The sequence below is a fragment of the Pyxidicoccus sp. MSG2 genome, assembly GCF_026626705.1.
Lineage (GTDB): Bacteria > Myxococcota > Myxococcia > Myxococcales > Myxococcaceae > Myxococcus.
In genome coordinates, this window is sequence record NZ_JAPNKC010000001.1 from 6,404,819 (window position 1) to 6,631,575 (window position 226,757).

Annotated in this window: 197 protein-coding genes and 5 pseudogenes (1 of these 202 cut by a window edge); 111 read left to right on the plus strand and 91 right to left on the minus strand. The window is 69.6% G+C overall.

The window, feature by feature from the left end; all coding sequences use genetic code 11:
* The 10 genes from OV427_RS25125 to queD all read right to left on the minus strand — a co-directional run.
* Window positions 1–820, minus strand: partial view of a hypothetical protein gene (locus OV427_RS25125; RefSeq protein WP_267858702.1) — the 5' portion only. The gene continues 485 nt to the left of window position 1, outside the view; the window shows 820 of its 1,305 coding nt (coding positions 1–820); the start codon lies at window positions 818–820; the stop codon falls past the left edge of the window.
* Between the two features lie 113 nt (window positions 821–933).
* Complete coding sequence (locus OV427_RS25130; RefSeq protein ID WP_267858703.1) at window positions 934–1,713, minus strand: ATP-grasp domain-containing protein; 780 nt, start codon at window positions 1,711–1,713, stop codon at window positions 934–936.
* Between the two features lie 9 nt (window positions 1,714–1,722).
* Complete coding sequence (locus tag OV427_RS25135; RefSeq protein ID WP_267858704.1) at window positions 1,723–2,634, minus strand: alpha/beta fold hydrolase; 912 nt, start codon at window positions 2,632–2,634, stop codon at window positions 1,723–1,725.
* Window positions 2,631–3,755 (minus strand): alpha/beta fold hydrolase, encoded by a 1,125-nt coding sequence (locus OV427_RS25140; RefSeq protein WP_267858705.1) that lies wholly within the window; start codon window positions 3,753–3,755, stop codon window positions 2,631–2,633. Before OV427_RS25140 ends, OV427_RS25135 begins: the two co-directional genes overlap by 4 nt.
* 1 nt (window position 3,756) lies before the next feature.
* On the minus strand, window positions 3,757–4,203 hold the full coding sequence (locus tag OV427_RS25145) for a hypothetical protein (RefSeq protein WP_267858706.1): 447 nt from the start codon (window positions 4,201–4,203) through the stop codon (window positions 3,757–3,759).
* 74 nt (window positions 4,204–4,277) lie between these two features.
* Window positions 4,278–4,904, minus strand: a complete 627-nt coding sequence (locus OV427_RS25150; RefSeq protein WP_324289986.1) for a Uma2 family endonuclease — start codon at window positions 4,902–4,904, stop codon at window positions 4,278–4,280.
* Between the two features lie 83 nt (window positions 4,905–4,987).
* Window positions 4,988–6,010: a M23 family metallopeptidase gene (locus OV427_RS25155; RefSeq protein ID WP_267858707.1), complete on the minus strand. Its 1,023-nt coding sequence runs from the start codon at window positions 6,008–6,010 to the stop codon at window positions 4,988–4,990.
* 219 nt (window positions 6,011–6,229) lie between these two features.
* Window positions 6,230–6,976 carry an SDR family NAD(P)-dependent oxidoreductase gene (locus OV427_RS25160; protein WP_267858708.1) on the minus strand — a complete coding sequence of 249 codons (747 nt, stop codon included), beginning with the start codon at window positions 6,974–6,976 and terminating at the stop codon, window positions 6,230–6,232.
* Window positions 6,977–7,089: 113 nt separating this feature from the next.
* Complete coding sequence (locus OV427_RS25165) at window positions 7,090–8,238, minus strand: TPM domain-containing protein (RefSeq protein WP_267858709.1); 1,149 nt, start codon at window positions 8,236–8,238, stop codon at window positions 7,090–7,092.
* Between the two features lie 88 nt (window positions 8,239–8,326).
* Window positions 8,327–8,722 (minus strand): 6-carboxytetrahydropterin synthase QueD, encoded by a 396-nt coding sequence (gene queD / locus OV427_RS25170; RefSeq protein ID WP_420718276.1) that lies wholly within the window; start codon window positions 8,720–8,722, stop codon window positions 8,327–8,329.
* A 386-nt stretch (window positions 8,723–9,108) separates the two neighbouring features.
* Here queD and OV427_RS25175 point away from each other — a divergent pair, with 386 nt between their 5' ends.
* From OV427_RS25175 to OV427_RS25185, 3 genes are all read left to right on the plus strand, one after another.
* Window positions 9,109–10,800, plus strand: coding sequence for a right-handed parallel beta-helix repeat-containing protein (locus OV427_RS25175; protein WP_267858710.1), 1,692 nt, complete (start codon window positions 9,109–9,111; stop codon window positions 10,798–10,800).
* A gap of 94 nt (window positions 10,801–10,894) precedes the next feature.
* Entirely contained in the window at window positions 10,895–12,835 is a 1,941-nt protein-coding gene (locus OV427_RS25180; RefSeq protein WP_420718277.1) for a PAS domain S-box protein, read from the plus strand.
* Complete coding sequence (locus OV427_RS25185; RefSeq protein ID WP_267858712.1) at window positions 12,825–14,741, plus strand: ATP-binding protein; 1,917 nt, start codon at window positions 12,825–12,827, stop codon at window positions 14,739–14,741. The genes OV427_RS25180 and OV427_RS25185 overlap by 11 nt, the downstream gene beginning before the upstream one ends.
* Before the next feature lie 76 nt (window positions 14,742–14,817).
* Here OV427_RS25185 and OV427_RS25190 read toward each other — a convergent pair whose 3' ends face one another.
* Window positions 14,818–16,179 (minus strand): metallophosphoesterase, encoded by a 1,362-nt coding sequence (locus OV427_RS25190; protein WP_267858713.1) that lies wholly within the window; start codon window positions 16,177–16,179, stop codon window positions 14,818–14,820.
* Entirely contained in the window at window positions 16,176–20,579 is a 4,404-nt protein-coding gene (locus OV427_RS25195; RefSeq protein WP_267858714.1) for a tetratricopeptide repeat protein, read from the minus strand. Before OV427_RS25195 ends, OV427_RS25190 begins: the two co-directional genes overlap by 4 nt.
* Window positions 20,580–20,773: 194 nt before the next feature.
* Here OV427_RS25195 and OV427_RS25200 point away from each other — a divergent pair.
* A pseudogene (locus tag OV427_RS25200) lies at window positions 20,774–21,363 on the plus strand (sensor histidine kinase); the annotation flags it as partial.
* Window positions 21,364–21,412: 49 nt separating this feature from the next.
* Here the strand turns inward: OV427_RS25200 and OV427_RS25205 are convergent.
* From OV427_RS25205 to OV427_RS25225, 5 genes are all read right to left on the minus strand, one after another.
* Entirely contained in the window at window positions 21,413–23,227 is a 1,815-nt protein-coding gene (locus OV427_RS25205; protein ID WP_267858715.1) for a hypothetical protein, read from the minus strand.
* A gap of 106 nt (window positions 23,228–23,333) precedes the next feature.
* Window positions 23,334–24,149 (minus strand): isocitrate lyase/PEP mutase family protein, encoded by an 816-nt coding sequence (locus tag OV427_RS25210; protein ID WP_267858716.1) that lies wholly within the window; start codon window positions 24,147–24,149, stop codon window positions 23,334–23,336.
* A gap of 92 nt (window positions 24,150–24,241) precedes the next feature.
* The gene (ogt, locus tag OV427_RS25215) at window positions 24,242–24,790 is read right to left on the minus strand and encodes a methylated-DNA--[protein]-cysteine S-methyltransferase (RefSeq protein ID WP_267858717.1); all 549 of its coding nucleotides are present in this window, start codon (window positions 24,788–24,790) and stop codon (window positions 24,242–24,244) included.
* The gene (locus OV427_RS25220) at window positions 24,783–26,297 is read right to left on the minus strand and encodes a DNA-3-methyladenine glycosylase 2 family protein (protein ID WP_267858718.1); all 1,515 of its coding nucleotides are present in this window, start codon (window positions 26,295–26,297) and stop codon (window positions 24,783–24,785) included. Before OV427_RS25220 ends, ogt begins: the two co-directional genes overlap by 8 nt.
* 66 nt (window positions 26,298–26,363) lie before the next feature.
* Complete coding sequence (locus OV427_RS25225; protein WP_267858719.1) at window positions 26,364–27,272, minus strand: general secretion pathway protein GspE; 909 nt, start codon at window positions 27,270–27,272, stop codon at window positions 26,364–26,366.
* A gap of 326 nt (window positions 27,273–27,598) precedes the next feature.
* Here OV427_RS25225 and OV427_RS25230 point away from each other — a divergent pair, with 326 nt between their 5' ends.
* The 4 genes from OV427_RS25230 (at window position 27,599) to OV427_RS25245 (ending at window position 30,284) form a co-directional block, all read left to right on the plus strand.
* On the plus strand, window positions 27,599–28,333 hold the full coding sequence (locus OV427_RS25230; RefSeq protein ID WP_267858720.1) for a MotA/TolQ/ExbB proton channel family protein: 735 nt from the start codon (window positions 27,599–27,601) through the stop codon (window positions 28,331–28,333).
* A gap of 114 nt (window positions 28,334–28,447) precedes the next feature.
* Window positions 28,448–28,933, plus strand: a complete 486-nt coding sequence (locus tag OV427_RS25235; protein ID WP_267858721.1) for an ExbD/TolR family protein — start codon at window positions 28,448–28,450, stop codon at window positions 28,931–28,933.
* A 25-nt stretch (window positions 28,934–28,958) separates the two neighbouring features.
* Window positions 28,959–29,540, plus strand: coding sequence for an ExbD/TolR family protein (locus OV427_RS25240; protein ID WP_267858722.1), 582 nt, complete (start codon window positions 28,959–28,961; stop codon window positions 29,538–29,540).
* Window positions 29,541–29,627: 87 nt separating this feature from the next.
* Window positions 29,628–30,284, plus strand: a complete 657-nt coding sequence (locus OV427_RS25245; protein ID WP_267858723.1) for an HAD family hydrolase — start codon at window positions 29,628–29,630, stop codon at window positions 30,282–30,284.
* 16 nt (window positions 30,285–30,300) lie between these two features.
* Here the strand turns inward: OV427_RS25245 and OV427_RS25250 are convergent, their stop codons facing one another.
* Window positions 30,301–31,101: a helix-turn-helix transcriptional regulator gene (locus tag OV427_RS25250; RefSeq protein WP_267858724.1), complete on the minus strand. Its 801-nt coding sequence runs from the start codon at window positions 31,099–31,101 to the stop codon at window positions 30,301–30,303.
* Between the two features lie 142 nt (window positions 31,102–31,243).
* On the opposite strand from OV427_RS25250, the gene OV427_RS25255 reads away from it, so the two are divergent.
* From OV427_RS25255 to OV427_RS25275, 5 genes are all read left to right on the plus strand, one after another.
* Window positions 31,244–31,858 carry a putative glycolipid-binding domain-containing protein gene (locus tag OV427_RS25255; protein WP_267858725.1) on the plus strand — a complete coding sequence of 205 codons (615 nt, stop codon included), beginning with the start codon at window positions 31,244–31,246 and terminating at the stop codon, window positions 31,856–31,858.
* A 27-nt stretch (window positions 31,859–31,885) separates the two neighbouring features.
* A complete protein-coding gene (locus OV427_RS25260) occupies window positions 31,886–32,452 on the plus strand; it encodes a hypothetical protein (RefSeq protein WP_267858726.1) in 567 nt (188 codons plus the stop codon).
* 842 nt (window positions 32,453–33,294) lie between these two features.
* Window positions 33,295–33,585 (plus strand): hypothetical protein, encoded by a 291-nt coding sequence (locus tag OV427_RS25265; protein WP_267858727.1) that lies wholly within the window; start codon window positions 33,295–33,297, stop codon window positions 33,583–33,585.
* A 347-nt stretch (window positions 33,586–33,932) separates the two neighbouring features.
* Window positions 33,933–34,853, plus strand: coding sequence for a DUF2381 family protein (locus OV427_RS25270; RefSeq protein ID WP_267858728.1), 921 nt, complete (start codon window positions 33,933–33,935; stop codon window positions 34,851–34,853).
* A 22-nt stretch (window positions 34,854–34,875) separates the two neighbouring features.
* Window positions 34,876–35,367: a serine/threonine protein kinase gene (locus tag OV427_RS25275; protein WP_267858729.1), complete on the plus strand. Its 492-nt coding sequence runs from the start codon at window positions 34,876–34,878 to the stop codon at window positions 35,365–35,367.
* A 29-nt stretch (window positions 35,368–35,396) separates the two neighbouring features.
* On the opposite strand, the gene OV427_RS25280 is transcribed toward OV427_RS25275, so the two are convergent.
* Entirely contained in the window at window positions 35,397–36,794 is a 1,398-nt protein-coding gene (locus OV427_RS25280; protein ID WP_267858730.1) for a sensor histidine kinase, read from the minus strand.
* A gap of 317 nt (window positions 36,795–37,111) precedes the next feature.
* Here OV427_RS25280 and OV427_RS25285 point away from each other — a divergent pair, with 317 nt between their 5' ends.
* From OV427_RS25285 to OV427_RS25300, 4 genes are all read left to right on the plus strand, one after another.
* Entirely contained in the window at window positions 37,112–38,320 is a 1,209-nt protein-coding gene (locus tag OV427_RS25285) for a tetratricopeptide repeat protein (RefSeq protein WP_267858731.1), read from the plus strand.
* Window positions 38,317–39,444, plus strand: coding sequence for a HupE/UreJ family protein (locus OV427_RS25290; protein WP_267858732.1), 1,128 nt, complete (start codon window positions 38,317–38,319; stop codon window positions 39,442–39,444). Before OV427_RS25285 ends, OV427_RS25290 begins: the two co-directional genes overlap by 4 nt.
* A gap of 158 nt (window positions 39,445–39,602) precedes the next feature.
* Window positions 39,603–41,132, plus strand: a complete 1,530-nt coding sequence (locus tag OV427_RS25295) for a DUF4331 domain-containing protein (protein WP_267858733.1) — start codon at window positions 39,603–39,605, stop codon at window positions 41,130–41,132.
* Between the two features lie 4 nt (window positions 41,133–41,136).
* Window positions 41,137–41,415 carry a hypothetical protein gene (locus OV427_RS25300; protein WP_267858734.1) on the plus strand — a complete coding sequence of 93 codons (279 nt, stop codon included), beginning with the start codon at window positions 41,137–41,139 and terminating at the stop codon, window positions 41,413–41,415.
* 88 nt (window positions 41,416–41,503) lie between these two features.
* Here the strand turns inward: OV427_RS25300 and OV427_RS25305 are convergent, their stop codons facing one another.
* Entirely contained in the window at window positions 41,504–41,725 is a 222-nt protein-coding gene (locus tag OV427_RS25305) for a hypothetical protein (RefSeq protein WP_267858735.1), read from the minus strand.
* Window positions 41,726–41,971: 246 nt separating this feature from the next.
* On the opposite strand from OV427_RS25305, the gene OV427_RS25310 reads away from it, so the two are divergent.
* The 3 genes from OV427_RS25310 to OV427_RS25320 all read left to right on the plus strand — a co-directional run bounded on the left by OV427_RS25310 (window position 41,972) and on the right by OV427_RS25320 (window position 45,377).
* Window positions 41,972–44,377, plus strand: coding sequence for an MASE1 domain-containing protein (locus tag OV427_RS25310; protein WP_267858736.1), 2,406 nt, complete (start codon window positions 41,972–41,974; stop codon window positions 44,375–44,377).
* Between the two features lie 191 nt (window positions 44,378–44,568).
* Window positions 44,569–44,880, plus strand: coding sequence for a hypothetical protein (locus OV427_RS25315; protein WP_267858737.1), 312 nt, complete (start codon window positions 44,569–44,571; stop codon window positions 44,878–44,880).
* Window positions 44,881–44,999: 119 nt separating this feature from the next.
* A complete protein-coding gene (locus OV427_RS25320) occupies window positions 45,000–45,377 on the plus strand; it encodes a VOC family protein (RefSeq protein WP_267858738.1) in 378 nt (125 codons plus the stop codon).
* Here OV427_RS25320 and OV427_RS25325 read toward each other — a convergent pair.
* The gene (locus tag OV427_RS25325) at window positions 45,374–46,036 is read right to left on the minus strand and encodes a TetR/AcrR family transcriptional regulator (RefSeq protein WP_267858739.1); all 663 of its coding nucleotides are present in this window, start codon (window positions 46,034–46,036) and stop codon (window positions 45,374–45,376) included. The genes OV427_RS25320 and OV427_RS25325 overlap by 4 nt on opposite strands.
* 61 nt (window positions 46,037–46,097) lie before the next feature.
* Here OV427_RS25325 and OV427_RS25330 point away from each other — a divergent pair, with 61 nt between their 5' ends.
* Both OV427_RS25330 and trhA read left to right on the plus strand, forming a co-directional pair.
* A complete protein-coding gene (locus OV427_RS25330; protein WP_267858740.1) occupies window positions 46,098–46,883 on the plus strand; it encodes a fatty acid desaturase in 786 nt (261 codons plus the stop codon).
* Window positions 46,884–47,103: 220 nt separating this feature from the next.
* Window positions 47,104–47,532 carry a PAQR family membrane homeostasis protein TrhA gene (gene trhA, locus OV427_RS25335; protein ID WP_324289987.1) on the plus strand — a complete coding sequence of 143 codons (429 nt, stop codon included), beginning with the start codon at window positions 47,104–47,106 and terminating at the stop codon, window positions 47,530–47,532.
* 91 nt (window positions 47,533–47,623) lie between these two features.
* Here the strand turns inward: trhA and OV427_RS25340 are convergent, their stop codons facing one another.
* Window positions 47,624–48,505: a hypothetical protein gene (locus OV427_RS25340; protein WP_267858741.1), complete on the minus strand. Its 882-nt coding sequence runs from the start codon at window positions 48,503–48,505 to the stop codon at window positions 47,624–47,626.
* A gap of 241 nt (window positions 48,506–48,746) precedes the next feature.
* Between OV427_RS25340 and OV427_RS25345 the strand changes: the two genes are divergently transcribed.
* The 7 genes and pseudogenes from OV427_RS25345 to OV427_RS25375 all read left to right on the plus strand — a co-directional run bounded on the left by OV427_RS25345 (window position 48,747) and on the right by OV427_RS25375 (window position 59,984).
* Window positions 48,747–50,969, plus strand: a complete 2,223-nt coding sequence (locus OV427_RS25345; RefSeq protein WP_267858742.1) for a M4 family metallopeptidase — start codon at window positions 48,747–48,749, stop codon at window positions 50,967–50,969.
* A gap of 175 nt (window positions 50,970–51,144) precedes the next feature.
* Window positions 51,145–52,137, plus strand: coding sequence for a hypothetical protein (locus tag OV427_RS25350; RefSeq protein ID WP_267858743.1), 993 nt, complete (start codon window positions 51,145–51,147; stop codon window positions 52,135–52,137).
* Between the two features lie 255 nt (window positions 52,138–52,392).
* Window positions 52,393–52,883: pseudogene (locus OV427_RS25355) on the plus strand (methyltransferase); the annotation flags it as partial.
* Between the two features lie 113 nt (window positions 52,884–52,996).
* On the plus strand, window positions 52,997–54,907 hold the full coding sequence (locus OV427_RS25360; RefSeq protein ID WP_267858744.1) for a hypothetical protein: 1,911 nt from the start codon (window positions 52,997–52,999) through the stop codon (window positions 54,905–54,907).
* A gap of 111 nt (window positions 54,908–55,018) precedes the next feature.
* Window positions 55,019–58,534, plus strand: coding sequence for a hypothetical protein (locus tag OV427_RS25365; RefSeq protein WP_267858745.1), 3,516 nt, complete (start codon window positions 55,019–55,021; stop codon window positions 58,532–58,534).
* Window positions 58,535–58,720: 186 nt separating this feature from the next.
* Window positions 58,721–58,936 (plus strand): hypothetical protein, encoded by a 216-nt coding sequence (locus OV427_RS25370; protein WP_267858746.1) that lies wholly within the window; start codon window positions 58,721–58,723, stop codon window positions 58,934–58,936.
* A gap of 13 nt (window positions 58,937–58,949) precedes the next feature.
* Window positions 58,950–59,984 (plus strand): 2-dehydropantoate 2-reductase, encoded by a 1,035-nt coding sequence (locus tag OV427_RS25375; protein ID WP_267858747.1) that lies wholly within the window; start codon window positions 58,950–58,952, stop codon window positions 59,982–59,984.
* 85 nt (window positions 59,985–60,069) lie between these two features.
* Here the strand turns inward: OV427_RS25375 and OV427_RS25380 are convergent, their stop codons facing one another.
* The 3 genes from OV427_RS25380 to OV427_RS25390 form a co-directional block, all read right to left on the minus strand.
* Window positions 60,070–60,807, minus strand: coding sequence for a DUF2238 domain-containing protein (locus OV427_RS25380; RefSeq protein ID WP_267858748.1), 738 nt, complete (start codon window positions 60,805–60,807; stop codon window positions 60,070–60,072).
* A gap of 156 nt (window positions 60,808–60,963) precedes the next feature.
* Entirely contained in the window at window positions 60,964–61,299 is a 336-nt protein-coding gene (locus OV427_RS25385; protein WP_267858749.1) for a hypothetical protein, read from the minus strand.
* A gap of 229 nt (window positions 61,300–61,528) precedes the next feature.
* A complete protein-coding gene (locus OV427_RS25390) occupies window positions 61,529–62,191 on the minus strand; it encodes a glutathione S-transferase family protein (RefSeq protein WP_267858750.1) in 663 nt (220 codons plus the stop codon).
* A 106-nt stretch (window positions 62,192–62,297) separates the two neighbouring features.
* On the opposite strand from OV427_RS25390, the gene OV427_RS25395 reads away from it, so the two are divergent.
* Window positions 62,298–63,164, plus strand: a complete 867-nt coding sequence (locus OV427_RS25395) for an AraC family transcriptional regulator (protein WP_267858751.1) — start codon at window positions 62,298–62,300, stop codon at window positions 63,162–63,164.
* A gap of 93 nt (window positions 63,165–63,257) precedes the next feature.
* Here the strand turns inward: OV427_RS25395 and OV427_RS25400 are convergent, their stop codons facing one another.
* The 3 genes from OV427_RS25400 to OV427_RS25410 all read right to left on the minus strand — a co-directional run bounded on the left by OV427_RS25400 (window position 63,258) and on the right by OV427_RS25410 (window position 67,161).
* Window positions 63,258–63,707: a methyltransferase family protein gene (locus OV427_RS25400; protein ID WP_267858752.1), complete on the minus strand. Its 450-nt coding sequence runs from the start codon at window positions 63,705–63,707 to the stop codon at window positions 63,258–63,260.
* 106 nt (window positions 63,708–63,813) lie between these two features.
* Window positions 63,814–65,073 (minus strand): ABC transporter substrate-binding protein, encoded by a 1,260-nt coding sequence (locus OV427_RS25405; protein WP_267858753.1) that lies wholly within the window; start codon window positions 65,071–65,073, stop codon window positions 63,814–63,816.
* A gap of 24 nt (window positions 65,074–65,097) precedes the next feature.
* Window positions 65,098–67,161, minus strand: coding sequence for a TonB-dependent receptor plug domain-containing protein (locus OV427_RS25410; protein ID WP_267858754.1), 2,064 nt, complete (start codon window positions 67,159–67,161; stop codon window positions 65,098–65,100).
* Between the two features lie 746 nt (window positions 67,162–67,907).
* On the opposite strand from OV427_RS25410, the gene OV427_RS25415 reads away from it, so the two are divergent.
* The 5 genes from OV427_RS25415 to OV427_RS25435 all read left to right on the plus strand — a co-directional run bounded on the left by OV427_RS25415 (window position 67,908) and on the right by OV427_RS25435 (window position 71,808).
* Window positions 67,908–68,807, plus strand: a complete 900-nt coding sequence (locus OV427_RS25415) for a hypothetical protein (protein ID WP_267858755.1) — start codon at window positions 67,908–67,910, stop codon at window positions 68,805–68,807.
* A 536-nt stretch (window positions 68,808–69,343) separates the two neighbouring features.
* The gene (locus OV427_RS50600; RefSeq protein WP_324289988.1) at window positions 69,344–69,664 is read left to right on the plus strand and encodes an AraC family transcriptional regulator; all 321 of its coding nucleotides are present in this window, start codon (window positions 69,344–69,346) and stop codon (window positions 69,662–69,664) included.
* 261 nt (window positions 69,665–69,925) lie between these two features.
* Window positions 69,926–70,141, plus strand: coding sequence for a hypothetical protein (locus OV427_RS25425; RefSeq protein ID WP_267858756.1), 216 nt, complete (start codon window positions 69,926–69,928; stop codon window positions 70,139–70,141).
* 129 nt (window positions 70,142–70,270) lie between these two features.
* A complete protein-coding gene (locus OV427_RS25430) occupies window positions 70,271–70,975 on the plus strand; it encodes a glutathione binding-like protein (RefSeq protein WP_267858757.1) in 705 nt (234 codons plus the stop codon).
* A gap of 26 nt (window positions 70,976–71,001) precedes the next feature.
* Window positions 71,002–71,808, plus strand: a complete 807-nt coding sequence (locus OV427_RS25435; protein ID WP_267858758.1) for an MBL fold metallo-hydrolase — start codon at window positions 71,002–71,004, stop codon at window positions 71,806–71,808.
* Between the two features lie 1,164 nt (window positions 71,809–72,972).
* On the opposite strand, the gene OV427_RS25440 is transcribed toward OV427_RS25435, so the two are convergent.
* Entirely contained in the window at window positions 72,973–73,851 is an 879-nt protein-coding gene (locus OV427_RS25440) for a hypothetical protein (protein WP_267858759.1), read from the minus strand.
* A 271-nt stretch (window positions 73,852–74,122) separates the two neighbouring features.
* Between OV427_RS25440 and OV427_RS25445 the strand changes: the two genes are divergently transcribed.
* The 4 genes from OV427_RS25445 (at window position 74,123) to OV427_RS25460 (ending at window position 78,126) form a co-directional block, all read left to right on the plus strand.
* A complete protein-coding gene (locus OV427_RS25445) occupies window positions 74,123–75,265 on the plus strand; it encodes an SMP-30/gluconolactonase/LRE family protein (RefSeq protein WP_267858760.1) in 1,143 nt (380 codons plus the stop codon).
* A 23-nt stretch (window positions 75,266–75,288) separates the two neighbouring features.
* Window positions 75,289–76,092, plus strand: a complete 804-nt coding sequence (locus OV427_RS25450) for an SDR family oxidoreductase (protein ID WP_267858761.1) — start codon at window positions 75,289–75,291, stop codon at window positions 76,090–76,092.
* Between the two features lie 133 nt (window positions 76,093–76,225).
* A complete protein-coding gene (locus OV427_RS25455) occupies window positions 76,226–77,458 on the plus strand; it encodes a styrene monooxygenase/indole monooxygenase family protein (RefSeq protein ID WP_267858762.1) in 1,233 nt (410 codons plus the stop codon).
* Window positions 77,459–77,589: 131 nt separating this feature from the next.
* Window positions 77,590–78,126 carry an RCC1 domain-containing protein gene (locus OV427_RS25460; protein WP_267858763.1) on the plus strand — a complete coding sequence of 179 codons (537 nt, stop codon included), beginning with the start codon at window positions 77,590–77,592 and terminating at the stop codon, window positions 78,124–78,126.
* A 375-nt stretch (window positions 78,127–78,501) separates the two neighbouring features.
* Here the strand turns inward: OV427_RS25460 and OV427_RS25465 are convergent, their stop codons facing one another.
* Window positions 78,502–79,635: a DUF3103 domain-containing protein gene (locus tag OV427_RS25465; RefSeq protein WP_267858764.1), complete on the minus strand. Its 1,134-nt coding sequence runs from the start codon at window positions 79,633–79,635 to the stop codon at window positions 78,502–78,504.
* Window positions 79,636–80,219: 584 nt separating this feature from the next.
* On the opposite strand from OV427_RS25465, the gene OV427_RS25470 reads away from it, so the two are divergent.
* Complete coding sequence (locus OV427_RS25470; protein WP_267858765.1) at window positions 80,220–81,446, plus strand: cytochrome P450; 1,227 nt, start codon at window positions 80,220–80,222, stop codon at window positions 81,444–81,446.
* Between the two features lie 343 nt (window positions 81,447–81,789).
* On the opposite strand, the gene OV427_RS25475 is transcribed toward OV427_RS25470, so the two are convergent.
* The 3 genes from OV427_RS25475 to OV427_RS25485 all read right to left on the minus strand — a co-directional run bounded on the left by OV427_RS25475 (window position 81,790) and on the right by OV427_RS25485 (window position 85,527).
* Entirely contained in the window at window positions 81,790–83,955 is a 2,166-nt protein-coding gene (locus tag OV427_RS25475; RefSeq protein WP_267858766.1) for an FG-GAP-like repeat-containing protein, read from the minus strand.
* Window positions 83,956–84,547: 592 nt separating this feature from the next.
* The gene (locus tag OV427_RS25480) at window positions 84,548–84,901 is read right to left on the minus strand and encodes a hypothetical protein (protein ID WP_267858767.1); all 354 of its coding nucleotides are present in this window, start codon (window positions 84,899–84,901) and stop codon (window positions 84,548–84,550) included.
* Between the two features lie 284 nt (window positions 84,902–85,185).
* Window positions 85,186–85,527, minus strand: coding sequence for an Lrp/AsnC family transcriptional regulator (locus OV427_RS25485; protein WP_267858768.1), 342 nt, complete (start codon window positions 85,525–85,527; stop codon window positions 85,186–85,188).
* Between the two features lie 171 nt (window positions 85,528–85,698).
* On the opposite strand from OV427_RS25485, the gene OV427_RS25490 reads away from it, so the two are divergent.
* From OV427_RS25490 to OV427_RS25500, 3 genes are all read left to right on the plus strand, one after another.
* The gene (locus OV427_RS25490) at window positions 85,699–86,451 is read left to right on the plus strand and encodes a Dickkopf N-terminal cysteine-rich domain-containing protein (RefSeq protein WP_267858769.1); all 753 of its coding nucleotides are present in this window, start codon (window positions 85,699–85,701) and stop codon (window positions 86,449–86,451) included.
* Window positions 86,452–86,556: 105 nt separating this feature from the next.
* A complete protein-coding gene (locus tag OV427_RS25495; RefSeq protein WP_267858770.1) occupies window positions 86,557–87,435 on the plus strand; it encodes a hypothetical protein in 879 nt (292 codons plus the stop codon).
* Window positions 87,436–87,560: 125 nt separating this feature from the next.
* On the plus strand, window positions 87,561–88,283 hold the full coding sequence (locus OV427_RS25500; protein WP_267858771.1) for a hypothetical protein: 723 nt from the start codon (window positions 87,561–87,563) through the stop codon (window positions 88,281–88,283).
* A gap of 174 nt (window positions 88,284–88,457) precedes the next feature.
* Here the strand turns inward: OV427_RS25500 and OV427_RS25505 are convergent, their stop codons facing one another.
* From OV427_RS25505 to OV427_RS25515, 3 genes are all read right to left on the minus strand, one after another.
* Entirely contained in the window at window positions 88,458–89,561 is a 1,104-nt protein-coding gene (locus tag OV427_RS25505; RefSeq protein ID WP_267858772.1) for a hypothetical protein, read from the minus strand.
* 344 nt (window positions 89,562–89,905) lie between these two features.
* Window positions 89,906–90,493, minus strand: coding sequence for a GrpB family protein (locus tag OV427_RS25510; protein WP_267858773.1), 588 nt, complete (start codon window positions 90,491–90,493; stop codon window positions 89,906–89,908).
* 296 nt (window positions 90,494–90,789) lie between these two features.
* Entirely contained in the window at window positions 90,790–92,925 is a 2,136-nt protein-coding gene (locus OV427_RS25515; RefSeq protein WP_420718278.1) for a M3 family metallopeptidase, read from the minus strand.
* Window positions 92,926–92,989: 64 nt separating this feature from the next.
* Here OV427_RS25515 and OV427_RS25520 point away from each other — a divergent pair, with 64 nt between their 5' ends.
* Window positions 92,990–93,481: an Lrp/AsnC family transcriptional regulator gene (locus OV427_RS25520; protein WP_267858774.1), complete on the plus strand. Its 492-nt coding sequence runs from the start codon at window positions 92,990–92,992 to the stop codon at window positions 93,479–93,481.
* Here OV427_RS25520 and OV427_RS25525 read toward each other — a convergent pair.
* Both OV427_RS25525 and OV427_RS25530 read right to left on the minus strand, forming a co-directional pair.
* Entirely contained in the window at window positions 93,464–93,889 is a 426-nt protein-coding gene (locus tag OV427_RS25525) for a hypothetical protein (RefSeq protein WP_267858775.1), read from the minus strand. The genes OV427_RS25520 and OV427_RS25525 overlap by 18 nt on opposite strands.
* Before the next feature lie 175 nt (window positions 93,890–94,064).
* Window positions 94,065–95,570, minus strand: coding sequence for a DUF4253 domain-containing protein (locus tag OV427_RS25530; protein WP_267858776.1), 1,506 nt, complete (start codon window positions 95,568–95,570; stop codon window positions 94,065–94,067).
* Window positions 95,571–95,646: 76 nt separating this feature from the next.
* Between OV427_RS25530 and OV427_RS25535 the strand changes: the two genes are divergently transcribed.
* Complete coding sequence (locus tag OV427_RS25535; RefSeq protein ID WP_267858777.1) at window positions 95,647–96,060, plus strand: hypothetical protein; 414 nt, start codon at window positions 95,647–95,649, stop codon at window positions 96,058–96,060.
* 65 nt (window positions 96,061–96,125) lie between these two features.
* Entirely contained in the window at window positions 96,126–96,758 is a 633-nt protein-coding gene (locus tag OV427_RS25540) for a glutathione S-transferase family protein (protein WP_267858778.1), read from the plus strand.
* A 9-nt stretch (window positions 96,759–96,767) separates the two neighbouring features.
* On the opposite strand, the gene OV427_RS25545 is transcribed toward OV427_RS25540, so the two are convergent.
* Together OV427_RS25545 and OV427_RS25550 are read right to left on the minus strand one after the other, a co-directional pair.
* Window positions 96,768–96,905 carry a hypothetical protein gene (locus tag OV427_RS25545; protein ID WP_267858779.1) on the minus strand — a complete coding sequence of 46 codons (138 nt, stop codon included), beginning with the start codon at window positions 96,903–96,905 and terminating at the stop codon, window positions 96,768–96,770.
* 214 nt (window positions 96,906–97,119) lie between these two features.
* Window positions 97,120–97,326 carry a hypothetical protein gene (locus OV427_RS25550; RefSeq protein WP_267858780.1) on the minus strand — a complete coding sequence of 69 codons (207 nt, stop codon included), beginning with the start codon at window positions 97,324–97,326 and terminating at the stop codon, window positions 97,120–97,122.
* A gap of 197 nt (window positions 97,327–97,523) precedes the next feature.
* Between OV427_RS25550 and OV427_RS50825 the strand changes: the two are divergent.
* A pseudogene (locus tag OV427_RS50825) lies at window positions 97,524–97,661 on the plus strand (citrate synthase); the annotation flags it as partial.
* Between the two features lie 230 nt (window positions 97,662–97,891).
* Window positions 97,892–98,524 carry a hypothetical protein gene (locus OV427_RS25555; RefSeq protein WP_267858781.1) on the plus strand — a complete coding sequence of 211 codons (633 nt, stop codon included), beginning with the start codon at window positions 97,892–97,894 and terminating at the stop codon, window positions 98,522–98,524.
* Window positions 98,525–99,211: 687 nt separating this feature from the next.
* On the opposite strand, the gene OV427_RS25560 is transcribed toward OV427_RS25555, so the two are convergent.
* The 3 genes from OV427_RS25560 to OV427_RS25570 form a co-directional block, all read right to left on the minus strand.
* Window positions 99,212–99,412 carry a hypothetical protein gene (locus OV427_RS25560; RefSeq protein WP_267858782.1) on the minus strand — a complete coding sequence of 67 codons (201 nt, stop codon included), beginning with the start codon at window positions 99,410–99,412 and terminating at the stop codon, window positions 99,212–99,214.
* 163 nt (window positions 99,413–99,575) lie between these two features.
* Complete coding sequence (locus tag OV427_RS25565) at window positions 99,576–100,103, minus strand: transposase (protein ID WP_324290068.1); 528 nt, start codon at window positions 100,101–100,103, stop codon at window positions 99,576–99,578.
* A complete protein-coding gene (locus OV427_RS25570) occupies window positions 100,010–100,618 on the minus strand; it encodes a winged helix-turn-helix domain-containing protein (RefSeq protein ID WP_324289989.1) in 609 nt (202 codons plus the stop codon). The genes OV427_RS25565 and OV427_RS25570 overlap by 94 nt, the downstream gene beginning before the upstream one ends.
* Here OV427_RS25570 and OV427_RS25575 point away from each other — a divergent pair.
* A complete protein-coding gene (locus OV427_RS25575) occupies window positions 100,585–101,232 on the plus strand; it encodes a transposase (protein ID WP_267858783.1) in 648 nt (215 codons plus the stop codon). The two genes, OV427_RS25570 and OV427_RS25575, sit on opposite strands and share 34 nt — an antisense overlap.
* 589 nt (window positions 101,233–101,821) lie before the next feature.
* Here the strand turns inward: OV427_RS25575 and OV427_RS25580 are convergent.
* The 3 genes from OV427_RS25580 to OV427_RS25590 all read right to left on the minus strand — a co-directional run bounded on the left by OV427_RS25580 (window position 101,822) and on the right by OV427_RS25590 (window position 104,968).
* Window positions 101,822–102,436, minus strand: a complete 615-nt coding sequence (locus tag OV427_RS25580; RefSeq protein ID WP_267858784.1) for a DUF4304 domain-containing protein — start codon at window positions 102,434–102,436, stop codon at window positions 101,822–101,824.
* Window positions 102,437–102,438: 2 nt separating this feature from the next.
* Window positions 102,439–103,413, minus strand: coding sequence for an alpha/beta hydrolase family protein (locus OV427_RS25585; RefSeq protein WP_267858785.1), 975 nt, complete (start codon window positions 103,411–103,413; stop codon window positions 102,439–102,441).
* A 112-nt stretch (window positions 103,414–103,525) separates the two neighbouring features.
* On the minus strand, window positions 103,526–104,968 hold the full coding sequence (locus tag OV427_RS25590) for a PLP-dependent aminotransferase family protein (protein WP_267858786.1): 1,443 nt from the start codon (window positions 104,966–104,968) through the stop codon (window positions 103,526–103,528).
* Between the two features lie 109 nt (window positions 104,969–105,077).
* Between OV427_RS25590 and OV427_RS25595 the strand changes: the two genes are divergently transcribed.
* From OV427_RS25595 to trxA, 7 genes are all read left to right on the plus strand, one after another.
* Window positions 105,078–105,536, plus strand: a complete 459-nt coding sequence (locus OV427_RS25595; protein WP_267858787.1) for a cupin domain-containing protein — start codon at window positions 105,078–105,080, stop codon at window positions 105,534–105,536.
* Between the two features lie 5 nt (window positions 105,537–105,541).
* Entirely contained in the window at window positions 105,542–106,003 is a 462-nt protein-coding gene (locus tag OV427_RS25600) for a DoxX family membrane protein (RefSeq protein WP_267858788.1), read from the plus strand.
* Window positions 106,004–106,083: 80 nt separating this feature from the next.
* Window positions 106,084–106,740 (plus strand): LON peptidase substrate-binding domain-containing protein, encoded by a 657-nt coding sequence (locus OV427_RS25605; protein ID WP_267858789.1) that lies wholly within the window; start codon window positions 106,084–106,086, stop codon window positions 106,738–106,740.
* A 130-nt stretch (window positions 106,741–106,870) separates the two neighbouring features.
* Window positions 106,871–108,763 (plus strand): NAD(+) synthase, encoded by a 1,893-nt coding sequence (gene nadE / locus OV427_RS25610; RefSeq protein WP_267858790.1) that lies wholly within the window; start codon window positions 106,871–106,873, stop codon window positions 108,761–108,763.
* 146 nt (window positions 108,764–108,909) lie between these two features.
* Window positions 108,910–110,073, plus strand: a complete 1,164-nt coding sequence (locus tag OV427_RS25615; protein WP_267858791.1) for an outer membrane protein — start codon at window positions 108,910–108,912, stop codon at window positions 110,071–110,073.
* Between the two features lie 151 nt (window positions 110,074–110,224).
* Window positions 110,225–110,548: an FKBP-type peptidyl-prolyl cis-trans isomerase gene (locus OV427_RS25620; protein WP_267858792.1), complete on the plus strand. Its 324-nt coding sequence runs from the start codon at window positions 110,225–110,227 to the stop codon at window positions 110,546–110,548.
* A 17-nt stretch (window positions 110,549–110,565) separates the two neighbouring features.
* Complete coding sequence (gene trxA / locus OV427_RS25625; protein ID WP_267858793.1) at window positions 110,566–110,943, plus strand: thioredoxin; 378 nt, start codon at window positions 110,566–110,568, stop codon at window positions 110,941–110,943.
* Between the two features lie 64 nt (window positions 110,944–111,007).
* Here the strand turns inward: trxA and OV427_RS25630 are convergent, their stop codons facing one another.
* Complete coding sequence (locus OV427_RS25630; RefSeq protein WP_267858794.1) at window positions 111,008–111,598, minus strand: DUF2378 family protein; 591 nt, start codon at window positions 111,596–111,598, stop codon at window positions 111,008–111,010.
* A gap of 196 nt (window positions 111,599–111,794) precedes the next feature.
* Here OV427_RS25630 and OV427_RS25635 point away from each other — a divergent pair, with 196 nt between their 5' ends.
* Window positions 111,795–113,051 (plus strand): hybrid sensor histidine kinase/response regulator, encoded by a 1,257-nt coding sequence (locus OV427_RS25635; RefSeq protein ID WP_267858795.1) that lies wholly within the window; start codon window positions 111,795–111,797, stop codon window positions 113,049–113,051.
* Between the two features lie 6 nt (window positions 113,052–113,057).
* Here OV427_RS25635 and OV427_RS25640 read toward each other — a convergent pair whose 3' ends face one another.
* A complete protein-coding gene (locus tag OV427_RS25640; RefSeq protein WP_267858796.1) occupies window positions 113,058–113,342 on the minus strand; it encodes a type II toxin-antitoxin system RelE family toxin in 285 nt (94 codons plus the stop codon).
* 132 nt (window positions 113,343–113,474) lie between these two features.
* Window positions 113,475–114,362, minus strand: coding sequence for a hypothetical protein (locus OV427_RS25645; protein ID WP_267858797.1), 888 nt, complete (start codon window positions 114,360–114,362; stop codon window positions 113,475–113,477).
* 141 nt (window positions 114,363–114,503) lie between these two features.
* Between OV427_RS25645 and OV427_RS25650 the strand changes: the two genes are divergently transcribed.
* Together OV427_RS25650 and OV427_RS25655 are read left to right on the plus strand one after the other, a co-directional pair.
* On the plus strand, window positions 114,504–117,038 hold the full coding sequence (locus OV427_RS25650; RefSeq protein ID WP_267858798.1) for a TonB family protein: 2,535 nt from the start codon (window positions 114,504–114,506) through the stop codon (window positions 117,036–117,038).
* The gene (locus OV427_RS25655; protein WP_267858799.1) at window positions 117,035–117,859 is read left to right on the plus strand and encodes a hypothetical protein; all 825 of its coding nucleotides are present in this window, start codon (window positions 117,035–117,037) and stop codon (window positions 117,857–117,859) included. The genes OV427_RS25650 and OV427_RS25655 overlap by 4 nt, the downstream gene beginning before the upstream one ends.
* Before the next feature lie 118 nt (window positions 117,860–117,977).
* Here the strand turns inward: OV427_RS25655 and OV427_RS25660 are convergent, their stop codons facing one another.
* The 7 genes from OV427_RS25660 to OV427_RS25690 form a co-directional block, all read right to left on the minus strand.
* Window positions 117,978–118,748 carry a hypothetical protein gene (locus OV427_RS25660; protein ID WP_267858800.1) on the minus strand — a complete coding sequence of 257 codons (771 nt, stop codon included), beginning with the start codon at window positions 118,746–118,748 and terminating at the stop codon, window positions 117,978–117,980.
* 68 nt (window positions 118,749–118,816) lie between these two features.
* Window positions 118,817–119,146 carry a c-type cytochrome gene (locus tag OV427_RS25665; RefSeq protein ID WP_267858801.1) on the minus strand — a complete coding sequence of 110 codons (330 nt, stop codon included), beginning with the start codon at window positions 119,144–119,146 and terminating at the stop codon, window positions 118,817–118,819.
* On the minus strand, window positions 119,143–120,621 hold the full coding sequence (locus tag OV427_RS25670) for a PQQ-dependent sugar dehydrogenase (RefSeq protein WP_267858802.1): 1,479 nt from the start codon (window positions 120,619–120,621) through the stop codon (window positions 119,143–119,145). Before OV427_RS25670 ends, OV427_RS25665 begins: the two co-directional genes overlap by 4 nt.
* A gap of 332 nt (window positions 120,622–120,953) precedes the next feature.
* The gene (locus tag OV427_RS25675; RefSeq protein WP_267858803.1) at window positions 120,954–122,192 is read right to left on the minus strand and encodes an Ig-like domain-containing protein; all 1,239 of its coding nucleotides are present in this window, start codon (window positions 122,190–122,192) and stop codon (window positions 120,954–120,956) included.
* A 232-nt stretch (window positions 122,193–122,424) separates the two neighbouring features.
* Entirely contained in the window at window positions 122,425–123,123 is a 699-nt protein-coding gene (locus tag OV427_RS25680) for a hypothetical protein (protein ID WP_267858804.1), read from the minus strand.
* A gap of 109 nt (window positions 123,124–123,232) precedes the next feature.
* Window positions 123,233–123,892, minus strand: coding sequence for a hypothetical protein (locus OV427_RS25685; RefSeq protein ID WP_267858805.1), 660 nt, complete (start codon window positions 123,890–123,892; stop codon window positions 123,233–123,235).
* A 16-nt stretch (window positions 123,893–123,908) separates the two neighbouring features.
* Window positions 123,909–124,511 (minus strand): hypothetical protein, encoded by a 603-nt coding sequence (locus OV427_RS25690; protein WP_267858806.1) that lies wholly within the window; start codon window positions 124,509–124,511, stop codon window positions 123,909–123,911.
* Between the two features lie 306 nt (window positions 124,512–124,817).
* On the opposite strand from OV427_RS25690, the gene OV427_RS25695 reads away from it, so the two are divergent.
* The gene (locus OV427_RS25695) at window positions 124,818–125,681 is read left to right on the plus strand and encodes a deoxyribonuclease I (RefSeq protein ID WP_267858807.1); all 864 of its coding nucleotides are present in this window, start codon (window positions 124,818–124,820) and stop codon (window positions 125,679–125,681) included.
* The gene (locus OV427_RS25700) at window positions 125,678–127,582 is read left to right on the plus strand and encodes a carboxypeptidase regulatory-like domain-containing protein (protein ID WP_267858808.1); all 1,905 of its coding nucleotides are present in this window, start codon (window positions 125,678–125,680) and stop codon (window positions 127,580–127,582) included. The genes OV427_RS25695 and OV427_RS25700 overlap by 4 nt, the downstream gene beginning before the upstream one ends.
* Before the next feature lie 41 nt (window positions 127,583–127,623).
* Here OV427_RS25700 and OV427_RS25705 read toward each other — a convergent pair whose 3' ends face one another.
* A complete protein-coding gene (locus OV427_RS25705) occupies window positions 127,624–128,229 on the minus strand; it encodes a MarR family winged helix-turn-helix transcriptional regulator (RefSeq protein ID WP_267858809.1) in 606 nt (201 codons plus the stop codon).
* A 296-nt stretch (window positions 128,230–128,525) separates the two neighbouring features.
* Here OV427_RS25705 and OV427_RS25710 point away from each other — a divergent pair, with 296 nt between their 5' ends.
* A complete protein-coding gene (locus OV427_RS25710; protein WP_267858810.1) occupies window positions 128,526–129,281 on the plus strand; it encodes a peptidoglycan-binding protein in 756 nt (251 codons plus the stop codon).
* 26 nt (window positions 129,282–129,307) lie between these two features.
* Here the strand turns inward: OV427_RS25710 and OV427_RS25715 are convergent, their stop codons facing one another.
* From OV427_RS25715 to OV427_RS25730, 4 genes are all read right to left on the minus strand, one after another.
* Window positions 129,308–129,940: an EcsC family protein gene (locus OV427_RS25715; protein ID WP_267858811.1), complete on the minus strand. Its 633-nt coding sequence runs from the start codon at window positions 129,938–129,940 to the stop codon at window positions 129,308–129,310.
* A 29-nt stretch (window positions 129,941–129,969) separates the two neighbouring features.
* Window positions 129,970–130,413, minus strand: a complete 444-nt coding sequence (locus OV427_RS25720; protein WP_267863475.1) for a hypothetical protein — start codon at window positions 130,411–130,413, stop codon at window positions 129,970–129,972.
* Window positions 130,414–130,502: 89 nt separating this feature from the next.
* Window positions 130,503–130,895: an aspartate 1-decarboxylase gene (gene panD / locus OV427_RS25725; RefSeq protein ID WP_163999460.1), complete on the minus strand. Its 393-nt coding sequence runs from the start codon at window positions 130,893–130,895 to the stop codon at window positions 130,503–130,505.
* Window positions 130,896–131,001: 106 nt separating this feature from the next.
* The gene (locus tag OV427_RS25730; RefSeq protein ID WP_267858812.1) at window positions 131,002–131,844 is read right to left on the minus strand and encodes an LEA type 2 family protein; all 843 of its coding nucleotides are present in this window, start codon (window positions 131,842–131,844) and stop codon (window positions 131,002–131,004) included.
* A gap of 116 nt (window positions 131,845–131,960) precedes the next feature.
* Between OV427_RS25730 and OV427_RS25735 the strand changes: the two genes are divergently transcribed.
* From OV427_RS25735 to OV427_RS25755, 5 genes are all read left to right on the plus strand, one after another.
* Window positions 131,961–133,487: an alpha/beta hydrolase gene (locus OV427_RS25735; protein ID WP_267863476.1), complete on the plus strand. Its 1,527-nt coding sequence runs from the start codon at window positions 131,961–131,963 to the stop codon at window positions 133,485–133,487.
* Between the two features lies 1 nt (window position 133,488).
* Window positions 133,489–134,223, plus strand: a complete 735-nt coding sequence (locus tag OV427_RS25740) for an ATP-binding cassette domain-containing protein (protein ID WP_267858813.1) — start codon at window positions 133,489–133,491, stop codon at window positions 134,221–134,223.
* Complete coding sequence (locus OV427_RS25745) at window positions 134,220–135,392, plus strand: ABC transporter permease (RefSeq protein WP_267858814.1); 1,173 nt, start codon at window positions 134,220–134,222, stop codon at window positions 135,390–135,392. Before OV427_RS25740 ends, OV427_RS25745 begins: the two co-directional genes overlap by 4 nt.
* Before the next feature lie 106 nt (window positions 135,393–135,498).
* Window positions 135,499–136,032: a DUF2378 family protein gene (locus OV427_RS25750; RefSeq protein ID WP_267863477.1), complete on the plus strand. Its 534-nt coding sequence runs from the start codon at window positions 135,499–135,501 to the stop codon at window positions 136,030–136,032.
* A gap of 86 nt (window positions 136,033–136,118) precedes the next feature.
* The gene (locus OV427_RS25755) at window positions 136,119–137,186 is read left to right on the plus strand and encodes a DUF2804 domain-containing protein (RefSeq protein WP_267858815.1); all 1,068 of its coding nucleotides are present in this window, start codon (window positions 136,119–136,121) and stop codon (window positions 137,184–137,186) included.
* Between the two features lie 10 nt (window positions 137,187–137,196).
* Here the strand turns inward: OV427_RS25755 and OV427_RS25760 are convergent, their stop codons facing one another.
* The 5 genes from OV427_RS25760 to OV427_RS25780 all read right to left on the minus strand — a co-directional run bounded on the left by OV427_RS25760 (window position 137,197) and on the right by OV427_RS25780 (window position 143,821).
* Window positions 137,197–137,580 carry a hypothetical protein gene (locus OV427_RS25760; protein ID WP_267858816.1) on the minus strand — a complete coding sequence of 128 codons (384 nt, stop codon included), beginning with the start codon at window positions 137,578–137,580 and terminating at the stop codon, window positions 137,197–137,199.
* 129 nt (window positions 137,581–137,709) lie between these two features.
* Window positions 137,710–139,137, minus strand: coding sequence for a hypothetical protein (locus OV427_RS25765; protein WP_267858817.1), 1,428 nt, complete (start codon window positions 139,135–139,137; stop codon window positions 137,710–137,712).
* A gap of 169 nt (window positions 139,138–139,306) precedes the next feature.
* Entirely contained in the window at window positions 139,307–140,671 is a 1,365-nt protein-coding gene (locus OV427_RS25770) for a DUF6986 family protein (RefSeq protein ID WP_267858818.1), read from the minus strand.
* Window positions 140,668–143,220 (minus strand): M1 family metallopeptidase, encoded by a 2,553-nt coding sequence (locus tag OV427_RS25775; protein ID WP_267858819.1) that lies wholly within the window; start codon window positions 143,218–143,220, stop codon window positions 140,668–140,670. Before OV427_RS25775 ends, OV427_RS25770 begins: the two co-directional genes overlap by 4 nt.
* A 64-nt stretch (window positions 143,221–143,284) precedes the next feature.
* On the minus strand, window positions 143,285–143,821 hold the full coding sequence (locus OV427_RS25780; protein WP_267858820.1) for a hypothetical protein: 537 nt from the start codon (window positions 143,819–143,821) through the stop codon (window positions 143,285–143,287).
* Between the two features lie 182 nt (window positions 143,822–144,003).
* On the opposite strand from OV427_RS25780, the gene OV427_RS25785 reads away from it, so the two are divergent.
* The 3 genes from OV427_RS25785 to mtgA all read left to right on the plus strand — a co-directional run bounded on the left by OV427_RS25785 (window position 144,004) and on the right by mtgA (window position 147,975).
* Complete coding sequence (locus OV427_RS25785) at window positions 144,004–146,040, plus strand: MASE1 domain-containing protein (protein WP_267858821.1); 2,037 nt, start codon at window positions 144,004–144,006, stop codon at window positions 146,038–146,040.
* A gap of 195 nt (window positions 146,041–146,235) precedes the next feature.
* Window positions 146,236–146,928, plus strand: a complete 693-nt coding sequence (locus OV427_RS25790; RefSeq protein ID WP_267858822.1) for a CHAP domain-containing protein — start codon at window positions 146,236–146,238, stop codon at window positions 146,926–146,928.
* Between the two features lie 207 nt (window positions 146,929–147,135).
* Window positions 147,136–147,975 (plus strand): monofunctional biosynthetic peptidoglycan transglycosylase, encoded by an 840-nt coding sequence (gene mtgA / locus OV427_RS25795; RefSeq protein WP_420718279.1) that lies wholly within the window; start codon window positions 147,136–147,138, stop codon window positions 147,973–147,975.
* Between the two features lie 6 nt (window positions 147,976–147,981).
* On the opposite strand, the gene OV427_RS25800 is transcribed toward mtgA, so the two are convergent.
* Window positions 147,982–149,280 carry an APC family permease gene (locus OV427_RS25800; protein ID WP_267858823.1) on the minus strand — a complete coding sequence of 433 codons (1,299 nt, stop codon included), beginning with the start codon at window positions 149,278–149,280 and terminating at the stop codon, window positions 147,982–147,984.
* Between the two features lie 120 nt (window positions 149,281–149,400).
* On the opposite strand from OV427_RS25800, the gene OV427_RS25805 reads away from it, so the two are divergent.
* A complete protein-coding gene (locus tag OV427_RS25805) occupies window positions 149,401–150,069 on the plus strand; it encodes an archaemetzincin (RefSeq protein ID WP_267858824.1) in 669 nt (222 codons plus the stop codon).
* A gap of 8 nt (window positions 150,070–150,077) precedes the next feature.
* Here the strand turns inward: OV427_RS25805 and OV427_RS25810 are convergent, their stop codons facing one another.
* Window positions 150,078–150,665, minus strand: a complete 588-nt coding sequence (locus OV427_RS25810; RefSeq protein WP_267858825.1) for a hypothetical protein — start codon at window positions 150,663–150,665, stop codon at window positions 150,078–150,080.
* A complete protein-coding gene (locus OV427_RS25815; RefSeq protein ID WP_267858826.1) occupies window positions 150,662–151,363 on the minus strand; it encodes a hypothetical protein in 702 nt (233 codons plus the stop codon). Before OV427_RS25815 ends, OV427_RS25810 begins: the two co-directional genes overlap by 4 nt.
* A gap of 316 nt (window positions 151,364–151,679) precedes the next feature.
* Between OV427_RS25815 and OV427_RS25820 the strand changes: the two genes are divergently transcribed.
* Genes OV427_RS25820 through OV427_RS25830 form a run of 3 tightly spaced genes read left to right on the plus strand, consistent with a single transcriptional unit; the run spans window position 151,680 to window position 155,468 of the window.
* Window positions 151,680–152,219: a MarR family winged helix-turn-helix transcriptional regulator gene (locus OV427_RS25820; protein ID WP_267858827.1), complete on the plus strand. Its 540-nt coding sequence runs from the start codon at window positions 151,680–151,682 to the stop codon at window positions 152,217–152,219.
* A complete protein-coding gene (locus tag OV427_RS25825) occupies window positions 152,206–154,092 on the plus strand; it encodes a chloride channel protein (protein WP_267858828.1) in 1,887 nt (628 codons plus the stop codon). The genes OV427_RS25820 and OV427_RS25825 overlap by 14 nt, the downstream gene beginning before the upstream one ends.
* On the plus strand, window positions 154,089–155,468 hold the full coding sequence (locus OV427_RS25830) for a bifunctional lysylphosphatidylglycerol flippase/synthetase MprF (RefSeq protein WP_267858829.1): 1,380 nt from the start codon (window positions 154,089–154,091) through the stop codon (window positions 155,466–155,468). The genes OV427_RS25825 and OV427_RS25830 overlap by 4 nt, the downstream gene beginning before the upstream one ends.
* On the opposite strand, the gene OV427_RS25835 is transcribed toward OV427_RS25830, so the two are convergent.
* On the minus strand, window positions 155,459–155,701 hold the full coding sequence (locus OV427_RS25835; protein ID WP_267858830.1) for a DUF2171 domain-containing protein: 243 nt from the start codon (window positions 155,699–155,701) through the stop codon (window positions 155,459–155,461). The genes OV427_RS25830 and OV427_RS25835 overlap by 10 nt on opposite strands.
* A 159-nt stretch (window positions 155,702–155,860) precedes the next feature.
* On the opposite strand from OV427_RS25835, the gene OV427_RS25840 reads away from it, so the two are divergent.
* The 9 genes from OV427_RS25840 (at window position 155,861) to OV427_RS25880 (ending at window position 165,006) form a co-directional block, all read left to right on the plus strand.
* Window positions 155,861–157,174 (plus strand): cytochrome-c peroxidase, encoded by a 1,314-nt coding sequence (locus tag OV427_RS25840; RefSeq protein ID WP_267858831.1) that lies wholly within the window; start codon window positions 155,861–155,863, stop codon window positions 157,172–157,174.
* 14 nt (window positions 157,175–157,188) lie between these two features.
* Window positions 157,189–158,307 carry a metallophosphoesterase family protein gene (locus tag OV427_RS25845; RefSeq protein WP_267858832.1) on the plus strand — a complete coding sequence of 373 codons (1,119 nt, stop codon included), beginning with the start codon at window positions 157,189–157,191 and terminating at the stop codon, window positions 158,305–158,307.
* 27 nt (window positions 158,308–158,334) lie between these two features.
* Entirely contained in the window at window positions 158,335–159,132 is a 798-nt protein-coding gene (locus OV427_RS25850; protein ID WP_324289990.1) for a cytochrome C, read from the plus strand.
* 65 nt (window positions 159,133–159,197) lie between these two features.
* Window positions 159,198–159,884, plus strand: a complete 687-nt coding sequence (locus OV427_RS25855) for a TIGR02269 family lipoprotein (RefSeq protein WP_267858834.1) — start codon at window positions 159,198–159,200, stop codon at window positions 159,882–159,884.
* Window positions 159,885–159,887: 3 nt separating this feature from the next.
* Window positions 159,888–160,607: a double-CXXCG motif protein gene (locus OV427_RS25860; protein ID WP_267858835.1), complete on the plus strand. Its 720-nt coding sequence runs from the start codon at window positions 159,888–159,890 to the stop codon at window positions 160,605–160,607.
* Between the two features lie 144 nt (window positions 160,608–160,751).
* A complete protein-coding gene (locus OV427_RS25865; protein ID WP_267858836.1) occupies window positions 160,752–161,990 on the plus strand; it encodes an efflux RND transporter periplasmic adaptor subunit in 1,239 nt (412 codons plus the stop codon).
* Window positions 161,987–162,682: an ABC transporter ATP-binding protein gene (locus OV427_RS25870; RefSeq protein ID WP_267858837.1), complete on the plus strand. Its 696-nt coding sequence runs from the start codon at window positions 161,987–161,989 to the stop codon at window positions 162,680–162,682. The genes OV427_RS25865 and OV427_RS25870 overlap by 4 nt, the downstream gene beginning before the upstream one ends.
* Complete coding sequence (locus OV427_RS25875; protein ID WP_267858838.1) at window positions 162,679–163,845, plus strand: ABC transporter permease; 1,167 nt, start codon at window positions 162,679–162,681, stop codon at window positions 163,843–163,845. The genes OV427_RS25870 and OV427_RS25875 overlap by 4 nt, the downstream gene beginning before the upstream one ends.
* A 3-nt stretch (window positions 163,846–163,848) precedes the next feature.
* A complete protein-coding gene (locus OV427_RS25880) occupies window positions 163,849–165,006 on the plus strand; it encodes an ABC transporter permease (protein WP_267858839.1) in 1,158 nt (385 codons plus the stop codon).
* Between the two features lie 9 nt (window positions 165,007–165,015).
* Here the strand turns inward: OV427_RS25880 and OV427_RS25885 are convergent, their stop codons facing one another.
* From OV427_RS25885 to OV427_RS25895, 3 genes are all read right to left on the minus strand, one after another.
* Entirely contained in the window at window positions 165,016–166,416 is a 1,401-nt protein-coding gene (locus tag OV427_RS25885) for an FAD-dependent oxidoreductase (RefSeq protein WP_267858840.1), read from the minus strand.
* A gap of 102 nt (window positions 166,417–166,518) precedes the next feature.
* Window positions 166,519–167,499, minus strand: a complete 981-nt coding sequence (locus tag OV427_RS25890) for an acyltransferase family protein (protein ID WP_267858841.1) — start codon at window positions 167,497–167,499, stop codon at window positions 166,519–166,521.
* A gap of 111 nt (window positions 167,500–167,610) precedes the next feature.
* Complete coding sequence (locus tag OV427_RS25895) at window positions 167,611–168,339, minus strand: 2OG-Fe dioxygenase family protein (protein WP_267858842.1); 729 nt, start codon at window positions 168,337–168,339, stop codon at window positions 167,611–167,613.
* A 355-nt stretch (window positions 168,340–168,694) separates the two neighbouring features.
* On the opposite strand from OV427_RS25895, the gene OV427_RS25900 reads away from it, so the two are divergent.
* Entirely contained in the window at window positions 168,695–170,098 is a 1,404-nt protein-coding gene (locus OV427_RS25900; RefSeq protein ID WP_267858843.1) for a M28 family metallopeptidase, read from the plus strand.
* Between the two features lie 6 nt (window positions 170,099–170,104).
* On the opposite strand, the gene OV427_RS25905 is transcribed toward OV427_RS25900, so the two are convergent.
* Window positions 170,105–171,424, minus strand: coding sequence for a metal-dependent hydrolase family protein (locus OV427_RS25905; RefSeq protein WP_267858844.1), 1,320 nt, complete (start codon window positions 171,422–171,424; stop codon window positions 170,105–170,107).
* Between the two features lie 102 nt (window positions 171,425–171,526).
* On the opposite strand from OV427_RS25905, the gene OV427_RS25910 reads away from it, so the two are divergent.
* Window positions 171,527–173,605 carry a prolyl oligopeptidase family serine peptidase gene (locus OV427_RS25910; RefSeq protein ID WP_267858845.1) on the plus strand — a complete coding sequence of 693 codons (2,079 nt, stop codon included), beginning with the start codon at window positions 171,527–171,529 and terminating at the stop codon, window positions 173,603–173,605.
* Between the two features lie 3 nt (window positions 173,606–173,608).
* On the opposite strand, the gene OV427_RS25915 is transcribed toward OV427_RS25910, so the two are convergent.
* The gene (locus OV427_RS25915; protein ID WP_267858846.1) at window positions 173,609–174,235 is read right to left on the minus strand and encodes a hypothetical protein; all 627 of its coding nucleotides are present in this window, start codon (window positions 174,233–174,235) and stop codon (window positions 173,609–173,611) included.
* 294 nt (window positions 174,236–174,529) lie between these two features.
* Here OV427_RS25915 and OV427_RS25920 point away from each other — a divergent pair, with 294 nt between their 5' ends.
* The 3 genes from OV427_RS25920 (at window position 174,530) to OV427_RS25930 (ending at window position 178,807) form a co-directional block, all read left to right on the plus strand.
* On the plus strand, window positions 174,530–176,797 hold the full coding sequence (locus OV427_RS25920; protein ID WP_267858847.1) for a zinc-dependent metalloprotease: 2,268 nt from the start codon (window positions 174,530–174,532) through the stop codon (window positions 176,795–176,797).
* Window positions 176,798–177,082: 285 nt separating this feature from the next.
* A complete protein-coding gene (locus tag OV427_RS25925; protein ID WP_267858848.1) occupies window positions 177,083–178,024 on the plus strand; it encodes a hypothetical protein in 942 nt (313 codons plus the stop codon).
* Between the two features lie 48 nt (window positions 178,025–178,072).
* Window positions 178,073–178,807: a glutathione S-transferase N-terminal domain-containing protein gene (locus OV427_RS25930; RefSeq protein ID WP_267858849.1), complete on the plus strand. Its 735-nt coding sequence runs from the start codon at window positions 178,073–178,075 to the stop codon at window positions 178,805–178,807.
* A 24-nt stretch (window positions 178,808–178,831) separates the two neighbouring features.
* Here OV427_RS25930 and OV427_RS25935 read toward each other — a convergent pair whose 3' ends face one another.
* The 3 genes from OV427_RS25935 to OV427_RS25945 all read right to left on the minus strand — a co-directional run bounded on the left by OV427_RS25935 (window position 178,832) and on the right by OV427_RS25945 (window position 181,508).
* On the minus strand, window positions 178,832–179,626 hold the full coding sequence (locus OV427_RS25935) for a LolA family protein (RefSeq protein ID WP_267858850.1): 795 nt from the start codon (window positions 179,624–179,626) through the stop codon (window positions 178,832–178,834).
* A 133-nt stretch (window positions 179,627–179,759) separates the two neighbouring features.
* Window positions 179,760–180,794, minus strand: a complete 1,035-nt coding sequence (locus OV427_RS25940) for a rod shape-determining protein (protein ID WP_011556714.1) — start codon at window positions 180,792–180,794, stop codon at window positions 179,760–179,762.
* 162 nt (window positions 180,795–180,956) lie between these two features.
* On the minus strand, window positions 180,957–181,508 hold the full coding sequence (locus OV427_RS25945) for a putative ABC transporter permease (protein ID WP_267858851.1): 552 nt from the start codon (window positions 181,506–181,508) through the stop codon (window positions 180,957–180,959).
* Window positions 181,509–181,710: 202 nt separating this feature from the next.
* Here OV427_RS25945 and OV427_RS25950 point away from each other — a divergent pair, with 202 nt between their 5' ends.
* Together OV427_RS25950 and OV427_RS25955 are read left to right on the plus strand one after the other, a co-directional pair.
* A complete protein-coding gene (locus tag OV427_RS25950) occupies window positions 181,711–182,235 on the plus strand; it encodes a hypothetical protein (protein WP_267858852.1) in 525 nt (174 codons plus the stop codon).
* A gap of 200 nt (window positions 182,236–182,435) precedes the next feature.
* A complete protein-coding gene (locus OV427_RS25955; RefSeq protein WP_267858853.1) occupies window positions 182,436–184,520 on the plus strand; it encodes a cation:proton antiporter in 2,085 nt (694 codons plus the stop codon).
* Here OV427_RS25955 and OV427_RS25960 read toward each other — a convergent pair.
* Complete coding sequence (locus OV427_RS25960; RefSeq protein WP_267858854.1) at window positions 184,498–185,217, minus strand: glycosyltransferase family 2 protein; 720 nt, start codon at window positions 185,215–185,217, stop codon at window positions 184,498–184,500. The genes OV427_RS25955 and OV427_RS25960 overlap by 23 nt on opposite strands.
* A 204-nt stretch (window positions 185,218–185,421) precedes the next feature.
* On the opposite strand from OV427_RS25960, the gene OV427_RS25965 reads away from it, so the two are divergent.
* Together OV427_RS25965 and OV427_RS25970 are read left to right on the plus strand one after the other, a co-directional pair.
* Entirely contained in the window at window positions 185,422–187,899 is a 2,478-nt protein-coding gene (locus OV427_RS25965; protein WP_267858855.1) for an ATP-binding protein, read from the plus strand.
* A gap of 109 nt (window positions 187,900–188,008) precedes the next feature.
* Complete coding sequence (locus OV427_RS25970; protein WP_267858856.1) at window positions 188,009–188,755, plus strand: hypothetical protein; 747 nt, start codon at window positions 188,009–188,011, stop codon at window positions 188,753–188,755.
* Between the two features lie 93 nt (window positions 188,756–188,848).
* On the opposite strand, the gene OV427_RS25975 is transcribed toward OV427_RS25970, so the two are convergent.
* Entirely contained in the window at window positions 188,849–189,322 is a 474-nt protein-coding gene (locus OV427_RS25975) for a hypothetical protein (RefSeq protein ID WP_267858857.1), read from the minus strand.
* 172 nt (window positions 189,323–189,494) lie between these two features.
* Here OV427_RS25975 and OV427_RS25980 point away from each other — a divergent pair, with 172 nt between their 5' ends.
* Window positions 189,495–189,986 carry a hypothetical protein gene (locus tag OV427_RS25980; protein WP_267858858.1) on the plus strand — a complete coding sequence of 164 codons (492 nt, stop codon included), beginning with the start codon at window positions 189,495–189,497 and terminating at the stop codon, window positions 189,984–189,986.
* A gap of 186 nt (window positions 189,987–190,172) precedes the next feature.
* On the opposite strand, the pseudogene OV427_RS50830 reads toward OV427_RS25980, so the two are convergent.
* Window positions 190,173–191,089 (minus strand): annotated as a pseudogene (locus OV427_RS50830) (alpha/beta fold hydrolase).
* 17 nt (window positions 191,090–191,106) lie between these two features.
* Here OV427_RS50830 and OV427_RS25995 point away from each other — a divergent pair.
* The 3 genes from OV427_RS25995 to OV427_RS26005 all read left to right on the plus strand — a co-directional run bounded on the left by OV427_RS25995 (window position 191,107) and on the right by OV427_RS26005 (window position 193,920).
* Window positions 191,107–192,558, plus strand: coding sequence for a tectonin domain-containing protein (locus OV427_RS25995; RefSeq protein ID WP_267858861.1), 1,452 nt, complete (start codon window positions 191,107–191,109; stop codon window positions 192,556–192,558).
* A gap of 367 nt (window positions 192,559–192,925) precedes the next feature.
* A complete protein-coding gene (locus OV427_RS26000) occupies window positions 192,926–193,381 on the plus strand; it encodes a hypothetical protein (protein WP_267858862.1) in 456 nt (151 codons plus the stop codon).
* 29 nt (window positions 193,382–193,410) lie between these two features.
* A complete protein-coding gene (locus OV427_RS26005) occupies window positions 193,411–193,920 on the plus strand; it encodes a hypothetical protein (protein ID WP_267858863.1) in 510 nt (169 codons plus the stop codon).
* A 21-nt stretch (window positions 193,921–193,941) separates the two neighbouring features.
* On the opposite strand, the gene OV427_RS26010 is transcribed toward OV427_RS26005, so the two are convergent.
* Window positions 193,942–194,853, minus strand: coding sequence for a LysR family transcriptional regulator (locus OV427_RS26010; protein WP_267858864.1), 912 nt, complete (start codon window positions 194,851–194,853; stop codon window positions 193,942–193,944).
* A gap of 132 nt (window positions 194,854–194,985) precedes the next feature.
* Between OV427_RS26010 and OV427_RS26015 the strand changes: the two genes are divergently transcribed.
* A complete protein-coding gene (locus tag OV427_RS26015) occupies window positions 194,986–195,750 on the plus strand; it encodes an SDR family oxidoreductase (protein WP_267858865.1) in 765 nt (254 codons plus the stop codon).
* A 22-nt stretch (window positions 195,751–195,772) separates the two neighbouring features.
* Here OV427_RS26015 and OV427_RS26020 read toward each other — a convergent pair whose 3' ends face one another.
* Window positions 195,773–197,491 carry a hypothetical protein gene (locus OV427_RS26020; RefSeq protein WP_267858866.1) on the minus strand — a complete coding sequence of 573 codons (1,719 nt, stop codon included), beginning with the start codon at window positions 197,489–197,491 and terminating at the stop codon, window positions 195,773–195,775.
* A 61-nt stretch (window positions 197,492–197,552) separates the two neighbouring features.
* Here OV427_RS26020 and OV427_RS26025 point away from each other — a divergent pair, with 61 nt between their 5' ends.
* Together OV427_RS26025 and OV427_RS26030 are read left to right on the plus strand one after the other, a co-directional pair.
* The gene (locus OV427_RS26025) at window positions 197,553–200,255 is read left to right on the plus strand and encodes an endonuclease/exonuclease/phosphatase family protein (protein WP_267858867.1); all 2,703 of its coding nucleotides are present in this window, start codon (window positions 197,553–197,555) and stop codon (window positions 200,253–200,255) included.
* Window positions 200,256–200,311: 56 nt separating this feature from the next.
* Window positions 200,312–202,132: a hypothetical protein gene (locus tag OV427_RS26030; RefSeq protein ID WP_267858868.1), complete on the plus strand. Its 1,821-nt coding sequence runs from the start codon at window positions 200,312–200,314 to the stop codon at window positions 202,130–202,132.
* Window positions 202,133–202,145: 13 nt separating this feature from the next.
* Here OV427_RS26030 and OV427_RS26035 read toward each other — a convergent pair whose 3' ends face one another.
* Window positions 202,146–203,033 (minus strand): hypothetical protein, encoded by an 888-nt coding sequence (locus tag OV427_RS26035; RefSeq protein ID WP_267858869.1) that lies wholly within the window; start codon window positions 203,031–203,033, stop codon window positions 202,146–202,148.
* A 196-nt stretch (window positions 203,034–203,229) separates the two neighbouring features.
* On the opposite strand from OV427_RS26035, the gene OV427_RS26040 reads away from it, so the two are divergent.
* Window positions 203,230–204,387 carry a class I SAM-dependent methyltransferase gene (locus OV427_RS26040; RefSeq protein ID WP_267858870.1) on the plus strand — a complete coding sequence of 386 codons (1,158 nt, stop codon included), beginning with the start codon at window positions 203,230–203,232 and terminating at the stop codon, window positions 204,385–204,387.
* A 60-nt stretch (window positions 204,388–204,447) separates the two neighbouring features.
* Here the strand turns inward: OV427_RS26040 and OV427_RS26045 are convergent, their stop codons facing one another.
* A complete protein-coding gene (locus OV427_RS26045) occupies window positions 204,448–205,062 on the minus strand; it encodes a PH domain-containing protein (protein WP_267858871.1) in 615 nt (204 codons plus the stop codon).
* Between the two features lie 616 nt (window positions 205,063–205,678).
* Here OV427_RS26045 and OV427_RS26050 point away from each other — a divergent pair.
* From OV427_RS26050 to OV427_RS26070, 5 genes are all read left to right on the plus strand, one after another.
* Complete coding sequence (locus OV427_RS26050; RefSeq protein WP_267858872.1) at window positions 205,679–209,209, plus strand: hypothetical protein; 3,531 nt, start codon at window positions 205,679–205,681, stop codon at window positions 209,207–209,209.
* The gene (locus OV427_RS26055) at window positions 209,206–211,131 is read left to right on the plus strand and encodes a HEAT repeat domain-containing protein (RefSeq protein WP_267858873.1); all 1,926 of its coding nucleotides are present in this window, start codon (window positions 209,206–209,208) and stop codon (window positions 211,129–211,131) included. The genes OV427_RS26050 and OV427_RS26055 overlap by 4 nt, the downstream gene beginning before the upstream one ends.
* A complete protein-coding gene (locus OV427_RS26060; RefSeq protein WP_267858874.1) occupies window positions 211,128–212,012 on the plus strand; it encodes a hypothetical protein in 885 nt (294 codons plus the stop codon). Before OV427_RS26055 ends, OV427_RS26060 begins: the two co-directional genes overlap by 4 nt.
* A gap of 140 nt (window positions 212,013–212,152) precedes the next feature.
* Window positions 212,153–212,548: a hypothetical protein gene (locus tag OV427_RS26065; RefSeq protein ID WP_267858875.1), complete on the plus strand. Its 396-nt coding sequence runs from the start codon at window positions 212,153–212,155 to the stop codon at window positions 212,546–212,548.
* A 35-nt stretch (window positions 212,549–212,583) separates the two neighbouring features.
* The gene (locus OV427_RS26070; RefSeq protein ID WP_267858876.1) at window positions 212,584–213,132 is read left to right on the plus strand and encodes a hypothetical protein; all 549 of its coding nucleotides are present in this window, start codon (window positions 212,584–212,586) and stop codon (window positions 213,130–213,132) included.
* A 175-nt stretch (window positions 213,133–213,307) separates the two neighbouring features.
* Here the strand turns inward: OV427_RS26070 and OV427_RS26075 are convergent, their stop codons facing one another.
* Together OV427_RS26075 and OV427_RS26080 are read right to left on the minus strand one after the other, a co-directional pair.
* The gene (locus OV427_RS26075; protein WP_267858877.1) at window positions 213,308–213,550 is read right to left on the minus strand and encodes a hypothetical protein; all 243 of its coding nucleotides are present in this window, start codon (window positions 213,548–213,550) and stop codon (window positions 213,308–213,310) included.
* A 169-nt stretch (window positions 213,551–213,719) separates the two neighbouring features.
* Window positions 213,720–214,178 (minus strand): DUF3060 domain-containing protein, encoded by a 459-nt coding sequence (locus OV427_RS26080; protein WP_267858878.1) that lies wholly within the window; start codon window positions 214,176–214,178, stop codon window positions 213,720–213,722.
* A 292-nt stretch (window positions 214,179–214,470) separates the two neighbouring features.
* Here OV427_RS26080 and OV427_RS26085 point away from each other — a divergent pair, with 292 nt between their 5' ends.
* The gene (locus OV427_RS26085; protein WP_267858879.1) at window positions 214,471–215,040 is read left to right on the plus strand and encodes a LysE family translocator; all 570 of its coding nucleotides are present in this window, start codon (window positions 214,471–214,473) and stop codon (window positions 215,038–215,040) included.
* Here the strand turns inward: OV427_RS26085 and OV427_RS26090 are convergent.
* The 3 genes from OV427_RS26090 to OV427_RS26100 all read right to left on the minus strand — a co-directional run bounded on the left by OV427_RS26090 (window position 215,006) and on the right by OV427_RS26100 (window position 219,087).
* Window positions 215,006–215,899, minus strand: a complete 894-nt coding sequence (locus OV427_RS26090; RefSeq protein ID WP_267858880.1) for a helix-turn-helix transcriptional regulator — start codon at window positions 215,897–215,899, stop codon at window positions 215,006–215,008. The genes OV427_RS26085 and OV427_RS26090 overlap by 35 nt on opposite strands.
* A gap of 129 nt (window positions 215,900–216,028) precedes the next feature.
* Entirely contained in the window at window positions 216,029–216,883 is an 855-nt protein-coding gene (locus OV427_RS26095; RefSeq protein WP_267858881.1) for an acyl-CoA desaturase, read from the minus strand.
* A gap of 377 nt (window positions 216,884–217,260) precedes the next feature.
* The gene (locus tag OV427_RS26100) at window positions 217,261–219,087 is read right to left on the minus strand and encodes a DUF885 domain-containing protein (protein WP_267858882.1); all 1,827 of its coding nucleotides are present in this window, start codon (window positions 219,085–219,087) and stop codon (window positions 217,261–217,263) included.
* Between the two features lie 547 nt (window positions 219,088–219,634).
* On the opposite strand from OV427_RS26100, the gene OV427_RS26105 reads away from it, so the two are divergent.
* A complete protein-coding gene (locus OV427_RS26105; RefSeq protein WP_267858883.1) occupies window positions 219,635–219,847 on the plus strand; it encodes a hypothetical protein in 213 nt (70 codons plus the stop codon).
* Window positions 219,848–219,886: 39 nt separating this feature from the next.
* Here OV427_RS26105 and OV427_RS26110 read toward each other — a convergent pair whose 3' ends face one another.
* The gene (locus OV427_RS26110; RefSeq protein WP_267858884.1) at window positions 219,887–223,144 is read right to left on the minus strand and encodes a carboxypeptidase regulatory-like domain-containing protein; all 3,258 of its coding nucleotides are present in this window, start codon (window positions 223,142–223,144) and stop codon (window positions 219,887–219,889) included.
* 414 nt (window positions 223,145–223,558) lie between these two features.
* Here OV427_RS26110 and tnpB point away from each other — a divergent pair, with 414 nt between their 5' ends.
* The 4 genes and pseudogenes from tnpB to OV427_RS26135 all read left to right on the plus strand — a co-directional run bounded on the left by tnpB (window position 223,559) and on the right by OV427_RS26135 (window position 226,586).
* On the plus strand, window positions 223,559–224,149 hold the full coding sequence (tnpB, locus tag OV427_RS26115) for an IS66 family insertion sequence element accessory protein TnpB (protein ID WP_267858885.1): 591 nt from the start codon (window positions 223,559–223,561) through the stop codon (window positions 224,147–224,149).
* 33 nt (window positions 224,150–224,182) lie between these two features.
* Window positions 224,183–224,674 (plus strand): hypothetical protein, encoded by a 492-nt coding sequence (locus OV427_RS26120; RefSeq protein ID WP_267858886.1) that lies wholly within the window; start codon window positions 224,183–224,185, stop codon window positions 224,672–224,674.
* A gap of 15 nt (window positions 224,675–224,689) precedes the next feature.
* A pseudogene (tnpC, locus tag OV427_RS50835) lies at window positions 224,690–225,475 on the plus strand (IS66 family transposase).
* 121 nt (window positions 225,476–225,596) lie between these two features.
* The gene (locus tag OV427_RS26135; protein ID WP_267858889.1) at window positions 225,597–226,586 is read left to right on the plus strand and encodes an alpha/beta fold hydrolase; all 990 of its coding nucleotides are present in this window, start codon (window positions 225,597–225,599) and stop codon (window positions 226,584–226,586) included.
* The last annotated feature ends 171 nt before the right edge of the window (window positions 226,587–226,757 follow it).

The following is a 226,757-nucleotide window of genomic DNA, read 5'->3' on the forward strand; positions in this document are numbered from 1 at the left end:
TCGGCGCGCCGGGGCCCACCTCGCGCTCCCAGCGTAACTCGCCGTCGGGTGACAGGCGCACGATGAAGCCACGGCTCTCGAAGGGGCCCAGGGGCCGCTGTCCCGCCATGATGAGCCCGCCCTCCGCATCCAGCGCGGCGACGGTGGCCGAGCCCACCGCGGGCACGTCCCGCTTCCAGAGCGAGCCTCCCCGCGCGTCGTGGCGCTCCACCACCAGCCCGTGCGCCAGCACCAGCGCGCCGTCTCCATCCGGAAGCAGCGCCCTCACGGCGTCCGTGGCCCGGGCCCAGCGGGGACTCCCGTCCGGAGCCAGCTTCGCCACGAAGTGGCTGTCGGTGATGACGGTGTCGCCCACGCGGAGCTGTCCCTCCACCTTGCCGGCGACGAAGACGTCGCCCGAGGTGGAGACGGCGAGCATCGGAGCATCCACGTCCGCGAGGCCCCGCGCTCCCGGCTCGGGGGTGAAGCTCCGGCTCCAGAGTTGTTGCCCGTTGCCGTCATGGCGCGAGACGGTGAGTGTCGTGCCGTTGGGGTCCAGGGACGTGTAGCTGGGGGCGAGGGCCTCGCTCGTGCCGAGCAGGACGACGCCGCCACTCCCATCCGAGGCGACGGCCGCAACGTCCTGTCTGCCGGCCACGGCGGTGTGCGCCGTCCAGCGGGCGTCTCCCGGGACGAGCTCGTGAGGCGCGCCCGGTGCGGGGAACGGCTCCTCGACGACGGGTTGCGGCGCGGGGCTCACCTTTCCCTGGTCGCAGCCACTGCCGAGCGCGGCCCACACGCCCAGCGCCAGACCCGCCGTGCCTGCTCGCCAATGCACCATGCCCGTCCCCACTCCCGCCCCGGTTTCCGGCCGGTCGCGAAACTGTGCAGGCCCTCCCTCGGAGGCAAGGCCAGGGTCCGGTACTTCACGGAGCGCGGGCCGCGAAGCCAGCCTCAAGAGGCCGGAGGCCCACCCGGTGTCGAGCCGCTGACACCGGTCAGCTCGCACCAGCGGGCCACCGTCAACTCCAGGTAGGCGTCCCGCCCCAGGCCGTAGGAGCCCAGCGAGAAGCCGTCATTCCACTCCACCAGCGCCGTCTCCCCGGTGGAGAGCACGCCGAAGTCCACGCCATAGCCGGCGGTGGCTTCCCCGGAGGACTCCAGCAAGCGGACGGCCTCGCGCACGGTGCCCTCGTCCACGGAGACGGAGGTGTCCCCCGCGTAGTGATGGATGCCGACGATGGCGCCCCTCACGACGAACACGCGGTACTCGCTGAGCCACCGAACGACCTCGGAGAGGACCAGCGGGGTGCTCGCGGAGGCCCGCTCCAGGAAGAGCACGTCGTCGGAGGTGTGGAACACGTGGCCGGTGAAGCGCTTCCTGCGGCCCACGGGCTTGGCGAAGACGGGCGGAGCGGACACGTCGTAGAGCGAGTCGACGAGCTGTCGCACGGTGCCCGTCCACAGCCGGCGGTGGAGGAAGGGCGCCAGGCACTTCGGGTAGTCATTCGTCGGAGGCGGTTCGATTCCGAGCTGCTTCAGCGCACCGAGCACGGTGGGCACATGACCGGCGACGAGCGTCTCGCGAGCGAGCGGCAACTGACGCCGCTCCAGCCGCTTCACGGTGAACAGCTCGGTGGGGACGCCGCGCGCCGCCAGTGCGTCCCGGAGCTCCCGCATCTCGGGCTCCATCCGTCCCTGGCCCTCTTCCTGGATGAAGGCGCGCTGGAGCATGGCGTCTCCTCAGACGCCCTCGTGCACCAGGGGGGCGAGGATGTCCCTCCAGTGGGAGTAGATGGAGAAGTGCCCGCCGCCCGCGAGGAAGTGGGGCACGGCGCGCGGAATCCGCGTGGCCAGGTAGCGCCCCATCTGCGGCGGGACGATGCTGTCCCCCTCCCAGTACCAGAGGTCCACCTCGCAGCGAATCTCCTCCAGCGGCACGTTCCACGGTGCCGCCAGGATGTGCGCCTCGCGCCGCATGCCCGCGACTCCGTTGCGCGTGGCCTCGCGGCGCCAGCCCTGCACCTGCGCGGAGATGAGCGGGTCCGCCAGCACGGCGCGGTCATCCGGCGACGCATGCGCCATGACGCCCGCGAGCGCCTTCGCCGGATTCGCACGCACCTGCCGGTCATGCATGGCCATCAGCGGGTGCAGCAGCCACTCCGGCCACGCCGCCATCGAGTACGCGTTGCGGTAGTCCCGGTTCACCCCGTCCATGGCCCCGCGTCGCTTCAGCGGCGACGCCCCGGAGACGATGGCCGCGCGGGTGAGCCGCGCCCCCAGCTTCCACGCGCAGGCGGCGACATACGGCCCGCCCGCGGACACGCCGAAGAGGGCGAAGCGGCCCACCTTCAGCGTGTTGGCGAGCTGCTCCAGGTCGTCCGCGAAGTCCAGCAGCGTGCGCCCGGGCTGGTAGTCCGACAGCCCGTAGCCCGGCCGGTCCGGGGTGATGAGGCGCACCCCCAGCCCGTGCGTGAGCCGGTCATCCGGGTGCCGCATGTAGCGCGAGCCCGGGTTGCCGTGGATGAAGAACACCGGCAGGCCGTCCAAATCACCGGACTCGACATACGCGAGCCGCCGCCCGTCCCGCAGGCGGATGGCGCCCTCGCGCACGTGCACTCCCGCTCCCGCTGACTCTGTCCCGGTGGAAATCATGGCTCCATCGTCTTCGAGCGCTCGCCAATCCAGGCGGCGATGGAGGGCCACACCACGGTGGCGCCCTTGCTGGATGCGGACAGGCCGATGTGGCCCACCGGGTAGCGCCGCGTCTCGACGTCTTTCGAGGACACCAGCTTTGGAAGTGGCTCGCTCATCGCGGGCAGGGCGATGGTGTCCTGCTCGGCGATGACATTGAGCACCGAGCACTGGATGCGACCCAGGTCGATGTGCTCCTCGCCCACCTTCATCTGCCCTTTGGGGAAGAGGTTCTGCTGGTAGCAGTCCTTGATGTACTGGCGGTAGACCTCACCGGGGAAGGGCACGGGGTCGGCGCCCCAGCGCTCCATGGCGAGGAAGGTGGTGACGAAGTCCGGGTCGTCGATGCGGCGGCACACCTCCAGCCAGCGCGTGAGGCGCTGCACCGGCGCGGCCATCATGAAGCCGCTCTCCAACACCTTGGTGGGCACGTTGCCGTACGCGTCCACCAGCGAGTCCACGTCGAAGTTCTCCGCCGACGTCCACAGCGTGTAGACGCCGCCCTTGCTGAAGTCCACGGGCGTGGCCTGGGCCACCAGGTTGCGCACGCCCTCGGGGTAGAGGGACGTGTACGCCAGCGCCATGGTGCCGCCCATGCAGTAGCCGTAGAGCGTCAGCTCGCGGCTCTTGCTCACGCGCAGCGTCCACTGCACCGCCGTCTGGATGAGGCCGCCCAGCAGCTCTTGCCAGTCGATGTGCTCCTCGGTCTTCCCGGGCACGCCCCAGTCGAGGGCGTAGACGTCGTAGCCCGCGTGCGTGAGGTGCTCGATGAGGCTGCGGCCGGGGAGGAAGTCGAGGATGTACCAGCGATTGATGAGCGAATAGACGAAGAGGATGGGCGTGCGGTAGCGGCGCCGGGGCGCGGCGTAGCGCAACAGGCGCATGCTGCCGCGCGTGTACACCACCGTGTGGGGCGTGGCGCTGATGGGCGGCTCGCGGACGCCGGACGCCTTCTCGATGATGGGCTTGAGGTACGGGTAGGGATTGAGTGGCCGCGCCTTGAGGATGCTGGCCACGGCGCGCGGGAGGTCGAGCTTGCCCGCGACGAACGAGCGGAGACGCTGGGTGGTGGACGCGGTCATGTCAGGCGCGGCGCGTGGACGAGGCGCGCCCCTTCGGATGGGGCGCGCGGGTTTCGGAGGCGTCGGCCTCGGAGGTCTCGGGGGTGTGGACGAGGTCCACCATCGTCTCGAGCTGGGTGCCGAGCGCTTCCACCTGGTCATTCACGCGGCGGAGCTGGTCCCTGAGGTCTTCCACCTCGGAGGGCGTGGGAAGGTGCAGGGTGTGCAGCGTGCGCTCCACGAGTCCCCGGCGGCGGATGCGGGCATTGAAGCCCTGGCGCATGAGGCCGCCGCTGACCCGCAGGTACGTGGGGCTCTCCGCGAGGCGCGCGAGCACCTGGGTGAGGCCCTGCTCGGCGCGGGTGAAGACCTTGCCGGTGCGCGTCTGTGGGTGGGTGAGCTGCCCCAGCAGCTTCAGGCCGCGGGCGAGGAGCCCCTTGTTGGGAGCCGTAGGGTCCGACTGACTCATGGACGGGACTTTAGCCCAAGGAGGGGCGGGACGCGCCGGGGCCCATGCGAAAACATGAACCGCGATTCACATTTTCAGCGCTTCCAGAGAAACGCCAGGTTCAACGGAAGCGCCTCGAACGGCTCGGCACGGACCACGGCGTTGCCCGTGTACACGCCGAGCTGCTTCCACCCCTTGCCCTCCAGCCGGAAGACCTCCAGCGACTGGCTGCGAGGGTCCACGAACCACAGGTGCCCCACGTCCTCACGGGCGTACACCGCCATCTTCCGGCCCCGGTCCAGCGCCTCGGTGGAGGGAGAGAGGACCTCGCAGACCCAGTCCGGCGGGAGCTTCACTCCAACGATGTCTGGCATCTCGGGCATCCGCTCGCGCCGCCAGCCCGCGATGTCGGGCACCAGCACATCCCGCTTCAAATGAAGCTCGGGCTCGATGAGGTGCAACCAGCCGCCAGGGCCTTCTTCCTTCCCGAACGGTGCGAGCTCCCTGAAGAGCTCCCCCGCGGCCCGGTTGTGGACCGTGCGTGGCTGGGGACTGACGTACAGCTCGCCATCGACAATCTGGCTGATGACGCCCTCGGGGAGGCGCTCCCGTGCCTCGTACACGCTCTCCGTCCGCGGCTTGTCGCCCATGTCCCCAGGATGCGGCCCCGCCCCGTTCGTCGCAACCCGCACCCCGTCCTGCACCTGGAGGTCTTCGCTCATGTGTCCAGCATGCACCAGACCTCTGACATCCTGCACGCTGGGGACAATCCTCCAGGTAACTCGCGAAAATGCCGGGCCCGTCCTCACTCCGCCGAGGCGTAGCGCTCGAACGTGCGCGGAATCCCCCTGTCCTCGTCGACATCTCGGAAGGTGACGGGGATGCTGTCGCCGCCCTTCTCCACCACGAAGTGGATGTGGCCGGTGAGGCTGTTGCCCACGTTGCCGACCTCCGCCAGCGGGTCTCCCTGCTTGACGGTGTCGCCTTCCTCCACCTTCGCGCTGCCGGTCTTGATGTGCAGGTACTTCGCCACGGTGCCGTCATCGTGTTGCACCGTGACGAAGTTGTTGTGCTTGCCCTTGCCGTTGCCCTCGAAGCCGTGCTCGACATTGAGCACCGTGCCGCCGCGCGCCGCCAGCACCGGGGTGCCGCACTGGCGCCGGAAGTCCCAGGCAAACTCCTCGTCTCCCTGGTGGTTGAAGGACGAGTTGTTGCCCTGGACGATCCACGAGCGCTCCCCGTCGGGATACGGCGAATTGGCCGCCGTCGGATAGGCCCCGGCCTCGATGGAGCCGCGCAGCATCATCCACGCGACGAGCCACACCACGCCCCACAACCCGTACACCGCCGTGCCGATGATGGCGAGCCTTCCCCAGCCGGGAAGCTCCACGCGCTGTCCCGCTTCGCCCGCCGTCTCGCGCGCGATGAAGGGCGCGGCGAACCACGCGCCGAAGCACAGCATGCTGCCCACCAGTCCGCCCCAGTGGTACAGCCCCGACAGCCACACCGGGCCACACGAAGCGAAGGCGCCGAAGCCGAAGGCGAACGCCGTGACGATGGACCAGAACGCCCCAATCAATGGAAGCGCCTTCGTCCAGAACACCGTGGCGTCGAACCGGTTCGCCTCGCCCCCGCGGACGGCCAGCGCGCGCCGGAGGCCGTGCAACGTGAGCACGATGAAGCCGCCCCAGGTCAGCAGCGCCACCACCGCGGTGGGTACCATGGGCCCGTCACCCGCGAAGCCCGCGAAGGAGGCGATGAACATCAGCGCCGCGTAGACCCCCAGGAGGATGAGAAGGACTGACGCAGCCGTTCCGTAACGAGTCATCGCTGTTCCCCCCGCCCGCGTGGACCTCACGCATGGCTTCTCATGAGGAGAACGGCGGACGGGGCAGGGTGTCGTCCGTGAAGTGGGCCCACCGCCGGCCGGGGCCTTCACGGGACGTCGGGCCCACGACGGACGGCTCGGGCGCTTGCTCCACGCCTCCGCCCATGCGCGGAGGCCCGGCCCACGAGGACGTGCGAGCGCCTCCCCGTGCGCCCGCGCTCAGCCCCGCTTCACCGGCAGCGGCCCGAAGGCCTGCGCCACCGGCATCAGCGAGATGATGTTGATGTTCACGTGCGCGGGGCGCGTGGTCACCCAGTGCACCGCGTCCGCGATGTCCTCGGGCGTCAGCGGCTGGGTGTTGGCGTAGAGGGACGCGGCGCGGGCGTCATCACCCTTGAAGCGGACGTTGGAGAACTCGGTGCCGCCCACGAGGCCGGGCTCGATGTCCGTCACGCGCACGGCGGTGCCGTGCAGGTCCGCGCGCAGGTTGAGGCTGAACTGGTGCACGAAGGCCTTGGTGGCGCCGTACACGTTGCCGCCGGGGTAGGGGAACTCGGCGGCGATGGAGCCCATGTTGACGATGTGGCCCCGGTTGCGCGCCACCATGCCGGGCAGCACCGCGTGCGTGCAGTACAGGACGCCCTTCACGTTGGTGTCCACCATCACGTCCCAGTCCTCCACGCGTGCCCCCTGCGCCAGGTCCAACCCCAGCGCGAGGCCCGCGTTGTTGACCAGCACGTCCACCTCGGCGAAATCCGCCGGCAGCGAGCGCACCGCGCGCTCCACCGCCTCGCGGTCCGTGATGTCGAGCGTCACGGGCAGCAGCCGCTCTCCCAATTCCGCCCGCATCGCCTCCAGCCGCTCCGTCCGTCGCCCGACAGCGATGACGCGCGCGCCGTCCTGGATGTAGCGGCGGGTGATGGCCAGCCCGAATCCGGCGGTGGCTCCGGTGATGAGCACGTTCATGTGATTGCCCTCGAACCTCGAAGTCGGTTTCCGGGCGCTACATGCCACGGGCGGGACGGCGGCGCACGGGATTGATGCCGCCCGTCACGGCCCGGCGACACACGACGTGCGAGCTACCACGACGAGTTGGAGCCACCCCCGCCGAAGTCACCACCCCCGCCGCTCCACGAGCTGTCCGAGCTGGAACTGCTGGACGAGGACGAGTCGCTCGAGGACGAGTCGCTCCAGGAAGAAGAAGACGAGGACGAGTCGCTCCAGGAAGAAGGCGAGGACGCGCCGCTCCAGGAAGAAGGCGAGGAGTCACCCGAGGACGAGGAGCTGCCCGAGCGGTCCGCTCTGTTGACGCCCCAGATGAAGGCCCAGACGAGGAAGGGGACGAAGCTGATGCAGGCACTGGTGAAGACCGTGAGGCCGAGCATGTCCAGCACGCCGGGGCTGGGCATCATCGTGCCAATGAACAGGCCGGTCAGGAGCTGGATCCCGCCCAGGAGGAACGCCAGCACCCGGGAAGCGTGGATGCCGACGAGCGTGAGCAGGCAGAACACCGTCGCGAAGATGACGAAGGTTCCCAGGAAGTGCACGGTGGGGTGCTGGCTCGACCAGGTCGCGAGGGTGATGGTCCCCAGAGGCAGCACCACGAGCGCGCCCACGGCCCAGGCCAGCTTCACGGTGCCCAGCCGCTTCCGCCACGCTCCCACGCACTGCCCCAACAGCATGCCCATGAGGAGCCCGCCGACCAGCAGCCCCACGAAGGCCTCACCCGCTTTCGGGGCGGTCGACGGCACCTGGTTCTCCACCACGCCGTCGGCATTCGGGAGGCGCAGGCGCACGCCCTGCACCACCGCCAGCAGCGCGCCCCGGTAGTCCCCCTGTCGCAGCAGCGGCCCCTGTGCGTCGAGCAGCGTGCGCACGGCGTCGTCGGGCAGGTGCTCCTCCAGCCCGTAGCCCACCTCCAGCCGTTGGCGCCGGTCATTCACCGCGAGCACGAGCAGCAGCCCGTTGTCCTGGCCCCTACCGCCGCCCTTCCACGCCGCGGCAACCTGCAGGGCATAGTCCTCGATGGGCACCCCGCCGGTGGTGTCCACCATGAGCACCGCCATCTGCGCGCCCGTCTCCTCGCGCAGGCGGACGAGCTCGGTGGCCACGGCTTCTTTGTCAGCGGGGGACAGCCGCCCGCTCGTGTCCACCACGGGCCGGTCCACGACGGGCGTGGCGCCGAGCAGGAACACGGGCAGCAGCAGCAACAACAGAGACTTCAGCATGCGGGCCCCCTCGACGGCCTGCCCGCTTGAGACAGAGAGCAGGCCGGAGGGAACGATACGTCAGAACGCCGGGAGCGCGGCAGGGCCCCTAGTCGTCCTCACCCTGGTAGATGCACCCACTGGTGCACGTCTCACGGACGACGACGCGGCTGAGCTGCGGGAGCGTGGGCCGCAGCCGCTTCCAGATCCACCGCGACAGGTTCTCGCTGGTGGGGTTGTCCAGGCCCTCGATCTCGTTGAGGTAGTAGTGGTCCAGCCGCATCCGGACGGGCTCGAAGGCCTCCTTGATGTCGGAGAAGTCCATCACCCAGCCGGTGCGCTCGCCCACGGGGCCGCGCACGTGGATTTCCACCCGGTAGCTGTGCCCGTGAAGCCGGCTGCACTTGTGGTTGGGGGGCACATTGGGCAGCCGGTGGGCCGCCTCGAAGGTGAATTCCTTGAAGATGTCCAAGGCGTCTCCTGACCGCGGGTGGGACGCGCTCATATCCCGCGCGCTCCTCCCCTCGTCAAGGAACGCCGGGGCGCGCCTCGGAGCATCAGCGGACCGCCCGCCCACGCGCACGTCCGCCCGCTCCCGCCCGGGCCGGCCAACTCCCTGGGTGAAAAAGAAGAAGCCCGACTCGGGAATATCTCCGCCTCCACGGGCCCACATCCGCCCGCCAGTCTGGCGAATATCGGCCTCGTGACGCATCAGCCGCGCTTCTTCCCGCATTCCGCAACCACGCGGAATCGCGATTCTCGCTTCCTTCCCCTGCGTCCCGGCAGGCATGGGTTGCCGTTGGGTGCGGGAATGAACAGCGCGGGGCCCGGAATTGGCGGCCGTCCTCGCGAGCGCCCACACGTCGCGACCCACACAAGGAGTCTCACAGGATGCGCCAACGGTTTCCGCTGATACCGGCCCTCTGCTCCGCTGTCCTGCTTTCCTCCGTCGCCTGCAATGGCAAGGGAGACCTCTCCCAAGACACCGGCGCATACCCGACTCCGGGCCAGGCCCCTTCGACGGAGACGCCCCCGGTCATCCAGCCCGACCTTCCTGGCAGCTCTGACGACGACGAGACGCCGACCCCGCCGGAAGACTCCGACCCGTCCCCCGTCCCGCTCCCCATCCCGGACCTGCCGGGCGACCCCACCCCGACGCCGACGCCCACCCCGACGCCGACTCCTACCCCCACGCCCACGCCCCCTCCGGCACCGGAGTTCTCGCGCATCCTCTGGGTGGCCACCAACGGCAGCGACAGCGCGTCCGGCACGCAGGGCGCACCGCTGCGCACGGTGACGAAGGCGCTGTCACTGCTCAAGCCGGGCGAGGCCGTGTACCTCAAGGCCGGCACCTGGTCGGAGCGTCTCAAGCTGGAGGAGAAGGGCGGCTCGGAGGCGTCGCCGCTCACCGTGAAGGCCGCGCCCGGCGCCACGGTGGTGCTCAAGCCGTCGGGCAGCGGGTCCGCGCTGGTGGACGTGCGGGGTGCGTACTGGCGCATCGAAGGGATGACGCTCGACCTGGCGGGGGATGCCTCCTTCGCGGTGTTGTGGCGGGGCGTGGGCTCGCACCACGGCGTGCTTCGCGGCTGCACGGTGAAGAACGGCACCGCGGGCGCGGGCGTCAACGTGGGCGAGAAGGCCGCCGACGTGCTCATCGAGAACAACGTCATCAGCAACTTCACCCGAGGCACCGACGACAGCCACGGCGTCATCCTGCAGACCACGTCCAAGAACGTGGTGGTGCGTGGCAATGACATCCACCACAACTCCGGGGACGCGGTGCAGTGCATCGGCCCCGAGGGCGGCGCCACCGTCTCCGGCACGCCCTTCGATAACCTCCTGGTGGAGGACAACGAGCTGCACGAGAACCGGGAGAACGGCGCGGACATCAAGACGTGCACGCGCGTCACCCTGCGCGGCAACATCGTCTGGGGCCACAAGTCCTCCACGACGTCGCGCGGCGAGGGCGTGGTGGTGCACCTGTCCGCGAAGGACGTCACGCTGGAGGACAACGTCTTCTACAACAACGGCCGCGCCATCAGCATCGGCGGCGTGCGCGTGGACGCGCCTCCCACCAACATCACCATCCGCCGCAACCTCGTCCGCGACGCGCTCGGCGGCAGCGAGGAGGGCAGCGGCATCCGCGTGGACACCTCCATCAACGTGAAGGTGCAGCAGAACACCGTGTGGAACGTGCCGGGCCCGTGCCTCATCTTCGGCCACGGCGACACCGGCCCCAGCGCCACCCTGGACGTGCGCAACAACGTCTTCGCCGGCTGCGGCGTGGCGGCACGCGGCGGGCCGGAGCGCACCAACACCGTGGTGGAATCCAATCTGTATTTCCGCTCCGGGGGCGCGGCCGTCTTCCGCCTGAATGGCGTGGACATGGACTTCACGGACTGGAAGGCGGGCAGCGGCCTGGACCGCCGCTCGCTGGAGAAGTCGCCGGCCTTCCTCAACATCGACACCGGCGACTTCCGCCTCGGTGCCAGCTCGCCTGCCCGCAACGTGGGGGCTTCGCTGGGGTTGACGTACTGCGGTGCCGCGCCGGACCTGGGTGCCTTCGAGTCGGACTGCCCCTGAGCGTCCGGGCCGTGTAGAGTGGGGCTCCCCGCCTTCCCTGGACCCCACCTACCACGTGCCGTCCTCGCTGGAATTCGCTCTCGGCATCACTCTGGTGCCTTCCGACTCGCAGGCGCGTGAGGCGCTCACCGCCTCGGCCGCGCGTGCGGGGCTTCGGGTGGTGGAGGGCCTGGAAGAGGCCTCCCTCGCCCTGGTGGACCTCACCCTGCCCGGCAGTGGCTCCGCGCTGCGGAACCTGCTCGACGGCCCCCGCGCCACCAGCCTCACACTGGTGGTGCTGGTGGAGCCCGGCGAGCGGGGCTTCGCCGCCGCGCAGGCGCTCAAGCCCGCGGACATCCTCACCATGCCGGTGGCCACGCACGAGCTGGCGTGGCGGCTCCAGTGCGCCGCCGCGCGCCACGTAGAGCGTGGGGAACAGGAGCGCAGCCAGGAGGACCTGGCCCTCCTGCTGGAGTTGACGGCGGAGTACGCGGAGAGCTCCGACGTGGAGGCGCTCCTGCACGGCGTCACCCGGCGGCTGGCGGAGAAGCTGGCCATCGCCCGCGCCACGCTGGTGATGCTCGGCCGCAACGCCGACGAGGGCGTCATCGTCGCCGCCAGTGACGACCCGACCCTCAAGGACTTGCGCATCGAGCTGTCTCGCTACCCCGAGATTCGCGAGGTGATGCGCACCGGCAAGCCGGTGGTGATGCAGGAGGCGTCCACGCACCCGCTGCTGGGCGACGTGGAGCGCCGCGCGGTGGCCGCCAGGGGCATCCACGCCATCGCCGCGCTGCCCCTGCCGGTGCGCGGGCAGGTGCGCGGCGTGCTGCTGGTGCGCGCGGCGGGCACGCGGCGCACCTTCACGCCCCGGGAAATCGACTTCCTCACCACCGTGGCGCACGCCACCGCGGTGGCGCTGCGCAACGCGTCCATCCTCCAGTCCGTGCGCGGGCAGACGGAGGTGGAGAAGACAGCGCGCCTCGCCGCCGAGGAGCAGGCGGCGTCCTTCAAGCCCTACCAGCTCTTCTTCGCGCACGTCAGCGAGGGCGTGGCCATCCTCGACGACAAGGCCTGCGTGCTGTCGCTCAACCCGTCGGGCGCGGCCATGCTGGACCTCCCCGCGGTGGAGGCGCGCGGCCGCCACCTGCACCAGGTCACCCAGCCGGTGGACGAGTGCGTGCTGATGGAGCTGGTGACGACGGCCTCGCACGGCGAGGCCCGCTCCGGCGTGGACGTGGAGGTGCGCACCGCCGCGGGCCGGCGCCTGACGCTGTCCATGTCCGCCGCGCCCATGCGCGACGAGGACGCGGCCACCATCCTCTCCTTCCGGGACGTCACCGACGCGCGCAAGATGGAGGACGAGCTGCGCCAGACGAAGGACTTCCTGGAGCGGCTCATCGACTCGTCGGTGGACGCCATCATCGCGGCGGACCTGAAGGGGCGCATCATCCTCTTCAACAAGGGCGCGGAGGCCATGTGCGGCTACACCGCGCAGGAGGCGATGACGAGCCTCACCGTCCACCAGCTCTATCCGCCCGGCGTGGCGAAGCGGGTCATGTCCATGATTCGCGCCCCCGAGCACGGCGGCAAGGGCCGCCTGTCGCTCACCCGCGAGGAGCTGCTGCACCGCTCGGGTGAGCGGGTGCCGGTGAACATGACGGCCTCCATCGTCTACGAGGGCGGCCGCGAGGTGTTCAGCGTGGGCATCTTCACGGACATGCGCGCCCGCATGCAGCTGGAGCGCAAGCTGTCCGACGTGGAGACGCGGCTGGAGGAGAGCGAGAAGAGCGCCGTCATCGTCGCGCTCGCCGGCACCGCCGCCCACGAGCTGAACCAGCCGCTCACGTCCGTCATGGGCTACGCGGAGCTGCTCAAGCGCAAGCTGAAGGAGGAGGACTTCGCCTGGAAGCCGGTGGACATCATCTACCGCGAGGCGGAGCGCATGGCGGAGATCGTCCGGAAGATTGGGAAGATCACCCGCTACGAGACGAAGTCGTACATGGGGGCGCAACAGATTCTCGACCTGGACAAGGCCACCTCCCATGAAGACTGAGCCCCGCGTCGTGCGCATTCCCGGCGGCCCCTCGGCGGAGTCCTTCCAGGCCTTCTTCGAGGCGCTCGACGCGCCCTCGGCCATGTGTGACCCGGGTCTGCGGCTGGTGGCCGTCAACGACTCCTTCCGTCGCTTCTGCGCCGAGCACCACGTGTCGGTGGACGACGTGGCGCGTGAGCTGGCCGGCGCCTGCGTGCCCGCGGACGGCGCCAGCTGCGACGTGGAGCTGCTGGGGGACCTGGCGGGCGTGGTGCTGACGCTGTCGCGCCGCGGAGACGTGGTGGCGGTGCGCGCGCGCAACGAGCCGGAGCTGGCGCGCAACCGGCTGGTGGTGGCGGAGAAGGCCCTGCTGGAGCAGGCCCGCACGGAGAGCGTGCTGCTGGATCTGGGCCGCAGCGTGGCCGAGGCCGGCGGCGAGGAGGAGCTGGTCGCGGCGGTGGCGCGCGGGGTGAAGGAGCTGTTCCCCGGGCGCTCCTTCTGCATCCGGATTACCGACGCGCGCACCGGCGGGCTGACGTCGCTCTATGCGGAAGGGCGCCTGAAGGAAGGCGCGCACGAGCCGCTGGCGCTGCTCCAGCGTGCGGTGGACAAGACGAACCTGGCGCCCACGTCGCTGCCCCCGGGCCGCGTGGCGGTGCTGGCCGAAGTGCCGCTCTTGTTCGAGGGCGGCAGGCACGGGGTGAGTGCTCCGCTGGTGGCGAGCGGGCAGCTCTTCGGCGCCATCAACATGGAGTACCCGGAGGGCTTCGACGCGGACGTGCAGCACGATGAGCGCGTCCTGTTGCAGCTCGCCAACCAGGTGGCGGTGGCGGTGAAGAACGCGAAGCTCATCGACGAGCTGACGTTCGTCCGCAAGTACCTGGAGGACCTGCTGGAGAAGGCCAACGCGCTCATCCTGGTGGCCAGCCGGGACAAGCAGGTGGTGGTCTTCAACCAGGCCATCAGCGCGCTCACCGGCTTCCGCAAGGAGGACGTGCTGGGCAAGGACCTGTTCTGGCTGGTGCCGGAGAGCGAGCACCTGCGGCTGACGCAGGTCATCGCCTCGGCCATGCGCGGCGAGTCGGTGAACAGCTTCGAGACGCGCCTGTTGTCCCGCGACGGCGGCGAGGTGCGCGTGTCCTTCGCCACCTCCTCCATGCTCACGCAGCACGGTGAGGTGGAGGGCGTCATCGCCATCGGTCAGGACATCACGGTGGTGAAGGAGCTGGAGAAGCGCATCATCCACGCGGAGAAGCTGGCCTCCATCGGCCAGCTCGCGGCCAGCGTGGTGCACGAAATCAACAACCCGATGACGGCGGTGGCCACGTACGCGGACGCGCTGCTGCAGCGCTCGCGGCTGACGCCGGGCGCGAATCCGGCGGACCAGGAGAAGCTGAAGAAGATTCTGGAGAGCAGCCACCGCATCCTGCGCTTCACGCGGGACCTCGTGAGCTATGCGCGGCCGGCGCAGGACAAGCCGGAGCGGGTGCAGCTCAACGCCGTGGTCGACATGGCGGTGGGCTTCTGCGAGCACGTGGTGGCGCAGGCGCGCGTCAGCGTGCACCGCGAGTACTCGGAGCTGCCGCCGCTGTCCGCGGTGCGCGCCAACCTGGTGCAGGTGTTCGTCAACCTCATCACCAACGCGTGCCACGCGATGCCGCCGGGCGGCTCGGTGTACCTGTCCACGGGCCGGGAGGGGCAGGACGCGGTGGTGACGGTGCGCGACACGGGCACGGGCATCGACCCCAAGCACCTGCAGCGCATCTTCGAGCCGTTCTTCACCACCAAGCCGGAGGGGAAGGGCACCGGCCTGGGCCTGTCCATCTGCCAGGGAATCGTCGAGAACCACGGCGGCCGGCTCACGGTGGAGAGCACCGTGGGTTCGGGCACCACCTTCACCGTGCGGCTGCCGCTGCCGGTGGGGTGAGGGCGGTGTTGCGCGCCGCCCATGTGGGCTGAATTCTCCGTGGGCTTCGGCTCCGCCCGGTGTGCTCACGCCCGCGCTACGGACCCAGCGTGGTGGCGGCTGGCGGGGTCCAGGTCCGCAGGAAGGCCCCGGCCTCCGTCACCTCGGCATAGGTCGTCCGGCTGAGCCTGTTGACGCGGTCCTGTTCAAGGCTGTCAATCCACGCGCTGACCTCCTCGTCCTTCGCAAGCTCAGGCAACTGCATCAGGTCCATCCAGGTGCCGGTGTTGATGTAGACGCGGTGGGCCTCCGGGCGGTGTTCACGCGCGGCATGGGTGTGGCCGCAGATGACGACGCGCGGACCAGAGCCTTCAGGAAGGTGTTCCCGGAGGACCTCCCGGTCTGTCGCACCGAGGCCACTCGGGTCGAAGAAGGAGCCGTCCTCGGAGATGTGTCGAAGTGCGGCACGGACCAGCCATCGCTCGGCTCCGCCATGAAATGCCAAGGTTCCCTTGACCGGGGGGGCTTGTCCCGCAAGCCATGCCTGCAGCGCGCGGGTTGCCACATCGGGTGATGCGCGTAGGTCGTTTCCCACTTCTGAGGCGATGGCCCTCGCGAGGGCATCCGCCAGTGAGGGAGGGGCGGAGCCCGAGGTCCGTCCAGCCGAGCCCGATTGATATGCGAGCGTCGGCGAAGGAAGGAGCTGTCGCCGGAATGCGCGCAAAAGGGCATCCCGACCTACGCCCATCGCGCCGGGGAGCAGCGAGAGCGCCCGCTTGGGTTCGAGATAGAGCAAGAGGAGAGGAACAGCGAGCTCGGGCTTGAGCAGGTCGATGAAGCTGAACTGGAGGGTCCCGGTGGTTTCGTTCCTTCGAAAAGGGCGAAGCACTTCCAAGACGAGCCGAGAGCCTGGCGGAAGCGGTAACTCCCCCGCTTGCTGAAGGGCCTTCTGGAGTTCTTCGGGTGGGACATCATTCCAGGTGTCGGAGCGGTGGCCGTGGCCGACACGCACTTCCCACTGCCCCACCTGGATGGCCCACGGGGAGGCTGCGTGGTGCAATTCCAGACGGGCTGTTTCAGGCAGCCCGAGTGCTCCGAGCAGGATGGAGCGCGTGTCCGGGTGATGAAGCTCGGGGTCGTGATTTCCTGGAATGATGACGCATCGACCGCCGCACTCCATCAGTCCACGAAGCCCTAGATAGAGAGCGCGTCCCCAGTCTGTAGCTCCAATACCGTTAACCACTGCCTGGATGAGTGCGGGGGCGCTTTTCAGGCTGAGCGTCGATGGGCGACCTGGGACGTGAAGCAGATCGAAGACATCCCCATTGAGGACGAGGGTGGTATTGGCACGCGCGTTGTGCCGTACGAATGCCGCGAGCGAGCCGCCTGAGCGGAATGCTCCGAAGTCGCCAGGAGGAGTGAGGTGGAGGTCTGAGATGACAACGAGGCGCTGGGTCATGGTGACAGGGGGGAGTAGGGGTCTTCACCCCGGGCCTTGAGTTCAAGCACGCAGTCGGCGATTGCTTGGGCGGTGAGTTCGCGTGCCGCATTCACGACATCTTCTGGGGGAGGCAGGGATGCGAAGTTTGTAGACATTTGCTTGGCGAGTGGATGGTCAATAGCTGCAGCCCGTCCCCACGCGACCAAGAGCGCGGCTTGAGCATGCTCTTCCTTCTGGGCCGCAAGTAGCGCCTTCTCAAGGTCAAGCAAGGCAAGCACTTGTCCGTACTGATCGTTGATGGTCTCCAGGAGCAAGAAGGCTTGCCCAGCCAGGACTGCGGCGCGGAGAGATTGGGCAGCCGCAAATGCTGCACGGGCGAGATATCCGTGAGCTGAGGCAATGCCAAGGTGATTGTCGGTCTGCTCGTGGAGTTTCAATGCGGCGAGGTGCGCTGTGAAGGCTTGACGTGCGTCCTGTCGATGGAGGGCGAGGTTTCCGATTCCTGAGAGAACATTGGCCTCGCCGACTCGCTCCTTGATGGAGCGGAAGATGGGCAGGGCCCGTGCGTAGGCCGCCTCCGCCTCCTGGAGGCGATTGGTGCTTAGGTACAAGTCGCCCAGGGACTGCTCGGTATTGGCCTCGCCGAGTCGCTCCTCGATGGCGCGGTAGATGGGCAGGGCCCGTGCGTAGGCCACCTCCGCCTCCTGGAGCCGGTCGGTGCTTAGGTACAAGTCGCCCAGGGACTGCTCGGTATTGGCCTCGCCGAGTCGCACCTCGATGTCGCGGTAGATGGGCAGGGCCCGTGCGTAGGCCGCTTCCGCCTTCTGGAGGCGATTGGTGCGACGGTACAAGTCGCCCAGAGCCCGCTCGGTATTGGCCTCGCCGAGTCGCTCCTTGATGGAGCGGTAGATGGGCAGGGCCCGTGCGTAGGTCGCCTCCGCCTCCTGGAGCCGGTCGGTGCGAAGGTACAAGTCGCCCAGGGACTTCTCGGTATTGGCCTCGCCGAGTCGCTCCTCGATGGCGCGGAAGATGGGCAGGGCCCGCGCGTAGGCCGCTTCCGCCTCCTGGAACCGGTCGGTGCGACGGTACAAGTCGCCCAGGGACTGCTCGGTATTGGCCTCGCCGACTCGCTCCTCGATGGCGCGGTAGATGGGCAGGGCCCGTGCGTAGGCCGCTTCCGCCTCATGGAGGTGATTGGTGCGACGGTACAAGTCGCCCAGGGACTGCTCGGTATTGGCCTCGCCGACTCGCTCCTCGATGGCGCGGTAGATGGGCAGGGCCCGTGCGTAGGCCGCCTGCGCCTCCTGGAGCCGGTCGGTGCGAAGGTATAATGCGCCCAGGGACTGCTCGGTATTGGCCTCGCCGAGTCGCTCCTCGATGGCGCGGAAGATGGGCAGGGCCCGTGCGTAGGCCGCTTCCGCCTCCTGGTGGCGATTGGTGCGAAGGTACAAGTCGCCCAGGGACTTCTCGGTATTGGCCTCGCCGAGTCGCACCTCGATGGCGCGGTAGATGGGCAGGGCCCGTGCGTAGGCCGCCTCCGCCTCCTGGAGCCGGTCGGTGCGAAGGTACAAGTCGCCCAGGGACTGCTCGGTATTGGCCTCGCCGAGTCGCACCTCGATGGCGCGGAAGATGGGCAGGGCCCGTGCGTAGGCCGCTTCCGCCTCCTGGAGGCGATTGGTACGACGGTACAAGTCGCCCAGAGCCCGCTCGGTATTGGCCTCGCCGAGTCGCTCCTTGATGGAGCGGTAGATGGGCAGGGCCCGTGCGTAGGTCGCCTCCGCCTCCTGGAGCCGGTCGGTGCGAAGGTACAAGTCGCCCAGGGCCTTTGCGGTGTTGGCTATGGAACTCTCATTCGAGAGGGTCTCCAGGATTGCCATTGCTCGCCGTCCAATTTTGATGGCGCCACGTGCAAGTCCCGAGAAGAGCATCAAACTGCTGAAATGGTAGAATGCGTCGCCAAGGCTCGTGGCAAGCATGAGTACGTCCGGCCCGATGGGCGAAGGTAGTGGCGTTCCTTCGAGCATCTGGCAAAGCGACGTGAGATTGGCCTCCTCGCGTGCTCCATGCCCAATGGCTTCCCTGGCACCGCGCTTGCCAACTCTGGCATGAAGTGAGCCCAGCCATGCGGCGAGCGCCTGGGCCATGGAGATCGCCAAGGCCAGTCGGCGCTCCTGTGGAAGTGCATCCGCGTTTCTCGCGGCATACGCACGGATGGGAGCAGGTAGCGTTAGCCGACGCTCAGCGCCCTGTTCGTCCGCCAGATTGGCGCGCAGCAGTCGCCCTTTCCTGTCCTCCGCACCAGGACCGAAGATCATTGGAAGCAGGAGGCTTGGAACTCCAGCCGGAAACCAGGAAAGCACGACGAACATCTCTGCGGTCTCTGGGTGCTTTTCCCGAAACGGTAGCCAAGAGAGGTTCAGGCTGCTGATGAGGCGCTTGAGCCGCAGGCGTGAATCCGGTGTCTGGTCCACGTCATCCACAAAGGCGCCGTCGACAAGCAACTCGATTTCGCCTCCGTGGAGGCGGTCCACAAGCTCAGAGAGCTGCACGCTGCCAATCAGCGGAGCGACCAGCATCAGGGAGAGCGGGTGCCCATCAATCCATTCCAGAAGCCTTTCGAGTTCCGGAGAAGCATGCTCCTTTGGGACAAGCAGTGCCCCTGCCGCCGAGATCAAGGCCTCACGCGCCGCCTCCGGTGGGAGTCGTCCAATCGGGAACTCCGCCTCCGCTGCACTACGCAGATTGCCAAGCCGTGTGCGCGTTGCGAGGAGAAACCGAATGCCAGAGGCTCCTCGGAGCAGCGCCTCCAGGAATTGCTGCAAGCCTGCTCGATCCGTTCGAATCAGGTCTTCGGCATTGTCCAAGACGACCAGTGCGATCAAATCCCCAAGGAACCGAGCGAGAGAAGGACCATCTGCGTGCTTCTCAGGGTCCGCTCCGAATGTAGTCGCAATCAGCACCCGGAGGGCGCCGACATCGCGTACCTCATCAAGGGAAAGCCAGATGGAACGCTGAAGGCGGAGCTGCGTGTCCTCCGTGGCCCTGCGAGCAATTCCCAGTGCCACCTCCGTCTTGCCTATGCCGGGCAGCCCCGTGACCGAAACGAGCCGCCCCTGTCGAAGGAGCGCCAGTCCTCGTCCAATCTCATTGTGCCTGCCCCTAAAATGAACCCAGGGCGGAGGTGCATTCTCGACGAGGATAACCCCCGGTGGCCGGGAGACCTTCAGCTCGGAATCGAGCAGGCCGTCGACCATCTGCTTCAGCGTCACGCTCCTGAGCCCACGAGGACGGGCGTAGTAGACGGTGGCCGCCCATTGAAGGTCCGAGTCCGAGCGTTCGCGGCGACTTTCGCTGACAGCTCGCTCAAGGTCTCCCTCGGCGGCGCCTCGAAGACTGCTCAGGAGGGTTTCGGCGATTCGCTCGGTGCCTTCGGCGCGCAGAGCGGCATGCGAGGATACCACTGCGGCAAGCCCTCCGCGCGTCGGGTTCAGCAACTGCGAGGCAAGTGCTCCGCTGACAGGATGATGGCGCGCGCCATGGCACGTCCAGAGCAGGGCGACCTGCGCCCCTCCTCTTCGCAGGACACTCGCGAGCTCGCTTGCGCTTATGGGGGTGCCCACGTCGTCTGGAAATGCCGGGTGGCCATCATCGTGAAGCCAGACCGAGCCCCCCTCTGGAAATCCATGGGCGACGAGGGAAATGAGCTCGGTGGGGTGCTCGGACTCGAGCCGGCGTGAAAGGGTGCCGAGAGAGGCATGACGGCATGGAGACCTGACCATGAACCCCAGCCCGCGAGCCGCTTCAGCGGTCTGCTCCTCATGGCGATGTAGCAATGACTCCGGGAGTGCTGAGTTCGAGGCGAACCGTCCATCTGGGTCCCGAGGATTGGCCCAGGCGACCATGATGGAGTGGCCCTCTTGGAGTTGGAAGGCATGGCTCTCCAGCCCACGGAGTGTCCGGACCAGCGAGGCGCCGTGCTCCTGAAACAGGAACCCGTGGTCGTCTGCGAGCAGCTCGAACGGTAGCTCCGCGACCTGAACAGCGGCGCCACTGTCTGGCAGGTGGAACTCGAGCCGCAAGGGACGTCGGGTCACTCGACGACGGGTCTGGATTTCCGTCCATAGCCGTTGAGTGGGCTGCCCCGGGCGGAGCAACCGTGAAAGCAGGTGCCGGCCGAACAGCAGGCCATCTTGGGAGAGTCCCGGCTCGCCTTGATGGAACATGAGGAGGAACTCCTCACCGGAAAGCGAAAGCCCTGGTATCTCCTCCTTCCCGAAGGAGAGGTTGACGGTGTCGGTGGCATCCAGGCCGCTGCGTTCACGATCGAAGAGCGTGACAGTGAAGATGCCCTCCGGTGCCTGCTCTCGATCAGAGCATCCGAGCCAGAGTTCGACTGCGTAGGCGGTGTTGTCCTGCAATGTACCCCCCGGACGATTCGCCAAGTCTAACACGCCCACTTCAATCCGTTGTTCGGCGGCTGGCATCGGCGTGAAGGGAAGGTGTCGTGTGCAGGTGCGCCACTCGCGAGTCAGTCTTTCAGCACCCGCACCAGCGAGTCCTGGGGAGCAGCCGCGCTGCTCAGCGCGCCGCAATCGCACGAATGTCCCCGGCGGCGGTGGCCACGTACGCGGATGCGCTGCTGCAGCGCTCGCGGACGACGCCGGGCGCGAATCCGGCGGACCAGGAGAAGCTGAAGAAGATTCTGGAGAGCAGCCACCGCATCCTGCGCTTCACGCGGGATTTGAGGACAAGCCGGAGCGGGTGCAGCTCAACGCCGTGGTCGACATGGCGGTGGGCTTCTGCGAGCACGTGGTGGCGCAGGCGCGCGTCAGCGTGCACCGCGAGTACTCGGAGCTGCCGCCGCTGTCCGCGGTGCGCGCCAACCTGGTGCAGGTGTTCGTCAACCTCATCACCAACGCGTGCCACGCGATGCCGCCCGGTGGCTCGGTGTACCTGTCCACGGGCCGGGAGGGGCAGGACGCGGTGGTGACGGTGCGCGACACGGGCACGGGCATCGACCCCAAGCACCTGCAGCGCATCTTCGAGCCGTTCTTCACCACCAAGCCGGAGGGGAAGGGCACCGGCCTGGGCCTGTCCATCTGCCAGGGAATCGTCGAGAACCACGGCGGCCGGCTCACGGTGGAGAGCACCGTGGGTTCGGGTACGACGTTCACCGTGCGGCTGCCGCTGCCGGTGGGGTGAGGGCGCGCGGCCCGGTGAGCCGAGCCGCGCGCCGGTGTGGGGACGCGCCCTAGAAGGAGTGCGTCACCGCGCCCGTCGTGGTGTCCTGAAGCATGTAGCCCCGCGCGAAGTCCATCCGGTACGAGGTTCCTCCGAGGTAGTAGGGCTCGGTGCGGGCGTAGCCGAAGACACCGACGCCCCCGTTGGCCATGTAGTGCTGGTACCAGGCGCCCTGGATGATGAGCACCTGGGCGCCGGCCACGGGCCACTCCTCGAGCTGGAGCATGTTGGGGCCCAGCGAGCCCCCGTCGAAGTCCTGCACCACGCCGCGGCTGATGGAGGAGTCCCACCGGTGCCGGTCCGCGCCACCACCTTTGTCGACGGGGAAGCCGCCGACGTGCGTGAAGCCGATGGCCATCCACTTCTCGTAGAAGCGGCCATACACGTAGCCAGCCTCGCTGCGGCCGTCCGCCAGGCCCAGGGCGCCCAGGCCGCTCTCCCAGATGCCGTTCATGAAGTGCTGGACCTGGCCGTTGCCCCACCGGTGCACGTACGGCCCTCCGCCAAAGCTCCGGGGCTGCCCCACCAGGTTCCGGGCCTGGTCGTGCCGGTGGAACGCCCTCAGCAACGGGTCGGGTGACTGCAACGCGCCGCAGGCGGGCGGGGTGACCTGGCCCGTCGGCCAGCTCTCGTCACCTGCCGGGAGCACCTGCCACGCAGCACGCTGGGCGGGCCCCGGCCGGCCGTTGAAGTTGGCGAAGACGTTGTAGCTGAGCTTCGTGGCACCCAGGCCGCAGTGGGCTTGCGGCACGTGCCTCAGCCCGAGCCAGTTCGTCCCTCGCGGGTCCGCCGTGTCCTTGTTCTCTTCGTCACGCCACGCGTACCAATACACGCGCTGGAACTGGGGGTAGCGGTTGAGCGTCTCCAGCACGTATTTCAGCTCGGCGGCCTGGGTGGCCTGGCGCCAGTAGTACACCTGCGAGCCGCTCCGGTTGGCGCCGAAGCCCACTTCCGTCACGTAGATGGGCTGGCCCGAGGGCACGAGCTCCCGGCCCGCGCTGTCGCGGAGGTTCCGGATGTTGAGGATGACGTCCTCGAAGTTGCCGCTCGCATAGGAGAACCCCTTCTGCGAGGGCAGCACGTTGAGGTTGCCGTACGCGTGCATCCCGATGGCGTCACCCGGCAGCACGTTGCGCCCCTGGGCCGCCTTGAAGTTGCGGACGGGCGTGGAGTCATAGACCTGCCGGAACAGGACGTCGTCGTCCCACCGCGACAGGGCGCCCATGATGAGCTTCCGGGTGCCGCCACGCCCCTTGTAGTGCTCGTAGGCGCGCACGCACAGCAGCGCGAACTCCTCCCCCATGAAGCGACCGTCGGTGCGCCGCATGTCATAAACGTCGGGCTCGTTCCAGAGCTCCCACGCCTCGACGCCATACGACGTACCATTCACGTTGGTGTACGTCGTGTCGTGCCAGTCGAGGGCTTCCTTGAAGATGGGCACGAACCGGTTGTCGAAGTCCTGGGGGCCGGAGGTGTTCACGGGCTTGACGCTCTTGTTGAGCATCGAGTTCACCGTCAACACGCCGATGACGCGGATGCTCCGCTCACCCGCCCACTGGACGATGTTCTTGTACGAGGTGATGTACGTGCTTCGTTCGGGTTCGCTGTCCGGATAGATGAATTCGACCCGGATGTGGCTCGCCCCGATGTTCTTGAGGTCGTCGAGCTGGCGCGGCCCGAGCTGCTGGACGGTCTTGTCCCCTGTGTAGAGCCAGCCGGTGACGACGCCCGTCTCCACTGCCTGGGAGACACCAGGTGACAGCGCGCAAAGGCACAGCAGTAGCAAGGCCAGGACGCGAGGTCCGGCCCAAGGCATCTTCGACATGTGGTGATTCCCCCTCTTCAGACGGAAGGGCAACACGGCCCTTCCGCCTTCCAACCTATACCGACATGACGGAGTGACTCAGCTTCAATCCGGTGAACACCTGGAGTCAGCGCGCCGCCATCAGCGCGTTGAGCTGGGGGTAGGGCATCGCCCCCTCCGCCAGCGACGCGGTGGCGCCGTCCTTCAGGAAGGCGGTGGCCAGCGCGGCGGCTCTACCGAAGACAGCCTGGGCGATGCCCGCGCCCGCGCTGAGACGCCGGACGCCCAGGGACGCGAGCTCCGCGGGGGAGGGGAGTCCGGGGACCGCCATGACGTTCAGCGGAAGCTTCGCCGCCGAGGCAATCGCCCGGATGTCCGCTGCGTCCGACACGCCCGGAACGAAGAGTCCGTCCGCCCCCGCCGCGCGATAGCGCTCGGCGCGCTTCAGGGCCTCCTCGACGCGGCGCTCCTTGGGCGCCAGCCCGCGCAGGAAGACGTCCGTGCGCACGTTGACGAACAGGTCCACGCCGAGGCGGGCGCTGGCGCGCTTCACCTGCTCCAGCTTCGCGCAGAGGAGGTCCGGCGCCTCGCTGCCGTCCTCGATGTTGATGCCCACCGCGCCCGCCTCCATCACCGCGGCGACCGTCTCGCCCACGGCGGCGGGGTCATTCGAGTAGCCACCCTCCATGTCCACGGTGAGCGGCACCCGGATGACGCGCGTCATCTCCGCCACCGTCGCGGCGAGCAGGCGCACCGGCAGGTGGTCTCCATCCGCGTAGCCGTGCGCCCACGCCACGCCGGCGCTGGTCGTGGCGACGGCCTTGGAGCCCAGGCTCTCCATCAGCCGCGCGCTGCCGGCATCCCAGGCATTGGTGAGCAGCAGCAACCCTTCGGTGTGCAGCTGGCGGAACACCTGCGCGTTCATCGATTGGGACGAGGTCATGAGATGGGGCCTTCCTTTCAGTGGGCACAGGAATGCATTCCAGCGTGCGGGTTCGCACGACGTTTTCACGCACGAAATCGCGGCGTTGATTGCTACCGGGCGAACGGCAGGAGCGACTGGGGGGCGCCGTGGCCCTCGTGCGCGAGCAGCCAGCGCTTCCGCTCGATTCCGCCGCCATAGCCGGTGAGCGACCCATTGGCGCCCACGACGCGATGGCAGGGCACGACGATGCCCACCGGATTGGAGCCATTCGCGTGCCCCACCGCGCGCACCGCGGCCGGGCGTTCGATGCGGCGCGCGAGCTCGGAGTACGAGACTGTCGTACCACACGGGATGTCGCGCAGCGCGGCCCACACCGTCCGCTGGAAGGGCGTGCCGCCCGTCTCCACGGGCAGGCCGGTGATGACGCCGAGGTCTCCCGCGAAGTAGCGGCCCATCGTCGCGGTGAGGCCCCCGGGGTTCTTCTCCGGCACCAGCTCGAAGCCGCGCTCTCCGTAGTGCAGGCGCAGCAACTGGAGCATGCGGGCTTCGTAGTCCGTCCAGTCGAGGGCGCGCAGCCGGCCTTCACGGTCGGCGACGATGACCAGCTCACCAATCGGCGTCTCGGTCCGGTCGATGAACAGGCGCAGGGGCTCAGCCATGACGGGCCTCCCGGGCCTGCTGGCTCAGCACCGCATCGGCGGCCCAGAGGTGTTGCGCGGCATAGGCCCGCCACGGTCTCCAGGGCTCCGCGCGTTGCAGCAAATCCTCGGGCGTTGGCCGCTCGCCCGCGTCGTTGGCCGCGCCTCGAAGCAACGCGACGTCGCTGGCCGGAAACGCGTCCGTCTCGCGCAGGGCGCGCAGCGCGATGTACTGCGCCGTCCACTCCCCCACGCCCCGGATGGAGCGCAGCCGGGCAATCGCCTCCTCCACCGTGCCGAAGGGACGGAAGAGGTGGGGGTCCGCCAGCGCCGCCTCCGCCAGCGCCTTGAGCGACGCCCGCCGCGCCGACGGCATGCCCAGCGCACCCAGGTTCGCCGAGGCCACGCGCTCCGGCGAGGGGAACGCGCGGGACAGCGCCGCGTGGAGGCTCGCGGACTCGGGCAGGACCTCTCCGCACAGGGCCACCAGTCGCTGAGCGAGCTGCCGCGCCGCGACCACCGTCACCTGCTGTCCCAGGATGGCCCGCATCGCGAGCTCGAACCCGTCCCACCCACCCGGCGCGCGCAGGCCCGGGCGCTGCGCCAGCAGCGGCGCCAGGAACGGGTCTCTCGACAGGTGCGCGCCAATGGTCTCGATGTCCGCGCCCACGTCGAACACCCGCCGCACGCGCGCCAGGATGGCGGGAAGCGAGCGCACGTCCGGGAAGCGCACCGTGACGACCAGGTTGTTCCGTGCCGGCTCGTGCTGGACCTCCACCGTGCCGAGCCGTCCGTCCTGCGCCACCGTCCTCCGGTAGCGTCCATCCACCCACTGCTCGACGCCGTCGATGGCGCGCGCTTCCAGATAGGCCAGCATCGCCGCCCAGTCATACGGCGGGCGGTAGCGGAGCCGGAGCGTCACGCCCGCCTCGCCCACGGAGCCCGCGGGCAGCTCCGTCAAAGCCTTGCGTCGCAGCTCGCTCGGCGGGCGATGATACAAGTCATGAAATGTCTCATTGAAGCGCCGGACGCTGCCGAAGCCGGCGGCGAGCGCCACCTCCGCCATCGGCATCCGGGTCTCCTGGATGAGCTGCTTGGCGAAGAGCACCCGCCGCGTCTGGGCCACGGCCACCGGTGACGCCCCCAGGTGCTGCTTGAACAGCCGGCGAAGCTGGCGCCCGCCCACCCCCAGGCGCTCGGCCACTTCGTCGACGCCCGCCTCGCCCCCATCCAGTCCGCCGTCCGCGATGATGGCCAGTGCGCGGGACACGGTGTTGGACGTCCCGCGCCACGAGGCCAGGTCCGGGGCCGTCTCCGGCCGGCAGCGCAGGCACGGCCGGAAGCCCGCCTCCTGCGCGGCGGCGGCCGAGGCATGGAAGGTACAGTTCTTGAGGAACGGCGTCCGCGCAGGGCAGATGGGGCGGCAGTAGATGCCCGTCGACGTCACCCCGACGAACAGGCGTCCATCGAACCGGGCATCACGGGTCTGGAGCACGCGGTAGCACGCGTCGTGGTCGAGCAGGTCCATGGCCAGACCCTTCTCATGTCCGGCTGAAGCGCTCTCGCGGTTTTCGGACATGACCCCCCCAGCCCGTCAGCGCTCGCCCTCGTCGTCCAGCTCGCGGGTGAACTCCTCCTTCGACAGCAATCCCTTGCGCGCCATGATCCGCATCAGCGCCCAGAACTTCCGCTCCAGCTCTTCGATTCGGTCCGGGTCCTCGCGGGCCTGCCCGAAGAGATAATCCAGGTCATCCAGCACGCCGCCCGCGCTCGCCGCCGGCTTCGGCTTCGGCTTCGCCGCCTGGGCCTGCCCGCGCCGCTGCTTGCGCTGCTCCTCCCGCTCGCGGATCAACTCCGCCAGGGACGTGCGCTGGGTCGTCTCTCCCGGCGGCAATTCCTCTCCGACGATGACCTCGTCTGCCTCCTCCTCCTCGGGAGGAGGCGGCGCCTTCGCCACCGGCACCGCGGGCCTCGCCGGCACTGCAGTGGGCCGGGCCGCCACCGGAGCGCGCGGCGCCGGGGCCGGAGCCGCGGTGCCCGTCCCGTTGGCTACCGCCACCGGCACCTTGTGGTAGTAGCGCAGAATCGCGCTGCGCACCGCCGACAGGGCCGCCACGCGCGTGCTCACCTTCAGGCCGGTGGTGAACTCGATTTCCTCCACCGCCGTCACGTTGAGCGGATCACTCATCGCCACCACGAGCTGCCGCCGCCCGCCCACGCTCTCCAGTGCGATGGGGAACAAATCGTGCTGCTCGCAGAAGCGCGCTCGCAGGAGGTGCACCGCCGCCCACTCCGGGGTGATCGCCGCCAGGTCCACCTGGGGCAGCCCCAGCGCCTGGCTCAGTGCGCCCGCCAGCGTGGCCTCCGTAATCACGCCCTGCGCGATGAGCGCGGCCCCCAATCGCTGTCCCGACTTGCGGTGCGCGGCCAGACCCGCCTCGAGCTGCGCGACGCTGATCGCCCGCTGCTCCAGGAGCAGCTCGCCAATGCGCTTCCTCGCCATGACGCCGCGCTTAGCATGCGTTCACGGGGCCCGGAAGCGTGCGCCGTGTCACATCCGACTCGGCTTGGGAATACCCCCGAAAATGCCTGCCCTGCTGCTGGGGAGACCGGCTGGCAAGGGGTGGACCGGCGCAAAATTCCTGTGAGATTTCAGCACTTAACGTCGCTGGGCCCGCCTTGACACCCCTGCTCTGCATTCCTAAAGTCGGCACACCGTTTTCAACACCCATTCCTGCCGCCCATGAGGGTGGATCATCCGCCCGGGGGGGCGGCAGGCATGTAAGACCCGCCTCGGCGGGTCCAGCCGCCTAGTGGAGGCATCAAGCGATGAACCTGGGGTTTCTGACGAATCTGACCGTACTTGCGAACACCGGCGGCCCCGAGCGCAGCCTCTTCGAGGAAATCGCGCGCCGCTGGGAGGCCGGTCAGTGGGGCATGTACCCCATCGCCGTCTGCCTCGTGATTGCGCTGTCCATCATGGTGGAGCGCGGCATCGTCCTGTTCGGCAAGGCCTCCATCAACAAGGAAGCCTTCCTGCGCGGCCTGAAGAAGCACATCTACGCCGGTGACCTGGACAAGGCCATCAACTACGTGGCCGGCCAGAAGTCCACGCCGCTCACCAACGTCATCAAGGCCGGCCTGATGAACGTTCCCAAGGGCAACGACGAGGTCCAGGCCGCCCTGGACGAGGCCAGCCTGCGCGAGACGCCTCGCCTGGAGGCCCGCACCGGCTACCTCGCCATGCTCGGCAACGCGGCGATGCTCGCCGGTCTGCTCGGCACGGTGTCCGGTCTCATCTCCTGCTTCGAGGCCGTGGCCAACGTGAACCCGGCCGACAAGGCCACCATTCTCGCCAACGGCATCTCGGAAGCCATGAACTGCACGGGCTTCGGGCTCGTGACGGCCATCCCCGCCCTGGTCGCCTTCTCCGTGCTGATGGGCCGCACGCAGTCGCTCATCAACGACATCAACGAGACCAGCGTCTCCGTCCTCAACCTCATCGTGGCCAACAAGGACAAGTTCAAGAACATGAACGTCCCCGCGGCCCGCGACGAGGAGTAGTCGGTCGGGAACCCGGTGCCCGGGCGCGCTGTCCTGTCCCCTCGGGGACGCACGGCGCGCCCTTTGTAATCTTTCTGGCTCCTCACGGGGCCGCGGCCGAAGGAGAGAAACGCCATGGCCGGCGGAATGGACACAGGTCAAGGTGGCAAGGGCAAGAAGTCGCTCGACGTCGCCATCAACCTGACCGCATTCATCGACCTGATGGCTGTGACCATCAGCTTCCTCATCATGACGGCAGTCTGGACCCAGATTGGCCGGCTCCAGGTCTCCCAGGCGGGAGGCCCTTCCACGGAGGAGCAGCAGGAGGAGGAGAAGACCAAGACGGTCCAGCTCAACCTGCTGATTACCCCCACGGAGCTGCGGCTGACGGCGGACCAGAGCGCCTTCGACCCGATTCCCCTCACCAAGGATGCCAAGGGCAAGACGGACCTGACCAAGCTGATTGCGCGCTTCAAGGAACTGAAGGCGCAGCTGCCGGACCAGACCGCCATCACCCTGCAGCCCGAGGACAAGGTCCGCTACGAGGACCTGGTTCGCATCATCGACGAGTGCATCGGCTCCGGGTTGCCCCAGGTGTCGGTGTCCGCGGCGATGGGCTAGCCATACACGGAGCTAACGACACGTCATGGCCATCCAGGTCCCAGGCAAGCGGTACGGCAAGCGTCTCCAGCACTCCAAGGTGTTCGGACACGGCGCGCACGGCAAGAAGAGCGGCTACGCCGACCTCCTCATCACCCCGCTCGTCGACATGTTCGTCATCATCGTGCTCTTCCTCATCGCGAACTTCTCCGCGACGGGCGAGGTGCTGATGATGACCAAGGACATCGAGCTTCCCGAGGCAATCAACGTCAAGGAAGTGGAGATGCACCCTGTCGTCATGGTGTCCAACGACCAGATCAGCGTGTCGGGCACCATCGTCGGCCGCGTCGAAGACTTCTCCAAGGACGAGTACCTCAACATTCCCGCGCTGGAGGAGAAGCTGCGGGACATGAAGAAGCAGTACGAGGACCTCCACGCCATGGCGAAGGACGAGGAGGGCGGCTTCAAGGGCGACATCAACATCCAGGCCCACAAGGACGTCGAGTACTCCATCATCAAGCGGGTGATGTTCAGCTGCGCCACGGCCGGCTACCAGAACATCAACTTCGCGGTGATGACCGTCGCTGGCGACGCGCCCCCGGGCCCCACGGCCCAGGTCACGCCGTAGTCAGCACCTGAATCGCGGGCCCTCGCGCCCCGGACGCCCTGGCCCACCGGCCGGGGCGTTTTCGTTTTGTCTGGAGACTTCAATCCCATGCAGCTTCGCGCCGTCATCTTCGACCTCGATGGGACACTGGTGGACTCGCTGGGGGACATCGCGGACGCGATGAACCATGCCCTCACCCACCACGGCCTGCCTGCGCATCCGGAAGCCGCCTACCTGCGCTTCGTGGGTGAGGGCGTGAAGGAGTTGGTGCGCCGGGCGGTGCCGGCCGGGCGCGAGGAAATGCACGCGCCGGTGCTGGCCACCTGGCGCGGGTACTACGACGCGCACCTGCTCGACCGGACGCGGCCCTATCCGGGCATCCCCGCGATGCTGACGGCGCTGGGGGAGACGGGCGCGCGGCTGGCGGTGCTGAGCAACAAGTCGGACGTCTTCGTGAAGCGGCTCGTCTCACAGCTGCTGCCGGGAGTGGCCTTCGACGCCGTGTATGGCGAGCGGCCGGGCATGCCTCGCAAGCCGGACCCGACGGCGGCGCTGGCGCTGGCGGCGGAGCTGGGCGTGTTGCCCGGCGCGTGCGGCTTCGTGGGTGACACCTCCGTGGACATGGACACGGCGCGCGCGGCGGGCATGTACGGCGTGGGCGTCACCTGGGGCTTCCGGAGCCATGAGCTCGAGGCGCACGGCGCTCGCGCGGTGAGCACCACCGCGGAGGAATTGCTGGCGGCGCTGCGCGACGCGCGGCCGTGAGCTTCCGAGCCGGGGCTCAGGCGTTGAAGGGCAGCCGTCCCTTCCGCGTGGCGCCCGGGGTGCGCCCGTAGCGGCGCATGAAGGCATTGCCCAGGTGGCCCTGGTTGGCGAAGCCGGCCTCCAGCGCCACCTCGGCCAGCGGCAGCCGCGTGTCCAGCAGCAGGGCGAGCGCATGCCGCAGCCGGACCTCCTGCTGGTGCTGGTGGATGCCCGTCCCCATCACCCGGCGGAACACCCGGCACGCGTGGAAGACGGACACGCCCGCGCCTTCCGCCAGTTCCTCCAGCGAGAGGCGCTCGTCGAAGCGCAGGGAGACCTCGTGGGCAATCGCTCCGGCGAGGTTCCGCTCGCGCGCGTTGGGCGCGCTGCCCGCGGTAGCACGTGGCTCGGAGCGGGACACCGTCAGGCACAGCGCTTCCTCCACCTGGAGGCGCTCCACGGGCTCCTGGCGGGCGACGCGGGCCAGCAGGGCCTGGAGGCGCACGTAGGCCTCGGCGCTGACGGCGAATGTCGCGGTGGCCGGGTCCACGAAGCGCCGCACCCAGGGGCCGCGCACGGAGAGGCAGGCGTCGCCTCCGCCGTGAGGGTGGCTGATTTGACAGGGGTTGTTCGCGCGCATGAACAGGCCGGTGCCCGGGCCCACCACGGTGCGTGTCCTCGCGTCGCGGAACTGGAAGCGGCCGTGCAGCGCGAGCACCAGGCTCTCGCTGGCCGCGTACTCGTCCTTCAGTCGCGGGGCGTCGTGGCCATCACACGTCACGCGGATGAGCTGGAGGTCCGATTCGCGGAGCAGGGGCGAGGCGTGCAGGCGCGGCATGCCGCCACCATGGCAAGCCGCCCGGGCTCCGGACAAGCGCGGCGAGCGTGGACTCCGGACGAGCGCCGCGAGCGTGCGCCAGGCAACGCCGGGAGCAAGGACGTGTAAGACGGCGCGCGCGGCCCGCCCTACCATCTCGCGCATGACTTCCCAGCGCACCGAGTCGACCCCTGGCACGGCTCCCGCGTCGCGGTGTCTCCGCGCGCTCATCTGGCATCGGATGGAGCAGCCAGGGAGCGAGTACTTCGAGCTGCGGGAGTCCGCCGACGGCTGGACGCTGACCGGCTCGGTGGTGCTCGCGGAGGACGGCCTGCCGTACGCGGCGGACTACACCCTCCACTGTGACAAGCAGTGGCTGACGCGCGAGGCGCGCATCCTGCTGCGGCGTGGAGGCGTGGAGCAGTCCCTCTCCCTTCGCGTCGATGCGCAGCAACGCTGGTGGCGGGGCGCGGAGGAGGTGCCTCAATTCCGTGGGTGCTCGGACATCGACCTCGCCTTCACGCCCTCGACGAACACGCTGCCCATCCGCCGGCTCGCGCTGGAGGTGGGGCAGGGGGCTGACGTCACGGCCGCGTGGGTCCGCATGCCGGACCTGTCCCTGGTGACACTGCCTCAGCGGTACACACGGCTGACGCCATCGCGCTACCGGTACGAGAGCAACGGCGGAAGCTTCGTGGCCGAGGTGGACACGGACGAGCTGGGCCTCGTCCTGAATTATCCGCCCGGCTGGGAGCGCGTCGCCACGACGAAGGGCTGAGCCGCTTCAACTCTGGAGGGAGTCACCATGTCGAGTCACGCGACCCCGCTCTCCGAGCGGGCACTGGCACTGCTGCGCGCGGAAGGGCCCCTGGCCGTACACGCGGACAAGTTGATGCTGTTCGGCCGCTTCGTCGGAGCCTGGGACGCGGAGGTGGTGTTCTACGGCGAGGACGGGAAGGAAGTCTTCCGCCAGCCCGGGGAGTGGTCCTTCTCGTGGGCGCTCGACGGGCGCGCCATCCAGGACGTGCTCATCTACCCCAATGCCGAGGCGGGCCTGAGCGCGGCCGTGGGCGAGCGGCGCATCGGCACCACGCTGCGCCACTACGACGCGAAGGCGGACCACTGGCGCGTCGTGTGGCTCGGCGCCACCACGGGGTTCCTCGCCGTCCTGACTGGCAGGCCCGTGGGCGGGGAAATCCACATCGAGGGGCCGGACCCGGAGGGCCACCTGCTGCGCTGGATGTTCACCGCCATCACCGAGGACTCCTTCCTCTGGCGCGGCCTCCTCTCGAAAGACGGCGGCGCCACCTGGCGCGTGACGCAGGAGATGCCCTGTCGCCGTCGCGGGGCCCAGGGCACGACGCGCGCCTGACGTCACCCCCGGGTGCGGCTCAGAACCACGGAGAGGCCGCCTCCCCGATGCACACGGCAAGGGCACCCACCGTGTGGCGACAGCGTCCGTCCGCGACGTCCGGCTTGGCGCAACCTGGTTGCTGCTGCTGAGAGCGGGCTCCTAAGCTGGCAAAGGCTGTCCCTCACCCATACAGAGGTGTCATGCTTCGCCCACAACGAATGGCATTGCTTTGCCTCATTGCCGCCTTTGCTACGCTACCGCTCAGCAGCAGCGCGCAAACCCCTCCCCTCGTCATCACCAGTGTCAGCGTCGACTTGGAGGCCCAGCAGCTCTCCATCTTCGGCTCGAACTTCGGCGACGCAGCACCCGCCGTCAGCCTCGCTGGTATGGGACTCATCATCCAGAGTCACAGCTCGACGGCGGTTGTGGCGCACCTCCCCGCGCCCGTCGCCGCGCTGCCCGGCACCTACCTCCTGACGGTGACGGCGTTGGACCCCGCTGCGAGCGGCTACGACCGATTCAACGTCAGCATTGGCACGGGAGGTCCGGCAGGTCCGAAGGGAGACGTCGGGCCCCCTGGTCCTCAAGGTCCTTCGGGGCCCCAAGGCCCGACTGGAGCTCCTGGTGCGACTGGCGTCGCGGGGTCAACCGGGCCCTCGGGAGCTCAGGGGCCGCAGGGACCTCAAGGTCCGTCCGGTCCTCAGGGCGCTCAGGGGCTCAAAGGAGACACGGGCCCGGCGGGCCCGTCCGGTCCAGAGGGACCTCCTGGTCCGGCGGCGGAGGCCTCTGGCCGCGGTAACTCTGTCAGGTCATTTGCCGGGCTGATCTCCAAATCGGCCTCGGGAGACTTTCGCTATGTCGTGCCTGCCGGAAAGACCTTCATCGTCACCGACATCATCGCCATCACGCCAGATGACTCGTCGGGTGCCGCGTACCTGGTAACCACTGACGTCGTGGGCAGGACCCTCGACGTTCGCGCTGTCGTACCTGTCTGTGGACCCAAGGCAAGCACTGCCAACCAGAATCTCGCTTGCTCCGCCTCACTTCAGGCGGGCATTCGGTTCAACTCAGGAGAAATGATCGGCGCAACGTCAACAATCTCGATCGCGAGTGGCCAGACGTTCATGACCGTGAGCGGCTACGAGTTCTGAGGGAAGAACCCTCATCGCGTCTCTCCCAGTGAGCATCCGTAGCGCCGCGCCTCCGAGCGCAGTCGCCACGCCCAGCAGCGCCATCGAGCGCCTACCGGCCGGCTCCGCGCCCAACTACGTCTGGGCGAAGCGTTCCGAGAAGTCCGAGCGCAAGAAGAGCGACCGGGCCCGCGGCATCGAGGTGCTGGCCGTGCACCAGGAAAGCCGGGAGTCGACCGGGGCCTCGCGCCGTAGCGGAGAGCTTCTTCTCCACCCTGAAGTTCGAGTTCGTCGCCGAACCGGGCCAGGTCCAATCCCGCACCATGAGGTTGGCTGCCTTGAACCCATCCTGTTACGTTGGCCGCACCATGCGCAATCTCACACTTTCCAGGTGGGGCCTGCTTCTCGTCCTGATGGTTTCTCCGGCACTTGCCCGGGACATGGAGGAGAAGCTCATGATTCGGACCCTCAAGGTGCCGGAACATCCGGGCCAGGAGGCGCCGTCCATCTACGTTTCCGCGCAGGTCGTGACTGCGCTCCGGTTCGAGAAAGAGGTCGATCCGGCGAAGACGAAGTTCATGGCATGGCAGGGGCGTTTCGAGCCCCCACTCGTGGGTGGCAAGAAGGTGGTTCTGGAACCCCTGCGCGAACTCGACGACGGCGAGGCGCTGCCTCTGTCCGTGACGCTCGTTGACGGGACGGAGCTCACGTTCCTGGTGAAGCCCAAGAGCCGTGAGGACTGGGGATGGATCGACTATCAGGTCAATGTGTTCAAGGACCACACCAGCTACAACGCGGTGCTCTCGTCCCTCTACGACTCACTCAACAGAGAGCGCGGCCTCCGCGAGGAGAATGAGCGATTCAAGAAGGAAGAGAACTCCGTCGATCATGCCTATGCGACCCTGCTCGCCAATGGGGCAGCGGAGAAGACACCGTTTCGGCGCAAGAGGGTTTTCCGCTCGAAGACAGAAGACATGGACATGATCGTTGAAGTGTTCAAAGGGCCTGGTAAGGCGGCCGCGGTGGTGACCCTGAAGAACACCCATGGTGGAGAGCCCTGGAGGCTCGACGGTGCATACTTGGCCGTCGACTTCACCAGCTACTCGGCTCGACCCTTCGCGCTTCGCATGGACCCACCTGTGATCGTTCCGGGTCAGTCTGGGAAGATCGCGGTCGTGGTGGACAAGAGCGCCTTCCAGACCGACGGGGGCAACTCGCGGACCTGGCTCTTCAGCTCTTCCGTGGGGACGGCGTGCTGCAGGTGGCGGTGGCGATGGATCACACTCTGATTCAGCAGTAGAAGTGACGCTCATGCCCACGGCCAAAGCGCTCATGCTCGGTTCCATCGTCGTGCTCGCTACGTCTTCCGGCTGCACCACGGCCGGAGGCGTGGCACTTCGCCCGGACGGCACGCCAGGTCCACAGGAATGCCCGGCGAAGGCGCTGGAGGTCATGCGGTATCTGAAGCTGCGTGTTGGGGATGCGGAGTTGGTGGAGCTCGACGCGAACCAGCTCGACGCGCGGCGTGTCACGCTCTACGACGGGCCGATTGAGAGCATCCTCGAGGATGACTTCGGCACGCTTGAGGCAACGACCCGCCTGTACGGGCAGGTCTGGACGAGTGGCCCGCAGGTCGTCATCCGGTACTACGAGGCCCATCCACCGGACAGCGACAAGGTCCCGATTTGCGCCGTGGCCCGCCTCAGCCGTGACCAGATGCGGAAGAGTCCCGACTCGAAACCCGGCATGGCCATCCTCGAAGGGTCCACTGCGGCGGCCTACATCGTGGATGCCTTCCGCTGATACGCAGGCTTGGCTGACGTGTCCTGTGGTCACGCGGTGCGCGCGAGCGTGCTGGCGGGCAACTCGATGAGGAACTCCGTCCCCTGGCCCACCTCGCTGTGCACGGTGAGCGTGCCCTCGTGCTTGTGCACCAGCGCGGAGACGATGGCGAGCCCCAGCCCCGTGCCCTGTGTCTTCGTGGTGAAGAGCGGCTCGAAGATTTTCGACAGCACCTCGGCGGGAATCCCCGACCCGTCGTCCACCACGCGCAGGCGCCAGGGCACGCCCGCGCCGCCCTCGGCGTGGACGCGCACGGTGCCGTTGCTGCCCGGGGGCACCGCCTCCACGGCGTTCTGCACCAGGTTCACCAGCACCATGCGGAACAGCTCGCGGTCCAGCCGCGGCACCGGGAGCGACTCCGGCACCTCGTTGACGAGGCGCACCCCCGCGCGCTGGGGCACCACGCCCAACACCTCGTCCACCAGCGGGCGCAGCGCGCAGGGCGCGAGCTGGGGCGGCCGCTCGCGCGCGAAGTCCAGCACGTCGGAGATGATGCGCGCGCACACCGCCAGCTCGCGCTCGGTGACGTCGAGGAAATGGAGGATGCGCGAGTCCGTCAGCGTGCCCTGGAGGTTGGCCACCCGCAGCAGGACGCAGGACAGCGCGGTGCGCGCCGCGGCCAGCGGGTTGCGCAGCTCGTGGCTGATGCTCGCGGCCAGCTGCCCCATGGTGGCCAGCTTCTCGATGCGCGAGTACTGCTGCTGGAACTCGCGCAGTTGCTGCTCGGCGCGCACCAGCGCCTGCTGCTGCGTCTGGAGCTTCTGCTCGTGCGCCAGCTCCGCTTCCGCCCGGCGCTCGGCCGTCTCCCAGGCCTCGCGCTGGAAGACGCGGCACGCCGCGAGCAGCACGGCGTCCGTGACGAGCACCCAGAAGGCCAGCTCCAGGAAGCGCCAGCCCGCCGAATCCGCCGTGCCGTAGACGGACTGGGGCCACAGCACGCCCCGCGCGAAGTGGTCCAGGATGGTGGTGGCGCTCGCTGACAGCAGCACCCACGGGTCTCTGTAGAAGGCGAGCAGGGCCAGCGACGCGAAGATGTGGAAGTGCGTCTCGCTGCGTCCGGCCGTGAGGTGGATGAGCAGCGCCGACCAGAGCATCTGCGCCACCGCCATGCCCTGTCGCGCGAGCACCGAGCCCGGCCGCCAGCGCGCCAGCACCAGGGGGAGCACGCTGAGCGCCGCGCCCAGGAGGACGGCGGTGTGCACGTGGGCGTGCTCCGTGCGCGCCTTGCCCTCCCACGCCAGCGGGGAGAAGACCGATGCCACCGCCACTCCGCACACCCACTGGCCTGCCATCAACCACGCGAACAGCCCATCCACCCGTCGCCGGACCTCTTGCAACTGAGATGCATGAAGCCGGGCCGCGCGCTCCTGAAGCGAGGGTGCGCTCATGGGCATGAGGACTCCTTCAGGGTGCGGACGAGCACGAGGTGGAAATTGCCGTGGCCATGGAAGGACCTGGGCTGGCTCATCGACTCGGGTGGTGATGGCGGGGCCGCGCACGACGTCATCGGGAGGTAGTGAGCGAGGCGGGCCCGGGTGGATCTCCCACCCGGAAAGGGAGGGTCCGTCCGGCCAACGCCAGTGTCGGAAACGAGTCAGGAGGACGTTCCGCGTGTCGGGTGGCTGGTGTCGGTGGGCCCATGGGTCCGTCTCAGGAAATCCACCCGGGTGCGGGCTGCGTAAGGCTCTCACCGATGCGAGCCCACATGCCCCGCTTCCGCTTCGCCACCCACCTCGCAGTCGGTGTGGCCGCCGTGCTGTCCCTGCGGTGCGGAAGCAATCCTCCCGCCGTCGAGCGTGTACCCTTCACGCCCGCGTCGGACGGCGTGGTGCTGGAGCAGGTGCCCGCCACCGCGGGAGATGCCCGCGCCCGGGAGCGTGCTGCGCTGCGGCGCGCCCTGGCCGGCCGGCCCGAGCAGCTCGACCTGGCGCTGCGGCTGGCGAGGCTCGACATCGAGGAGAGCCGGATGCGGGGAGACCCGCGCTACCTCGGCCGGGCCCAGGCGGCGCTCGCGCCCTGGTGGGACGCGGCCAGCCCTCCGCCCGGCGTGCGGCTGTTGCGTGCCACCATCCTCCAGAGTCGACATGAGTTTCCCGCCGCGCTCGCGGACCTCGACGCGGCCGTGCGGGAGGACCCGCGCAACGCGCAGGCGTGGCTGACGCGCGCGGTGGTGCTGGGTGTGCGGGGCGAACACGCCGAGGCGGCCAGGAGCTGCGCGCCGCTCGCTGGCCTCGCCGGGCCGCTGACGGCCGCCGTGTGCGAGGCCCAGGTGAAGAGCCTCGCCGGCCGCTCGCGCCAGGCCTATGCGCTGCTCACCGACGCGATGGCCCGGGGGACACCGGGCCCGGAGGCGGAAGCGTGGGCGCTCTCCACGCTGGCCGAGGCCGCCGCTCGCGCGGGCGACACGGCGCGCGCGGAGAAGCTCTTCCTCCGGACGCTCGCGCTGGACCCCGGTGACGCGTACACGCGCGCCGCCTACGCGGACCTGCTGCTGGACGCGGGGCGCCCGCGCGAGGCCGCCACCCTGGTGCGCGGGCACACCGAGGACGACAACCAGTTGTTGCGCCTCGTGCTCGCGGAGACGGCGCTCGGCTCGGCGGAAGCCGCGACGCTCGCCGCCGAGCTGTCCGAGCGCTACGCGGCCAGCCACCTGCGCGGAGACGGCCTGCACGCGCGCGAGGAGGCCCGCTTCGCGCTCCACGTGGAGAAGGCGCCGGACAGGGCCCTCACGCTCGCGCGGGCTTCGTGGGACGTGCAGCGCGAGCCGTGGGACGTGCGGCTCCTGCTGGAGACCGCGCTCGCCGCCGGGAAGCCGGAGGCCGCGGCGCCCGCCGTGGAGTTCCTCCAGGCCGCCGGCTGCGAAGACCCTGGACTGGTGGCGCTCGCCGAGCGCGTGCGTGGGAGCCTGCCTTGAGCCGCCTTGTCACGCTGTTGCTGCTGCTCGCCCCGCTGGCCGCGCTGGCTCACAAACCGAGCGACAGCTACCTGCATCTGACGCGCGACGGGAGTGGCTTTACCGGCCGCTGGGACGTCGCGCTGAAGGATTTGGACGAGGTCCTCACCCTGGACGCGGAAGGGGACGGCGCGATTACGTGGGGCGAATTGCGCGCGCGCCAGTCGGACGTCGCTGGCTATGTGCTCGCGCGCCTGTCGCTGGGCGCGGACGGCACCCCGTGCACGCTGGAGCCGGGGAGCGCCGCGCGCGTGGTGCGCCACTCGGACGGTGCCTACGCGGTGCTGGACTTCGCCGCACGCTGCCCGGCGGCCCCCACGGCGCTGGACGTGGACTACTCGCTGCTGTTCGACCGGGACCCGCAGCACCGCGGCATCGTCCGCGTCGCCAACGGGAGCGCGAGCGAGACGCTGGTCCTCTCCGCCTCGAATCACACGGCCCGCGTGTCGCTGGAGGGCCTGTCCCCCTGGCGCCGCTTCGGGGGCATGGTGGTGGAGGGCGTGAAGCACATCTTCGCGGGACTGGACCACCTGCTCTTCCTCTTCGCCCTGCTGCTGCCGTCGGTGCTGCGCCGCGAGGCGGACGGGCGTTGGGTGCCGGTGCGGGCCTTCGGCCCGGCGGTGAAGGACGTCGTGAAGGTGGTGTCCGCCTTCACGGTGGCCCACTCGCTCACATTGAGCGCCGCCGTGCTCGGCTTCGTGTCGCTGCCCTCGCGCTTCGTCGAGTCCGCCATCGCCGCGAGCGTCATCGCCGCCGCGCTCAACAACGTCTTCCCCGTGGTGCGCGGCACGCGCTGGGTGGCGGCGCTCGCGCTGGGTCTGCTGCACGGCTTCGGCTTCGCGTCCACGCTGGCCGACCTGGAACTGCCGGGCGGCAGCCTCGCCGTCACGCTGCTGGGCTTCAACGTGGGCGTGGAGCTGGGCCAGCTCGCGTGCGTGGCCGCCTTCCTCCCGCTGGCCTTCACCCTGCGCGGCTCGGTGCTCTACCGCCGGGCGCTGCTCGTCGGAGGCTCGGCTGCCATTGCCCTGGTGGCGTGTGTCTGGTTCGCCGAGCGCGCGTTCGGCATGGGCATGTCCTTCACCTGACACCGGCTGCGCGCTCCAGCACGCTGGCGCGCAGGCCCGCGCTTCACGCATCCACGCAGGGAGCGCGTCCGTAAGGAGTCGTAGCCGGGTGTGCAGGCAGCGTCGGTCGCGCGCCCTGGTGCAACAGCAGTCCCTCCACACCTCAACAGGAGAAGCGAATGAGAGCCAAGAAGCTCGCGGCGGCATTGACCGTCGCGACCGCACTGGGTGCCACCGGCGCCCTGGCGTCCAGCCACCGGGAAGCTCCCTTCATCACGGAGATGCCCAAGGTCGACGCCACCGACTTCTACATGTTCCGCAGCTACGAGTCGGGTCGGGATGCCTACGTCACGCTGATTGCCAACTACCTGCCCCTGCAGGATGCGTACGGCGGTCCCAACTACTTCTCGCTGGACCCGGATGCGCTGTACGAAATCCACGTCGACAACACCGGTGACGCCGTCGAGGACATCACCTTCCAGTTCCGCTTCACCAACACCCTGGCCGCCAACGGCAACGGCGTCACCCTGCCCATTGGCACGGGGGCCAACCAGAAGAACGTGGCGGTGCCGCTCGTCAACGTGGGGCCCATCACCGCGGCGGACCGCAGCAAGCTCAACGTCCAGGAGTCCTTCACCCTGAAGGTCGTCCGGGGCAACCGCCGCACGGGCACCGCCGCGGACGTGACGAACGCCAGCGGCGGCAGCGCCACCTTCCTCAAGCCGACGGACTACATCGGCACGAAGACGTTCGGTGACGCCAACGCCTACGCCGCCTACGCGGGCCAGCACATCTACTCCGTGAACATCCCCGGCTGCACCGGCCAGGCGAAGCTGTTCGTGGGGCAGCGCAAGGAGTCCTTCGCGGTCAACCTGGGCCCCATCTTCGACCTGGTGAATGCGCCGGCCTCCGTCATCGCCGACGCCGCCAACCGCAACGCGGTGCCCAACCCGCTGGACGACAAGAACATCACCACGCTGGCGCTGGAGGTCCCCATCTCCTGCCTGAGGACGGCGGCGCAGCCCGTCATCGGCGGGTGGACCTCGGCGAGCGTGCGCCAGGCGCGCGCCATCAACCCGAAGGCCACCTTCACCATGCCGGCCCGTGAGGGCGGCGCGTGGGCGCAGGTCAGCCGCCTGGGCATGCCGCTGGTCAACGAAGTCGTCATCGGCCTCAAGGACAAGAACCGCTTCAACGCCAGCGAGCCCAAGGACGACGCCCAGTTCGCCGACTACGTCACCCACCCCACGCTGCCCGCGCTGCTGGAGGTGCTCTTCACCACCGCCGGCGTGAGGGCGCCCACCGTGTTCCCCCGTGCGGACCTGGTGGCGGCCTTCCTCACCGGCGTGACGGGCGTGAATGCCAACGGCTCCACCGCGGAGATGCAGCGCCTCAACGTCGAGCTGCCGGTGACGGCCAGCGCGAGCCAGAACAACCTGGGCGCCGCGGGCTGCTTCAAGGACGGTGCGCTCGACACCACCCTCGCCGGCTGCGACCCGGCGGGCTTCCCCAACGGTCGCCGCCCCGGTGACGACGTGGTGGACATCGAGCTGCGCGTGTCCATGGGCTACCTGCTGGCCAACGACACGCAGGCGCCGTCGCGCAACATCCCGTTCCACGACGCCGTGCTCCAGGACGCGTCGCAGTTCGACACGACCTTCCCCTACCTGCGCACGCCCAACGCGGGCGCTCACGGCGACGGGACCTGAGGCCATGGGCAAGTTCAGAGCACTGGCCTGCATCCTGACCCTGGGGTCGGCCCTGGCCTACACCGGATGCAGTGACGACGACGACCCTCCAGTCCCCCGCCCGGACGCGGGCGTGGACGCGGGCACCGATGCCGGCACCGACGCGGGCACCGAGTTCACCGCCTTCGTGAAGGACCTCATCGAGAACCAGACGACGGCCACCGGCACGCCGGTGGAGGTGGACAACCGGGAGTTCGTCGACACCGAGCCGACGAACGCCTTCCCGGACGCGTTCTTCCAGTAGCGCGTCGGGACGAGACACACGGAGCCCGGTGCCGGGGTCAGCAGTCCCCAGGGCACCGGGCTCCAGGTTTCTTCAGCGGGAAGCGTCGTTACACCACTGTGACGCGGTATTTCAGCTGGTTCTCCGCCCGGCTGTGCGCCGTGGCGGCCGCGATGATGTGGCACACCCAGCCCAGGCACCCACCGGTGCCGATCCAGAAGCCCGGGGTGATGATGAGCCAGAAGACTCCGCGGAGGATGTCCCCGTTGTAGATCTGGCCCACGCCGGGGATGAGGAAGGACAGCAGGGCGGCGATTCCGGGACGCGACATCGTTTCGTTGAACCTCCTTGCCTCCTTCTACGCAAGGGGCGCCAACCCATTGCATGGGCCGGCTATCGGCTCCTGGACGCTTGCCTGCCTGCTCCCCGGGCGGCAGGTGCAATGCGCGGCCGGACCCGGTTAGCATGGCGGCCGTAGGTACGCGTCGGGTCGGCGGACGGTACCTGGGGGGATTGGGTCATCTTCGGGCTGCTCCGAGCCAGCGTTCGCGCGGTCAACGTCAGGTACCTCCTGGAGGTGCTGGCGCTGGCACTCGTGTATTTCGTGGGCGGGAGCCTGGGCCTCCTGGTGGCCACGGTGGGCACCAACGTCAGCCCCGTCTGGCCCCCGGCCGGGGTGGCCCTGGCGGGGCTGGTGCTGCTCGGCCCCTCTCGCTGGCCCGCTGTCTTCCTCGGGGCCCTGTGCGTCAACTACGGGCTGACCCCGAGCCCCCTGCCGTCGAGCCTGGGGGTGGCCCTGGCCGCCACGCTGGCGGCGGTGCTGGGCGCGCTGCTCTTGCGGCGGGTGGGGTTCGACGCCCGCCTGGGGCGCATCCGGGACGTCGTGGCGCTGTGCGCGGGAGCGGGCGCGGCCTGCACCACGGTCAGCGCCACCCTCGGCTCGCTGAGCCTGTTGCTGGGACAGCTGCTGCCGCGCGCGGAGCTGGCCCGCGCCATCTGGGTGTGGTGGGTGGGGGACATGATGGGGGTGCTGGTGATGGCGCCGCCGCTGCTGGCGCTGGGGCGGCTGAGGCGCCCGCGCAAGTGGGGCGAGGCGCTGCTGCTGGCGGCGCTCACCACCGCGCTGGGCGCGGCCATCTTCATGGTCTCCGACGTGGGCTTGAGCGCGAAGCACGTCGCGGCCTTCCTCCTCTTCCCCATGTCGGCCTGGGCGGCGCTGCGCTTCGGCGCGGGCGGCGCGGCCACCGCCACGTTGTTCATCGCCACGGCCGCCACCGTCGGCACCGCGAGCGGGCAGGGGCCCTTCTCCTCCGGCCACATCACGGAGGACCTGCTGGTGCTCCAGCTCTTCGTCGCCGTCACCTCCGTCACCGGGCTGCTGGTGGCGGCGGCGAGCGACGAGCGCAAGCGCGCCGTGGAGCAGCTCCAGCTTCTGGCCACCACCGTGCACGGCGTGCACGAGGGCGTCCTCATCGCGGAGGTGCGCGCCCCGGGCCTGCTGCGCACCGTGTTCGTCAACGAGGCCCTGTGCGCGCTGATGGGCCACCGTCGGGAGGACCTCGTGGGCAAGGACCCGTGCTTCGTCTATGGCGAGCAGGAGCCGGAGCTGACCCGGCGCGTGAGAGGGGCCCTGCTCGCGGGCGAGCCCCTGTGCGCGGAAGTCCCCGTGATGCGCAAGGACGGCAGCCTGCTGCGCTCCGAGGTGCTGCTGTCCCCGGTGCGCGCCACCGGCGAGGACATCACCCACTTCGTGGCCACCCACCGCGACATCACCGCCACCAAGGAGCTGCAGGCGCGCCTCGTCGCCGCCGAGCGCGTGGCCGCGGTGGGCACGCTCGCGGCCGGGGTGGGGCACGAAATCAACAACCCGCTGGCCTACCTGGTGCTCAACCTGGAGGCCGCCGCGCGCAGCCTCTCCGAGGGCGGCCTGCCCGCGACGCGGGATGCGCTGTCCGGAGTGCGGGGCGCGCTGGAGGGGGCGGAGCGCATCCGCCTCATCGTGAGGGACCTGCAGGTGTTCAGCCGCCAGGGAGACCAGGAGCGTGGGCTGGTGGACCTCAACGCGCTGGTGCCTCCGGCGGTGCGCATCGTCAGCCATGCGCTGCGCCACCGCGCCCGGGTGGTGGAGGAGTTCGGCCCGGTGCCGCGCGTGCTCGGCAGCGAGGCGCGGCTGGGGCAGGTGCTGCTCAACCTGCTGGTGAATGCCATGCAGGCCATCGCCGAGGGCAGCCCCACGCTGAACGAGGTGCGCGTGCGCACCAGCACGGACGCGACGGGCCGGGCGCGGGTGGACGTCATGGACACCGGCGCCGGCATCCCCGCCCACGTGCTGCCCCGCATCTTCGAGCCCTTCTTCACCACCAAGCCCACCGGCGAGGGCACGGGCCTGGGGCTCGCCATCTGCCAGCAGGTGGTCCGCGCGCACGGGGGAGAGCTGGAAGTCCGCAGCGAGCCGGGCCGGGGCTCCGTCTTCAGCGTGCTGCTGCCGGCCGCGCCGGTGCAGGTCAGCACGCCCTCCTCGCGCTCCGCGGCGGCGGCCGCGCTGCCCACGTCCCGGAGCCGCCGCGGGCGGGTGCTCGTGGTGGACGACGAGCCCAGGCTGGCGCAGTCCATGCGCCTGTTGCTGGAGCCCTACCACGACATCGTCACCACCACGCGCGGCAGCGAGGCGCTGGCGCTGGTGGCCGCGGGGCACCGCTTCGACGTCATCCTGTGTGACTTGCAGATGCCGGAGACGGACGGCGCCACCGTCTTCCGCCGCCTGTGCGCCACGGCGCCGGACCAGGCCGAGCGCGTGGTGTTCATCTCCGGCGGCGCCTACACCGCGGAGTCGCGCGCGTTCATGGAGTCGGTGACCAACCGCGTGCTGGAGAAGCCCGTCCGTCCGGAGGTGCTGATGGCCACCGTGGACGCCGCGCTGACGGACGGAGGGCCGCTGGTGGACTCGGAGCCCGCCGCCGCCGCGGGAGGCTCGCGCCACTAGCCGTGCGCTGCGGGCCACTGCCCCACCGGATGGCGGCGGAGCAGGGGCCCTGGCCCTGTGTGGTGCCGGGCTCGCGCCGGGCGCAGCTTGAGGGCAGGACGGGTTGGCGCGTCTCGCGTCGCCGGGCGGAGGGCCTCGGGCTCGTTCGCCGGGCGGGCCTCGCGGGAGCAGTCACCGGCCGGGAGAGCGCCATGGTGATGGAGAGCTGGAGTGAGAACCAGGCCAACGTGGAGCGGATGGTGACCGGCAGGGTCGTGGACGCCGGCCCGGACCACCTGACGATTCACGACCTGGCCGCCGGAGAGGACGTCACGGTGCGCATCGACGACCGTGCCCGCTACACCTGGACGGACGTCACGGAGGAGGGCCGGTTGACGGACAACGCCCAGATTCGCATCGGCTACTTCATCGCCGGAGGCCTCCACATCGCCTCGGAGGTTCGCGTGCTCGACCCGGGGGACGGTGAGTCCATCGCCGGCGTCATCCCGCGGACCCTCCACTGACGCGCGCCCCGGGTCTGCCCGGCCGGCCGGGGACCGGGCGCACGGCACGCTCCCCGCTGCGTGCGCGCCCGGGGACCCCCACGATGGCCTCGAGGGGCTGACCAGGAGAGGAGGCGTGGATGTTCGGGAACACCCAGGCGTTCAGCGGTTTCTCGGTGAGTGACGTACCGGCGGCCCGGAAGTTCTACGAGCAGACGCTGGGCCTGAAGGTGTCGGTGGAGGACGGCATCCTGTTCCTGCACCTCGCCGGAGGCCGGGACGTGCTGGCCTACCCCAAGGACGACCACGTCCCCGCCACCTTCACCATCCTCAACTTCCCGGTGCCGGACGTGGAGAAGGCCGTGGACCAGCTCTCCGCGCGCGGCGTGCGCTTCGAGCGCTACCCGAAGTTCGAGAAGGACACCGACGCGAAGGGCATCTTCCACGGCGGCGGCCCGCTGATTGCGTGGTTCAAGGACCCCGCCGGCAACGTGCTGTCCGTCATCCAGGAAGGCTAGCCGCGCTTCTTCGCGCCCTGCCGCGTCCCGGGGGAGTCCGGCTCGCGGGGCAGGTGGCGCAGCCCCATCCACCCGAGCGCCGCGACATGGCGGGACACGTGGTCGATGGAGAAGGACTTCCCCTCCGCGGCCCACCACTGGCCCACCTGCGTCACCATGCCCACCAGCGCGTTGGCGTAGATGGGGGCCACCTTGGGGTTGTAGCCGGCGCGCTCGAACTCGCTGCGGAAGATGTCGCCCACCCGCTGCGCCAGGTCGTCGATGACGCGCGTCAGGCCGCGCCGCGCGGTGGCCATGGGCGAGTCGCGCGTCAGCACCGCGAAGCCCGCGGGCTCCTCCTTCGCGTACGTCATGAAGGCCAGCACCGCCGCCTCGAAGCGCTCGCGCGGCGTGCCCTGGGAAATGCTCTCCGACATGCGCGCCACCAGGTCGTCCATCTCCCGGTCCACGATGGCCGCGTACAGCCCCTCCTTCGCGCCGAAGTGCTCGTAGACGATGGGCTTGGACACGCCCGCCTGCTGGGCCACCTCCTCAATCGAGGTTGCCTCGTAGCCGTGCGAGGCGAAGACCCCCCGGCCGACCTCCATCAGCTGGACCCGGCGGTCGGCACCCGACAGTCGCTTTTTCTTCGCCACCACGTTGACCTCTAACCTACTCATGGGTAACTTACTCGAACGGAACCTACTGGCCGGTAACCCACCGGCCGAGCTGGAGTCTTCCATGTACCTCGCCCTCTGCGGAGCCGTCTTCCTGGCCGCGTATCTGCTCAACCTCCTCACGATTTCGGTGGGTTACCACCGGGGCCTGGCGCACAAGGCGGTGCGCCTGCACCCGGCGCTGCGCAGGGTGCTCATCACCGGAGGCAACTGGCTCACCGGCCTGGACCCGAAGGCATGGGTGGTGATGCACCGGCTCCACCACGAGCACTCCGACACGCCGTTGGACCCGCACTCGCCGGTCAACGTGGGCATTCTCGGCATCGGGATGGAGCAGTTGCGCAACTACAAGCGCGTCATCGTGGGGCTCTTGCGCGAGGAGCCCGGGTACACGCGCTATGCGAGGGACCTCGACTTCCCGCTCAACGCGCTGAACCGCACCGGGCGCTGGTACCTGCCGTACGTGCTGCACGGCGCCGTGGGACTGGCGCTGGGTTTCGGCATCGGGTGGCTGCTGGGCGCCGCGTGGTTCTTCGGGATGATGAGCCACCCGGTGCAGGGCGGCATCGTCAACTCGCTCGGGCACGCGGTGGGCGGGCGCAACTTCGACACGTCGGACAACTCGCGCAACAACCACCTGGCCGCGTGGCTCATCCTCGGCGAGGGCTTCCAGAACAACCACCACCGCTATCCGGGGTCGGCGTCCTTCTCCTACCGCCGCCATGAGGTCGACCTCGGCTATGGTGCCTGCGTGCTCCTCGAGAAGCTGGGCCTCGCCACCATCCAACGTGACTACCTCATTCCTCGCCCGCCGTCGGAGTCGGCCGCCGAAGCGCAGGCTTCGTCCTGAACGCCCGGGCCGCTGAGAAGCCGAAGCTCCGAGGGGTGCTGCACCAGTTCGCCGCCGCGAGCGCGCTCGGGGCGGGTGGGGTGCTCGTGTCGATGGCGCCCACGCCCCGGGCCGCTGCCGCTGCCGCGCTGTATGCCATCAGCCTGGTGGTGCTGTTCTCGGTGAGCGCGACGTACCACCGGGTGGACTGGTCCCCCGGGGGCGGGCGTGGATGCGGCGCATGGACCATGCGTCCATCTTCATCCTCATCGCGGGCACCTATACGCCCGTCGCGCTGCTCGGCGTCTCCGGCGCCGCCGGTGACAGCCTGCTGCTCGCCATCTGGTGCGGCGCGCTCGTTGGCGTCCTCCAGTCGCTGTTCTGGGTGGGGGCGCCGAAGGTCCTCACGGCGGCGCTCGCCGTCGCCGTCGGCTGGACGCTGGTGCCGTACCTCGAGGATGCACGCCGGGCGCTCGGCGTCACCGAGCTCTCCCTCATCCTGGCGGGCGGGGTGGCCTACACCACGGGCGCCATCGCGTATGCGCTGAAGCGGCCGGACCTGCGGCCCGGCGTGTTCGGGTACCACGAGCTCTTCCACGCGCTCACGCTGGTGGGCGCCGGGCTCCACTTCGCCGTGGTGCTGCGGCTCGTCCGCGCCGCGAGCGCGTAGGCAGGGCGACTTCGGCGGGAAGCCGCCGTCAGGCTGCTGGACCCGAAGGCTGCACACCTCCGCGCGGCTGCACCCCCCAGGGGCCGGGCGCTCAGGGAGGGCTCATCGCTGGCGCGTGGGCCTGACGTTCCGGGCCGGGCTCCTGCTCGGCGCGCGAGCCCGTGACGAGGCCGTGCGCCGCGGGGCCGGGGGGCCAGCCGGCCCAGGACTCGAGCAGCGCGGCCAGCACGCTCCATGCCGCCGGTGCCCGCTGGAAGCAGGCGCTCTCGCGCGCCTGGAGCGCCGCCACCACCTGCACGTGGGATTTCTTCTTCGGGCGCATCGTCGACCAGTACCGGCCCGCGGCCGCGCGGAAGTCGTCCTGGGGGAAGCGCCGCACCAACGTGTGGAGGACGTGCACCCCACACGTCAGCTGCGCGTACGGATTCAGCAGCGAGCGCTCGGGGTGGCCGGAGTGGAAGGTGCGGGCCCCCGCGCCCGCCGCCAGGTCCAGCGCGAAGGCCGCCCGGTCCGCCTCCCAGTCGAACCGGCAGCCCAGCCCCTCCGCCGGGGGATAGCCGTCCATGTCCGCGTAGGAGAGCTGGAGCAGCCCCTCGCTGAGGATGGGCCGCCGCGTCACCGGGTCCATGGCCTGCCGCCGCGTGGCCCGGTCGATGATGCCCGTCTCGTTGAACATCACCCGCCGGTCCCACCCGGACTCCGGTCCGGAGATGGCGAACAGCAGATCCGCGTAGAACTGGAGGCGCGCGTCGGGTGCCAGCTCCGCCCACCTCGGGCAGAAGTCCGCCATCTTCTCCGCGGGCAGCGTCCGCAGCGCCGGCACCTTCGCCGCCTCCGCCCGGATGTGCGCGTCGTAGGCCGGCACCCAGCCCCGCACGGGCGCGGGCCGTGGCTCCGCGAGAGGCTCCGGCACCTGGGCCCACACGTCGGCACCCCAGACGACACTCAGCAGCAACAGCAATCGCTGACGCATGAAGGGCCCCGGGTGGAAGGGAGGGACAAGTCTGCTCACGCCGGGCGCCCCGTGTCGCTCCGAGAGCACTCCCTGCTCACCCGTGGACACCGCTCGGGCCCGCTCGGGTCCACATCCACACGGGTAGGTAGGAAGTTCAGTAATACCGTAAAATCTCGTAGGTACTTGATGGACCCGTAATTCGCGTGAGACTCTGATTCCGGCCGTACCCATCCAGGTCGGTTTTTCCTCAGGGGGTTACATGGTGCAGAAGCGAGTACGTGGAGCGCTCGGAGTCGCGGCGCTGTCCTTCCTCGTTGGAGCGTGCAACGAGGCCGCTCCGGCGGCGGACGCGCAGGCTCCGGAGTCCGGCAGCCGCAGTCAGCAGTTGGAGAATGGCATCAACGTCATCGAGAGGGACGCGTCCGGCGCCGCCAGCTTCATCGGTGGGGACCTGGGCACGCTGCCCGTCATCGACTCGGTGGCCGCGGAGTCGCTGCAGGCGCCGCAGCTGGCGGCGGTGGTCGCCACGGTGGCCCCGCTGCTGAAGCTGGACCCGGCGGACCTCAAGTTCACCAAGGCGTACAAGGACCCGCAGGGCGACGTGCACTACCGCTACGCGGTCTCCCGCCAGGGCCTGCCGGTGTACGGCGGCGAGCTGCGGCTGCACGCGCGCGACGGCAAGGTCTTCGCGGCGAACACCAACGTTCGCAGCGACCTGAAGGCGGCGGACAAGGCCTCCATCTCCGCCGAGGCGGCGGTGGCCGCGGCGGCCGCGGACCGCGAGACGCTCGCGGGCTCCGTCACCAGCCCCGACACGGAGCTGGTGTACTTCCGTGACGGCGACGAGCTGCGCCTGATGTACAAGCTCATGCAGACCGGTGAGCAGCCGGACACCACCCCGGTGCGCGACATCATCCTGGTCGACGCGCAGAAGGGTGACGTCCAGGTTCGCATCCCGACCATCAAGCACGCGCTCAACCGCCGCCTGCACAACCTCAACCACGGTACCTCGCTGCCCGGCCCCGTAGCCCGCACCGAGGGCGGGGCTCCCGTGGCCGACGCGGTGGTCAACACCAACTACGACCACCTGGGCACCGTCTACAACTGCTACAGCTCGCTGTTCGGCCGCGACTCGCTCGACAACGCGGGCGGCGTGCTCATCAGCTCGGTGCACTACAGCAACAACTACGTGAACGCCTTCTGGAACGGCACCCAGATGGTGTACGGCGATGGCGACGGCGTGAATGCCTCGAACCTGGCCAACTCGCTGGACGTGACGGCGCACGAGCTGACGCACGCCGTGACGGAGAACGAGTCGGACCTCATCTACTCGGGTGAGTCCGGCGGTCTGAACGAGTCCCTGTCGGACATCTTCGGCGCGGTCTGCGAGTGGTACGGCGACGGCTCCGGTCCTGTGTCTCCCCGCCACTGGCTGGTGGGCGACGACGTGTGGACGCCGAGCATCCCGAACGACGCGCTCCGCTACATGAACGACCCGGTGAAGGACGGGTCCTCGCTGGACTACTACCCGGACTACGCGTCGGGCGTGGACGTGCACTACAGCTCCGGTATCTCCAACCTGGCGTTCTACCTGCTGTCGCAGGGTGGCACGCACCCGCGCGCCAAGACGACGCAGGTCGTCGCGGGCATCGGCATCGAGAAGGCCGGCCAGATCTTCTACAGGGCCAACAGGGACCTGCTCCTGCCCTCGTCCAACTTCGAGGCCGCGAAGACGGCCACGGAGCAGGCGGCGGCGCAGCTGGGCTACGACGCGGCGACCATCGCCTCGGTGGGCAACGCGTGGAAGGCCGTCGGCGTCGGCGTGCCGATTCCTCCTCCGCCCAACACCCCGCTGGAGAAGAACGTCCCCGTCACGGGCATCTCCGGCGCGCGCAATGCCAAGGTGTACTTCTCCGTGGTGGTGCCCGAGGGCGCGAAGAACCTGAAGTTCACCATCTCCGGTGGCACGGGTGATGCGGACCTCTACGTCCGGTACAACAACGCGCCGACGTCCACCTCGTACGACTGCCGTCCGTACACCGGCGGCAACAACGAGACGTGCACCTTCGCCGCTCCGGCGCAGGGCACCTGGTACGCGATGCTGAACGGCTTCAGCGCCTACACCGGCGTGACGCTGGTCGTGACGTGGGAGGGCGGCTACATCCCCATCGAGCCGAACGTGCAGATCTCCGACCTGTCTGGTGCGGCGGGCTCGTCGCAGGTGTTCACCGTGCAGATTCCGGAGCGCACCAACGGCGGCACCCGCAACGTCCACGTGCAGCTGCGTGGCACGGGCAACGCGGACCTGTACGTGCAGCGCGCCGCGGTGCCCACGTTCTCCGCCTACGACTGCCGTGGCGTGAACGAGCACAGCACGGAGAACTGCAACCTGAACGGCTACGAGCCGGGCAAGTACTACGTGCACGTCTTCGGCGCGAAGGGTGGCTTCACGGGCGGCACGCTCATCGTCAAGTTCAACTGAGCTGAGGCGGAGGGGGCCGTTCCTCCGGCCTCCTCTGTCTGACGGGAAGCGCCCCGGTTGCCCGCGAGGGTGGCCGGGGCGTTTTCCGTTCGGGTGTAGGCGGCTGCCGCGTGTGTGTTATGACGGCGTCGGTACGAGTGCGGGGGCCGGACCGACATCGCCACGAGGAATCTCGATGCGCAATGGCAGGAGTCCGTCGCTTCCCATCAACCGCCGTCTTCGTCGCACCGTTGCCGGCCTGTTGCTCACCGTCCCCACGCTGTCGCTCACGGCCTGCGAGGGCGAGGATGATGGCGGCTGCATCCCGTATGACCCTTCCGAGGCGTACAGGACCAGCTACGAGCTGCTTCCGGATGGGAGCCAGCCCACGAACGACAACTGCATGACGCTGTGCCAGGCGATGAACCTGCCTGACCTCAAGCGCTGCGACGTCACGCTGGTCGAGACGCATTTCATTGATGGCGGGACCGGGCAGCGGACCGATACCCGTTGTCATTACATCGCTCCGGGCGGATGCCGCTCCGACGGACGCCATCCCGAAGGGCTCCTGGCGGGGCGGGTGGAGTCGCGGTCCGCGCTGGGCGCGCTCTTCGCGGAGATGGCCTGGCTGGAGGCCGCCTCGGTGCCTGCCTTCCTCCGGCTCGCGGAAGAGCTGAAGGCTCACGGGGCGCCCGAGGCGCTCATCCGGGCCGCGCGGCGCGCGGCGGGGGACGAGGTCCGTCATCAGCGCGCCATGGAGGCGCTGGCCCGGCATCACGGCGCATCCGTGTCCGCCGCGGAAGTGGCTCCCTTCTCCGCGCGCACGTTGGAGGCCATGGTGACGGAGAATGCGCGGGAGGGCTGCGTCCGGGAGATGTACGGCGCGGTGGTGGTCGGCTGGCAGGCGCGCACCGCGGGGGATGCGCGGGTGCGGGAGGAGCTCGAGCGCATCGCGGAGGACGAGCTGCGCCATGCGGAGCTGGCCTGGGCCGTGGATGCCTGGGCGGCGGAGCGGCTGTCGCCCGAGGAGCTGCGACGGGTGCGCGAGGCGCGCGTCGAGGCGTTCCAGGAGCTGACGCGCCTCGTGGAGCAGGAGCAGCCCGAGGCCGTGCTCGTCGCACAGGCGGGGCTGCCGTCGCGTGACGACGCTCGCCGGTTGCTCCAGGGCCTCCAGGTCCTCGTCGCGTAGCGCGGTTGCGTGGTGCGGGGCTCGCCCGATTGCATCACGGGTGGTTCCTGGGAGGCGCCCTGGTTTCCCGCGAGGGGACCGGGGCGTTTTCCGTCCTGGCACTGGGGCAGGAACCTGGGTGATGTCCTCAACATCTCCGGCGCCCGCCGCAGCCAGGAGAGGTGAAGACGTCGAAGTCGAAACTGCGCTTGAGCAGCGTCGCCTGGTCCAACCGCGCAGCGCGCTGCTTGCTCCGCACCTGCGCAGCGCCAGCAGGGGCCCCAGCTCGATCCGCTCTTCTCCGGCCGGGACCGGGCCTCCATCGGTCTGCACACCTGCGGGCCGCTCGCCCTCACGCAGCTCCGCAAGAGCCAAGGGCGGGCTTCGTCCTGAACATCGGCTGCTGCTACGACAAGCTGGAGGCCCCGCGGGACTACCCCGTCTCCAGCTTCGGGGGCGCGCATCCGCTGCCCTTCACCCCGCATGCCCTGGCGCTGACGACGCGGGGACGGCATCACAAGACCGAGGTGGAGTTCGCGCGGATGAAGCGGGTGTACGCGTGGCGCTTCGCGTTCCATCTCCTATCGAGGCGGCACTTTCCCGAGCGCGGCTTCGTGAGGGCAGGGGACGCACCCCAGACGCTCCATGCCGGACGCTTCGCCGTCTACGCGCGCGACCGCCTGGAGGCCGCCCGACGTGCCGCGTCGAGCGGCTGCGCGGAGAAGCCGGACCTCACGCGTGAGGAGCAGTCCGCGTTCGAGACAGCCACGCCCTGATGTCACACGACGTCCTCCGGCGCCCGCCCCCGGCCTGCTCCGCGAAGCCTTGAAACCGGAATGGCTTCATTTTCGTATAGAGCGGAACATCCAGGGGGCCCCTCATGCACTGGCGTCCGTCGCCCAAGACGTGTCTCGTGGTCTGTCTCGTGGTCTCGACCTTGCTCGCGGGCTGTGAGCCGGCGTCGCTCGACGCCCCCCCTCCCGCGGCCCCTTCGCTCGGGGAGGTGGAGCGGGAGCTGGATGGCACGAACATCGTGGAGTACGCGGCGTCGTGCCGCGCCGCGCTGGGCACGCCCAAGAAGCCCTACTTCCGGTGTCGCGACGGCAGCCTCCTCAAGACCACGGACACGCCCGATGGCGCGAAGTGCGACAAGCCCGTGTGGCTGTCCCTGGGCACTGACGGCCAGTGCGTCACCAACGCGCGCCTGCTCAAGCTGGAGACGTCGAAGGCGGACACCGAGATCCGCGTCATCTGCCGGCGCTACAAGAAGGGGGCGGACACCGAGGACGGCTTCCAGGACGTGGCCATCGTCATGTCCAACAAGACCTCGGGGGCGACCTGCTACTTCCAGGCGCTGTCGGGAAGAGGCCCGGACCTGGATGGCAGCAAGGTGCCCAATCCGCTTGCGGACCCGGCCTCCACGGACACCGACGAGAAGGCCGCCGCCGCCGCCGCGAAGACCTTCTACATCGCCCCCGAGGGCCTCAAGCTGGGCAACACCCTGGCCTGCTCCCAGTGCCATGACCACGACCCCTGGATGCACACGCCCTACATCGACCAGGTGGACGGCACGGACGCGAACCATGTGCCCACCGACTTCACGGACGCGAAGTACTACCTGGTGGAGGAGGCCTACTTCACGGGGGCGCCCCGCTCCTGGCCCAAGCCCCGGTCGGTCACCACGGCGGACGTGAAGGACGGCAACGGCAACCTCAAGGAGCAGATCTGCACCACGTGTCACCGCATCGGGACGTCCAAGACGTGCGACAAATGGGTGGACTGGGCCGTGGATGCCACGGCGATTCCGGCCACCAACGCGACGGCCCAGACCTACCCGGCCAAGATGTGGATGCCCACCTCGGGCAAGCCCGCGGCGGAGGTGGACTACCACAAGAAGTTCGACAACCACGTGAAGGCCATCAAGTGCTGCTGCAAGAAGCCCTGGGCACTGGGTTGCACGGACTACGCGGACCTGACGAGTCCCGGCACGGGCAAGGATGGCGACGGCAAGAAGCCGGGCTCGACCGCGGTCACCGACAAGTGTGTCTTCGACACGGGCCGGGTCGCGCTCGGCGTCAGCATCGCGCCCTACGTCGTCGCCGCTCGCAGCGGAGGTGATGAGTCCTGCACCACGCCCCTCACGACGCCCGTCTGCGCGAGCTTCTCCATCGAGCGCCTCCTGGAGGATGGCACCACCACGACGATCAACTCCGGACCGAATGGCAACCCGCTGAAGGCCTGCGGCACGCATCCGCAGTCGCCCTATCCGGGCCCGCACGAGCCCAACGTCGACGTGGAGGCAGGAGACCTGGTTACGCTCTCCGCGCCGCAGACGTATGCCTTCGGCGCGAGCCACGAGCTGTATGTCTTCACGGGCTGGAACGTGTCGCCGAACTGCCCCTGCACGAGCCCGGGGCCCACGTGCCAGTTCCGCACGAAGGGCGCCAGCAATTGGTTCAACCCCGCGAGCGGCCCCCACCCGTACGCGGGAGATCCACCCTACTTCCAGTGCCAGGCCCTCTACGCGCCCGCGGGTGTCTGCAAGAGCCCGGATGCGGGAGTCGACGCCGGCACGGACGCCGGAGTCGACGCCGGCACGGACGCGGGAATCGATGCGGGCACGGACGCCGGCACGGATGCAGGTAGCGACGCGGGCACCTGCGACGGAGGCTTCTGCCCCGTACCGGCCGATGCCGGCGTGTTCATCTGCGACGGTGGCATCGTGACGGTGCCCCTGGGGAACGGTCAGCTCGTCCAGACCTGCCAGACCACGGACCTGCCACCCCTCTGAACCCGTTCGTAGACCTTCCCCTTGCCTGGGGCCGCCGTGGAGTGCTTCACGCCAGCCCTGTCGAGGACTGCGCCGGGTTGACTCAGGGTGCGTGTCTGGTAGAAAAAATCAATGAAACTGGAATCCACGGCTCATGCACCCTGGCTGTCGGTGGTCCTCCTCCTGCTCGTGGTGAGCGGCGCCTGTGATTCACGGGCGCCCGTTCCCGAAGCGCCACCCGCCGAGCCCGTGGGCACGGTGGGGGCGCGGTTGGATCCGCCCACCTGGTTCACCGACGTGGCCATGGTGGGCACGTCCGCCTGCTCCACCGGCACCAACGACTACGGGGTCATCGACAACTGCTACAACACGGAGAACCCGCAGCGGCCCAGCATCTTCCGAGAGCTGTCCGCGGCCTGGCGGCCCTACCGTCCGGCCTACTCGAATCCGCTGTCGCTTCGGCCGTCGACGCTCAGCGGGGTGATGCAGCCGTTCCCTCCGTACGAGTTCGACAACGGGTGGAGCCCCCCGCGGATGCCCGAATACGGCGACGCGGCCAGCGCCATCCAGGTGCTGCCCTTCAACCGCGGCACCAACGACGGGCGCGTGTTCGTGCGTGGCGGCTGCCGTGGCTGCGCGGAAGCGTCCACGCTGTACACGTTCCGCCCCGAGCTGCTCGGGCAGGACTTCCGCTACAACTTCGCCAGCAAGGGCACCCGCTACGTGGAGCCCTCGCACGCCGTGGGGCTCCACCCGTTCATCTACTTCAACCCGATGGCCACCGCGCTGACGGCGAAGAACAACGGCGGCTTCCCGGACGCCCTCCACAGCACCACCTGCGAGGACTCGATGAGCGCCCTGGAGATGGGCGCCCATGGGCGCAACCCCGTGGCGTGCAGGGCCCGCTATGACGTGGGCACGCCATGGCTGTCCGGTGACTGCTACGAGATGTCGCTCGTCTACGGAATGGTCGCCGCCGATGGCAAGCGCTGGGAGCTGCGCTCGGTGGACCTGACCGTCTTCGTGCGCAGGCCGAAGTCCGTTCAGGCGGGTGAGCCGGAGGCGGGGGGCACCGCCGGCTGGGGCCTGTGGGTGTACCCGCGCCACCCGGACGGCGAGGTCAAGTCGCTGCCCGTCTGGGACCTGCCGCCGTTCCGCCCCTTCAACGTCCATGACTCGCCCTGGGGCGACATGAGCGCGGGCTCCGCGTACAGCGTCTCCGGCCAGCCGGACCTCATCGACTGGAAGCGCCTGTTCACCACCAACCCCGGTTTCCAGTGCTACGTGGCGGTTCCGGTGTGGCCGAGCCAGACGGTCTACGTGCGCAACACCTCGGCCTCCGCCCCCAAGTGGTGCCAGTTCTTCGACCGGCAGAGCTACAAGTCCTCCTTCCAGGTGGAGGACGACGAGGACCCGGTCATCGGCAATGGCGGCACCTGGAATGGCGTGGTGGGGTGGGGCACCAACGAGAAGCCCTACGCCCTTTTCGAGCCGGCGACGAGCGGCGACGGTCGGCTGCTCATCATCAACATGAACGGCCTCTACTACGCGGCCGCTGATGACGTCTGCCGCGCGGCGAGCTGGGGGCACTTCAAGCCCATCAGCATGATGCCGATGGACCCGGTGGTGAACACCCGGTACGAGATAGCGAAGTCCCAGGTCATCAACGGCAGTCCCCAGAACTTCCGGGACACGATGGGCAACGCCATTCCCTTCGGCGTGCGCAACCAGGGCGCGTACCCCTGGTTGGACCGGGAGGGGAAGAACCTGTTCTTCGCGGCGAAGAACCACCCGCATGACGGCTACTACGCGCGCAAGGTGCTCCGGGAGGACCGGTTCAGCCCCCTGGTCCAGACCGACGTCGCGGCGGGCCCTCCCGCCAACGACGCCGACCGCGCGACGTTCAACCCGGACCGGGCGCCCGCCCAGGCCGTCACCGTGCTCGGTGCGTGGACACACGGCAAGGCCATCATCCTGGACAACGGCCTGAGCATCACCGACCTGGCGGGCAACAGCGAGGACCACTTCCAGCGCACCTATGACCTGCGCCTGTATGCGGGCGCGGACGTGCCGCTGACGCCCAGGGGCAGCTCGCAGATCTTCTCGTTCGAGAACCAGCTCAACCACTTCGATGCGCTGAGGCCGACGCTGCCCTTCGACGTGGTGTGGAACGTCCAGTCCAACACCCAGCGCAACACGCAGGTGGCCTTCGACGACTACCTGAACAAGCGCGCCTTCGTGGTGGCGCACATGAACGCGGCCATGCGCATGGACGTGTCACCCTACGGGCCGTGGCGTGCGGAAGCGTTCCCCCAGGATGGCTTCGTGCCCTTCCGGGACGTCTGGGCCTACGTGCGTGGTGGCGGGGTCGCCGACTTCCGCTTCAAGCGCAACCCGCAGGCGCAGAACGCCGCCACGGGCCATCCGCTGTTCGGGACGGACGCTCCGCAGGCTCCAGGCTCCTTGCGGCTGCGCGGTGGCGCGCGAATCGAGCCCGTGGCGCTCGGCGGCGTGAGCGGCAAGGGAGTCTGGCTGGACGGCCGAAACGACTTCATGGACATGGGCTACCCCGTCGATGGCTCGCGGCGCGACTGGGTGTTCAGCATCTGGTTGGACTCTCGCCAGGACAACACGCTCCGCTTCGGAGAGACGCTCGTGCGGAGCGTTCCTCGCACCATCTTCTACTTCTCCGACAACTCGTGGGTCGGGCTGGTGCAGGTGAAGGACTCCAGCGGGAACGTGTGGCACGAGCTCGCCGTGTACAACGGGGCGACGAGCACCTCGTACACCGTCAACCTGGGCTCGCTGGTGCAGGCCGGTCGCTACTTCCACTTCGGTATGAAGATCTACACCGAGGCGGGCCAGCGGACGCTGGCGTTCTACATCGACGGGACGTGGCACTCGACGCTGACCGTGTCGTCGCGCGACGTGGGCTTCGACCCGATGTACAACTCGATGAATGGCTGGACGTGGATGACGGTGGGCGACCCCGGGCCGCCCTTCGTCCCGGGACAGTTGCGGCTGCCCTTCTACGGGTGGGTGGACGAACTGCGCATCTACGCGGTGTCATCGGCCGAGGTACGGCAGACGTGGACCGAGGAGCTCATCTGCAACCAGGCGCTGGGGACGACGGTGGACCTGTCCCAGCGCGAGCCCGAGGTGTGGCACCCCGCGCTGGAGCGGCTGCGCATGCGCTCGAGCCTGTATCCCGGCTTCCGCAGGTCCATCTGCGAGCAGATGCGGCTGGGCTCGTACGTGGAGCCGCTCGACTACCCGGCGCAGTACGGCGAGCACCTGTGCATCGACCGGGTGCACAAGAACCCGAATCCCCAGCCGAGCCTGGCGGCGCGGTGCATGCGGAGCGGGATGATGGGGCTGCCGGTGCTCCAGGCGGCGGTGCCCCGCCCGGACACCAGCACCAACCCGTTCTGCCTGTCGTGCCACACGGGGACAGCTCCCCTGCCGGGCCTGCGGCCAGGGGCACTGACGGCGGGCAGCGGGTCTCGCTTCCAGGACCGGCGGCGCCAGCCGATGAACGTCCCAGCGGTGATGGGCGGCGTGGTGCCGCCGTGGCTGACCACCGGCATCAACCAGCCGGACGGCACCCGTACGCTGGACCACTACTTCGACCACTTCCCGGCGCCCTGAGCCGGGTCGTCGAGCTGTCTCGGCGGTTGGCGCGCGGGCTGGAGTGCGCGCTGCCGCCGAGGCCGCGCGGCTGGGGGCGCGCGGTCGACTTGCGTGTCTCCGGGGGGCGCGTTCGGGCAGGTGCCTCGGTTGGCGCGTCTGAAGCCCTCAGGCGGTCCGCCCAAGGTCCCTCAAGAGGGCCCTGCGTTGTTCAAGGGAGCGCGCGCTCCCGTTGACGGCTATTACCGCTATCACTCTGGCCACCTCGGCTGGGCGGATGTCTGTCCGCTCATCGTTCGCGTCGTGGCACGGCTCGTCGAGCGGGCGCTGTCGAACCTGATACTGAAAGCCCTGCGGTACGCGAGGTCGCGGGTGCAGGTCATCCTGACTCGCGACACCGTCGTGGTGTGGCCCGCGACGTGACACGATGCGCGCCATGGCCTCGTCCCCTGAAATCTGTGTCTTCGGCGCGGGCAGCATCGGGTGTTACGTCGGTGGCCGGCTCGCGGCGACGGGCGCGGCGGTGCGCTTCATCGGCCGGGAGCGCGTGGTGGCGGAGGTCCGCGAGCACGGCCTGCGCCTGACGGACTGGCGGGGCGCGGACCTGAAGGTGCCGGCTTCCGACGTGCACGTCTCCACGGGGCACGAGGCGCTGGCCTCGGCGGACCTGGTGCTCGTCACGGTGAAGTCCGCGGCGACGGAAGAGGCGGGGGGCGCGCTCGCGGCGAGGCTCAAACCCGGCGCCAGCGTCATCAGCTTCCAGAACGGTCTGCACCGCGCGGACGTGCTGCGCGGCCTGTTGCCGGGCCGCGCGGTGCTGCAGGGCATGGTGCCCTTCAACGTCGCGGCGCAGGGCCAGGGCCATTTCCACGCGGGCACCGAGGGCACGCTGGAGGTGGAGCAGCACGCGGTGCTCGCGCCCTTCCTGGATGCCTTCACGCGGGCGGGGCTGCCGTTGAAGCAGCACGCGGACATCGTCGCGGTGCAGTGGGCGAAGCTGCTGCTCAACCTCAACAACGCCGTCAATGCGCTGGCGGACCTGCCACTGAAGGAGGAACTGTCCCAGCGCGCGTGGCGCCGATGCCTGGCGCTGGCGCAGAGCGAGGCGCTGGCGGTGTTGAAGCACGCCGGGGTGAAACCCGCGAAGCTGACGCCGCTGCCGCCAGGTTGGATTCCCACGCTGCTGGGGGGGCCGGACGCGGTGTTCCGCGGTCTCGCGAAGAAGATGCTCGCCATCGACCCGAAGGCGCGCTCGTCCATGTGGGACGACCTGCACGCGGGCCGGAAGACGGAGGTGGACTACCTCAACGGCGAGGTCGTCCGGTTCGCCCACCGGCACGGGCTGTCCGCTCCGGTCAACTCACGCCTCGTGGAGCTGATCCACGAGGCGGAAAGCGGCAAGCGCCGCGCGTGGACCGGGGACGCGCTGCTAGCGGACCTGAAGCAGGCGGAACTCGAGGACGGGCCTTGAGGCCGGGGTGGGGCGGGTTGGCAGGGCTCGCAGCCCCTGGCGAGCGACTCGTCCAGCTTCGGCCTCCTCTTTTCGATTCCGGCGCTCAGGTGACACGGGCGCGCGCCACCAACTCCTCCACACTGCGCAGGTGGGCCCGGCCGAAGGCGGCTATGGCCACCGTGGCGCCGCACAGCGCCAGGAACATGTCCCACTGGGCGTCCCAGATGTCGCCCTGCGTGCCGAGGAACGTGTCTCCGCCCTCGGGGTCCAGCAGCAGCGCGGCCCACCACTCGAGCAACTCGTAGAACGCGCTGATGGCCAGCGCCACCGAGCCGGTGAGGAAGTTCAGCCAGCCGCCTCGGCGCAGCGGAGTCCGGCGCAGCAGCACCTCGCGGATGATGAACGCGGGGAAGAAGCCCTGCGCGAAGTGGCCGAGCCGGTCATACGGGTTGCGCATCAACCCGAAGGTGTCGCGCGCCCAGTTGCCCAACGGCGTGAGCGCGTAGGTGTAGAAGCCGCCATAGGTGAGCACGAGGACGTGCAGGAAGACGCAGACGTAGACCCAGCGCGACATGGGGAAGCGGCGGAAGGTGGCGGCCAGCACGACCATGCCTACCAGCCCCGGACCCGTCTCCAGCAGCCAGTTGAGCTGGCCGGTCGGGCTGAAGATGAGGGTGAGCAACAGGATGGGCGCCAGCACCCCTGCGAGCAGGAGCGCAAGGCGCGCCTCCTCCCGCGTGCCATGCACGGGAGGAAAAACGGGCGTGGGCGCGAAGTCCCGCGTGGGCACCGCGGCTTCGGTGGAGGGCTCGGGAGTCATGCGGGAGGCGGGAGGATGCATGTGGGCCGCATCGATGCGCTCAGTTCTCGAACGTGGGTGGAGTGGTGTGGACGAGGGCCGGGGCAGGCTCGTTGCCGGACATGGCCAGGAGTCCCTTGAGGCATCTGGCGGCGAGGAGCCAGCTCTTCGGGCTCTGATTTACGGGCGGAACCGCGCCTAACGCCTGTAGGCGCCTGCCGCGGCGACGGCGTTCCAGATCAGGCCATAGGTGTTGATGGCGGTGCCGATGGCCCACGCGACAAGCGAGCTGTAGCCGTCCAATCCGGTCTGGACGTAGTTCACGATGTTCATCAGCACCCCGCCATACGCCAATGCCGGTATCGCGGCCCCCATCGCGATGCGATAGGGCAGGTGCTTGCGGTACACCCCAAACAGCAGGCAGGCCGAATACACGACGAACAGCCCCATCGCCGGAAGGGGCGGCGCCCGACTCAGCTGCACGCCGCCGCTCCTCACCTGCAGGTAGCTCACCGCCAGGTAGGCAATCGCCATCGTCGGATACAGGCACTGCAGCATCAACAGCGTTCGCGGCTTGATGGGCCACCTCGTTTCCGCCAATCGTATCCTGGTCGGTCACCCTGACGGACACCCACTGCGTCGTCCGGGGAAATGGCCGCCAGCGCGAGCAGGCGCGCGTCCCACGGAAGCCCCGCCACACGGTGAGTCTCCCGCCAACGGAGCCGTACCTCCGCGCGTGACGTATCGCTGACGGCCCTCTCGGTCATGGAGTGGCCCCCAACAACGGCGTCATGTCCGGATCCGCCTTCTGCATCGCGCGCTGATATGCGGGGCGCGCGCCAATCCGCTGCAGATAGGCCAGGATGTTCGGCCACGGCGAGAGGTTGTACGGCTTGAACAGCCGCATGGTGGTCAGCGAGAACACCATCATGATGTCCGCCGCCGTCAGCTCCGGACCCGCGAGATAGAGCGCCTCACCCAGACGCTTCTCCACTGTGGAGAAGACCTGGTTGAACCGCTCCTTCGCCGCCTGCAGCGGCGCGTTCTCCTCGGACGGATCGACGCGCTCCAGATACCTCACCTGCAAGACGACCGGCTGCAAGGTCCCGTTGGCGAAGTGGAACCAGTAGAGATAGTCGGCGAATCCGGGCTGGCCGCGCTTCACGGCGAGCCGTCCGTTGCCATGGGTCTCAATCAGATATTCGGAAATTGCCCCGGATTCGCCGAGCACCAGTTGCCCATCGGTGATGATGGGCGCCGTCCCCATCGGGTGCAGCGCCTTGTATTCCGGCGGCGCCAGCTTGTTGTCCTTTCGGCGCGCATACCGCTTCAGCTCATATTCGAGCTCCAGCTCCTCGCAAAGCCAGACAATCCGCTCCGATTGGGAGCGCCCGAGGTGATGCACGGTCAGCATGTTGTTCGTCATGAGCTCAATGTACGGCTGCATGTCGCGGGATGCTTGCCTGTACCTCTCTGCTTCTTGCTCGATCCTCTCGCCGGAGACACGAGCGAGAGGGTGCTACGCTCGCCGCATGAACCTCGCGGATCTCGCCGAGCTCGCTGCGCGCCAGCTCCCTCGCCCGAATGGCCGCGAGAGCCAGTACGTGCGACCGCTGAAGAACCTCGGCATCCTCCGGCACCACCAGCCGACATCGTTCGAAGCCGCCATCTACGAGCCGGTCATCATCCTCGTCCTCCAGGGACGAAAAGAAACGGTACTGGGCGCCGATTCGTTTCCGATGGGCGTTGGCGAGTGTCTGCTCGTCAGTCACGACCTTCCGGTCATCGCACGCGTCACGAAAGCCCCATACCTCGCGCTGCTCTTCGATGTGGAGCTGGACACGCTGCGCGACCTTTACGAGGCAATGGCCGAGTCGCTTCCCTCCGCCGCGCAGCCGCGCTCGCTCTCGGTCCAACCCTGCGATGCCAGGCTCGTCGACGCGCTCCATCGCTATCTCGCACTCGCGGATGCGCGGATGGATGCAGCGGTGCTGGGTCCGCTCGTCTCGCGCGAGCTCCACTACCGGCTCGCGACGGCGCCGTTTGGCGGCATGCTGCGCGACCTGCTCCGCCATGACAGCCACGCCAGCGCAATCACGCGAGCAATCGCACAGCTGCGGCGTGACTTTCGAGCGCCCGTAGAGATTCCCAGGCTCGCGCGCAGCGTCGGGATGAGCGCGTCTTCGTTCCACAAGCACTTCAAGGCGATCACGGCGTCATCACCGCTTCAGTATCGAAAGGGACTGCAACTGCTCGAGGCCCGCCGCCTGTTGCGCGCCGGAACGCTCACGGTTTCCGCGGCGGCATTCGACGTCGGCTACGAGAGCGCCGCACAGTTCAGCCGGGATTACACGCGCAAGTTCGGCGCATCGCCGAAACACGACCTCCCAGCAGGTTGAGCGCTGTTCCGGACCGTTCAGCAGGTCGTGCTCGAGACTCACGGCCCCTCTCGGCCCCGTAGGGGCGCTTGCGACGCCCGACCGCGCGCCGACCTAGAGCCAGCGACGCACGCGTCGGGCGTACGCCGACCACGCCTCGCCATGCGTGCGCGCCAGCCAGGGTTCCTCGCCGAACACCACGCGCAGGTGGAACGCGAGCGCCACCGCGAGCGCGTACAGGAGCAGTCCTCGCGACGCGAACGCCATCGCCCAGCCGAGCAGGACCAGCAGCACCGACACGTACATCGGATTGCGGCTGTAGCGATACAGCCCGACCACCACCAGTTCGCGCGGCGGCGCCCAAGGCGCCAGCGTGCCCTTGCCCGAGGCGTAGAAGTCGCGCACGCACCACAGCAGGCCTGCCGTGCCGAGTGCCGTCGCCAGCAGTCCCAGCGGTTGCCGCAGCGGCAGTTGCGCCCGCCATACCCACAACGCCGGCACCAGGAACGCCACCGTGCCCGGCAATGCGAGGAAGGCGACCAGGGCGCGCGCGAACAGGCTCACGTCCGGCCGCCGCGCATCAGCGCCATGTCGTCGAGACCCAGCACGCGTACGTCGGCGGAGGACATGCACGATTCTCCAGAGGTGAGCGGCGCCTGTCGCGCGCGGCTCAGCGAAGGGTCACCTCTTCAATCCGGACGAAGGCGAGCCCCTCGGGGCCGCTGACAACCTCCCAGATTTCGTAGGTGATGCGGGTGACGTCGCCGTGGGCGTCGAAGTCGATGCCACCGCTGGCGCCCTCGAAGTCCAGATCGCCGCCAACGTTGCGGGCGGCTTTCAGGAACTCTTCGGTGCCGACGCCCACGGAGACCGGGGCCGAGGAGTCGGGCCTGGACACTTCGCGCAGGTGGGCGCGCACGGCCTCGTGGGTGTTCTCGCCCCCCTGCAGCAGGGCGAGCGCGATGAGGTACACGGTGTCATAGACGGGGAGCAGGGACCGCTGCGGTTCCTCCCCCAGGACGCTCCGGTAGGCCATGTCGTGGGCAAGCGTGCTGGGGTTGTCCCGTGGAGCGGTGGGCAGGGTACCTCGCATGCCGGTGATGATTTCGGGCGGTGCATTCCCCAGGAGCGCGTTGTCCCGACTGGCGTCGCCACCGTACAGCGCGGGCCGGGGCATGGGGTTGCGCTCGAGCAGGGCCGTGGAGATGCCCGCCGTTTCGAAGGCACTCGCAATGAGGACGATGGCGGGCGGGTCGCCCTGGGCAAACGCCGCGGCGACCTCGCCTCCGAAGTCGGTCGTCTTCGCCTCGGGGAAGGATACCTGGGCCAACACCCGTCCTCCTGCCTGCTCGAAGGCGGCTCGCAGTGTCCGCGCCAGGCCCACACCATAGGGAGTGTTGGTGTGAAGGATGCTCACGGTGTCGATGCCATCCCGGTGAATCCGGTCCGCCAGCACCCGACCCTGGAATTCGTCCGAGGGGAGCATGCGCCAGACGAAGTCATCGTCGTTCAGCTCGGAGATGGCCGCGGCGGTGGCGAATGAGGAGATGATGGGAAGGCGCCGTGAGACCGCCAGGTCCGCCATCCCGAGCACATCCGAGCTGGTGGGCGGCCCCGCGACGGCGACCACTCCGAGGTCCGCCAACTCGTTGGCTGACGCTCGCGTGATGGCGGTGGGGTCAGGGTCTCCCCGCTCGGTGGCGGCCAGCAGCAGGTCCAGTTCCTGGCCATTCACGCCCCCGGCGGCGTTGATTTCCTGGAGGGCCAGGCGCGCTTCCTTCTCCGCGAAGAACCCATCGAAACCGCCCGGCCCGCCGAATGCCTGGAGCAGACCGAGGTGGACCCTGTTCGGGTCGGGAATCGGGGGCTCGGGAGACAACGAGGTGTCGCAGCCGAGCGCCAGGAGCAACGCGAACACTCCGAGCCGCATGAAGACTCCCCCTTTCGCGCGCCGTTACAGCTCGTAGCTGTAGCGGAGCATGAGTTCACGTCCCCGCTTCGGCACGTCAATCCCCCCGAAGCCAGGCTCCGGGTCGTCGAGGTCGAGCAGGTTTCCCAGGCGAAGCTGCAGCGTGTGCCGCTCCCACGACTGGAGGTACGCGGCATCGAGCACGAGGTAGGCGGGCAGCTCGTAGGGGTGGAGCCGGTTCGCCTGGACGTTGGCGCTGGTGGCCAGGCGCGCGGAGGCATGGCGGAGCGCCGCGCTGAAGGTCCCCAGGACAGGCTCCCGGTATTGCCAGCGAAGCTGCGCCGTCACTCGCGGGTAGCGCTGCGTGGGCGTGGAGACCTCTCCCAGGAAGATGTCGGAGGTCTTCGTGTGGGTGTGCTGGTAGGCGTAGCTGCCGCTGAGGGTGTGCCGTCCGAGGAGCCACCGTCCCTCGGCCTCCAACCCGATTCCATCCTGGCGCCCGGTGTTCCTGGGCTGGAAGTTGGACCCGAAGGGAGTCACTTCCACCTTGTCACGCACGCGACCCAGGAAGCCGGCGAGGGAGAGGGCCAGCGTCGGCGAGGGCTGCCAGTGGACCTCGCCCTCCAGCATCCGGGACGTCTCGGGGCGGAGCTCAGGGTTGCCCACGGCGTCGCCCGGAAACAGGGGCTGGGCGTAGAGCTCCAGCGCCGCCGGTGCCTTGAAGGCGGTTCCATAGAGCAGCTTGGCGGAGACGCGTTCGCTCGGCGTCCAGACGCCGCCGAGGCGGAAGTTGGTGGTGTCCCCGTAGAGGTTGTGCCGGTCATGGCGCGCGTTCGCCGTCAGGCTCAGCACATCCATCGGGTGGGACACGTACTGCACGTAGACGCCGACGTTGGTGAAGAGCTTGTGCCCCGCCTCGGGGCTGAGGCGCGTTTGCTGGCCGGTGTCGCGGTCGACGCGGAAGACCTCCAGCAGGTCCTCATCGTCACGCGTGTAGTCCGCGCCCAGGACGAGGGAGTCCTCCCGGAACAGGCGGGCATGCCCTTCGAGCACCGCGTCCCACGCGTCGTAGCCGAAGCGCCGCCTGGGGTAGGACTCTTCCGAGCCGATGCTGAGCCGCTCCTTCCTGCTGGGGCCTCCCGTGGCCAGCGCGAGGCTGCCGACGAGCGCCAGTCGCTCGGTCATCTGCCAGCGCGTCCTGGCGCGGGCGTCGAACATGTGCAGTGCGACCCGGTTCTCATGGGTGAGCGCCCCGAAGTCCAGGAACTCAGCCACCGTGTCGAGCTGGCCATAGCGCGCCAGCACCTCCGAGGAGACCGCTCCGACATCGAGGTGAAAGGTGGCCAGGGTGCTCAGGGGCCGGGTGATGGCGTCACGTGACTCCAGGTTGCGGGTCCTTTCGAACACTGGGAAGTCGGGTGACGAGGAAGGAAGCCGCCGCCCGTCATAGTCGCTGCGCTGCGCCGAGGCGCCCAGCGTGATGCCCCAGGCCTGACTGCCCGCGAGGACCTCCGCGGACACGCCACCCCCCAGGTCATCATTCAGCTGTGCGTGCGCGCCGGCCGACACCCCGTCGCGCCGCTGCCGGGTGATGATGTTCACCACGCCAAAGAAGGCGTTGGCGCCATACACGGCGGACGCCGGGCCGCGTACGACTTCGATGCGCTCCACCAGGTCGATGGGGAGCAACTCGGGCCCCAGGAGGTTCGTGGTGTCCGAGCGGAAGGAGACGGGCTGCCCATCCACCATCACCTTGAGGTTCTTGCTGTAGCCGCGTTGTCCACCGGTGATGCCGCGGACGCCGCAGTCCGCGGCCAGGTAGTCGTGCGTGCAGTAGAGTCCGGGAACGAGCTGGAGCGCCTCGCCCACGGAGGTGAAGCCCCACTGGCGGATGTCCTCGCGCGTTACCACCGAGATGATGGCGGGGGCCTCGCGCACCCGGCGTGGCTCCTTGGTGGGAGTCACCACCGGCGTGGCCATGAGCTCTTCGAGGCTCCGCTCCGACAGCGGCTTTTCCTCCTGGGCGACGGCCGGTGCGGCCTTCGAGAGGAGGGCCACCACCGCGAGCCTCGGCAGCATGGAGCGGGGTACGCGCACGGCACGAAGCATGTACCGTTCTGCGTCTACGGCAATCCAGGTGTTCCGGCGCGATGCACCATTTGACGTCGGGCCACGCCACTGTTGAGCAATGTGAAGCAGTTCCTCTGCCGTACAGCTGCGTTCGCGGCGCAGAGGGTGAAGAGGATGGTGGGCCTGGGCGCGGTGAGCGCCGTGGCACTGGCAGGCCAGGTGGGAGTTTCCCAGCCGACGTTGAACAGGGCCCCATTCCGCCTGGAATCATGACCTGGTTGGGCTGTGGCCCAGCCGGTGGCGCTGAAACCGAGGTGTCGGGGGGCCTGTGCCCTTCTGTGCGGCCACTCCCGTTGGGGCCTTTGAGCACCGCCAGTACCCTCCGGCGCCCGCCGCAGCCAGGACAGGTGAAGACGTCGAAGTCGAAAAATCTCCAGCCGGTCAAAGGATTGGCTCCCGACTTGGGGGAGTGAGCGGGAACGGAGCCCGGGGGAACGGAGCGAGTGTTCAGTCGACGGAGAGCGCAATCGCACTCGTACCAGGGACTCGGGGTGGTTCGCGTCTTCGTGACGGTGACCGTCTACCTGGTGCTGCCTCCGAAGCCGCCCCATTCCCCGTCCCCATACCTTGAACGTGAACCTCCACGGGAACCCAGTACGTAAGCGATTGCGTTGTCCCTCCACGCGACACACGGACACGGTTTCCTCCACCCGAGCTTGTGACGGACGCTGTCAGAATTCTTGCACCGGAAACGATTAGAGCTACAGGAGGCAGCCATGAATAGAATGAACAAGTGGACGACTCTCTCGATGTACGGAGCAATGGCGGTGATGCTCGCGGTGGCCACCGCAGCCCAGGCCGGCCCCGTGGATGACCTGACCAGCCGGAAGAGCGACTGGGACAGCACGCGCCGGAAGATGGAGGATGTCACCAACCGGGTCGAGGCGTACATCCAGCGCTCCAGGAAGCTCCGCGAGATGGACAAGAACGAGCTCGCCGAGCTCATCACACAAATCTGCCGGCTCGACGTCGAGCCCAACGAGGATGAGGCCAACCGGCTGGCACAGTCGCTTCGCGACAAGGTTCAAGAAAACGTCAAGCGTGAATACGACAGCGTCAACTCGGAGGCCGACAAGCTCGAGGACGACGCCGAGCGGCTGTTGAATGACGCCAAGGCGCTGCTTAACAACGTCAAGTCCCTGACCTCGACCGACGAGGTCAAGGACGAGTCGAACAAGCTCGTCAGCGAGCTCTCCAACGCCATCGACCGTTACACCGAGCGCGCCTGGCAGCGCCTGAACGACGACTACAAGACGCTCGACAACGTGAAGAACGGCGTCATGAACGGCTCGAACAACCCGAAGGTTCGCGCGGCGATGGAGTACGGGAAAGAGAAGCACCTGTACAATCAGCGCATCTGCGAAGAGAAGGAGCTCTCGCTCTCTTCCGGCCGGCCGGACTGCGTCTCGTTTCAGAAGGACGCTTGCGTAGTCTGGGAGTTCAAGCCAGACACCTACAGCGAGTCCGACGCGAAGTCGCAGGCCGAGCGATACCTGTCCGATGTGACCTACAAGTTCAAGGACGACCGTCGGGCCGTCGAGAACTGCAAGAAGAACTCAGATGGCCAGCCCATCTTCGAGGCCAGGGGAGTGACCTACCCCGCCTGTCGTTTGTCGTCGCTATGACGAAGCTGAGGCGTCCAAGCGCACGCTCCGAAGACCCATCACTGATAGTCGTCCTCGCGCTGATGCCTCACCGCGAGAACCAGGATGTGATCGTCGGCGATCTCGAAGGCTCCCTCAAGCAGGGTCTGTCCCGGCTTCGGGCGGGCCTCGCGTCCCAGGCCGCCGAAGTGCGCTCGCGGCGCACGCTTCTGGCGTGGGCTGAGCGCGAAGGACGTCCTGCCGGGTGGCGCGGCTTTCTCAGCCGTCCGCGTACCGCGTACCGCGTCGCGCGGGGCCGTGAGGAGCGCGTCCCACGGGAGCCCCCCACACGGTGAGTCTCCCGCCAACGGAGCCGCACCTCCGCGCGTGACGTATCGCTGACGGCCCTCCCGGTCATGGAGTGGCCCCCAACAACGGCGGCATGTCCGGATCCGCCTTCTGCATCGCGCGCTGATACGCGGGGCGCGCGCCAATCCGCTGCAGATAGGCCAGGATGTTCGGCCACGGCGAGAATCGCACGCGTCACGAAAGCCCCATACCTCGCGCTGCTCTTCGACGTGGAGCTGGACACGCTGCGCGACCTTTACGAGGCAATGGCCGAGTCGCTTCCCTCCGCCGCGCAGCCGCGCTCGCTCTCGGTCCAACCCTGCGACGCCAGGCTCGTCGACGCGCTCCATCTCAAGGCGATTACGGCGTCATCACCGCTTCAGTATCGAAAGGGACTGCAACTGCTCGAGGCCCGCCGCCTGTTGCGCGCCGGAACGCTCACGGTTTCCGCGGCGGCATTCGACGTCGGCTACGAGAGCGCCGCACAGTTCAGCCGGGATTACACGCGCAAGTTCGGCGCATCGCCGAAACACGACCTCCCAGCAGGTTGAGCGCTGTTCCGGACCGTTCAGCAGGTCGTGCTCGAGATTCACGGCCCCTCTCCGGTCGTTTTTGTATAGCCGACAGGCCCTTGGTGGGAGGGCGTCCTGGCACAGCTCGGACGCTCATCGATGTGCTTTCGGCCCGTTCATCGTGCGCGATTCCGGACATGAGTGAACCTGCGATTCTCGCCGTGGGAACCCGGGAACGCTGGCGCGGCGTCGAGGTCTCCGACGACGGTGTGCCCGACGTACTGGGCGTCTTCCTGCTGCGTGTCCACGCGGCCTGCCCGGAGCCACGAGTCCGCCGCTCACGTCCTCGAGGAGCTTCGTCGCAAGGACCTGTCCGTCGAGCGGGCCCGAGCCATCGTCGCGGGATGGCTGAAGGGCCTGGTGCCCCAGGCCGCGAAGGGGGACTGGCAGCTGTGGTGCGCGCGAGGCAGGCAGAGCCTCAACCCTTCCGACTGCCCGCCTCGTGCGCTCCCGTAAACCATCATCATCCGGGCACTTCATTGGCCCAGTGAGAAACCACCAAACTGGCCCAATAGGAGGGCCAGTGCGCGTCTAGTCTGGGCTCCAGCGTGGCCGCATGACGTGGCCTCGCTGTGGAGCTTTCCGATGATTGACCTGTACTTCAGCCCCACCCCGAATGGCCTGAAGATTCGACTGTTCCTCGAGGAGACCGGTCTTCCTTACCGGCTCGTTCCGGTTCGCCTGTCGGCCGGAGAGCAGTTCGCTCCGGCGTTCCTCTCCATCTCTCCGAACAACAAGATTCCGGCCATCGTCGACCATGCGCCGCTGCACGGCGAGACGCCGCTGCCGGTGTTCGAGTCCGGCGCCATCCTGCTCTACCTCGCGGAGAAGTCCGACCAGCTCCTGCCCGCGGACGGCCGGGCCCGCGTCGAAGCCACGCAGTGGCTGTTCTGGCAGGTCGCCGGCCTGGGACCGATGGCGGGGCAGGCGGGCTACTTCCGCGTCTACGCATCCGAGCCCCAGTCCGCCGCCATCGAGCGCTACACGCGGGAGGTGTCACGGCTCTATGGGGTGCTCGACCGCAGGCTCGAAGGCAGGGACTTCATCGCGGGCGGGGCGTACTCCATCGCCGACCTCGCCTGCTATCCCTGGGTCGTCCCGCATGCGGCGCACGGGCAGACGCTCTCGGCCTTTCCCAACGTCGAGCGTTGGTTCGAGCGCATCAAGCAGCGGCCCGCCACTCAGCGCGTCTACGACTCCGTCGAGGACGTGTACACGAAGAAGCAGGACCTGTCCGCCGAGGCCCGCCAGGTGTTGTTCCATCAGGGAACTGCTCCGGCGGCGCGTTGAGGTTCCCCATTCATCCGAGCCCCATCATGCCTCTCTATCTATGTGAGACCTGTGGCACGCAGTACGCGGAGACGCCTGCGCCTCCCGAGCACTGTCCCGTATGCGAGGACGAGCGCCAGTATGTGGGCTGGAACGGCCAGCGGTGGACGACGCATGAGGCCCTCGCGAGGAAGTACACGCTGCGCATCGAGGAGGACGCGGGACTGTTGGGCCTCAGCCTGCCGGCGGACTTCGCCATTCCCCAGCGGGCGCTGCACCTGCCGACGGACGTGGGCAATGTGCTCTGGGAGTGCATCAGCCTCGTCACGGATGAGGCGGTCTCCGCGCTGAAGGCGCGCGGGGGGGTGGACCGAATGGTCATCTCGCATCCGCACTTCTACACAGCGATGGTGGAGTGGAGCGAAGCGCTGGGCGGCGTGCCCATCCTGCTGCACGAAGCCGACAGGGAATGGGTGCGCAGGCCGTCGGCGAGCATCCGGTTCTGGAGTGGGGACGTGCTCCGGCTCTCGGAGGACGTCACGCTCATCCGCTGCGGCGGACACTTCCCGGGCAGCACCGCGCTCCATTGGAAGCGGGGACCGCGCTCTGGCGGAACTCTGTTCCCCGGCGACGCGTTACAGGTCGTCTCCGACCGGCGCCACGTCACGTTCATGTACAGCTATCCCAACTTCATCCCGATGAAGCCGAGCGACGTGCGGAGCATGCGCGAGCGCCTGCGCTCCTACGACTTCGAGGACGTGTTCGGCTACACCTGGGGGCGCAACATCCTCGGCGGCGGGCGAGCGGCCGTGGAGACCTCCTTCGAGCGCTACCTGTCCGCGGTCTCTGGCTGAGACGCAGTTGCGGTACGGGGCAGGGGAGGGGCTCGTTCCGTCGCGAGCCCGACGACGGGGCGGGCGCTTGCCTCGTCCCATTCCACGACGAAAGGGGAGGGTGGGCACCGGTGCTCTTCGGCGACCCTCGTGAGCGAGGGGACTCCGATACGCTTCACAGAAGGAGGAATTGGCGGCCACTTTCACCTCGGGGTCCGGTAGCCCCTCTGTGCGCCCCGCTCGGACACTGGCGGGTGGTGGCCCTTGAGGGGGGGGCGGGGCCCCCCGCCGCGTGCCTGCGCGCGCACTGCTTGCGTGTCGGGCGGCCTCTGTGGCCCAGCCGGTGGCGCTGAAACCGAGGTGTCGGGGGGCCTGTGCCCTTGAGTGCAGCCACTCCCGTTGGGGCGGGCCACGTGCAGATGCCAGGGGCAAGGGGACGGTGGGCAACCCCAGGTGCCTCAACACCTCCTTGACGCCGGGGCCTTTGAGCACCGCCACTCCCCTCCGGCGTCCGCCGCAGCCAGGACAGGTGAAGACGTCGAAGTCGAAACTGCGCTTCAGCAGCGTCGCCTGGTCCAACCGCGCAGCGCGCTGCTTGCTCCGCACCTCCGCAGCGCCAGCAGGGGCCTCAGCCCGGCCGCACCGAATCAGTTGGGCTCGCTTGCTCAAGCGTGTGTTCGACATCGACATGCAGCAGTGCCCGAACTGCGGCGGCGAGATGAAGATCATCGCCGCCATCCTGGAGCGGCCGGTGATCGAGAAGAACCTCACGCACCTGGGCTGGAGCCGCAGCCGCAGCCGCTGCCCACGGGCCCGGCGCGCGAGCCGGGGCCGCACTGCGGCTGGGGCAGGCGCTGCGCGTCGTGTCGGCACGACGCTGTCGACATCAGGGTCAACCCTGATACTGAGACCGATGGCGCGGCCTGTGAACGGTCCAGGACCTGCCGACCCAGCACGACGCAGCGGTCGAGCCGCCCAGATCGAGGTACTTCAGGCCACAGCAGGCCACCGCAGGACGACTTTGGGGCCAGTCTCGTGCCTTGCCGAGGGCGTTTGAAATTCCTATGCCCTTGCCGCTGCTCGGCTCAAAGGCGTGCGGCTGGCCGGAGAACGGCTCGCCCGTCGTGGGTCCGGCGGCCATAGGCGAAGCCGCCACCCAGGATGCCGCCCAGCCATTTCCACCGCTCATGCCGACTCCACGCGCTGGCCGAAGAAATAGCGCTGCCCGGACACGAAGCCGGGATGGGGGTGATCCTCGGCATAGCGCTCCAGCACCACCGTCGCATTCAGGGGCTGGAACTCGCCCGTGGCGGAATAGAAGCTGCTGCAGTCCACGCCGGTGAACGGTTCGAACTTCCGGCGCCACGACAGGAAGGCACCCCAGTCGGTCCAGCCGCCGCGGCCGCGGTTGACGAGCGCCTTCCTCATGCACCAGACCATGCGCTCCATGTCCAGCAATTCACCGCCGAACACGGCCACCTCGTCGGTGCCGGCCTGACTCGCAAGCTCGCCCGTGCGGGCATGGACGAGCTCGGCGTATTCGTTGTCGTCGTAGCGGCCGTCATACAGCACCGGCTCGCCGTCGACCGATTCCAGCAGGTTGCTCACGTTCGCCTCGATGGTGCGCTTGTCCGGTAGGCGCCGGACTGCCTTGCGCGCTTCAAGCATGTAAGGCACCAGCCACAGGGCGCCACACCACTGGGCCACCTGGCACGCCTCGATGCGCAGGCCGTCGCCCCCGTCCAGCATCAGGCCGGCGAGGAATTCCAGGTCGTCGCGCCGCCCGGCATCGGCGATCAGGTCGAGGCAGGCCGCCACCAAGGTGGGCGCGGCCTGCTCGTCCAGCACCCAGCGCCGCAGCTGCGCAATGCCGCTGCCGTCGCCCTGCTTGGCCGCCTCCAGGGCGGCGGCGACCGCGATCCACGGGTCGTCGCCCGCAGCGGCTTGGACATCGGCAGCCTGCGCCGCCACCGGGCCCGCGTAGTGGTAGCCACGTCCTTTCCAGAAGAAGCAGCCTTCCAGGAAGGCGGGCCGGTCGAGGTATCGGTAAGTCTGTTGTTGCATGGGTCATCCCTGCCTGAGGCGGTTGGCACGGCTGTCCTGGAGGTCGCTGAGCAGTCCTTCGAGCTTCTCGCACTTGACGCCGGTGGGCGCCAGATTGCCTTGCCCTGCCGGACACCCTCCTGCCGCCTTCGGCACGCGGTGCTGCCGGACACCGCCGAGGCCCTGGTGGCTCCGGCGCTCGGCCTGACCCAGCCGTGGCGCTCCTGTCCGTCTGAATAGCGCCGCGCGTGCGAGCATCGGATGCCGATTCGGGTTCGGGCAGAATGCGCCCATGCGAAGAATCCTGACCGTGCTCCTCGTCCTGCTGGTGGCTCTCGCCGCCTACCTGCTGCTGTGGCCCGTTCCCATCCAGCCGGTGGTGTGGAGCGCCCCTCCGGACCCGGGCTACCAGGGGCCCCATGCGGTGAACCACAAGCTGGCGGGGTTGAAACATCTCGAGCTGGGCGAGGACGTGGGCCCCGAGCACGTCGTCATCCGCGACGGCCACGTCTACGCCGCCGTGCTCAGCGGCGCCATCGTGCGCCTGGCCCCCGATGGCGCCTCGCGGGAGGTGGTGGTGAACACGGGGGGACGGCCGCTGGGCTTCGATTTCGATGCCCGGGGCGACATGATCATCGCGGACCCGATGCGGGGATTGCTCAAGGCCACCCATCTCGGAGCGAACGCGAAGATTGACGTGCTGGCCGACACGGTGGACCACCCCGTGAAGGGAGACCCCATCCTCTATGCCGACGGCGTGGTGGTGGCGCCCGACGGCCGCATCTACTTCACGGATGCCTCGCGCCGCTTCGCTCCCACGAAGTGGGGTGGCACCTTCAACGCCAGCGTGCTCGACATCCTCGAGCACCAATGCACCGGGCGCCTGCTCGAGCACGCGCCGACGGCGAAGACCACGCGCGTGGTGATGACGGGCCTGTGCTTCCCCAACGGGCTGGCGCTCTCCGAGGACGGGAAGTCCCTGTTCCTCACCGAGACAGGCGAGTACCGCATCTGGAAGGTGGCCGTGGATGCGAAGGAGTTGGATGCGAAGCAGCTGGCGGCCCAGCCGAGCGAACAGGCCCGGGTGCTGCTCTCCAATCTGCCCGGCTACCCGGACAACCTGATGCGCGGGCAGGAGGGTCGCATCTGGGTGGGCTTCACCAAGCCTCGCGGCGCCTTCGTGGACAAGGCGGCCGGCAAGCCCTGGCTGCGCGCGCTCTCGGTGCGGCTGCCCAGGTCCTTGTGGCCCGTGCCGAAGCCCTATGGCCACGTCTTCGCGTTCGACGAGGAGGGCCGCGTGCTCGTGGACATGCAGGACCCGAGTGGCGCCTACCCCGAGGCCACCGCCGTGACCGAGACGGACGACCGGCTCTACATCCAGAGCCTCCACGCGAAGACCCTCGGATGGATGGACAAGAAAGCCGCGGGACTGTGAAGACACGACACGGAGGAGACATCATGACCAAGGCCACTTTCCAAGGTTTGTCAGGCAAGACCGCCATCGTCACCGGCGGCGCCACCCTCATCGGCGCCGCCGTGGTGCGGGCACTGCACGAGCAAGGTGTGAAGGTCACCCTGGCCGACATCGACGTCACCGGTGGCGAGGCGGTGGCCGCGAGCTGCGGTGAGGGCGTGTGGTTCCGAGCCACCGACATCACCGATGACGCGCAGGTGCAGGCCTGTGCCGATGAGACGGCGGCCCGCTTCGGCGGCGTGGACTTCCTGGTCAACCTGGCCTGCTCCTACGTGGATGAAGGCTTCAAGTCCTCGCGCGCAGACTGGCTGGGCACCCTCGACGTCAACGTGGTCAGCGCGGTGATGATGCTCAAGGCGGTGCATCCGCACATGAAGAAGGCCGGACGCGGCGCGGTGGTCAACTTCGCCAGCATCTCCTCGCGCGTGGCGCAGCCCGGGCGCTGGCTCTACCCGGTCAGCAAGGCCGCGCTGGTGCAGCTCACCCGCAACATGGCCATGGACCTGGCGCCGGACCACATCCGCGTCAACAGCGTCTCGCCCGGCTGGACCTGGTCGGCCGTCATGAACAAGCTGACGAACGGCGACAGGGCCAAGACCGACCGCGTGGCCGCGCCCTTCCACCTGCTGCGCCGCGTCGGCGACCCCGAAGAGGTGGCGCAAGTGGTGCTGTTCCTGTGCTCGGACCATGCAAGCTTTGTCACCGGCGCCGACTACGCCGTGGACGGTGGTTACTCGGCCATGGGTCCCGAGTCCTACGAGCCCGCCATCCCCAAGCTGATGGAATGAGCGACACGGCCCGCGCGCTCCGCCGCCGGGCGGGCCGCTGGCCGGGACAATTCGAAGGGACGCGGCCGTGCCTGGGACGGCAGGGCCCTGAAGCCGCTATGGTTGTTTCACGGTCCCACCAGGAGGCGGAAGCATGCGCAACATCATGATTGTCGGCGCCGGGCAGTCCGGGTTGCAGCTGGGCATCAGCCTGCTCAAGCGCGGCTACCGCGTCAGCATCTCCAGCAACCGCACGGCGGAGGACCTGCGCACCGGCAAGGTGCTGTCCAGCCAGTGCATGTTCCACGACAGCCTGCAGCTGGAGCGCGACCGTGGCCTGAACTTCTGGGAAAAGGACTGCCCGCCGGTCGAGGGCATCGCCTTCAGCGTGCCGCACCCCGAGCTGCCCGGCGAAAAAGCCCTGAGCTGGGGCCACCGTCTGGACCACTACGCACAGTCGGTGGACCAGCGCGTGAAGTTTCCCGGCTGGATGGAGGAGTTCACCCGCCTGGGCGGCGACCTGCGCATCCACGAAGCCAGCATCGACGACCTGGAGCAGTGGACGAAGACCTATGACCTGGTGTGTGTGGCCGCCGGCAAGGGTGCACTCACGCGGCTGTTCGAGCGTGACGCCACCCGCAGCCCCTACAACGAGCCCCAGCGCGCGCTCGCCCTGACCTACGTCCACGGCATGAAGCCGCGCGCCGAGTTCTCAGCCGTCAACTTCAACTTGATTCCCGGTGTCGGCGAATACTTCGTGTTCCCGGCGCTCACCGTCAGCGGCCCGTGCGACATCATGGTGTTCGAGGGCGTGCCCGGTGGCCCCATGGACTGCTGGGGAGACGTGTCGACGCCGGCCCAGCACCTGGCGCGCTCCAGGGAAATCCTGGCCAGGTTCCTGCCCTGGGAGGCGGCGCGCTGCGAGCAGGTCGAGCTGACCGACGCCAACGGCATCATGACCGGGCGCTTCGCCCCCACGGTGCGCAAGCCGGTGGGCCAGCTGCCCAGCGGGCGCATCGTCATGGGCATGGCCGATGCTGTCATGCTCAACGACCCCATCACCGGTCAGGGCTCCAACAACGCCGCCAGGTTCTCCAACGCGGTCGAGCAGGCCATCGTCGGCCATGGAGGCAAGGCCTTTGACGCCGCCTTCATGAACCAGACCTTCGAGTCGTTCTGGAACAGCTACGGCACCTTCACCACGGGCTGGACCAATGCCCTGCTGATGCCGCCGCCGCCCCATGTGCTCAAGGTGCTGGGCGCGGCCAGTGGCGCCCCGCGGGTGGCCCGGCGCATCGTCAACGGCTTCAACGACCCGACCGACTTCGTGAACTTCTTCATGACGCCGGACAAGGTCGACGCCTACCTGGGAGCGATGCCGGCCTGACAGCGCGCGAGGGCTGAGGCTCGCGCACCGGAAGGCCAGGCTTTCCGGTGCGGCGACGCGGGCAGCCCGGGAGCTCCTTTCAGTGTCCCGCGCTCGGCCAGCTGCTTCTTCCCCTGTCCGACCTGCACGGGATGCTCGCCGTAGCGCTGGCCCAGCTGGGCCAGACGCTCCTTCTCCCGCACCGCCTCCAGCGCCACGCGCGCCTTGAACGCCGCGTCGAACCGCTTCCTGCTCCGCTGCTTCACGGACAGGCCACGGCGCCCGCGGGCACCTTCAAGCAGCTCAGCGCGGGCCTCTGGCATGCGTGTGGCGTGCGGACCGATGACTCCGTGGCCTGCTGGGGCGCGAGCTGGAACGGCCAGGGGCTGCCTCCGGCCGGGGCCTTCAGCCATGTCACCGCGGGCGCCTCGCACAGCTGCGGGGTGAAGGTGGACGGCACGGCGGTCTGCTGGGGCGACAACTCCTCCGGGCAGGGCACCGTCCCGGCCTCGGCCTTCCAGCAGCTCAGCGCGGGCGACGACCACACGTGCGGGGTGAAGGCGGATGGCACCGTGGCCTGCTGGGGGGGCGCCTACGCCGGAGAGAACGCGCCGCCCCCGGGCACCTTCAAGCAGGTGGAGGCCTATTCCTTCCTCAGCTGTGGCGTCCGGACGGACGACACCACGTAAAGGCGGAATTGGCGGCCACGTTCACCTCGGCGTCCGGTAGCCCCTCTGTGCGCCCCGCTCGGACGCTGGCGGGCCGTGGCCCTCGAGGGGGTGCGCGGCCCCCCGCCGCCCGCCTGCGCGCGCACGCCTTGCCTGTCGGGCGGCCTCTGTGGCCCAGCCGGTGCCGGTGAAACCGAGGTGTCGGGGGGCCTCTGCCCTTCAGTGCAGCCACTCCCGTTGGGGCCTTTGAGCACCGCCAGTACCCTCCGGCGCCCGCCGCAGCCAGGACAGGTGAAGACGTCGAAGTCGAAACTGCGCTTCAGCGTCGCCGCGCGCTACCAGCGCGCGGCGCGACCTGACCTGTTCGGCGCTCTAGCTCTCGTCAAGCGGTGCTATCTACTGGCCCGCGATCGCGTACGGTCTGAGATACACAACCGCGTTGCCGCCTGCTCCGGCATGGTTGGTGTAGGTGATGCCCTTCTCCAGGGTGTAGAACGAATCAACGTAGTCGTCGTCGTTCGTGAACCAGTTGCTGGGCATGCTCTGCACCAGTCCGCTGCCCAGGGCCACCAGGGCGGAGATTTCCGGCTGGCCCACGGCCGTCAGGATCTGGCTCGCGATCGTGAACAGTGAGGCCACCAACTCCTGATAGTTGGTGTTGTCGTCGTGCTCCATGATGATCACGTTCGCCGCCGCCCAGCGGTAGCGGTCCCAGAAGATCAGGATCTGGTTCGGGTAGTAGGTCGTGCCGTCAGTATCCAGATAGGGCATGTCGACGATATCCAGCGCCGGCTCGTCGCGGCTGGGGTCGACTCCGTTGACGATGGCATAGACCTCCGCGTTACCGGAGATCCAGGGCTCCTCGTCGTCGTGCAGGTAGATGCGATCGAGCATCGTCACCGGCGTGCTGGTGGCGGTGGCGGTAGCGGTGGCGCCCACGTTCAGCGTCGGCATGGGACGCTGGCCGTAGGCCACGAGGCGCTCGCGCATCAGCTTGATGCCAGCGGCCAGGTCCTTCCGCCCGTCGATGTCCACCACCAGCACTGGTTGCTCGGGCATGCGGTGCACGTCCAGGCGGTGCACGCCGCCAAAGCGATCGAAGGCCTCGATGAATTGCCACGTGGCGTCGTTCCCATCCGGCTCGTAAGCATAGAGGGGCTCAACGCCTTGCTTCAGCAGCTCCAGCATGGAAGCACTGGCCAGACGGAGCTGCAGGAGGCTGTCGACCTCGCCCTCGAGGCCCTTGCGCTGGCGAATGTTCAGGTCCGCTCGCTCCGCCGCAGCCTTGACGGAGGCCTGGGACGGTACAGTGCTCAGCCACTGCTTCAAATCCACCGCGAGCTGCTCGCCGCTCAAGCGAGAGGCGAGATCCCTTCGCAGCGCCGCATCCTGCTTCGCAAGGGTCAGCGCCATCTCGCGCTTGTCGGCGGCCAGCGACACGCTGACGCGATTGCGCAGCGCCGCTGAATTCAAGGCAGCGGCTCGAGCCTGGGCCCCTGCGTTGAGGCCAACGAGCAGCGCGATGACCATCCCTATCCGTTTCATATGGTTCTCCGTTTGATGCGTGGGGGGGATGGGCCAGCCGTCGTACGGGCACGGCGGTCTGTCCCAGGCACGATTGAGCTTAGCCCGCATTGGGAAAGACAGGTGAAAAGTGAAAACCTTGGATGGCGCTTGAGGGCGTGAATCCTGAGCTACACGCCACTGCCGGACGCCATCGTCACGCGTGGTTCCACCCTTGCCTGTCGGGCAGCCTGTGTGGCCCAGCCGGTGCCGCTGAAACCGAGGTGTCGGGGGGCCTCTGCCCTTGAGTGCAGCCACTGCCCTTGGGGCGGGCCTCGTGCAGATGTCAGGGGCAAGGGGACGGTGGGCAACCCCAGGTGCCTCAACACCTCCTTGACGCCGGGGCCTTTGAGCATCGCCATTCCCCTCCGGCGCCCGCCGCGGCCAGGACAGGTGAAGACGTCGAAGTCGAAAGTGATGTCGCTTGACGATTTGAATCAGGCGGCCAACGCGCTCGCGGCGTTCGCGAGTTCGCCGGGTGCAACGCGGAAGACGGGCCTGCGGGGGTGCTAGAAAGGGGAGGGCCGCACCCTCCTTGCCCCCGGTGGTCCATGTCGCGTGTGTTTCCATTTTTTTCGCCGGAAGTGCAGCAGGACCCGTACCCGCTCTATGCGCAGGCCCGCGCCGAGGAGCCGATCTTCTTCTCCGAAGATCTGGGCATGTGGGTGGCCACCCGGCATGCGGATGTCACCGCGATCCTCCGCGACACGGACCGTTTCTCCTCGCGGCTCACCACCGTGAGCGTCAAGGAGCCGCCGCCCGAGGTCGTGGCCGTCATGCGAAGGGGGTTCCCGCGGACCGGCTCGATCATCCACCTCGACCCGCCGGAGCACACGTCGGTCCGGCGGAGCATGAACACCGCTTTCACCCCCCAGCGAATTGCCTCCCTGGAGGGCGCCATCACCTCGCTGGCGAACCAGCTCGTGGACTCTTTCGAGGCCACGGGTCGGACGGAGCTCATCGCGCGCTTCTGCGGCCCGCTGCCGGTGGCGGTCATCGGGGACATCCTGGGAGTATCGCGGGCCGACGTCGGCAAGTTCGGCCAATGGGCAGATGACGCAGCGCGCTTGCTCATGAGCGGTCAGCTGCCCACCCATGAATGGGTGAGCGCGGCCGAGAGCGTGGTGGCCATGCAGCACCATCTCGCGGATCTCATCTCCGCGCGCCGGAGCACGCCAGCCGACGACCTCCTCACCACGCTCATCCAGACGGCCACGGCTCCGAACGGTCAGCTCGACATGGCCAGGGCTGTCAGTTATGCGACCGCGTTCGTGTTTGCGGGCCACAAGACCACCACGGACCTCCTCGGCAATGCCCTGCGCCTCTTGCTCCTGCATCCCGAGCAGCTCGCGGCGCTCGTGCGCGATCCGTCCCTCGCCGCCGCCGCCGTGGAGGAAACCCTTCGCCGGGACTGCCCGGTTCCTGGGACCGCCCGTGTCGCCAATGTCGACGTGAAGATAGGAGACGTCACCATCCCCAAGGATGCGCGGATCCTCGTGCTCCTGGGTTCTGCCAATCACGATGAGAGCGTCTTCGAGGACCCCTCGAGGTTCGAGTTGGGGCGCGCCGGTTCGGGCGAGCACCTTGGGTTTGGCCGTGGTGTGCACTTCTGCCTCGGTGCCCCCCTTGCGCGCCTCCAGGGGCGCGTGGCGCTCTCCGTGCTCACGCAGCGCCTGCCAGGCCTCCGCCTCGCGGACGAACGACCGGTGAAGTTCTGGCAGGTCACCATGTTTCGGGGCCCCGTGTCCCTCGAGGTCGCCTGGGACGTCAAAAAATAGCTCACCGCGCTCGCGCTCGCTGACGCCATGAAGAACGAGGGCAGGGTGCGGCGAGTGGACTGCCACGGCGGTATCGCGGTGTTGTTCAGCAGCACCGCCGTGTATCCCGCGAGCAGCATGCCCAACAGAGCGGCCGAACAGCCCGCGACCTTCCCCGTGACGCCGAGCACGCCGCGTGGTCCTGCACCCGTGTGGAATACAGCCTCTGTGGAGGTGGGGTCGGGTCAGGCGCCTGCGCGTCTTCCGGTGCGCCGCGTGCGAAGCACGCGGCGCACCGATTCTCCTACCGAGACCGCGCTGAAATCGGGGCACACCGCCCCATGGCGGTATCGCGGACAGCGACTCAGAGTCCGTTGGGGACCACGGTCACGGTGCCGGAGCCCCTGTTGGTCAGGATGAGATCGGCGTACCCGTCCGCGTCCATGTCCGCGGTGGCGATGGCGTTGAGGCCAGGCGAGGCGCCGGTCGTGACGACGGTGCCCGAGGTGAAGCCTCCGTTGCCGTTGCCGGTCATCGGGCGGACGCCGCCCGAGGCCGTTGTAACGAGGATGTAGGCGTCGAGCTTGCCATCGCCGTTGAAGTCATCGGCCACGACGCCCAGCGCCGAGTTGGCGGCCGTAGTGGCCGCGGCGGCGGACTGAGCGCCGCTCGCGAAGGTGCCGTTGCCGTTCCCCTTGAAGAAGAAGAGGAACCGGCCGGCCGCGCCGTTCGAGAGGATGTCGAGCGTGCCGTCGCCATTGGCGTCGCCGAAGGCGATGCCCGCCGTCTGGCCGTTGGCGGAGTTGCTGTAGGAGACGGGTGCGGCGAACGAGCCGTTGCCCTGGTTGATGAGGACCGACAGGCGTGCGCTGGCGGGGCTCGTCACCACGAGATCGGAGAAGCCATCGCTGTTCAGGTCACGGCAGGCGATGGTCGACTGCACGCCGCCGGTGTTCGGGATGCCGATGAACGTGGGCGCGCCGAAGCTGCCCGCGCCGGTGCCGAAGAGCACGCTCACCTGGCTCAGGGTCACGCTTGTCGTGGCGATGTCAGCCACCCCGTCGTGATTGAAGTCCCCGGTGCAGAGGTGGACGGAGCCCGGGGTGCCGGTGGTGAAGCTCGTCGGCGCGCCGAAGGTCCCGGGCGCGCTCGGGCCCAGGTTCTTGTAGACGCTGATGTTTCCGTTGATGAGGAGCAGGTTGGTCTGACCGTTGACGGTGACGGCGTCGAGCCACCCGTCGCCGTCCACGTCCACGGCCACGACCGCGTTGCTGGAGAGCGAGGCGCTCCCGTAGTTGACCTCCGACTGGACGCTGGCGTCGCCGTTCCCCAGGAAAACGGAGAGCGAGCCGGAGGGGGTCAGGATCGATCCGGATTCGGCGTTGGCCACCAGGATGTCGAGCTTGCCGTCGCCATTCACATCGGCGACCGCCGGGGCCAGCGGGCTGTGGTTCGCGGGGGAGCTGACCGGCGTGCCGGGGACCTGGCCGGGGGGGGCGGCCTGGCAGGTGGCGTTCGAGCAGATCTGGCCCGTCGAGCACACGATGCCGCAGGCGCCGCAGCTATCGGCGTCGCTCTGGAGGTTCACCTCGCAGCCGTCGGACGAGTCCCCGTTGCAGTCCCCGAGGGTGCCGGCGCAATCCTGGCAGTTGTTCCCCTCGTAGGTGGGCGCGCACTCGCAGGTGTAGCTACCCACGCCGTCGATGCAGGTGCCACCGTTCAGGCACGGGCTTGCGGCGCACTCGTCGATGTTGGTGCAGGTCACGCCGTCGCCCTCGTACCCCGCGTTGCAGGCACAGGTGAAGGAGCCCGCGGTGTTGGTGCAGGTGGCGTTCTCGTTGCAGTTGTCGGTACCGGCGGCGCACTCGTTGACGTCGGTGCAGGTCACGCCGTCGCCCTCGTACCCCGCGTTGCAGGCGCAGGTGAAGGAGCCCGCGGTGTTGGTGCAGGTGGCGTTTTCGTTGCAGTTGTCGGTACCGGCGGCGCACTCGTTGACGTCGGTGCAGGTCACGCCGTCGCCCTCGTACCCCGCGTTGCAGGCGCAGGTGAAGGAGCCCACGGTGTTGGTGCAGGTGGCGTTCTCGTTGCAGTTGTCGGTACCGGCGGCGCACTCGTTGACGTCGGTGCAGGTGCCGCTCTGGCACGTGAGGCCGTCGCAACAGGGGACCGTGGCGTCGCACGGCGCGTTCACGGCCAGGCAGCCCTGGCCGCTGCACGTCGGGTCGTAGAGCGGCGAGGTCGGGTCGAGGCTGGTGACGAAGTCGCCGTTGTGAGCGCTGTGCGCGTTGATACACGCCTGCTCGCTAACACGGACGATCGTGTAGGGATGACTCGTCGAGCCGGTCTTGTGGCAGAGCTGGACCTTACCGTTGACATCGAAGTAATCGCACTGCTCGGCGGTGAGGGCGGAGTCGGCCGAACCGACGTACGCGTCATTGTCTCCGTCGGAGATCGGGCTGCAACCGCCGATGAGGCCGAGCAGACCGGCCCCCGCGAGCATGACGAGGCGAGAAATTGATTTGTGTTTCATTGAGATTCCCCCTGAAAGGACGCACCACGGCCTCGCGACGGCTTGCGCGGAGCTCGCGGGCACCCAAGCTGAACTGTCTTTGAATGCGGGGCTGGCTTTATTCACCCGCAGTGGAAATATATAGCGTCCATTGGCGACCTATCAATTGCCAATTCATGGCCGCGGTCAGATTCCTGCCGATTCGGCACAATGCCCGTGGTTTTCGCACAGCTAAATCCATGCATGAGTCAGCACAAACCCATTACATTCGACGTGGGTCGAACGCGCGCCAGTGGCGATAGATGATTTGTGAATGAAATAAATGGAGCGGTGGGGCTCAGCGCTCTCTGGGAGAGCGCTTCGTCGTCGGCCACGTATAGGCGGAATGGGCGGCCACTTTCACCTCGGTGTCCGGTATCCCCTCTGTGAGCCCCCTCGGACGCTGGCGGGCCGTGGCCCTCGATGGGGGGGCGGGGTCCCCGCCGCCTGCCTGCGCGCGCACTGCTTGCGTGTCGGGCGGCCTCTGCCCTTCAGTGCAGCCACTCCCCCTGGGGCGGGCCCCGTGCAGATGCCAGGGGCAAGGGGACGGTGGGCAATCATCGTCGAGCGGGGCCTACTCCTGATGGATGTCGATCCAGATTTCGTTCGACACGAACGTGTCGAGCACCGCCTGGACCCGGTATCGGCCCTTCCCGCGCGGAAGGTCGAAGAACGCCAGGTCCGCGTCGAAGGTCGTCCCCACTTCCGTGGTGTCCTCCGTCGCGGCGAGTAGCTCAGGCGTCAGCGGAGGGACCCTGGAAGGCTCCCGGAACGCAGGGCTGATGCTCATCCCTCGCGGCTGATCGAGCGCGGAGAACGTGTTCTCCCAGCGCCTGCCTCCGTCTTCCTGGGTGACGATGAGCCGGAGCCGCTCGGTGGCGCCGTGGAGCACGCCGGGGAGCGTGACGTGCGCGGTGACCATGTCCACGGGGCCCACCCACTCCGCGTGCCGTTCTGGTGCGGGCAGATGCAAGACCGCGGGGCCTTGAAGCTGGAGCTGGAAGACGTCCGTTCCGCGCACCGTGAAGGCCCTGGGAGCCTCGCTGGGCGGGGCGTGGTACCAGATCGAGCAGCGAATTCACCAGGGCCGGGTTCCCCTTCCCGGTGCGGAACATCTCGCCGAAGACTTTCTTGACCGCGTTCGCCGACCCAGGTCGCACTCCATCAGCCTCGGTCAGAGTTGCACCTGGCGGTCGCGGGCGACGTGCTTCATCACCAGGGTGGAACGCATGCGTTGTACGCCGGGTAGGGCGCCAAGGCGCTCGTCGGCATGGTCACGAAGACGAGCGCCTCGAACGTCAGGCCCACCGCGGCGGGGTCGACCAGGGCGAGGTCGCCGCGGATGGCGCCACTTGGCTCCAGCGCCCGCACCCGGCGATGACACAGGGAGACACTCAGGTGCACCCGAGTGGCCAGCTCCGTGATGCTCAGGCGACCGTCCTTCTGGAGCTGATGGCGCGGGAGATCGGCTTGCGCTCCCTGTTCCGCAACCTCGGCGAAGGGGCTGACACGCCGCCTCCTCGGGAGGGCTCGAGATCGTGCCAGTCCTGGCACGTTTCCCCGGCGGCGGTCCTGTCGCGAGCGCCTGGAGACCGCGCAACCCCGTGGAATCGAAGGGAATCGCGAGCGACGCGCGTCCCGGCACGCGCGTTGCGATGGGGTCGGGTGTCGCGCGACGGCGGAAGGCCGCCGCGATGGAACCGAACCTCACAAAGAGAGAATGACATGAAGCACCTGGTGATGAGCCTCTTCCTGGCGCTGGCGGTGGTGGGCTGCGGCAACTCCAATGAAGGCGGCGGTGATGACGGGGGAAAAGATGCCGGCCCGAACGACCCCAACTCGCAGGGAGGGGGCCTATGTAGCGCGAGCAACGCCTGTCCTTCGGGCCAGTTCTGCTTCAACGGCCTCTGCGCCATCGGCTGCCAGTCGGACGCCAACTGCGCGGCGGACCAGTACTGCGACCTGGAGGACATGGGGACTCCGGTGGCCTTCTGCAAGAAGAAGTCGGTGAGCACGTGCTCCTCGGACAGCCAGTGCGCGAGCAACCAGCGCTGCATGGAGGGCCTGTGCAGCCTGAGGCCGCCCGCGAATCCGCCCTCCTGCAACGCGAACACCTCCGACTTCAAAGACGGTTGCGACAAGTACGCGGTGTGCCTCGATCCGGATGACTCGGGCGCCCAGCAGCCCTACTGCGCCAGCTTCCCGTCGTGCCCGCAGGACGGGGTGTGCCCCGTCGGTCAGGGCGGCGCCGTGTGCAACGATGGGTACATCCCCAACAAGGGCCGCTTCTGCATGCAGGGCGCCTGCAAGGACAACTCGAACTGCCCGTCGCAGTGGAGCTGCGTGAAGCCCTTCTCCAACGCGGTGCTTGGCTTCTGCAGCCCGGGGGCCATGGGCTTCCCCTGCACCGAGAACGCCCACTGCGCCAGCGGGCAGTGCATGGCGCCGGCGCCGGGCATGATGGGCATGTGCATGTAGCCGAATGAGCTCGTCCTCCCTTGCTCCGGAGCGGGGCGAGGGAGGACCTCCCGGCGGGGGCTGTCCTTCCGCCCCCGTCCGCATAGAGTGGCCCGAGCCTTCGTGATGCGCCGACTCCTCCTACTGCTGCTGCCCGCGCTCGCCCTCTTCGTCGTCGCGGGCTGCCCGCTCGACATCCGCGTCCGCTGTGACGAGTCCACCCCCTGTGCCACTGGCGAGGCCTGTGTGCAGGGAGGGTGCGTGCGCGTGGACGCGACGCGGGTGGGAGCGGCCTGTGGCTCGGATTCGGAGTGCGGGTCGGGGCTCACTTGCGGCGCGGGCTTCCCGGACGGGTACTGCCTGCTGGAGTGCTCGGAGGGACAGGGCTGTCCGGAAGGGAGCGTGTGCGCGCCGGACCTGGGCCGCTGTCTGCGCACCTGTGGCGAAGCCTGTACACGCTCCGGGTATGCATGTGGCGCGGTTCCCAACCAGGGGGGCCCGCTCCGCGCGTGCATCCCGGAGGTTCCCGGGCCCGACGGAGGCGCGGACGGCGGGATGGACGGCGGGACGGACGGCGGGACGGACGCGCTGACGTGCGAGACGGACTTCGAGTGCCCCGCTGGGACGCGGTGCGACGATTCGCGCTGCATCCAGGGGCTGAGGCTGGGCGAGCCGTGCCGCGATACCTTCGAGTGCCCCATCTTCGCCTTCTGCCCCAAGGAGCGCCGGCGGTGCGAGGAGACGTGCAACTTGCAGGCGGGTGACATCTGCCATTTGGGATACAGGTGCGCCCCGGATGGCCAGTGCGTGGAGGACTGCACCGGCGTGCCCGAGACGCTGGGGCTGACCTGCGAGAACTCGCTGGACTGCAGCCGTTGCGGCGTGTGCTTGTCGTCGGGCGACGCGCTTCGCTGCCGCCAGCCGTGCCGGCTCGACAGGGACTGTCCGGGCGGAGCCGAGGGGGCCTGCGAGATGGTAGGGAACACGAAGGCCTGCAAGCTGTAGCAGGCCCGGGTTGCTTGCCAGGGGCCGCTCCCAGAGAATGACCCGGTGATGACGGGTGAAGTGCTTGCGGGCCGCTACCGACTCGAGCGGGAGCTGGGGCGGGGAGGAATGCTGGAGGCAACGCCATGATGGGCGCGGTGCTGCTCGCGCTGGCGCTCACCGCGTCTCCACTGGACACCATTCGCGATACCTATCAGGCCGGCGAGCTGTCCCGGGCTCGCGCCGAGCTGGAGTCCCTGCTCTACCCGCTGAGGCTGGGCGGTGATGCGCTGGAGGCAGAGGCCCACCTGCTGCTCGCGGCCACCTACCATGCGCAGGAGGAGCTGGCGCACGCGGAGGACGAAGTCGTGCGCGGGCTGGTCGTGCGCGAAGACGCTGCGGTGGACCCGCTGCTGTACCCGCCGGACTTCATCGCCTTCGTGGCGAGGGCGCGCACCGCGCACCGGGCACGCATCGCGGAGCTCGCCGCGGAGCGCCGCCCCCGGTTGGAGCCTCCGCCCACACTCATCCCTTCAGAGCAGGCACTTCCCCCCGCCCTGTCGCAAGCGTGGTACCTGGCGCCCTTCGGAACGGGACACTTCAAGCATGGGCGGCCACGTATGGGCACCGTGCTCGCGGTGACGCAGGGACTGAGCCTCGCGATCTCGTCGGCCTCGCTGGGAACGGCGCTCGCGCTACGCGGGCCGGACGGGCGCTACAGCGCACAGGACGCCGGGCGGGCAAGGACACTCAACGTGACGTACCTCGTGGGCATCTATGCCTTCGCGGCGGCCTATGCCTACGGCGTGCTCGACGGCGTGGTCCTGGCGCCCGCCCCGGCCGCGGTGCGCCAGGAGCGCGTGCCGTAGCCTCTGGACACGAGGCTCAGGTGCCGCTCGACCCGGGCGAGCTCATGAACAGGGGAGAAGTGCGAGGGAAATGCGTGCGAAAGGGGTCATGAAGCAAAGGGCCCCGGGCCGGAAGAAGGCGCACGGAAATCGCCATGGCCTGCGATTTCCGGCCCGGGGGCACAGCCCATCCGTTCAGGGGAACGTCATGTACCGCTGGTTGTTGCTCTCATTGGACTCGAACACGTCGTTCGAGACGTCCACGGTGACCCAGAAGCTCCCGGGCCAGCAGCTCGGCCCGAGGCAGGTGCTGGTCTCTACCTGCGCGCACTGCCCCGGTGCTGGCACTGGGAGCGGGGCATAGGACGGGGTCTGATAGGTCCACCACGACGTGGCGTTCATCAACCGGAGCTGGAAGCGCAGCGTGGAGGTCCCCAGGCCCTGGTTGCAGTACGACACGACGTAGGCACTGCCCTGCCGCCAGACGTTCGAAACGACCAGGTCCGGCAGCGCATAGGACGGCGTGAAGTGGGCCACCGCGTCGTTGTTGACCTCGCTCCACTCGGAGACCGCGCCGTTGACGTCCGCGGTCACCTGCACGTCGATGGTGTCGGCGCAGTTGCTCCCCACGACGATGCAGGGCAACTGGGGAGTCCAGGCGCAGGTGCCCTGGGCGGGAACCGTGAGCGGGTTGGTCATGTCGAACGACTGCCCCGTCGCCACGTTGCGGAACCGCATCGCGAAGGTGGCCGAGCTGTCGACGATGCCCCGGTTGCAGTACCGCGCATGGTAGGCCCCCGTTGTGCGGATGACCTCCTCCACCGTCAGGTCCGGCAGGGTGGGGTCCTCGCGGAAGGACACCGTCATCGTGTTGTTGTCCTCATAGGTCTCAATCACGTTGTTCGTGTCGTCCACATGCACGGTCAACGTGATGAAGTCCTTGCACCCGACCCCCAGCTGCGTGCAGGAGATGCCCCCCGTCCAGATGCAGGTACCCGGCGCCGGCACGGAAAAGGGATACACGGGGTTGGTCTGGAAGGAGGAGCCCGTGCCGTCGTTCGTCATCAGCACCGTGAAGGTGCTCTCCGAGCCGTGGGACGCCCTGTTGCACAGCCTCGCCTTGAAGCCGCCCGAGCTGCGCGAGATCTCCTCCACCGTCAGGTCCGGGAGCAAGCCCCGGGTGGCCTGCTCGGCCACGCCCAATCCGGGTGCCTCCGGCGCTTCGTCCACCGCTCCGCAGGCCACCTGCAATGACAGCGCCGCCGCCAGCAAGAGCAGCCCACCGAGCCCATGTTTCATCCTGCTTCCGTTGTCTTCGTGCATGCGACCCCCTCTGAAGAAGCAGGGTGGAAACTAGACGCATGCTCTGACATCGCGGAATGGCGGTCGGGTGCCGCGTCCGTCTGGTTCATGGCATGAGAATGTTTCATGCCATGTTTCAGGACGCGGCCCCGGTGTCTTGTTCGCCGAGCCGGGGGCGGCGATGCACCGGGGGGCGGCCCGCTGCCAAAAGACAGACACGGACTGCCGCCTGGATTGACGCCGCTCGCCGTGGGCTTCGAGATCCGGCGCACGCCCATGCGTGTCATGGCCTTCCTGGACTCCGCGGCCCCCCGCCGCAACCGGTGCGTGCCGAAGCGCGCTCACCCGTTCGCGGCGCGGGCCTTCGCCAATATCCGCTGCACGACGTCCGTCTTCGCGTCGGCGTAGTTCTGCACATACTTCCACTCCTGCTTCGCGAGCTCGCGCTTGCTGGCGGCGTAGAGCTCCAGGTCCTCGGGATGCATGCGAAGCCAGTCGCGGAATAGGAGCATCTGGCCGACCTCGGCACAGCCCTCCGTGAACACGTGCAGGTTGATGTCCGTGTCGGGGCCCTTGAACATCCGATGCTCGAACCAGTGGGGCTCGCGGATACGGAGCACGTACCCGGCCGCCTCCATCACCGGCACGTAGCTCGCTTCGTCCGCCGAGTCCTCCACGGTGAGCACCATGTCGATGACCGGCTTCGCGGGAAGGCCGGGCACTGACGTCGAGCCCACGTGCTCCAGGCGCTTCACCCGGGCGTCCAGCGTCGCGCGGACCCTCGCGGCCTCGCGCTCGAACAACGCGGGCCACGCGGGGTCGTAGTCGCTCACGACAATCGGGCGCGTCAGTGGCTTCAGCTCGCCGAGCGTCGCGGCGCGAAGCTCCTCCTCCGTCGTCTTCCGCGTGTCGTCTTCCCCGGAGCTCATGCGCCGGGACATTACAACCGGAGTCAGCGGGGCAGCTTCTCCAGGAACGCCAGCAGCGCCGCGTTGACCTCCGGCGCCCGCCGCAGCCAGGACAGGTGAAGACGTCGAAGGCGAAACCGCGCTTGAGCAGCGTCGCCGGGTCCAACCGCGCAGCGCGCTGCTTCCTCCGCACCTCCGCACCAGGTGGTACGAGACGTATGTGGTGTGTGTCTATCAGGCTCCAGGAAACATGATGGGGGACTTCCAGAAGAGCGTCATGTCCAGGCGCTGACCACGCCTTGAACGTGCGTCCCGCGCTACGGGTTCGCCGGAGCCGGTGTGGCCGGGGCCGCGGGAAAGCTTCGCTCGCGCAGTAGCGCGCCAGCGTCGGCGTCGCGGCCCCGGAAGGCGCGGTAGCCCTCGAACGGGTCGACGGTGTTTCCCACGGACAGCACATGGCGCCGCAGGCGGTTCGCGGCCTGGAGGACCTGGGCGCGCGCCTTGCCCGAGAACGCGTCGTAGGCATCCGCGGCCAGGACATCCGCCCACAGGTAACGGTAGTAGCCCGCGGCGTATGCGTTGCTGGCGAAGACATGCCCGAAGTGGGACATGCGAAAGCGCATGCCGACCGCTTCGGGTGCGCCCAGCTGCTTCAGTGTGGCCTGTTCGAATGCACCGGGGTCCTTCGGCGGCGCCGCGGCCAGATGGAGCTTCATCTCGACCAGCGCCGAGGTCAGGAAGTCGACCGTGTAGAAGCCCTGGTTGAAGGCCGCCGCCTTCTCGATTTTCGCCAGGAGCGCCGCGGGCATCGGCTTGCCCGTCACATGGTGGCGCGCGAACCGGGCGAGGACCTCCGGTGACGACACCCAGCGCTCGAACAGCTTGCCGGGAAACTCGGCGTAGTCGGGCACCACACGCCCACCCGCGAGGGAGGGGTAGGCCACGTTCGAGTTCAGCTCGTGCAGGGCATGACCGAACTCATGGAAGAGCGTCTGGGCGTCGCGCCAGCCCAGCAGCGCGGGTGTCCCTGGTGCCGGCTTCACGAAGGGCAGGGCGTTCGACACGATGGGCGTCGCCGTGCCCCGGAACCGCTCCTGGATGCGGAACGGGTCCGTCTGCCCGCCGTTGTACTTGCCCTGTCGTGCGTAGGGGTCGAAGAAGAGCAGCCCCACGTGCCGGCCGCTGGCGCGGTCCTTCACTTCGAAGACGCTCACGTCGGGGTGGTAGACGGGCACGCCCCTGGCGGACGCGAAGCTGAAGCCAAACAACTCACCCGCGAGCCAGAACATGCCTTCCCGAAGCGCGTCGAGCTGCAGATACGGCTTCACCTCGCTCTCATCGAAGTCGTACTTCGCCTTGCGGACCTTCTCCGCGTAGTAGCGGTAGTCCCACGGCTCGATCTTCTCGCGCTGGCCGGAGCGCAGCGCGAGGGCCTGCATGTCGGCCACCTCTTCACGCACCCGGGCGACGGCGGGCGTCCACATCTCCTCCAGCAGCGCCATGGCGCGCTCGGGCGTCTTGAGCATGGTGGGCGCCAGCTGCCGGTGGGCATAGGTGGGGTAGCCCAGGAGCCGGGCCTGCTCCGCGCGAAGGGCCAGCATCTCCGAGATGATGGCGTGGTTGTCGCGAGCGCCACCTCGGTTGCCCCGGCCGTCATAGTTGCGCCAGACCTTCTCGCGCAGCGCCCGCCGGTCCGAGAACGTGAGGAAGTCCGCCACCGCCGAGCGCGTGTTGGCCACGACCCACCGGTCCTTCATGCCCCGCGCTTCCGCCTCGGAGGCGGCGGCTCGCCGCAGGGGCTCGGGCAGCCCCGCCAGGTCCTGCTCGCTTTCGAGCACGATGCCTTCCGCCTCGTCGCCCCGCACGTTCTGGGAGAAGGTGGTGTAGAGCGCCGCGAGCCGCTGGTTCAGCTCCGCCATGCGCTTGCGGCCCCTGGTGTCGAGCCAGGCACCCTCATTCACGAACGTCTGGTGGTAGTGGTCGACGAGCCGCCGCTGCTCCGGTGTCCACTTCGCCCGCTCCGGCGACGCATGGACCGCCTGGACGCGCTGGAAGAGGCGCTCATCTTGCGGCATCTCGTCCCAGAAGGCGGCCAGCCGGGGCGACATCTCCCGTTCCACCTCTTGAAACTCCGGCGTGTTCATCACGTTGGACCACGCGTTGTAGACCTCGTAGACGCGCGTGAAATCCCGCCCCGCATCCTCGAGCGCGGCGATGGTGTTCTCGAACGTGGGCGGCTCCCTGGCGCTCGCGATGGCGGCCACTTCCCGCCGGGACGCATCCATCGCGGCGTCAAAGGCGGGCCGGAACTGCTCGGCCTTCACGCGGTCGAAGGGGGGCACGCCGCCGTAGGGCCCCTTCCAGGGCGCCAGCAGCGGATTCGACGGGGCGGGGGCCGCCAGGACTGCGCCGGCGGTGAGCACTCCGAGCAATGCGATTCTGTATCCGGGCATCTGTGTAGAATAGGTGTCGGAGCAGTTCTCCATCCATCGAATGAAATTCGACTGGGAGCCCGGAATGACGCCTCTCGACCGAATCGATCGCACGATTTTGACCGCGCTCCAGAAGGATGCGCGGTTGTCCAACAAGGAGCTGGCGGCGCAGGTGGGGCTGGCGCCCTCCACGTGCCTGACGCGCGTGAAGAAGCTGGAGTCCGAAGGCTTCATCCAGGGCTACCGCGCGGAGCTGGACTCGGGCGCGCTGGGGCTGGGCCTCCAGGCGCTCATCTCCGTCCAACTGCGGCTCCATGTCGACCATGCCTTCGGCAGCATCGGCGACCACCTGCGCTCGTTGCCGGAGACGGTGGCTGTCTATTGCCTGGGCGGCAGCACGGACTTCCTGGTGCACGTGGTGTGTCGCGATACCGAGCACCTGCGGCGGCTGACCATCCTGTCCTTCACCAGCCGTCCCGAGGTGAGCCGCATCGAGACGTCGCTGGTGTTCTCGTACACGCGGCTGCCCGTGCCCGTGGACCCCGAGGAGATGGCAGCGCTACCTCGGCCCAGATGAGGGAGCGCGCGTACACCTGCCGCGTCCCCCATGGGCTTGCCCTTGCGGCTTGTCGCCCTTCACCACCCCGAAGTCGGACGGCGGCGCGTAGACGCCGTTCACCGTCGTTCCACCGTTGTGGATGGCGGGGAACATGGGCTGCATGTTCTGGGGGAAGCCGAAGGTGCGTATGGCGGAATAGGCGGCCACTTTCACCCCGGCGTCCGGTAGCCCGTGCGCGTCTTCGAAGCCAACGCGCTCGACTACCTGGTCAAGCCGGTGGTGCCCGAGCGGTTGGCCGCCGCCGTCGCGCGGGCGCGCGCACGTCACGCCGCGATGAAACCGGAGGAAGCGCCGCGCGGAATGCTGGGGCCCGACGACCAGGTCTTCCTGCGCGAGGGCGAGCGTTGCTGGTTCGTAGCGCTGCACGAGATCAGCCGGATCGTCGTGGACGGCAACGCGATTCCGCGAGTGTCAGGCCGGCACCGCGCCGAGCCGCTGTGGCTGTGGCCGGTGGTGATTGGCATTCCCCTGGCGGTGCTGGGGCTGGCCAGCTCCGCCGCGCGCAAGCGGCGGGCCTTCGCCGGCCGCCAGGGCGCGTGCCTCAGTCCCACCAGAGGTGCCAGGTGGTCGACTCCAGCAGCGCGGCAGCCTCCTGCTCGGCCGTGCCCACGTTCGAGGGCACCAACGCCAGGTGCTCGTACGCGAGGGCCAGCGCGGCGTCCCGGTCCTTCGGAAGCCGGTCCACCACCCACTCGACGGTGCCGGGAGTGACGGAGGCGACACGGGCGCCGTAGCGCTCCTCCCAGCGACGCGCCATCGCCGTCACCTTCACCAGGGACGGCGTGGACTCTCCGGCCTGCAGGAGGACGGGCAGGAAGGCCACCGTCTTCCACGCCGCATCCGTGGGCACGAGCGCGAGGCGCACCCTCTCGTAGGGCTTGCGGGACAGCGGCTCTACCACCGCACCGAGCGACGTGCGGACACCTTGCGCCTCGTCTTCGCCCATGTCGCTCCGCGGCGCGGCGCGGGCCTTCGCAATCAGGGCCTCCACGTCCACGCGCTCGGCGAGCGCCACATTCGAGGGAGGGTCCTCCACCGGGTCGTCCCACATGGGCAGGCCGATGTGGTTGTCGGGCTGGGGCAGCTTCGGGCGATTCGCCTGCTCCTCCCACCAGGCGAGGTGCGCCTCCCTCAATTCGCGCTCGTTCCCGCCGAGGAGCACGGGGCGGTAGCCGGTGCGGGAGGCCTGGGCATCCAGCGTGCGCCACAGCCGCTCCGCCTTCTCGCCGGGCACGTCCGCGTAGAGGACGCCGTAGCCCTGCGGATAGAGCGCATGCAGCGGCCCCAGGTCCAGCCCCTTCAGCGGTTCGGGCGTGGGCACCTCGGGGACAATCCTGCGCAGGGCCTCGAAGCGCTCGACCTCCAGCGCGGGCCGGTAGAAGCGCGGCCGCAGCGCCTGGGGAGGCAGGGCCTCGAGGACGTCGCTGAGCGCCTCCCCGGTGTTCGGCATCTCCACCTCGGCCCCCACCGTGAGCGACGGGTCCAGCAGCCGGGCCTCGCGCAGCGACAATTGCAGGCGCGGGTCCTTGACCGTCTCCACCACCTTCACGCTCGTCCACGACCTGTCCCGCGCTATCGGCATCCGGGTCCACGGGTGGCGCTTCAGCGTGCGCGCCTCCAGGTCCAGGCCCGAGCGCCGGAGCACCGTGCGCAGCTCGGCCTCGTCCACGCCCGCGACGGCGGCCGCGCGCGCCAACACCCGGGCCTCCGGGTCCGCGAGGCGGACGAGCAGGTGCGGCAGGCGCGCGACGTCCACGGTGAGTTCCACGAGGTTGCCGGGCCCGAAGTACGGCAGCTCCAGCATCTCCTCGGCCTCCTTCGCGGAGATGCCCTCGGGGCCCTCGACCTCCAGCCCGTAGCGCCGGAGCAGCGCGAGCCCGTCGTCCTCGGCTTCCAGCCGGTGCCGGGCCAGGAGCTCTTCATCGGACCCCTGCGCCGGGCCCAGCGCGGCGAAGATGAGCGCCGCCTCGAGGGCGGCCTCCAGCTCCTGCGGGTACCGCAGGGCTTCAGGGGGGCTGCCGGATGTCTTCGAACCTTGAGTGCTCACGATGGTGCATCCGTAAAGGAGGAGGCTCCACCCCACCGCGAGTGCGGCGACCGTGTGCCTCCGGAGGAATGTCCGCATGCCGTTCCACTCAAGCATGACGGATACAACTGCAACAGCCCTCCGAAGGCTTGACGCGACCCGTTTAGATGCGCCCTTCCGCGGCCTGCTGGCGCTCGATGCTGCGGTGGCGCTGGGTGACGGCATCGCCATCACCCGGTCCGAGGTTCCGGTGACCCGCTTCTTCGACCTGGAGACTGGCGAGGCCCTGGGCGAGGTCGCGGGGACGACCGCGCCCGAGGACGCCCTGCGCCTGGCCCTCTGGGATGCGCTGAGCGACGGGCCGGTGGCTTTCCACCGGCGGCGGGAGCTGGCGCCGCTCGTCCACTTCCCCGACGCGATGGAAGAGGTCGTCGTCCTGCGCGACGGGCTGGTGGTGGCGCGCGGGCAAACGGAGAAGGACCCCCTCTACGTCCTGATGCTTCATACCTGACAGCCCCCTGTCACAGAGGATGGGTAGGTCCTGCCCATCCACCCACGCCGTCCTGGAGGAGCGCCATGAAGCTCTACTTCCACCCCATGTCCGGAAACTCGCGCCGCGTGCTGCTCGTGGCCACCCACCTCGACATTCCCCTGGAGCGCATCGAGGTGGACCTCACCACGGGCAAGCAGCGCGAGACGTCGTACCTGGGCATCAACCCCAACGGGCGCGTCCCGGTGCTGGACGACGACGGCTTCGTGCTCTGGGAGTCGCGCGCCATCATGCTGTACCTGGCGGAGAAGACGCCGGGACAGACCCTGCTTCCCTCGGACGCGCGCGGCCGCGCCGACGTGAACCGCTGGCTCTTCTGGTGCTCCGCCCACATGTCTCAGGCGGCCACCGTCCTCGTCCTGGAGAACTTCGTGAAGCAGCGCACCGGCCGCGGGCCGCCGAACCCCACCGAGGTCGCCCGCGGCGAAGCCCTCTTCGCGCAGGCCGCGCCCGTGCTGGACTCGCACCTCGCGGGCCGGACGTGGGTCACGCAGGATCGCCTGACGCTCGCGGACTTCTCGCTCGCCTCGTCGTTCGCCCTCGCGGGGCCCGCGCGGCTGCCGCTCGGGGACTACGCGAACATCCGGGCATGGCTCGGGCGCGTGCAGGAACTGGAGGCGTGGCAGCGCACCGCGCCTCCGGCCCCCTCCCGCGCCTGACGAAGGCGCTCAGCCCGCGGCCATCGTCCGCACGCGCTCCGTCAGGAAGTCGAGGAACGCTCGGACCTTGGCGGACATGCGCTGCGGGGAGTGATGGTAGGCGTAGAGCGGGAAGGTCTCGTCGGCCCAGTCGGGCAACACCCGCACGAGCCGACTTCGACCGCCTGCACCGCACGAACGTGCGCGGGACGTTCGTCGTGGCCCAGCCTGCGCCACGCCTCGAAGGGAAACAGCATCGCGTCCGGAATGCCGACGCGGAAGTCATGGGCTGCGGGCCCCTCGGGCTCGCATAGGGCGGGCAGGGTGCTCCAGGTGACCTGGACGCGCAGCCGGCTCTGGGGCGATTCCCTGCACGAAGCTGTTATTTCGACGGAGCTGTGGCGCGTGATGCGAGCGGCGTGAGGTGGAGTTCGCGAAGCTGCCGCTCGAGCGTGAGCCCGCGGTCAGCGAAGAACTTCACGCCGCGGCGCACGGCGGCGAGCGCCCCATCGAGGTCGCCCGTCACGTACCGCAGTTGCGCGCGCAGGAAGAGCTCGGCGCCATGGTCCAGCCCATCAGGGAGCGACATGCTTCCTGCACCTTGAGAGGGGTGGGCGTCACGCCCTGACCTCGTGTGCGCACCCGCCGCTCAGGACATCTTCGCCACGAGCTTGAGCGGCAGGTTCCGCGGCAGGAAGCCCACGGCCGTCCACGGCCAGCCGGGCACGTAGGCTGGGAAGCTGGCATCCACATGCCAGCCGTCATCGCCTGGTGCTTCGCTGCTCGGGAAGCGCGGCCACGCTCTTCGCCGTGGGGTGCGCGGCGGACTGGATGGCGCACGTGTTGGAGCAGCGCGAGCAGGGCCACCTGTTGCGTCCACGAGCCCGCTACGTGGAAACCATGCCGCCCTCCGCTCGCACATGACCGGCGCGCGACAACCGGGCCTGGTCAGTCGTCCGCGAACGACGCGGCGGCAAGGCAGGCAGATGACCCCCGAAGCACGGGTGCACGCTCGGCCGATAGCGCGCAAGAGAGCGCAAAGTTCCTGAAACTCCAGGCCGTTCTGGAGAATACACCCCGTCACGTCCCGTCCGGAGGCCCCCGCGCACGAAGGGGGGTTGGCCGATACGCGCCGGGCGGGGATGCTCGCGGGAATGACCGGGCTACAAATTGGAATCTTCTCCGGCGTCTTCGGAGTCGGCTTGGGGGCCGCGAGCCTCATCGGCTACGTCCGCTGGCGGCGCTGGCAGCAGACACTCCAGGCCTGGCAGGACTTCGCGACCACTCGCGGCTGGTCCTTCATGGCGACGCCCGGGTTCATGTACTCCGAGGGGACGCTGGAGATGAAGGGCCGCCACGCCGGGCGGTCGTTCACCGTGGAGACCGAGCACCGGGGATGGGGCAGGGCGTTCCACATCGTCACCATCGTCCGGCACAAGCTGGGTGACGGCTTTCCGCGCGACGTAACCATCCGGTCCAAGACGCGAGGCGACATATTCCTCATGCTGTTCGGCGCGAAGAACGAGGAGATTGGCGATGCCAGCCTCGATGCCGTGCTGGACCTGGACAGGGTCACCCCCCGGGCCAGCGCCGTCCTCCTCAGCGCGGGGGTACGAGGGCCCATGCTGAACCTGGCCAACGTCTTCGAGACCTTCTCCATCGAGAACGGCGTCCTGTCGGTGGAGGTGATAGCCGTCCCGCGCACCACCCGCGAGATGTACAGATTGCTGGCGCCCGTGCGTGAACTGGCCGACGCCGTCCAGGGCGCGCGCGACCCTACCCGCTGACGGGCGGAGATCACCGGACAGGCCGCTTCGGGCCCCGCCTTCCATGCGACCTGCTCCAGCGCTTCGGCTACCCCCCGCATTGAGGTCGTCGGACTCCCCATGCAGCCCGGTGGGCTCGGCGGGTGCGGGTTGAATGTAACGGAATGCTCAATCCGCACGTCGTACCAATGGACCCGGCGCGAACGTGTAGGAGGAATTGGCGGCCACGTTCACCTCGGCGTCCGGTATCCCCTCTGTGAGCCCCCTCTCGGACGCTGGCGGGCGGTGGCCCTCGATGAGGGGCGGGGCTCCCCGCCGCGTGCCTGCGTGCGCGCTGCTTTCCTGTCGGGCGGCCTCTGTGGCCCAGCCGGTGCCGCTGAAACCGAGGTGCCGGGGGGGCCTCTGTCCTTAGGCGCGGTCTTGAACTTCAAGAGACGGCGCTGGCCCCGCCTCGTTGTGATCGGAGTCCCAGAAGTGCTTGTTCATGGACGGCGCATAGTCGATGCGGTGTTTTCGGCGCCACTCGCTGACCCAGTGCAGGTGACAGCCCATTCCCACGCCCCCAACCCACACTGGCTTCTCGCGGGGCATTGCCAGCGGGGCGACATGGACTTCACGATCCGGTCGTTCAGACGCTGAGCTGAAACAGAAAAGGGCGGGTCCGGAAACGGGCCCGCCCTTTTCGTTTCGGCTCGACCGGCCCGTCGATCAGCCCGCCGCGCACATCATGTAGATGTCGGGGTGCGGGCAGACCCATCCGTCGACGGCCCAGAAGCAGCCCGCGCTGAGGAAGCATGGATCGTTGGGGTCGCCCCGCAGGGGGCGCGACGCGGGATCGGCGGCCCCGGTCACAGGCGCGGCCGTCAGCGAGATCGCGGCGAGCACTCCGGCGATGATGGACTTGTGCATGGTGCTTCCTCCAGATGGAAACACAACCTTAAGATTGACGACGGCGTGCTGACAAGTCACCAGGGCGTGTATGGCGGCGCTTCCAGTGGCGGCCGGCGGCGCCGACGGCATGCTGGGCGGCGGCGTGGGTGATATGGACTTCTAAACCGCCTCGGCGAGTCCGCTAAACATGAAGCCCCGCATGCTCGAAGAAGGAGCGGAGGACATCGGGGCGATGCTGGAGGGTGAGGAATTCCCTTCGCGCCAGGCGCCTGAGGTCCGAAATGGCTGGGGGCGCCGCGTTGAGCAAGGCCTCCTTCACCATGCCATTGCAGCCCTCTTCTGAGTCGAGGTCCGGGGCGTACGGGGGAAGCCACTCGATGCGGAAGTCCTTCGTATGTCGTTGCAGCCATGCGCGAATCGCCTTGGAACGGTGCGCCTGAAGGCGGTCCCAGATGATGACCAGGGGGCGTCCGATGCGCTGGCGGAAGTAGCGCAACGCGGCGATGACTTCTTTGTCGTGGACAGCGCCAATGACGTGGCGAGCGAGCACCTTGGGGCGTTCACCGCCTTGCGGGGCCGTCAGCAGCACGATGCTGGAAACCTCACGGCGCCTGCTCAGGCGCTTGAGGACGGGGACTTGTCCCACCGGCGCCCAGGTGGTGCCCAGGCGGGCCCGAAACGTGTGACCCGTCTCATCCAGGAAGGCAATCGCCCTCCCGCTTCTTCGAGCCCCCTTTTGATGCGAGGCCAGTCCCGCTGGACCCAGGCTTCAATGAGCGCGGCATCCCGCTCGCGGGCCTGGGAATGAGGACGGTGCGCAGAGAACCCCAGCCGATGCAGGGGCCTGGACAAAGAGCGCGGGTGGTAGCGCACGCCCCAGCGTTGCTCAATGAGAAGGGCGATGCGTGGAAGAGTCCATCGCTCCGTGGGAAAGCCGGCCCGAACGGCGCCGGCCTTGAGCACTCGAGCCACTTGCTTCCACTGCGAAGGGCTCAGCCGGCAGGGGCGGCCCTCATGGGGCTTGCGCCGCAGCCTCTTGACGCCCCCCTGCGCGAGGGCTTTGCACCACTGCGACACCGCTCCTCGGGTGACGCCGCACTCGTCCGCCACATCCACCGGGCGCCAGCCCGATGCCAGCAGCGAAGCGGCGAACAGTCGCCGCTCCTCCATCTGCTCGGGCGTCAGCCTGAATGGCTGCTGCCCCATCACCACCACTCCCTTCATCGAAACAACCGCTCCGATGTTTAGGGGATTCGTCGAGGCGGTTTAGGTCCGGTCGCTCAGCCGCTGAGCTGGAGCGGTTGCTCTGGGTGGTGCGTCACCGGGTGCTGCGCCTGCTGGAGAAAAGAGGGGCCCTGCTCGCGCAAGGGCCTGAGGACGCGCTGCAGGCGTACAAGGCGCACTCCCTGCAGCAGCGGCTGCGCTGGACGGAGGTGGACGTGCGGCTCCCTCCCCGAAAGCAGCCCCGGTGCGCCTTCCTGGAAGTCTTTTCCCTGCATGCCAATACGGACTTTCACGAGAACAACCGGCAGGGCCTGGAGCGGCTGTGCCGCTACGGAGCACGCGGTGCGCTGGCGCTGGAGTGTTTGTCACGAGTGCAGGACGGCCGCCTGGCGTACCGGATGAAGCGCCCGCTGGCGGACGGCACCACGCATCTTTTCTTCACCGGGCTGGAACTGCTCCGTCACCTGGCGTCCCTGGTGCCTCCGCCTCGGGCGAACCTCACGAGGTTCATGGCGTCTTCGCTCCGGGCGCCAAGCTCCGCCCATTTCTGCTCCCTCCAGCGGGGACGGAGGCGGGCCCACAGAAGGAGAGCCTCTCCTTGGCCGCGACGGTAGAGGAGCCGAGGAAGCAGAGGCCGGCGCGGGTGGATTGGGCCGGGCTGCTGCGCAGGACGTGCATGCTGGACGAGTTCGCCAGTCCGTAGTGTGGAGACAGGCGAAAGGTGCTGGCGTTGTGCCGGCCCTCGCTGGGGTGCGCTCGATATTGGAGCACCTGGGACTTCCCAAGCAGGCTCTGAAGAGGGCCCCGGCCCGGGGCCCCCCAGCAGGCGTGGTGCTGAACCTGGCGCAGCCGCTGTCAACACGCCCCAACAGCCTGCCTCTCTGCTCAAGCGAGGGCGGCCAGGGCAGGGGTGTGCCCCAAGGGGGTGCACCGTCCCGTGTACCCGCGCGGCCTTGCTGGCCCCGTCAGCGGCCCTTCTCGGCCCCGCCTTCTGCACCCCACCCCCACCCCCACCCCCGCCCCTCCCCCCGACGTCTACCCGGAAGGACGCTACCGGGCGAGGCCGACAGAGAGGTACTCAAGGGCGAACCGGGCCTGGACCGTTCACGCCTCGGGCTCCTGCCGCAGGAGTGTCAACCCGACGGCAGCGTGGAGACCGGTGCTGGGGCGCGCCAGGAGCGGGCGATTCCCTGCGCGAAGCTGCTATTTCGACGGAGCTGTGGAGCGTGATGCGAGAGGCGTGAGGTGGAGTTCGCGAAGCTGCCGCTCGAGCGTGAGCCCGCGGTCAGCGAAGAACTTCACGCCGCGGCGCACGTCGGCGAGCGCCCCGTCGCGGTCTCCCGTCACGTAGCGGAGTTGCGCGCGCAGGAAGAGCTGGGCGCCATGGTCCAGCGCCTGGTGCCGCAGCAGCTTCGCGGGGCCGTCCACCGCGTCGAGAAACGCGGCGACGCGAGCGAGGTCCGCCGCGAGCCGCTCCGTCAGCTCCGCTTCATCGGTGCTCGCGTCCACGCTCCAGTTGGACGGAGCACCTGCGACCAGGTCCTCCATCCGCTCGCGGAAGTGACACTCGTGTTCCCTGGGTGCTTCGGGGACGGGCTCGTTCTCCAGGCGGTAGAGGGCATCGAAGGCGATGGCCACATTCACGTAGCACCGGGCCTCGCTCGCGGTGTTGCCGTGTGAGCGCTGCACGTTGAGCACCTGGAGCGTCTCACCGTGACGGCGGCGCCAGGTCAGCTCCTTCTTCTTGAATCCACCTGCCTTGGCGAGCGGCTGCATCGCGGCGGTGGCGATGGCGGTCAGCGTCTTGATGGCGTCCATGGTCATTCTGACTGTCGTGGGAGGGGCGCCACACGCGCGAGTGAATCCCGGACCGCGGCGCACAGCGCCGTCCGCTCGGTGAGGATGGCGGAGACGTGCCCGGCGTTCACCCACCGCAGCTCGCTCTCCTTCCAGTGGGCGTGCAGGGTGCGCGTCTCCGCCGCCGGGACGAAGCCGTCCTTCTTGCAAGCGAGCAGGATGGCCGCGCCGGGCTGTCGCGGGAGTGGGAACTTCGTCAGGTTCGCCAGGTCGAAGATGCGGCCCAGCCGCTGGCGGGCCTGCTCCGCGTCACGCCGGGCGCCGTCCAGTTCCGAGAAAGAGATGGACCACGACAGCAGCCCCCGGGTGAACACGGGCACGGGGGACGCGCCCGCCGCCAGCGCCGCCACGGCGAGCGGCCCCGGGAACAGCACCGCCGTGAGCGCCGCCATGTACCCGCCCATGCTGTACCCCGCGATGCCCAGGCGCTCGTAGCCGGCGTCACGCAGCCACGTGAGCAGTGCGCGGGCCTCCTCCACCATGCCGAGGTTCATCAGCACGTGGTCGCTGACGGTGCGCAGCGCGCCGCCCTTCTGTCCGAGCGGACGGCGCACGCCGTAGTACGGATTCTCCAGCAGGAAGAGGTCGACGCCCTCACGGACCAGCGGCGAGTAGAGACGCTCGCGGAGCACGTAGCCCTCTTCGCGCGAAGCGGCGAGCACCACACAGGCCGAGCGCCCACGGGTGTGCTCCGCGCTCAGCCACCGGACATGCGCCGTCTGGACGGGCGGGGCCAGGAGGGGCAGGGGCGAGGTGAAGGTTCCGTCCCGCAGCCACGCGCCCCGGTGCGGCCTGGCGTCACCCCACTCGGGAGTGACGCGGGCCGGCTCCGGGAGGAAGGAGGTCCCCACCTCCACCTTCTCCAGCAGTTGCTCGTCGCCCCAGCCGTGGGTGAACAGTCGGGCGCGGCGGGCCAGCCCCGCGAAGAGGACATCCACGACGTGCGCACCGAGCGGGGACCAGGACTCCTCGCGCCCATCCTATGCGCCCGGCCCTCGCATCCAGCACCTGTTCGAGGTTCACCCCTGCGTCCGGGCCGGCGTTGTCCTCCTACGGGCGTTTCGCCGTGGCCGCCGCCGCGACACAGGCGCGCAGGCGGCGAAGTCCCTCGTCGATGTGGGTGGTCGCCACCGCGCCATAGCCGAGCACGAAGCCCGGCTGCGCGGGCCTGCTCGCGTAGTAGCTCGACAGTCCCTCGATGCCCACGCCGGCCGCCTTCGCACGCTCCAGGGTCTCCCGCTCCAGCTTCAGGCCCCCCCGACGGAGCGTCGCGCTCAGGTGCAGGCCCGCCACGGATGGCAACGGCTGGAGCCAGTCGCCGAAGTCGCGCGTCAGCCGCTCCAGGATGCGCTCGTGCCGGCTCTCGTACTCGCGCCGCATCTTGCGGATGTGCCGCGCGAGCAGTCCCTCGTCGATGAAGCGCGCGAGCGCGGCCTGCGCCGGCCACTGGCTGTGCCAGTCACTCACCTGCTTGGCCACCCGCAACTCCCGTTGGATGGAGGGCGGCGCGATGAGGAACCCCAGGCGCAGCGCGGGGAGCATCACCTTCGAGAACGAGCCGACGTAGATGACCCGGCCGGAGCGGTCCAGGCTGAACAGCGTCTCCAGCGGGCGCCCGCCGAAGCGGAACTCGCTGTCGTAGTCGTCTTCAATCACCACCGCGTCCCGCTGCTTCGCCCAGTCGAGCAGCGCCGTCCGCCGCGCGGGCGACATGGGCATGCCGAGCGGGAACTGGTGCGAGGGCGTCACGTAGACGAGCCGCGCGTCGTCCGGCAGCGCGCGCACGTCGAGCCCCTCCGCGTCGACGGGGACGGACACCACGCGCGCCCCCAGGGACTGGAACAGCATCCTCGCGGGCGGATAGCCCGGCTCCTCCACGGCGACGCAGTCCCCCGGCTCCAGCAACACCCGCCCGATGAGGTCCAGCGCCTGCTGCGCGCCGTGCGTGACGAGGACGTCCCCCGCGTCCGCGTGGACGCCCCGAGCGACACCCACGTGCCGGGTCACCGCCTCGCGCAGCCCGAGGTGGCCGGCCGCTTCCGCGTGCCCCGACGGCACCGTGGCGGCCCGGAGCTGCCGCGCCAGGAACCGGCGCCACGTCTCGTAGGGGAACAGCCGCGAGTCCGGAATGCCCACGCGAAAGTCATGGGCCACGGGCGCGTCGGGGGCGCGCGGGTCGGGCAGGGTGCTCCAGATGGCCCGGGCGCGCAGCCGCACCGCCGAGGACGCCCTCACGCGGCCACGCCCCCGGGGCGTTTCACCCTGCACGAAGCTGCCTGCCCGGGTGCGGCCCGCCAGCAGGCCCTCCGCGGTGAGCCACTCATAGGCCACGCTCACCGTGTTGCGCGACACCGAGAGGCGCTTCGCCAGCTCGCGCGTGGGCGGCACCCGCTCTCCGCGCCGCAGCCGGCCGTCGAGGATGGCCGCGCGCAGCTCCCGGTAGATCTGCCCGGCGATGTCGCGGCGGCTCTGGAGGTTGACGTGCAGGTCCATACCGCCGGCAACCTTGGATTGGCCCAGTGAGATTCGTCAATCCTGGCTCTGCCATCGGGACATCGCCGAGGGCACTCTGCCGTCACTTCCAGACGACAGGAGACACCCCATGACGCCCGCTGCCCCCGCCGCCTCGCACCCCGTCCACCCGGACCGCATGCCCTGGATTCCCATGGGCCGTCCCGGGTTGTCCTTCAAGCCGCTGCGCTTCTTCCGCGACGACAGCGGCTGGATGTACCTCTTCCGGCTCGAGCCCGGCACCGTCATCCCCCTGCACCGGCACACCGGCGAGGCGCATGGCTTCAACATCTCCGGAAGCCGCAAGCTCCTCGACACCGGCGAGGTGATTGGCCCGGGCACCTACGTCTATGAGCCGCCCGGCAACGTCGACACCTGGATGGCCGTGGGCGACGAGCCGACCATCATCCTCATCAACGTGCGCGGCGCCATCGAGTACCTCGGCAAGGACGGCGAGGTCACCGGCCGGGTGACGTCGAACGACCGCCTCAAGACGTACCAGCGCTGGTGCGAGGAGCACGGCACCGCGTTCCTCGCCACCGTGGAGTGACGCCCATGCACACCACCGCATCGGACTCCGTGGCGGACCTCCCGCGCGTCTGGACGCTGGAGCGATTCGGGCTGCTGTACGCCCGCCTCGCGCTCGGCGGCGCCTTCCTGTCCGCCGTCGCCAGCCGCTTCGGCGTCTGGAAGGCGGACCCGGGCCTCGGGTACTTCGACAACTTCATCCGCTACACGGGTGAGGTGAACGCCTTCATGCCCGCGTCCACCAGTCCCTTCCTCGCGTGGGCCGCCACCGCCGCGGAACTCTGCCTGGGCCTCCTGCTGGTGCTCGGCTTCCGGCGGCGCCAGGTGGCGCTGTGCGCCTCCGTGCTGCTGGCGCTGTTCGGCACCGCCATGGCCCTTTCCTTCGGGCCCAAGGAGCCGCTGGACTACTCCGTGTTCTCCGCCTCGGCGGGCGCGCTGCTGCTGGCGCTGTATCCTGCCCGGCCCGGCGGAACCCACATGTCGGTGTAGCCTGGAAAGAGCGCTCGGCGGGCCGCATGTTTGGAATGCGGCCTGGGGCCGATGGGCTTATCTCCACAGGGGTGCCCCCAATGACCGCTCAAGAACGTGTCGAGCGCGCCGCCAGCGCGCTGAAGGTCTTCCCGCTGCCCTCGGCGGTGCTCTTCCCGCACACCGTCATCCCCCTCCATATCTTCGAGCCGCGCTACCGCGCCCTGGTGAAGGACGCGCTCGCCGGGGACCGCGTCATGGCGCTGGCCCAGCTCGAGTCCGGCTGGGAGGGCAGCTACGGCGGCAAGCCACCCATGCAGCCCATGATGTGCGCGGGCATCATCATCTGGGACGAGCAGGTGGAAGAGGGGCGCTACAACATTCTCCTCCAGGGCGTGTGCCGCGTCCGCCTGGCCGGCGAGCTGACGGGCGACAAGCTCTACCGCGAAGTCTCCGCCCAGGTGCTGCCAGATCTGCCCTACCAGGGGCCCGAGGAGGAGCAGCTCCGCCAGGCCGTCTTCGAGCTGGCCGGCCGGGTGCCTCCCTCCTTCGCGGAGAACCTGCTGCCGGTGGCCGCGCGCGCCATGGGCGGCATGCTGGCGGACGTGGTGGCCTCCGCCATCATCCCGGAAGCCGAGCGTCGCCAGGAGTTGCTGGCCGAGCTGGACGTGAAGCGGCGCCTGGATGCGGTGATGGAGGACATCGGCGAGCTCATCGGCCGCCTCCAGCCCGTGCGGCCCTCCGGACCGCTGAACTGACCGCGGGGCCCCTCCGGCCCGCGGGTTGGGCTTGCCTTGAGGGGCGGGCCGGGCATTGCTGGGCCCCACACCGGTGCCGGATGGCGGGCCACTCCCGGGCGCGTCCGGCCGAAAGGGGACTGGAACCACCATGCGGCTCGTGAAGCTTGGGCTTGCCAGCGTCAACACCACCGTGGGCGCCTTCAGCAAGAACACGGACAGGGCCCTGGCGCAGGCGAAGAAGATGGCGGCGGATGGGGTGACGCTCGGGGTCTTCCAGGAGCAGCTCATCGCCGGCTATCCGGCCGAGGACCTGGTGCAGTGGCAGGGCTTCATCGACCGGCAGTGGCCGGAACTGGAGCGCTTCGCCCGCGAGACGGCCGCGCTGCCCACCGTCTTCGTCGTCGGCGTGGGCATCGCCTGGCAGGGCCTGCGCCTCAACTGCGCGGCGGTGGTGGCGGGTGGGCGCGTGCTGGGGCTCGTGCCCAAGGAGAAGCTGCCCACCTACAGCGTCTTCTACGAGGCCCGGACGTTCGGCCGCGGCCTGCCGGGCATGGCGGAGGTCTACCGGGGCGTGCCGCTGGGGGACTACCTCTTCCAGTTCGACTTCGGCCTCGTGGCGCCGGAGGTGTGCGAGGACATCTGGAGCGCGGACGGCCCCATGCGCCGGCGCACCTATTCCGGCGCGGAGCTGGTGGTGAACCTGTCCGCCTCTCCCTTTCGTCTGGGGTTCGTGGAGACGCGGCGCGAGCTCATCGCCACCCGCGCGGCGGACCACCAGTGCACCATCGCCTACTGCAACGGGCTGGGCAGCAACGACGGCCTCATCTTCGACGGCGGCGGCTTCCTCAACCAGAACGGCCGCCACGTCATGGAGACGCCGCGCTTCCAGGAGGGCTACGCCGCCGCGGTGGTGGACCTGGACCGCACCCTGCGCCTGCGCGGCGAGGCCACCACCTGGCGCGTGGACCGCGAGGCGTGGGTGGCCAACGGCGGCCAGCGGGTGCCCGTGGTGGACTGCTCCGCCGCGGTGCGCACGCGGCGCGAGGGGCTCACCTACCCGGTGCCCCCGCACCGCAGCTTCTTCCTCCCGGGGCCGGACCCGCGCCGGCCCGCCCGGGAAGCCCTGTGCGAGGATTTGCTCGACGCGCTGGCCCTGGGCGTGGGCGACTACTTCGAGAAGACGCGCGCCTTCAAGGTGCTGGGAATCGCCCTGTCGGGCGGGCGTGACTCGCTGCTGACGCTGCTCATCGCCCACCGCTACGCGAAGAAGGCGCGGCCGGAGGACCCGGGCTCGCTCATCCGCGCGTTCTACATGCCCAGCCGTTATTCCAGCGACGCCACCAGCGAAGCGGCCGAGACGATTGCCCGCGAGCTGGGAGTGCCCTTCCAGGTGGTCTCCATCGACGAGGCCTTCGAGCGAGAGCGCGCCGTCGCCCAGAAGATGCTGGGGGACAAGCCCGTCACGCCGATTACGGAGCAGAACATCCAGGCCCGCCTGCGCGCCCAGCGCATGTGGAACTGGAGCAACTCCTGCGGCGGCCTGTTCCTGCAGACAGGCAACATGAGTGAAAAGTCGGTGGGCTACACAACCATCGGTGGAGACCTCATGGGGGCTCTGGCCGTCATCGCCAACGTACCGAAGACGGTGGTGATGTACCTGCTCGACTACCTGCAGGAGACGACGGGCTACGAGGGCATCAAGAAGGTGCTCGCCAAGCCCGCCGGTCCGGAGCTGGCGCACAACCAGGTGGGGGAGGAGGAGCTGATGCCCTTCCCCGTGCTCGACGCATGCTTCTACCTGCACGCGGGCGAGAAGCTCACCCCCGCGGAGATGCTCCAGGCACTCACCGCCATGTTCCCGGAGGTGGAGGCGGCGCGCCTGAGCGGCTACGTGGAGAAGTTCGTCCGCCTCTTCCAGCAGTCCATCTACAAATGGGTGCAGTCTCCGCTGTCGCTGCACATCGGCAACCTGGACCTGGACCGCGAGCGCGCGCTGCAACTGCCCGTCGTCACCGCCACCGACTGGCTGCGCGAGGGCTGACGCGCAACCCCTGTTGCCTCCACGCCACGCCCGGCCGCCCCACGGACGAACGGCCCCTCCAGCAATTCGCCCTTGCCGGGTGGCGCCTTGCCGGATGTCACTTCGCAAACAACCTTCAGGTCAGCCACTCGACGATGGAGGGTTGGATGAAAGCGAAGATTCTGGCGGGCGCCATCGGGGCGCTCATGTACGGCACGGCGGCTGTTGCCGCTGACGGTGATTGCCCGCCTTCACGGGCAAGCGCTGACGGGGCGTCGCAAGGGGTGATGCTGGCCCAGGCGCAGGATGAGATGCCCGTGGAGGGAGACGTCCAGCAGGAGGACACCACCATCATCGAGACGGAGCCGGTGCCCGACACAGGCGTGGCGCAGGACCCGCTGCTCGATGAAGGCGTGGGTGGCAGCGGCGACGTGGGACAGGATGTGGAAAAGCAGGATGTGGAAAAGCAGGAGCCGGGCATCGGCGGCAGCGGCAAGTCGGGCGAGATGCTGCTGCGGTGCGAGCCGGTGAAGGAGGGTACGGGCGGCAGTGGAACGATGCAGGCCCCGTCGTCCCAGGAGCTGACCCCGCCGCCGTCCCAGGAAGTGATGCCGCCGCCGCAGACCCCGCCGCAGACCTCGCCGCAGACCGAGGAGCTGCCTCCGCCGCAGTCCGAGGCGTACCCGCCGCAGGGCGAAGCCACGGGCGGTAGCGGCGTTGCCACACCTCCTCCCGACTACCGGCCCACGGCCGCGGCGGCGGAGCCCATTGAGCCGCTGGAGGTGAAGGAGAAGGAAAAGAACGACATGACGGGCCTGACGCTGCTCATCGGCGGCGGCGTGGAGGGCTATACCGGTGCGCTGGCGCCGCAGATCAACCCTGGCGCCACGGCGGGTGTGACGGCGGCCATCCGGCCGTCCAAGGTGTTCGGCATCGAGCTGGGCTACAGCGGCGCGGTGAACAACATCGACATCCCGACCGCGGGCGGCGCGGTGGACGGCCCGGACCTCGTCCGCAACGGCGGCACGGCCGTGGCGACCCTGGGCCTGTTCGCCACCCCCTGGCAGCCCTATCTGCTCGGCGGCATCGGCATCAACGACTACAACTTCCGCGGCGGCGAGGGACTCGGCTTCTCGGACGACACCGTGGGCAGCGTGCCGGCGGGCGTCGGTCTCCGGGGTGCCATCGGCTCATTCCTCGCCGTGGATGCGCGCGTCAACTACAACTTCCTCTTCGACAAGGAGTTCGCTCCGAACGTGGATTCCGGCGGCGGCGACTTCAACGAGGGCGGCAGCTACCAGGGCACCGTGAGCGTCGGCGGTACCTTCTGAGCAGCCTGTCGTGGCAGTGGATTGCGCGGAATGACCTGGTGGCGCGGTGCCCGGAAGCGAACGGGCCCCGCGCCACCGCGCGTTTTACGGTGCGGCGCGTGCGCGGCTGGCGCGTTAAGGTGTCCCACCCCCGCGGCAAGAGGAGAGGTGAATGAGCCTGAAGGTGGAAGACGTGAAGGTGGGAACCGGCACCGAGGCGACGGCCGGCAAGTCGGTGACGGTGCACTACGTGGGGACGCTGACCAGCGGCTCCAAGTTCGACAGCAGCCGGGACCGGGGCCAGGGCTTCTCCTTCCGGCTCGGCGCGGGCCAGGTCATCGAGGGCTGGGACAAGGGTGTCGCCGGCATGAAGGTGGGCGGCGTGCGCAAGCTCACCATTCCCCCGGAGATGGGCTACGGCGCGCGCGGCTACCCGCCCGTCATCCCCCCCAACTCCACCCTCCTGTTCGAAGTCGAGCTGCTGGAAGTCCGCTAAAGGAAGCGAGGCGCGTCATGGCGGCGGTGGAAATCACGAAGGACAACTTCAAGGAGACGGTGTCGAAGGAAGGCATCGTCGTCCTCGACTGGTGGGCGGCGTGGTGCGGCCCGTGTCGGGCCTTCGCGCCCACGTTCGAAGCGGCCTCCGGCAAGCACCCGGACATCGTCTTCGGGAAGATTGATACGGACGCCCAGCCGGAGCTGTCCGGCGCGTTCGAGATTCGCTCCATCCCCACGCTGATGGTCTTCCGCGACGGCATCCTCCTGTTCGAGCAGCCCGGAGCGCTTCCGGCCGCCGCGCTGGAGGACCTCGTCAAACAGGTGCGTGCGCTCGACATGGAGCAGGTGAAGAAGGAAGTCGAAGCGCGCCGCAACGAGCCGCCCCAGGCCTGACGCGGGGTGGACTTCGACGTGGGCGGGGCTCCCCTCGGGGAGCCCCGGCCGGCGGCGTGGCGGGCTACCAGCTCACGAGCAGCGTGAAGGACGAATAGGGCGGCTCGCCGGACTCCAGCTCCACCCGGAAGGTGAGCTGGGGGTTGCCCTTGAGCAGCCCGCTGAGCGCCATGCCGCGGCTCCACGCGGGACCGAAGAACTCGTCCCGGAAGATGAGCCGGGCCGAGCGGTCCGAGACGCGCTCGTACTCGCGCTCGCCGAAGGTGGAGGTGGCGCCGGCCATGCCCTGCGTCACGGACAGGCCCTCGTTCGGGTCCTTGCCGGCGACGGAGAGCACCATCTCCCCCACGGGCGCGGAGAAGATGAGGTTGGCCGCGTGGAAGGACAGCTTCTCCACCGCGTCCGAGTACGTCAGGCCCGTGGCCACCAGTGCGGTGGCGCCCTCGTGGAGCAGCTGGAGGTACTCGCTCACGGGGCGGAACGCCGGGGCGCCCCGGGAGGAGGTGGCGCGCGGAGGCGGGCTCCCTTCCCCATCCAGGGGCTTCCCCGTCAGCTCGGCGATGCTCTGCCGGAGGCTCTGGAGGAAGAGGTCCAGCACGGTGTGCTCGGGCTTGCACAGGGCGATGCGGGCTTGGAGGAGCTCTGGAGCGTCCATACCTCCTATCTACCCCAGTGCGCGCTCGTCAGGGGAGCGGGGAGGGGGGCAGGAGGGGATGCGCCGGCAGGGGGAACTCGCCCCGGGCATGGCGTGTTGGACAAAGAGCGCTTCATGGCGGGCTGGCCCTCGGGGGCCTGCTCCGCTGCCCGCTCCCCTCCCACGACGCGGCGTTGCCCCGCAGACGGATTGAAAGGTGTCTTCCTCGCTCTCCCATCTCCCCGCCGTCCCTCCCAGCTCTCCCGCCGACGAGCTCGAGCCGCCCCGCGCGCGCATCCTCCTGGTGGACGACGTCCCCGCCAACCTGCTGGCCTTGAAGGCCATATTGGAGTCGCTGGGACAGGAGCTGGTGACGGTCCGCTCGGGAGAGGAGGCTCTGAGGGAGCTGCTGCGCGGCGACTTCGCCTGCATCCTGATGGACGTGCAGATGCCGGGGCTGGACGGCCTGGAGACGGCCCGCCTCATCCGCGCCCGCGAGCGGACGCGGCACGTGCCTCTCCTCTTCATCACCGCGCTCAGCCGCGAGGCGGCGTACATCGCCCGGGGCTATGCCCAGGGCGCGGTGGACTACCTGCTCAAGCCGGTGGACCCTGACATCCTGCGCGCCAAGGTGCAGGTGTTCGTGGACCTGTACCTGCGCGGCGAAGAAGTGAAGCGCCAGGCGCTGGAGCTGGCGGAGCAGCGGCGCGCGGCGGAGGAGCTGCAGCGCGCGGCGGTGCTGGGACAGCAGTTGGTGGGCGTCGTCGGCCACGACATCCGCACGCCCCTGTCCGTCATCCTCACCACGGCGAAGGCCCAGCTCGACTCCCAGGCGCTGCCCGCCGCGCAGCGCAAGGCCTTCGAGCGCGTGGCGCGGGGCGGTGAGCGCGTCCAGCAGATTGTCGACCTGCTGCTGGACTTCACGCGCACCCGCCTGGGCGGCGGCATTCCCGTCGTCCCCCAGGCCGGAGACCTGAACGACCTGTGCATCCGGGTGGTGGACGAGCTGCACGTGACGCGGCCGGGCCGGGTCATCCAGTGCGACTTCGCGCGCGACAGCCTGCACGGCGCGTGGGATTTGGAGCGCATGGCGCAGGTGGTGTCCAACCTGCTGGACAACGCGCTGAAGTACAGCCCGGAGGGGACGCCGGTGCGCCTGTCCACCTGGGAGACGGGCGAGGGCGTCTACCTGGAGGTCCACAACGCGGGTTCGCCCATTCCCCCCAAGCTGCTGCCGCACCTGTTCCAGCCCTTCCGCCGGGGCGAGGGCTCCTCCGAGGCCACGGCCCGCGAGAGCCTGGGCCTGGGCCTCTACATCGCGCAGAGCATCGTCCAGGCGCACCGGGGCACGCTCGGCGTGCGCTCCACGGAAGGGGAGGGCACGGCGTTCCGCGTCTGCCTGCCCCGCCACCTGGACGCCCGCCAGCCCGCTCCCTGTGAAGCGTCGCCGGAAGCAATGCCGATGACCGCCTGACGCCGGCTACCGGGACGAGCCTCCCTGCTGGACGTCCACCTGTACGAGGCGCTGGACGGTGAGCGCCCGCAGGTTGGCGTCGACGGAGAAGAAGATGAGGGCCGCGCCCACGTTCGCGACGAAGCCGTCGTCCTCGCGCTGCAGCCGCGCCAGCAGTTGCTCGGGCGAGCCCTGCTCCAGCGCCGCGGCGAGGTTCTCCAGGTGCGTCTCGATGTGGAGTCGCACGTCCTCCGGGAGTCGCTTGAGCTGGAACTCCGCGGATTGGGAGATGAAGATGCGGCCGGGGTGCATGTCGGGGGACTCGGTGAAGGGACCGTTCCAGACTGTGTATCCCGGGACGCAGCGGCCAGTCGCCAACAGTTCGGTGCGGTGGACGATTGTTCATCCCGCTACACCCCGTGCACCCGGGGCGACCCTCGCTCCTCACCTCGCGACGGTGCAGACGCCTCCGCCGTTGAGGTGGGCCTGGTCGACGATGCTCCGGGTGATGAACTCCTGGAGCGTCCTCACGTCATACGCGCCCGGGAGGTAGACGACGGGCTGCCCGCCCGAATCCCTCAGCTCCCGGCCCTCGCTGTCACGCAGGTCCGTGAGTTGCTGTGAGGCGAGGCCCTCGGGAGTGATGACGCCGTCCGCCCCGGCGGTGGCGGCGATGGCGTCGAAGCGCAGCCGCACGCCTTTGTGGGTGCCCAGCCGGTCATAGAACATGTGCTCGGCGTGGATGGTGACCTCGGCTTCGGCCACGGAGGCCTCGGGCACGATGATGCCCCGGGTGCCGTCCACACCGTTGATGCAGTCCCGCATGCGCGCATCCACGGGGAAGCCCATCCGGAAGGTGAGCACGCCCACGCCGGCCTTCACCGCGCGCCCCTCCACGAAGTAGCTGAAGCCGCGCTCGCGCATCATCGCCGCGTCCTCAGCGGACACCTGCCCGTCCGCCAGTTCGGTGCCGTCCCGGGGCGGGCTCAGCCGGAAGCCCACGTCCCAGCGGCCCGCGGGCAGGCCCTTCAGTTCCGCCAGGGGCACGTCGCCCTTCTGCACGTCCACCAGCACGTGTCGCTTGCTCGTGTGCACCTCTCCGGCGGCGGAGGTGAGGGTGAAGTCCCCCAGCGACACGAGGTAGCGGGTGAACTGGATGGACCAGCCGTCCTCGAAGAGGGTGTCCGGCAGGCCGCGCTGGGTGCCGTCTCCTCCGCTCATCGTCACCTTCACGTCGCCCGTGGCCACGTTGTCGCAGGCCGCGCCCGCGAGCGCCCAGGCCACCAGCACCGCGCACCCCACCGTCCGGGATTTCCATTGTCGTGCGTTCATGTTTCGTGGATGTAAATGCAACTATGTTGCAAGTCAATCCGGGGCTGGGGTATCTGGGCATGGAGGTGCCCCGGACTTCTGGCCCGCCCGTTGGGTGGGTGGAGTCCGGGGGCCCGTGCCATCTGGAGCGAGGTCCTCACCGTGTGGATTCCGACGCTGGTGCTCTGCGTGCTGAGCGCCACGGCCGACGTGCCCGTGACGCCGCCCGTGCCCCTGGAGGCGGCACCCCCGGTGCTGCCGGCGGGAGTGCCTCCTCCCGAGGTTCCCGCCACGGTGCTCCTGCGAGTCACCATCGATACGGCTGGAGAGGTATCCCATGTGGAGGTGCGGCAGTCGGCGGGCGTGGCGTTCGACCGGGCGGCGATGGACGCCGCCGTGCGCTGGCGGTTCCAGCCGGCGCGACGGGGCGAGGAGCGGATTGAAGTGCGGGCCGATGTGCCCGTCACCTTCGTGCCTCCAGTGCACGGGCATCACCTGGAGCCCGTGGACGGGGAGGAGGAGGCTGCGCGGGAGCCGGCGCTCGTGGACGGTGGAGGCGTACCGACCGACCCGGACGCGCCGCCTCCCGTGGCCGCCGCCGACGCTCCCGCCTTCTCCACCACCGTGCGCGGCACGGCGAGCGCGCCGCCGCCCGTCGCGGTGGGGGACCTCTACATTCCCGTGGGGCAGCTCGCGGACGTGCCGCGTCACTCGGCGGCGGACCTGATGCTGCTGGCTCCCGGCGTCATGCTCGCCAATCACGGCGGCGAGGGCCACGCGGAGACCCTCTTCATCCGGGGCTTCGACGCGGGCGAGGGCAAGGACGTGGAGCTTCGACTCAACGGCGTGCCCCTCAACGAGGTCTCCCACGCTCACGGACACGGCTACGCGGACACGTACTTCATCATCCCGGAGTTGGTCGAAGCCCTGCGCGTCACCGAAGGCCCCTTCGACCCGTCTCAAGGCGACTTCGGCGTGGCGGGCACGGTGGAGTACCAGCTCGGCCTGGAGCGCCGGGGCCTCACCGCCTCCGTTGCCTACGGCAGCTTCGCCTCGCGCCGGCTGGCGCTGGTGTGGGGCCCGCCCGAGTCGAACAGCGCCACCTTCGTGGGGCTGCTGCTGCGCCAGGGCCACGGCTTCGGCCCCAACCGCGCGCACGCCAGCGCGGGCGCCATGGCCCAGGTGGAGCTGCGCCTGGGCGACGAGACGCGGCTGCGCCTGTTCGGCACCAGCTACGGCATGCGCTTCTCCTCGGCGGGCGTGGTGCGGGAGACGGACGTGGTGGACGCGCGGCTTCCCTGCGCGTCCGATGCGGAATCACAGTTCTTCTGCCTCTACGACGCCAACCAGGGCGGCGCGGGCCAGCGCCACATCCTCTCCGCCGAGCTGTCGTCCCGCCTGAAGCGCGGAGGACGCTTCGTGCAGCAGGGCTACGTCGTCCTCCGGCAGACGCGCATCCGCGACAACTTCACCGGCTTCCTGCAGGACACGCCGCCCGGAGAGGAGGCCCAGCGCGGAGACAACACCGAGGGCTACTACCAGGGCTCCACCGTGGGCCTGCGCGGACGCTACACGCCGGGACTCACGCTGCTCGGACACCCCCGACCGCTGGAGCTGGGCTACGAGGCCCGCTTCGACGACGTGCACACGCGCTCGCGGCGCCTGCGGGACAGCGGCGGCGCGCCCTACACCACGCGCTTCGACAACCGGGTGCGCACCACCCAACTGGCGGCCCATGCCTCGCTGCGGGCCGCACCGCTGTCCTGGCTCACCCTGCGCGGCGGCGTGCGGCTGGACACCTTCCTCTTCGGCGTGGACGACGAGAACCGGCCCGCCGTGGACCGGGGCGGCACGCGCATCCCCGAGGAGTCGCTGGAGGCCTACGGCTTCTTCGCCAGCCCGCGTGGCACCGCCGAGGTGCGGCTGTCTCCGCGGCTGAGCTGGCTCACCAGCGTGGGCCTGGGCGCGCGCTCCAGCGACGCGGCCGCCCTGTCCGACGCGGAGCTGGCGCCGTATGCGCGAGTCACGTCCGCGGAGACGGGGCTGGGGTGGCGACTGGAGGGCGAGGAGCGGCCCTACGCACTGGAGGCGCGCGGCGCCGTCTTCGCCACGCGCGTGTCGCAGGACTTCGTCTTCGACGAGAAGGCCGGCCGCAACCAGCCCATCGGCGCGTCGCAGCGACTGGGCGCCTTTGTCTCCGCGCGGGGGACGTGGCGGGAGCGGGTGGACGTGCAGGCCTCGCTCGCCTGGGCCCGCGCGACGCTGCCGGTGCCGGGCGCCTCCGCGTGGAAGGTCTGGGACGGCACGGTGATGCCGTACATCCCCCAGCTCCTGGGCCGGCTGGACGCGTCCGTGCGAGGCACCGCCACGGTGGTGGGGGAGCAGTTGGGGTGGAACGTGGCGGTGGGGCACAGCGCCGTCGGCCCCCGGCCGCTCCCGCTGGACCGCTTCAGCGACTCCGTCTTCCTCTTCGACGTGGCCACGCGCGCCAGGTGGAAGGACTTCGAGGTGGGGCTCGCCGTGGAGAATCTGCTCGACACGCGCTGGAGGGAGACCGAGTTCAACTACGTCTCCAACTTCCGCGGCCCGGATGCGCCCGCGTCGCTGCTGGCCACGCGGCACTTCTCCGCGGGCGCGCCGCGCACCTTCACGGGCACCTTCACGTTGTACCTGGACCTCCAGGAGGACACGCCATGACGTCCCCGCTGCGCACCACGCGGCGCGCCTTCACGCTGATGCTGGGCACGGCCTTGTCGGGAGGCGTCGCCGCCTGCGGCCTGTCCGGCACCGGAGGCCGTGGCATCACCTTCCGCATGGGCCTGCGCACCGCGCTCGCGTCCGGTGAGACGGTGCCCGGTGAATTCACCACCGACACCGGCTGGCGTGTGCGGCTGTCCTCGGGGCGGATGGTGCTGGGCCCCATCTACCTCTTCGAGAATGCGTCACCCCTCCAGGCCAGCCGGCTGCGCCGCCTGGGAGAGTGGCTGCTGCCCTCCGCGCGGGCACACGAGGGGGACTTCTTCTCCGGAGGCCGGGTGCTGGGTGAGTGGGACCGCGAGGTGGTGTTCGACCTGCTGGCGGACGGTGGTGAGGCGCGGGTGCTGGGGCGCTCGCCGGGCATCGCCGGGCTCGCGCGCTCCTTCTCGCTGTTGCTCCAGCCTCCGTCGAAGGCGCTGGGCGCCGAGGGCGCGGTGCTGAACGGGCGCTCGGTGCTGCTGGAGGGCACGGCCTTTCGCCAGGAGCAGCGCGTGCCCTTCCGTGTCGCGCTGGACTTCCCTCCGCCGCTGGAGCTGCAGCGCGTGGACTTCGTGCCCATCGAAGCGGAGCTGGATGACGAGGGGCTCTTCGTCGTGGAGGTGCAGCCGCACCGCTGGTTCGAGGGCGCGCACTTCGACCGGCTCGAGGCGCCGCCCGGAGGGGGCCCCGTGGAGCTGACTCCGGAGACGCAGGTGCACCGCGCCCTGTCCGTCAACCTGCGCCGCTACACGGCGTTCGCCGGGACGTGGGCGCCGGCGTGAGGCGCTCACGTCCTCCGTGACTTCTTCGTCCTCCTCCAGCTTCAGCGCTGACGACTCGTTGCGTGGCGGAGGCGGGTTCAGCTCATCCTGGTCGTGGGAGTGCGGACTTCGTGTCCGCCTACCACGGGGCGCAGCCACTGGAGTTGTCCAGGAGGGTCTTTTCGCGCACCTGAGGGGTCAGCTTCTCGTTCTCGATGAGGTACTTCACCCGGACCTGGTTGACGTCTGGTCCGGCCGGGCAGTTGGAGCTGAAGGTGAGGTAGGTGACCGTCGGCCCCGCTCCGTCGAGGGAGGTGCTGAACCCCGGCTCGCTCGTGAAGTCATCCGTGGCGGGGTGTCCGTGGCGCTCGTCCGAGCCGAGCATGCGTCCATCCGGTGCTCGGAGCGTCACGCGCAGGCTCTGCTCGACGGACTGGCCCGGGCCTTCCTTCTTCTCGAAGCTCTCCAGCAGCACGGCCGTCAGCGTGCCCTCCTTCTTCTTCCACGACTTCGACTGGACGACGCGCCATGCAGGCCCGAGCTGGGGACATGCCAGCGGCTCCGCCCACGTCACGTCGCGCGCGTACGCCGCGGACTCGAAGGCCTTGAGTGTCTCCAGCACCTTCGGCCCCGCCGCCGGCTCACAGGCTCCGAGCACCACCACCACGAAGCCCGGCTTGAGTCCCGGTACGCTGGCGCTCGGGACGATGCGTGGGTAGCCCTCGGCCACCTTCAGCGTCCCGTTCCATTCGTTCTGCTTCGCGCGCTCCTGCCACCTGCCCAGGGACGCCTCGGCCTCGGCCGTGTCCTTGCCTCCACCCCAGATGATGAGCTGGGCCGGCCGGGGCTCCGCACCCGCCACGCCTGTCCACGCCAGTGCGACAGCCACCACGAACCCTCTCGTCTTCATGCAGTCCCCTCGTTGTTCCGACGGTCCGGAATCCTACGCGGGATGGCCCTCTCCGACAGGAGGGCGACTCAGTCTTTCTCCTCTTGCAGCTCGTTCAGGAACGCGACGATGGCGTCCACCTGCGCGTCGCTGAGCATCTCGTCGGTGAAGGCGGGCATGGCGCCCACGCCCCGGCGAATCTGCGTGCGCATGGCCACGGACGGCAGGGGCTTGTTGTTGAGGCTCGGCCCCAGGCCGCCGGCGCCGCCCGGGTGGCACATGTTGCAGTTGCGCATGAAGAGGACGCGGCCCTCCTGCTGCTGCGCATTGAACTGGCGCGGCGTGCCGAAGGCGGGACCCCGGCGCGCCGGGCCGCAGGCCGCCACCAGCGCCAGCACGGCGAGCATGGCGGTCCTCATGGCTTCGCCTCCGGCGCCGCGCGGGTGATGCGCCACAGCACGCCTGTCTTCTCGAAGGGGTGGATGACGCCCTTCGCCTTCACCAGCATCACTCCGAAGTCGACGATGTAGAGGGCCCGGCCGCTCGGGTCGAAGTGCGCGTCGATGGGGCGCTCCAGGCCGCCCTTCCCGAGCCGGGTGGCGGGGCCGCCGCTGCCTTCGTCCTTGTTGGCGACGAAGTCCTCGATGACGCCGTTGGACACGTCCACGCGCACCACCTTGAAGCCGACGGGCGCCAGCGTCTCGCCCGTGTCCGGGGACTGGTCTCCGAACTGCGCGACGAAGGCCTCGCCCACGTGGCCGAACTCCGTGCTGCGCGAGAAGTCCAGGTGGTTGGAGGACGAGTGCACGCCGAACAGCGCCACCGGCCGGGGCGGCGTACCCGGGGCCTCCTGGAGGACGCGCCTGGGCACGTCGCCGCCGGGCACCTTGAACCACTCCTGGTCCACCGGCTTGCCGCCCGCGAAGTCCGGGAAGCCGTACCATGCGCCCTGCTCCACCTCCCAGAGGTAGTCCGCCACGCCGAACAGCGGCCGGCTGCCGCGCACGTCGTACCCGTTCTCCGTGACGTACAGCCGGCCGTTGGGCGCGAAGGCGAGGCCGAACGGATTGCGGAAGCCCCACGCCACCAGTTCCGGGTCGGTGGAGCCGGGGACGAGGCGGAACACGGCGCCGCTGCACGGCATGGCGCCCTTGATGACCTGGCCCGGCCGCGTCTCCGTGCCGAAGGGGACGAAGGCGCCCGTGCTCACGCGCCCCGTGTTCGGCGCGAGCGGGTTGTCGCTGGGGTAGTTGACGCCCGCGAGGGTGATGTCGCGGCAGGGCAGGTCATGGAACGCCGGGTTGCGCTCCAGCCAGCCGAGGCTCGCGTTGTCCGGGCCCACCACGCCCGAATTCGTCGCGGTGCCCACGCTGAAGTAGAGCGCGCCGTCCGGCCCCACGGCGGGGCCGTTGGCGTGGTGGTCCCCGAGGCCAGGCAGGTTGGACACGAGCGGCGTGGTACGGCCGTCCGGGGTGATGCGGACGATGCGGCCTCCGCCCTGCACGCCGCCTTCGGCCACGTAGAAGGCGCCCTGGTGCCAGGCGACGCCCGTCCAGGGGGGATGGTCCCCCCGGGCGACCTCCGTGAGGCGACCGTCCTTCTCCACGCGCACCAGACGGGACTGGGCGAAGGCCTCGCCGTAGCTGTAGCCGGACTCGGTGACGTAGGGCGTGCCGTCCCCGTCGAAGGCGACGCCGGTGGGGTAGGTGAGGCCGGTGGCGACGACCTCGACGCGGTAGCCCTCCGGGACTGCCACGTCCGCCGGATTCACCCGCCGGGGCGGTCTGAACTCCGTCGAGCCGCCGCCTCCGCCCGCGAAGAGATGGAAGCAGCCGGGGAGCAGTAGCAGCGCGCACGCCGCCAGGAGCGGACGCGCGAGGGGGAGGAGTCGCATACGCGGCGGGGGGCCTCGGGTGGGAGGACGTAAGGGCCCGACGCTAGGAGTCGCATCCTCGCGCGTACAACGCGGGTCGGAGATGACGGTTGCCTGCGAGACAGACGCCTGTCCGACGTGGGGTGCTCTTGTGCGGCTTGCACGGATGCAGTGCCCCGGCGGCCGACGGCGGCGGAAGGAAGCGTCATTCCGCGAGTCCTTCGCCTGGAGCGGGGGGCGGAAGGAAGCGTCATTCCGCGAGTCCTCCGCCCGGAGGGGGCGGAAGGAAGCGTCATTCCGCGAGTCCTCCGCCCGAAGCGGGGGCGGAGCGCCGGGTGCTCCCACGTGCCGAATCAATACCGCTCGAAGACGAAGGTGAGCGTCTCGTGCTCCGTCGGCCCGAAGGTGAGCCTCAGGAAGCGGTCTCCCGAGGGCGCGGAGAACTTCAGCACGTGGGTGATGGCGGGAAGGCACACCGGGGCGGCGGGCTCTAGCGTGGAGACCACGAGCGCCTCGCCCTCGGTCGTGTCGTGCACCGCCACGGGGACGGACTGGCTCAGGTAGAGCGCCACCGTCTGGTCCCGGTCGGGGTCCGTCACCACCTCCGTGTAGCCCCGGAAGGAAGTCCCAGTTGACGGCAGCGTCAGGCCGTAGAAGGTGTGGCCCGTGTCCGTCGCCGGGTAGAAGCTCGTGGGCGCACTGCCCGCGGTGACGGCCTGGGGCGGGTTGAGCAGTGCATGGGTGCATGCGTGCTCGACGTTGGCGTCCCGCCGGCCGGTGGTGAAGTCCAGCTTCCCGTCTCCGAGCCCGGCGTGAGTCGTGTCCACTGGCTGGCCCGTGGCGCTTCGCAGCGTCGTGACGTCCAGCGTGTATCGATTCTCCTGCTCCAGCGGCGGCAGGTCCGACTCCGGGCGGGGAATGGCCACCGTCAGCGTGAGGCCATCCGAGGACCAGGTGCCCATCAACATGCGCGGTGCATTGGCCGGCGTTGTCACATCCCGCAGCGTCACCTGGGTCGTCGAAGCGTCCATCGGCTCGTTGAAGGTGAGCGTGAGTACCTTGCGCAGCGCGAGGTTGGTGGCGTCGGCCTTGTGGAGCTCCACGGGCAGGACGCCGGCGGCCCCCTCGGCGGGCTGGGACGCGGTGACGTGTGGCCGGGCGGCGGCCATCCCGTGCACGGTGAAGTGGAAGGTGAGCGGGGCCGCGAGCCGGTTGCCGGCCACGTCCTCGAAGTCCGCCTCCACGGTGACCTGGACCCGCGCGCCTGCGGAGAAGGGCTCGGCGGGGTGCACCATGAAGGCGCGTCCCTCCTCCTTCCAGTGACTCATGCCGAGCGTCCGCTGCGCTCCGTCCACGGCGATGCGCACGGTGCCCCGGTCTGACTTCATGGGCTCGCCGAAGCGCACGGTGATGGCGGAGTCGGCGGACACGTGGGCCTCGTCCGAGGCGGGCGTGGTGCCCGTCACGGTGGGTGTCGTCGTGTCGCCCGCATCCATGATGTCTGGAGGACCTGGCGTGTCGTCGGAGTCGCAGCCTGTCAGGGCGAGCGCGGCGCAGGTGGCGAGCAGGGCGGTGGCATGGGCGAGACGCATCGGTATTTCCTCCAGGGAACGCTGGCCGAGGCCGCCAGCAGGGAGCGGGAGCAGCAGTGCCGAGGTGTCCCCGTGCGAGGCGCGCTCCAGCGGTGAGCGCCTGAAGGAGGCGCGCAAGTACCGGACCGCTCTCATGTGAAAGGACGCTCAGCGGTGAGCGCGAGCAGGGAAGGTTCACAGCGGTGCCGGAGCGCCCATGCATGGAAGGGCGCTCCGGCGGACGTGCGCGCGGCTAGCAGTTGAAGAGGGTCGGGTCGTTGTCGTTGCAGTCGAAGCGACGGTTCACGTAGCCGGACGGCGGCTCGCATGCGGTGAGGACGGAGTTGGTGCTGGTGCCGTAGGTGTCGCCGTCCGCGTCGCGGTACCAGCGGACGCGGTTGTCATCCAGGTACTCCGGCACCACGCGCACCTGGTTCCCGGTGACGGGGCCCAGGGCCAGGATGTACGTGCTTCCCACCGTCAGGTCGTACGTCACCACCTGCGACAGCCCGCAGCCGGAGGTGATGCTCTCGCTGAGTCCCGGCGTCACGGTGGTGCCGCCCGAGGTCAGCAGGGTGAAGGTCGCCGAGGGCGACAGGTAGAACGCGACGGACTCCGTGGTGTCACCCGCCGTGGTCGCCGAGGGGACATACGTCACCGAGCCCTCCGCGCCCGCAGGCAGCGTCACGGTGTAGTGCTTGTGCTTCGTGCTGATGGCCGGAGCGCTGGTGGTGCGCGTGGCGCTTGCCGTCACGTTCACGTTGTCTGCGCCGTTGCCGTAGTGCACGCAGGCGTGGTCCGTCATGTTGGTGTCGTCCACCGACGTGCAGCCGGCGGGCAGCTCCTGCTCCTGCTGCCCGGGGGCCTCCAGGTCGGCCTCTTCCACCGGGCCGCAGGCCGCCAGCGACAGGCCCAGCAGCGCACTCCAGAGATTCCGCTTCATCCGATTCATGTGGGGTTCCTTTCGACGTGGTTTGGGTAACTCAGTTGCAATAAAAGCCCGGTCGTTTCCATGGGTCCGCGGGCGCGGTGGCCGTCACGGAGGAGGAAGGAGGGCGGGGCTAGGGGAGGTGCTCAATCACCAGGCCCAGCTCGGGCAGGGCGGTGGGACCGAGGGTGAGCGTGTACTGGACGCGGTCCGTCAGCTCGTAGCCAACCATGTGCTTCAGGCCGTCACAGTGGTTGTCGGTGGGCCGGGTGCCCGCCGGCGTCACGGTGGCCTGGATGGCGGTCTCCACCAGCGACACGGGGACGTCCGGCGTGCCGAGGTAGATGACGAAGTTGCCAGTGGCGAAGGCCTTGTAGCTGAAGGTGCCCACGTACTGGCCGCCTTCCGGACGCAGCTTCACCGTGTAGTACGTGTGGAAGTCGTCCACGCGGGGCACGCGGGTGGTGGAGGCGGTGACGGTGACGTAGGGCCCGTTGGAGACATGCCAGCAGGCATGCTCGCCGTTGTCTCCGAAGCTGAAGCCCTCGCTGGGGACGTAGTCGGGGTCCGGCTCGCACGCGAGGCCCTCGGCCGTGGCCCGGTAGCCCCGGTTGCAATGACACCAGTCCCCGCCAGGCTCCCGGTGGATGTGGCCATCGGGCGCGCAGGGGTCCGTGGCCGCGGGAGTGTCGTCGGGCGGAGGGTCGATGAGGGGCGGGGGCTCGGCGCCACCACAGGCGCAGAGCGCCATGGCACACGCGGCCAGGGCGAGGACGCGGAGGGAAGGGGACATGGCGTGCCGGGCCCGACTACTCCTCGGAGTGGTCGTGGGCGGCTTCCTCGATGACGAGGGTGAACTCGGAGTTGCGCTCCGCGATGGCCAGGAACTGGAGGTGGTACTCCGTCCCGCCCTCGAGGTCCGCGACGATGGCGGTCTTCAGGGCGCCGCACACGCTGGTGGGTACGCTGTAGCGGCACTCGCGCGCCACCTCGGCGCCGGTGGCGGCGTCGTAGATGCGCACGCCGCGGTGGCGCGACAGGAGGAAGGCGAACTCGCCGGACTCGTCGGGGATGAAGCCGACGCGGCCGCCCCAGCCGCAGAAGCCCGTGGCGGGCAGGGTGATGTTGTAGCCGGTGTGCGGGAGGCTCACGTCCACCAGCACGGGGGCGCCCAGGGCGGCGGCCGTGACGGATTCGAAGGGACCAAGCTCCGCATGGACGCAGGCGTGCTCGGCCACCTCGCCCAGCTCCACCGCGTCGCACGAGGCGAGCAGCCCCTGTTCCTCCGACGTCAGGGTGGCTTCCCAGTCCTGCTCGGCGGCGGGCTCTCCGGTGGGAGCGCCGCAGGCGGTGAACAGCGCCGCCGCGCCGGCGGTGAGCAGGGACTTCTCGAACAACTGCCAGGTCTTCATGGGTGGGTTCCTCGTTGGGACTGCTGGGGGACTGCCGCTGCGACAGGCGTGCGATGGCACGCGCGCAATATGTATCTCGGATGTATATGCAATCAAGTTGCATTTACGGGGCGGTCGACGCGCGGGCATCGGTCAGCCGACGACGTCCTGCGGCTCAGGGGTGGGTGTGTTTGGACCTTGGATGTTTCTTATGTTTCGAGAACGCTTGTTGCCCCTAACACCTCGACTCCACTAGGACTCACCTCGCGCGTGGTGCTCCGCGCGTGCGGCCGTCCCCCGCGGCCGTCCCCCTTTCGAGGTGCCTGCATGAGACTGCCGTCCTTCCTGCTGCATGCGGTGGTGCTGGTCGCTGTCGCCGTTCCCTCGCTGGCGCAGGCGGCTTCCTACCTTCGGGTGGTGAGCTGGAACCTCCGTCACGAAGGCTGGGCCGCGGAGCAGACGTACACGGACGATGCGAAGCAGATCTGGAACCAGTTCGGCGCCAACAGCACGTCCAACAACGGCTGTGACCTGGTGTTCCTCCAGGAGGTGATGAACACCGACGTGATGCCGGCGCTGGCCCAGGCGCTCACGCAGGTGTCCGGCGTGTCGTGGACCTACGCGCAGACGCCGCTCATCGGCCGCTCGTCGTACAAGGAAATCTACGCGGTGCTGTACCGGACGGACACGGTGTCGCTGCTGTCGTCCACGGTGTACAGCGACTCAGGCGACAAGTTCGAGCGCGAGCCGCAAATCGTGAAGGTGCGGCACACGCCCACGGGCGCGGACTACACCTTCATCAACTGGCACGCCATCTGGGGCACCGCCGCCGAGCGCGACGTGGAGGTGCGCAACATCGACACCGTGTTCAAGTCGGTGCAGGACGGCAGCACGAGCGACCAGGACGTCATCCTCGTGGGTGACCACAACATGGCCTGCACCGGCGCCTCGTGGTCCGAACTGGCGGCGCTGTCTCCGGCGGTGTCCTGCAAGCTCGACGTGGCGACGACGCTCAACACCAGTGGTGGCTTCGCGAATGCGTATGACCACTTCTGGATGCAGAGCACGTACGTGACGGAGTTCTCCACCTCGGGCCGGGACTACATCGCCAGCACCACGGACTACGTCACCCGGCTGTCGGACCACGCTCCCGTCTACCTGTCCCTGTACTCCAGCAGCGACACGGATTGAGCCGCACGCTACACAAGGCAGGGTGGGGCCTGGCCGCCGCGCTGGTGGTGGCCGGGCTCGTGCTGTGGTGGGTGTGGCCCCGGGCTCCGGAGGCGGCGTCCGTGCACGCGCGTTCCGCCGCCGTCGCGGAGGCCGTGGCGCCAACGCCTGTCGTCCCCGAGGTGCCCACGCGCGCGGAGCCGGAGGGCCCGAGACTGCGCGCGGTGCTGGAGGGTGAGCATCCGTTCATCGGAGAGGCGCGCGTGGGCGCGGCGTTCATCTCCGAGGAGGACCGGCGCACGTGGGAAGCGGCGAAGCGCGAGGGGGATGAGGGAGCGGGGCCGGAGCGACTGGAGGACCTGGCGAACGTGGCCGAGTGGCGTCCGGCGGTGGTGACGCCGTCTGCCTCGGGCGGGACGCTGGGGCCGGAGCCGGTGCCGGTGGCGAGCCGCTACCGGGTGCTCGCCTGGGAGCCGGATGGGACGTTCTGGTGGGGTGACGTGGTGCCGGAGTCCGTGGCGGGCCTCGTGGACGTGGGCGTGCTGCGCGCGCGAAGGCCCACCGGAGTCCGCGTGCGGCTGGCCGGAGCGCGGCCGGAGCAGGGTCCGTTCTCCGTGAGGCTGGAGCGCGTGGTGGACGCGGACCCGCGCGCCGCCGAGCGCGCGAGTGAAGTCCTCCCGGTGGTGGCGCACGCGGCTCCCGTCGTGGCGGCGGCGCTGCGGGACGGCACGCCCGTGCCGCTTCAGGCAGGAGCGCAGGCTGGCGCGATGGCGAGGAGCGAGGGCTCGTCCGTGCCGCTTCAGGAGGGACCGCACGCCGCTCCGGCTGGCGCAGCGGCGCTGAGCGAAGGCGCATTCGTGCCGCTTCAGGAGGGCGCTCGCGCGGCTCCATCTGGCGCGACGGCCCGGAGCGAGGGCGCATTCGTTCCGCTGACCTCGGAGACTGGGGAGACGCAGTTGCTGCCATTGCCGCCAGACCCCGCCGTGCGGCTGTGGCTGCGCGGCGCCTCGGGACGCGAAGGCGGACTCGTGGAGGTTCCGCTGCGCGAGGGGCGCGTGGAGACGGTGGTGCTCGACGTGGACGCGCTCTTCCCGGGCGGCGTGGGCGGCACGGTGACGCTGCGAGGGCGGGTGTTGCTGGAGGGCTCGGCCCGGCCACCGCCCGGCGCGCGGCTGTTGGGGCCGGAGGGCGAGTCCGTGGCGCTGGAGCCGGATGGACGCTTCACCGCGCCGGGGCTGCCGTCGTGGCGGGCCTCGCGCTTCACCGTGCAGGTGGAGGCGCTGCCCTCCGGCCGCCCGGTGTCGCCGGCGCAGCATGAATTCGAGTTCACCCCCGAGCCCGGCGCGTCCGACGCGGAGGTGACGTGGCGCATGCCGGTCTACCGGTGGCTGGTGCTGCGCATGGAGGGCTTCACCCGGGCCCAACTCCAGTCGCGGGCGCGGAGGCCCTACCCGGTGTTCCTCCTGCAGCGGCGTGACGGAGACGGGTCGTGGCTCACGCACCCCGCCGACGTCTTCCATGACGAAGCGGACGGCGTGGCCGTGTCGCTGCTCCAGCCCGGGACGTACCGCGTGCTGGCCGCGGCCTCGCCGTACGAGGTCCATGCCAGCACCTCCGCGGAGCTGGGCGGAAACGCCACGGAGCGCACCGTCTCCGTGCGGGTGGACGAGGGCGGCGTGCCCTGCGAGGTGCGCGTCACGGTGGCGGGGGCGCCGGTGTACGGGGCGCTCGTCACCAGCGCCAGCACCCTGGGCTCACTGCCTCCCGCGCGGGGCCGCACGGACGCGGAGGGACGCTGGCGGCTGGGCCGCGTGCGCGCCGACTCGCTCCACCTGGAGGTGGAGGCGGACGGTCATCCTCCGTGGGCGGGCGAGGCCGCCGCGGCCTGTGAGGCGTCGGGCGTGGTGGAAGTCCGGCTGTGATGCAACTGGGAGCCCGGGCCCATCCCCGGGCTCCCAGCGCATCAGGCCGCGTTGGCGGTGATGGAGGGAGGCTCGGCGCGAGTGAGCATGGGACGCGGCGCACGCGGCTCTGGCGGCACCACGACGGCGACCGGCTCGGTGGCTTCCGACTCGGTCTCCTCGGCGGCGGCGGCCTGCTCCTCGGCGCGGTTCCAGCAGCCCATCGCTTCCACCCAGCCCTCCAACATGTCCATCAGCGCGCTGCGCTGCTCTCCCCCGAGAGGCATCAGCAGCTTCGCCATGCGCTCCTGGACCACGGAGTCCGCCTGTTCCGCCAGGGCGCGGCCCTGCTCGGTGAGGCGCACGCGCACGCGGCGCCGGTCATGCCGCACGGAGCGCTCGCGCTGGACGAGCTTCGCGTCCTCCAGCCGGTCCAGCAGCCGGCTGAGGCGGGGAAGGGCGATGCCACCCAGGCGGTCGGCGAGGACGTTGACGGGCAGGAGGCTCTCGGCTTTCAGCCACCAGATGGCCTGGACCTCCATGGGGTCCAGCTCGGTATGCGGTAGCGAGCCCAGTGGGCTGCTCAGCGCGCCGCAGCGCGCTACGTCGATGATGAGATTCCGCAACCTTGCGACCTGCACCCGCACTTCCATCGAGAGCTCGGACATCTGCACGCCTCCGTTGCGGGGGCCGCGGCTTCTCCGGCCGAAAAGTCCGCCCTGCCACCTGGCTTCGATGGGGCTTCCGCCCCGGCTGGGAAAAACAACGTCCGGCGCCGGAGGGCATATCGGACCCCTCTGAATTCATCCGGACTCACGCGGGGATCAGCCCTTCGACGCCGGCCGGGCAGGTCCATCCCGGAGGGTAGGCGTGGGTTCAGGACCGGGCACGCGCCGCGCCTTTTCGGCCAGGAGTCCCGTGGTGGCGGCGTCCCCACCATGGAGGGACGGGGGGGCGGCACACCATGGCTCGCGGGTTGGCCCTGGGGGACTCGGGGCCCGAGGTGCGGCGGCTGCAGGAGTTGCTCACCCAGCGGGGCTACCCGCTGGCCGTGGACGGCGACTTCGGCGAGGTCACGCGCGCGGCGGTCGTCACCTACCAGGCGCAGAACCTGGACTCCAACGGCGAGCCGCTGGTGGTGGATGGCCAGGCGGGGCCGGACACCTGGTGGAGCCTCACGCACCTGCGGCCCTTCCTCCTGCATCCTCCCGCCATCGACTTCACCGTCATGCCGCTGCCCGAACTGGGCGGCAGCGCGCGTGGAAGGCATGCGCTGGAAGCCGCCCTGGGCGAGCTGAAGGCGGGCGCGGGCGAGGAGGGCGGACCCGGCGCGGGGCCGTGGATTCGCAAGTACCTGCACGACCTGGCGCCCGAGGGCAGCCCGTGGTGCGCCGGCTTCGTGAGCTGGTGCTTCTGGCAGGACCCGGGCGGTCCGCCCTTTCCCTATACCGTCAGCGCGCGGAAGCTCTTCGGCGAGCTGGGCCAGCGCGGCTGGGCCCACCTGTCAGGAGAGCCCTACACGCCCCAGCCGGGGGACCTCGTCGTCTGGGCCCGTGTGGACGCGGACGGCCGCGAGGACCACGTCGGGCTGGTGCACCACGTGGCGTATGGCGTGCTCTACACGGTGGAGGGCAGCAACGGCCCGCGCGTGCAGGGCTTCACCTACGTGCTCAACCGCATGGACCGGCTCCTGGGCTACGCGCAGGTGCCCGGGCCGTGAAGGCGTAAAGCGCCTGGAGCCGCGCGTCAGCTCCCGGTGGCCTTCTGCCGGTGGGCCTTCGCCTTGGCGTGCGCCTTGTCGAAGCCCTCGTAGAAGCGCACGGCCTGCTCGCCCACCATCTGGATGTGCTGGTTGTTGAAGTAGGCCGTAATCGGCGCGGCCACCAGCGGCATGGCCCGCCCCAGCGTGTGCATGCCGCCCTTCTCCAACATCATGGCGGCCAGCTTCCCCAACACCTTCGGCCCCGCGCGGGGCAGCGGGCCAATGCCGTTGGCGTAGCCGAAGAGGTCCAGCATCTCCCCGCGGGCGCGCTCCGTCTTGAGGTTCGCCTTGTAGAGGGTGGCCACGTCGGTGAGCAGGATGATTTGCAGGTACGCCATGAAGACCAGGTCCGCTGGCAGCGCCACCAGGCCGAAGACGCCACTCACCCCGCCCACCATGCCGGCGAGGTTCTTCTTCTCGTCGATGAGGCGCTGGGCCAGGTCCTTCGGCTGCGACTGGGGGTAGCGCTTCTCCAGTTCGGCCACGCGTACGCGGGCGCGCGCCACCTCCCCCATGACGATGTCCGACAGCTTCGCCGAGCCGAGCTTCTTCAGCTCGCTGGGCGTCAGCATCTTCATGAAGGCCAGTCGCTCGGCCACTCGGTCGTAGATGCCCATCCGTCATTCCTCCTTGTTCCGCCTGTCCTCTAATAACCCCGCTCGGACAGGTAGAGGTCCACCAGCGCGCCCTCTTCGTACCAGGCGTGCCGCATCTCCACGTTGAACCAGCGCGAGTCCGGCTTCGCCCCGCGCACCTCCAGCTTCACCTGGTTGGGCGACGTGTCGATGACGGCCGCGCGCGCCTTGCACGCGGCGCCCGGCTCCTCGCCATAGCCACCCTCCAGGCACACCTCGTCGCCCACGGACAGCCGACGGGTGTACTCGGTGGCGATGTACATGGCTTCGTCGCACGCGGAGCGCGCGCCGGAACTGCCATGCACCTGACAGCGGTCCTTGGGAGGGGCCTTCACGACGGGAATGACCCCGTAGATGGGGTCCTCGTCGTTGGGATTGGGGCGGAACGAGCCAATGGCCTTGCAACCCGAAAGCACCAGCGCCAGCGCGCCGGCCACCGTCCACATCCGCCTCATCGTTTCCATGCCTCCGGGGCCATCCGCCCCTCCTCTAAGGATGGACGGAGCATGGCAAAAGGCACCCGGTGGGGCAAAGCGGCCAGGCCTCAGGCGGAGCGGCGCTGGGGGCCCGGAATCTCTTCCTTGATGCCGGGGACGATGCGGTTCTTCCCGTCCACGAACACCACGGTGGGCTTCCAGCCGGCGAGCTCCGCCTCTTCCACCTCGGCGAAGGTGGCCAGAATCACCAGGTCGCCGGGCTGGTTGAGGTGCGCGGCCGCGCCGTTGATGCAGATGACGCCGCTGCCCGAGGGGCCCTCGAGCGCGTACGTCTCCAGGCGCGTGCCCCGGGTGACGTTCCAGACCGCCACCTTCTCGTAGGGGAGGATGTCGGCCGCGCGCAGCAGGTCCACGTCGATGGTGACGGAACCCTCGTAGTCCAGGTCAGCCTGGGTGACGGTCGCGCGGTGGATCTTGGCCTTGAAGAGAATGCGGCGCATGGCGGAAGTCCGGAAGCCCTGGGAAGGGGACGACCCACCGTAACGTCAAGGGCGCCCCGGGACAACCCTGGGGTTCAGTCCTCGTCGCCCGGGGTGCAGGCAGGCGTCATTTCACGAAGTTGAGGAGCTGGCTCAGGTTGAGCGGCACGGACTGGGAGTCCGAGGTGAGCTTTCCGTCCAGCTTCACCTGCGCGCTCCCACCCGAGCGCAGCGCCATGGCCGCCGAGGCCGCGCTCAAGAGATTGATGGTGAGCGGCAGCGTCACCTGCTTCGTGCCGCTGCCGTCCAGTAGGCCCAGGTTTCCTGTGGACAGGTTGCCCACATTCGCGCCGCCCACCTTGAGTGCGCCGGTAATCCCGGCCACCGGCAGGGGGAAGCTGTTGCGGTTCTTGATTTCGAGGGGGAACTCCACCGTGGCGGTGGTGCCGCTGATGCCCTTGATGCGGGGCGCCTGGAAGGAGACCTGCGGAATCTTGGGCACCTCGAAGGCGCCCTCCTTCGACAGCGGGAAGTTGAGCACGCCGATGGGCGTCTTGATGCCCACGCTGCCCTCGGCCTTGTACGCGGCCTTGTCCTTGTTGAGGAACGTCTCCACCACCGGGACGATGTCCGCGAACTTCACGTTGGCGGGGAACACCAATTCGCTCTTGCCGTTCTTCTTGAGCGACAGCCCCTTCTTCGGCTTGCCGGCGACCACCTGCTTGCCCTCGACGAAGAAGGAGTAGTCCACCGAGGCCAGGTCCAGCCCGAAGCTGTTGGGGTTGTTCACCTCGTACACGAGGTCCACGGTGGCGTCGGACAGGGACGCGCTGGAGAGGCGGGCCGTCTTGAAGGTGAGGGTGGGCTTCTTGAAGGCCCCCTTCAGGAGGTTCTGGAGGGCGGCACAGCCCGTCAGCGTGGTGAAGGACAGGACTGCCAGGACGAGGAGGGCGCGTTTCATCTTGGGCATGGGCGTATCACCGGACGCGGTTTTCTATCGCGGATTCAATGCCACCGTCCGGGCATGGTCGATGGGTGTACCGCGTTGCGGGCCGGATGGTATGTGGCAGGTCTCCCCGCATCATGATGGAGGCACCCTTGCCCGGGGTCCGGACACACATCCCCTCCTTTGCTCCGCCCCGGCTCCGTGCCCTGCGCTGGCTGGCCCTGGGGCTCGCGGCGCTGGCGCTGGCGGGTTGCTCTCGGGGCGGGCCCTCCGGCGCCGAGGGCCGGAAGGTGGCGCTCAGCCCCTGCCGGCTGGAGGGAGTGGCCAGCCAGGCGCTGTGCGGCACGTACGAGGTGTTCGAGGACCGCGCGGCGAAGGCGGGCCGGAAGATTGCCCTGCGCGTGGTGGTGGTGCCGGCGCTGGCGGCCCAGTCGGAGCCGGACCCGCTGGTGCTACTGGCGGGAGGCCCGGGACAGGCGGCGTCGCGCGTGCCTCAAGTCCTGCTCGCGCTGGAGCGCATCCGCCGCAAGCGCGACATCGTCCTGGTGGACCAGCGCGGCACCGGGGGTTCGAATCCGCTGGAGTGTGAGCCGCACCCGCTGGAGGAGGGGCTGGCGGCGCGCTTCGACGACAGCGGCGCGGCGGAGAAGCTGCGCAAGTGCCGCGAGGGCTGGGCCGCGGACGTGCGCCACTACACCACGCCCAACGCGATGGATGATCTGGACGAGGTGCGCGCCGCGCTCGGCTACGACAAAATCAATCTCTGGGGCGTGTCCTACGGCACGCGCGCGGCGCTGGTGTACATGCGCCAGCACCCGGACCGGGTGCGCACCGCGATTCTGGACGGCGTGGCGCCCATGAGCCTGTACCTGCCGCTGAACGCGCCGCGCGACGGGCAGCACGCGCTGGATGCGCTGCTGGCCCACTGCGCGAAGGACGCGGCCTGTGCGAAGGCGTACCCGGACCTGCGGCCGCGCACGGAAGGACTGCTGGCGAAGCTGGCGGCGGAGCCCGCGCGCGTCCACGTGCCGCACCCGCTCACCGGCGTGCCGGAGGAGTTCACCCTGTCGCGCAGGGCCTTCCTGTCCGAGCTGTTCAGCCAGCTCTACAGCCCGGAGATGGCGTCGCTGGTGCCGCTGACGCTCGACAGGGTGGCGCGCGGCGAGTGGGCCCCCTTCGTGGCGCTGAGCGTGGGCCAGTCCGAGGGCGCGGGCCACACCGTGAGCCATGGCCTCTACTACGCCGTCGTCTGCGCGGAGGACGCGCCCTTCTACGACGCGGCGGCGGTGGAGCGCGAGGCGAAGGGGACGTGGTTCGGCCCGGACATGGGGCTCGAGACGCTGGCCATCTGCGCGGACTGGCCGAAGGCCGCGCTGCCTGCGGGCTACCGCGAGCCGGTGGTGTCGGACGTGCCCACGCTGCTCTTGTCGGGAGAGCTGGACCCGGTGACGCCGCCCGCGTGGGCCGAGGACGCGAAGCGCACGCTCAGCCACAGCCTGCACGTGGTGGTGCCCGGCGTGGGCCACAACACGGTGGGCGCGGACTGCGCGCGCACGCTGATGAACGACTTGCTCACGCGCGGGAGCGTGGAGGGGCTGACGCCTTCGTGCGGCACGAGCCTGACCCGGCCTCCCTTCTTCACCTCCTTCGCCGGCCCGGTGCCTTGAGATGATTGAAGCCAGGAACCTGCACAAGCGCTTCGGCGCGGTGACGGCAGTGGAGGACGTGTCCTTCACCGCGCGGGACGGCGTGATTACGGGCCTGCTGGGTCCCAACGGCGCGGGCAAGACGACGACGCTGCGCATGCTCTACACGCTGGTGCGTCCGGACGGGGGCACCGCGCTGGTGGACGGCGTGGACGTGGTGCAGCGGCCCGAGGACGCGCGCCGCGCCCTGGGCGTGCTGCCGGACACGCGCGGCCTCTACCCGCGCCTCACCGCCCGCGAGCACGCGCGCTACTTCGGCGAGCTGCATGGCCTGTCCGGCGCGGCGCTCGACACGCGCGTGGACGAGCTCATCGAGTTGCTGGACATGAAGGACATCGCGGACCGGCGCACCGAGGGCTTCAGCCAGGGCCAGCGGGTGAAGGTGGCGCTGGCGCGCGCGCTGGTGCACGGGCCTCACAACGTGCTGCTGGACGAGCCCACCAACGGCCTGGACGTGATGAGCACCCGCGCGGTGCGCACGCTGCTGCGGCAGTTGAAGGCGGAGGGACGGTGCGTGGTGTTCTCCAGCCATGTCATGCAGGAGGTGGCCGCGCTGTGTGACCGCATCGTCGTGGTGGCGCACGGGCGCGTGGTGGCGGACGGGACGCCGGACGAGCTGCGGGCCCGTACCGGCAAGGACAGCCTGGAGGAGGCCTTCGTGGCCACCATCGGCAGCGAGCAGGGGCTGATGCAATGAGGCACCTGGTCGGCACCGTCTTCCGCAAGGAATTGAAGGACCACCTGCGCGACCGGCGCTCGGTGCTCACCGCGGTGATGTTCCCGCTGCTGGGCCCCGTCGTCTTCCTGGTGATGTTCAACCTGCTGGCCTCCTGGTACCGGCAGGACCGGCCGCTGGAGTTGCCGGTGGTGGGGCGCTCGCATGCCCCCAGCCTGATGGCCTTCCTGGAGCGCTACGGGGCGACGCTGACGGAGGCGCCCGCGGACTACGAGGCGCGCATCCGCGCGGGCACGCTGGACGCGGTGCTCATCGTCCCGGAGGACTACGGCAAGGAGTTCTCCGCCGGGCGCACCGCCGAGGTGCAGCTCGTCGTGGACAGCTCGCGCCAGTCCGCGCGCCACTCCATCCTGCGCGCGCGCCGGCTCCTGGAGGCGTACGCGGGGCTGCTGGGCAACCAGCGCCTCTATGCGCGCGGCATCGCCCCGGAGCTGGCCATCCCCGTGCGCGTGGAGGAGCTCGACTTGTCCACGCCCGAGCGCACCGCGGCGGGCGTGCTCAACATGGTGCCCCTCTTCCTGGTGCTGGCCGCCTTCGCGGGCGGCATGCAGGTGGCCAGTGACACCATGGCCGGCGAGCGCGAGCGCGGCTCGCTGGAGCCGCTCCTGCTCAACCCCGCTCCGCGCGGCGCGGTGGTGGCGGGCAAGTGGATGGCCACCGTCGCCATGGCGGCCGGCGCGGTGCTGCTGACGCTGGTGGGCTACCTGCTGGTGGTGCGGCGCGTGCCGCTGGAGGATTTGGGCGTGAAGGCCCGCTTCGACGCGCCCGCCGCCCTGGGCATGGCCGCGGCGGTGCTGCCGCTGACGCTGGCCGCGTCGTCCGTGCAGATGTGGGTGTCCACGTATGCACGCTCCTTCAAGGAGGCGCAGACGTACCTGTCGCTCCTCATGGTGGTGCCCATGCTGCCGGGCATGGTGCTGGCGCTGTCGCCGCTCCAGACGAAGCCGTGGATGTTCGCCGTGCCGGTGCTCGGGCAGGAATTGCTCGCGGGCGAGGTGATGCGCGGCGAAACGCTGGGCCCGCTGCCCTTCCTCATCGCCGCGGCCTCCAGCCTCGCGGTGGCGGCGCTGGCCCTGCGCATCACCTCCCGCCTGCTGACCCAGGAGCGCATCATCTTCGGCCGAGGCTGAGGGTCGGTACGCACCCGAGGGGCTCGGCGCGCACCCCCGGGCTCGGCCGTCCGCCTGCTCTCGCATGCTTCCGTTTCCTTTCGGACGGTGTGAGGCTGGCGTGCAGATGCCCTCCGAGCCGATGACCCGCGCGATGGTGTTCGAGTGCCTCTTCATCAAGGGGCTGAATGCGGACGGCGCGCTCGCGAACCTGCTGCGAGCCGAGGGCGTGGAGCTGCGGTCCCTGAAGGCGGAGTACCCCATCCAGGTGCTCAACCGGTGCGTGGACGCCACCTGTGCGCACCTGTATCCGGACCTGGAGATTGAAGACGCGCGGCTGCGACTGGGCCGCGGCTTCGTGCAGGGCTTCGTCCAGACGCTGCTGGGCCGGGCGGTGGCGGTGGGCCTGCCCATGCTGGGCCCGGTGCGCTACCTCAAGCGCTTCCCGGACTACGTGTTGATGGACGACTCTCCGCTGCGGGTGACGCTGGTGCAGCTGGGGGAGCGTACCTTCCGCATGGAGTTCCGGAACGAGTTCCACGTGTTGTCGGGCTTCATGTCGGGCGTCCTGTTGGAATGGCTGAAGCTGGCGCGCGTCGAGGCGACCATCACCACCGAGCGTCACTCGCCCATGAGTTTCGATCTTCACATCGCGTGGTAGCCCCGCGGGGCGGCAATGTCGGCGGGTGGCCCTTGGTGGGCGACTCCGGGTGACAACCGCGCGCGGTTGTCCTCCAATGGGGGGAGATGACGCCCGAGCGAGAAGCCTCCCTTCCCCCCGCACCGGCCTCCGTGGCCTCGGCGCGGGGTGAGCCCCGATTTGGCACGTACCAGGGCGAGCTGCCCGAGGTGGACCTCCCCAAGCTGCAGGGGCAGTGGTCCCCGACGCGCACCACGCGCCTGCTCAAGCGCAAGCGCTGGCACTACACCTTCGCGGCCACGCAGGAAGTCGCGGCCCTCTTCGCGGTGGTGGACCTGGGCTACACGGCCAGCGCGTTCGCGGTGGCGCTGGACCTCAAGGAGCGCCGGCCGCTGTGTGACGTGAGCTTCCTGGGCGCGCCCGGGCCCATGGTGGAGCTGGGCGACAAGCCCGGGGCGGGGCTCAACGCCCGCTTCCGGACGCTGGGCGGCCGGCTGTCGGTGAAGCGCGGCGAGGAGGACGAGCGCTACCACGTGGAGGTGGACGTCAGCCGGCTTCGCACGGGCAGCCTCCAGTCCTTCCAGTGGGCGGGGGATTTGCTGGTGGCCGGCGGCCCGCCCGCGCTGACGGTGATTGCACCGGTGGAGGGGGACGGGCTCGTCAACGTCACGATGAAGCGCAACGGCCTGTTGTCCTTCGGCAGCCTGGAGGCGGGCGGCAAGCGCTTCCGGCTCGACGGCGGCGTGGGCGGCATGGACTACACGCAGGGCTACCTGGCGCGGCACACGGCCTGGCGCTGGGCCTTCGCCGCCGGGCGGCTGGCGGATGGGATGCCGGTGGGCATCAACCTCGTGGAGGGCTTCAACGAGAGCAACGTCGAGGCGAACGAGAATGCGCTGTGGCTCGGAGACAGGCTGTACCCGCTGGCGCGGGCGCGCTTCGAGTACAACCCGAAGGAGCTGATGGAGCCGTGGCGGCTGACGACGGTGGATGGCGCGGTGGACCTGCGCTTCCAGCCGTTCCACGTGCACCGCGAGGAGCGGAACTTGCGCCTCGTGGTGAGTCACTTCGCGCAGCCGGTGGGCTTCTTCCAGGGCACGGTGAAGCTGGGCGGACGCACGCTGGAGCTGAACAACGTGCCCGGCGTCACCGAGGACCAGGACATGCTGTGGTGACGGGGTGGCCTCAGGCCGGACTCATCCTTCGCCGGACTGGCCGCGAGAGGCCCAGCACCCCGGCGTAGATGGCGGCGTCCGCGAGCAGGGCCAGCACGAGGTGCATCACACCCTCGTACCGGTCCAGGCTCCGGTAGCCCCAGGCATGTTCCAACTCCGTCGCGAGCAGCAGGAGCGACATGCCCTCGAACAACGCGAAGCGCAGCCAGCAGCGCCACGGGGCATCGTCAAACAGCAGTGAGGAGAGCAGGGCAATCAGGGCCGCGGGGAAGACCATCATCAGCAGCCTGATGCCCCAGAAGTCCTCCTTGGTTCCCTCGTACATCCCGTAGAAGGCCCAGAAGGCCGCGAAGCCTCCGCCGCAGAGGCACGCCACGTCGAACAGAATGCCCAATCCGTGTCTCAACCACTTCTGCACGGCCACCCCCTGGAAAGAGGCGTGAACCTACCGGCGGGAGTTGGTTACGGCACGGAACAAGCCCACGGCTCATCGATAACTCCTGGTTATCAATGAGGACGGGTGTCAGGGCGATGTGTGGATGAGCTCGGAAGTGAGCTTCCCCTCGGGACGGACCTGCTCCAGCCACTCCAGTTGTCCCCGGGCGTTGGCTCTCGCCCTCGCCGTGCTGGCGCCGACGGTCAGCGTGAGCGCGCTGGCGGATGAGTCACGGCGCAGGGTGAGCTCCAGCGGTGCGGTGACGTCGTCGGCCGGACGGTACACGTCGAGCACCACCTCCGGCCTGTCTCCGGGCAACAGCCACCTGCTCACGGCGAGGCGGACGTCGTCGTCCGTGGCGAGCCCCCGGTTCGAAGTGAAATTGCCCTTCAGGACGCGCGCACCCTGGCGGCCCTCGTAGCGGTACGTGGTGCCGGGGACGGTGAGCGCCTCCGGGCCGGCGGGCTCGGCGCCGCGGGCATTGCGCGTTGCTGCCTCACGCTGCGCGGTAGGCGCCCCGGGAGCGGCGGGGTCGCCGCGGGCACTGCGCGTGGCGGCTTCGTGCTGCGCGGTAGGCGCCCCGGGAGCGGCGGGGGCGCCACCGGACGGGGGGCGGGTTGCCGGCTCCTTCTCGCGCCGCAAGGTCACCTGCATGGTCAGGGCGCCATCCTCCGCCCGCGCATGACGCAGCTCCGTCAGGTGGCCCCGCTCGTCGGTGAGCGTGGTGGTGGTGATGTCCTCCGCTCTCTGCGTGCCGTCCGCGCCTGGCAGCAGCAGGCTGGTGGTGGACTCGGTGCGCGTGCGGCCGGGCGCCTCGCTCCTCGACGTGCGCCACTCGAAGCCGGCGAGCTGACCGTCCAGCTTCAGCACGTGGAGCTCCTCGCCTTGCTCGGACGCACGCGGGTGGCCCGGCGCCTGGAGCGTGCGGGCCAGGTCCAGGGTGATGCGGCGGAACGTCCGCGCGTAGCCGGGCTCGTCGTGGGCGCACAGCAGCGGCAACTCGCGGCTCGTGCTGACCATCAGCTTCATCTGCCCCGGCGCGGTCGTTTCGTAGTCCACGCGGAAGAACAGGGCCGGTGCTCCCTCCACCACGGCGACCTCCGTGGGCTGCATGCGCCGCACCGTGACGCCCGGGCCTTCACTCACCGCCTTCGCCACCGCGAGCAGCGCGCCCGCGGCGTCGAGCGGCCGCTCATAGACGAAGCACGCCAGCGCGGCCCCGGTGCCCAGCGGAATGTCGATGCGCGTGGAGCCCTCATTGCGCGCCAGCGTGGGCGGCGCGCTGGCCTCCACCTCCGCGGTGAAGACGCGCTCGGGTGAGTCCACGCGGTGCTTCGGCAGTGGTGGCAGCTCACGCGCGAAGGCCCCCGTGGGCTCGGGTTCGCCCGGCGCGGTGGAACCCCCCGTGGTGGAGTTCCCCGCCTGCGTCCCAGGCTGTCCGGCTCCCGGCCGGGAGGTCCGTGATGGGCTGGCGCAGGCGGTGGCGAGGCACAGCAGGAGGACGAGTTGACGCATCGGTGGGCTCGGAGCTCGGAAAGGAGGGCCACGGGATGACGCCAGTCCGACCCCGCTCCCGGTCCGGCGGCGTCTCGAGGGCGTCCTGTTCGGAATTGTCGGGGGTTTTTGCGGCGACAAATCTCCCGACATTTCCGAACAGCACGCTCCCGGACCACTCCGGGCCCGCTCACCCTCCCGTGGCGCGGCCCCGGCGTGACTCGACGATGGCGCGGAAGGAGCGGCTGCGCAGCTCCTCCAGCGTGAGGCCCGCGGCGAGCACCTCATCCTGGTTGAGGGCGCCGCAGCTCAGCCCGCGCAGGAAGAAGTTGAGCAGTCCCTGCCCGGTGGCCGCGTCGTCGAACACGTCGCCCACCAGCGTGGCCTGCGCGGCCTTCTCCAGGAACGCCTTCAGCCTGCGCGAGGCGGCGTCCAGCCCCTCCAGGAAGAACGCGTACACCGCCGCATAGCGCACGGGCAGCTGCCCCGGATGCAAATCCCACCCCTGGTACCACGCGCGCTCCAGCGAGTGGCGGATGTGCCGGTACGACAGCTGCCACACCCGGTGCACCGCCTCCATGTTCTCCCGCCGCTGCGTGGGCAGCACCGACTCCTCGCCCTGCGCCTTGTGTGGGGGCACCGGCATGACGTGGGTGGCGCCGTCGGCCAGCATGACGCCGGTGCCGGCGAGCGACACCTGCACCACGTCCCGCAGGAAGTCACAGGTCGGGTGCAGCATGCTCTGCACGTGCGCGCTGACGCTGAGGGCCGCGGTGTAGTCGTACACGCCCAGGTGCACGCTGGTGCAGCGCCCCGCGGCCGCCGCCACCAGCCGGGGCAGGTGCAGCCGTCCCTCCACGTCGAACAGGGCCTGCGGCGTCTCCACCATCAGCTCCAGGCCCAGCGAGCCCGGCGTCAGCCCCTTCTCCGTCTCGAAGACCTCCAGCATTCGCGCGAGCGCCGCCACCTGCTCCGGCAGAGACACCTTGGGCAGCGTGACGACGAAGGACGGCGGCAGCTTCCCGCCCGTGCGCTCCATCAGGGTGGTGAGGAACAAATCCAGCGTGCGCGAGGAGCGCTCGAACAATTCCTCCGAGAAGGACTTCACCCGGATGCCGATGAACGGCGGCAGCGAGCCCTGCTCCAGGCCGAGCGCCAGCTCCTCGGCGGCGGAGATGGCGTGCCCGTCCTCCTCCGCGTCGGGGCGGTGGCCGTAGCCGTCCTCGAAGTCGATGCGCAGGTCCTCTACCGGCTCGCGCTCGAGCTTGTCCACCACGCGCCCGTAGACGCGCTGGGCGAAGCGGCCGCGCTGGGGCAGCCCCAGGCCGTGGGCCAGCTCGGCCGCGTCTGGCGCGTACTCCTTCAGCGCGGCGAGCGCGAGGTCCCCCAGCTTCCGCGCCGTGTTGGCGCGGAAGAGGTGGGCCCCGCCGTACACCACGTGTACAGGTTGCCGGCGCGGCGACTCGCCGGGGTACGTCCGCTCGAAGGCGGCGTTGGCCCGGCGCAGGGCCTCGCGGGCGGTGGAGAGGCTGGCGGGCGTCAGCGTCGTCTTCACGGCTGCTTCTTCAGCCAGGCGGACACCTCGGAAGCGCAGCGCTCACGCAGCGCCACGTCCTGGGACAGCCGCTCCAGTGTCTGCGCGGTGGCCTGCTGTGCCTCGGGGACGGGGTGGGCCTGGAGGAGCGCCTTCATCTGCTCCAGGTGCTCGCGCGTGCGCAGCATGCCCATGGCCTCGACGATGCGGCGCAGCAGCATGGGCGCGCTGCCCGTGCGGGCCGTCACGTCCTTCCACCGCTTCTGCATCTGCGCCCACCAGCCCTCGCGGCCGGTGCGGTTGCCCAGCAGGCCCGCGATGAAGCTGGCCACGTCCTGCGTCTTCACCGTGTCGGTGAAGAGCAGCCCCTGCGCGCGCTCGGCCAGGGCCTTGTCCTCGAAGCCGGCGAGCGCCATGAGGTAGCGGCGCTGCGTGGCCGGGTCCGGCTCCTTCGGCATCCGCTGGAGGAACGTCTCGAAGAGGGCCGTGTCCCCGGCGCGCGCCACCATGGCCACCGCCGCGTCCAGCAGGTTGGGCTCCAGCGCGTCCTTGTCGCCGTCCAGCATGCGGGCCACGCGCGGGCGGGCCTCCGCGAGCGCCTCGGGGCTGCGCGCCAGGCCGCCCATCGCGCGCACCAGCGCCGCGCGCCGCAGCTTCACCCGGTCCGACTCGCCCTTCGCCGCCTGCCAGCCCACGCGCTTGAGCCCGGGGCCGAGCAGCCGCTCCACCCACCTGCGGAAGCGCTCCTGCTCCTCGCCGTCCATCAGCCGGCCCTCCACGTACCCCAGCCGGCCCACCAGTTCGTCCAGGACGGAGTCGTCCTCCTCGTCGCCGAAGCGGCCGGCCAGGTCGAGCAGGTCGGCAATCGACGCCTGCCCGGAGCGCACCAGGGCCCACTGGTCCGCCAGCAGGGAGATGCGCTCGGAGGGCGCGAGCCCCTTCACGTTCGCCGCCAGCTTCTCCAGCGCGGGCTTGTCGTACGCCACGCGGTAGAAGCCGGTGGAGCCGGCGTTGGCGGTGAGCCACTTCACCTCGCCCGAGCCCTCCAGCTTCACCGCGGCCTGCGCGTCACGCAGCAGCACGCGCTGCTCGCGCACGCCCGTGCCGTCCTCGAAGCGCAGCACCATGGGCACCGGCCACTTCTCGCCGCTCTGCACGCCCGGCTCCGAGTAGAAGCGCCGCTGCGACAGGTGCAGGGTGCGCCCGTCCAGCTTCGCCGTCACGAGCGGGAAGCCGCTCTGGCCCACCCACGCGGTGGCCAGCTCCTCCACCGGCTGCTTCGCGGCCTCGCCCAGCGCGTTCCAGAGGTCTTCCTTCACCGCGTTGGCGCGCGCGTGCTTGCGCATGTACTGGCGGATGCCCTCGCGGAAGGGGCCCTCTCCGAGGAAGCCCTCAATCATCCGCAGCACCGCGCCGCCCTTCTCGTACGTAATCGCGTCGAAGCTCTCACCGGCCTCGCTCGCGTTGCGCACCTCGCCGTGGATGGGGTGCGTGGACTTGAGCGCGTCCAGGTGCAGCGCGCTGGCACGGTGCGCGTCGAAGTCCAGCCACATGCGCCACTCGGGGCGCCACTGGTCGACAATCTTGAAGGCCATCCACGTGGCGAAGGCCTCGTTCAGCCAGAGGTCGTCCCACCACACCATGGTGACCCAGTTGCCGAACCACTGGTGCGCCAGCTCGTGTGTCACCACCTCCGCCACGCGCTTCTGCACGGACAGCGGCGCGGTGGACGGGTCCAGGAGCAGCGCCACCTCGCGGTAGGTGATGAGGCCGGCGTTCTCCATGGCGCCCGCCTCGAAGTCCGGAATGCCCACCTGGTCCACCTTGGTGAAGGCATAGGGCAGGCCGAAGTAGTCCTGGAGCCGGGGCAGCACGTTGAGGGCCACGTCCTGGCCGAAGCGTGTCAGGTGCGCCTTCTCCGGCAGGGACCAGGTGCGCACCGGGACGCCCTGGACCTGTTCCGCGTCGGTGCCCACCAACGGGCCCACGACGAGGGCGATGAGGTAGCTGCTCAGCACCTCCGTCTCCTGGAACGTCACCTTGCGCAGGCCTGCGTCCTGCTCCTCCTTCACCACCGGGCTGTTGCCCAGCACGGTGAGCCCCTGCGGCACGCGCACGGAGAGGGCCCACTTCGCCTTGAAGGCCGGCTCGTCGAAGCAGGGGAAGAGGCGGCGCGCGTCGGCGGCCTCGAACTGCGTGGCCGCCACCTTGCCCGCCTGATAGAGGCCGCGCAGGCCTTCGGTGAAGCGGCCCGTCCACGCCACGTCCAGCGACGCGGCCCCGGCGGGCAGCGGCGTGTCGAAGCGCAGCACCACGGTCTCGCTCTGCGCCATCGGCTGGAGGGAGGACGGCTTGCGCTGCTCGCCGCCCGCGCGGAACGTCACCTCACCCAATTGCAGGGCAATGGCGTGGAGGATGATTTCCTTCGCCGGTTCGGCCAGCTCCAGCTCGATGGTCTGCTGTCCGGAGAAGGTCCGCGCGTCCAGGTCGAGCGTGACGGTGGCCACGTGGCGACGGGGACGGATGGTGTTCGGCAGGCGGAAGTTCTTGTCTTCGGTCGGATGCGCCATAGGGAAGTGGGAATGTAGCGTCCAGGCCGCTTCGTGCCTGGACTTAAGTGGCGGGTGTCAGCCGTCACACCCTTGAAGACCGGGGGCGGCGGCGGGAGGAAGAGGTATTCAGCCGTGGGACGAGTTGGTGGAAGAGGCTGGACTCACGCTTGAAGAAGCCCTCCGTGTGGAAGGAGTGGGGCAGCTCCAGGAGCAAGAAGTCCAGGTGATGACACAGCTCGTGGAGGAAGGTCCTCAGGTACGTGCGGAAGGCGACCACGCGCCCGTGCCTCGCCGTGCGCATCCACACCTGGATGCGGGGGCGGTGGCCCGGCGCCTGCGTGTAGAGGCCGTGCAGTTCGCCCGTCTCGGAAGAGGGCCGCACCTCCAGCACCTCCACCTTCGCGGCGGCCACGTCGAGTCGCTCGCACAGCGCGTCGCCCAGCCGGGCGGTGGCGTCTTCCAGGAGGGCGCGCTCACCCGAGGCCAGGGCCAGGCGCAGGGCCTCCACGTGGGGCGCCAGTGCGTGGGGCTCGCGCACCCGCAGCGCGGCGACGCCGTCGCTCATCCGGTAGACGCGCTGCTGGGCCGTGGAGAGGGTGTCGTAGTAGTCGAAAGTCACGAAGGTCGAACTCCAACGGCCTGAAACCAGGCACCCCCCGTACCGCGGGGCACCCGTGCCGCCCACCTGTCGGGTGGAGCAGGCGAGGGAGCGGGGTCGGACGTGCGCTCCCTCGCACCGCCGCCCTTCCTAGCACCCGGCCGGGCACACCCGTGCTGCTTACCTTCGCCTGGGGGTTGTTCATGGCACGTCGCGCCATGTTGCTCGCATTGTGCTTCGTGGCGCTGAAGTACCTCAGCCTGCGCTTCGTGTTCCCCCCCGTCATGAGCGCGGTGCTGTGGCTGCCCGCGGGGGTGAGCCTGGCCTTCCTGCTGCGCTCCCCCACGCGCATGTGGCCGGCCCTGCTGGCCGCCGTCTTCGTGGCGGAGGCGGGGACGGTGGTGCTGGAGGGAATCCCCGCGCCGGTGGCGGCCATCTGGGGGGTGGGCAACGTGCTGCGCACCCTGCTGGGCGCGGCGCTGCTGCGGCGCTTCGTCGGAGGACCGGTGCTCTTCCACCGGGTGCGCGACGTGGCCGGGGTGCTCGTCCTGGGAGGCCTGGTGGGCACGCTGCCCAGCGCCCTGCTGGGGGCGGTGGGCGCCGGGCTGTGGGTGGGCGCCGTGTCCTTCCGGGACGAGTTCCTGGCGTGGTGGCTGAGCGACCTGCTGGGCACCGTGCTGATGGCGCCGTTGCTGCTGACGTGGTGGCCCCTGGGCCGCGAGGTGCGGGACTCCCGGCGACTGGCGGAACTGGGCGCGCTGCTGGCGCTGGTGGCCGGCGTCACCATCCTCATCTTCCAGCGCTCCGGTGCGGCCCCGCTGGGGCTGCTCGCCACGCTGCCCTATGCGGCCTTTCCCCTCGTCATCGCCGCGGCGCTGCGCCACGGGTCCAGGGGGGCGTCCAGCGCCATCCTGGTGATGGGGACGCTGGCGGTGGCGTACACGAGCGGGGGCCGCGGCCCCTTCGGCGTGCTGCCCATGTCGGCGGCGGAGCGGATCCTCGCCGTGCAGGTCTTCGTGGCGGTGCTCAGCCTGACCGCGCTCACGCTGGCGGCGGTGGTGGCCGAGCGGCGCCGGGTGGAGGTGTTCCAGCGCGTGTTGGCCACCGCGGGCGCGGAGCTGGCGTCGTCGCCGGATTGGGGCGCCACGTTGCCGCGCGTGGTGCGGCTCATCGTCCCGGAGCTGTGCGCCGGGGCCGCCATCTGGATGGTGGACACGCAAGACATGGTGCGGCGGGTGGCGGCTTCGGGGTGGACGCCCGGGCGCGAGGCGGCGCTGCGCGGTCAGTTGCCTCCGCTGCCATGCGAGCCGCGCCGCTGGCGGGGGCACTCGGGCTCGGGGGTGCTGGTGCCGCTGCGGGTGCGCGGGGGGGTGGTGGGGGCGCTCGCGCTGGTGGCGGACGCCGAGGACCCCCCGCTGGGCCGGCGTGAAGCGCTGCTGGCGGAGGACCTGGCGCGCCGCTGCGCCATGGCGATGGAGAACGCGCGGCTGCTCGACGAGGCGCACGAGGCCATTGGCGCGCGGGACGACTTCATCTCCGTGGCGGCGCATGAGCTGCGCACGCCGCTGGCCACACTCACCCTGCGTGTGCAGAACCTGCTGTCCCAGCTGCGCCGCGCGGGCGAGCAGGAGGGGGTGCTGGAGCGGCTGGGCTTCATCTCCCGGCAGGTGGCGCGGCTGACGGGGCTGGTGGAGCGCGTGCTGGACGTGGGCCGCGTCAACGCCGGCACGCTGGAGCTGCGGCGCGAGCAGGTGGACCTCACCGCGCTGGTGGAGGCGTGTGTGGACCGCCTCGCGGACGAGGCCGTGCGCTCCGGTTGCGAGCTGCGGCTGCGGACGGAGGCTCCGCACGTGTCGGGATGGATGGACCGGGGCCGGGTGGAGCAGGCGCTCACGCACCTGCTGGGCAACGCCATCAAGTTCGGCATCGGCGCGCCGGTGGACGTGGAGCTGGTCCAGGTGGACGGCCGCGCCCGGCTGACGGTGACGGACCATGGCATCGGCATCCCTCCCGAGGCGCTGGAGCGCATCTTCGGACGCTTCGAGCGCGCGGTGTCCTCGCACCAGTACGGTGGACTGGGGCTGGGACTGTTCCTCACCCGGCAGATTGTCGAGGCCCACGGCGGCTCCATCCACGTGGAGAGCGAGGCCGGCGCGGGGGCCACCTTCGTGCTGGAGCTGCCCGTGCAGCCAAGCCAGTCGCTCCAGCGGGAGCCGGCGCGGCCCCAGCCCGGCGTGTGAGTCCGCGTGTGGGGACTCCGTGGCGCCGCCGCGGGCTTCGGCGGGGCCGGATGTTTCCACCATGGGTCGCCCCACAGTCCCGTGTGGGAAATCAATTCCACACAGGGGCGGCACCAGGGCCCCGGTGAGGTGTCCACGGGTGGACGTGCCAGCGGCCGTGCAGGCGCGGCACGCGGGTTGCTCTGACGCGTGGGCATGCATCGTGGAGTGTGGCTGGGGGCGGTGGTGGGGATGCTGCTGTGGGGCGGTGAGGCGGAGGCCGTGCGCAAGCGCACGCCGAAGCGTCAGACCACCGTCTCGCTGGCGGAGCGGGCCGTGTGGCGGGCGAAGTCGTGGTTGGGGCTGAGCACGCTGCGGACCGTGAGTACGACGGTGAACGATGACTGCTCGGGCTTCACGCAGCTGGCCTACCGCAAGCCGGGGCTGAGCCTGATGCCGGCGGTGACGTTTCCCGGGGAGAATGGCGTGAAGGCCATCTACCGGAAGGCCGTGGACCTGGGCACGGTGCGCGAGACGCCGCGTCCGGGAGACATGGTCTTCTTCCGGGACACGCATGACCGGAACAAGGACGGCAAGCTCAACGATGGCCTCACGCACATCGGCATCGTCGAGCGCGTGGCCGAGGACGGCACGGTGACGTTCGTCCACAAGGCGGGCGGCCTGGTGAAGCGCGGCCGGTTCAACCTGTCGCACCCGGATGAGCGCAAGGACGAGCAGGGCCGCGTCCTCAACGACTGGCTGCGCCGCCGTGACAAGCGCAACCGCGGGTACATGGCGGGAGAGCTGGTCGCCGGCTTTGCCTCCGTGGACGAGCGCTGGGCGGACACGGCGGCGCCGAAGGTGGCACCGAAAGTGGCGTCGAAGGTCGCGTCGGCGAAGCGGCGGTAGTCATCAGGATGCCTTTCCGGGGTCGCCTGCCTGCCTGCTGAAGCCGGGCGCGCAGGGGGCGGGGAGGGGTGACGTCAGGGCCGGGAGGCGGTATGCACGGGCCCGATGTCCCCATCGGATGGTCGGCCAGCGCCGGGGCCCGCGGAACCCGAGCACGCGCACACGGCACCCGCGACGCCCGAGCGGGGCAATACCCCTTTCAGAACGGTGACGCCGCTGGCTCCCGTCTCCCGCTCCGCTTCGCCGTGGGGGCGCGGGTCTCCACGCCGCAAGGTGCTGCTCGCGCTCGCCGCGCTGTTCGTCGTCTTCGCCGTGTACGAGTACGTCACGCTGCCGGACGCCGCGCGGTTCGAGAAGGAGAACCCGAAGACGACGGCGCTCATCGACAAGCGCGCGGAGGAGGCGCGGGAGGCGGGGAAGAAGGCTCGCCGCCGCCAGCAGTGGGTGCCGCTGACGGCCGTCTCCAAGCACGCGGTGGCCGCGGTGCTCATCTCCGAGGACGCGGGCTTCTATGTCCACGAGGGCGTGGACACCTCCGAGGTGCGCAAGGCGCTGGAGGAGGCCTGGGAGAAGGGCCACCTGGGCCGGGGCGCTTCCACCATCACCCAGCAGCTGGCAAAGAACCTCTGGCTGTCCACGGACCGCAGCCTGCTGCGCAAGGCGAAGGAGTTGGTGCTGACGCGCCGGCTGGAGGACGCGCTCACCAAGAAGCGCATCCTCACGCTGTACCTCAACGTCGCCGAGTGGGGGCAGGGCGTCTACGGAATCGAGGCCGGCGCGCGCGAGCACTTCGGCGTGTCCGCGTCGCAGCTCACGGTGGCGCAGGGGGCGATTCTGGCCGCCATGCTGCCGGCGCCCCGCAAGCGCTCGCCGTCCTCCGGCTCGCGGGCGCTGTGGAAGCGCGCGCACTGGATTGTGGACCAGCTCGCGTCGGTGAATCGCATCAGCGCCGCGCAGGCGGACGAGGCGCGCTCGGACATCGACCGGCTGCTGGGCCGCAAGCCGGCGGGCACGGACGCGGACGACGACGACACCGACGAGCGGTGAGGCCGCTCACCCCGCCCGGGGCCCGGCGAAGCGCTGGTAGACGAGGGCGCAGACGGCGACGGCGGCGACCCAGGCGATGAACGTCCCCACGAAGAAGAACACCGCCGTGCACGCCACCAGCGACACGATGGCCGCATGGGACATGGGCCCCCGCAGCAGCTTCACGGCGGCGGCCATGGACAGCACGTAGGTCGCCAGGAACGACGACGCGGAGAACGGCAGCAGGTCCGCGATGCGCAGCCGGCCCAGCCACGTCACCGAGAGGGCCACCAGGACGACGGCGCACAGCGCCGCGAGCGCCCGGTGCGGCGTGCCCGACGCGGAGGTGACGCCGAGCCACGCGGGGAGCTGCCGGCGCTCGCCCAGCGCGAAGGCGAGGCGGCTGGTGCCCGCGACGTACGCATTCACCGGGATGAACGAGAGCAGCAGCCCGGCAATCCCCACCACGCGCGAGGCGCTCGGCCCGAAGACCTTCGCCGCCAGCAGCACGAGCGGCGTCTGCGCATGCGCCGCGTCCCCGTGTCCCGTGGCACCAATCGTGACGATGGCGAGCGGGAGGTACACGAGGGCGACGATGCCCACCGCGAGCATGCTCGCGCGCCAGATGTCGCGCGGGTCCTTGAACTCACGGGCCAGCGGGGTAATCGCCTCCCAGCCGACGAAGGCCCAGAAGAGCTGCACGGCTGCGAGCCCGACGGCGACAGGCCCCTTGGAGAAGAACGGCGTGAAGGCCCGGGGCTCCACCTCCGGGAGCGCGCGGCCGACAATCAGCGCCAGCCCGACGACAATCACCGCGAGCGTCACCAGTTGCGCCGTCGCGCTGACGCGCAGTCCCACGAAGTTGAGCGCGTACGCGGTGACGACCAGCGCCGCGCCGAACGCGAAGGCCAGGTCCTGACCTCCGCCGAGCACGCTCGCGCCATACTCACCGGCGATGAGCGCCACCACCGAGGTGCCCATGGGCACCTGGGCCAGGAAGAGCCAGCCCGCGACGGCGCCCCAGCGGGGGCCGAAGGCGCGCTCGATGGCATCCGAGAACCCGGCCGCGTCGGCCCGCTGCCGCGAGAGCGCGGCGTAGGTGAGCGCCAGCGGCACCGAGAGCAATATCAGCCCCAGCCACGCCAGCACCGACGCGGGGCCCGCCGTGTCCGCGGCGATGGCCGGCAGCACGAGCACCCCGGACCCCAGCACCGAGCCGACATAGAGCGAGACGCCCTGCCACAGCCCCAGCGTCCGGCGCAGCGACGGGGTTTCGGCCTGGGCGGCAGGAGGGATGTGGGTCGCGGTGGCAGTGCTGGACGACATGGCGCCTCTCTTTCCCGCGCACGTATTCCTCAGTGCAGTGGTCGGCGCAATGGCCACTCCGCGCCCGGTCGATATGACCACTGCTCACGGCTCCCGGGGCAGAGGAGCTAGCATGCGGCCATGGGCCTTCCCTCCCGTGCGCTTCTGCTGAGTCTCTCCGTGCTGCTCGCGGGCCTGCCCGCCGCCGCGGAGCCCGCGTCACCGTCCGCCGAGCCGGTGGTGGCCATCCTCCCCCTCGGCAAGGTGGACCAGGACGTGCTGGACCGGGTGGCGAAGGAAATCCAGGCGCGGCTGCGCGTACAGGTGCGCTTCGAGTCCCCGCGCGAAATGCCGAAGGCCGCCTGGTACGCGCCCCGCAAGCGCTGGCGCGCGGAGAAGTTGCTGGATGCCGTCGACGCGGACCCGCCGAAGGGCGCGTGGAAGGTGGTGGCCGTCACCGCGGCCGAAATCTCCACCACCAAGGGCGACATCCACGATTGGGGCATCGCCGGGCTGGGCAACATGGGCGGCCTGTCCTGCGTGCTGTCTACGCACATCTACCGGAAGCACAGCAAGACGAAGGCGGTGCTGCTGCGGCGCGTGGGGGACCTGACCATCCACGAGTTCGGTCACACGCTGGGTTTCGACCACTGCGAGACGGACGGCTGCGTCATGGCGGACGCGAAGGGCAAGGCCATCAGCTCCGCGGACCACAGCTCGGGCAACTACTGCGGGCGGTGCCTCGGGCAGTTGTCACCCGAGGTCCGCGCGTGGATGAAGGAGGAGCGCGCCGCGCCCGCTCCTCACTAGCAGCAGCGCTACAGCCCGCCCACCTCCAGCGCACCCCCCAGCCCGGGGAAGGGCTTGGTGAGGACGGCCTGGAAGATGATGTCCTCGAGTTGGATGTTCACCGGGAACACGGGCGTGCCGAGGCCGCTGCGCACCACCGTGTTGCTGACGATGAACCAGACGCGCCGCTTGCCGATGGCGTCCTTCAGCGCGGGCGTGTCGATGCGCACCGCCGTGCGGGAGTTGGGCGCGAAGTCGCGCACGGCGAGGATTTCCGCCGCGCGGTTGTAGTAGGCGGGCAGATTGACGTTCGTGTACGTCTTCGGCTGGTCCGGCGTGGCGGTGCCCTCGAAGGACAGCCGCGCGGACGTGCGCAGCGTCAGGAGGGTGGACGGGTTCACCACGGTGAGGGTGGCCGCCACCTCGTCCACGACGATGTCCAGCCCTTCGGTGTCCACCGTCTCCTCGGGCAAATCGAGCGCCACCTCCGCATAGACGGGCTCGAGGATGGAGGTGACGGGCACCGTCTGGTCGAAGGGCTCGGTCTGCACGGAGATTTCCGCCGAGCACGAGGTCAGCAGCAGGAAGCACGAAGCGAAGAGGGCGCGGGTCATCATCGGAAGGTCCAGGAGAGGTCGAGGACGGGAAGCACGGGGAGGCTCTCACCGGGGAGGGCCGGGTCGCTCAGGTCCACGTAGGCGGCGCCGAGCCCGAAGCCCAGGCCCTCACCGCCGTAGCGGATGCCGGCCGCCGCGCGGAAGGCGGAGCCGCCCTCCACGCGCACACCGGCCTCGGCCACCACGGACCAGTGGCCGGCGAAGTTGAACCCGGCACCGCCGGTGAAGGAGAGGTAGTCGGTGGTGTAGTGGCCGTAGCGCGCCTCGCCCTGGAGTTGGATGGGGCCCAGCACCAGGCCATACACGCCGTAGAAGGACGGGCCGGACAACTCCGGCTCGAAGCTCTGGATGGCGGGGGCCTCGGACTCGACGATGCCCGAGTAGGTGGAGGCGCCCACGAAGTGCGTGTAGCGCGCGCCCAGCACGACGCGGTGCGGGCCGGCGGCCAGGGCCCAGCGCAGGCCCAGGTTGGGGGCCAGCAGTGCGTCCGCGTACAGCGACGTGTCCACCGCCAGCCCCGCGAACAGCGGTATCGCCGTGCGCTGGAGGCCGAGCACCGGCGCGTCGATGACCTCCGCCGCGTCCGTCGTCATCAGGCGAGCGGTGTTGGTGCGCACGCCCGAGGGCTCGGCTTCGGCGGATGCGATGACAGGGAAGAAGAGAGCGGCGAAGGCACAGGCCAGGGGTGTGGATTTCAAAACCACGTGCTCCTGAGGAGAGAGGCGTGTCTCATATTGCTGAATCGTATCGCCGGTGGCTCGTCGCCGCGTGATGTGTCGACTGCTGGTCGTCGTACGCGCTCGCGGTCGCCGGCGACCTCCCGCTCCCGCTCTGACGGAAGGCTTCGTTCTTCCCGGCGGAGTCGCGCTTTCCGGTCCTGGAGTGCCGTGGACGCACGCACATCCATGAGTTTGGGTGATTCACGCCGGAAGTCCGGGCAACCGCCTGCCTGGCCGGCCCCGAGCGTTTGGATTGCGACCGGGTTTCCATGCGCGTACCTTCCGCGCAAGTTACATGGGTTCCCATATAAATCGCGGCGCGGGCGTGGAGCAGGGCGAGGTGCGGGAGGTGATGGACGGCGTCCGCCGCCTCGTGCGGCTGTTGCGCGTCTCCGCCCGGGCGTCCGAGCGGCTGGTGGGCATCAGCGGCGCGCAGCTCTTCGTCCTGCAGCGGCTGGCGGAAGCCGGGCCCTGCTCCATCAACACCCTGGCCGAGCACACCCTCACCCACCAGAGCAGCGTGTCGGTGGTGGTGGCACGCCTCATCGAGCGGGGGCTCGTCACGCGACGGCCCTCGCCGGAGGACGGACGCCGGGTGGAGGTGGCGCTGGCGCCGGCCGGCCGGGCGCTGCTGCGCGAGGCCCCGCCCATGGCCCAGGCCCTCCTCATCGCCGGCCTGCGGAAGCTGGAGCCTGGTGTCCGTGAGGGACTGGCGCGCGGGCTGTCCGCGCTGGTGGCGGAGCTGGGACTGGATGGAAACGAGGCTCCGTTCCTCTTCGAGGACGAGCCGAAGCCGCGCAAGCGGCGCAAGGAGAAGCTGAATGGAGCGGCCTGAAGTAACGCGCGTCGAGGAGGGCCTGGGCCCCGGTCCCGAGGCGCGGGAGAAGCTGCCCGTGGCCCCATCCATGGGCCCCACGCTCGCCGGGGTGCGAGCGCCCCGGGCGATGGAGCCGGTGGACCGGCGGGTGGTCTACATCAGCGCCCTCGCGGTGGTGCTGGCCGTGGCGGCGGGGCTGGTGGCGCAGCTGCTGGGCTCGCTCATCCACTTCTTCACCAACCTGGCTTACTTCGGCCGGCTCTCCGTGGCGCCGGTGTCCCCCGGGGACAACACGCTGGGCGTGTGGGGCATCCTCGTGCCGGTGGTGGGCGCCGTCATCGTCGGCTTCATGGCGCGCTATGGCTCGCGGGCCATCCGCGGGCACGGCATCCCCGAGGCGATGGAGCAGGTGCTCTACAACCAGAGCCGCATTCCGCCGCGCATGACGTTCCTCAAGCCGCTGTCGTCGGCGGTGGCCATTGGCACCGGCGGTCCGTTCGGCGCGGAAGGGCCCATCATCGCCACGGGCGGCGCGCTGGGCTCGCTGCTGGGGCAGTTGCTGCGCGTCACGGCGGACGAGCGCAAGGCGCTGCTGGCCTCGGGCGCCGCGGCGGGCATGGCGGCGACCTTCGGCGCACCCGTGTCCGCGGTGCTGCTGGCGGTGGAGTTGTTGCTGTTCGAGTACCGGCCGCGCTCCGTCATCCCCGTGGCGCTGGCCACCGCCACCGCGACGGGCGTGCGCCTGGCCTTCGTGGGCGGCGCGCCGGCCTTCGCCATGCCGGACCTGGCGTCACCGAGCGGCGCCGCGCTGGCCTTCTACATCGTGCTGGGCGCGGTGGTGGGCGTGGCGTCCACGCTGGTCACCCGGGCGGTGTATGCCATTGAGGATGCCTTCGAGAAGCTGCCGCTGCACTGGATGTGGTGGCCGGCGCTGGGCGCGGTGGTGGTGGGCGTGGTGGGCTACTTCTCCCCGCGCACGCTGGGCGTGGGCTACACCAACATCGAGGACATCCTCTCCGGGCGCTTCGTGGGCACGGCCATGGTGATGTTCTGCGTGCTGAAGTTCATCTCCTGGTCGGTGGCGCTGGGCAGTGGCACCTCGGGCGGCACGCTGGCGCCGTTGTTCACGCTCGGCGGCGGGCTGGGCTCCGGTCTGGGCCTGCTGGCGACGTACGTGGCACCGGGCCTGGGCGTGGACATCCGGGTGGCGGCGCTGGTGGGCATGGCGGCCATCTTCGCGGGCGCGTCGCGCGCACTGCTCGCCTCGGTGGTGTTCGCCTTCGAGACGACACGCCAGCCCATGGGCCTCTTGCCGCTGCTGGGCGGCTGCGCGGCGGCCTACCTCGTGTCCGCGCTGCTGATGCGCCACTCCATCATGACGGAGAAGCTGGCCCGGCGCGGCGGGCGCGTCCTCACCGAGTACGGCGTGGATGCGCTGGGCCAGGCGCTGGTGCGTGACGTGGGGCTGCGCGCGGTGGTGTCGCTGGAGGCGGACCGGCCGCTGGAGGAGGTGCGGGCGTGGCTCGCCACGGGTGTGCCGGGCACCACGCACCAGGGCTTCCCGGTGGTGGTGGGCGGAGAGCTCGTGGGCGTCGTCACGCGGAGGGATTTGCTGGACGGGCGGGAGGCCACGGGCCGGCGCGTCCGTGAGCTGGTGAAGCGTGCCCCGGCGGTGGCGTACGCGGACAGCTCGCTGCGCGAGGCGGCGGACCTGATGGTGGAGGAGGGCGTGGGCCGGCTGCCGGTGGTGCACCGCGAGGCGCCCACACGCGTGGTGGGCATCCTCACCCGGAGCGATCTGCTCGGCGCCAACCGGCGCCGGCTGGACGACTCGCGGCGGATGGAGCGCGGCGTGGGCGGGCCCCGGCGGACGGGGCCGCAGCCGGCATGAAGCGGACGGACACAGAGGCCGAGGCCGAGCGTGCGCGGGTGCTGGAGCTGCTGCGCCAGTACGGGTGGAACGCCACGTCCTTCCAGGTGCTCCAGCCGGGCTTCTGCTACTGGTTCGACCCGGCGGGCGACGCGTGCGTGGCCTACGTGGACACGGGCGGCGCGTGGGTGGCGGCGGGTGGGCCCATCGCCTCGCCGGAGCGGCTGCCCGCGGTGGTCGCCGGCTTCCAGGAGGCCGCGCGCGCGACAGGGCGGCGCGTGTGCTTCTTCGCCACCGAGCCGCGCTTCACGCAGCTGGTGCCGATGCAGGCCCTGTCCGTGGGCGAGCAGCCCGTGTGGGACCCGACCCACTGGGACGAGGTGGTGCGCGGCAGCCGCAACCTGCGCGAGCAACTGCGCCGCGCCCGCAAGCACGGCGTGACGGTGCGCGAGGTGCCCGCGCCCGTGCTGGAGGACCCGACGCACCCCACACGCCGCGCGCTGGACGGGCTCAAGTCGCGGTGGCTGGCGTCGCGCCGCATGGCCCCCATGGGCTTCCTGGTGCAGTTGCGCCCGTACGCCTTCGCGCGCGAGCGCCGCGCCTTCGCGGCCGAGGTGGAGGGGAAGGTGGTGGGCTTCCTCGCGGTGTCCCCCGTGTACGCGCGCGAGGGCTGGTTCCTCCAGGACTTGCTGAGAGACCCCGAGGCGCCCAACGGCACGGCGGAGACGCTGGTGGACGCGGCCATGCGCGCGGCGGCGGCGGAGGGCCGGCGCTACGTGACGCTGGGGCTGGCGCCGCTGTCCGGGCCGGTGCGGCCCTGGCTGCGGCTGGCGCGCGTGTGCGGGCGGCCGCTGTTCGACTTCGAGGGCCTGCGCGCCTTCAAGGCGAAGTTCCGCCCCGACACCTGGGTGCCCATCCACGTGGCCTGGCCCGAGCCGAACGGCGGGCCGGCCGCGCTGTACGACGCGCTGCGCGCCTTCGCGCGGGGCAGCCTGGTGCGCTTCGGCGTGGCCACGGTGCTGCGGCGTCCCCGGCTGCTGGTGCATGCGCTGGCCCTGCTGCTGGTGCCCTGGACGGCGCTGCTGGCGCTCCCCGTCACCCAGCGCTGGTTTCCTTCCCTGTCGGTGCAGTGGGGCTGGGTGCTGTTCGACGTGGGGCTGTCGGTGGGCCTCTTCTCGCTGGTGCGCCGCTGGCGGGACTCACTGGCCACGGCGCTGGGAATGCTCACCGCCTCGGATGCGTGCCTCACCTTCGTCCAGGCCACGACGTTCAACGTGGCGCGGGCGCGCGGCCCGGTGGACTGGGCTGTCATCACCGCGGCGGTGCTCGCGCCCGCGACGGCCTCCGCGCTGCTCTTCCGCTCGCGGGACTTGCGCCTGCCCGGACGTCAGGGCTGAGCGGCCACGCCCGCGTCCTCGACGGGGACCTGGACGCCGTGGCCGGGGTGGAGGAAGGCCTCGCCGTGCTCCACGCGGTCCACCGCGTGGAAGCGCACCATGAACTCGCGCTGCGCCGGTGAGCCCTGCTCCAATTCGAAGTGCGTGTCTCCCACGTGCACCACCGTGCCGAGCCTCCGCCCTTGCAGGTCCTTCACGGTCATTCCCTCGCGCAGCTCTCCCGGGTCCACCATCTGACGCCTCCTGCATGGGCAACCCTTCAGTGGCCGACACTCGTTCCCCCCAGAGTCTGGACCCGACTCCAGGACAATGGTTTTTTCCGGGAAGACTCGTTCCGGCCCCCGCACCGTGAACTTCTCGTGGTGCGCATGTGGTCGGTAGGGAGGGACTCGATGCGAACGCCGCCCGGCGTTGCCCTGCCGCTCGCCGTCCTGCTGTATGCCCTCACCGGGCACGCGGAACCGCCCCCGAAGCAAGCCGCCCCACCTCCAGCCGACCTGCCGCCAGGTGTGTCGCCCGTGCTGTGGAAGCTGTCGGTGCCCGCGGGCGCCGAGCCCACGCCGGAGAGAGTCTCCCTGGGCCAGAAGCTCTTCAATGACAATCGCCTGTCGGTGGACGACTCCGTGTCGTGTTCCACCTGCCATGACGAGAAGTTCGGCTTCACGGACGGCAAGCCGGTATCGGAGGGCGTGAAGGCGCAGAAGGTGACGCGCAACAGCCCCACCATCCTCAATGCCATGTTCAACGCCTCGCAGTTCTGGGACGGCCGCGCGAGCACGCTGGAGGACCAGGCGAAGCTGCCCATCCTCAACCCTCGCGAGATGGGCCAGCCCAACCCGGAGGCGGTGGTGGCCAAGGTGAAGGCCATCCCCGAGTACCAGGCCGAGTTCCGCAAGGTCTTCAACCGGGACGTGAATTACGACGACCTGGCGGCGGCCATCGGCGCCTTCGAGCGCACGCTCTACTCCGGCAACGCGCGCTTCGACCGCTTCATCCTGGGCGACGCGAAGGCGCTCAACGAGTCCGAGCGCCGCGGCTGGGCGCTCTTCAACGGCAAGGCCCGCTGCAACACCTGCCACGCGGGCAACGTCGTCTCGCCGCTGTTCAGCGACCAGAAGTTCCACAACATCGGCATCGCCGCGCACAAGCAGGACTTCGTGAAGATGGCGCGCGAGGCGCTGAAGGTGGTTCGCACCGGCGACGAGAAGCAGATTGACGAATTGGCGCTGCAGACGAACTTCTCCGAGCTGGGCCGCTTCCTGGTGACGAAGCAGGAGAACGACGTGGGCGCCTTCAAGACGCCCACGCTGCGCAACATCGGCATCACCGGCCCGTACATGCACGACGGCTCGCTGACGACGCTGTGGGACGTGATGGACCACTACAACAAGGGCGGCGTGCCCAACCCGTACCTGGACGGGGGGATGCAGCGGCTGGGGCTGACGGAGGGCGAAATCGACGACATGGTGGCCTTCCTCTTCACGCTCACCGACGAGCGCTTCGCCTCGCAGGGCACGAAGCGCCTGGCCGAGCAGCGCGCCCGCAAGGGCCAGCGGCCGGAGCGCGACACCGCCGTGGCCACGGGAAAGAAGGGGAACCTGGGCGACCTGGCTCCCAACCCGGACCTGAACGTGAAGAACCCCGCGGCAATCGGTGTGTACGGCACCGAGGTGTCCGCCAAGCCCGCTTCGACGAAGAAGCCTTGAGGAGGAGGTCGCTCATGGGCAACAAGTTCCGCAGCATCGAGACGAAGCACCACGAGGAGCGCGACGCCTTCTTCGACGACTTGAAGAAGCTGGACCGCAGGGCCTTCATGCGGGTGGCGGGCATCTCCGCCGGCATCGTCGCCGGAATGGGGCTGAGGACGCCGCAGAGCTTCCAGCTCGTCAACGTGGCCGAGGCGCAGGGGACGAAGCCGCGCTTCTCCTTCGCGTACATCTCCGACACGCACCTGTATGACCAGAAGCTGAATGACCGCTTCGTCCGCTCCATCCTCAAGGCGGTGGACGACGTGAATGCGCTGGACCCGCAGCCGGACTTCGTCCTCTTCGGCGGTGACCTGGCGCAGCTCGGGCAGGCCGTCGAGCTGAAGCTGGGCGCGCAGATTCTGAAGAACCTGAAGGCGCCCGTGAAGATGATGGTGGGCGAGCACGACTGGTTCCTCGACATGGGCGAGCTGTGGCGCGACTTGTTCGGCCCGCCGAACTACTCGTTCGACCACAAGGGCGTGCACTTCGTGGTGCTCAACTCCATCCTGGAGAAGGACTTCTGGACGGAGCGGAAGCTCACGCCCATGGAGCGGATGAAGATTGTCGCCGGCCTGGACAATGGCATCCAGTCACGCTTCGAGGTGGGCGGCGAGCAGCGCGCGTGGCTCCAGCAGGACCTGGCGAAGGTGGACAAGAAGACGCCGCTCATCGTCTTCAGCCACTCGCCGCTCTACAAGTACTACCGGCCCTGGAACTTCTGGACGGACGACGCGGACGACGTGCAGGCCCTCCTCAAGCCTTTCGAGAAGGTCACCGTCATCCACGGGCACACGCACCAACTGCTGAGCAACCAGATTGGGAACATCAGCTTCCACGGCATGCTGTCCACGGCGTGGCCGTGGCCGTACGCGCCGGAGGGGTTGCCGAAGCTGACGGTGCAGATGAACCGGCCGGACCCGTTCAGCCAGTTCGACGGGTGCGGCAACGGGCGCATGGACGTGTTGGAGTCGGGGCTGGTGGACAAGCTGTACAACCTCTGGGAGCGCAACCCCGTCACCGTGCGCGCGAGCTACCTCGCGTCGGGTGGGAAGCAGGATGCGCCGCCCCGGACCAGGCTGCCGAGCTACTGAGCGCGAGGGGACACCATGACCATTCGGATGAAGCTGCTTGTAGGCGCGGGAGCGCTCCTGTCCTTCGCGGGCGGTGTGGCACTGGCCGGCGAGGACTCCGCCGCCCCCGAGGTGAAGAAGCATGCGGTGCCGACCTCGAAGGACGGCGACCTCGTGGTGGGGCTGTGCGACGGCGTCACCTCGTTGGAGGTGGACGGCGTGAAGGAGGGGCAGAAGCTGACGCGCGAGCAGGCACAGCGCGTGTCGGGGGCCCTGATGGAGCAGTGGTTGAAGAAGAACCCGGACGCGAACTGGGACCCGGCGCCAGTCGTTGCGCAGGCGCCCACGCCGCCGAAGACGCCGGGCAGTCCGCCGGCGGTGCCTGCCACGCCGCAGAAGCCGTCGTCCGGAGGGACGATGGTGGGCGGCGGCGTGAAGCCGGAGAGCGGCGGGAAGGACGTGAAGAAGCAGCAGGGCGCCAACCTCCAGGACGGGCACACCTACGGCGCGTTCTCCCAGCGGGACGAGGCCATCTGGGCGGCGTCCACGCAGGCGTTCGTGGAGGAGGGCCACCGCGTGTTCCACGACGCGGAACTGCTGGGCGGCACGGTGGCCGTGTCGTGTGACATGTGCCACCCGGACGCGTCCAACACGCACCCGGAGACGTATCCGAAGTACCAGGTGCAGCTCGGTCGCGTGGCGCTGCTGCGCGACATGATCAACTGGTGCATCGAGAACCCGGTGCGCGGCAAGCCGCTCGCGGATGACGACCCGAAGATGCGCGCGATGGAGGCGTACATCTACGCGAAGCGGAAGGGGACTCCGCTGGAGTACGGGAAGAAGTAACCGGGTTGCAGTGCCTGATATGACCTCCGGCCGGCCTGGGCTTCGGGGCCGGCTGGGGAGTCCTGATGTGGCGCTGGAGTTGTTGGCTGTGGCTGTGCGCGGTGCTGTGGTCGTGCGCGTCGACTCCGGCGTCCTCTGTCGAGCGGGACGTGGCGGAGTACCCGGAGGCGTACACCCGGCTGGATGAGGGCGCTTGCGTCACGTTCCTCTGTGCGGGGGATGCGTGCGGCCTCTTCCGCTGTGAGGACGCGCCGCCCGAACCGGGGCGCATCGTGCGGACGCGGGGCACCTTCGTGCTTCCGCCGAGCGCGGTTCAGTCACCGCAGCGGAACTGGGGCTACCCGTGGGTGACGCCGGGTCAGTCTGAGCCGGTCTTCGTCATCCGCTGGTACGGGCGGGAGTTGCTGCCGAGCCAGAGGCGGCTGCTGGAGATGGCGCAGGCGCTGGCGACGAAGCCTCGGGAGAAGCACCACATCTTCCCACGAGAAGAGGGGCTGCGGCAGCGCTTCGAGCAACAAGGCATCAACATTCACAAAGAAACCATGCTGCTCGACATCGACACCCACCATCGCATCCACAAAGGTCCCAGTGGAGGGCCTTGGAACCTGGCGTGGCGGAACTTCCTCAATGCGCACGAATTCGCGACCAAGGAAGACATGTACCGATACGCGCGGGAACTGATCATTCGCTTCAACCTGATAGGCCCCATCCTGCCCTACCATCTGTTGGTAGGCCCGCCCATCGAGTACTGAGACATGCCCCGGTTCTTCACGCTCCCACTCGCGGATTACATGCGCCAGAAGGGCAGTTACAACGCCAGGCGCAAGTGGAGCCTGCCAGGAATCACCTGCCCTCTTTGCAAGGCAACCTGGGCCAGAGGGGGGCTCAACTACCCTGCGGTGGACCTCTCCGAACTTCCTGTCGCGAAGAAGCTATCGAGGGCCTACCTTGAGGAAGACTTCGAGGAGTTCGAACGCCTGCGCGACCAGGTCCGTCCACTGCTCCCTCCGGACCACCCACTGGGACCCGGAGCCCTGTTCGGCCCTTTGGTGGGAAAGGCCAGAGGTCCCTTCTCCGCATTCATCAACCAGTACGGAGACACCTTGCTTGTCCGGCCTGATGCTCTGGAACTGGTGCAGGCGCAGGGACTCCGCGGCCTGCGAGGCTGTCGCACGGAGATGCTCTTCCGCCCCAAGGGCGTCCCGGAGCTCCTCGACCTGCACATCGAACCGCGCGGGCTCCTGCACGCGGACTGCATCCCGAAGAGCACGCCCCCACCGTGCCCCAAGTGCGGCCGTCATGGCTTCAGCCTGCCGAAGGAGCCCATCCTCGACGGAGCCTCCCTCCCCACGGACCTGGACCTCTTCCGCCTGCGCAACTTCGCCACCGTGCTCATCGTCACCGAGCGCTTCAAGGACGTCGTGGAGCGCTTCGAACTGGACGGCCTGACCTTCCGCGAGCTGCCGGTGCGCTGAAGCAACTCCGTCACCGGCAGGCCACCGTGGAAGCGCCCCTTCCTCCTCCAGAGGCCAGGGAAGGCGCCAACCGCCAACAGCACCACGCGTCGTGTCTTCCTACCTTCATTCCCGAGAGTCCGTAGCCCTGCTCGGGAGGAAGCCGTGGCCGAAGCACCGGCGCAGACACCACTGAGTACACTCCGCATCGACCGGTCCGCCGCGCCCCTCAAGCGACACCGCCGGATGCGCTGGCTCATCCCCACGGTGCTCCTGCTCGCCGTCCTCACCCTGCTCGGCGTCTCCCTCTCCCGTCGCGCTCCCACCGTGCACGTGGCCGAGGTCCGCGAGCCACTCCCGGGGGAGCAACAGACCGAGCTGTCCGCCGCCGGCTATGTCGACTCGCGGCGCCGCTCCGTCATCGCGCCGCAGATTCCCGGCCTCCTGGTGGACGTCACCGTGGAGGAGGGCGAGCCCGTGAAGCAGGGGCAGGTGATTGCCCGCCTGGACGACCGCGATGCCCGCGTCGCGCTCGACCGCGCCGAGGCCGAAGTCCTCGCCGCCCAGGCCCAGCTCGCCGCCTCGCGCGCCCAGGCCCAGAACGCCCGACGCACCACCGAGCGCACCCGCAACCTCGCGAAGCAGGGCGTCATCCCCAGCGCCGAGCTCCTCGACGTGGAGACCGCCGGCAGCGCCTCCCAGGAGGAGCTCAACGCCGCCAGCGCCCGGCTCGGTGTCGCCGTCCGCGTCCGCGAGGGCGCGCGCCTGCAGCTCTCGCACACCGTGGTGCGGGCGCCCTTCGACGGCGTGGTGGCACGCAAGCTCGCGGACGAGGGCGCCATGCTCGCGCCGGCCGCGCTCGAGGGCACCGACCTGGGCGGCATCATCGAGCTGGTGGACCTGGACGCGCTCGAAGTCGAGGCCGAGGTCAGCGAGGAGCAGCTCTCCCGCATCCAGCCGGGGCAGCCCGCGCTCATCTTCCTGGATGCCTTCCCCGACCGCGCCTTCTCCGCGAGCGTGGCCACGGTTCGCCCCGCCATCGACCGCTCCAAGGCCACCGCCACGGTGATGGTCCGCTTCCAGTCCGTCCCCAAGGGAGCGCTGCCGGACATGGGCGCCAAGGTGTCCTTCCTCCGCGAGCCGCTGCCACCCGACGCGTTGGACGCGAAGGCCCGGTCCTCACGCGTGCCCTCCAGCGCGGTGGTGCAGGACGGCGGCGGACCCGCGGTGTGGGTGGTGAAGGACGGGCGGCTCGCGCGGCAGCCGGTGCGATTGGGCGCACGCGTGGGCGAGGAGGTGTCGCTGGTGGAGGGGCCTCCCGCGGGGACGCAGGTGGTGGTGGCGCCGGACTCGCGGCGGCTGCGCGAGGGCCGGCGCGTGAAGGTGGAAGCGGGGAGCGGATGAGCCTCGAAGTCGTCCCAGCCGCGCTCCCCATGGTCCGTCTGGAGGGCGTGTCCAAGACGTACCGGCGCGGCACCGTGGAGGTGCCCGTGCTGGAGGCGGTGGACCTGTCCATCGCCACCGGCGCCTTCGAGGCCTTCATGGGCCCGTCCGGCTCCGGCAAGTCCACGCTGCTCAACCTCATCTCCGGGTTGGACAGGCCCACCACGGGCATCGTCGAGGTGGCCGGCCGCAACCTGGCCGAGCTGGACGACCGCGAGCTGAGTGACTGGCGCGCCGCCCATGTGGGCTTCGTCTTCCAGCTCTACAACCTCATCCCCGTGCTCACCGCGGCGGAGAACGTGGAATTGCCGCTGCTGCTGACGTCACTGTCGCGCGTCGAGCGGCGCCGGCACGTGGCCGCCGCGCTGGACCTCGTGGGGCTGTCTCACCGGGTGAGCCACCGCCCGCCGCAGATGTCCGGCGGCGAGCAGCAGCGCGTGGCCATCGCCCGCGCCATCGTCACCGACCCGGACCTCATCATCGCGGACGAGCCCACCGGGGACCTGGACCGCAAGTCAGCCGAGAGCGTGCTGGACCTCTTCGGGGTGCTCCACCAGGAGTTGCACAAGACGCTCGTCATGGTGACGCACGACCCGCACGCCGCCGAGCGGGCCGAGCGGGTGCACCACCTGGAGAAGGGGGTGCTCCAGTGAACTACGTGCGGCTCGCGTGCCGCGATTTGCTGCGCAACCCGCTGCGCCTGACGCTCACCATCCTCGCGGGCGCGGTGGGTGTGACGGCCTTCATCTTCCTGCGCACCGTCATCGACATCTTCTACTTCGGCGCGGAGGCGGCGCAGGTGGACCGGCTCATCGTCCGCAACAAGGTCGCCATCACCCAGCCGCTGCCGCTGTCCTACTACGCGCGCATCGCCGCACTGCCTGGCGTCACCGCCGTGACGCATCAGGAGTGGTTCGGTGGGACGCTGGGCGAGACGCAGAAGGACTTCTTCGCCAACTTCGCCGTCGACCCCGGCACCTTCCTCGGGGTGTTCCCCGAGTTCGTCACCACGCCCGCGGAGCTGTCCGCCTTTCGGAGCGACCCGTGCGGCGCGCTGATAGGCGAGAAGCTGGCCCGGCGCTTCGGCTGGAAGACCGGAGACCGGGTGACGCTCAAGGGGCAGATATACCCTGGTGATTGGACGTTCAACGTGCGCGGCATCTACACCGGCGCGCGCCCCAGCACGGACACCACCGCGCTGATGTTCGGCTACCGCTGCCTCAACGAGAGCACGCGGCTGCCCAAGGCCATGAAGGACCAGGTCGGCATCTACGCGGTGCGCGTGGATGACCCGGCGCGCTCGACCCAGGTGGCGGCGGCCATCGACGCCATGTTCGACAACAGCCCGTACCCGACGAAGACGGAGAGCGAGAAGGCCTTCCAGCTCGGCTTCGTGGCCATGTCGTCCGCCATCCTCACCGCGGTGAAGGTGGTGTCCACCGTCATCCTGCTCATCATCCTGCTCGTGATTGGCAACACGCTGGCCATGGGCGTGCGCGAGCGCACGCGCGACATCGCGACCCTGCGCGCCATGGGCTTCCGCCCTCGCACGGTGGTGATGCTGGTGCTGGCCGAGTCCTCCGTCATCGGCTTCGCGGCCGCGGCGCTGGGCGTGCTGGCCGCGCCGTCGCTGGTGAATGGCTTCGCGCGGCTCATCGCCTCGCAGTTCGGCCAGCTCCCGGACAACGTGATGCGGGGGCGCACGCTCGTCGTGTCCGCGCTCGCGGCGGTGGTGGTGTCGTTGCTGGCGGGAGTGGGGCCCGCCCTGCGCGCGGTGCGCCTGCCGGTGGCGGAAGGCCTGAGGAAGGTGGCCTGAGCCATGGTGCCGCTCTTCTACAACGCGCGCAGCCTCTGGGCGCGCCGGCTGTCCACCGGCCTCACGGTGGTGGGCCTGGGCCTGGTGGTGTTCGTCTTCTCCGCGGTGCTGATGCTGGCCAATGGCATCGAGTCCGCGCTCGCCTCGGGCGGAGATGCGTCCAACGCCGTCATCCTGCGCAAGGGCGCCACCGGCGAGCTGGTCAGCGGGGTGGAGCGGGACGCGGTGCGCATCCTCACCACGGACCCGGCGGTGGCGTCCGGGCCGGACGGCGCGCCGTTGGTGTCTGGAGAGTTGGTGGTGCTGGTGACGCTGCCTCGCGGGGGGACCCAGGAGATGAACACCACCGCGCGAGGCATCGGCGCGGAGAGCTTCACGGCGCGGCCGGAGGTGCAACTCGTCTCCGGGCGCAGGCCCCGGCCGGGTACGAATGAAGTCGTGTTGGGCCGCGCGCTGGTCGGCTCCTCACCGGACGCCACCCCGGGCGGCGAGCTGCGCTTCGCCCAGCAGCGCTGGCCGGTGGTGGGCGTCTTCGCGGCTCGGGGCGGCGCCTTCGAGTCCGAGCTGTGGGGCGACGCCACGCGCCTGGGGGCGGCCTTCGGACGGGACGGCTACAGCTCCGCGCTGGTGCGGCTGCGCTCCCCCGCGGCGATGGAGGCCTTCGTGAAGCGCGTGGAGGCGGACCCGCGCTTCACGCTGGAGGCGAAGCCGGAGCCTGAATACTGGGAGGACCAGGCCAGCGGGCTGGCGACGTTCATCCGCGTGCTGGGCCTGTTCGTGTCCTTCGTGTTCAGCGTGGGCGCGGTGCTGGGGGCGATGATTACGATGTACGCCCAGGTGGCGACGCGCATCGCCGAGCTCGGCATGCTGCGCGCGGTGGGCTTCCGGCGGCGCAGCGTGCTGGCCAGCGTGGTGGCGGAGTCCGCCATGCTCGGCGCCGCGGGCGGGGTGCTCGGCGCGCTGGGGGCGCTGGCCACGCGGTGGATTCACATCCGCACGCTCAACTTCCAGACCTTCGCCGAGGTGAGCTTCGGCTTCACGCCCACGCCGGGCATCGTCGTGGGCGCGCTGTTGTTCGGCACGCTGATGGGGCTCATCGGCGGGCTGCTGCCCGCGCTGCGCGCGGCGCGCCTGTCCATCCTCGACGCGCTGCGGGCCTGAGCGCGGGACTCACGCCGCCTTGGAGACGTGCACCGGGAGCGGCTTCGGGGCTGGGGGCAGCACCGCCGACACGGGCCGCGAGGTCAGCGCCTTCCAGAACAGCCTCGGCGAGAACATGGACGTCGGCGGCCGGAGCATGTGCATCACCTCCATGAACGTCCGCACGGCCTCGTCGTCCGTCGCGGTCAGCCGCTGGAACCGCTCGCCGTACCAGTACAGGAAGCTGCTCCCCGGGGGCCGCATGTCGGCCAGCTCGGGCAGCCGGAAGTCCTCGGTGGTGGACAGGGCCCAGGGCACCTTCAGGAGCTGGCCAGCGCGCTCGAAGTAGCGGCGCGACAGCCCGTCCAGTCCCTTGCGCAGGCACTCGCCCAGCGCCTCGACGAGCAGCGCGCTGGAGGTGATGCCCTGGCCATAGATGGGGTTGAACGAACAGAACGCGTCCCCCACCACCAGCAGCCCCTCGGGGACGCGGGGCAGCCGCTCGAAGTGGCGCCACTGGCTGTGCGAGAAGCGGTAGCTGAGGATGGGCCCGAGCGGCTCGGCCTGCTTCAAGGCCTCGTACAGGTGGGGCTGCGCGAGTGAGCGCGCATACGCGAGGAAGCCCTCCTCGTCCGTGGGCGGGTAGTCCTTGAGCCAGCCGCTCAGCGTCACCGTCCACCGGCCTCCCTCGACGGGGATGACGGTGCCGAAGCGCCGATTCGTTGGGAACTCGGCGGAGACGATGAGTGACTTCCACCCCGCGTCGAAGCCCGGGGGAATGCGGTACAGGCGCGTGGCGTAGCCGACGTCAATCTGGATGCGCGTCTCCTCCACGCGCGGCTGGCCCAGGGCCTCCAGCCACTGCGGCATCCGGCTTCCCCGGCCGCTGGCATCCACCACCAGGTCCGCCTCCAGCCGCGTCTCCTCGGTGCTCCCGGGCGCGCGGACCTTCAGGCCCGTGACGCGGGTGCCGTCCGCGACGTGCAGCAGGCCCGTGACGTCGTGCCGGTCGAGGATGCGTACGTTGGGGAGCGCCGCGAGCATGGAGCGGACGCGCCACTCGAAGAGCGGCCGCGTCTGCGAGTACATGGTGACGCCGCTGGGGACGCGCTTGCGCCAGACGCCGGCCACATGCCACGCGCCGTCGGCGGCCATGTCCAAGGCCTGGGCGCCAACGCCCTGCAGGTCCTCCATGAGTCCGGGGAAGATGGCCGCCGCGATGTCCATCCCGCGCTTGAGCAGGATGTGCGTCTGCGTGCCCTGCGGGACGCCCTTGCGTGCGAGCGGAGTGTCCTCCAGGCCATCCCGCTCCACCACCGTGACGCGCTCGAAGTGCCGTGCGAGCAGTCCCGCGGTGAGCAGTCCGGCCATGCTGCTCCCGCACACGACGGCGTGGCGGGGGGACACAACGGGAGTGAGGGGAGGACCCATGACGACACCTCGCGCTTGGGGGAAGCGGGGACGTTACGTATTGGAAGCCCGCATCCTTTATACACGCGCACAGACCGGGTCCTTGCGGACCGGTGGTCTGTCTCACACCCGACCGAAGAGTCGGCGGGGCTCCCAGAGTGGGCGTGTGACACCCACGACGAACGGGTGGCTGAGCAGCAGCGCGAGGACCGCGCCCCCTGCCAGCGAGAGGAGGACGCCGGGCACCCCGTGCAGCACGGAGAAGCCACCGGCCTTCTCGATTCCACGCACCACGAAGCCGTGCAGCAGGAACGGCGGCAGGCTCCGTGCGCCCAGAAGGGTGAGGACACTGTCGCCTCGGGGACACACCCGGAAGAGCGACCAGGTGAGCGCGAGCGCGCAGCCGAGGAGCGCGAGTCGTGTCGCCATGCCGGTGAGCGGGGCCACGCCGAGCGCCGCGTAGCTGGCGCTGCCGTACAGCCACTGCGGGTTCGGAGCGGCGAGCGTCTCGGAGGCCATCGCCCAGACGCCGCCGCCCAGCGCGACGAACAGGACCGCGGCGAGTACGCGGTGGCGCGGGCCTTCACCCAGCAGCCACTCCCTCCGGGCCAGGTGGCCGGCGACGAAGCAGGGGAGGAACACGAACGTCCGCGACAGGCCGAAGAGATAGCCCACCCACGGCAGCAGGCCCGCTCCAACGGCGACGATGACGGACAGCAGCAGCGGCATGGGCAGGCGGCGAAGCAGCGGCAGCACGAGCCGCCAGCACGCGAGGCTCCACAGGAACCAGAGCAGCCAGTACGGCTGCAGCAGCCACGTGCGGCTCCATCCCCTGCCGAGCACCCACGCGTCGAACGCCACGTACAGCACCTGGAAGATGACGAGCGGCGCGAGCAGCGACCACGCGATGTTGGCCAGGGCCTTCCGGCTCCATTCCGCGCGCGACAGGTGCCCGGAGAGGAATGCGAAGGCGGGGATGTGGAACAGGTAGAAGGCCGTGTAGAGCGCTCGCGCCAGCGGCTCGCGGGCGATGAGCGGCTCCAGCGAGTGCCCCATCACCACGAGCGCGATGAGCACGCCGCGCACGTTCTCCAGCAGGGACACTCTTGAAGGGGTCGTCACACCGGCGTCATACCGGCGGGGCGGGGCTCGCACAAACCCGCGGGCCCGGACGAGGTGGCTCACGCATGGCGCGTCTCAGCAATCCCTGTGGCGTCAGGGTCCCTGGAAGCCCTTCGCGCGGAAGGTGAGCACGAGCGTGTCCCGGTGTCCCGTGCCGCCCAGCGGCTGGATGGGCGTGCTCTCGTGAATCACACGCTCGTCGTCGAGCAGCAGCGCGGACCAGGGCTCGGTGAGCGTGAAGCGGATGCCGCTCGGCCCGGCCGCCTCGAACACGCGCGTCTCGCCGCCCTTGATGCCTTCACGGCCCGTGAGCAGCACGGCGACGAAGTCCACGCCGTCGCGGTGCGCGCCCTCGGGCGTCGGCCGACCGATGCCATCCGTCGTGTCGATGCGGAACTGATGCGCCTCCACGTACCAGGGCCGCGCCCCCTTCAGCGCGGAGCAGCACACGCCCAACTCGCTCAGCAGCCGGGACCACGCGGGCTGCGAGATGACGCCCGGGGAAATCGGCTCGAACCAGCGCTCCAGCCCGCCGTGCAGCGCGTTGTATTCGACGGGCTGCCAGTGCGCGCGGTGCGGCACCTGGGAGACGGAGGCGCCATCCACGACGAAGCACGAGTGCCGGCGCGAGCGATAGCGCCCACCGTCCCGCAGGTACCCGTCGAGCGGCAGGTCGTTCCACGTCGGCAGCAGCGCGTCGAGCTCGGGAGCCGGCGTGTGCACCAGTTCGCACAGGCCCGTGCGGCTGAGGACGGCGTAGCCGCGCTCGCGCAGGACGGAGAGGACATCCGAAGGAGAGGTGACGGGCGGCGAGAAGCTCATGGGCGTGACGGGGGCAGTGCTGGCGCGGACCATGACGGCAGGGCGCACACGTTGCAAGCACGCGGGCACCCGTGCGCCACGCGGGTCGAGATGATGGCGCCACGCGAATTCTCCGCGTCACGCGCGTGCGGGACGACGCTGCCGCATTGCAGCAGGGAATCCTGTGACTTCTTGAAATCCACGGAGGTGTTACCGTCCCGCCGCTGTCCGGGCCTGTCGCCCGCGCACGTGCGTGCCGGCGCGGACGGGCCCGTTTCCCGAGGAGAAGACTGTGAGCCGACCTGTTGAAGCGCGCCCGGCCCCGGGCGCCATGCGGTCCGTCCGGAATGTCTCTCGTGTGGTGGGCGCTTCGTGTGTGTTGCTCGTCCCGTTCCTCGCCTGGTGCGCCGGGCCTGACGCCTCGCGGGGGACGCGGCTTGCCAGCGCCACGCAGCCGGAGACGGCGCAGGGAAGGGACGACGAGCGCTCAGCGAGGCCGGTGCCGCACGACGTGCGGGAGATGCTGCGCGAGATGAAGGAGCAGAACGTCGAGAGCACCATTCGCACGCTCGTTTCGTTCGGCACCCGCAACACGCTCTCCGTGCAGAACGACCCGGCGCGCGGCATCGGCGCCGCGCGCGACTGGCTCCGCGCGCGCTTCGAGGCCATCGCCGCCACCTCGGGCGGACGCATGACGGTGGAACTCCAGAGCTACGTGCAGGAGCCCGCCTCGCGCATCCCCGTTCCCACCGTCATCACCAACGTCGTCGCCACGCTGAAGGGGAAGCAGGCCGCGTCCGAGGGCCGCGTCTACGTCGTCAGCGGGCACTACGACTCCATGTGCGGAGACCCCATCAACCCCACCTGCGACGCGCCCGGTGCCAATGACGACGCCTCCGGAGTGGCCGTCGTGCTGGAGATGGCGCGCGTCATGGCCACGCGCGAGTTCGACGCCACCATCGTCTTCATGGCCGTCGCGGGGGAGGAGCAGGGGCTCTACGGCTCAACGTACTTCGCCACGCAGGCGAAGGCGGCGGGGCGCAACATCGCCGGCATGTTCACCAACGACATCGTCGGAAGCTCGCGCGCGGATGACGGCTCGAGAGATCCACTCACCGTGCGCGTCTTCGCGGAAGGCGTGCCCACGGCCGAGACGCCCGCGGAGGCCAACACCCGCCGCTCGGTGGGTGGAGAGAACGACTCGCCCTCGCGTCAGCTCGCGCGCCTGGTGAAGGACGTGGGGGAGAACAGCGCCACCGGCATGCGGGTGAACATCATCTACCGCAGGGACCGCTACCGCCGGGGCGGGGACCACATCCCCTTCCTGCAGCAGGGCTACGCGGCGCTGCGCTTCACCGAGCCGCACGAGAACTACGCCCACCAGCACCAGGACGTCCGCAGTGAGAACGGCACCGTCTTCGGCGACCTGCCCGAGTTCGTGGACTTCGCGTACATCACCCGGGTGGCCCGGGTGAACGCCGCCGCCCTCACGGCCCTCGCCCGTGCGCCGGCCGTCCCCGCCAACACGCGCATCATCACCGCGAAGCTCACCAACGACACCGAGCTGGCCTGGGACGCGAACCCCGAGCCGGACGTCGCGGGCTACGAAATCGTCTACCGCGAGACGACCGAGGCGCTCTGGACGCACGTGCTCCCGGTGGGCAACGTGACGACCTACACCGTGCCGGGCATGTCGAAGGACAACTATTTCTTCGGCGTGCGCGCGGTGGACCAGGACGGCCACCGCAGCCCGGTCGCCTTCCCGAAGCCCGCGCCCTGACGGACGCTACTTGTTCGAGGCCGCGGTGGTGGGCGCCGCGTCGTGCCGCACCACCCGGCCCTCCTTCATGACGAAGAAGACGCGCTCGGTGGCGCGCACGTCGCGCAGCACGTCGCCGGGCACGGCGATGACGTCCGCCACCTTGCCGGGCTCCAGGCTGCCCAGCTCCTGTGAGAGCCCGAGCAGCTCCGCGTTCACCGTGGTCGCGGCGCGCAGCGCGTCGGTGGGGCTCATGCCGTACTCCACCAGGATGCCGAGCTGCTCCGCGTTGCGGCCGTGCGGGATGACGCCCGCGTCGGTGCCGAAGCCGATGCGGACCTTCCGCGCCAGCGCGAGGCGCATCGACTCGCGCCGGGCCTTCGCGGCGATTTGAATCTTCTCCCAGACGCGTGGGTGGAACTTCGCGCCGCGCGCCTTCTGCTCGTCGTAGATGCGCTGGTTGAGCGGCGTGGGGATGAGCACGGTGTGGCGCTCGGCCATCATCCGGAACGCCTCTTCGTCCAGGAACGTGCCGTGCTCGATGGAGTCGGCCCCCGCCTGGATGGCGCGCTTCGCCCCGGTGGCGCCGTGGGCATGCACGGCCACCTTCTTGCGGAGGCCGTGCGCCTCGTCCACCACCGCGTCCATCTCCGCCTGTGTGAGCTGGGGCACGTCCACGTCGTCGCCCTCGGAGAGCACGCCGCCGGTGACGCACACCTTGATGACGTCCGCCCCGTACTTCAGCGCCTTGCGCACCTGGCCGCGCAGCGCGTCGGGTCCGTCCGCGACACCGCCCGCGGACTCCTCGGCGAGCGCGCCTTCGCGGAAGCCGTGCGTGTCGCAGTGGCCCCCCGTGGCGCCCAGGGCGGCGCCGGAGGCGATGACGCGCGGCCCTTCCAGCATCCCGCTTCGCGCCGCATTGCGCAGGCCGATGTCGATGACGTGCGCGGAGCCCAGGTTGCGCACCGTGGTGAAGCCCGCACGCAGTGTGCGGCGCGCATGCTCGCCTGCCTCCAGCGCCAGCTCCGCCACCGGTTTCTGGAGCGAGTCCAGTTGGTCCTGCCGGTAGTCATCGCTCCGCTCGGAGTCCAGGTGGACGTGCGCGTCGATGAGGCCGGGCAGCAGCGTGGCGTCTCCCAGGTCGACCACCTCCGCGTCCTTCGGCAATGGGGCCCCGGAGCCCACGGCCTCGATGCGACCGTCGCGCACCAGCACCACTCCGGGTGACACCACCTTGCCCGAGCGGGCATCGAAGAGCCGCTGCGCACGGAGCACGGTGGGCCGTGCGGCGAGCGCGGCGGAAGGGAGCAGCAGCAGGAGCGCGACGAGGCTGGCGGGTCGGGTCATCGCGCACAAGACTCCCGGTGTGCCGGCGGGGCGTCAAGCCGTGGGAATTGCGGGCGCCGTGGGGTGTTGCCGGCCCGCCTTCGACCGCTGGGAGATGTGGACATGCGCAGGGTGTTCATCGCGTCACTGTTGACCGGGCTGTTGACGGCCCCCGTGGCCCTGGCCGAGGAGGACCCCTTCCTCTGGCTGGAGGAGGTGCAGGGGACCCGTGCCCTGGAGTGGGTGCGTGCGCAGAACGCGAAGACGCTGGCCGTGCTGGAGAAGGACCCGCGCTTCGAGCCCTTCCACGCCGAGGCGCTCACCTTCCTCACCGCCACCGACCGCATCCCCACCCCCGACTTCCGCGCGGGCGGCGTGGACAACTTCTGGCAGGACGCGTCGAACCCGCACGGTGTGTGGCGGCACACCTCGCTCGACAGCTACGCGAGCCCCACTCCCGAGTGGCACACGGTGCTCGACCTGGACGCCCTGTCCAGGACGGAGGGCACGAACTGGATATGGAAGGGCAGTGACTGTCTGCCGCCCGCGGACCAGCGGTGCCTGCTGAAGCTCTCCGATGGCGGCAAGGACGCGGTGTCGGTGCGCGAGTTCGACGCCACTGCCGGGACGTTCGTGGACGGTGGCTTCCGGCTCCCGGAGGGCAAGCAGTCCTCGGAGTGGCTGGACGCGGACACGCTGCTGGTCGGCCGGGACTGGAGCGGCGGCACGCTCACCGAGTCCGGCTACCCCTTCGTACTCAAGCGCTGGAAGCGCGGCACGCCACTGGAGGAGGCACAGGAGGTGTTCCGAGGCGAGCGCACGGACGTGCAGGCCTCGCCCCTGCTGCTGCGGGACTCCGAGGGTCAGTTGCAGGGCGTGCTCGTCAATCGCGGCGTGACGTTCTTCGAGTCCGAGTTCTATCTGCTTGGCGACGCGGCTCCCACGCGCGTGCCCCTGCCGAGGAAGGCGTCGTACCAGGCCTTCGTGCAGGGCCAGGTCGTCTTCACGATTGAAGAGGACTGGGGCCGCTTCAAGCAGGGCGCGCTGCTCGCGTATCCCCTCGCGGCGCTGAAGCAGGACGCCGCGTCGGCGCGTCCCACGCTGCTCTTGCAGCCAGGACCGCGTCAGTCCATCGACGGGGTGTCCGCGACGCAGACCCGGCTGCTGGTCAACGTGTACGAGGACGTGAAGGGCGCGCTGGATGTCTACACGCCCGTGAAGGACCGCTGGACGCGCAGGCGGCTGGCGCTGCCGAAGAACGCGTCCGTCGGCATCACCGCGACGTCGTCGGCGCATGACCGCCTCTTCGTGAAGTCCCAGGGCTTCCTCGAGCCGACCGCGCTGTGGCTGGGGGACGCCTCGACGGCGACGGTGAAGAAGGTGAAGTCACTGCCCGCGCGCTTCAATGCGTCCACGCACCGGGTGGACCAGTACCAGGCGGTGTCGAAGGACGGCACGCGGGTGCCGTACTTCGTGGTGCGCTCGAAGACGCGCAAGCTGGACGGGACGGCGCCCACGCTGGTGCACGGCTACGGCGGCTTCCAGGTGTCGAAGACGCCCGTGTACCAGCCGGAGGTGGGCAAGCTCTGGCTGGAGCGCGGCGGTGCGTACGTCGTCGCCAACATCCGGGGCGGTGGCGAGTTCGGCCCCCGCTGGCACCAGTCCGCGCTGCGCGAGCACCGTCAGCGCGCGTTCGACGACTTCGCGGCGGTGCTGGAGGACCTCGTCCGCAGGAAGATCAGCTCACCGCGCCGCATGGGCATCTACGGGCGCTCCAACGGCGGCGTCCTCACCAGCGTGGCGCTGACGCAGCATCCCGAGTTGTTCAACGCGGCCGTCATCGAGAGCCCGCTCATCGACATGTTGCGCTACCACAAGCTGCCGGCTGGCGCGTCGTGGGTGGGCGAGTACGGCAACCCCGAGGTGCCCGGGGACGCCGCGTTCATCGCGAAGTATTCCGCCTACCAGAACCTGAAGCCGGGCGTGCGCTACCCCAAGCCCTACATCACCACCAACACCAAGGACGACCGCGTCCACCCAGGCCATGCGCGCAAGTTCGCGGCACGGCTGGAGGCCATGGGGCTGCCGTACCTCTACTTCGAGAACACCGACGGCGGTCATTCCAACGACGCGGACCCGCTGCTCAACGCGCGCCGCTGGGCGCTGCACCACGTGTACCTCGCGCAGCAGTTGATGGACTGAGCGTCACGTCCTCCGTAGTAGCCGCGCCAGCACGAGGCCGTGGGTGATGAACACCAGCGGCACGACGAACAGCGGCAGCAGGGAGAAGGGGAAGCGCGTCAGCGTGGCGGGCAGGAGCAGGTTGCCCTCGAGGAAGATCATCCGCTGGGCGTTGCCCACGACCCAGAGGATGTCGACCAGTCCCGCCACGCTCCAGGCCAGCACCACGCCGCGCTTCAGCGGTGTGTCCGCGGGCAGCGCGAGCGCCGCCACCACCGGCGCCGCGAGCCCGACGGCGATGTCCCCCCAGCCCGCCTGAAGGGCGAAGGCACCGGGGAGCTCTCCCCGCTCGTACTGCACCAGGAAGCCGACCCCCGCCACCACGCGCACCGCGTGGTAGCGCACCGCAAGCCGCGGGTCCACGGCGAGCACGGCGGCGCGGAAGTCGCGCGAGGCGGCGCAGGCGAGACAGAAGGCCAGCACGCCGCCGCCGATGAGCAGCGGGATGATGAAGGGCGGCACGAACCGCATCACGCCGGATGCGGAGATGAGCAGGGCCACGCAGGCCCAGACGAGCAGGCCGGTGCGAAGCCCCCGGCGCATGGGCGGGCGCGGCCGGGAAGATGGTGCGGCGGGAACAGGGTCATTCATGAAGGCCCTCCACGTGTCACATCCCGGCGTGTGGACCGGATGCTCGCACTTCGTGCCCGGTGATGGTTCTTCACCCCATCCGGCGCCGCTGCCGCGCGTCTCCCGCGTGACGCTCTCCGACAGTCCCTCGTGGCATAACGCGCCCCCTCAGAGGGCATATCGCCCACCGTCGAAGTCCTTGCGCGATACGGGGCATCCGGGGCGCGCGGAATGTGGCCGGGAAAGTCTCCGAGTGACTGCGTTCCTCCAATGACGGGCCACGCATCGTGTGCGGCCCGCACCTTGGAGACACTCATGTCGAGAAGTCGATTCCCCCTGCATCGCTCGTGGCTGGGCGCGGCCTCCCTGGCCGTGGCGCTGAGCACCGGTTGCGGAAGCCCCCCGGACGTCCCCTCGCCGGAAGTCGCCGAGACGCCCGGCGACGCACTGCCCATCTCGCTGGATTCATCCTTCGTCGCCGTACCCCGGACAGTGGGCGCGTCACAGAAGCAACAGGTGGAGCAGCAGCTCCAGGGCGCGGTGGACGACTCCGGCACCAGCTTCTACCTGGCCATCCGGCGCAGCGAGCTGGCGCAGCGCTGGTTCATGTCCGCGTACCAGAAGCAGGCGCATCCGGGCGGTGTGCTCTACGACGCGGCCACCTCGCTGGGCACGCGCGTGGTGAGCTTCAAGGAGCAGAACGGCAAGCTCTTCGTCCTGGACGTGGCGGACGGCAAGGCGATGAGCGACGTGTTCGACCCGGACCTCCTGGTGGAGGCGTACCCGGTCGTCACCGACTACGGCCCGTTCAACCGCACGCGCGGCTCGGACCAGTACGTGCTCATCGACCCGACGGCGGGCCTCAACCGCTTCGGCGTGGTGGGTGATTTGCTCGGGCCCCGCCGCATCCCGTTCAACGTGGAGCTGAGCTTCGCGCAGCGCTTCCGCACCCTGGCGGACGGCGTCGCCTTCGAGCAGGTCTACACCGGCTACATGGACGTGCCGGACGACCTCGCGTTCTACTTCCTGGAGAACAACCCGTACCGCTACTCCGGCACGCTCTCCCTCTCCCTGCGCAAGTACAGCGAGGGCCCGGGCTTCACGCCCACCCCGCGGCCGGAGGTGGACCACTACTTCCTCAGCGACGAGCGGCTCATCCCCAACACGGGAGGCTACACCGAGCAGACGCCGGTGAAGTGGAACATCCGCCCGGGCATGAAGCCCATCCGGTGGAACATCACCCCCACCGTCCTCACGCTGCAGAACGACCCGCGCTACCAGCAGTACGACCTGGTGGGCGCGTTGAAGCGCGGCATCGAGGGCTGGAACCAGGTGTTCGGCTTCAAGGCGCTGGAGGCCGTCGTCGCGGACAGCACGCAGGGCTTCGCGGACGACGACAAGAACTTCCTCATCTTCGACCCGGATGAGGGGATGCCCTTCGCCTTCGCGAACATGCGCACCAACCCCAACACCGGCGAGATTCGCGGCGCCAGCGTGTACCTGCCCGCGCTGTGGCTGGCCCTGGCGGACGCCGGCTACAGCGACGACCTGAGCGGGGCCGCGCCCACGGAAGGCGCGGCGCCGCACCCGTCCCTGCGCATGTCCTGGGCCGGCATGGCGGGTGGCTCGCTGTGCGACCTGGAGGTGCCGAAGGCGGGCGCACTGTCCGCGTCACCGACGCTCGCCTCGCTGACCAAGAAGCAGAAGGTGGAGGCGAACCTCACCAACGTGGTGCTGCACGAGATTGGCCACACGCTGGGCCTGCGCCACAACTTCGCGGGCTCGCGGGTGTACGCGGGCGGCCCCTCGATGGTGCGCTCCACGTCGGTGATGGACTACATCGTCGAAGAAGACACCGTGTACGGCGACGCACCCGGGCCGTATGACGTGGAGGCGGTGCGCTACCTCTACGGGCTGTCCACGCAGGAGCCCACGCTCGCGTTCTGCACGGACCAGGACACCATCGTGGACCCGCTCTGCAACCGGAACGACCGCTTCGATGACCCGCTCACGAAGTGGTACGTCCCCGAGTACCACGACCTCATGACGCAGCTGATGTACAGCACGGCGAACCTGGACCGGCTGAAGCCCCTGGTCGGCCTCTACCTGAACCCCGTGCTGCAGTTCGTGCGCGCGGGCAATGCGCAGGCTCAGGTCACCGCCTACCAGCTCGCCATGGCCCAGTTCCGGCCCCCGCTCCAGGTGCCCGCGGGTTCGCCCCCGCACTACGCCGCCCGGGCGGATGAGCTGGCGCGGCGCACCCTGGCGCGCCTGTACCTGGACCCGGAGGCGGACCGCAGCTCCTTCAAAGCCAACCCGCCCAACTCGTCCACGCTGCTGCCGCTGGTCATCGCCGACCTGAAGGCCATCCTGCTCAACGTGGACGGCGTGCGCAGCTACGCCTCGCGCCGCACCATGGTGGACATCCTGAAGAGCCAGCAGGTGCTGGCCTCCTACTCGGCGCTGCGCGAGGTGCGGGACACGCTCACCGCGCAGCTCCCGTCGCTGAGCGGTGACGAGCGGCTGCAGGTCGAGGACCTGGTGGCGCGCATCTCCGAGGCCGTCTCGCCGTACTACCGCTGACGGAGGGGCGCCGGCCGGTGGGTTGTCGTGCCACCGGCCGGGGGCCTCGGGTGCAATGCGGCGACGGTACTAGTGGTGTCACATGGGAGCGTCCGGTACCCCACGCCGTCGCTGTCCCGCGCGCGACGCACACATGCACGGAAGTCGGGGTGGCGAATTCCCATCGAGTGTCAGCGCGAAACTCTTTCAAGGGGACTTCTCCGTACAGCTCGACAGCACAGCGCGACCCGGATGTCTCTGGAAGCTTCGGCAGGTGACGCCAACGATTCACCATGGGGGGAGCGCATGCGGTCCAGACATGTGGAGAGCTTGTTCGCGGTGGCGTTGCTGGTGGCCGGGGTGGGTTGTGGCCCGGTGGAAGATGCCGACGCAGATACGGCCAGCACGGTGGCCACGGCCGAGCAGGAGCTGGGCTCGGCGAATGGCCTGTCCTTCAACGGCTTGTCCTTCAACGGGATGTCCCGCAACGGCCTGTCCTTCAATGGGCTGTCCTTCAACGGGCTGTCCACCGCGGGTCTGTCGTCGTCGCAGTTCGACACGTGGTTCCAGTCGAACCCGGCGCTCGCCGACATGGTGATGCGGTACGTGGTGCGCTGCGCGGTGCCGGCAGGCGAGGTGCGCCGCTACACGGACCCGCGCAATGGGCGGACGTATACGTGGTTCGGGTTGCTCGGCCTCGCACCGGACTGGGCCCAGGGGCAGAAGGCCACCAAGGCGGAGCAGCAGGTGGTGTCGGCCTGCCTGGCCGCGCACACCAACAAGCGGGGCATCTCGATGGCCATCTCCGTGTTGGGAGAGAACAGCCGGGGCCAGCCCATTCCCTACAGCGGCGTGGAGCTGGCGGCCTTCCCCGAGCACGAGGCCTGCTTCTTCGGCAACCTCTTCACCGGCGAGGGCGTCTACGTGGGCAGCGACCAGGGCCTGCTGACCGGGCGCAAGAGCTCCCTGCGCGAGTGCGCGCTCTCACCGGGGCCGCTCCAGATGGAGGACAACTGCCCGCCGATGGTGCCCGTGGGCAACTGCGAGCTGCACTGTGATTTGCGGCTGCTGAGCCCCTACTACGGCACCTGCTACTACAACGGCATCCGGTACAAGGCCCTCACCACCCGGATGCTGGCGTCAGACGTCTACCAGTGCGGTGACGGCAGGTGCCAGGTCACCGAGTCGTGCGGCCTGGGCATCGACTATCGCAACTGCATGCTGGACTGCGGGGTGTGCATCCGATGAAGCAGGCCCTGGGCTCGCGCCTGCGGGCGGCGTACTGTCCAGGGCTTCATGCGCACACTCTACGGACTGCGGTACTCGAGCTGGACGGAGAAGGCCCTCTGGGCGCTGGACCACCACCGGGTCTCCTTCCGCTACCGCGAGCACATGCCCCTCATTGGCGAGGCCCTGCTGCGCTGGCGCACGCCGAAGGGCGTGCACCCCTCCGTCCCCATGCTGCTCGACGAGGACGGCGCCATCACCGGCTCGTTCAACATCGCGAAGCGCGCGGAGGCCCTGGGTTCAGGCGCGCCGCTCTTCCCGCCCGAAGCGGCGGAGCTCAACGCCCGCTGGGAGGAGACAGGGGACCGTGTGCTCAAGGTGGCCCGCGCGCACGTGCTCGTGGGCATGCTCCAGAATCCGCGGGCCCAGCGCGAGAGCCTCCCCGGCTTCGTGCCCGGCTTCCTCCGGGGGATGATGGCGCCGTCCACGAAGCTGGGCGTGCGCTTCATCGCCCGGAAGCACCAGGCCGCCTCCGACGTGGACGCCGCCATCCAGGAGACCGTCGTCCCCGCCCTCGAGCGGCTCCGCGCCGAGCTGGGCGGCCGGCCCTACCTGGCGGCCGGCTTCGCCTACGCGGACATCAACGGCGCGGCCATGCTCCAGTTCCTGCGCCCACCGGACGACCGCTACCTGCCCGTGGGCCCTGGCACGCGCGAGGTGTGGAGCCACGCCGCGCTCGCCGAGCGCTTCGCGGACCTGCTCGAGTGGCGCGACGGCCTCTATGCGAAGCACCGTCTGCGCTGACGCGCGCCACCCCAGCCACCCGCGTCAGGGCTTCTGTCCACCCCCCTGCGGCGGCGGTGCACCCTGGCTCATGCGCTGGCGAATCAGCTCCTGAATCTGCTCGGGCGTCTTGCCCTTGAAGTCCTCGGGCTTGAGGCCACCCATGGGGGCGCCCGAGGGCGGGCCCTCCATCTTCCGGTAGTCGGCGGGGATGGTGAAGAGCGAGTCGGGCTGCTTGCCCTCCTGGATGTTGGTGAGGTTGAGCTCCGTCACCTGTCCGTCGGCGCTGAAGGTCTGCGCGCGCACGTAGGGGACCTCGGACAGGTCCGTGGGCCGCCACAGCTTCTGGCGCAGCGGCTTGCCATCAATACTCGCGGGAGAGCCCTCGTACACGGTGGCGGCGTGGCCGTTCACCGTCTCGGTGCCCGTCTTCTTGTATCCCTGCTCCACGAAGCAGGTGTCGTAGTCCTGCGTCTTCCCCGTGCAGGAGCCGGGGAGCTTCATCGGCAGCTGATCCAGGCTCCGCACCGATGCAATCTTCTGCGCGTGCATCAGCGTGGTGCCGGTGCGCTTGTCGAAGTCGAACAGGATGGACATGGCCATGCCGGTGCCCTGGGGCGGGGCCGGCACCTGCGTGTCCATGCGCAGCAGGCCCTTGCGCCCGTAGATGCGGCCCTTCATCTCCGGCGGGGCCTTCTGGCCGGCCGGCGCCTTCTGGCCGGCCGGCGCCGACACCTTCGTGGTCGCATCCGCGGACCAGTCCGCGAGGGCGGGGGACGCCACCAGCAGCGCGGCGGTGGCGAAGCCTGACAGCCTGTGACGCAGGGAGGATGGGCTCATGGAGCCCACCTCAGTCCATGGCCCGCGCGCCTGTCAAACCGCCGCGGTCACGAGACGGGAAAGCGAACGGCGCCGGCCCTCGCGAGAAGCGAAGAGCGCGGCGCCGTGGCCGTGAAGCACCGGGCTGGAGACGTCAGCCCGGCTGGCAGACCTGGCGGAGGATGTCGAGCGACTCCAGCGCCTTGCCCGCGCCAATCACCACCGCGGACAGCGGGTCCTCGGCGAGGAACACGGGCAGGCCCGTCTCCTCGCGCAGGAGCGTGTCCAGGTTCTTCAGCAGCGCGCCGCCACCGGCGAGCACGATGCCGCGGTCGGCGATGTCACCGGCCAGCTCCGGCGGGGTGCGCTCGAGCGTGAGCTTCACCGCCTCGACGATGCCGTTGACGGGCTCGGCGAGCGCGTCGCGGACCTCGTCGCTGGACACCGTCAGGGTGCGCGGCACGCCGGCCACCAGGTCGCGACCCTTGATCTCCATGGTCATGACCTCGTCCGTCGGGTACGCGGTGCCGATGCCCATCTTGATGAGCTCGGCCGTGCGCTCGCCGATGAGCAGGTTGTACTTGCGCTTGACGTACTGGATGATGGCTTCGTCCAGCTTGTCGCCGCCGATGCGCACGCTCTTGGCGAACACGATGCCGGCGAGGCTGATGACCGCGACGTCGGACGTACCACCGCCGATGTCGACAATCATGTTGCCGCTGGGCTCCGTCACCGGCAGGCCCGCGCCAATCGCCGCGGCCATCGGCTGCTCGATGAGGTAGACCTCGCGGGCGCCCGCGTTCGCCGCCGCCTCGCGCACCGCACGGCGCTCCACCTCGGTGATGCCGGAGGGGATGCCGATGATGATGCGCGGGTTGACGAGCGTCTTGCGGTTGTGGGCGCTCTGGATGAAGTAGCGCAGCATCGCCGCGGTGATTTCGAAGTCCGCGATGACGCCGTCCTTCATCGGACGGATGGCCACGATGTTGCCCGGGGTGCGCCCGAGCATCTCCTTGGCCTCCTTGCCCACCGCGAGGACCTTCTTGCCCCCGCGCGCGTCCTGCTGCACGGCCACGACGGAAGGCTCGTTGGACACGATGCCCTGGCCGCGGATGTAGATGAGGGTATTCGCCGTGCCCAGGTCGATGGCGAGGTCACGCGAAAAGAGGGTGTGAAGCCAGTCAAACATACGAGGGCGGGAACTTTCGGGGAGGCGGCGGAATTTCCCCAAAGCGTGGGGGGAGACGCGCGGAAGGTACTACGCGCCGCAACACGGAGGAAGAAAAGCCGGAAGCGGCTTCCACTTCAGGTTGGAGAGCAGTCGGCCAGCGGACGCGCGCCGCCCCGGGTCTCAGTGCAGGGAGGCAGACTCGGCCTGGGCCTGCTCGAAGCGCCGGGCCACCACCCCGGCCTCCTCGGGCGTCCCCTCGGGCAGCGCCCCTTGCGGCAGCGTCCCCGCCTCCTCGGCCTCCCGGTACTCGGGCGTGTGGCGGAGGGCATCGCTGGTGACGTGGAGCAGGGTGTCGCGCACGGGCTCGAACAGCAGCGCGGTGAGGTACCAGGCGGGCGCGTAATCCAGGCGGATGAGGCCGTGCACGCTCCACCGGTGCGGCGAGTAGTCCCACGGGCAGCGGCCGAGCAGCCGCTTCAAGGCCCAGCCCGTGCCGTACTCCGCCGCGAAGATGAGGGCGGTGTAGGCCAGGGCGCGCAGGGGCCGGGGCAGGGGCTTGAGCCGGGCGGAGACCTCCTCCAGCGCCAGCGCCGTGCCTCCGTAGATGGGGTGCATCCACAGGTAGGTGCGCGCGGTGGCGCTCTTGTCCCGCTTCATGGCGGCGCCGGTCCCCGTGAACAGGACCTCCAACACCCACCCCGTGCACCCGTAGAGCAAGAATCGTGAAAGCACATCCGGAACCTAGGAATCGCTCCACGGTTGGGGCAGTGGCGGGGGCGCCGCTCCTGGTCGGCCGCCGTCAGACTGGGACTGGAGGGAGGGGCGGGTGTGCTCCACCGAACGGGAGACCTGTCCGGCAAGGAGGGGGAGACATGAACCTACAAAGGATGCGGGAGTGCTTTACTCGCCAGAGGGCCGCGTAATAACTGGAGGGGTGAAGCGCGCCCCCGGCCACAGCTCGCGAAGGACTGGCGCCGCGGGCGGAGCGCGCGGGCCGTGGCTCGTCGCCATGGTGGGTGTCTTCCTGACGCTGGGGCTGGCGCTCGGGAGCGCCGCGCTCGCGGAGCCGGGGCCGCGGCTCGCGGGGGTGAGTCGCCTTGCGGGCGACGCCGCAGGGGGTCCGGGGGCGCATGGCCTCCGGCGCGTCACCGAGGGCCCCGTGCGGCGGCCCGCCTGCCTGCGCTTCCACGGCGTGGGCTTCGACACCTGGGCCGCCCTGGAAGGCTCGCCGTCCCTCTTCCCCGCGCACCCGAGCTGGGGCGCGGCGCGCGGGCGCGGGGGCTTCCCCCCTGCCGTCTTCGCGGTGCCGCGCTGGAGCCGGGTGCGGCAGGTGCCCTCGGACACGGCCATCGCCCGTCGGGTGCGCTACCCGGTGGCGCCGGTGTCCGCGCGGAGCGGCCTCGCGGACCAGCCTCCCCTCGTCACCCGCCCCCTGCGCGGGCCTCCCGCGCGCGGATGACGGCGAGCACCGCCCCGATACGGGCGGTGCCTTCCTTCATCTCCCAGGTGCCCTCTCGAAGCCGCCCCCATGACGGCGCGGGGCGGACCCTTCCCGCCGTGTGCCCCGGTGGGGTCGTCCACGTGACGCTCCGTCCCCGGGCCCATGGCCCCTGTTCTCCTTCAGCTTGTACGCGCCCATGGTGGCGCGGAGGTGTCTTGATGCACGGAGCCCACGAGGTCCTCCAGGCCATCGCCATCGTCCTGTGCGTGGCGGCGGTGACCACCGTCCTCTTCCAGCGGCTGCGCCAACCCGTCGTCCTCGGCTACATCCTGGCCGGCCTGGTCGTCGGCCCCTTCGTCCCCATTCCCCTGGTGGCCAACCCGGACGTGGTGACGACGCTCTCGGAGCTGGGCGTCATCCTGCTGATGTTCTCGCTCGGGCTGGAGTTCAGCCTGCGCAAGCTGTTCTCGGTGGGCCTGACGGCGGGGCTCACCGCCGTCATCCAGTGCGCCATCATGATCTGGCTCGGCTTCGTGGTGGGCCGTGCCTTCGGGTGGACGTCCCGCGAGAGCATCTTCACCGGTGCGCTCATCGCCATCTCCAGCACCACCATCATCGCCAAGGCCTTCGACGAGCAGGGCATCAAGGGCCGCCTGCGCGAACTGGTGGTGGGCGTGCTCATCGTCGAGGACCTCATCGCCGTGCTGCTGATGGCCACGCTGACGGCCATCTCCACCGGCGCGGGCCTGTCCATGGGCGACCTGGCGCTGACCACGGGCCGGCTGGTGGCGTTCCTCGTGGGCCTGGTGGTGGTGGGCCTCTTCATCATCCCCCGCGCGGTGCGCGCCGTCGTGCGGCTCAACCGCCCGGAGACGACGCTGGTGGCCAGCGTGGGCATCTGCTTCGCGGTGGCGCTGCTGGCCCAGGCCTTCGGCTACTCGGTGGCGCTGGGGGCCTTCCTCGCGGGCTCGCTGGTGGCGGAGTCCGGGGAGGAGAAGGTGGTGGAGCACCTGGTGCAGCCGGTGCGCGACATGTTCGCGGCCATCTTCTTCGTGTCGGTGGGCATGCTCATCGACCCGGCGCTGGTGGCGAAGTACTGGGCATCCATCCTGGTGCTCACCGTCGTCGTCGTCTTCGGGAAGATTCTGGGCGTCACCCTGGGCGCGTTCCTCACGGGCAACGGCACGCGCACGTCCGTGCAGGCGGGGATGAGCCTGGCGCAGATTGGCGAGTTCTCCTTCATCATCGCGGGCCTGGGGCTGTCCCTGAGGGCGACGGGGGACTTCCTCTATCCGGTGGCGGTGGCCGTCTCCGCGATTACGACGCTCACCACGCCCATGCTCATCAAGGTGTCCGGCCCGGTGGCCAACTGGGTGGACCGCAAGCTGCCCAAGCCCCTCCAGACGTTCGCGACGCTCTATGGCACCTGGGTGGAGCGGCTGCGGGAGGCGCCGCCGAGCCAGACGCGGGGCGCGGTGGTGCGGCGCGTGGTGCGGTTGCTGCTGGTGGACGCGGCGCTGCTCATCCTGCTGGTGATTGGCACGTCGCTGGCCGCCAGCAAGGTGGCCCTGTTCGTGGAGGAGCGGACGGGGGTGGACCGCTCCCTGGCGGGCCACCTCATCATCGCGGTGGCCGTCGTCCTCGCGGTGCCGTTCCTCATCGGCATCATCACGCTGGCGCGCCGGCTCGGGGCGCTGCTGTCGGAAGCGGCGCTGCCCCAGCGGACGGATGGGAAGGTGGACCTGGCGGCGGCGCCCCGGAGGCTGCTGCTCGTCACGCTGCAGGTGGTGACGGTGCTGCTCATCGGCGTGCCGGTGGTGGCCATCACCCAGCCGTTCATGCGGGGCGCGACGGGGCCGCTCATCATCCTCGCGCTGCTGGTGGCGCTCGGCATCGCCTTCTGGCGCGGCGCCACCAACCTGCACGGGCACGTGCGCGCCGGGGCTCAGGTGGTCGTGGCGGCGCTGGCCGCGCAGTCCCACTCGAAGGAGCCGGGCTCGGAGGAGCACGCCCTGGATGACGTCCCCAAGCTGCTACCCGGCCTGGGCGAGCCGGTGCCCGTCCGGCTGGAGGACTTGAGCCCCGCGGTGGGCCGGACGCTGGCGCAGTTGAACCTGCGCGGGCTGACGGGCGCGACGGTGCTCGCGATTCAACGCGGGCAGGAGAGCGTGTCCGTGCCCACCGCCAGCGAGGTGCTGCGCGCGGGCGACGTGCTCGCGCTGACGGGGACGCATGACGCGGTGGAGGCGGCGAAGGGGCTCTTGGAGGGCGGCGCCGTGCTCAGCGCTTCACCGCATACTTGAAGATGACGTAGAGGGCGCGCACGCCGTCCTTCCAGCCAATCTTCTTGCCCTCTTCGTAGGTGCGCCCGTGGTAGCTGATGGGCACCTCGAAGACGCGCCAGTTGCCGCGGGCCACCTTGGCGGTGATTTCCGGCTCGAAGCCGAACCGCTCCTCCTCCACGTCCACCGAGCGCAGCACCTCGGTGCGGAAGGCCTTGTAGCAGGTCTCCATGTCCGTGAGGTTCAGCCCGCTCGTCATGTTGGAGAGGGTGGTGAGCGTCTTGTTCATCACCGTGTGCCAGAAGTACAGCACGCGCCGCGGCGTCCCCGTGAAGCGGCTGCCGAAGACGACGTCCGCGTCCCCGTCGAGGATGGGCTGGATGACCTTGGGGATGTCGCGCGGGTCATACTCCAGGTCCGCGTCCTGGACGATGACGATGTCCCCGGTGGCCTCGGCGAAGCCGCGGCGCAGCGCCGCGCCCTTGCCCTGGTTGTCCTCCTGGAACAGCACCCGCACCTGGTTCTGGTTGCGGGGCGTACCCCCCAGTACCCCCACGCCCTGCTCGGCGAGCTGGCGGAGGAATTCGCGGCTGCCGTCCTTCGAGCAGTCGTCGATGAGGACCAGCTCCTTCGGGAAGTCAACGGCGATGCAGCGGCGCAGCAGCTCCGCGAGGGTGGGAATCTCGTTGTAGACGGGGATGACGAGCGACACGAGCATGGCGGCTCGCGCCTCTACCCCATTTCCCCGCCGGGGGCGAATGTCCAGCACCTACCGTGCGCCGGCCCGGGGGGGTGACGCGCGTTGCCCGGTTTGCATGAAATGCCCTGCTGCCTCGGGAGCCGGTCCAGGGGGGGCCTCCTTCCGGCGGCAAGCGCGGAGCGCGCAATGAACCACCCACTGGAACATGTGGGCCACGGAGTCTTGTCCGCGGAGTCCCCGCCGGGAGCCGGGGAGGGGCTGGTCGCGGGACTGAGGGAAATCATCTACGGCGCCTGGTACATGCCACACGGCCACTGCTACCAGTGGCAGCCGGACCTGGTGGCGCTGCACGTGTTGTCCGACGCGCTCACCGGCGCCGCGTACCTCTTCATCTCCCTGTCGCTGTTCGTGCTGGTGCGGCGCATCCGGCTGCCCTTCGGCGGGATGATTCTCTCCTTCGGCGTCTTCATCGGCGCGTGCGGGCTGACGCACCTGATGGAGGTGTGGAACGTGTGGAACTCGGCCTACTGGCTGGCCGGGGGCGTGAAGGGGGTGACGGCGGTGGCGTCGGTGGCCACGGGGCTGTACCTGCTGCCGCTGCGCCGCCAGGTGGCGGACGTGGTGGCCTCCGCGCGGCTGTCCGAGGAGCGCCGGGTGCGGCTGGAGACGAGCAGCCGGGAGCTGGAGGCGCTCTACGCGAAGCTGAAGGAGTCCGAGGCGCAGCGCACCGGCTTCTTCGCCAACGTCAGCCACGAACTGCGCACGCCGCTGGCGCTCATCCTGGGTCCGGTGGACCGGCTCCTGCAGCGTGGCGTGCCGGACGCGGAGGACCGCAGGGATTTGGAGGCGGTGCGGCGCAACGCGCGGGTGCTGATGCGGCACGTGAATGCGCTGCTGGACGTGGCGAAGCTGGACGCGGGGCAGATGCGGGCGTCCTACGCGGAGGCGGACCTGTCGCGGCTGGTGCGCCTGTGCGCGGAGAACTTCGAGGGGCTGGTGGCGGAGCGGCGCCTGGGCTTCTCGCTGGAGCTGCCGGGCATGCTCCCCGCGCAGGTGGACCCGGAGAAGCTGCAGCGGGTGGTGCTGAACCTGTTGTCCAACGCGGTGAAGTTCACCCCGGAGGACGGCTCCATCCGCGTGGCCCTGGGCGCGGAGGCCGGGTGGGGCCGGCTGGTGGTGGAGGACAGCGGGCCGGGCGTGCCGCCCGAGCTGCGCGAGGTCATCTTCGAGCGCTTCCGCCAGGGCGAGGGCGGCACCACGCGCGAGTTCGGCGGCACCGGGCTGGGGCTGGCGATTGCGCGCGACTTCGTGACCCTGCACGGCGGCCGCATCCGCGTGGAGGAGCGGCCAGGCGGCGGGGCGCGCTTCGTGGCGGAGCTGCCGCTGCTGGCGCCCTCGGAGACGCAGCTGCGCTCCGGGCCGGAGCCGGACACATTCCCACTGGCGGCCCGGGCCGAGGTGGACGTGCTGCGGACCCCGGAGGACGCGCCGGTGGTGGTGCCGGAGGACTCCTTCCGCCCACGGGTGCTGGTGGTGGAGGACACGCGGGAGATGCGGCGCTTCGTGGCGGAGACGCTGGCGCAGGACTTCCGGGTGAGCACCGCGGCGGACGGCGAGGACGGGTTGCGGCAGGCGGAGACGCTGCGGCCGGACGTCATTGTCAGTGACCTGATGATGCCGCGCATGGGCGGCGACCAGCTGGTGCGCGAGGTGCGTGCGAGGGAGGGGCTGGAGTCCACGCCCATCCTCATGCTCACCGCGCGGGCGGATGACGCGTTGCGGGTGGACCTGCTGCGCGCCGGGGCGCAGGACTACCTGGTGAAGCCCTTCCTGGCGGAGGAGCTGCTGGCGCGGGTGTCGAACCTGGCGGTGGTGAAGCGCACGCGCGAGGTGCTGCAAGGCGCGCTGGACGCGCGCACGTCGGACATGGAACTGCTGGCGCGCGAGCTGGGGCTGCGCAAGCGTCAGCTGGAGGCGGCGCTGGAGACGACCAGCTCGGCACGCGAGTCGGCGGAGCGCGCCAGCGAGTCCCGGAGCACCCTGCTGCGGCTGGTGTCCCACGAGCTGCGCACGCCGCTGTCGGTGCTGCAGCTCACCCAGCATGCCTTCCTGCGCGAGGTGGGCCCGCTGAAGCCGAAGGCCTCGGAGATGTTCGAGCGGATGGTGCGCTCCACGCTGCGGCTGCGGGACATGACGGAGATGGTGCTCCAGTACAACCAACTGGAGTCGGGGCGGCTGGTGGTGCGGCGCGAGCCGGTGGACCTGGTGGAGCTGGCGGAGGAGGTGCTGGGCGAGGTGCGCTGCGAGGCGGACCGCAAGGGGCTGAAGCTGGCCCTGGCGCGGCCGGCGGGAAAGGCGCTGGCGCAGACGGACTCGCGCATGGCGCAGCTGGTGCTGCTCAACCTGGTGATGAACGCAGTGAAGTACACCCAGCAGGGCGGCATCCACGTGGCGGTGGAGGTGGTGGCGGACGCGCGGCGGATGCGGGTGCGAGACAGCGGCCCGGGGATTCCGCCCGAGGCGCAGGCGCGCGTCTTCGAGCCCTTCCAACACCTGGAGCCGCTGGACCACAAGTCCAAGCCGGGCGTGGGGCTGGGCCTGACGCTGGTGCGCGAGCTGGTGACGGTGCTGGGAGGGAAGGTCTCGCTGAAGTCGGAGCCGGGCTTGGGAAGTGAGTTCGTCGTCGAGCTGCCCTCGTGAGTATCTTGATTCTCGATTTCTGATAAAACGGACTGATCGCCCATGGAAGGATTTTCCAGCTTCGACAGGCTTCCTGGGTGCCAACCCGTGTCACGGAATCGAGACCCCGATGAAGAGGCTGTTCCTGTGTGCAGTCGCGCTGTCGATGGCAGTGGCTTGTTCGAACGGGCCAAAGGGGCAGGAGGAAGAGGCGGAAGGCTTCGCGCTCCTCCAGCATGACGAGACGACGCTCGAGGCCACGTACCGCGCGGGCGGCGCGTCCGTGCGCGTGCTGGTGGTGGAGACCGAGTCCAAGGTCGTCGAGGTGACCTACGACTTCGGTGACCCGGTCATTGCGTTCCACCTCGACTACAACCAGGGCGTCGGCAACTTCATGCCGACCGGTGCCCCGCTCGACGCCGCGCAGGCGCAGTTGATTGAGCCCCTGCTGGGGGGCATCTCGAAAATCATCCCGCAGGACGAGGCCACGCCGCGCACGCGCGTCGAGGACGCGGCCATGCGCCAGACGAGCTTCATGCAGATCGTCCCCGTGGGCGAGGTGCTCACGTCGTACGAGTTCGTGTCGGAGCGCGGCTGGGTCCACCTCTCGTGCACCTGCGGGACGCAGTACATCGGGTCCGGCTATTACCGTCAGGCGGGCCGGGGCTGCAGCTGCAACGGCGGTGACAACGGCTGCAAGGGGCGCTGCGGTCAGGGCTGCGGCATCACCAGCACCCCGCCGTGCGTGGGCACGACGGCGTACACGCAGGACTGCGCCAAGCATGACTACGGCCTGGGGAGCTTCGCCGCCGCGTCCGATGACTACTCGTTCGCGAGCAACAACTGCAGCTGCAGTGGCGTAGGCACCTGTTACTGACGCGACGTCCGAAGGTGGAAATGGCGCGGGCCGCCCATGGGGCTGCCCGCGCCTCGGAGACTCCGCTCGAGCGCCTCGAGCGTGCGCGGAGGCTCACCCGGGGGCGCGCAGGAGGACTCCCATCCGTTCGTTCGCCTCGTAGAAGCCGGCGATGGCCTCCGACCACAGGCTGCTGACCCTGGCGGGCTCATGGGTCTCCGAGAGCTCAATCAAGACGGCGACGGTGCGTTTGACACGCTCCCGCAACGCATCGTCCTGGACCCGGACGTTGAGGATGAGCGTCCGGACCTGGGCCACCGTCAGCTTCTTGAACTCCTCCGCCGAGAGCTGACTCCTGAAGACCCGCTGTTGCATGTGGCTGATGACCTCGGAGAGGGACTCCTGGAGTGCCAGCATCGTCTGCGCCTGGAACTCGGCGCGGGCGCTGGCCTGCTGGTCTGCTCTCTCTGTGGCTCTGACCTCGCGCTCACGTCGGATCTGGCGACGGTACTGGGTGGTCTCCGTGATGAGCGTGAGGACCGCGCCCAGCAGGAAGGTGATGAGGGGAAGCACGTCCTCCAGTGTCATGCGCCAGCCTCCCTGGGCGGGTTGCCGCGTCCGTCCAGCCCATGTCCCGGCCCCGAGCCGGTTCCTCCACGCCTATGGTGCGCACCGTGGAGACGCGCCGTCACTCCAGGAGGCTTGAATGCCTCCGCGTGCGGCGGAGTAGGCTCTCGAACCCCTGAAAGGACAGCGACGCATGGCGCAGCCCTACTCCGTATTGCGCGTGGAGGACCCCGATACCGGCAGCCGCGCCCGGCTTCACTACACGCGCGACAATCCCCTGCGCAGCTGGATGACCGGGGTGGCGTTTGCCGCGCCGCCGCCCACGCCCATCGCGCTGGGGCTGCGCGGCACGGATGAAGAAGGGTGGGTGCTGGGGGACTTGTGGCTGACGCCGATTACCGTCATGTCCCGCCGCCTGCACACGGCGCTGGTGCAGGCGGGGGTGGACAACCTCGCGGTCTATCCGGCTACGCTGCGCGACCCCCTGACCGAGACGGTCCATACCGATTTCGTTGCGTTCAACGTGATTGGCAAGCGGCCCGGGGCGGAGCCGGGTGGGGCGTTGTTGTTCCGCCTGGCGGAGGCGGTCAATGTCATCCTGATTCATGACTCCGTCCGGCGCGTGGTCGAGGAGGCGGGTATCGACACCCTGACCTTCATCGACCCCGAAGACTTCGCGGGCTGAGCCAGCGCACGTACGAGTTCGGTATGCGGCTCGCGCTCGGGGCAGGTGGCGCGGACGTGCTGCGGCAGGTGGCGGGAGAGGGCCTGGTGCTCGCGGGGGCGAGCCTCGTGCCCGCCTGGCGCGCGGCGCTCGTGGAACCGGGCCGCGTCTTGAGTGGGATGGTGAGGCTGCTGCGCCCGGGAATCCTCAGGCGTCCAGTCGCGCGAGCAACTCACGCACCAGCAGCTCGAAGACACGCGGCTGCTCCAGGTTGGGCAGATGCGCGCAGCCCGGCATCATGCGCAGGTCCGCGCCCGGGATGCTGTGCGCGAGCAGTGCGCAGCGCTCCTTCAGGTGCGGCACATCCAGGTCTCCGCACACCACCCTCGTCGGCACGCGCAGCTCTCCGAGCCGTGGCAGCGCGGGAGGGGGCTCCTGCGCCGCGCCGGGAGATGGTGCGCGCAGTGCCACGCCATTCATTTCAAGGAACAGCGCACGTGCCGCGCCGCCCACCCGGCCCTCGGGTCCTTGCGGCCCGTCCAGCCACAGGTGCGCCTCCAGTGCGTTGACGCGCTCCACCTCTCCCCGCGCCTCCGCCTCCTCGATGCTCGCGTAGAGGCGCGCCACGGCGGGCGCGGGCGCGGCGGGAGCAACGGCGCCACTCACCGCGGGCGCGATGAGCACGAGCCCCCGCACCCGCTCCGGATGCGCCAGCGTGAAGTCGAGCGCCACGCGTCCGCCCTGTGAGCAACCCACCAGCACCGCCTGCCCTCGCCCAATGCGTCGAGCACCGCGCGCAGGTCGTCCACGTGGCTGAAGGATTCGGCAACCCCGTGGCTCTCTCCGAAGCCGCGCCGGTCATACGCGAGCGCATGGTGCGTGGGCGCGAAGGCCGCGAGCTCGGCGCGCCACATCCTCCGGTCCGCCACTCCCGCATGCAGGAACACCAGCGCCGGCCCGCGCCCCGCGTGCTCGCCCGCGAGTCGCGTCTGCCCCTGTACGACCTCGAACCGCTCGGGTGCCGTCATGGGCCCAGCATATTTCGCGGCGCTCAGCTCGCGGTCACCAGGCTGCTGGCACACGACGTGCTTTGGGGCGGCGCAGCCGTCATCACCCCGAAGCATGAGAGGACCTGAAGCCCATGAGCCTTCACTCGAAACTCCCGAACCTCGCGGCGCTCGCCGTGGGATTGCTGGTGCTCGCGGCCGCCCCGCGCGCCGAAGCGCAGCTGACGCCCACCGTCGCGCAGGTCCCGGCGAACGCGCCGCCCGCCATCCCCGCCGGCATGAAGGTGACGTGTACGCCGGGGCCCGGCACCGGCGCCGCGGCCGCCAACTGTCCCGTGCTCAAGTGGCACGGCTACACCTACTGGGCCTTCAGCTACGGCGACAACCGCGTGGCCATGGGCATCGTCGTCTATGACGCCGCGGGCAAGGCCGTGGCGCAGTGGGAGAAGCCCGGCTCCCGCTACGTGTACGCCATCACCGTGGACGGCGCCGGCAAGAACGTGACGTTCGCCGGTCAGTCGGACGCGAAGATCACCATGACGTGGGATGCCCTGTTCCCGCCCCCCGTCGTCGTGCAGGTACCGGCGAACGCGCCGCCCGCCGTTCCCGCGGGCATGAAGGTGACGTGCACGCAGGGGCCGGGTACCGGCGCTGCGGCCACCACCTGCCCCGTGGTCAAGTGGGGCGGTTACACCTACTGGGCCTTCAGCTACCTCGACAACCGCGTGGCCATGGGCATCGTCGCCTATGACGCGGCGGGGAAGGTCGTCGCGCAGTGGGAGAAGCCCGGCTCCCGCTACGTGTATGCCATCACCGTGGACTCCACCGGCCGGAACGTGGTGTTCGCCGGCCAGTCTGACGCGAAGCTCACCCTGAAGTGGAGCGACCTGTTCCCGCCGGCCGCGCCGCCCGCCAGGCCGGACTGGCAGCTGGTGGCGGGGCCCGTGGGCGCCACGCTCAAGCAGGTTTCCGTGGGCAACGCCAACGCCGTCTGGGGGCTGGATACGGCCGGCTATCCCTGGAAGTGGACTGGCTCGGCGTGGGAGCGGAAGGCCGGCACGGTCAGCACGCTCGCCGTCACCGCCGACGGCACCGTGTGGGCCACGAACCCTCCCGACTCGCTGCGCGTGCTGAAGCTGGACGTCGCCAACAACAAGTGGACCTGGAACATCCCCACCGGGATGAAGCAGGTGGCCGCCGTCAACGCCGCCTCCGCCTGGGGTCTGGACAACGGCGGTTCCCACTACCTGCTGAACGGCGCCACCTGGGAGAAGAAGGGCTGCTGCGTCAGCCAGATTTCCATCGGCTCCGACGGGGAGCTGTGGGCCACCAACCCCCCGGACTCCAACCGCGTCCTCCGTTGGGATGGCAGCAAGTGGACCTGGAACATCCCCGCGGGGATGACCTACGTGTCCGTGGGCAACGCGAAGAACATCTGGGCCCTGAACGGCTCGGACCAGATCTTCAAGTGGTCCGGCTCGGCCTGGCAGTCCATGCCCGGCGCGCTGCGGAACATCTCCGTGGCCGGTGATGGCACCGTCTGGGGCATCAACGCCACGGGCATGGTCTACAAGTGGGTCCCGTAGTCGTGCGCACGTAGGCGGCGCTCCGTCCTGACGTGTCCTGACGTGTCAGTCCGCGTGATGACACGTCAGGGAGGCGTCTTCTGATTTTCGAATGGCCAGGCCGGCAGCGGCTCGCGTGCGGCCACCCATACCGGGGCGCGATGGCCGGGCACGGGAAGAACTGCTCGCCGAAGGCGTCGCCCACGGAGAGGCCGAGCAGGGTGAGTGCCGCGTCTTCGCTAGCGAGGTCCATCGAGGGACGGACTCTACCGTCGCGAGCGGCCGACCGCCGGGTGCGGACCTACCCTTTGCGCATTCGCTGTCTCCGGCGGAAGCTCACCGCGTCGCCTTGTCATGGATGGGCCGCGAGGGTGGAGAGGACGTGGGCATGAGCCAGCTCGAGCTGAGATTCGGCTCGCCACATCACGGCTGGCTGCAGGTGGAGCTTGCCGACCGCGAGCGCAGCGTGTTGCTCGATGTGTCGGATGTGCCGGGCGACTCGCTCGCGATGCTGGCGGTGGCGGCTCTGGACCTCGTCGCCGGGCGGCGAGAAGCCCGCGTGGTGTGGTTCCTGGAGCCGAGCGAGGCCACCTGGAACTTCCAGCGTGAAGGCGACCAGGTCGCGGTGCGGGCCACCACTTCGGGCGCGGCGTCCGTGCTCCTGGAGGGCGGCACCGCTGAAGAACTCGCGCTCGTCATCTGGCGAGCGCTGCGGCGTCTCGAATCAGACCCGGCATGGAGCGCCGTGAGCACTGGCCGCGTCTGGTCACACCCTTTTCCGCACCGGGAAGTGGCTCAGTTGGGAGCCGTACTCGGCCGCGCATCAGCGCCTCAACGGTCCTGAGTCGGACCCCAAAGCAAGGGAGAACCTCCATGCAACGCAAGGTCGCAGGTCTCGTCGCCGTGGCAGCACTCATGTCCCTGGGCTTCCGTGACAGCCCGGGTCCTGAGAAGGCGGGTGGAATCCCCTTCGACCTGGTCGCCGCGAAGAAGCACTTCATCTCGATGGACGTGGCGGCGGGCTACACCCGCCACTTCCGTGAGACGCGTGAAGCGCTCCACGGACAGCATCCGGGAATGAAGGCGCGGCTCGCGCTCGAACAGTCCGAGAGCTTCAATCGCGACGCCATCGCCGCGCTGCTCAACGCGAAGGACTCCAGCGGCAACCCGGCGACCGGCGTGCGCATCTACCAGGGGCTGGATGCGGCGGGGCAGACGCGTCTGGTGCTGGTGCCCTACGACGCGCGCGGAAACGACATCCTCACGAAGCTCTCGTCGCCAGGGGACGCTGCCGTGACCGGCGTTTCCGCGGAGGCCGTGGAAGATGGCATCCGGTGTCCACCCTACTGCGCGGAAGAAGAGAATCCTCTCAGCGCGGATTAAGCCCGCGCTTCCGCCCGCGAGTCACGCCCTGTCCCACGAAGGAGTGCCTCGGAACTGCTCGGCGAGGAAGTCGATCATCAGGCGGACCTTGGCGCTGAGGTGCCGCCGGCTCGGATAGACGGCGAGGATGTCGATGTCCGGGAGCGAGTGGTCCGGCAGCACGCGGACCAGGCGTCCTGCACGCAGGTCCTCGCCAATCAGGAAGGTGGGCTGCCAGATGAGCCCACGGCCCGCGAGCGCGGCGGCACGGACGGTGTCGCCGTTGTTCGCCTGCATCACGCTGCGCATGCGGACGACGCGCATGTTGCCAGCGGCGTCGGTGAGCGGCCACTCCTCCGCCATCGACGAATTGCTGTACGCAACGCAGACATGCGCGGCGAGGTCCTCCAGGCGCTTGGGCCTGCCATGGCGCGACAGATAGGCGGGCGCGGCGCAGACCACGTTGCGCGAAGTGGAGAGCCGGCGCGTGACCTGGCTGGCGGCGGCGCCTCCGCGTGAGATGCGGATGGCGAGGTCGTAGCCCTCCTCGACGAGGTCGACGACGCGGTCGGAGAGGGAGACATCCAGCTCGACGTCGGGATTCAGGGCCATGAAGCGCGGCCAGAGTGGCGCGAGGTGGAGGATGCCGAAGCTCAGCGGCGCGTTGAGCCGCAGCCTGCCGCGTGCCTGGACGGTGCTCGCGGAGGCCAACGCCTCGGCCTCGGCCACGTCGTCGAGAATGCCGCGCACGCGCTCGTGGAGTGCCTGGCCGCTCTCGGTGAGCGACAGGCGGCGCGACGTGCGGTGGAGCAGCCGGGTGCCGAGATGGCGCTCCAATTCGTTCACGTAGCGGGTGACGTTGGCCGCGGACGTGTCCAGCGCGTCCGCCGCACGGGTGAAGCTGCCGCGCTGGACCACCGTGGCGAAGACCTCGAAGGCACGCAGTCGGTCCATGCGCGGGCTCCAATCATTCAGGAAAGCTGAATGAGCAAAGCAGGTTCAGTGCCTTTCTCCAACAGATGCTGATGAGTACATCTCTCCCATCGGCCCGGGCATCTCGCCGCGGGCCTCGACGGGAGCAGGCACATGGAGCGGTTGAACGGCAAGGTCGCAATCATCACGGGCGCGAGCGCGGGCATCGGGCGGGCCACGGCGAAGCTGTTCGCGGCCGAGGGCGCGAAGCTGGTGGTGGGCGCGCGGCGCAAGGAGGAGCTGGACAAGCTGGTCGCGGAGATTGCCGCGGACGGAGGCGAGGCCGTCGCGCTGGCCGGTGACGTCCGCTCGGAGGACTACGCCCGCGCGCTCGTGGCGCTCGCACTCCAGCGGTTCGACAGGCTGGACATCGCCTTCAACAACGCGGGCATCATCGGCGAAGGCGGGCCGAGCACCGAGGTCTCCGAGAAGGGCTTCAGCGACGCGCTCGCGGTGAACCTGACCGCCGCCTTCCTGGGCGCCAAGCACCAGCTCGGGCCGATGGTGAAGCAGGGCTCGGGCTCCATCATCTTCACGTCGACCTTCGTCGGGTACAGCTTCGCCTTCCCCGGCACGGCGGCCTACTCCGCCAGCAAGTCCGGGCTGATTGGCCTGACGCAGGCGCTGGCCGCCGAGTACGGACCGCGCGGCGTGCGGGTGAACGCGGTGCTGCCGGGCGCGGTCGAGACGCCGATGTACCAGGCGGTGAACGCCACGCCCGAGGCGAAGACGTTCGTCACCGGGCTGCACGCGCTGAAGCGGGTGGGCACGCCCGAGGAGCTGGCCCGGGCGGTGCTGTTCCTGGCCTCCGACGACGCCTCCTTCGTCACGGGCACGGCGACGCTGGTGGACGGCGGCGTGTCGATTACCCGGACGTGAGGCGCCGCCCCGGGACGCGGCGCTACTGCCGGCAGGCCGGCGTGGTGACGCAGTTGCAGCCGTTGGACAGGCCCGCCTGCAGGTCCCTCAGCTTCTCGTCGTAGCAGGCGAGGACGGAATGGTCACAGACGCCGAAGCCACCCGGGAGCTCGGCGAAGTGGCTGTTCATGGCCACCGCGTTGTCGAGGGCGAGGTACAGGTCCGTGCAGCTCGAGTTGAGGTTCTGCCAGTTCTCCGTCTGCACGCCCCGGGGCCCGCTGTAGTCGCGGAGGTAGCAGAAGTAGCTCGTCAGCCCCGTCGCGCCACCCGTGCACCGGTCCGTGGCCACCTCGCCGATGCCGTTGTTCTGCACCTCCAGCAGCAGCTCACCGCCGAAGGTGAGCTTCGGCTTCGCGTGGTTCTCCAACAGCTCGCGCACGCCCCAGGGAGACGTGTTGGACCAGACCTGGGTGCGGCACTGGTCGGACGGGCTGCTCACGGTGCAGCCGGGCTGCACGACGTCCCACTTGTTGATGGCGAGCGCCGTGCGGCGCGACGTGCCGAAGACCTCGCGGTGCACATCGATGGCGCGCATGTGGCAGTCCAGGTCCGTCTGATGGGACAGGCCGGCGTTCGCCAGCCGCTGGTGGGTGTAGCCCTTCAGCTGCGCCCGGTAGAAGGGCTCGGCGTACGCCGTCATGCAGGCGGAGTCGACGACGGTGGTGACGAGCTGGTCCAGCGTCCTGCCCCCGTACAGCGTGGAGTTCGTCAGCAGCTCGTCCTGGAGCGCGCTCATCAGCTCCCGGTATTCGTCCATGTACGCCTGAGACCAGAAGAACGGCACGCAGTTCGCGCCCGCCGGGTAGTAGCCGCCCACGCCGCCTTGCGTGGACACGGAGCAGTCGACGGCCGCACCTTCGGAAGTCGCCGGCGCATTGACGTACTGCGGGCCCGCCCCGTCATTCGCCCGCTTGACGAAGGCAGGAGCGGCGATGCCCGCCATGATGCGGAGCTTCACGTTGGTCACCCCCGTCCCGCTGGTGACGCTGGAGATGGCCTGCCGCAGCGGCAGCCAGTTGAAGACCTGGTCAGCAGTCTCCAGGTCCGCCCAGTCCAGCATGACGATGGCGCTGGAGACGTAGGTGGCGCTCGCGGGCGGAACGCCGGAGCGGGTCATCGTCCCCGCGACAGCGACCGGAGGCTGGCGGTACACGAGGTTGACGGAGAGCCGCGCGAGCTTCACGGCGCCCGAGGTGTTGGTGAGCGTCACCTTCACGCGCAGCGGGCTCAGCTCCGTCAGCGTCCGCGACGTGACGACGGTGCCCGAGTAGTCCGCCGTCGTCGTAACGCCGGAGAGTGTCTGGGTGACGGTGCCGAGCTGCGTGGCACCGTCGAGAACGTCGAACCGGAGCGTCCCCGAGGCGGCGGTGGTTCCCACGTTGCCCGTCCGGGCGATGATGTCCACCCGGGTCAGCGTGCCCGCGGGCGCGGCCGGAAATCCGAAGGTGATGTTGCCCGTGGTGAAGCCGCTCTTTGCGCGCACGAAGCTCTGGTCGGACGAGTCGATGACCTTCGCGTAGAGGTCCGCCGTGCTGCCGTCTCCCGCGGTGACGTTGGAGGTGGACACGTCCGACGCCGGGCTGAGCGGCGCATCCGCGATGAGGGGGGAGGTGAGCTGCGCCAATTCCACGTTCGGGGAAGCCGTGCCGCCACAACCCAGGATGGCGAGCAGGGGAAGGAGCCGGAAGGAAGGGTGCGCCATGTGGTGACGTCCAGGAGTCAGGGGGGAGGAGAAGATTTTCAGCCCACGTCGTTGAGACATCATGAGCCTACCTGTCTCTTCCCTCCGCGCGTGGCTGGGTGCCCTGGCGCTCGGCTGCTGCATCCTCGGAGCCCTACCCGCGCGTGCGATATGCACGAAGGAGATAGGTGCCTCGCTGCGCATCAAGACCTGGAACCTCAACCTCCAGGTGACGCCCAACAACACGGAGCTCAACTACGGCAGGCCCCACACGGACCGGGCCAGGGACATCGCGCTGCAAATCCTGGCCGAGGACCCGGACGTCGTGGTGCTCAACGAGGCCAACGACGACGACGCGCGTGACGTGCTGGTGAAGGAGCTGTTCACCCGCTACCCGAACTACATCTACACGCTGGACGAGCACGACACCGACAACGACAGCGGGCTGATGCTCTTCTCCAAGTACGGCTTCGCCGCGCTGGACAAGATCATCAACGAGGAGGGCTTCCAGGAGACCTGGCACGACGGCTTCTACGACGAGAACATCGCGAGCTGGGACATCTACACCAGCGACAACACCAACGGCGCGGACGCCTGGGCCAACAAGGGCTTCGCCCTGGTGCGCATCCTCAACGAGTGTGACGGCTCGCTGCCCTTCAACGTCGGCTTCACCCACATGCAGTCCAGCCTGCCGGACACGGAGGCGTGGCGCTGGTTCGAGGACTTCGACGACCGCCGGGGCCAGCTCCAGACGATGCGCAGCATCATCGAGACCTCCATCAGCGCCTCCAAGCGCAACGTCGAGCCCATCTACGTCGTCGGCGACCTGAACATCAACGGCAGCCGCCACCACGAGAACTCCCGCCGCCCGCCCTTCGTCCCCGTCTGTGACTACGACCCCTTCGGCAACCTCTACTGCACCGGGGACCCGGACCTGGACGCGGTGACGTGGAAGTCATTCACGGAGTGGCAATACATCTTCAGCGACACCGGGAACGAGCATGGCGGCTACTGGGCCTGCCAGCACAAGCCGTGCACCTACGAGCCTGCCTCCGCCAAAGGCACCTTCTTCGTCGACAGCTGGGCGTATGAGACCTCGCCGCTGGACGTGGGGCAGACGCACTCGTCCTCCAACAACGGCGGCGCCACCGAGTTCACCGGCCCCACCGACGGCGAGCGGCTGGACTACATCCTCCACAACAAGCCCGTCCCGGACAAAGCCAACCGCGAGCGCGAGTACTGCACCCAGCACCTCACCCGCGCGGTGCAGGGCAAGGAGTGGTCGGACCACATCTCCCTCACCATCGACGTGAACCAGGTGGCGCCCCGGTGCAGCCCGCACCCGCGCAAGGTGGACGACGCGAGCAACCCCACGCCCGGCGTCACCAGCCCGAACGGGCCGGAGCCGGTGGCGTTCGACCTCAAGGACCCCAACTCGCCCGTGGCCAGGACGGTCACCTTCACGGATGGCCTGCTCACCTTCCCCGGCAGCATGCAGTGGTACGTGCTGGACCAGGCGGAGCCGTTCCGCGTGACGGTGACGGGCTCCCGCGTGAGCTGGGCGGTGTACCAGGGCAGTGACCTGTCCAAGCCGCTGACCCCCTTCGACGGCGAGTGCGAGGAGGTGAAGGAGACCCGCGCCTTCCAGTGCACCTATCCCGCATCCAGGCCGCCGTACTACGTGCGCGTCTTCGGGGTGGACACCCGGGCGTCGGACCCCGCCGCGAAGCCGGACCGCACGGTGGGGAACCGGCCGTACACCATCTCGTTCCATCGCTTCGACTGCTCGTCCCCGGCCGAGGCCTGCCCGCTGGAGCCCGCGGTGGCCCTGACGCGCCCCTGGCCCGACAAGCTCCTCGGGACGAGCGACACCATGTTCTTCAAGTTCGTCACCGAGCACGACCGGAAGAACAAGCCGCCCACGCTGACGTTCCACGTCCACACGAACCTGCCTCCGAAGTCGACGGACCCGGTGGTGTTCGACCCGTCGCCCTTCAGCGCGACGCTGGCGGACAAGAACGACGTCCTCATCACGAGCGGCATCGCGTCCGTGGAGCCGTGGAAGGCCGCTCCGGGCGGCGGCAACGTGCTCGTCCACACCGCCGGGGCGGGGCAGCTGCCCGGCACCGCGAATCTCCTACCGGAGAAGTACCTGCTCCGGGTGAAGCGCGACAGCAAGTACCAGACCACCGCCACCGACCTGAAGGTCTGGTTCGAGACGTCGCTGAGCTACTTCCACCCGCTGCAAATCGCCTGCGAGGTCGAGGAGACCGACGTGGGAGGCGACGACATCTGGACCCGCTTCATCTTCGACGGGGCCAACCAGAAGTCCGAGTGCCGCCAGTCCAGCAACATGGCGCACCCCGACTGTCTCTGGGTGTCCCGCTGGTACGACGGAGACGGGTCCCTGGACGAGACGAACGAGATGTATGACGGCGCGCTGCTGAACGAAGCGGGCACCGGCAACCCGAACCGGGCCCTGCCGCACGCGCTCACCGGCGCCTTCCAGAAGGCCGTGGTGCCCAACCTGTGGCAGGACGGCGAGGGGATTGGCGGCGAGCAGTACTTCCAGCCCAGGCCCTCCGCGCTCCAGATTCCGGCGCTGCCCGCCGCGCTCCCGGACAAGGACGCGGCCGCCGCCGGGAAGTACAGCTGGCGCGCCGACGATGACGAGTACTGGTACGACATGGTGTACCGCGTGAGTCACGCGCGGCCCGCCTGCCACGTGGGCCCGAACGACGGCTGCCCGGCCGGCACCCTCTGCAAGGCGGGGAAGTGCCAATGAGCCCTCCGCGCCGCGCTCCGCTCTCCGCCTCGCACTCCCGCGCTGTCCCCAATCCCATGCGAACCGTCCTGCCGTGGTGGGCCCTGGCCCTGGCCCTGTCGCTGTTCCTCTCCCTCCAGGCCTCCGCCGCGACACGGATGCCTGTCATCGACCGCCGCATGGAGCGCCCGGCCGCCATGGTCGACCAGCACGGGCAGATATCCTGGCTGGAGCGCACCATCGTCTTCCCCGCGGGCACCAACGCCCTCGAGTTCGACTACTTCGTGGACTCGGAGGCGGGGAAGGACTTCCTGCTCGTGTATGTGAATGACCTGGTCAACCCGGTGTGGTCCGCGTCCGGGCTGAATCGCCGGGGCCGCCAGCGGCTCAACGTGGCCACCAGTGGCAGCGTGAAGGTGCGCTTTGCCTACAAGAAGGACGCGGCCGGCACCGAGGGGACGGACACCGCCTGGGTGGACGACGTGGCGGCATTCTCCTCGGGAGGCATGGGCCGCTTCGAAATCCACCGCTTCGACGCGCTGACGACCACGGTCCCCGTGGGCTGGGTGGCGGCGGGCTTCGGCGGCGGTTGGCGGCCGAGCAACCCGGGGGTGCAGCAGAGCGCCATGCGGCCGGTGGTGCAGGCGGGGCGGCATGGCACCACGTCGTTCATGGAGCGCACCGTCACGTGGAACCCCATCCTGTGCAACCCCACCTGTCCCCCCTGGAAGGGCGCGCTGGAGTTCGACGCCTTTGTGGACTCAGAGGTGGGGGACACGCTCAACGTCTACATCTACGACGCGGCCGAGCCGAAGCCAGGCGCGCCGGTGTGGTCGTCGTCCGGACGCAACCAGGCCCACCACATCCGGTTGAGCGTGGGCATGGGCACGAAGAAGGTGCGCTTCGCGTACACGAAGGATGGCAGCGGCAGCGCGGGCCTGGACACCGCGCGGGTGGACCGGGTGGTGGTGCGTGGGGGCTCGGGCCGCGTGGTGGAGGAGCATGACTTCTCCGGACGCACCCCGGACAAGTCGCCCATCCGCGTGGGCAGCGGCCCGGAGGAGTGGACGGGTGGAGGGACGTATGGCGGCTGGACGGTGGTGCGCGCCACGCCGAATACCACCTATGTCCCTTCGCAGTCCGTGGGGCAGGCCTGGGCGGGGAGCTGGGCCGTGTTCGCGGAGCCGGTGGTGGATGGCGTGGTGCGGGGCTCGGACCTGAAGAACGCCACGCGCTTCCTGGTGGTGGATTACGGCAACCCGGCGCATGCGCCCACGCAGGTGTCGCTGGTGCACTCGAAGGACACGGGCACGCTGTACGCGTCGCTGAAGCTCGCGGGCAATGGCGCGGCCGCGGGTGGTGAGGGCGGCACGGTGACGCTGTGGCTGGATGATGGACGGCTCACCACGCTCCAGGGGCGGGGCTGCAAGGCGAGCCCCGCATCGCCCGGGCCGCAGGACCGGCGCATCCGCTTCAGCTACAGCATCCCCTCCGGAGGGACGGAGGCGACGGTGACGCCGGAGGACCAGGGGAAGGGGACGTGTGTGGGGACCTTCGACAAGGCCCTCAGCCCGGAGCTGTGGGGCTGGGAGGCGCGTGTCTCCGAGCCCTCGAATGACCTGGGCACCGTGCACGTGGAGGTGCGCGTGCAGCTCCCGCCGGTGGCGCTCGCCGAGGAGCGGGTGGGCCTGGGGTTGAAGCACGAGCCCGCGTTTCCTGGCGGCGCGCTCGTCCGCCTGCCTTTTGGCGACGATGGCGTGGGGCCCACCGAGGGGGACGTGCGGAGCTGGGAGACGGTCAGCCTCGCGTATACGGAGGGCGCCCCCGAGCTGTCCGAGAACCCCTATCCAGCCTGCTGCTACCCGTACCCGAGCCGGCCCGGCATGGCGGGGTGGTAGACGGGATGGGCCGTCAGGGCGCGGGGCTCGTTGCTTCGGCACCGCCCGCGCCCGAGAGGAGCTCGAGGTCCTCGGCCGTCACTCCCATCCTTTCGCGGAGGCCGGGAACTCGGAGCCCCGCGCTGACGAGGGCGGTCATGGGCTGCTGGGCGTCCTGGCAGGGAATCTGGGCCATCAGGAAGTCCTGACCGTCCTGGGCGGGCAGGGGCTCCAGTTGGAAGCGGGTGGTGCTGGCGAGGAGATGCACGGGCTTTCGAGGGTCGCCGTGACGCTCGACTTCCCCTGCCTGCATCAGCATCTGCTGGAGCTTCTGCTCGCGAGGCAGGCCATCCTCGGTGGACGCCGCGGCCTCGTGGATGAATGGGGCAACGTTGAAGCGCACCATGCACAGGTCGGGAGAGACGGGGAGCGCGAGGTGGGTATCCCCGGGCCTCACGTCGAAGATGAGCGTGTGCGGGAGGTCCAACGTGGGGTCCTTCAGGCTCACCTTGTGGATGCCGCGACCCAGGTGGAACTGGAAGTGCCTGCCCTCACTCTGGAAGGGAGCGGCGGGCTGACCATTCAGGGTCAGCTCGACGCCCTGCTCGCCCACGGCGAGGACATGGAGGGTCGCCTCCGCATGGGTTTCCCGCATGGAGAGGGCGGCGACTGTTCCCAGCATCAGGAGGGCCAGGGCCCCGACCGCCAGCTTCAGGTTTCGAGGCACCCCCGCCGGGGCTCTCATGGGCGGTGGGGGCTTTTCCGCTTCGAGCGGGGGCGCCTGCTCTTCCTTGAGGTGAGCCTGTCGGGACTCCGCCTGGTTCCGCGCCCACACCAGGATGATGGCGACGACGGCGACCACCACCAGGGTGCCGTACTCCCCATCACGGAGGAGCTGGAAGAAGGAGCTGACGGCGCGCATGAGAGGCCCCCGGGGACTGGCGGACACGGACTCGCACCGCCGGAACGCCCACGATAGCAGAGCGCCTTCTGGCCCCACGCGGTGGAGGCAGGCGCGGAGCGCTGGCGTCGCATGGCCGCGGCGCAAAGAGGTGCTCTCACCGGGCCTGCTCCACCGAGTGCGCGACGGTGGCGCGCGGACGTGTTACCCCAGGCCCATGCACCGCCCCCGCCGACCCGCCGCCGCCCAGGAGGGGCCGAAGCCCGCCGCCGCGCCCTTCGAGTTTCCTCCCGGCGCCGCATTCACATGGCACTCGGAGAGTGACGAGCCCGCGCCCACGCGCCTGTCGCCCGTGGATGACCGGCTCAGCGCCGACACCGCGCTCAAGCGCGTCCGCCGGGGCGAGTTCCTGCGCTACACCGGCGACTTCCACAACGCGAAGCAGCTCCTCGGCGCGCTGGGTCGGCGACTGGAGAGGCCCTCGCAGGCCCGCTCGCCGCTGGAGGCGTTCCGGGCCGAGCGCCGGGCGCGGCAGCTGGAGCACGCCACGCTGTCGCGCATCGTCGTCGCGCTGGACCGGAACTACCGCCTGGAGCTCGCGCGCGCGCCGGATGTCTCATTGGCGTGCCGGCAGGTGTGGGGCGAGCCCACGGAGGACTTCACCGTCGTTCCGCTCAAGCAGTTGTTCGGCATGCTCGGGGCCGCGGAGTGGCGGCGCAAGGGATTGGCCGTCCCCGGCCTCAAGGGCCTGCTCCATCCGCACTACGGCGTCTACCTGCCCACGCGCACCGACTACGTGGAGCTGCTGGCGGCCGTGCCGGACGTGAAGGGCAAGCGCGTGTTCGACGTGGGCACCGGCACCGGCGTGCTCTCCTTCCTCCTCTTGCAGCGTGGCGCGGCGTTCGCGCAGGCCACGGACTGCGACTCCCGCGCGGTGGCGTGTGCACGGGAGAACGCGGAGCGGCTCGGCCTCTCGCAGCGCTTCCAGGTGGCGGAGGCGGACCTGTTCCCCGAGGGAAGGGCGGACCTCGTCGTCTGCAACCCGCCGTGGATTCCGGAGCCACCCAAGAACCGCGTGGACCGCGCGGTGTTCGACGAGGACAGCCAGTTCCTGCGGCGCTTCCTCGAAGGGCTCCCCGCCGCGCTCACCCCGGGCGGCGAGGGACTGCTGATTCTGTCGGACCTCGCGGTGCTGCTGGGCCTGCGTCCACCCGGGTGGCTGGAGGAGCAGTTCGCGCGCTGCGGCCTGACGGTGGCGTGGCGGAAGTCCACCCCGGCGCGGCACTCCAAGGCGAAGGACGCGGCGGACCCGCTGCACGCCGCGCGCTCCCGGGAGGTCACCACCCTCTACGGACTGGTGCCCGCTTCCAGGTAGGCGCATGGGCACGCCGCGCTCTCGAGCGCGGCGGCCCGCGGGGGAGGTGCCTGTCCCGGTTCAGGCCTTGATGTAGCGCTCGAACACGGAGCCGAAGTCCTTCACGTGGTACTTCTGCTGGGCGCCGGTGAGCCAGGCGAAGGCGGCCTGGTTGAGCTCCTTGAACGCCTCCACGGTGGGCGTGGCGCCCGCCTGGCCGCGACCGAGCGTGGAGGAGGCGACCTCGACGCTGGCCTTGGCGTGGCCGAGCAGGATTTCATTCTCACGAATCAGCTCGGAGATGCGGAACAGCGCCTTGTAGAGGTCCTTCACCTGCTCGAGCTGCTTCTTGTGCACGTCGATGGAGAAGTCCTTCGTGCCGAGGTGGAACTTGATCTCCACGTCCATGTCCATGTTGCCGGCCGTCTCCAGCATCACGTTCGAGATGGGATGGGAGCCGTAGCTGTAGCGGCGCAGCATGCGCTTCTTGCTGGCGGCGCTGGTGCCATCCAGATGGATGAGCGCCCTGTTGGTGAAGCAGTACTCGTCGGACTTGGACTTGATGAGGAAGAAGATCTTCTCCTGGTCCTCGTGCATCACGTAGTCGTCGGAATCCACCTTGTCGTAGTCCGCCGGAGCGATGACAGAGCCGATGTCGCTGAGTCCGAGGGCATCCGCGGCGAGCTTCCCAAACATTTCGTTCTCCCGAAGGGTAGAGACCCGGTTCTGGTGATGTGGGCGTGATGCCCACTCCACGATAGGCGAGGCAGGTCCCTGTTAAGCGCACCCCCGGAGCGACGAAAGCGGCCGGGGCTCCGTTCGGCTCATCGGCCCGGAGCGCGCTTTGCCCTTGCCGCATCGATTTCTCCCGGGCCCGTGAATCTCGTGACCTTCTTCCATGGCGCAACCATGCAATGGCTCAACCCCAAGGCCTGGCTGGGCTCGAGGGCTTGCCGGGCCTACGCGGGGACCTTCATGTGCATCCATCCAGGATGCGCGCGAGCGCGTGGCTCATTCGCCTTCACTTCGAGAGAAGGCTTCTCACCCTCCTGGTGTACCCTCGCGCCTCGCGGAGGGTGCAAGCATGCGCAGACACACCACGGGGTCGTGGCAACGGCTGTGGTTCGTGAGTCTTGTCGTCGCAACAAGCTTCGCATGCACGCCCTGTGAAGAGGACGCGCGGGAGGCCAGCGTCAGGGAGGACTCGCTCCGGGATGAGGGGCCCTCCGACGCGGGGCCCTCCCAGGAGGAGCCGCCGGACCCGCCTCGCCTCGGACATTGCTGCAAGGACCAGGACGGCCACGCCCGACTCATGGATGCGCGGGAACGGCCGCTCGAGCTCTGCCCTCCCGAGCTCGAGTACACCGCGACCGACGCGTGCAGGGTGGAGGGGGAGACCCAGGAGAACATCTGTTGCTTCGACTCCGCCGGCGTGCCGCGCTACGCCATGCGTGAGATGGACGGCCCCATCGACACGACACGGGCCTGTGACACGAGCCGCTACGTCAGGGTGGGCCGACTGGAGTGTCCTCCCGACAATCGCATCCCGGACGAGACGCCGCAGACGGAATGTGAGGAGAAGCCCGCCCCCTGCTGCTCCAGCCCGGACGGCCTCTACTACGCGGTGGGGAGCACCCTCTATTCGCAGCACACGCGGTCCGTGCGGGAGCGCATCCCGAAGACGCGGCTCACCGAGGACGGAAGCACGGTCATCGTGCGGGACGAGAACGGCGACATCGTCTACGCGGAGGGCCCGGAGCACGAGGTCACCGAGCTCGACTACCAGACCTGCGTGCCAACGTGCGCCGGAGTGGAGGACGCCGGGGCCTGCGAATGCGTCGAGGTGCGCTGCTGCGAGGACGAGGAGAACGGGGACCTGTATGCGGAGTACGGCATGCCCGACCACTCGGCGACCGTGCTCTTCCAGCAGGAGAAAGACCCCGTCACCGGCCGCGTCGAGCGGGTGATTCCGGCGCGGTGCCCCCAGGCCTGCAAGGGCTGGACGACAAACGTCGGGTACTGCGCCCAGATTTGCGAGCACCCGGTCCGCAGCGAGAACGTGCGTCCGGAAACGCCACCCGAGGACCCCGAGGAGAAGAAGAAGAAGGAGGAGCTCATCCGCTGCGACGAGTGCCCGAGCGACCCGGAAACCGCGCGCCAGACGAGCTGCGACCCGTGCCCTCCGGAGCTGGAGCTGGGACTGGCCGGCACGGAGCTCGCGAAGTACTGCGCGCAGCTCCCGGCCCGGTTGCTGGAAAAGCCGGAGCGGTTCGCCGACGAGGTCAAGCAGCGCATCCACGACATCGACGCGCAGGTCCAGGATGCGACGCGGGGTCCTCGCCGCGTGCTGGAGGCCCTCCAGCAGCGCCTGCTCGATGGGCTGGGCGCCTCGGGCTTCGACAGCCTCTCGCTGCCCGGCGCCCCTCGCAACCTCTGCGACTCGACGTCGCCGAGCTACGCGGCCTGTCTGCGCAACTACCAGGCGCAGGTGGATGACTTCATCGCCCACCCGCCGGGAGGACTGCCCCTTCCGCCGGAAGGGCTCGACGCCTGGACCCGCTTCAAGGACGCCGCCGCGCCGTACCTCGATGCCCTGGAGCAGGCGCAGCGGGACCTCACCGACGCCATCGCCCAGGCGCAGTCGGCGGGGCTGGACCTGACGACGCCCTACGACGACTTCATCAACCGGGCGCTCGCGCGTCTGGGCAAGCAGCCCCTGGGCTCGCTGTGCGCGGGGCTCAGCGCGGAGGCGCTCGACGACTGCATCGATGACGCGCTCGACAGCGCGCGCGAGGAATTGGAGCGCCTGTCGAAGGCCTGTCAGATGGACACGTCGAAGAGCGAATCGTGCAAGCCACGCCTCTGCGAGGGCGACACGGCGAACCGCGCGCGGGAACAGCTCGACGACCTGGAGACGCTCCCCGGTGAAGGACTCGGCTGGAACGAGTTCCCCCAGGACGCGTGCTGCACCCAGGGCTCCGCGGACTTCCTGGTGAACTCGGCGCCGAAGAAGTGGGAGGCGGGCCAGTTCTTCCAACGCTCCACGCGGCTCGGTGTCTGGGGTTGGGGCTGGTCGGCCGCGGCCGGGCGCAACCTGTGGGTGGCGCTGGTGACCGACCCCAGCGCGGGAGACATGGTGGACACGGGCGCGTGGGCCTACATGACGGCGGGGCTCCAGGTGCTCGTGCCCAAGCCTCCGTTCCTGAGTGGACTGCCAGTGCCGCATCCCGCGTGCATCATCGACGCGGGCTCCAAGGCCTGCTCACGGGTCGCTGCGGATCCATGGCCGGAGCTGCGCTTCGGCCGGCGAATCTGGCTGGCGAGCGCCAAGGGACAGGGCAACGCGCGCCTCACCTACTCGGGCCCCCAGGGCTTCCAGTACGACTGGGGCATCCGCACCGAGGTGAAGATTCTCGAAGAGGTGGCGTGGGAGTTCGAACGCTCGGACTCGGGCGCGGCTCAAATCGAGAAGATCAACCACGAGTGGGAGATGTTCGACCAGGAGCTCTTCCCGCCCTGGAGCTACACGGTCTACACGCCCATTCCCTTCTTCGTCGAGGTGGGGGCGTATGGTCGGGCCGTGGCCTACGTGCGCTTCGCGGCCTCCCGCAAGGCGATTGGCATGGGCGCGGAGGCGGGCGTGGGAGGCGGCGTCAGCGCGTACCTGGAGGGCGGCATCGGCGTGAGCCTCCTGGGAGGCCGCATCAAGATTGGGGCGGGAATCGACGCGGTGCTCGTCGTGCTCAAGGTGCGTGCCGGCGCGCGGGTGGAGGGCGGAATCCAACAACTGCCGCCCACCAACCCCGAGCGGAAGGTGGTGCTCGCGGGCTACTGCTTCACGGTGCCCTACGAGATGCGGATGCTCGAGGGAGAGGTGAACGTCTTCGCGCAGATGCGCATCCGCCTGGGCTTCGTGCGCATCAACAAGCGCTGGTCGAAGCGCCTCTTCAAGTGGGAGGGCGAGGGGCTCTCCGGCATGCTCTGGGAGCGCTGCGAGACGAAGTGCTACGACTACGAAGGCACGCCCGCTCCGGAGGTGATGCCGCCGGAGGATCCGCTGCCTCCGCTGGACGCGCTGCCAGGCCCGGACCGTCCGCCGTGCTGGCCCCACTTCAAGTACCCCTCGGTCTCCGCAGTCGTACTGGGCTGCCAGAACGAGCTTCACGCCGCGGGGCTGAGCGTCACGGACATGTGCCTGGGTCGAGCGCCCCGGCCGCCCGCGTGCCAGGACTTCCCGTGCGGGCCGTTCGCCGACATCCAGGACACGGTGACGGACATCGCGGGCGCCGTGGGAGAGGACATCGACCGGGCGAAGCACTCGTGGCAGGCGACCGTCGAAGCCTACGCGACGCTCTTCCCGCTCCCGGGGCTCGCCCCGCCCCACTGCGACATCCGCGTGGACAAGGCCACCTTCGACTGCCTCAAGGCCTACGTCGACTCCGTGCGCACGGACCCGTCGCTGGCGGCGTGGCGCGCGGCGAACCAGGCGACTCTCGACGAGCTCGTGCGCCTGGAGTCCGAGTGGAACGCGCGCATCGCGAGGTACGAGCAGCTCCTGTCGGAGGCCCGGGGCGACTACGGCCGGCTGAAGGACCTGGTCGACACGGTGGCGAGCGGGGAGCAATGCACGTGCGACCACGCGCTCTCGGAGCTCGGCACACGCGGCAGCCCACTGAAATTCAAGTGCGGCGGGGAGAAGTGCGGCGCCCAGCGGTGCGACGACCCCTGTCCGGCGCCCTACCCCAATGGACCGGGCTACCCGGACCCGCGCGTTTCACGCCCCTTCAGCTCCGATTGGAATGCATGCTGCCCGCTGTTCGCCCCCAACTGCGCTCCTCCATGACGCGCCACCTCCTCGCCTCGCTCGTCGGCCTCTGCGCCGCGTCACTCCTGGCCTGCACGAACGCTCCAGGCCAGGAGGCGCCCGCGGCCCCGACGGGCGGTGCCCCGGAGCGGCCCTCGGGTGAAGACGGGTCGAAGGGCCCCCCCACCGCGTATGCGCCCCGCCCCGCAACGCGGACGCGCTACGCGCTGGAATGGGAGAGCACCACGCGCCTCGCGGGGCTGGAGGGCACCGACGCGGCCCCCACCGCGGCGAGCGGCCGCGTCCGGGCTCGTGGGAATCTCTCCCTGGGCGTGCGCTCCGTCACGGCTTCCTCCGTCACCTTGCGAGCCACGCTCGACCTTGTGGAACTCGAGGTCGTCTCGCTCGACGCCACGCTGCCACCGGAGGCGGGCGCGGCGCTGCGTGCGCTCCTCGCGCGTCCCTTCGAGCTGGAGGTCGCACCGGACGGCGCGCTTCGCGCACTCCGCATGGAGGCCGCCGCGAGGGACGAGCCTCTCGTCGTCGGGCTGGTGACCGCCGTCTCGCGCTTCTCCCGTCCCGCCCTGCCTCCCGCCGCGACGCGCGAGGCTTCCGTCGAGGAGGAAGACCTCACCGGTACGTATCGGGCGCGCTATGCCTTTCGCGACGGTCGACTCCGCAAGTCCCGGACCGCGTACTCACGGCTCTACGCAATGCCTTCGTCGACGGACGGCAAGGAGGGGAGTGGCTCCTCCGTGACGGGCGAGGGCGTCTACACGCTCGATGCATGGGGAGACGTCCTCGACGCGCGCCTGGAGGAAGAGCTCGTCCTGACGGCCGGCGCCTCGGGAGCGGAGGGAATCCGCACCACCTCCACCACGACGGCCTCGCTGCGGCGAATCGAGGGCGCCGCGCCTCCGGCAGCCTCTCCAGAAGCAGAGCCGCCTCTCGTCCCCCTGGCCTTCGAGGCCATCGCCCTGGCCACCTTCGCGAGGGGGGCGGAGAGCTACACACCCCCGCCCACCGTGGAGTCCGCGCTGCTGCGGCTGGGGGTGCTTCGCGACGCGCCTCCGCTCGACCGGGACCGACTGAGGAGCGTCGTCCTGCGCGAACTGGTGCGCGCGCTGCGGGCCCGCCCCGAGGCGGCCGAGGCCCTGCGCGCGTTCGTGGTCGAGCATGGCGCGCAGGAAATCATCGACGTGGTCGCCCTGTCCGCGCTTCGCACGGTGGGAGATGACGCGTGCCAGCGCGCGCTGGTGAAGCTGCTCGAACAGGCGAGGCGCCTCCCGGAGCCCGCGGCCCGACTGGCCATCATCCAGGCCGGTGGCTTGAGGGAGCCCTCGCCGGCCATCGCGACGGCGCTCGGGAATCTGGCCCGGACAGGCGAGGACGCCCTCGCGCGGGGCGCGGCGCTCGGACTCGGGCGTGTCGCGGGGCACGTGCCCCGGGAGCGCGCGAAGCCCCTGGTCGACGCGCTGGTGGCCTTCGCGCGTCAAGCGCCGAATGACGACATCCGGGGGACCTATCTCGCGGCCCTGGGCAACGCGCGCACGGACCGGGCGGACGTGCTCGCCCTCCTGGACTCGGCGGTGGGTTCGAGAGACCCCCGGGTCCGAGCGCGTGGCGTGGATGCCTTCCGGCTCGTCCCGGGTGGACGGGCCGACGTGGTACTGGCCCAGCGGATCCGCAAGGACCGCGACCCGAACGTGCGGACCGCCGCGGTGGTCGCCTCTCGCGCGCGGGCGATGGAGGAATACCTGTCCCTCTATGAGGAGGTGCTGGCGAACGACCCGGAGCCCGCCGTGCGACGCGCCGTCGTCGAGGCGCTCACGGCCGCGCCACCGGAGGCGCGCGGCTCCCGCGCGCTGCTGGAGCAGGCGGCGCGCGGGGACGCGGATGACAACGTGCGAGAGCTCGCTCGGCGGGCCCTGACCGCCAGCGCGGGGAGTGGCCCCCCATGAGGCCGAGAACCTGGCGATGGGGCCTCGCGTGTGCCTGTGCCCTGGCCTGGACCGCCTGCACCTCCGAGAGCACTCCCGCCCCCGCGGCGCCCCCGCCTTCCCTCGAGCGCGTCAACATCCTCTTCGGCCGGGAGGAGGCACCCCGGGCAGCGGAGCTGCGCTTCGCCCTGGCGCTGGACGTGAAGACCGAGGTGCGTGAGCGCAGAGGGGCTCCGCCTCGCACCGCCTCCGCGCGCTGGAACGTGGAGAACGTGACGCGCTACCGCGTGCTCCAGGAGGGCACGGGTGGGTTGGAGCTCGAGCTCACCGTCCTCAAGGACCGCGACAGCGACACCCCTGCTTCGGCGCCCTCAGCGCTGGAGGGACATACCTTCCTCGCCGTCAGTCAGGGCGGGACGCGGACGGTGACCGAGCAGGGCCGGCCCGTGGGCCCGGAGCAGCGCGAGCGCGTCCTGGAGATGGTCGATGACTCGCTCGGCGACCTGTCCGACGTTGGACGGGTGCTCGCGGGAACGCAGATGACGCCCGGCGAGCGGCTGCCGGAACTGGAAGCGGTGCTCAGCCGCATGTTCCAGTTCGGCCCCGACGAGAGCGAGCGGCGCTCGAGCGTGCGTGCGAGGCTGCGCGGGGGCGACCCCATCGGCAAGATTGCCCTCGTGGACGTGGAGATGGATGTCTCGCTGGTCGAGGCGCCGCTGGAGATCAACAGCCACCTGCGAGGAACCCTGTCGCTCGACCTCGCGACAGGCACGCCGCGCAGGCTCGACCTGCGTGGCCCCGCGCGCGTCGCGCCCCTGCATGCGGCCGCGCTCCAGGGAATGACGGCCCAGGGCGAGGGAACACTCCGCCTCGAGCTGGAGGTCTCTCTCAGGGGCGGGTGACGATGACGCCTCCCGTCCCCACGGCGAACAACCGGGTCATGGCCGCGTCGCTGACGGAATCTGCCCATGGTCGTTCTCTCGGGTGACTCGGATTTTGCCGAGGGGGACTCGCCATCCGGCGGTCCGGGAGGAACGAGCAGATGAAGACGAAGAACCTGATGACGGTTGGCCTCGTGGGGACACTGCTGGCGGGCACGGCGGCCTGGGCCGGCGTCAAGACCGTCTATAACGTCGGCATCAATACCTCGACCCGTGTTGCCTATGGCTCCATGGGCACTGCCCGGGGCAGCGCCGACGCGAACCAGTACATCGGCTGCGCCGTCCTGGGGTTCAGCTCCGGAAGCAGCAGCGTCACCTGCCTGGCCCAGGACGCGAGCGGCGTCTCCGCGTATTGCACGTCCAGCAACCCCGCCATCGTCACCGCGGCGACGTCCCAGTCGGGCGACGCGTACCTCTACTTCACCTATGACGCGAGCGGCGCGTGCACGTACCTGTACGTGAGCAACCTGTCGAGCTACGCGCCGCGCGAGCCGTAGTCCTCCGCATCAACCTTCCGCGCCGGGAGCCTTCCATGCCAAGGACTTTCATGACGCAGGCCCTGTGGGTCCCCCTCGCGACGCTGGCACTGGGCGTCGGGCTGGGACTCACGCTGAATCGCTCCGTGTCTCCTCCCACCTCCGGGAGCGAGGAGGTGCTGCGCCTGCTCGAGGGCCAACAGGCTTTGCTGGAAACGCTTCCGGCGCGGCTGGCCGCGCAGGCCGGCTCGCAGCAGGTCCAGTGCGCGGCGGCCCAACCTTCTGGCTCCGGGGCGGACCTCGCGGCGCTGCGCACGGAGCTGGCCCAGCTTCGAGAGGAGCTGGCCCTGGCCCGGGGCGAGCAGCCCGCGCCGCCCAGGCCTCCTCCCGAGCCGCCCGCCGAGACGCTCGTCGCGCAGAAGCAGGGTCACCAGCTCATCGAGGAGGCCTCGCGCTCCGGCCGGTGGAGGACGGAGGATGCGCACACGCTGCGGCAGTTGCTCATCACCATGGACGACTCCCAGCGCGGCGAGGTCATGCGGAGCCTCATCGTTCAGCTCAATGAGGGCAAGCTGAAGTCCGAGGCGCAGGGGCCCATCTTCTGACGGGGCCCCGCCGTGCTCCGGCTACCAGACCTGGACCGGAGACAGCCGGTACGCCCAGGTGCCGTTGCCAGGCTGGCCGTATTTGTTGTCGCCCCAGCTCCGCCCCTCGGCTCCAGCCTGCACGGGACAGTCCAGCTGCCGCTGAGCCCGGAAACACGAAGGCCGTGCGCGGAGCTCACTCCCGCGTGAGGGAGCTCGGGTGGGAGAAGCCCTTCATCAGGGGCGCGTTCCAGCCGCGGTAGCCACCGCCCTTCAGGGAGACAACCTGGTCGGCGAAGCTGTAGGCCTGGGAGCCATGCTGGCCCCAGCCGCGCAGCTCGAAGAACCCGGGGGCACCCTTGAACGAGGTCCCCCGCAGGTCGATGTTGGCGCGTCTGGAGTCGCCATGGTCACACGACATCGCAGTGGCGTAGGGCATGGCGGTGATGGGTCGGTGAACCAGAGCGCACCGTCCGCTCCGGGAGTCAGGGCATATGGGCCCGCAGCCGTGGAGCCGAGCGGATATTCGGTCATGGTGCCGCGAGTCTTTGAGGTGTCGGGCTTCATGGTTCGTCGAGTGTCAGCTCCGGGAGCCGGAGCCCGAGGGACTACTTCTCGCGGGTGAGCGAGTTGTTCGTGCCGCGCGTCTCCTGCTTCGGCTCGCCCCGCTTCCACGTCACCTTGTTGCCCACGCCCATGACGGTGATGGCCTTGGCGGACTCCACCTTCACCTTGTTGTTGTTGCCGGACACCAGCACGTCGCCGCACTCGCCCGACAGCTGGAAGTCATGGCTGGTGCCGGCGATGTCCACGCCCTGCCCGGCATTGCAGCTGACGGCCTCCTTCCGCATGGCGCCGCTGACCTGCAGCCGGCCTTCGGCGTTCGTCTGGACCGATGACGCATCCGCGCCCAACTGGGGGGCCATGGCCTTCGCCGCCGCGTCCTGGGCCGACTTGCCACCGTCCTTGCCCGCCTTGTCGCCGCCCTGGGCCCCCGCCACCAGCGGGCTTCCCAGCAGGCACGCCACCAATCCCGACAGCACCAGCGAACGTCTGTTCTTCGACATGGGTGTCTCCTCTGGTTCAGGACCGCGTATGGGCGAGGTGCGTCGCGCTCCACCCCGGACGGAACATCCGGTTCCCGCCGCATGAATTCACCCGCCCTGGCTACCCGACCGGTGGGCGAGGGGTCAGTCAGCCCGAGGCCGCGCTCCAGCGCATCCAGAAAGCGCGCCTTCGGAACGACGAAAGTGGCCGGGCCTCCGTTCGGCTCATTGGCGCGGAGCGCGAGGGCACTTTCCTTCAATACGCCCGGGGCGCCAGTCCCTAGCTTCGTCGGTCATGAGCATCGTTCTTTCCATGTCCGCCTTTGCCCTGGCCGCATCGATTTCGCCCGGGCCCGTGAATCTCGTGACGTTGAGCACCGGCGCCCAGTTCGGCTTGCGCCCGGCCATGCGCTACGTGACTGGCGCCACGGTGGGGTTCACCCTGTTGCTGGTGCTGTTGGGCCTGGGGCTGTACGAGCTCCTGGAGTTCTGGCCGTTCTTGACGAGTGCCCTCCGCATGGGCGGAGTGGCGTTCATCCTGTACATGGCCTGGCGGCTGGCGGTGGATGACGGCGCGCTCGGCAATGCGAAGACGGGCACCGCACCCACCTTCTTCCACGGCGCCACCATGCAGTGGCTCAACCCGAAGGCCTGGCTGGCCTCCGTGGCGGGCATGGGCGCCTTCGCGGCGAACAGTGAGCCGTGGCGGGTCTGGCAATTCACGGGGGTGTACTTCGTGGTCTGCCTGGGCTCCATGGCGTGCTGGGCCTACGCGGGGAGCTTCATGCGCGGCTACCTGGACCACCCCGCGCGGGTGCGCCTGTTCAACCGGGTGATGGCCGCGCTGCTCACCGGTTGTGCCATCTACCTGCTCCTGTCCTAGCGAGCGCCTGGGGCTGGCCCTGGTAGTGCCCTGGCGTGGCGGCCAGCAGTTGTTTGAACGCGCGCTGAAGGTGGGCCTGGTCCGCGAAGCCCGCCTCATGGGCGACATCGGCAATCCGGTGGCCCCGCTTGAGCTGGGCTCGGGCGAACTGGACGCGGCGGTTGACCAGCCAGGCATGGGGCGTCATGCCGTAGCGCTTCTTGAATGCACGGATGAGGTAGGACGCGGACAGCTCCGCGGCCTGGCAGATGTCCTCCAGCTTGAGGGGGCGCGTGCAGTTGTCGCTGATGAAGTCAGCGGCACGCTCGAGCCTGGCGTTCACCTCCCGCAGTGGTGAGGCCGAGGGATTCAGGTGCTGCTGCGCCTGCGTGAAGAAGGTGACGGCGGCGCTGTGCTTTTGCAGGGACTCGGACTCGGGGGCGGTCAGCACGTCGTAGAAGCGATTGAACGCCGCGTAGAGCCCGGGCTCGGTCGTCAGGATGCGGGCGAAGGGGTGGTAGTCCTGATTCACGCTGAGCCCCAGTTCATGCTGGAGGCTGGCCAGCCAGCGTGTGTCCACGAACAGCATCCGGTACGACCAGGGTTGGTCATGGATGGGGTTGCAGGCATGCACGTCGCCCGGGTTCATCACCACCACGGCCCCGGCGCCCACCGGCTCGCGGGCGGCCTGATTCAGATAGGTGCTCCGCCCGCCGGTAATCACGCCGATGGAGAAGGTCTCGTGGAAATGCCGGGCGTAGCAGACCGTGCGCCCGTCGTGGACCTCACGCGCCTCGATGAAGGGCAGCCGGTCATCACGCCAGAAACGGGAGACGGCCGCCGTCTTCGACACCCGGTTACCTCGGCTCACCTCGTTCATCCTGTTCTGCTCCGGGCTGGCATGGCTGAGATGCGCCATCGACGACAGCGTGCGCCGATTGCCGCTGCTGATAATAGCGGCCGCGGCCGGCCGCAGGATTCGGGCGAGCTGACTCGGGCGCTATGCCACTCAAGGAGGGGAGGCAGGAGCATCCATCGCGGGCACCTGCGCCGCGGCGGGATGCGGCGTGGCCAGTCCCAGCTTGAACAGCAGCCGCAGCACCAGACCGCCCACGTCGATCTGCCACGGTCCGCGCCCAAGCATCGGCGAGCGCGGGTGGGCGTGGTGGTTGTTGTGCCAGCCCTCGCCCAGCGCCCACAGGCCCACCCACCACACGTTGCGGCTCTCATCGGGCGCGTCGTACGAGCGGAACCCACGCCTGCCCGCATGGCACACCGAGTTCACCGTGTACTGGGCGTGCATCCAGAGTTTGAGCGGCAGGTACATCACGCACGGCGCCGCCTGCCAGCCCCACACCGCGACGACGAGTGCCAGGAGGAGCCCGTGCGGAACGTACCGGTACCGCCGGAGCCAGAGGTAGTAGCGGTCCTGGGCGAGGTCGCGGCAGTAGGTCTTGTAGGCCTCCCGGTCCGTCGACAAATCGTCCACCACCCAGCCGAGGTAGCTGTACCAGAAGCCCTTCCGCGGCGTGTGCGGATCCCGCTCCTTGTCGGCGTGCGCGTGGTGGAGGCGGTGGTTCGCCACCCACTCGAGCGGGTTGCTCTGCAGGGTCAGCATGGCCGCCGTGACCAGTGCGTACTCCAGCCAGCGGGGGCAATCGAAGGAGCGATGGGTCAGCTTCCGGTGGAGACCCAGGGTCGTCCCCAGCCCGACCAGCAGGAAGACGCCGAAGCCCGCGAGCACCCAGTCCAGGCGCCATGGGAGCACGAACGCCGCGAGCGCCAGCCCGTGGTAGATGACCAGGATGAGCCCGACGAGCGGGTTCATCCGGATGGGTCTCGCTGCCAGGCTGGACGTCTGCATGAGGCCTCCCCCGTCGGGCTCGGTGCGTTCCACTCGAGACAGGGTACCTCAACGCATCAGAGGGATGGGTGTCGCTGATGTGGGCCGCTCGGGCTGTGCACCGGGCCGGTGGAGACGCAGTGCAGCTGCCTTGGGGCACACGCCTGCCCAGGCCGTGGCAGCGACTGCGCTGGTCGGAGGTGGATGTCCGGCTCCCTCCCCGAAAGCAGCCCCGCGCGAGTGCTGGAGGCCAGGGTTACCCAGCCGGTTTGTAGCAAGCCAGGCAATCCCGGCAGAGCGGCGCCAACAGGGGCTTCAACGATTTGCCGTCAATGCCCAGGCCCGTCTCCGTCTCAATAGACAAACGGCGTGAGCCTGGCCCACTTGCCCGCGTGGGCCTACTTCGCCATCGCGCCCCGTGTCGGCAGCGGGCCGCGCACGAAGTCCGCGAACACCGCCTGACGCAGCAGGTCCGGCGGCAGCAGGCCCTGGGCGAGCACGAAGTCGTGGAAGCGCTGCGCGTCGAAGCGCTTGCCCATCGCCTGCTCCACCTCCGCGCGCAGCTCGTTGAGGCGGGTGAAGCCGTAGAAGTAGCTGGTGGCCTGGCCCGGTAGGCGGAAGGTGTAGCGCTCCACCTCCAGGGTGGCCATTGCTTCGGACAGCACCAGGTCCGTCATCAGCAACTGCTTCACCTGCTCCGGCGTGGTGCGGCCCAGCTGCAGCTCCGGGTCGCAGAAGGCGCGCGCGGCGCGCATCAGCCGGTGCTGCAGGCTGATGAGCTTCCCCTCCGGCGGGAGGAAGGGCAGGGTGATGCGCTCGGCGTACAGCCCCCAGCCCTCCGCGTTGGTGCTGTTGAAGGCGAAGATGGCGCGGGCGTCGGACACGCCGTTCTCCAGCATGCGCGCGAACTGCAGCTCATGGCCGGGGCGCGCCTCGTGCGCCGTAAGCGTCCAGCTCGCCGCGGCGAAGGTGAAGTCGTCGAGCTTCTTCGCCCCGCCGGGCGCCGTGGACGGCAGGTTGAGCGGGAGCACGAACTCGCCCTGCTCACCCGTGTTGCCCAGCAGCCGGGGAGGGACCATGTACGGCCCCGAGGACCGGGCGCTCTCCGCCTCGCTGGCGAGCCGGATGCGCGCGGGGCTTTTGGGCAGGGTGAGCAGGCGCTCACGGCGGATGATGGCCTCCAGCTGCTTCAGCCGTGACTGGTAGTGGGGGAGGATGGCCTCGCCCACCAGCTGCTCCTTCTTCAGCTCGCGGATGACGGCGCGGTAGTCGGCATCCTTCCAGCCGCGCGCCCTGGCCACCTGCGCGGCCACCTGCTGCATCTCCGCCTGCAGCTCGCCGAAGGCCTTGCGCGCCATCGCGGCCAGTTCGGCGGGCGGCACGTCCACGCCCAGCTCCACCAGGTTGTGCGCATAGACCTCCGGCGGCAGCTGGAAGTCCGTGCGCGCGCGCGGCAGCAGCTCCGTGCGCACGAAGGTGTCGTAGTCCAGCAGTTGCTTCTTCAGCGTGGCGAGCGGCTCCTCGTAGCCCTGGAGGCCGTACTTCTGGAAGAGCGGGGCGAGCCCGTCGAGCAGGAAGGCGTTGTTCTCGAGGTGGCGCTCCAGCTCGGCCTTCATGGGAAGGAGCAGCCCGGGCTTCGCCAGGTGCGCGCGCGTGTCCGCCATGGTCAGCTCGGCGATGGGTGCGTAGCCCTTCTCCAGCCCCGCGTACCTGCGCAGGCGCACCAGCGCCGCCTGACGCCGCCGCGGGGCCACCTGCTCATCCAGCAGCACGCGCACGCCGTTGAACACCCCCTGCGCCACGCTCGCGTAGGGCACGAAGTACTGCTGCTCGAGCGCGGCGGCCTTCAGCTCGCGCTCCTGCGCCTCGATGAGGATCTGCAGGTCCTGGCGCACCTTGAGGTCCTGCTCCGCGGCGAGCCGGGTGCGCAGCTCCGCCAGCACGGCCTCCCTCGCCTGGCGCACGCGGTCGCGGTAGCCGGGGGTGCGGTCCAGGATGGCCTCGTCCAGTCCCTCCACGCCCGCCCTGGCCGAGTCCTCGGGGTCGAACTTCGACAGCGCGTCCAGCACGTACTTCGTGTGGACGTTGCTCTGCTGGACCCACGCGGGCAACTGCCGCGGCTTCACCTGTACCTGGCCCTTCGCGCGGGGCGTGGACTGCGCCAGCGCCGCCGCGGGCAAGGCGAGGGCAAGGGAGACGACCAGGGCCAGGGTCCTGCTGCGCATGTGCACTCCAGGGGACGGGACGGCGGCGTGAACCCGCGGGGTAGCAGCGCATTCCGGACGTGGCACGCGTTTTCACGCACGCCCCGACGCTCATCTGCGAGGTTGGACCTGGACGCCACCAGTCACTCTGGAGTCCAAGGGCCACTCGCTGCCGAGTGACCCGGCGCAGAAGACCCAGAAGATTCGCGAAATCCTCCAGGGCAACGACGACCTCCGGCGCGACTTCCTGAAGGCCGAGGGCGAGTCGGACCGCGCGGCCGGGAAGCTGTCGCTGGAGATCTTCTCCAACGCCGCCCAGCGCTCGCGGTTCCTCAATACGAAGGACGGCGGGAAGAAGATTGACGGCGCGGAGGTAGGCAGGGACCTCGGCCTGCTGTTCGCGGGCACGGACTCGGCCAGGGATGGTCTCAAGGACTACCCGGACCGGGACCACCGCTGGAACCTGAACCACCCCAACGAGCTGCCGCCCACCGGCTTCCGCGAGGACCGCCTCAACGATGACGGTTCCAAGGGCGATGACCAGACGCACCACCTGGCCTATTACACGATGGTGGGCGCCACCCATGACAGCATGCTGGGAGAGCTGTTCGGCAAGGGGGGAGGAACCGTCTCCGACCGCGGACATCCGAACGACCAGCAGCTCGCCTATGACGGCGTGGACCTGGGCCGCCGGCTGGTTGACCCGAAGTTCGACGTGAATGCCTATCTCTGGAACACCGTGGGCGGACCCGTGCCAGACGCAGGTGGGCAATGCGGGTAGCAACAGCGGCAGCGGCAGTGATGGCTCCGACGCGAGCGGCTAGTCCTCCGAATCAACGTCGAAGGAGCGCCACACCGGGGACAGGTTGCGGGACAGCGTGCCCCCGGAGGGGATGACCAGCTCCTCGCTGTGGAACCGTGGGGAGTCGCCGGACTGGACGATGAGGACGGTGGCCACGCCCTGGGGCACCTGTTGGAAGGTGGCCTCGTCCCCTCGCTGCTCGACGTCGATGGAGTGGGCGGAGAGGCGCTCCAGGTCCTCGCTGCTCGAGGGCGGAGGCACGCTGCCCGGGAGCAGCATGACGGACACGTCGTCGCCGCCCGCCCCCCGCAGCTTCACCGTGGCGCCGCCCTCCTGCTCCTGGAAGGAGACCCGGACCCGGCCGCTGGCGGGCACCACCACGCGCTGGGGCGGGAAGACGGGAGTGCGGGAGTCCAGGCTGTCGTGGAGCGACAGCCACACCGTGTAGGGCCCCGGCTCCAGGCCGCGCTGGACGAGCTGGCCCTTCTGGGTGAGGCCCAGCTCCTCGACGCCATCCCCGTGGAACTCGACTGTGGCGTCGCGAAGGCGGCCCCGGCGGTCCTTCACCGTCACCTCCACCCGGGCGCCCGGGTCCATGCGGAGGAGCACTTCCTCCTGCTCGGGGCCCACCGTGAGGCGCTGCTTCCGGTAGCCGTCGCAGGTGGCGGTGAGGGTGAAGGCCTCCAGGTCCACGTGGGGCAGGTCGAAGGTGCCGTCCTCCTTCGTGCCCTCCGTGCCTTCGTTGCTCAGGGTGAACGCGTCCCCCCTGGCATCCATGGACCGGGTGGAGAACTCGAAGCCCACGTCCGCGAGGGGCTCACCCGTCTCCGCGTCCACCACCCGCCCATGGAGCCCGCGGCCCCGGCTCATCCGCACCACGCCCAGGTCCAGGTCCGCGCCGCTCGCACCCGGCTCCCACCGGAGCACCCGCGTGGCCAGGCCCTCGGCCTCGAAGACGAGCGGCTCGGAGGGCAGGTCCTCGACGGGCACGGCGAAGGCGCCTTCCGGGTCCTCCGTCCGCGTGCCGTTCACCTGGAAGCGGGGGATGGGCGCACCGTCGGGCCCCACGAGCCGTCCGACGATGTGGGCCTCCCGCCTCAGGACCAGCCGCACCTGCGCCGTGTCCGCACCGACGCGGAGCATGTCCTCCTCTGCTGCCGTGCCTCCCGTCGAAAGCCCGCGGTCCAGCGTGTAGCCGGACTTCCAGGCGCTGACGTCGTACGCGGCTTCCGTCAGGGCTCGCAGGGTGAAGCGCCCCTCCGCTTCCGTCCGCACGCCCATGGGCGTGCCATGGCGGTTGTTGCGGCCTTCCTGCTTCCAGAACGGCCCGTCCCGTTGGGGCGGACGGGCCCGGACGTAGACGTCCTTCACGGGCTGGCCCGAGACATCCACCACGATGCCGGACAGGGTGCGCTCCGGCTCCAGCCGCAGTGGGACCTGGGCTCGCGTGCCGGCCTGGAGCTCCACCCCACGCCAGACCCTGCGGGTGGCGCTCGCCGCCTCCCGCGTGGCCAGCAACAGGTAGCGGCCGGGCGGCACGCCCTGGATGAGGAAGTGTCCCTTCTCGTCGGTGCGCACGTCGCGCCCGAGGCGCCACTCCTCCAGGCCCTCCGGGTCCTGCAGCTCCACGAGAAAGCCCTCCAGCCGCACGCCGTGCGCGTCCTCCACCGTGCCCTCCACCGAGGCGCCCGGCTTGAGCGTGAGGTGCACGTCCCGCGAGGGCGCGCGGACGCGAAAGGCCGCGTTGAGGAAGGACTTGTCGGTGACGATGATGCGGTAGTCCCCGGGCTCCTCCGTGTCCAGGACGAAGCAGCCTTCCTCGTCCGTCCAGGCGTGCTCACGGGCCCCGGTGTCCTCGGCCTCCGTGTCGGCGCGCTGGGGGACGAGCTGGATTCCGGACAGGGGCCGGCCCTCGGTGTCCGTGACGCGCCCGGTGATGGAGGCCGCGCGGTGGAGCGTGAAGTCCACCGGCCCCGTGGTCGGGCCGAGCGTCTGCGGCTCCATGCGCCACCTGTCGAGGTGGCCGGGTGCCGTCACCGCGAAGTCCCACTCGCCGGACTCCAGGGGGCCCATGCGGTAGTGCCCCTCCGGACCCGTGAGGGCCCGCAGGCTCGCGCCGTTCGACTCCTGCCGGGACACGCTGACGGTGGCGCCGGCCACGGGCTGTCCCGACTCGTCCGACACGGTGCCCTCGACATGAAGGGCGCTGCCCAGCTCCAGCACCACCTCCGGTGTCGTGGGGCCCGCCGTCACCCGCGCGAGCGCATAGCGCTCCCCCCGCGAGGCGCTGAGCGTGTACTCGCCCGGGGGGAGCACCCATTCGAAGCGGCCCTCCGCGTCCGCGGTGATGCCGCGCGCATCATCGCCGGCCACGGGAAGGCGCTTGCCGGGGACCCTGCGCACCTCGGCACCCGGCGCCGGGACTCCGTTGGACAACACGCGGCCGGAGAGCCGGCTCGGACGGAGGAGCGTCACCTGCTTGTGCAGGTCCCCGATGCCTACGTACGCCGGGAGCCAGCCTTCCTTCGCGACGACGGCCAGGTACATCTCGCGGTACGGCACGGGGCCCATGCGGAAGCCGCCATCCGTGCCGGTGGTCGCGTCGAAGAAGCGGGAGCGCCCCATGTCCAGCGCCGTGACGTTGGCGCCGGCCAGGGGCGTGCCCCCTCCCATGACGGTGCCCTGCAGGAGGATGCCCGCTTCCAGCTCCAGCGCCACGCCCTCGGAGCCGGCGGGGATGCCGGAGCGCGACGCCGCACCGCGCTCGCCCAGCGCCCAGAGCGTCATCACCCCCTCGGGCAGGGCTTCGAGGACGAAGGCACCGTCCGCGCCGGTGGTCGTCTCCGCGTGGATGGGCGCCTCGCCCTCGCGCGCGCCGACGAGCTCGATGACGAGGTCTCCCGCGTCGTCGATGCACTGGGGAAGCCGCCTGCTCCGGGCGTTCTGGCGCAGAGGGGACTGGAAGGCCCACGGCGGGTGTTCGGGGCAGGGCATTTCGGACAGCGTCTGCCCGGGCTCCGGCGACGAGGCGGAGACGCGGACTCCGGCCACGGGTACGCCCTTCGTGTCCACCACGGTGCCGGAGATGCGCAGCCCGGCGCTGGGGCGCTGCGACGCGGTGGCGGCGGCGCGCGACGCGTGAGGCGTCCCGGCGTTGCGGACCGCCTGCGTCCTGGCTGAGGTCGCCCCACGCCAGCCGCCGCCTGGCAGCGCCCAGGTGACGAGCACGAGCGCCCCGACGACGACGGACCCCCACAGCCAATGACGCGTTCGCATGCTTCCCCTTCCTTCACGGCGGACCCTGCCGCCACAGGCTAATCCGAACCGGCGCCGAAGGACCGCCACGCCGGGGACAGCACGCGGGACAGCGTGTCCCCGGGGGAAAGGAGACCTGGACCCGGCCTCGAGCGGCTGGCGGGCTGGAGCGTCCAAGGCTTGTGCCGCCGTCCAGGTGGTGCCGGATCGCGCAGCTGTTCCGCATAGGCGCCGAAAGCAGATCGGTAAACCTCGGAGCGCTCCACCCTCCGACGCGCGGCTTCGGCGTTCAGGGCGTCGACGTCGGCCCCGACGGCATAAAACGTGGGCACCACGACAAGCCCCCGGGGGTCGGCGCGTAACTGCTCGCCGGGCCCCGTCGTGACGAGAGGGGCCGCGACGTGAGACCTCCGGGGCAAAAACCTGGAGGTGCACGTGGAGAAGGAGTTGGAGCAGTTCCGGCAGGAGGTGGAGAGGCTGAGGGCCGGGCGCAAAGCAGGCTCGGGCCCATTCCCGGAGCCGCTGCGCGCGTTCGCGGTGCGCTACCTGGCGCATGCCCTGGAGAAGGGCGACACGCTGAAGGCGGTGGTGGAGAGGCTGGGGGTGTCGGAGCCGACGTTGCAGGCGTGGAGGCGGGGGCAGACGCCCGGCGGCAAGAAGACGCAGAGCAGTGCGCAGGGGGCCGCGCCGCTCAAGCCCGTGGTGGTGCACCCGCCGAAGCAGCACGCGCCCTCGCCAGTGGCGACCACCTTCGCAGTAGTCAAGGGCGACGTCTTCCTCTTCGTCGGGCGGTGCCGTCGCCGCGCCAAGGTGCTGTACTTCGACGGCACGGGGCTTTTGCTGCTCACCAAACGCCTCTTCAAGGGACGCTTCGCCAGGCCCTGGGTACAGGCGGGTGCGCTGGGCGTGGAGCTGACGGTGGCCGAGTTGTCGCTGTTTCTGGAGGGCTGCGAGCTGGCCGGGCGCTGGAAGCTATCGCCTCCCGCCTTCGAGGAGAAAGCGCTTGCGGTGGCGCCCGCCGTGTAGCACTACCGCGGAAGTGTGGTGCGCATCGAGCATGTGACAGACTTGGAAACGGCGAAGCAGATGGCCGCGCTGCTCGAGGCGGAGAATGCGCGCCTGCACCAGCGGCTGGAATTGCTGGTGCAGGAGAATGCCAGGCTCAAGGGTGAGGATGCCCAGGCGCGACTGCAACTGGAGCTCACCCAGCTTGCGGAGCAACTGGCGCTCATACAGCAGCGCCTCTTCGGCGCCTCCAGCGAGAAGCGAAAGCCAGCAGTGGAAGCGACACCGCCGGCGAGCGCACGCAAGCAGCGCGGGCACGGGCCGCGTGCCCAGCCGCAGCTGCCCGTGCAGGAGGTGGTGCTGCCCCTGGACGAGGCCGACAAGGTGTGCGGCCTGTGCGGCGGTGCGTTGATGGAGTGGGCGGGACAGCCAGGAGGTGAGCGTGGTGGAGCGCCACTTCGTCCTCAAGCACTACCGGCGGCAGAAGTATCGCTGCCCCTGCGGGTGTGCGCCCGTCACCGTGCCGGCCCCGCCGCGCCTCATTGAGGGGGCCGCTACTCGGTGGACTTCGCCGTCCACGTCGCCCTGCAGAAGTATGGCTTCCACCTGCCACTGGCGCGCCAGGAGCGCATGTTTCAGCGAGAGGGCCTGGTGGTGGACAGCCAGACGCTCTGGGACCAGCTCAACGCGCTGGCCCACCACCTGCAGCCCAGCTACGAGGCGCTGCCCGCGGTTGTCTTCTCCTCCCCGCTCATCCACGCGGACGAGACGCACTGGTACATGCTGAACAAGGGACCGGGGAAGAAGTGGTACGCGTGGACGGTGGCCTGTGCGGACGCGGTGTACCACCGGATTCTGCCCAGTCGCTCCGGGGCCACCGCGAAGCTGGTACTCGGTGACTACGCGGGCGTCGTCATGGTGGATGGCTACGCCGCCTACCAGACGGTGACGAAGCCTGGAGCGGATGGGCCAGCCTCCTGCTCCCTGGTGTTTTGCTGGGCCCACGTGCGACGCTAATTCGTGGAGGCCGAGAGAGTGGCCCCCGTGTGCGCCGAGGTGCTGTCGCTCATTGGCCGGCTGTATGCCATTGAGGCCGACCTACCACAACCGCACGTACTGCAGGGGGAGCAACAGGCCGCGGCACTGGCGCAACGGCTCGCGGTGCGACAGGAGAAGTCCGCTCCGCTGGTGGCTGCCATCCGCGAGTGGGCGCTGGCCCAGCGCTCGCTGCCAGGCAGTGCTCTGCGCAAGGCGCTTGGTGAGGACCCGGGGCGATACCTGCTGCACGCTGCGCTCGCCGCCATCGAGACTCCCGGCACCGTCACGCTCCCGTCCAGCTCCGACTGACACCACCGCGCCCATCGAAGCCGGGCGGGGGCTCATCCACGCCCCGTCCAGATGGAGCGCGGCGAGCTGTTACCCATGGGCTTCCCTGGTGGTCTCCGCATTCCTGTAGTTGAGTCAGTCCATGCGAAAACTCCTCCTCCTCTGCTTGCCGCTGTTCGCCTGTGTGACGACGAAGTCCGTCCCGGTCCCGGCTTCTGCCGACTCCAGCACGTTGCATCAGGTGAAGCGGGTGAAGGTGGCCGAGGGGGTCGAGCTCGAGCTGCTCGACTTCGGAGGCCAGGGACCCGCGCTCGTCTTCCTGTCGGGCCTGGGCAACACGGGCCACGTGTTCGACACCTTCGCGCCGGAGTTCACCGCGGCCCATCACGTCTACGCCGTCACCCGCCGGGGGTATGGCTCGTCGAGCTGGCCCGAGCAGGGCTACGACACCGCCACCCTGGGCGAGGACGTCGTCCGGGTGCTGGAGGGGCTGGGAATCGCGAAGGCGTCATTCGTGGGCCACTCCGCCGCCGGGCCAGAGCTCACCTGGGTGGCAACCCATCACCCGGAGCGCGTGGAGAAGGTGGTCTACCTGGACGTGAGGATCAACGGTGACCTGCTGGCGGAGTTCCTTTCGATCCTGCCCATGCCTCCTCCGAGCGAGCCCGCTCCCGAGGACGTGGTCTCACGCGCCGCGCTCGCCGCCGCGGTCGCGCGTGACGTCGGAGGAGCGTTCCCCGCGCACGAGATCGACGAGGCGAGCGAGTTCGATCCGAAGACCGGGCACTACCTGCGCGACCGCAAGTGGCCGCACGCGGAGGAGCGGGTGATGAAGGGTTTCTTGAAGGTGGACTTCGCGGCCGTGACGGCGCCCGTGCTCTTCCTCTACGTGGATCAGCCTCGGTTCGGGCGGGTGGAGGACATCCCAGGCTTCTCCCAAATGGACCTTCCCGTGCAGGAGAAGTTGAGGACCCTGAGCGCCAGGGCGCACCAGCGGGACGCCGAAATGCTGAGCGTGATGAGCATGCCGAACTGGAAGGGCATCAAGCTCGAGCACGCGCGGCACTACGTCTGGCTCACCAACCATGACGAGGTGCTGCGCGAGATGAAGACCTTCCTCGAGACATTTTGAAAGGGCGGCGAAGGCGCGCTGGATGAGCGCATCTCCTGTTTCCACACTTCGAGCAAGCGAACACGTCCAGCGCTTTCCGTCCTGCGTAGCAGCCTGGCGAGAGTCCAATCGTGGTGTGCGCTCCTTCTTCGGCTCCTCCCTCGTCGCGGCAAAGGACGGGCTCTCTTCCTC

Excerpts from the sequence above, each read along its gene's own strand:
- OV427_RS25130 (WP_267858703.1), bottom strand. The coding sequence starts at position 1,713 with ATGCTCCAGCGCGCCTTCATCCAGGAAGAGGGCCAGGGACGGATGGAG.
- OV427_RS25135 (WP_267858704.1), bottom strand. The coding sequence starts at position 2,634 with ATGATTTCCACCGGGACAGAGTCAGCGGGAGCGGGAGTGCACGTGCGC.
- OV427_RS25140 (WP_267858705.1), bottom strand. The coding sequence starts at position 3,755 with ATGACCGCGTCCACCACCCAGCGTCTCCGCTCGTTCGTCGCGGGCAAG.
- OV427_RS25145 (WP_267858706.1), bottom strand. The coding sequence starts at position 4,203 with ATGAGTCAGTCGGACCCTACGGCTCCCAACAAGGGGCTCCTCGCCCGC.
- OV427_RS25150 (WP_324289986.1), bottom strand. The coding sequence starts at position 4,904 with ATGAGCGAAGACCTCCAGGTGCAGGACGGGGTGCGGGTTGCGACGAAC.
- OV427_RS25155 (WP_267858707.1), bottom strand. The coding sequence starts at position 6,010 with ATGACTCGTTACGGAACGGCTGCGTCAGTCCTTCTCATCCTCCTGGGG.
- OV427_RS25160 (WP_267858708.1), bottom strand. The coding sequence starts at position 6,976 with ATGAACGTGCTCATCACCGGAGCCACCGCCGGATTCGGGCTGGCCATC.
- OV427_RS25165 (WP_267858709.1), bottom strand. The coding sequence starts at position 8,238 with ATGCTGAAGTCTCTGTTGTTGCTGCTGCTGCCCGTGTTCCTGCTCGGC.
- queD (WP_420718276.1), bottom strand. The coding sequence starts at position 8,722 with ATGAGCGCGTCCCACCCGCGGTCAGGAGACGCCTTGGACATCTTCAAG.
- OV427_RS25175 (WP_267858710.1), top strand. The coding sequence starts at position 9,109 with ATGCGCCAACGGTTTCCGCTGATACCGGCCCTCTGCTCCGCTGTCCTG.
- OV427_RS25185 (WP_267858712.1), top strand. The coding sequence starts at position 12,825 with ATGAAGACTGAGCCCCGCGTCGTGCGCATTCCCGGCGGCCCCTCGGCG.
- OV427_RS25190 (WP_267858713.1), bottom strand. The coding sequence starts at position 16,179 with ATGACCCAGCGCCTCGTTGTCATCTCAGACCTCCACCTCACTCCTCCT.
- OV427_RS25205 (WP_267858715.1), bottom strand. The coding sequence starts at position 23,227 with ATGTCGAAGATGCCTTGGGCCGGACCTCGCGTCCTGGCCTTGCTACTG.
- OV427_RS25210 (WP_267858716.1), bottom strand. The coding sequence starts at position 24,149 with ATGACCTCGTCCCAATCGATGAACGCGCAGGTGTTCCGCCAGCTGCAC.
- ogt (WP_267858717.1), bottom strand. The coding sequence starts at position 24,790 with ATGGCTGAGCCCCTGCGCCTGTTCATCGACCGGACCGAGACGCCGATT.
- OV427_RS25220 (WP_267858718.1), bottom strand. The coding sequence starts at position 26,297 with ATGGACCTGCTCGACCACGACGCGTGCTACCGCGTGCTCCAGACCCGT.
- OV427_RS25225 (WP_267858719.1), bottom strand. The coding sequence starts at position 27,272 with ATGGCGAGGAAGCGCATTGGCGAGCTGCTCCTGGAGCAGCGGGCGATC.
- OV427_RS25230 (WP_267858720.1), top strand. The coding sequence starts at position 27,599 with ATGAACCTGGGGTTTCTGACGAATCTGACCGTACTTGCGAACACCGGC.
- OV427_RS25235 (WP_267858721.1), top strand. The coding sequence starts at position 28,448 with ATGGCCGGCGGAATGGACACAGGTCAAGGTGGCAAGGGCAAGAAGTCG.
- OV427_RS25240 (WP_267858722.1), top strand. The coding sequence starts at position 28,959 with ATGGCCATCCAGGTCCCAGGCAAGCGGTACGGCAAGCGTCTCCAGCAC.
- OV427_RS25245 (WP_267858723.1), top strand. The coding sequence starts at position 29,628 with ATGCAGCTTCGCGCCGTCATCTTCGACCTCGATGGGACACTGGTGGAC.
- OV427_RS25250 (WP_267858724.1), bottom strand. The coding sequence starts at position 31,101 with ATGCCGCGCCTGCACGCCTCGCCCCTGCTCCGCGAATCGGACCTCCAG.
- OV427_RS25255 (WP_267858725.1), top strand. The coding sequence starts at position 31,244 with ATGACTTCCCAGCGCACCGAGTCGACCCCTGGCACGGCTCCCGCGTCG.
- OV427_RS25260 (WP_267858726.1), top strand. The coding sequence starts at position 31,886 with ATGTCGAGTCACGCGACCCCGCTCTCCGAGCGGGCACTGGCACTGCTG.
- OV427_RS25270 (WP_267858728.1), top strand. The coding sequence starts at position 33,933 with ATGCGCAATCTCACACTTTCCAGGTGGGGCCTGCTTCTCGTCCTGATG.
- OV427_RS25275 (WP_267858729.1), top strand. The coding sequence starts at position 34,876 with ATGCCCACGGCCAAAGCGCTCATGCTCGGTTCCATCGTCGTGCTCGCT.
- OV427_RS25280 (WP_267858730.1), bottom strand. The coding sequence starts at position 36,794 with ATGAGCGCACCCTCGCTTCAGGAGCGCGCGGCCCGGCTTCATGCATCT.
- OV427_RS25285 (WP_267858731.1), top strand. The coding sequence starts at position 37,112 with ATGCCCCGCTTCCGCTTCGCCACCCACCTCGCAGTCGGTGTGGCCGCC.
- OV427_RS25295 (WP_267858733.1), top strand. The coding sequence starts at position 39,603 with ATGAGAGCCAAGAAGCTCGCGGCGGCATTGACCGTCGCGACCGCACTG.
- OV427_RS25300 (WP_267858734.1), top strand. The coding sequence starts at position 41,137 with ATGGGCAAGTTCAGAGCACTGGCCTGCATCCTGACCCTGGGGTCGGCC.
- OV427_RS25305 (WP_267858735.1), bottom strand. The coding sequence starts at position 41,725 with ATGTCGCGTCCCGGAATCGCCGCCCTGCTGTCCTTCCTCATCCCCGGC.
- OV427_RS25315 (WP_267858737.1), top strand. The coding sequence starts at position 44,569 with ATGGTGATGGAGAGCTGGAGTGAGAACCAGGCCAACGTGGAGCGGATG.
- OV427_RS25320 (WP_267858738.1), top strand. The coding sequence starts at position 45,000 with ATGTTCGGGAACACCCAGGCGTTCAGCGGTTTCTCGGTGAGTGACGTA.
- OV427_RS25325 (WP_267858739.1), bottom strand. The coding sequence starts at position 46,036 with ATGAGTAGGTTAGAGGTCAACGTGGTGGCGAAGAAAAAGCGACTGTCG.
- OV427_RS25330 (WP_267858740.1), top strand. The coding sequence starts at position 46,098 with ATGTACCTCGCCCTCTGCGGAGCCGTCTTCCTGGCCGCGTATCTGCTC.
- trhA (WP_324289987.1), top strand. The coding sequence starts at position 47,104 with ATGGACCATGCGTCCATCTTCATCCTCATCGCGGGCACCTATACGCCC.
- OV427_RS25340 (WP_267858741.1), bottom strand. The coding sequence starts at position 48,505 with ATGCGTCAGCGATTGCTGTTGCTGCTGAGTGTCGTCTGGGGTGCCGAC.
- OV427_RS25345 (WP_267858742.1), top strand. The coding sequence starts at position 48,747 with ATGGTGCAGAAGCGAGTACGTGGAGCGCTCGGAGTCGCGGCGCTGTCC.
- OV427_RS25350 (WP_267858743.1), top strand. The coding sequence starts at position 51,145 with ATGCGCAATGGCAGGAGTCCGTCGCTTCCCATCAACCGCCGTCTTCGT.
- OV427_RS25360 (WP_267858744.1), top strand. The coding sequence starts at position 52,997 with ATGCACTGGCGTCCGTCGCCCAAGACGTGTCTCGTGGTCTGTCTCGTG.
- OV427_RS25365 (WP_267858745.1), top strand. The coding sequence starts at position 55,019 with ATGAAACTGGAATCCACGGCTCATGCACCCTGGCTGTCGGTGGTCCTC.
- OV427_RS25375 (WP_267858747.1), top strand. The coding sequence starts at position 58,950 with ATGGCCTCGTCCCCTGAAATCTGTGTCTTCGGCGCGGGCAGCATCGGG.
- OV427_RS25380 (WP_267858748.1), bottom strand. The coding sequence starts at position 60,807 with ATGCATCCTCCCGCCTCCCGCATGACTCCCGAGCCCTCCACCGAAGCC.
- OV427_RS25385 (WP_267858749.1), bottom strand. The coding sequence starts at position 61,299 with ATGGCGATTGCCTACCTGGCGGTGAGCTACCTGCAGGTGAGGAGCGGC.
- OV427_RS25390 (WP_267858750.1), bottom strand. The coding sequence starts at position 62,191 with ATGACGAACAACATGCTGACCGTGCATCACCTCGGGCGCTCCCAATCG.
- OV427_RS25395 (WP_267858751.1), top strand. The coding sequence starts at position 62,298 with ATGAACCTCGCGGATCTCGCCGAGCTCGCTGCGCGCCAGCTCCCTCGC.
- OV427_RS25405 (WP_267858753.1), bottom strand. The coding sequence starts at position 65,073 with ATGCGGCTCGGAGTGTTCGCGTTGCTCCTGGCGCTCGGCTGCGACACC.
- OV427_RS25410 (WP_267858754.1), bottom strand. The coding sequence starts at position 67,161 with ATGCTTCGTGCCGTGCGCGTACCCCGCTCCATGCTGCCGAGGCTCGCG.
- OV427_RS25415 (WP_267858755.1), top strand. The coding sequence starts at position 67,908 with ATGAACAAGTGGACGACTCTCTCGATGTACGGAGCAATGGCGGTGATG.
- OV427_RS25430 (WP_267858757.1), top strand. The coding sequence starts at position 70,271 with ATGATTGACCTGTACTTCAGCCCCACCCCGAATGGCCTGAAGATTCGA.
- OV427_RS25435 (WP_267858758.1), top strand. The coding sequence starts at position 71,002 with ATGCCTCTCTATCTATGTGAGACCTGTGGCACGCAGTACGCGGAGACG.
- OV427_RS25440 (WP_267858759.1), bottom strand. The coding sequence starts at position 73,851 with ATGCAACAACAGACTTACCGATACCTCGACCGGCCCGCCTTCCTGGAA.
- OV427_RS25445 (WP_267858760.1), top strand. The coding sequence starts at position 74,123 with ATGCGAAGAATCCTGACCGTGCTCCTCGTCCTGCTGGTGGCTCTCGCC.
- OV427_RS25450 (WP_267858761.1), top strand. The coding sequence starts at position 75,289 with ATGACCAAGGCCACTTTCCAAGGTTTGTCAGGCAAGACCGCCATCGTC.
- OV427_RS25455 (WP_267858762.1), top strand. The coding sequence starts at position 76,226 with ATGCGCAACATCATGATTGTCGGCGCCGGGCAGTCCGGGTTGCAGCTG.
- OV427_RS25460 (WP_267858763.1), top strand. The coding sequence starts at position 77,590 with ATGCTCGCCGTAGCGCTGGCCCAGCTGGGCCAGACGCTCCTTCTCCCG.
- OV427_RS25465 (WP_267858764.1), bottom strand. The coding sequence starts at position 79,635 with ATGGTCATCGCGCTGCTCGTTGGCCTCAACGCAGGGGCCCAGGCTCGA.
- OV427_RS25470 (WP_267858765.1), top strand. The coding sequence starts at position 80,220 with ATGTCGCGTGTGTTTCCATTTTTTTCGCCGGAAGTGCAGCAGGACCCG.
- OV427_RS25475 (WP_267858766.1), bottom strand. The coding sequence starts at position 83,955 with ATGAAACACAAATCAATTTCTCGCCTCGTCATGCTCGCGGGGGCCGGT.
- OV427_RS25490 (WP_267858769.1), top strand. The coding sequence starts at position 85,699 with ATGAAGCACCTGGTGATGAGCCTCTTCCTGGCGCTGGCGGTGGTGGGC.
- OV427_RS25495 (WP_267858770.1), top strand. The coding sequence starts at position 86,557 with ATGCGCCGACTCCTCCTACTGCTGCTGCCCGCGCTCGCCCTCTTCGTC.
- OV427_RS25500 (WP_267858771.1), top strand. The coding sequence starts at position 87,561 with ATGATGGGCGCGGTGCTGCTCGCGCTGGCGCTCACCGCGTCTCCACTG.
- OV427_RS25505 (WP_267858772.1), bottom strand. The coding sequence starts at position 89,561 with ATGAAACATGGGCTCGGTGGGCTGCTCTTGCTGGCGGCGGCGCTGTCA.
- OV427_RS25510 (WP_267858773.1), bottom strand. The coding sequence starts at position 90,493 with ATGAGCTCCGGGGAAGACGACACGCGGAAGACGACGGAGGAGGAGCTT.
- OV427_RS25515 (WP_420718278.1), bottom strand. The coding sequence starts at position 92,925 with ATGCCCGGATACAGAATCGCATTGCTCGGAGTGCTCACCGCCGGCGCA.
- OV427_RS25520 (WP_267858774.1), top strand. The coding sequence starts at position 92,990 with ATGACGCCTCTCGACCGAATCGATCGCACGATTTTGACCGCGCTCCAG.
- OV427_RS25535 (WP_267858777.1), top strand. The coding sequence starts at position 95,647 with ATGCCGTTCCACTCAAGCATGACGGATACAACTGCAACAGCCCTCCGA.
- OV427_RS25540 (WP_267858778.1), top strand. The coding sequence starts at position 96,126 with ATGAAGCTCTACTTCCACCCCATGTCCGGAAACTCGCGCCGCGTGCTG.
- OV427_RS25550 (WP_267858780.1), bottom strand. The coding sequence starts at position 97,326 with ATGTCGCTCCCTGATGGGCTGGACCATGGCGCCGAGCTCTTCCTGCGC.
- OV427_RS25555 (WP_267858781.1), top strand. The coding sequence starts at position 97,892 with ATGACCGGGCTACAAATTGGAATCTTCTCCGGCGTCTTCGGAGTCGGC.
- OV427_RS25560 (WP_267858782.1), bottom strand. The coding sequence starts at position 99,412 with ATGCACAAGTCCATCATCGCCGGAGTGCTCGCCGCGATCTCGCTGACG.
- OV427_RS25575 (WP_267858783.1), top strand. The coding sequence starts at position 100,585 with ATGGCTGCTGCCCCATCACCACCACTCCCTTCATCGAAACAACCGCTC.
- OV427_RS25570 (WP_324289989.1), bottom strand. The coding sequence starts at position 100,618 with ATGAAGGGAGTGGTGGTGATGGGGCAGCAGCCATTCAGGCTGACGCCC.
- OV427_RS25580 (WP_267858784.1), bottom strand. The coding sequence starts at position 102,436 with ATGGACGCCATCAAGACGCTGACCGCCATCGCCACCGCCGCGATGCAG.
- OV427_RS25590 (WP_267858786.1), bottom strand. The coding sequence starts at position 104,968 with ATGGACCTGCACGTCAACCTCCAGAGCCGCCGCGACATCGCCGGGCAG.
- OV427_RS25595 (WP_267858787.1), top strand. The coding sequence starts at position 105,078 with ATGACGCCCGCTGCCCCCGCCGCCTCGCACCCCGTCCACCCGGACCGC.
- OV427_RS25600 (WP_267858788.1), top strand. The coding sequence starts at position 105,542 with ATGCACACCACCGCATCGGACTCCGTGGCGGACCTCCCGCGCGTCTGG.
- OV427_RS25605 (WP_267858789.1), top strand. The coding sequence starts at position 106,084 with ATGACCGCTCAAGAACGTGTCGAGCGCGCCGCCAGCGCGCTGAAGGTC.
- nadE (WP_267858790.1), top strand. The coding sequence starts at position 106,871 with ATGCGGCTCGTGAAGCTTGGGCTTGCCAGCGTCAACACCACCGTGGGC.
- OV427_RS25615 (WP_267858791.1), top strand. The coding sequence starts at position 108,910 with ATGAAAGCGAAGATTCTGGCGGGCGCCATCGGGGCGCTCATGTACGGC.
- OV427_RS25620 (WP_267858792.1), top strand. The coding sequence starts at position 110,225 with ATGAGCCTGAAGGTGGAAGACGTGAAGGTGGGAACCGGCACCGAGGCG.
- trxA (WP_267858793.1), top strand. The coding sequence starts at position 110,566 with ATGGCGGCGGTGGAAATCACGAAGGACAACTTCAAGGAGACGGTGTCG.
- OV427_RS25630 (WP_267858794.1), bottom strand. The coding sequence starts at position 111,598 with ATGGACGCTCCAGAGCTCCTCCAAGCCCGCATCGCCCTGTGCAAGCCC.
- OV427_RS25640 (WP_267858796.1), bottom strand. The coding sequence starts at position 113,342 with ATGCACCCCGGCCGCATCTTCATCTCCCAATCCGCGGAGTTCCAGCTC.
- OV427_RS25645 (WP_267858797.1), bottom strand. The coding sequence starts at position 114,362 with ATGAACGCACGACAATGGAAATCCCGGACGGTGGGGTGCGCGGTGCTG.
- OV427_RS25655 (WP_267858799.1), top strand. The coding sequence starts at position 117,035 with ATGACGTCCCCGCTGCGCACCACGCGGCGCGCCTTCACGCTGATGCTG.
- OV427_RS25660 (WP_267858800.1), bottom strand. The coding sequence starts at position 118,748 with ATGAAGACGAGAGGGTTCGTGGTGGCTGTCGCACTGGCGTGGACAGGC.
- OV427_RS25665 (WP_267858801.1), bottom strand. The coding sequence starts at position 119,146 with ATGAGGACCGCCATGCTCGCCGTGCTGGCGCTGGTGGCGGCCTGCGGC.
- OV427_RS25670 (WP_267858802.1), bottom strand. The coding sequence starts at position 120,621 with ATGCGACTCCTCCCCCTCGCGCGTCCGCTCCTGGCGGCGTGCGCGCTG.
- OV427_RS25675 (WP_267858803.1), bottom strand. The coding sequence starts at position 122,192 with ATGCGTCTCGCCCATGCCACCGCCCTGCTCGCCACCTGCGCCGCGCTC.
- OV427_RS25680 (WP_267858804.1), bottom strand. The coding sequence starts at position 123,123 with ATGAATCGGATGAAGCGGAATCTCTGGAGTGCGCTGCTGGGCCTGTCG.
- OV427_RS25685 (WP_267858805.1), bottom strand. The coding sequence starts at position 123,892 with ATGTCCCCTTCCCTCCGCGTCCTCGCCCTGGCCGCGTGTGCCATGGCG.
- OV427_RS25690 (WP_267858806.1), bottom strand. The coding sequence starts at position 124,511 with ATGAAGACCTGGCAGTTGTTCGAGAAGTCCCTGCTCACCGCCGGCGCG.
- OV427_RS25695 (WP_267858807.1), top strand. The coding sequence starts at position 124,818 with ATGAGACTGCCGTCCTTCCTGCTGCATGCGGTGGTGCTGGTCGCTGTC.
- OV427_RS25705 (WP_267858809.1), bottom strand. The coding sequence starts at position 128,229 with ATGTCCGAGCTCTCGATGGAAGTGCGGGTGCAGGTCGCAAGGTTGCGG.
- OV427_RS25710 (WP_267858810.1), top strand. The coding sequence starts at position 128,526 with ATGGCTCGCGGGTTGGCCCTGGGGGACTCGGGGCCCGAGGTGCGGCGG.
- OV427_RS25715 (WP_267858811.1), bottom strand. The coding sequence starts at position 129,940 with ATGGGCATCTACGACCGAGTGGCCGAGCGACTGGCCTTCATGAAGATG.
- OV427_RS25720 (WP_267863475.1), bottom strand. The coding sequence starts at position 130,413 with ATGAGGCGGATGTGGACGGTGGCCGGCGCGCTGGCGCTGGTGCTTTCG.
- panD (WP_163999460.1), bottom strand. The coding sequence starts at position 130,895 with ATGCGCCGCATTCTCTTCAAGGCCAAGATCCACCGCGCGACCGTCACC.
- OV427_RS25730 (WP_267858812.1), bottom strand. The coding sequence starts at position 131,844 with ATGCCCAAGATGAAACGCGCCCTCCTCGTCCTGGCAGTCCTGTCCTTC.
- OV427_RS25735 (WP_267863476.1), top strand. The coding sequence starts at position 131,961 with ATGGAGGCACCCTTGCCCGGGGTCCGGACACACATCCCCTCCTTTGCT.
- OV427_RS25740 (WP_267858813.1), top strand. The coding sequence starts at position 133,489 with ATGATTGAAGCCAGGAACCTGCACAAGCGCTTCGGCGCGGTGACGGCA.
- OV427_RS25745 (WP_267858814.1), top strand. The coding sequence starts at position 134,220 with ATGAGGCACCTGGTCGGCACCGTCTTCCGCAAGGAATTGAAGGACCAC.
- OV427_RS25750 (WP_267863477.1), top strand. The coding sequence starts at position 135,499 with ATGCCCTCCGAGCCGATGACCCGCGCGATGGTGTTCGAGTGCCTCTTC.
- OV427_RS25755 (WP_267858815.1), top strand. The coding sequence starts at position 136,119 with ATGACGCCCGAGCGAGAAGCCTCCCTTCCCCCCGCACCGGCCTCCGTG.
- OV427_RS25765 (WP_267858817.1), bottom strand. The coding sequence starts at position 139,137 with ATGCGTCAACTCGTCCTCCTGCTGTGCCTCGCCACCGCCTGCGCCAGC.
- OV427_RS25775 (WP_267858819.1), bottom strand. The coding sequence starts at position 143,220 with ATGGCGCATCCGACCGAAGACAAGAACTTCCGCCTGCCGAACACCATC.
- OV427_RS25785 (WP_267858821.1), top strand. The coding sequence starts at position 144,004 with ATGGCACGTCGCGCCATGTTGCTCGCATTGTGCTTCGTGGCGCTGAAG.
- OV427_RS25790 (WP_267858822.1), top strand. The coding sequence starts at position 146,236 with ATGCATCGTGGAGTGTGGCTGGGGGCGGTGGTGGGGATGCTGCTGTGG.
- OV427_RS25800 (WP_267858823.1), bottom strand. The coding sequence starts at position 149,280 with ATGTCGTCCAGCACTGCCACCGCGACCCACATCCCTCCTGCCGCCCAG.
- OV427_RS25805 (WP_267858824.1), top strand. The coding sequence starts at position 149,401 with ATGGGCCTTCCCTCCCGTGCGCTTCTGCTGAGTCTCTCCGTGCTGCTC.
- OV427_RS25810 (WP_267858825.1), bottom strand. The coding sequence starts at position 150,665 with ATGATGACCCGCGCCCTCTTCGCTTCGTGCTTCCTGCTGCTGACCTCG.
- OV427_RS25820 (WP_267858827.1), top strand. The coding sequence starts at position 151,680 with ATGGGTTCCCATATAAATCGCGGCGCGGGCGTGGAGCAGGGCGAGGTG.
- OV427_RS25825 (WP_267858828.1), top strand. The coding sequence starts at position 152,206 with ATGGAGCGGCCTGAAGTAACGCGCGTCGAGGAGGGCCTGGGCCCCGGT.
- OV427_RS25830 (WP_267858829.1), top strand. The coding sequence starts at position 154,089 with ATGAAGCGGACGGACACAGAGGCCGAGGCCGAGCGTGCGCGGGTGCTG.
- OV427_RS25835 (WP_267858830.1), bottom strand. The coding sequence starts at position 155,701 with ATGGTGGACCCGGGAGAGCTGCGCGAGGGAATGACCGTGAAGGACCTG.
- OV427_RS25840 (WP_267858831.1), top strand. The coding sequence starts at position 155,861 with ATGCGAACGCCGCCCGGCGTTGCCCTGCCGCTCGCCGTCCTGCTGTAT.
- OV427_RS25845 (WP_267858832.1), top strand. The coding sequence starts at position 157,189 with ATGGGCAACAAGTTCCGCAGCATCGAGACGAAGCACCACGAGGAGCGC.
- OV427_RS25850 (WP_324289990.1), top strand. The coding sequence starts at position 158,335 with ATGAAGCTGCTTGTAGGCGCGGGAGCGCTCCTGTCCTTCGCGGGCGGT.
- OV427_RS25855 (WP_267858834.1), top strand. The coding sequence starts at position 159,198 with ATGTGGCGCTGGAGTTGTTGGCTGTGGCTGTGCGCGGTGCTGTGGTCG.
- OV427_RS25860 (WP_267858835.1), top strand. The coding sequence starts at position 159,888 with ATGCCCCGGTTCTTCACGCTCCCACTCGCGGATTACATGCGCCAGAAG.
- OV427_RS25870 (WP_267858837.1), top strand. The coding sequence starts at position 161,987 with ATGAGCCTCGAAGTCGTCCCAGCCGCGCTCCCCATGGTCCGTCTGGAG.
- OV427_RS25880 (WP_267858839.1), top strand. The coding sequence starts at position 163,849 with ATGGTGCCGCTCTTCTACAACGCGCGCAGCCTCTGGGCGCGCCGGCTG.
- OV427_RS25885 (WP_267858840.1), bottom strand. The coding sequence starts at position 166,416 with ATGGGTCCTCCCCTCACTCCCGTTGTGTCCCCCCGCCACGCCGTCGTG.
- OV427_RS25895 (WP_267858842.1), bottom strand. The coding sequence starts at position 168,339 with ATGAGCTTCTCGCCGCCCGTCACCTCTCCTTCGGATGTCCTCTCCGTC.
- OV427_RS25905 (WP_267858844.1), bottom strand. The coding sequence starts at position 171,424 with ATGACCCGACCCGCCAGCCTCGTCGCGCTCCTGCTGCTGCTCCCTTCC.
- OV427_RS25910 (WP_267858845.1), top strand. The coding sequence starts at position 171,527 with ATGCGCAGGGTGTTCATCGCGTCACTGTTGACCGGGCTGTTGACGGCC.
- OV427_RS25915 (WP_267858846.1), bottom strand. The coding sequence starts at position 174,235 with ATGAATGACCCTGTTCCCGCCGCACCATCTTCCCGGCCGCGCCCGCCC.
- OV427_RS25920 (WP_267858847.1), top strand. The coding sequence starts at position 174,530 with ATGTCGAGAAGTCGATTCCCCCTGCATCGCTCGTGGCTGGGCGCGGCC.
- OV427_RS25925 (WP_267858848.1), top strand. The coding sequence starts at position 177,083 with ATGCGGTCCAGACATGTGGAGAGCTTGTTCGCGGTGGCGTTGCTGGTG.
- OV427_RS25930 (WP_267858849.1), top strand. The coding sequence starts at position 178,073 with ATGCGCACACTCTACGGACTGCGGTACTCGAGCTGGACGGAGAAGGCC.
- OV427_RS25935 (WP_267858850.1), bottom strand. The coding sequence starts at position 179,626 with ATGAGCCCATCCTCCCTGCGTCACAGGCTGTCAGGCTTCGCCACCGCC.
- OV427_RS25940 (WP_011556714.1), bottom strand. The coding sequence starts at position 180,794 with ATGTTTGACTGGCTTCACACCCTCTTTTCGCGTGACCTCGCCATCGAC.
- OV427_RS25955 (WP_267858853.1), top strand. The coding sequence starts at position 182,436 with ATGCACGGAGCCCACGAGGTCCTCCAGGCCATCGCCATCGTCCTGTGC.
- OV427_RS25960 (WP_267858854.1), bottom strand. The coding sequence starts at position 185,217 with ATGCTCGTGTCGCTCGTCATCCCCGTCTACAACGAGATTCCCACCCTC.
- OV427_RS25970 (WP_267858856.1), top strand. The coding sequence starts at position 188,009 with ATGAAGAGGCTGTTCCTGTGTGCAGTCGCGCTGTCGATGGCAGTGGCT.
- OV427_RS25975 (WP_267858857.1), bottom strand. The coding sequence starts at position 189,322 with ATGACACTGGAGGACGTGCTTCCCCTCATCACCTTCCTGCTGGGCGCG.
- OV427_RS25980 (WP_267858858.1), top strand. The coding sequence starts at position 189,495 with ATGGCGCAGCCCTACTCCGTATTGCGCGTGGAGGACCCCGATACCGGC.
- OV427_RS25995 (WP_267858861.1), top strand. The coding sequence starts at position 191,107 with ATGAGCCTTCACTCGAAACTCCCGAACCTCGCGGCGCTCGCCGTGGGA.
- OV427_RS26000 (WP_267858862.1), top strand. The coding sequence starts at position 192,926 with ATGAGCCAGCTCGAGCTGAGATTCGGCTCGCCACATCACGGCTGGCTG.
- OV427_RS26005 (WP_267858863.1), top strand. The coding sequence starts at position 193,411 with ATGCAACGCAAGGTCGCAGGTCTCGTCGCCGTGGCAGCACTCATGTCC.
- OV427_RS26010 (WP_267858864.1), bottom strand. The coding sequence starts at position 194,853 with ATGGACCGACTGCGTGCCTTCGAGGTCTTCGCCACGGTGGTCCAGCGC.
- OV427_RS26015 (WP_267858865.1), top strand. The coding sequence starts at position 194,986 with ATGGAGCGGTTGAACGGCAAGGTCGCAATCATCACGGGCGCGAGCGCG.
- OV427_RS26020 (WP_267858866.1), bottom strand. The coding sequence starts at position 197,491 with ATGGCGCACCCTTCCTTCCGGCTCCTTCCCCTGCTCGCCATCCTGGGT.
- OV427_RS26025 (WP_267858867.1), top strand. The coding sequence starts at position 197,553 with ATGAGCCTACCTGTCTCTTCCCTCCGCGCGTGGCTGGGTGCCCTGGCG.
- OV427_RS26030 (WP_267858868.1), top strand. The coding sequence starts at position 200,312 with ATGCGAACCGTCCTGCCGTGGTGGGCCCTGGCCCTGGCCCTGTCGCTG.
- OV427_RS26035 (WP_267858869.1), bottom strand. The coding sequence starts at position 203,033 with ATGCGCGCCGTCAGCTCCTTCTTCCAGCTCCTCCGTGATGGGGAGTAC.
- OV427_RS26040 (WP_267858870.1), top strand. The coding sequence starts at position 203,230 with ATGCACCGCCCCCGCCGACCCGCCGCCGCCCAGGAGGGGCCGAAGCCC.
- OV427_RS26045 (WP_267858871.1), bottom strand. The coding sequence starts at position 205,062 with ATGTTTGGGAAGCTCGCCGCGGATGCCCTCGGACTCAGCGACATCGGC.
- OV427_RS26050 (WP_267858872.1), top strand. The coding sequence starts at position 205,679 with ATGGATGCGCGGGAACGGCCGCTCGAGCTCTGCCCTCCCGAGCTCGAG.
- OV427_RS26055 (WP_267858873.1), top strand. The coding sequence starts at position 209,206 with ATGACGCGCCACCTCCTCGCCTCGCTCGTCGGCCTCTGCGCCGCGTCA.
- OV427_RS26060 (WP_267858874.1), top strand. The coding sequence starts at position 211,128 with ATGAGGCCGAGAACCTGGCGATGGGGCCTCGCGTGTGCCTGTGCCCTG.
- OV427_RS26065 (WP_267858875.1), top strand. The coding sequence starts at position 212,153 with ATGAAGACGAAGAACCTGATGACGGTTGGCCTCGTGGGGACACTGCTG.
- OV427_RS26070 (WP_267858876.1), top strand. The coding sequence starts at position 212,584 with ATGCCAAGGACTTTCATGACGCAGGCCCTGTGGGTCCCCCTCGCGACG.
- OV427_RS26075 (WP_267858877.1), bottom strand. The coding sequence starts at position 213,550 with ATGCCCTACGCCACTGCGATGTCGTGTGACCATGGCGACTCCAGACGC.
- OV427_RS26080 (WP_267858878.1), bottom strand. The coding sequence starts at position 214,178 with ATGTCGAAGAACAGACGTTCGCTGGTGCTGTCGGGATTGGTGGCGTGC.
- OV427_RS26085 (WP_267858879.1), top strand. The coding sequence starts at position 214,471 with ATGTCCGCCTTTGCCCTGGCCGCATCGATTTCGCCCGGGCCCGTGAAT.
- OV427_RS26090 (WP_267858880.1), bottom strand. The coding sequence starts at position 215,899 with ATGAACGAGGTGAGCCGAGGTAACCGGGTGTCGAAGACGGCGGCCGTC.
- OV427_RS26095 (WP_267858881.1), bottom strand. The coding sequence starts at position 216,883 with ATGCAGACGTCCAGCCTGGCAGCGAGACCCATCCGGATGAACCCGCTC.
- OV427_RS26100 (WP_267858882.1), bottom strand. The coding sequence starts at position 219,087 with ATGCGCAGCAGGACCCTGGCCCTGGTCGTCTCCCTTGCCCTCGCCTTG.
- OV427_RS26105 (WP_267858883.1), top strand. The coding sequence starts at position 219,635 with ATGGTGGGCGCCACCCATGACAGCATGCTGGGAGAGCTGTTCGGCAAG.
- OV427_RS26110 (WP_267858884.1), bottom strand. The coding sequence starts at position 223,144 with ATGCGAACGCGTCATTGGCTGTGGGGGTCCGTCGTCGTCGGGGCGCTC.
- OV427_RS26135 (WP_267858889.1), top strand. The coding sequence starts at position 225,597 with ATGCGAAAACTCCTCCTCCTCTGCTTGCCGCTGTTCGCCTGTGTGACG.